At 60.5% G+C, this 227,561-nt stretch carries 218 protein-coding genes and 5 pseudogenes (1 of these 223 running past the window's edge); 97 read left to right on the top strand and 126 right to left on the bottom strand.

Annotated features, from left to right (window positions below; all coding sequences use genetic code 11):
* From IHE39_RS17595 to IHE39_RS17580, 4 genes are all read right to left on the bottom strand, one after another.
* Positions 1-963, bottom strand: partial view of an ABC transporter ATP-binding protein gene (locus IHE39_RS17595; RefSeq protein ID WP_192567390.1) — the 5' portion only. It extends 96 nt beyond the left edge of the window; 963 of the gene's 1,059 nt are visible here — the first part of the coding sequence; the start codon lies at positions 961-963; the stop codon falls past the left edge of the window.
* Between the two features lie 2 nt (positions 964-965).
* Positions 966-1,754, bottom strand: a complete 789-nt coding sequence (locus tag IHE39_RS17590) for an ABC transporter permease (protein WP_192567389.1) — start codon at positions 1,752-1,754, stop codon at positions 966-968.
* The gene (locus IHE39_RS17585) at positions 1,751-2,635 is read right to left on the bottom strand and encodes an ABC transporter permease (protein ID WP_192567388.1); all 885 of its coding nucleotides are present in this window, start codon (positions 2,633-2,635) and stop codon (positions 1,751-1,753) included. The genes IHE39_RS17590 and IHE39_RS17585 overlap by 4 nt, the downstream gene beginning before the upstream one ends.
* 66 nt (positions 2,636-2,701) lie before the next feature.
* Positions 2,702-3,820 (bottom strand): ABC transporter substrate-binding protein, encoded by a 1,119-nt coding sequence (locus IHE39_RS17580; protein WP_192567387.1) that lies wholly within the window; start codon positions 3,818-3,820, stop codon positions 2,702-2,704.
* A 224-nt stretch (positions 3,821-4,044) separates the two neighbouring features.
* Between IHE39_RS17580 and pdxR the strand changes: the two genes are divergently transcribed.
* The gene (gene pdxR / locus IHE39_RS17575; protein ID WP_192567386.1) at positions 4,045-5,514 is read left to right on the top strand and encodes a MocR-like pyridoxine biosynthesis transcription factor PdxR; all 1,470 of its coding nucleotides are present in this window, start codon (positions 4,045-4,047) and stop codon (positions 5,512-5,514) included.
* A 171-nt stretch (positions 5,515-5,685) separates the two neighbouring features.
* Here pdxR and betA read toward each other — a convergent pair whose 3' ends face one another.
* From betA to speB, 5 genes are all read right to left on the bottom strand, one after another.
* Positions 5,686-7,371 (bottom strand): choline dehydrogenase, encoded by a 1,686-nt coding sequence (gene betA / locus IHE39_RS17570; RefSeq protein WP_192567385.1) that lies wholly within the window; start codon positions 7,369-7,371, stop codon positions 5,686-5,688.
* Between the two features lie 16 nt (positions 7,372-7,387).
* Positions 7,388-8,851 (bottom strand): purine-cytosine permease family protein, encoded by a 1,464-nt coding sequence (locus tag IHE39_RS17565; protein ID WP_192567384.1) that lies wholly within the window; start codon positions 8,849-8,851, stop codon positions 7,388-7,390.
* 1 nt (position 8,852) lies between these two features.
* Positions 8,853-9,020 (bottom strand): hypothetical protein, encoded by a 168-nt coding sequence (locus tag IHE39_RS17560; protein ID WP_192567383.1) that lies wholly within the window; start codon positions 9,018-9,020, stop codon positions 8,853-8,855.
* Between the two features lie 125 nt (positions 9,021-9,145).
* Entirely contained in the window at positions 9,146-10,654 is a 1,509-nt protein-coding gene (locus IHE39_RS17555; protein WP_192567382.1) for an aldehyde dehydrogenase family protein, read from the bottom strand.
* Positions 10,655-10,682: 28 nt separating this feature from the next.
* Positions 10,683-11,654, bottom strand: a complete 972-nt coding sequence (gene speB, locus IHE39_RS17550; protein WP_184771743.1) for an agmatinase — start codon at positions 11,652-11,654, stop codon at positions 10,683-10,685.
* Between the two features lie 90 nt (positions 11,655-11,744).
* On the opposite strand from speB, the gene IHE39_RS17545 reads away from it, so the two are divergent.
* The gene (locus IHE39_RS17545) at positions 11,745-12,677 is read left to right on the top strand and encodes a LysR family transcriptional regulator (RefSeq protein WP_192567381.1); all 933 of its coding nucleotides are present in this window, start codon (positions 11,745-11,747) and stop codon (positions 12,675-12,677) included.
* A gap of 163 nt (positions 12,678-12,840) precedes the next feature.
* Here IHE39_RS17545 and IHE39_RS17540 read toward each other — a convergent pair whose 3' ends face one another.
* Entirely contained in the window at positions 12,841-13,146 is a 306-nt protein-coding gene (locus IHE39_RS17540; protein WP_192567380.1) for a polysaccharide deacetylase family protein, read from the bottom strand.
* Positions 13,147-13,308: 162 nt separating this feature from the next.
* Positions 13,309-13,533: pseudogene (locus tag IHE39_RS17535) on the bottom strand (arginase family protein); the annotation flags it as partial.
* A 130-nt stretch (positions 13,534-13,663) separates the two neighbouring features.
* Here IHE39_RS17535 and IHE39_RS17530 point away from each other — a divergent pair.
* Positions 13,664-15,196 carry a Fic family protein gene (locus tag IHE39_RS17530; RefSeq protein ID WP_192567379.1) on the top strand — a complete coding sequence of 511 codons (1,533 nt, stop codon included), beginning with the start codon at positions 13,664-13,666 and terminating at the stop codon, positions 15,194-15,196.
* Positions 15,197-15,912: 716 nt separating this feature from the next.
* Here the strand turns inward: IHE39_RS17530 and IHE39_RS30965 are convergent.
* The 12 genes from IHE39_RS30965 to IHE39_RS17480 all read right to left on the bottom strand — a co-directional run bounded on the left by IHE39_RS30965 (position 15,913) and on the right by IHE39_RS17480 (position 26,815).
* Positions 15,913-16,041, bottom strand: a complete 129-nt coding sequence (locus IHE39_RS30965) for a hypothetical protein (RefSeq protein WP_281399375.1) — start codon at positions 16,039-16,041, stop codon at positions 15,913-15,915.
* The gene (gene ccoS / locus IHE39_RS17525) at positions 16,038-16,271 is read right to left on the bottom strand and encodes a cbb3-type cytochrome oxidase assembly protein CcoS (protein WP_192567378.1); all 234 of its coding nucleotides are present in this window, start codon (positions 16,269-16,271) and stop codon (positions 16,038-16,040) included. Before ccoS ends, IHE39_RS30965 begins: the two co-directional genes overlap by 4 nt.
* Positions 16,268-18,526 (bottom strand): heavy metal translocating P-type ATPase, encoded by a 2,259-nt coding sequence (locus IHE39_RS17520; protein WP_192567377.1) that lies wholly within the window; start codon positions 18,524-18,526, stop codon positions 16,268-16,270. The genes ccoS and IHE39_RS17520 overlap by 4 nt, the downstream gene beginning before the upstream one ends.
* A gap of 4 nt (positions 18,527-18,530) precedes the next feature.
* Entirely contained in the window at positions 18,531-19,349 is an 819-nt protein-coding gene (locus IHE39_RS17515; RefSeq protein WP_192567376.1) for a DUF2189 domain-containing protein, read from the bottom strand.
* A 12-nt stretch (positions 19,350-19,361) separates the two neighbouring features.
* The gene (locus tag IHE39_RS30705) at positions 19,362-19,544 is read right to left on the bottom strand and encodes a hypothetical protein (protein WP_246485533.1); all 183 of its coding nucleotides are present in this window, start codon (positions 19,542-19,544) and stop codon (positions 19,362-19,364) included.
* A gap of 8 nt (positions 19,545-19,552) precedes the next feature.
* Positions 19,553-20,434 carry a cytochrome-c oxidase, cbb3-type subunit III gene (ccoP, locus tag IHE39_RS17510; protein ID WP_192567375.1) on the bottom strand — a complete coding sequence of 294 codons (882 nt, stop codon included), beginning with the start codon at positions 20,432-20,434 and terminating at the stop codon, positions 19,553-19,555.
* The gene (locus tag IHE39_RS17505; RefSeq protein ID WP_192567374.1) at positions 20,425-20,595 is read right to left on the bottom strand and encodes a cbb3-type cytochrome oxidase subunit 3; all 171 of its coding nucleotides are present in this window, start codon (positions 20,593-20,595) and stop codon (positions 20,425-20,427) included. The genes ccoP and IHE39_RS17505 overlap by 10 nt, the downstream gene beginning before the upstream one ends.
* A 13-nt stretch (positions 20,596-20,608) precedes the next feature.
* Positions 20,609-21,361: a cytochrome-c oxidase, cbb3-type subunit II gene (gene ccoO / locus IHE39_RS17500; RefSeq protein ID WP_192567373.1), complete on the bottom strand. Its 753-nt coding sequence runs from the start codon at positions 21,359-21,361 to the stop codon at positions 20,609-20,611.
* A 3-nt stretch (positions 21,362-21,364) separates the two neighbouring features.
* Complete coding sequence (ccoN, locus tag IHE39_RS17495) at positions 21,365-23,005, bottom strand: cytochrome-c oxidase, cbb3-type subunit I (RefSeq protein WP_192567517.1); 1,641 nt, start codon at positions 23,003-23,005, stop codon at positions 21,365-21,367.
* 412 nt (positions 23,006-23,417) lie between these two features.
* Positions 23,418-24,893 carry a copper-containing nitrite reductase gene (gene nirK / locus IHE39_RS17490; RefSeq protein WP_246485532.1) on the bottom strand — a complete coding sequence of 492 codons (1,476 nt, stop codon included), beginning with the start codon at positions 24,891-24,893 and terminating at the stop codon, positions 23,418-23,420.
* Positions 24,894-25,008: 115 nt separating this feature from the next.
* Positions 25,009-26,289: an NnrS family protein gene (locus tag IHE39_RS17485; protein ID WP_192567371.1), complete on the bottom strand. Its 1,281-nt coding sequence runs from the start codon at positions 26,287-26,289 to the stop codon at positions 25,009-25,011.
* Positions 26,290-26,374: 85 nt separating this feature from the next.
* The gene (locus tag IHE39_RS17480; RefSeq protein WP_192567516.1) at positions 26,375-26,815 is read right to left on the bottom strand and encodes a pseudoazurin; all 441 of its coding nucleotides are present in this window, start codon (positions 26,813-26,815) and stop codon (positions 26,375-26,377) included.
* A gap of 190 nt (positions 26,816-27,005) precedes the next feature.
* Here IHE39_RS17480 and IHE39_RS17475 point away from each other — a divergent pair, with 190 nt between their 5' ends.
* Positions 27,006-27,710 (top strand): Crp/Fnr family transcriptional regulator, encoded by a 705-nt coding sequence (locus IHE39_RS17475; protein ID WP_192567370.1) that lies wholly within the window; start codon positions 27,006-27,008, stop codon positions 27,708-27,710.
* Here the strand turns inward: IHE39_RS17475 and IHE39_RS17470 are convergent, their stop codons facing one another.
* Complete coding sequence (locus IHE39_RS17470) at positions 27,711-27,905, bottom strand: DUF1858 domain-containing protein (RefSeq protein WP_434781323.1); 195 nt, start codon at positions 27,903-27,905, stop codon at positions 27,711-27,713.
* A 446-nt stretch (positions 27,906-28,351) separates the two neighbouring features.
* Between IHE39_RS17470 and IHE39_RS31090 the strand changes: the two genes are divergently transcribed.
* The gene (locus IHE39_RS31090) at positions 28,352-30,154 is read left to right on the top strand and encodes an acetate/propionate family kinase (RefSeq protein ID WP_192567368.1); all 1,803 of its coding nucleotides are present in this window, start codon (positions 28,352-28,354) and stop codon (positions 30,152-30,154) included.
* A 383-nt stretch (positions 30,155-30,537) separates the two neighbouring features.
* Here IHE39_RS31090 and IHE39_RS17460 read toward each other — a convergent pair whose 3' ends face one another.
* Positions 30,538-30,855, bottom strand: a complete 318-nt coding sequence (locus tag IHE39_RS17460; RefSeq protein ID WP_192567367.1) for a DUF6522 family protein — start codon at positions 30,853-30,855, stop codon at positions 30,538-30,540.
* Positions 30,856-30,953: 98 nt separating this feature from the next.
* On the opposite strand from IHE39_RS17460, the gene IHE39_RS17455 reads away from it, so the two are divergent.
* The 3 genes and pseudogenes from IHE39_RS17455 to IHE39_RS17445 form a co-directional block, all read left to right on the top strand.
* Complete coding sequence (locus tag IHE39_RS17455) at positions 30,954-31,418, top strand: group III truncated hemoglobin (RefSeq protein WP_192567366.1); 465 nt, start codon at positions 30,954-30,956, stop codon at positions 31,416-31,418.
* Positions 31,419-31,464: 46 nt separating this feature from the next.
* The gene (locus IHE39_RS17450; RefSeq protein ID WP_192567365.1) at positions 31,465-31,896 is read left to right on the top strand and encodes an RrF2 family transcriptional regulator; all 432 of its coding nucleotides are present in this window, start codon (positions 31,465-31,467) and stop codon (positions 31,894-31,896) included.
* Between the two features lie 1,177 nt (positions 31,897-33,073).
* Positions 33,074-33,442: pseudogene (locus IHE39_RS17445) on the top strand (integrase core domain-containing protein); the annotation flags it as partial.
* Between the two features lie 440 nt (positions 33,443-33,882).
* On the opposite strand, the gene IHE39_RS17440 reads toward IHE39_RS17445, so the two are convergent.
* The 8 genes from IHE39_RS17440 to IHE39_RS17405 all read right to left on the bottom strand — a co-directional run bounded on the left by IHE39_RS17440 (position 33,883) and on the right by IHE39_RS17405 (position 45,672).
* Entirely contained in the window at positions 33,883-34,320 is a 438-nt protein-coding gene (locus tag IHE39_RS17440) for an SRPBCC family protein (RefSeq protein ID WP_192567364.1), read from the bottom strand.
* A 42-nt stretch (positions 34,321-34,362) separates the two neighbouring features.
* A complete protein-coding gene (locus IHE39_RS17435) occupies positions 34,363-36,747 on the bottom strand; it encodes an FAD-dependent oxidoreductase (protein ID WP_192567363.1) in 2,385 nt (794 codons plus the stop codon).
* Between the two features lie 2 nt (positions 36,748-36,749).
* Entirely contained in the window at positions 36,750-39,029 is a 2,280-nt protein-coding gene (locus tag IHE39_RS17430; protein ID WP_192567362.1) for a xanthine dehydrogenase family protein molybdopterin-binding subunit, read from the bottom strand.
* 14 nt (positions 39,030-39,043) lie between these two features.
* Positions 39,044-39,811 (bottom strand): SDR family oxidoreductase, encoded by a 768-nt coding sequence (locus IHE39_RS17425; RefSeq protein ID WP_192567361.1) that lies wholly within the window; start codon positions 39,809-39,811, stop codon positions 39,044-39,046.
* Complete coding sequence (locus IHE39_RS17420) at positions 39,808-40,749, bottom strand: aminotransferase class IV (RefSeq protein WP_192567360.1); 942 nt, start codon at positions 40,747-40,749, stop codon at positions 39,808-39,810. Before IHE39_RS17420 ends, IHE39_RS17425 begins: the two co-directional genes overlap by 4 nt.
* Positions 40,750-40,770: 21 nt before the next feature.
* Positions 40,771-42,840 carry a hydantoinase/oxoprolinase family protein gene (locus IHE39_RS17415; protein ID WP_192567359.1) on the bottom strand — a complete coding sequence of 690 codons (2,070 nt, stop codon included), beginning with the start codon at positions 42,838-42,840 and terminating at the stop codon, positions 40,771-40,773.
* Positions 42,837-44,645: a hydantoinase B/oxoprolinase family protein gene (locus IHE39_RS17410; RefSeq protein ID WP_246485531.1), complete on the bottom strand. Its 1,809-nt coding sequence runs from the start codon at positions 44,643-44,645 to the stop codon at positions 42,837-42,839. The genes IHE39_RS17415 and IHE39_RS17410 overlap by 4 nt, the downstream gene beginning before the upstream one ends.
* Before the next feature lie 118 nt (positions 44,646-44,763).
* Positions 44,764-45,672 carry a LysR family transcriptional regulator gene (locus IHE39_RS17405; RefSeq protein ID WP_192567358.1) on the bottom strand — a complete coding sequence of 303 codons (909 nt, stop codon included), beginning with the start codon at positions 45,670-45,672 and terminating at the stop codon, positions 44,764-44,766.
* A 193-nt stretch (positions 45,673-45,865) separates the two neighbouring features.
* Between IHE39_RS17405 and IHE39_RS17400 the strand changes: the two genes are divergently transcribed.
* From IHE39_RS17400 to IHE39_RS17380, 5 genes are read left to right on the top strand one after another with little or no spacing between them, the layout of a single operon-like run.
* Complete coding sequence (locus IHE39_RS17400; RefSeq protein ID WP_192567357.1) at positions 45,866-46,279, top strand: cobalamin B12-binding domain-containing protein; 414 nt, start codon at positions 45,866-45,868, stop codon at positions 46,277-46,279.
* Positions 46,276-47,796, top strand: a complete 1,521-nt coding sequence (locus IHE39_RS17395; protein WP_192567356.1) for an AMP-binding protein — start codon at positions 46,276-46,278, stop codon at positions 47,794-47,796. The genes IHE39_RS17400 and IHE39_RS17395 overlap by 4 nt, the downstream gene beginning before the upstream one ends.
* Positions 47,793-48,977, top strand: a complete 1,185-nt coding sequence (locus tag IHE39_RS17390) for a thiolase family protein (protein WP_192567355.1) — start codon at positions 47,793-47,795, stop codon at positions 48,975-48,977. The genes IHE39_RS17395 and IHE39_RS17390 overlap by 4 nt, the downstream gene beginning before the upstream one ends.
* 2 nt (positions 48,978-48,979) lie before the next feature.
* Positions 48,980-50,011 (top strand): methylmalonyl Co-A mutase-associated GTPase MeaB, encoded by a 1,032-nt coding sequence (meaB, locus tag IHE39_RS17385; RefSeq protein ID WP_192567354.1) that lies wholly within the window; start codon positions 48,980-48,982, stop codon positions 50,009-50,011.
* Positions 49,998-51,707, top strand: a complete 1,710-nt coding sequence (locus tag IHE39_RS17380) for a methylmalonyl-CoA mutase family protein (protein WP_192567353.1) — start codon at positions 49,998-50,000, stop codon at positions 51,705-51,707. Before meaB ends, IHE39_RS17380 begins: the two co-directional genes overlap by 14 nt.
* 197 nt (positions 51,708-51,904) lie before the next feature.
* Here IHE39_RS17380 and IHE39_RS17375 read toward each other — a convergent pair whose 3' ends face one another.
* The 8 genes from IHE39_RS17375 to IHE39_RS17340 all read right to left on the bottom strand — a co-directional run bounded on the left by IHE39_RS17375 (position 51,905) and on the right by IHE39_RS17340 (position 59,839).
* A complete protein-coding gene (locus tag IHE39_RS17375) occupies positions 51,905-52,723 on the bottom strand; it encodes an ABC transporter permease (protein ID WP_192567352.1) in 819 nt (272 codons plus the stop codon).
* A complete protein-coding gene (locus tag IHE39_RS17370; protein WP_192567351.1) occupies positions 52,720-53,919 on the bottom strand; it encodes an ABC transporter permease in 1,200 nt (399 codons plus the stop codon). The genes IHE39_RS17375 and IHE39_RS17370 overlap by 4 nt, the downstream gene beginning before the upstream one ends.
* 79 nt (positions 53,920-53,998) lie before the next feature.
* Entirely contained in the window at positions 53,999-55,045 is a 1,047-nt protein-coding gene (locus IHE39_RS17365; RefSeq protein ID WP_192567350.1) for an ABC transporter substrate-binding protein, read from the bottom strand.
* A gap of 102 nt (positions 55,046-55,147) precedes the next feature.
* The gene (locus IHE39_RS17360; protein WP_192567349.1) at positions 55,148-56,293 is read right to left on the bottom strand and encodes an ABC transporter ATP-binding protein; all 1,146 of its coding nucleotides are present in this window, start codon (positions 56,291-56,293) and stop codon (positions 55,148-55,150) included.
* Positions 56,290-56,949 carry a flavodoxin family protein gene (locus tag IHE39_RS17355; RefSeq protein ID WP_210327604.1) on the bottom strand — a complete coding sequence of 220 codons (660 nt, stop codon included), beginning with the start codon at positions 56,947-56,949 and terminating at the stop codon, positions 56,290-56,292. The genes IHE39_RS17360 and IHE39_RS17355 overlap by 4 nt, the downstream gene beginning before the upstream one ends.
* Positions 56,949-57,872 (bottom strand): 3,5-dioxohexanoate:acetyl-CoA acetone transferase, encoded by a 924-nt coding sequence (kce, locus tag IHE39_RS17350; RefSeq protein ID WP_192567348.1) that lies wholly within the window; start codon positions 57,870-57,872, stop codon positions 56,949-56,951. The genes IHE39_RS17355 and kce overlap by 1 nt, the downstream gene beginning before the upstream one ends.
* A 13-nt stretch (positions 57,873-57,885) precedes the next feature.
* Positions 57,886-58,671: an enoyl-CoA hydratase-related protein gene (locus tag IHE39_RS17345; RefSeq protein ID WP_192567347.1), complete on the bottom strand. Its 786-nt coding sequence runs from the start codon at positions 58,669-58,671 to the stop codon at positions 57,886-57,888.
* Between the two features lie 10 nt (positions 58,672-58,681).
* A complete protein-coding gene (locus IHE39_RS17340; protein WP_192567346.1) occupies positions 58,682-59,839 on the bottom strand; it encodes an acyl-CoA dehydrogenase family protein in 1,158 nt (385 codons plus the stop codon).
* A gap of 175 nt (positions 59,840-60,014) precedes the next feature.
* Here IHE39_RS17340 and IHE39_RS17335 point away from each other — a divergent pair, with 175 nt between their 5' ends.
* The gene (locus tag IHE39_RS17335; protein WP_192567345.1) at positions 60,015-60,581 is read left to right on the top strand and encodes a cupin domain-containing protein; all 567 of its coding nucleotides are present in this window, start codon (positions 60,015-60,017) and stop codon (positions 60,579-60,581) included.
* An 8-nt stretch (positions 60,582-60,589) separates the two neighbouring features.
* Here the strand turns inward: IHE39_RS17335 and IHE39_RS17330 are convergent, their stop codons facing one another.
* Both IHE39_RS17330 and IHE39_RS17325 read right to left on the bottom strand, forming a co-directional pair.
* Entirely contained in the window at positions 60,590-61,348 is a 759-nt protein-coding gene (locus IHE39_RS17330) for an SDR family NAD(P)-dependent oxidoreductase (protein ID WP_192567344.1), read from the bottom strand.
* A gap of 4 nt (positions 61,349-61,352) precedes the next feature.
* Entirely contained in the window at positions 61,353-62,162 is an 810-nt protein-coding gene (locus IHE39_RS17325) for an acetoacetate decarboxylase family protein (protein WP_192567343.1), read from the bottom strand.
* A gap of 154 nt (positions 62,163-62,316) precedes the next feature.
* Between IHE39_RS17325 and IHE39_RS17320 the strand changes: the two genes are divergently transcribed.
* From IHE39_RS17320 to IHE39_RS17310, 3 genes are all read left to right on the top strand, one after another.
* On the top strand, positions 62,317-63,471 hold the full coding sequence (locus IHE39_RS17320; RefSeq protein WP_192567342.1) for an acyl-CoA dehydrogenase family protein: 1,155 nt from the start codon (positions 62,317-62,319) through the stop codon (positions 63,469-63,471).
* Positions 63,472-63,683: 212 nt separating this feature from the next.
* Positions 63,684-65,060, top strand: a complete 1,377-nt coding sequence (locus IHE39_RS17315) for a phenylacetate--CoA ligase family protein (RefSeq protein WP_192567341.1) — start codon at positions 63,684-63,686, stop codon at positions 65,058-65,060.
* Between the two features lie 103 nt (positions 65,061-65,163).
* On the top strand, positions 65,164-65,469 hold the full coding sequence (locus IHE39_RS17310) for a N,N-dimethylformamidase alpha subunit family protein (RefSeq protein ID WP_192567340.1): 306 nt from the start codon (positions 65,164-65,166) through the stop codon (positions 65,467-65,469).
* A gap of 266 nt (positions 65,470-65,735) precedes the next feature.
* Here the strand turns inward: IHE39_RS17310 and IHE39_RS17305 are convergent, their stop codons facing one another.
* From IHE39_RS17305 to IHE39_RS17285, 5 genes are read right to left on the bottom strand one after another with little or no spacing between them, the layout of a single operon-like run.
* Positions 65,736-67,847 (bottom strand): acetate--CoA ligase family protein, encoded by a 2,112-nt coding sequence (locus IHE39_RS17305; RefSeq protein ID WP_192567339.1) that lies wholly within the window; start codon positions 67,845-67,847, stop codon positions 65,736-65,738.
* A 26-nt stretch (positions 67,848-67,873) separates the two neighbouring features.
* Complete coding sequence (locus tag IHE39_RS17300) at positions 67,874-68,632, bottom strand: enoyl-CoA hydratase/isomerase family protein (RefSeq protein WP_192567338.1); 759 nt, start codon at positions 68,630-68,632, stop codon at positions 67,874-67,876.
* Between the two features lie 25 nt (positions 68,633-68,657).
* Positions 68,658-69,503 (bottom strand): amidohydrolase family protein, encoded by an 846-nt coding sequence (locus tag IHE39_RS17295; RefSeq protein ID WP_192567337.1) that lies wholly within the window; start codon positions 69,501-69,503, stop codon positions 68,658-68,660.
* A gap of 46 nt (positions 69,504-69,549) precedes the next feature.
* Positions 69,550-70,281 (bottom strand): SDR family NAD(P)-dependent oxidoreductase, encoded by a 732-nt coding sequence (locus tag IHE39_RS17290; RefSeq protein ID WP_192567336.1) that lies wholly within the window; start codon positions 70,279-70,281, stop codon positions 69,550-69,552.
* 23 nt (positions 70,282-70,304) lie between these two features.
* Positions 70,305-71,501, bottom strand: a complete 1,197-nt coding sequence (locus tag IHE39_RS17285; protein ID WP_192567335.1) for an acyl-CoA dehydrogenase family protein — start codon at positions 71,499-71,501, stop codon at positions 70,305-70,307.
* A gap of 139 nt (positions 71,502-71,640) precedes the next feature.
* Between IHE39_RS17285 and IHE39_RS17280 the strand changes: the two genes are divergently transcribed.
* Genes IHE39_RS17280 through IHE39_RS17270 form a run of 3 tightly spaced genes read left to right on the top strand, consistent with a single transcriptional unit; the run spans position 71,641 to position 74,337 of the window.
* Entirely contained in the window at positions 71,641-72,390 is a 750-nt protein-coding gene (locus IHE39_RS17280; RefSeq protein ID WP_192567334.1) for an electron transfer flavoprotein subunit beta/FixA family protein, read from the top strand.
* 24 nt (positions 72,391-72,414) lie between these two features.
* Positions 72,415-73,344 carry an electron transfer flavoprotein subunit alpha/FixB family protein gene (locus IHE39_RS17275; RefSeq protein ID WP_192567333.1) on the top strand — a complete coding sequence of 310 codons (930 nt, stop codon included), beginning with the start codon at positions 72,415-72,417 and terminating at the stop codon, positions 73,342-73,344.
* 57 nt (positions 73,345-73,401) lie between these two features.
* A complete protein-coding gene (locus IHE39_RS17270; RefSeq protein ID WP_192567332.1) occupies positions 73,402-74,337 on the top strand; it encodes a 3-hydroxyacyl-CoA dehydrogenase NAD-binding domain-containing protein in 936 nt (311 codons plus the stop codon).
* Positions 74,338-74,387: 50 nt separating this feature from the next.
* Here the strand turns inward: IHE39_RS17270 and IHE39_RS17265 are convergent, their stop codons facing one another.
* Positions 74,388-74,900, bottom strand: coding sequence for a thioesterase family protein (locus IHE39_RS17265; RefSeq protein ID WP_192567331.1), 513 nt, complete (start codon positions 74,898-74,900; stop codon positions 74,388-74,390).
* A gap of 80 nt (positions 74,901-74,980) precedes the next feature.
* Here IHE39_RS17265 and IHE39_RS17260 point away from each other — a divergent pair, with 80 nt between their 5' ends.
* The gene (locus IHE39_RS17260; RefSeq protein WP_192567330.1) at positions 74,981-76,939 is read left to right on the top strand and encodes an acetoacetate--CoA ligase; all 1,959 of its coding nucleotides are present in this window, start codon (positions 74,981-74,983) and stop codon (positions 76,937-76,939) included.
* A gap of 352 nt (positions 76,940-77,291) precedes the next feature.
* On the opposite strand, the gene IHE39_RS17255 is transcribed toward IHE39_RS17260, so the two are convergent.
* From IHE39_RS17255 to IHE39_RS17245, 3 genes are all read right to left on the bottom strand, one after another.
* Positions 77,292-78,389: a putative 2-aminoethylphosphonate ABC transporter ATP-binding protein gene (locus tag IHE39_RS17255; RefSeq protein ID WP_192567513.1), complete on the bottom strand. Its 1,098-nt coding sequence runs from the start codon at positions 78,387-78,389 to the stop codon at positions 77,292-77,294.
* 52 nt (positions 78,390-78,441) lie between these two features.
* Positions 78,442-79,377, bottom strand: a complete 936-nt coding sequence (locus IHE39_RS17250) for an alpha/beta hydrolase (RefSeq protein ID WP_192567329.1) — start codon at positions 79,375-79,377, stop codon at positions 78,442-78,444.
* 129 nt (positions 79,378-79,506) lie between these two features.
* Positions 79,507-80,556 carry a putative 2-aminoethylphosphonate ABC transporter substrate-binding protein gene (locus tag IHE39_RS17245; protein WP_192567328.1) on the bottom strand — a complete coding sequence of 350 codons (1,050 nt, stop codon included), beginning with the start codon at positions 80,554-80,556 and terminating at the stop codon, positions 79,507-79,509.
* Positions 80,557-80,846: 290 nt separating this feature from the next.
* Between IHE39_RS17245 and IHE39_RS17240 the strand changes: the two genes are divergently transcribed.
* The gene (locus tag IHE39_RS17240) at positions 80,847-82,502 is read left to right on the top strand and encodes a putative 2-aminoethylphosphonate ABC transporter permease subunit (RefSeq protein WP_192567327.1); all 1,656 of its coding nucleotides are present in this window, start codon (positions 80,847-80,849) and stop codon (positions 82,500-82,502) included.
* A 75-nt stretch (positions 82,503-82,577) separates the two neighbouring features.
* Positions 82,578-83,345, top strand: coding sequence for a DeoR/GlpR family DNA-binding transcription regulator (locus IHE39_RS17235; RefSeq protein WP_192567326.1), 768 nt, complete (start codon positions 82,578-82,580; stop codon positions 83,343-83,345).
* Between the two features lie 245 nt (positions 83,346-83,590).
* Here IHE39_RS17235 and IHE39_RS17230 read toward each other — a convergent pair whose 3' ends face one another.
* Positions 83,591-84,589: an NADP-dependent oxidoreductase gene (locus tag IHE39_RS17230; protein WP_192567325.1), complete on the bottom strand. Its 999-nt coding sequence runs from the start codon at positions 84,587-84,589 to the stop codon at positions 83,591-83,593.
* 59 nt (positions 84,590-84,648) lie between these two features.
* The gene (locus IHE39_RS17225; protein ID WP_192567512.1) at positions 84,649-85,437 is read right to left on the bottom strand and encodes an SDR family NAD(P)-dependent oxidoreductase; all 789 of its coding nucleotides are present in this window, start codon (positions 85,435-85,437) and stop codon (positions 84,649-84,651) included.
* Positions 85,438-85,657: 220 nt separating this feature from the next.
* On the opposite strand from IHE39_RS17225, the gene IHE39_RS17220 reads away from it, so the two are divergent.
* Complete coding sequence (locus IHE39_RS17220) at positions 85,658-86,221, top strand: TetR/AcrR family transcriptional regulator (RefSeq protein ID WP_192567324.1); 564 nt, start codon at positions 85,658-85,660, stop codon at positions 86,219-86,221.
* 116 nt (positions 86,222-86,337) lie between these two features.
* On the opposite strand, the gene IHE39_RS17215 is transcribed toward IHE39_RS17220, so the two are convergent.
* Complete coding sequence (locus IHE39_RS17215) at positions 86,338-86,970, bottom strand: tyrosine-type recombinase/integrase (protein ID WP_192567323.1); 633 nt, start codon at positions 86,968-86,970, stop codon at positions 86,338-86,340.
* A 641-nt stretch (positions 86,971-87,611) separates the two neighbouring features.
* Between IHE39_RS17215 and IHE39_RS17210 the strand changes: the two genes are divergently transcribed.
* Positions 87,612-88,433 (top strand): DUF3800 domain-containing protein, encoded by an 822-nt coding sequence (locus IHE39_RS17210; protein ID WP_246485529.1) that lies wholly within the window; start codon positions 87,612-87,614, stop codon positions 88,431-88,433.
* Positions 88,434-89,157: 724 nt separating this feature from the next.
* Here IHE39_RS17210 and IHE39_RS17205 read toward each other — a convergent pair.
* From IHE39_RS17205 to IHE39_RS17195, 3 genes are all read right to left on the bottom strand, one after another.
* Positions 89,158-90,009 carry a pPIWI-associating nuclease domain-containing protein gene (locus tag IHE39_RS17205; RefSeq protein WP_343070097.1) on the bottom strand — a complete coding sequence of 284 codons (852 nt, stop codon included), beginning with the start codon at positions 90,007-90,009 and terminating at the stop codon, positions 89,158-89,160.
* A 117-nt stretch (positions 90,010-90,126) separates the two neighbouring features.
* Positions 90,127-91,065 carry an anti-phage nucleotidyltransferase gene (locus IHE39_RS17200; protein WP_192567321.1) on the bottom strand — a complete coding sequence of 313 codons (939 nt, stop codon included), beginning with the start codon at positions 91,063-91,065 and terminating at the stop codon, positions 90,127-90,129.
* Between the two features lie 2 nt (positions 91,066-91,067).
* Positions 91,068-91,997 (bottom strand): anti-phage phospholipase, encoded by a 930-nt coding sequence (locus IHE39_RS17195; protein ID WP_192567320.1) that lies wholly within the window; start codon positions 91,995-91,997, stop codon positions 91,068-91,070.
* A 710-nt stretch (positions 91,998-92,707) separates the two neighbouring features.
* On the opposite strand from IHE39_RS17195, the gene IHE39_RS17190 reads away from it, so the two are divergent.
* Positions 92,708-93,328, top strand: coding sequence for a Cap15 family cyclic dinucleotide receptor domain-containing protein (locus IHE39_RS17190; protein WP_192567319.1), 621 nt, complete (start codon positions 92,708-92,710; stop codon positions 93,326-93,328).
* A 341-nt stretch (positions 93,329-93,669) separates the two neighbouring features.
* On the opposite strand, the pseudogene IHE39_RS30700 reads toward IHE39_RS17190, so the two are convergent.
* Positions 93,670-93,984: pseudogene (locus tag IHE39_RS30700) on the bottom strand (tyrosine-type recombinase/integrase); the annotation flags it as partial.
* A gap of 68 nt (positions 93,985-94,052) precedes the next feature.
* Here IHE39_RS30700 and IHE39_RS17185 point away from each other — a divergent pair.
* The gene (locus tag IHE39_RS17185; protein WP_192567318.1) at positions 94,053-95,297 is read left to right on the top strand and encodes an SIR2 family protein; all 1,245 of its coding nucleotides are present in this window, start codon (positions 94,053-94,055) and stop codon (positions 95,295-95,297) included.
* Between the two features lie 3 nt (positions 95,298-95,300).
* The gene (locus tag IHE39_RS17180) at positions 95,301-96,998 is read left to right on the top strand and encodes a helicase HerA-like domain-containing protein (protein WP_192567317.1); all 1,698 of its coding nucleotides are present in this window, start codon (positions 95,301-95,303) and stop codon (positions 96,996-96,998) included.
* Positions 96,999-97,179: 181 nt separating this feature from the next.
* On the opposite strand, the gene IHE39_RS17175 is transcribed toward IHE39_RS17180, so the two are convergent.
* On the bottom strand, positions 97,180-98,262 hold the full coding sequence (locus IHE39_RS17175; protein WP_491844517.1) for an HNH endonuclease: 1,083 nt from the start codon (positions 98,260-98,262) through the stop codon (positions 97,180-97,182).
* Positions 98,263-98,417: 155 nt separating this feature from the next.
* On the bottom strand, positions 98,418-100,097 hold the full coding sequence (locus IHE39_RS17170) for a PIN domain-containing protein (RefSeq protein ID WP_192567315.1): 1,680 nt from the start codon (positions 100,095-100,097) through the stop codon (positions 98,418-98,420).
* Between the two features lie 335 nt (positions 100,098-100,432).
* Here IHE39_RS17170 and IHE39_RS17165 point away from each other — a divergent pair, with 335 nt between their 5' ends.
* Positions 100,433-100,882, top strand: a complete 450-nt coding sequence (locus tag IHE39_RS17165) for a Ros/MucR family transcriptional regulator (protein WP_192567314.1) — start codon at positions 100,433-100,435, stop codon at positions 100,880-100,882.
* 424 nt (positions 100,883-101,306) lie between these two features.
* Here IHE39_RS17165 and IHE39_RS17160 read toward each other — a convergent pair whose 3' ends face one another.
* The gene (locus IHE39_RS17160) at positions 101,307-101,519 is read right to left on the bottom strand and encodes a helix-turn-helix transcriptional regulator (RefSeq protein WP_192567313.1); all 213 of its coding nucleotides are present in this window, start codon (positions 101,517-101,519) and stop codon (positions 101,307-101,309) included.
* Between the two features lie 177 nt (positions 101,520-101,696).
* On the opposite strand from IHE39_RS17160, the gene IHE39_RS17155 reads away from it, so the two are divergent.
* The 6 genes from IHE39_RS17155 to IHE39_RS17130 all read left to right on the top strand — a co-directional run bounded on the left by IHE39_RS17155 (position 101,697) and on the right by IHE39_RS17130 (position 106,615).
* On the top strand, positions 101,697-102,404 hold the full coding sequence (locus tag IHE39_RS17155) for a hypothetical protein (protein ID WP_192567312.1): 708 nt from the start codon (positions 101,697-101,699) through the stop codon (positions 102,402-102,404).
* 112 nt (positions 102,405-102,516) lie between these two features.
* Complete coding sequence (ehuB, locus tag IHE39_RS17150) at positions 102,517-103,404, top strand: ectoine/hydroxyectoine ABC transporter substrate-binding protein EhuB (protein ID WP_192567311.1); 888 nt, start codon at positions 102,517-102,519, stop codon at positions 103,402-103,404.
* A complete protein-coding gene (locus IHE39_RS17145; RefSeq protein WP_192567310.1) occupies positions 103,401-104,060 on the top strand; it encodes an amino acid ABC transporter permease in 660 nt (219 codons plus the stop codon). The genes ehuB and IHE39_RS17145 overlap by 4 nt, the downstream gene beginning before the upstream one ends.
* Positions 104,050-104,709 carry an ABC transporter permease subunit gene (locus IHE39_RS17140; protein WP_192567309.1) on the top strand — a complete coding sequence of 220 codons (660 nt, stop codon included), beginning with the start codon at positions 104,050-104,052 and terminating at the stop codon, positions 104,707-104,709. The genes IHE39_RS17145 and IHE39_RS17140 overlap by 11 nt, the downstream gene beginning before the upstream one ends.
* 86 nt (positions 104,710-104,795) lie before the next feature.
* The gene (locus IHE39_RS17135; protein WP_192567308.1) at positions 104,796-105,545 is read left to right on the top strand and encodes an amino acid ABC transporter ATP-binding protein; all 750 of its coding nucleotides are present in this window, start codon (positions 104,796-104,798) and stop codon (positions 105,543-105,545) included.
* 35 nt (positions 105,546-105,580) lie between these two features.
* Positions 105,581-106,615 (top strand): M14 family metallopeptidase, encoded by a 1,035-nt coding sequence (locus IHE39_RS17130; protein ID WP_192567307.1) that lies wholly within the window; start codon positions 105,581-105,583, stop codon positions 106,613-106,615.
* Here the strand turns inward: IHE39_RS17130 and IHE39_RS17125 are convergent.
* From IHE39_RS17125 to coxB, 5 genes are all read right to left on the bottom strand, one after another.
* Positions 106,586-108,109 carry an HAL/PAL/TAL family ammonia-lyase gene (locus IHE39_RS17125; protein ID WP_192567510.1) on the bottom strand — a complete coding sequence of 508 codons (1,524 nt, stop codon included), beginning with the start codon at positions 108,107-108,109 and terminating at the stop codon, positions 106,586-106,588. The genes IHE39_RS17130 and IHE39_RS17125 overlap by 30 nt on opposite strands.
* A gap of 324 nt (positions 108,110-108,433) precedes the next feature.
* Positions 108,434-109,108 (bottom strand): cytochrome c oxidase assembly protein, encoded by a 675-nt coding sequence (locus IHE39_RS17120; RefSeq protein WP_192567306.1) that lies wholly within the window; start codon positions 109,106-109,108, stop codon positions 108,434-108,436.
* Entirely contained in the window at positions 109,105-109,488 is a 384-nt protein-coding gene (locus IHE39_RS17115; protein ID WP_192567305.1) for a hypothetical protein, read from the bottom strand. Before IHE39_RS17115 ends, IHE39_RS17120 begins: the two co-directional genes overlap by 4 nt.
* Entirely contained in the window at positions 109,488-111,995 is a 2,508-nt protein-coding gene (ctaD, locus tag IHE39_RS17110; protein WP_192567304.1) for a cytochrome c oxidase subunit I, read from the bottom strand. The genes IHE39_RS17115 and ctaD overlap by 1 nt, the downstream gene beginning before the upstream one ends.
* Positions 111,992-112,954, bottom strand: coding sequence for a cytochrome c oxidase subunit II (coxB, locus tag IHE39_RS17105; protein ID WP_312880998.1), 963 nt, complete (start codon positions 112,952-112,954; stop codon positions 111,992-111,994). Before coxB ends, ctaD begins: the two co-directional genes overlap by 4 nt.
* Positions 112,955-113,118: 164 nt before the next feature.
* On the opposite strand from coxB, the gene IHE39_RS17100 reads away from it, so the two are divergent.
* The 3 genes from IHE39_RS17100 (at position 113,119) to IHE39_RS17090 (ending at position 116,481) form a co-directional block, all read left to right on the top strand.
* On the top strand, positions 113,119-113,622 hold the full coding sequence (locus tag IHE39_RS17100) for a cytochrome b (protein WP_184773724.1): 504 nt from the start codon (positions 113,119-113,121) through the stop codon (positions 113,620-113,622).
* Between the two features lie 75 nt (positions 113,623-113,697).
* Entirely contained in the window at positions 113,698-115,047 is a 1,350-nt protein-coding gene (locus IHE39_RS17095) for a PQQ-dependent sugar dehydrogenase (protein ID WP_192567303.1), read from the top strand.
* 1,182 nt (positions 115,048-116,229) lie between these two features.
* Positions 116,230-116,481, top strand: coding sequence for a DUF1344 domain-containing protein (locus IHE39_RS17090; RefSeq protein WP_192567302.1), 252 nt, complete (start codon positions 116,230-116,232; stop codon positions 116,479-116,481).
* A 95-nt stretch (positions 116,482-116,576) separates the two neighbouring features.
* On the opposite strand, the gene IHE39_RS17085 is transcribed toward IHE39_RS17090, so the two are convergent.
* Complete coding sequence (locus IHE39_RS17085; protein ID WP_192567301.1) at positions 116,577-117,065, bottom strand: BA14K family protein; 489 nt, start codon at positions 117,063-117,065, stop codon at positions 116,577-116,579.
* A 718-nt stretch (positions 117,066-117,783) separates the two neighbouring features.
* Here IHE39_RS17085 and hutC point away from each other — a divergent pair.
* Together hutC and IHE39_RS17070 are read left to right on the top strand one after the other, a co-directional pair.
* Positions 117,784-118,542, top strand: a complete 759-nt coding sequence (gene hutC, locus IHE39_RS17075; RefSeq protein ID WP_192567299.1) for a histidine utilization transcriptional repressor HutC — start codon at positions 117,784-117,786, stop codon at positions 118,540-118,542.
* 29 nt (positions 118,543-118,571) lie between these two features.
* Positions 118,572-119,744, top strand: a complete 1,173-nt coding sequence (locus tag IHE39_RS17070) for a M24 family metallopeptidase (protein ID WP_192567298.1) — start codon at positions 118,572-118,574, stop codon at positions 119,742-119,744.
* Between the two features lie 4 nt (positions 119,745-119,748).
* Here the strand turns inward: IHE39_RS17070 and IHE39_RS17065 are convergent, their stop codons facing one another.
* The 6 genes from IHE39_RS17065 to IHE39_RS17040 are packed head-to-tail and all read right to left on the bottom strand — an operon-like array spanning position 119,749 to position 126,476.
* Positions 119,749-120,975, bottom strand: a complete 1,227-nt coding sequence (locus tag IHE39_RS17065) for an aminotransferase class V-fold PLP-dependent enzyme (protein WP_192567297.1) — start codon at positions 120,973-120,975, stop codon at positions 119,749-119,751.
* A gap of 53 nt (positions 120,976-121,028) precedes the next feature.
* Positions 121,029-122,060 carry an ABC transporter ATP-binding protein gene (locus tag IHE39_RS17060; protein ID WP_192567296.1) on the bottom strand — a complete coding sequence of 344 codons (1,032 nt, stop codon included), beginning with the start codon at positions 122,058-122,060 and terminating at the stop codon, positions 121,029-121,031.
* Entirely contained in the window at positions 122,047-123,057 is a 1,011-nt protein-coding gene (locus IHE39_RS17055) for an ABC transporter ATP-binding protein (RefSeq protein ID WP_192567295.1), read from the bottom strand. Before IHE39_RS17055 ends, IHE39_RS17060 begins: the two co-directional genes overlap by 14 nt.
* A gap of 4 nt (positions 123,058-123,061) precedes the next feature.
* Positions 123,062-123,946 carry an ABC transporter permease gene (locus tag IHE39_RS17050; RefSeq protein ID WP_184773663.1) on the bottom strand — a complete coding sequence of 295 codons (885 nt, stop codon included), beginning with the start codon at positions 123,944-123,946 and terminating at the stop codon, positions 123,062-123,064.
* A 2-nt stretch (positions 123,947-123,948) separates the two neighbouring features.
* Entirely contained in the window at positions 123,949-124,884 is a 936-nt protein-coding gene (locus tag IHE39_RS17045; protein ID WP_184773661.1) for an ABC transporter permease, read from the bottom strand.
* Positions 124,885-124,895: 11 nt separating this feature from the next.
* Entirely contained in the window at positions 124,896-126,476 is a 1,581-nt protein-coding gene (locus IHE39_RS17040; RefSeq protein ID WP_192567294.1) for an ABC transporter substrate-binding protein, read from the bottom strand.
* A 454-nt stretch (positions 126,477-126,930) separates the two neighbouring features.
* On the opposite strand from IHE39_RS17040, the pseudogene IHE39_RS30695 reads away from it, so the two are divergent.
* Positions 126,931-127,175, top strand: a pseudogene (locus IHE39_RS30695) (plasmid stabilization protein).
* A 142-nt stretch (positions 127,176-127,317) separates the two neighbouring features.
* On the opposite strand, the gene IHE39_RS17035 reads toward IHE39_RS30695, so the two are convergent.
* Complete coding sequence (locus tag IHE39_RS17035) at positions 127,318-127,656, bottom strand: PRC-barrel domain-containing protein (protein WP_192567293.1); 339 nt, start codon at positions 127,654-127,656, stop codon at positions 127,318-127,320.
* Positions 127,657-128,263: 607 nt separating this feature from the next.
* On the opposite strand from IHE39_RS17035, the gene IHE39_RS17030 reads away from it, so the two are divergent.
* Complete coding sequence (locus IHE39_RS17030; protein ID WP_192567292.1) at positions 128,264-128,500, top strand: hypothetical protein; 237 nt, start codon at positions 128,264-128,266, stop codon at positions 128,498-128,500.
* A 2-nt stretch (positions 128,501-128,502) separates the two neighbouring features.
* A complete protein-coding gene (locus tag IHE39_RS17025; protein WP_192567291.1) occupies positions 128,503-129,000 on the top strand; it encodes an NUDIX hydrolase in 498 nt (165 codons plus the stop codon).
* Here IHE39_RS17025 and IHE39_RS17020 read toward each other — a convergent pair.
* Entirely contained in the window at positions 128,997-130,700 is a 1,704-nt protein-coding gene (locus IHE39_RS17020; RefSeq protein ID WP_192567290.1) for an HAD family hydrolase, read from the bottom strand. The two genes, IHE39_RS17025 and IHE39_RS17020, sit on opposite strands and share 4 nt — an antisense overlap.
* A 188-nt stretch (positions 130,701-130,888) precedes the next feature.
* Here IHE39_RS17020 and IHE39_RS17015 point away from each other — a divergent pair, with 188 nt between their 5' ends.
* The 3 genes from IHE39_RS17015 (at position 130,889) to IHE39_RS17005 (ending at position 136,040) form a co-directional block, all read left to right on the top strand.
* A complete protein-coding gene (locus IHE39_RS17015; RefSeq protein ID WP_192567289.1) occupies positions 130,889-131,935 on the top strand; it encodes a glycosyltransferase family 4 protein in 1,047 nt (348 codons plus the stop codon).
* A 35-nt stretch (positions 131,936-131,970) separates the two neighbouring features.
* Positions 131,971-134,124, top strand: coding sequence for an amylo-alpha-1,6-glucosidase (locus IHE39_RS17010; protein ID WP_192567288.1), 2,154 nt, complete (start codon positions 131,971-131,973; stop codon positions 134,122-134,124).
* Positions 134,125-134,219: 95 nt separating this feature from the next.
* Positions 134,220-136,040, top strand: a complete 1,821-nt coding sequence (locus tag IHE39_RS17005) for an alpha,alpha-trehalose-phosphate synthase (UDP-forming) (RefSeq protein ID WP_192567287.1) — start codon at positions 134,220-134,222, stop codon at positions 136,038-136,040.
* A gap of 39 nt (positions 136,041-136,079) precedes the next feature.
* On the opposite strand, the gene IHE39_RS17000 is transcribed toward IHE39_RS17005, so the two are convergent.
* The gene (locus IHE39_RS17000) at positions 136,080-136,712 is read right to left on the bottom strand and encodes a DUF6766 family protein (RefSeq protein ID WP_192567286.1); all 633 of its coding nucleotides are present in this window, start codon (positions 136,710-136,712) and stop codon (positions 136,080-136,082) included.
* Positions 136,713-137,039: 327 nt separating this feature from the next.
* On the opposite strand from IHE39_RS17000, the gene IHE39_RS31240 reads away from it, so the two are divergent.
* Positions 137,040-137,447 carry a KTSC domain-containing protein gene (locus IHE39_RS31240; RefSeq protein WP_192567285.1) on the top strand — a complete coding sequence of 136 codons (408 nt, stop codon included), beginning with the start codon at positions 137,040-137,042 and terminating at the stop codon, positions 137,445-137,447.
* On the opposite strand, the gene IHE39_RS16990 is transcribed toward IHE39_RS31240, so the two are convergent.
* The 10 genes from IHE39_RS16990 to IHE39_RS16945 all read right to left on the bottom strand — a co-directional run bounded on the left by IHE39_RS16990 (position 137,334) and on the right by IHE39_RS16945 (position 150,235).
* On the bottom strand, positions 137,334-137,939 hold the full coding sequence (locus IHE39_RS16990; RefSeq protein ID WP_192567509.1) for a cysteine hydrolase family protein: 606 nt from the start codon (positions 137,937-137,939) through the stop codon (positions 137,334-137,336). The genes IHE39_RS31240 and IHE39_RS16990 overlap by 114 nt on opposite strands.
* A gap of 60 nt (positions 137,940-137,999) precedes the next feature.
* Positions 138,000-138,542, bottom strand: coding sequence for a DUF6894 family protein (locus tag IHE39_RS30685; protein WP_246485527.1), 543 nt, complete (start codon positions 138,540-138,542; stop codon positions 138,000-138,002).
* A gap of 26 nt (positions 138,543-138,568) precedes the next feature.
* Entirely contained in the window at positions 138,569-140,680 is a 2,112-nt protein-coding gene (gene katE, locus IHE39_RS16980; protein WP_192567284.1) for a catalase, read from the bottom strand.
* A 572-nt stretch (positions 140,681-141,252) separates the two neighbouring features.
* Entirely contained in the window at positions 141,253-142,749 is a 1,497-nt protein-coding gene (locus IHE39_RS16975; RefSeq protein WP_192567283.1) for an HAL/PAL/TAL family ammonia-lyase, read from the bottom strand.
* A 231-nt stretch (positions 142,750-142,980) separates the two neighbouring features.
* Positions 142,981-143,784, bottom strand: coding sequence for an ABC transporter ATP-binding protein (locus IHE39_RS16970; RefSeq protein WP_192567282.1), 804 nt, complete (start codon positions 143,782-143,784; stop codon positions 142,981-142,983).
* Positions 143,784-144,773, bottom strand: coding sequence for an ABC transporter ATP-binding protein (locus tag IHE39_RS16965; RefSeq protein ID WP_192567281.1), 990 nt, complete (start codon positions 144,771-144,773; stop codon positions 143,784-143,786). The genes IHE39_RS16970 and IHE39_RS16965 overlap by 1 nt, the downstream gene beginning before the upstream one ends.
* On the bottom strand, positions 144,773-145,615 hold the full coding sequence (locus IHE39_RS16960) for an ABC transporter permease (protein ID WP_192567280.1): 843 nt from the start codon (positions 145,613-145,615) through the stop codon (positions 144,773-144,775). The genes IHE39_RS16965 and IHE39_RS16960 overlap by 1 nt, the downstream gene beginning before the upstream one ends.
* Positions 145,612-146,577 carry an ABC transporter permease gene (locus IHE39_RS16955; RefSeq protein ID WP_192567279.1) on the bottom strand — a complete coding sequence of 322 codons (966 nt, stop codon included), beginning with the start codon at positions 146,575-146,577 and terminating at the stop codon, positions 145,612-145,614. Before IHE39_RS16955 ends, IHE39_RS16960 begins: the two co-directional genes overlap by 4 nt.
* 69 nt (positions 146,578-146,646) lie before the next feature.
* Positions 146,647-148,188, bottom strand: a complete 1,542-nt coding sequence (locus IHE39_RS16950; RefSeq protein ID WP_192567278.1) for an ABC transporter substrate-binding protein — start codon at positions 148,186-148,188, stop codon at positions 146,647-146,649.
* A 22-nt stretch (positions 148,189-148,210) separates the two neighbouring features.
* On the bottom strand, positions 148,211-150,235 hold the full coding sequence (locus IHE39_RS16945) for a CocE/NonD family hydrolase (RefSeq protein ID WP_192567277.1): 2,025 nt from the start codon (positions 150,233-150,235) through the stop codon (positions 148,211-148,213).
* Positions 150,236-150,287: 52 nt separating this feature from the next.
* Between IHE39_RS16945 and betI the strand changes: the two genes are divergently transcribed.
* The gene (betI, locus tag IHE39_RS16940) at positions 150,288-150,902 is read left to right on the top strand and encodes a transcriptional regulator BetI (protein ID WP_192567276.1); all 615 of its coding nucleotides are present in this window, start codon (positions 150,288-150,290) and stop codon (positions 150,900-150,902) included.
* 114 nt (positions 150,903-151,016) lie between these two features.
* On the opposite strand, the gene IHE39_RS16935 is transcribed toward betI, so the two are convergent.
* Entirely contained in the window at positions 151,017-151,154 is a 138-nt protein-coding gene (locus IHE39_RS16935; RefSeq protein ID WP_192567275.1) for a hypothetical protein, read from the bottom strand.
* Positions 151,155-151,571: 417 nt separating this feature from the next.
* Here IHE39_RS16935 and IHE39_RS16930 point away from each other — a divergent pair, with 417 nt between their 5' ends.
* The 12 genes from IHE39_RS16930 (at position 151,572) to IHE39_RS16875 (ending at position 163,942) form a co-directional block, all read left to right on the top strand.
* Complete coding sequence (locus tag IHE39_RS16930; protein ID WP_192567274.1) at positions 151,572-152,600, top strand: YeiH family protein; 1,029 nt, start codon at positions 151,572-151,574, stop codon at positions 152,598-152,600.
* Between the two features lie 80 nt (positions 152,601-152,680).
* Positions 152,681-153,601 (top strand): LysR substrate-binding domain-containing protein, encoded by a 921-nt coding sequence (locus IHE39_RS16925; RefSeq protein ID WP_192567273.1) that lies wholly within the window; start codon positions 152,681-152,683, stop codon positions 153,599-153,601.
* 211 nt (positions 153,602-153,812) lie between these two features.
* Positions 153,813-155,363: an acyl CoA:acetate/3-ketoacid CoA transferase gene (locus IHE39_RS16920; protein ID WP_192567272.1), complete on the top strand. Its 1,551-nt coding sequence runs from the start codon at positions 153,813-153,815 to the stop codon at positions 155,361-155,363.
* Entirely contained in the window at positions 155,360-156,166 is an 807-nt protein-coding gene (locus IHE39_RS16915) for an SDR family NAD(P)-dependent oxidoreductase (RefSeq protein ID WP_192567271.1), read from the top strand. Before IHE39_RS16920 ends, IHE39_RS16915 begins: the two co-directional genes overlap by 4 nt.
* A complete protein-coding gene (locus tag IHE39_RS16910) occupies positions 156,163-157,014 on the top strand; it encodes a MaoC/PaaZ C-terminal domain-containing protein (protein WP_192567270.1) in 852 nt (283 codons plus the stop codon). The genes IHE39_RS16915 and IHE39_RS16910 overlap by 4 nt, the downstream gene beginning before the upstream one ends.
* A gap of 89 nt (positions 157,015-157,103) precedes the next feature.
* Complete coding sequence (locus IHE39_RS16905; protein ID WP_192567508.1) at positions 157,104-158,624, top strand: HAL/PAL/TAL family ammonia-lyase; 1,521 nt, start codon at positions 157,104-157,106, stop codon at positions 158,622-158,624.
* A gap of 115 nt (positions 158,625-158,739) precedes the next feature.
* Complete coding sequence (locus IHE39_RS16900; protein ID WP_192567269.1) at positions 158,740-159,627, top strand: glycine betaine ABC transporter substrate-binding protein; 888 nt, start codon at positions 158,740-158,742, stop codon at positions 159,625-159,627.
* 198 nt (positions 159,628-159,825) lie between these two features.
* Entirely contained in the window at positions 159,826-160,830 is a 1,005-nt protein-coding gene (locus tag IHE39_RS16895; protein ID WP_192567268.1) for an ornithine cyclodeaminase family protein, read from the top strand.
* Positions 160,802-161,653: a phosphate/phosphite/phosphonate ABC transporter substrate-binding protein gene (locus tag IHE39_RS16890; protein ID WP_343070096.1), complete on the top strand. Its 852-nt coding sequence runs from the start codon at positions 160,802-160,804 to the stop codon at positions 161,651-161,653. The genes IHE39_RS16895 and IHE39_RS16890 overlap by 29 nt, the downstream gene beginning before the upstream one ends.
* Positions 161,654-161,714: 61 nt before the next feature.
* Positions 161,715-162,344 (top strand): ABC transporter permease, encoded by a 630-nt coding sequence (locus IHE39_RS16885; RefSeq protein ID WP_192567507.1) that lies wholly within the window; start codon positions 161,715-161,717, stop codon positions 162,342-162,344.
* Positions 162,344-162,979 (top strand): ABC transporter permease, encoded by a 636-nt coding sequence (locus tag IHE39_RS16880; protein WP_192567266.1) that lies wholly within the window; start codon positions 162,344-162,346, stop codon positions 162,977-162,979. The genes IHE39_RS16885 and IHE39_RS16880 overlap by 1 nt, the downstream gene beginning before the upstream one ends.
* A gap of 21 nt (positions 162,980-163,000) precedes the next feature.
* Positions 163,001-163,942, top strand: a complete 942-nt coding sequence (locus IHE39_RS16875; RefSeq protein WP_192567265.1) for an ABC transporter ATP-binding protein — start codon at positions 163,001-163,003, stop codon at positions 163,940-163,942.
* 119 nt (positions 163,943-164,061) lie between these two features.
* On the opposite strand, the gene IHE39_RS16870 is transcribed toward IHE39_RS16875, so the two are convergent.
* Positions 164,062-165,282, bottom strand: coding sequence for a LysR family transcriptional regulator (locus IHE39_RS16870; RefSeq protein WP_192567264.1), 1,221 nt, complete (start codon positions 165,280-165,282; stop codon positions 164,062-164,064).
* Between the two features lie 447 nt (positions 165,283-165,729).
* Between IHE39_RS16870 and IHE39_RS30950 the strand changes: the two genes are divergently transcribed.
* The 4 genes from IHE39_RS30950 to IHE39_RS16855 all read left to right on the top strand — a co-directional run bounded on the left by IHE39_RS30950 (position 165,730) and on the right by IHE39_RS16855 (position 166,785).
* On the top strand, positions 165,730-165,864 hold the full coding sequence (locus tag IHE39_RS30950; RefSeq protein WP_281399373.1) for a hypothetical protein: 135 nt from the start codon (positions 165,730-165,732) through the stop codon (positions 165,862-165,864).
* 34 nt (positions 165,865-165,898) lie between these two features.
* The gene (locus tag IHE39_RS16865) at positions 165,899-166,120 is read left to right on the top strand and encodes a hypothetical protein (protein WP_192567263.1); all 222 of its coding nucleotides are present in this window, start codon (positions 165,899-165,901) and stop codon (positions 166,118-166,120) included.
* Between the two features lie 141 nt (positions 166,121-166,261).
* Positions 166,262-166,492 carry a hypothetical protein gene (locus IHE39_RS16860; protein ID WP_184773656.1) on the top strand — a complete coding sequence of 77 codons (231 nt, stop codon included), beginning with the start codon at positions 166,262-166,264 and terminating at the stop codon, positions 166,490-166,492.
* The gene (locus IHE39_RS16855) at positions 166,489-166,785 is read left to right on the top strand and encodes a hypothetical protein (RefSeq protein ID WP_192567262.1); all 297 of its coding nucleotides are present in this window, start codon (positions 166,489-166,491) and stop codon (positions 166,783-166,785) included. Before IHE39_RS16860 ends, IHE39_RS16855 begins: the two co-directional genes overlap by 4 nt.
* 194 nt (positions 166,786-166,979) lie before the next feature.
* Here IHE39_RS16855 and IHE39_RS16850 read toward each other — a convergent pair whose 3' ends face one another.
* From IHE39_RS16850 to IHE39_RS16820, 7 genes are all read right to left on the bottom strand, one after another.
* Complete coding sequence (locus tag IHE39_RS16850) at positions 166,980-167,252, bottom strand: hypothetical protein (protein WP_192567261.1); 273 nt, start codon at positions 167,250-167,252, stop codon at positions 166,980-166,982.
* A 145-nt stretch (positions 167,253-167,397) separates the two neighbouring features.
* On the bottom strand, positions 167,398-168,486 hold the full coding sequence (locus tag IHE39_RS16845) for a sensor histidine kinase (protein WP_192567260.1): 1,089 nt from the start codon (positions 168,484-168,486) through the stop codon (positions 167,398-167,400).
* Between the two features lie 499 nt (positions 168,487-168,985).
* The gene (locus IHE39_RS16840) at positions 168,986-169,795 is read right to left on the bottom strand and encodes an ABC transporter permease (RefSeq protein ID WP_192567259.1); all 810 of its coding nucleotides are present in this window, start codon (positions 169,793-169,795) and stop codon (positions 168,986-168,988) included.
* Entirely contained in the window at positions 169,792-170,979 is a 1,188-nt protein-coding gene (locus IHE39_RS16835; protein WP_184774419.1) for an ABC transporter permease, read from the bottom strand. The genes IHE39_RS16840 and IHE39_RS16835 overlap by 4 nt, the downstream gene beginning before the upstream one ends.
* Complete coding sequence (locus tag IHE39_RS16830; RefSeq protein WP_434781322.1) at positions 170,976-172,109, bottom strand: ABC transporter ATP-binding protein; 1,134 nt, start codon at positions 172,107-172,109, stop codon at positions 170,976-170,978. Before IHE39_RS16830 ends, IHE39_RS16835 begins: the two co-directional genes overlap by 4 nt.
* Positions 172,110-172,139: 30 nt before the next feature.
* Positions 172,140-173,192: an ABC transporter substrate-binding protein gene (locus IHE39_RS16825; RefSeq protein WP_192567257.1), complete on the bottom strand. Its 1,053-nt coding sequence runs from the start codon at positions 173,190-173,192 to the stop codon at positions 172,140-172,142.
* A 127-nt stretch (positions 173,193-173,319) separates the two neighbouring features.
* On the bottom strand, positions 173,320-173,868 hold the full coding sequence (locus IHE39_RS16820; RefSeq protein ID WP_192567256.1) for a cupin domain-containing protein: 549 nt from the start codon (positions 173,866-173,868) through the stop codon (positions 173,320-173,322).
* 129 nt (positions 173,869-173,997) lie between these two features.
* Here IHE39_RS16820 and hisD point away from each other — a divergent pair, with 129 nt between their 5' ends.
* Together hisD and IHE39_RS16810 are read left to right on the top strand one after the other, a co-directional pair.
* Positions 173,998-175,287 (top strand): histidinol dehydrogenase, encoded by a 1,290-nt coding sequence (gene hisD / locus IHE39_RS16815; RefSeq protein ID WP_192567255.1) that lies wholly within the window; start codon positions 173,998-174,000, stop codon positions 175,285-175,287.
* Positions 175,288-175,763: 476 nt separating this feature from the next.
* Positions 175,764-176,270 carry a hypothetical protein gene (locus IHE39_RS16810; protein WP_192567254.1) on the top strand — a complete coding sequence of 169 codons (507 nt, stop codon included), beginning with the start codon at positions 175,764-175,766 and terminating at the stop codon, positions 176,268-176,270.
* Between the two features lie 195 nt (positions 176,271-176,465).
* Here IHE39_RS16810 and IHE39_RS16805 read toward each other — a convergent pair.
* Positions 176,466-177,072 (bottom strand): annotated as a pseudogene (locus tag IHE39_RS16805) (type II toxin-antitoxin system HipA family toxin); the annotation flags it as partial.
* Between the two features lie 181 nt (positions 177,073-177,253).
* Here IHE39_RS16805 and IHE39_RS16800 point away from each other — a divergent pair.
* On the top strand, positions 177,254-178,864 hold the full coding sequence (locus IHE39_RS16800) for a BCCT family transporter (RefSeq protein WP_192567253.1): 1,611 nt from the start codon (positions 177,254-177,256) through the stop codon (positions 178,862-178,864).
* A 503-nt stretch (positions 178,865-179,367) separates the two neighbouring features.
* Here the strand turns inward: IHE39_RS16800 and IHE39_RS16795 are convergent.
* Complete coding sequence (locus IHE39_RS16795) at positions 179,368-180,261, bottom strand: LysR family transcriptional regulator (RefSeq protein ID WP_192567252.1); 894 nt, start codon at positions 180,259-180,261, stop codon at positions 179,368-179,370.
* Between the two features lie 180 nt (positions 180,262-180,441).
* On the opposite strand from IHE39_RS16795, the gene IHE39_RS16790 reads away from it, so the two are divergent.
* The 3 genes from IHE39_RS16790 to IHE39_RS16780 all read left to right on the top strand — a co-directional run bounded on the left by IHE39_RS16790 (position 180,442) and on the right by IHE39_RS16780 (position 183,589).
* Complete coding sequence (locus tag IHE39_RS16790) at positions 180,442-181,500, top strand: class I SAM-dependent methyltransferase (RefSeq protein WP_192567506.1); 1,059 nt, start codon at positions 180,442-180,444, stop codon at positions 181,498-181,500.
* A gap of 32 nt (positions 181,501-181,532) precedes the next feature.
* Positions 181,533-181,829, top strand: coding sequence for an antibiotic biosynthesis monooxygenase (locus IHE39_RS16785; RefSeq protein ID WP_184774433.1), 297 nt, complete (start codon positions 181,533-181,535; stop codon positions 181,827-181,829).
* Between the two features lie 1,469 nt (positions 181,830-183,298).
* Entirely contained in the window at positions 183,299-183,589 is a 291-nt protein-coding gene (locus IHE39_RS16780; RefSeq protein ID WP_192567251.1) for a DUF982 domain-containing protein, read from the top strand.
* 99 nt (positions 183,590-183,688) lie between these two features.
* On the opposite strand, the gene IHE39_RS16775 is transcribed toward IHE39_RS16780, so the two are convergent.
* A complete protein-coding gene (locus tag IHE39_RS16775) occupies positions 183,689-183,940 on the bottom strand; it encodes a hypothetical protein (RefSeq protein ID WP_192567250.1) in 252 nt (83 codons plus the stop codon).
* A 368-nt stretch (positions 183,941-184,308) separates the two neighbouring features.
* On the opposite strand from IHE39_RS16775, the gene IHE39_RS16770 reads away from it, so the two are divergent.
* The 6 genes from IHE39_RS16770 (at position 184,309) to IHE39_RS16745 (ending at position 186,435) form a co-directional block, all read left to right on the top strand.
* On the top strand, positions 184,309-184,485 hold the full coding sequence (locus tag IHE39_RS16770; protein ID WP_192567249.1) for a hypothetical protein: 177 nt from the start codon (positions 184,309-184,311) through the stop codon (positions 184,483-184,485).
* Between the two features lie 46 nt (positions 184,486-184,531).
* On the top strand, positions 184,532-184,774 hold the full coding sequence (locus IHE39_RS16765; RefSeq protein WP_184774439.1) for a hypothetical protein: 243 nt from the start codon (positions 184,532-184,534) through the stop codon (positions 184,772-184,774).
* A 78-nt stretch (positions 184,775-184,852) separates the two neighbouring features.
* Positions 184,853-185,620, top strand: coding sequence for an SOS response-associated peptidase (locus IHE39_RS16760; RefSeq protein WP_192567248.1), 768 nt, complete (start codon positions 184,853-184,855; stop codon positions 185,618-185,620).
* A gap of 10 nt (positions 185,621-185,630) precedes the next feature.
* Positions 185,631-185,900: a hypothetical protein gene (locus IHE39_RS16755; RefSeq protein WP_192567247.1), complete on the top strand. Its 270-nt coding sequence runs from the start codon at positions 185,631-185,633 to the stop codon at positions 185,898-185,900.
* A gap of 49 nt (positions 185,901-185,949) precedes the next feature.
* Positions 185,950-186,153, top strand: a complete 204-nt coding sequence (locus IHE39_RS16750) for a hypothetical protein (RefSeq protein WP_192567246.1) — start codon at positions 185,950-185,952, stop codon at positions 186,151-186,153.
* A gap of 60 nt (positions 186,154-186,213) precedes the next feature.
* The gene (locus tag IHE39_RS16745; protein ID WP_192567245.1) at positions 186,214-186,435 is read left to right on the top strand and encodes a hypothetical protein; all 222 of its coding nucleotides are present in this window, start codon (positions 186,214-186,216) and stop codon (positions 186,433-186,435) included.
* A 15-nt stretch (positions 186,436-186,450) separates the two neighbouring features.
* Here the strand turns inward: IHE39_RS16745 and IHE39_RS16740 are convergent, their stop codons facing one another.
* Both IHE39_RS16740 and IHE39_RS16735 read right to left on the bottom strand, forming a co-directional pair.
* Complete coding sequence (locus tag IHE39_RS16740; RefSeq protein WP_192567244.1) at positions 186,451-186,609, bottom strand: hypothetical protein; 159 nt, start codon at positions 186,607-186,609, stop codon at positions 186,451-186,453.
* Positions 186,610-187,143: 534 nt separating this feature from the next.
* Positions 187,144-187,356, bottom strand: a complete 213-nt coding sequence (locus tag IHE39_RS16735) for a cold-shock protein (protein ID WP_192567243.1) — start codon at positions 187,354-187,356, stop codon at positions 187,144-187,146.
* Between the two features lie 1,005 nt (positions 187,357-188,361).
* Between IHE39_RS16735 and IHE39_RS16730 the strand changes: the two genes are divergently transcribed.
* From IHE39_RS16730 to IHE39_RS16710, 5 genes are all read left to right on the top strand, one after another.
* Entirely contained in the window at positions 188,362-188,595 is a 234-nt protein-coding gene (locus tag IHE39_RS16730; protein ID WP_192567242.1) for a DUF982 domain-containing protein, read from the top strand.
* An 84-nt stretch (positions 188,596-188,679) separates the two neighbouring features.
* Entirely contained in the window at positions 188,680-188,961 is a 282-nt protein-coding gene (locus IHE39_RS16725) for a hypothetical protein (protein ID WP_192567241.1), read from the top strand.
* Between the two features lie 799 nt (positions 188,962-189,760).
* Positions 189,761-190,171, top strand: a complete 411-nt coding sequence (locus IHE39_RS16720) for a universal stress protein (protein WP_192567240.1) — start codon at positions 189,761-189,763, stop codon at positions 190,169-190,171.
* Between the two features lie 72 nt (positions 190,172-190,243).
* A complete protein-coding gene (locus IHE39_RS16715) occupies positions 190,244-190,414 on the top strand; it encodes a hypothetical protein (RefSeq protein ID WP_192567239.1) in 171 nt (56 codons plus the stop codon).
* Between the two features lie 866 nt (positions 190,415-191,280).
* Positions 191,281-191,652 (top strand): hypothetical protein, encoded by a 372-nt coding sequence (locus IHE39_RS16710; RefSeq protein WP_192567238.1) that lies wholly within the window; start codon positions 191,281-191,283, stop codon positions 191,650-191,652.
* Between the two features lie 56 nt (positions 191,653-191,708).
* Here IHE39_RS16710 and IHE39_RS16705 read toward each other — a convergent pair whose 3' ends face one another.
* The 4 genes from IHE39_RS16705 to IHE39_RS16690 form a co-directional block, all read right to left on the bottom strand.
* Complete coding sequence (locus IHE39_RS16705; RefSeq protein WP_192567237.1) at positions 191,709-191,930, bottom strand: hypothetical protein; 222 nt, start codon at positions 191,928-191,930, stop codon at positions 191,709-191,711.
* Between the two features lie 130 nt (positions 191,931-192,060).
* Positions 192,061-192,714, bottom strand: a complete 654-nt coding sequence (locus IHE39_RS16700; RefSeq protein ID WP_192567236.1) for an acyl-homoserine-lactone synthase — start codon at positions 192,712-192,714, stop codon at positions 192,061-192,063.
* A gap of 44 nt (positions 192,715-192,758) precedes the next feature.
* A complete protein-coding gene (locus tag IHE39_RS16695) occupies positions 192,759-193,436 on the bottom strand; it encodes an autoinducer binding domain-containing protein (RefSeq protein ID WP_192567235.1) in 678 nt (225 codons plus the stop codon).
* Between the two features lie 261 nt (positions 193,437-193,697).
* Entirely contained in the window at positions 193,698-193,955 is a 258-nt protein-coding gene (locus IHE39_RS16690; protein WP_192567234.1) for a helix-turn-helix domain-containing protein, read from the bottom strand.
* Positions 193,956-194,023: 68 nt separating this feature from the next.
* Between IHE39_RS16690 and IHE39_RS16685 the strand changes: the two genes are divergently transcribed.
* Entirely contained in the window at positions 194,024-194,227 is a 204-nt protein-coding gene (locus IHE39_RS16685; protein ID WP_192567233.1) for a hypothetical protein, read from the top strand.
* On the top strand, positions 194,224-195,474 hold the full coding sequence (locus tag IHE39_RS16680) for a pyridoxal-phosphate dependent enzyme (RefSeq protein ID WP_192567232.1): 1,251 nt from the start codon (positions 194,224-194,226) through the stop codon (positions 195,472-195,474). The genes IHE39_RS16685 and IHE39_RS16680 overlap by 4 nt, the downstream gene beginning before the upstream one ends.
* 11 nt (positions 195,475-195,485) lie before the next feature.
* Here IHE39_RS16680 and IHE39_RS16675 read toward each other — a convergent pair whose 3' ends face one another.
* From IHE39_RS16675 to IHE39_RS16665, 3 genes are all read right to left on the bottom strand, one after another.
* Positions 195,486-196,523 (bottom strand): PLP-dependent cysteine synthase family protein, encoded by a 1,038-nt coding sequence (locus IHE39_RS16675; RefSeq protein ID WP_192567231.1) that lies wholly within the window; start codon positions 196,521-196,523, stop codon positions 195,486-195,488.
* Complete coding sequence (locus IHE39_RS16670) at positions 196,520-197,305, bottom strand: GHMP family kinase ATP-binding protein (protein WP_246471491.1); 786 nt, start codon at positions 197,303-197,305, stop codon at positions 196,520-196,522. Before IHE39_RS16670 ends, IHE39_RS16675 begins: the two co-directional genes overlap by 4 nt.
* Positions 197,306-197,697: 392 nt before the next feature.
* A complete protein-coding gene (locus tag IHE39_RS16665) occupies positions 197,698-198,237 on the bottom strand; it encodes a DNA-3-methyladenine glycosylase (RefSeq protein WP_210327602.1) in 540 nt (179 codons plus the stop codon).
* Between the two features lie 286 nt (positions 198,238-198,523).
* Here IHE39_RS16665 and IHE39_RS16660 point away from each other — a divergent pair, with 286 nt between their 5' ends.
* The 3 genes from IHE39_RS16660 to IHE39_RS16650 all read left to right on the top strand — a co-directional run bounded on the left by IHE39_RS16660 (position 198,524) and on the right by IHE39_RS16650 (position 200,046).
* Positions 198,524-198,667 (top strand): hypothetical protein, encoded by a 144-nt coding sequence (locus tag IHE39_RS16660; protein WP_184774386.1) that lies wholly within the window; start codon positions 198,524-198,526, stop codon positions 198,665-198,667.
* Between the two features lie 423 nt (positions 198,668-199,090).
* The gene (locus tag IHE39_RS16655) at positions 199,091-199,402 is read left to right on the top strand and encodes a PepSY domain-containing protein (RefSeq protein WP_184774383.1); all 312 of its coding nucleotides are present in this window, start codon (positions 199,091-199,093) and stop codon (positions 199,400-199,402) included.
* A gap of 26 nt (positions 199,403-199,428) precedes the next feature.
* Positions 199,429-200,046 carry a general stress protein gene (locus IHE39_RS16650; RefSeq protein ID WP_184774381.1) on the top strand — a complete coding sequence of 206 codons (618 nt, stop codon included), beginning with the start codon at positions 199,429-199,431 and terminating at the stop codon, positions 200,044-200,046.
* A gap of 189 nt (positions 200,047-200,235) precedes the next feature.
* Here the strand turns inward: IHE39_RS16650 and IHE39_RS16645 are convergent, their stop codons facing one another.
* From IHE39_RS16645 to trbB, 14 genes are all read right to left on the bottom strand, one after another.
* On the bottom strand, positions 200,236-200,808 hold the full coding sequence (locus IHE39_RS16645; RefSeq protein WP_192567230.1) for a hypothetical protein: 573 nt from the start codon (positions 200,806-200,808) through the stop codon (positions 200,236-200,238).
* A 194-nt stretch (positions 200,809-201,002) separates the two neighbouring features.
* On the bottom strand, positions 201,003-201,455 hold the full coding sequence (locus tag IHE39_RS16640; RefSeq protein WP_192567229.1) for a transposase: 453 nt from the start codon (positions 201,453-201,455) through the stop codon (positions 201,003-201,005).
* 223 nt (positions 201,456-201,678) lie between these two features.
* Complete coding sequence (locus tag IHE39_RS16635) at positions 201,679-202,386, bottom strand: autoinducer binding domain-containing protein (protein ID WP_184774375.1); 708 nt, start codon at positions 202,384-202,386, stop codon at positions 201,679-201,681.
* Positions 202,387-202,689: 303 nt separating this feature from the next.
* Complete coding sequence (trbI, locus tag IHE39_RS16630) at positions 202,690-203,997, bottom strand: IncP-type conjugal transfer protein TrbI (RefSeq protein ID WP_192567228.1); 1,308 nt, start codon at positions 203,995-203,997, stop codon at positions 202,690-202,692.
* 12 nt (positions 203,998-204,009) lie between these two features.
* Positions 204,010-204,444, bottom strand: a complete 435-nt coding sequence (trbH, locus tag IHE39_RS16625; RefSeq protein WP_192567227.1) for a conjugal transfer protein TrbH — start codon at positions 204,442-204,444, stop codon at positions 204,010-204,012.
* A 1-nt stretch (position 204,445) separates the two neighbouring features.
* The gene (gene trbG / locus IHE39_RS16620; protein ID WP_192567226.1) at positions 204,446-205,291 is read right to left on the bottom strand and encodes a P-type conjugative transfer protein TrbG; all 846 of its coding nucleotides are present in this window, start codon (positions 205,289-205,291) and stop codon (positions 204,446-204,448) included.
* Between the two features lie 17 nt (positions 205,292-205,308).
* A complete protein-coding gene (locus IHE39_RS16615; protein ID WP_184774367.1) occupies positions 205,309-205,971 on the bottom strand; it encodes a conjugal transfer protein TrbF in 663 nt (220 codons plus the stop codon).
* Positions 205,972-205,988: 17 nt separating this feature from the next.
* Positions 205,989-207,176 (bottom strand): P-type conjugative transfer protein TrbL, encoded by a 1,188-nt coding sequence (gene trbL / locus IHE39_RS16610; RefSeq protein WP_192567225.1) that lies wholly within the window; start codon positions 207,174-207,176, stop codon positions 205,989-205,991.
* On the bottom strand, positions 207,170-207,370 hold the full coding sequence (gene trbK, locus IHE39_RS16605) for an entry exclusion protein TrbK (RefSeq protein WP_192567224.1): 201 nt from the start codon (positions 207,368-207,370) through the stop codon (positions 207,170-207,172). Before trbK ends, trbL begins: the two co-directional genes overlap by 7 nt.
* Before the next feature lie 8 nt (positions 207,371-207,378).
* Positions 207,379-208,134, bottom strand: a complete 756-nt coding sequence (trbJ, locus tag IHE39_RS16600) for a P-type conjugative transfer protein TrbJ (RefSeq protein ID WP_210327601.1) — start codon at positions 208,132-208,134, stop codon at positions 207,379-207,381.
* 22 nt (positions 208,135-208,156) lie between these two features.
* A complete protein-coding gene (locus tag IHE39_RS16595) occupies positions 208,157-210,634 on the bottom strand; it encodes a conjugal transfer protein TrbE (protein ID WP_192567223.1) in 2,478 nt (825 codons plus the stop codon).
* Between the two features lie 14 nt (positions 210,635-210,648).
* Positions 210,649-210,948, bottom strand: coding sequence for a conjugal transfer protein TrbD (locus tag IHE39_RS16590; RefSeq protein ID WP_192567222.1), 300 nt, complete (start codon positions 210,946-210,948; stop codon positions 210,649-210,651).
* The gene (locus IHE39_RS16585) at positions 210,941-211,318 is read right to left on the bottom strand and encodes a TrbC/VirB2 family protein (protein WP_192567221.1); all 378 of its coding nucleotides are present in this window, start codon (positions 211,316-211,318) and stop codon (positions 210,941-210,943) included. The genes IHE39_RS16590 and IHE39_RS16585 overlap by 8 nt, the downstream gene beginning before the upstream one ends.
* A complete protein-coding gene (gene trbB / locus IHE39_RS16580; RefSeq protein ID WP_192567220.1) occupies positions 211,308-212,279 on the bottom strand; it encodes a P-type conjugative transfer ATPase TrbB in 972 nt (323 codons plus the stop codon). Before trbB ends, IHE39_RS16585 begins: the two co-directional genes overlap by 11 nt.
* Before the next feature lie 343 nt (positions 212,280-212,622).
* On the opposite strand from trbB, the gene IHE39_RS30945 reads away from it, so the two are divergent.
* The 5 genes from IHE39_RS30945 to ligD all read left to right on the top strand — a co-directional run bounded on the left by IHE39_RS30945 (position 212,623) and on the right by ligD (position 218,378).
* Complete coding sequence (locus IHE39_RS30945; RefSeq protein WP_281397569.1) at positions 212,623-212,757, top strand: hypothetical protein; 135 nt, start codon at positions 212,623-212,625, stop codon at positions 212,755-212,757.
* A 94-nt stretch (positions 212,758-212,851) separates the two neighbouring features.
* Complete coding sequence (locus tag IHE39_RS16575; RefSeq protein WP_343070095.1) at positions 212,852-213,226, top strand: DUF982 domain-containing protein; 375 nt, start codon at positions 212,852-212,854, stop codon at positions 213,224-213,226.
* 871 nt (positions 213,227-214,097) lie between these two features.
* On the top strand, positions 214,098-214,388 hold the full coding sequence (locus IHE39_RS16570) for a hypothetical protein (protein ID WP_192567219.1): 291 nt from the start codon (positions 214,098-214,100) through the stop codon (positions 214,386-214,388).
* Positions 214,389-214,971: 583 nt separating this feature from the next.
* Entirely contained in the window at positions 214,972-215,838 is an 867-nt protein-coding gene (ku, locus tag IHE39_RS16565) for a non-homologous end joining protein Ku (protein WP_184774406.1), read from the top strand.
* A 2-nt stretch (positions 215,839-215,840) separates the two neighbouring features.
* Positions 215,841-218,378 carry a DNA ligase D gene (ligD, locus tag IHE39_RS16560; RefSeq protein ID WP_192567218.1) on the top strand — a complete coding sequence of 846 codons (2,538 nt, stop codon included), beginning with the start codon at positions 215,841-215,843 and terminating at the stop codon, positions 218,376-218,378.
* 40 nt (positions 218,379-218,418) lie between these two features.
* Here ligD and ku (IHE39_RS16555) read toward each other — a convergent pair whose 3' ends face one another.
* Positions 218,419-219,228: a non-homologous end joining protein Ku gene (ku, locus tag IHE39_RS16555; protein ID WP_192567217.1), complete on the bottom strand. Its 810-nt coding sequence runs from the start codon at positions 219,226-219,228 to the stop codon at positions 218,419-218,421.
* Positions 219,229-219,366: 138 nt separating this feature from the next.
* On the opposite strand from ku (IHE39_RS16555), the gene IHE39_RS31135 reads away from it, so the two are divergent.
* Positions 219,367-219,714 carry a DUF982 domain-containing protein gene (locus IHE39_RS31135; protein WP_353527953.1) on the top strand — a complete coding sequence of 116 codons (348 nt, stop codon included), beginning with the start codon at positions 219,367-219,369 and terminating at the stop codon, positions 219,712-219,714.
* 94 nt (positions 219,715-219,808) lie between these two features.
* The gene (locus IHE39_RS16545) at positions 219,809-220,114 is read left to right on the top strand and encodes a DUF982 domain-containing protein (RefSeq protein WP_192567215.1); all 306 of its coding nucleotides are present in this window, start codon (positions 219,809-219,811) and stop codon (positions 220,112-220,114) included.
* Between the two features lie 182 nt (positions 220,115-220,296).
* Here the strand turns inward: IHE39_RS16545 and IHE39_RS16540 are convergent, their stop codons facing one another.
* On the bottom strand, positions 220,297-220,530 hold the full coding sequence (locus IHE39_RS16540) for a hypothetical protein (protein WP_192567214.1): 234 nt from the start codon (positions 220,528-220,530) through the stop codon (positions 220,297-220,299).
* Positions 220,531-220,780: 250 nt separating this feature from the next.
* On the opposite strand from IHE39_RS16540, the gene IHE39_RS16535 reads away from it, so the two are divergent.
* The 4 genes from IHE39_RS16535 (at position 220,781) to repC (ending at position 226,998) form a co-directional block, all read left to right on the top strand.
* The gene (locus IHE39_RS16535; RefSeq protein WP_192567213.1) at positions 220,781-221,008 is read left to right on the top strand and encodes a hypothetical protein; all 228 of its coding nucleotides are present in this window, start codon (positions 220,781-220,783) and stop codon (positions 221,006-221,008) included.
* 2,407 nt (positions 221,009-223,415) lie between these two features.
* On the top strand, positions 223,416-224,606 hold the full coding sequence (gene repA / locus IHE39_RS16530; RefSeq protein ID WP_184774338.1) for a plasmid partitioning protein RepA: 1,191 nt from the start codon (positions 223,416-223,418) through the stop codon (positions 224,604-224,606).
* Positions 224,606-225,631 carry a plasmid partitioning protein RepB gene (gene repB / locus IHE39_RS16525; protein WP_192567212.1) on the top strand — a complete coding sequence of 342 codons (1,026 nt, stop codon included), beginning with the start codon at positions 224,606-224,608 and terminating at the stop codon, positions 225,629-225,631. The genes repA and repB overlap by 1 nt, the downstream gene beginning before the upstream one ends.
* Positions 225,632-225,786: 155 nt before the next feature.
* Positions 225,787-226,998 (top strand): plasmid replication protein RepC, encoded by a 1,212-nt coding sequence (gene repC / locus IHE39_RS16520; RefSeq protein ID WP_192567211.1) that lies wholly within the window; start codon positions 225,787-225,789, stop codon positions 226,996-226,998.
* Between the two features lie 3 nt (positions 226,999-227,001).
* Here repC and IHE39_RS16515 read toward each other — a convergent pair whose 3' ends face one another.
* Positions 227,002-227,349: a DUF4143 domain-containing protein gene (locus IHE39_RS16515; protein WP_246485524.1), complete on the bottom strand. Its 348-nt coding sequence runs from the start codon at positions 227,347-227,349 to the stop codon at positions 227,002-227,004.
* A 66-nt stretch (positions 227,350-227,415) separates the two neighbouring features.
* The coding region (locus IHE39_RS30680; RefSeq protein WP_192567210.1) for a site-specific integrase at positions 227,416-227,561 on the bottom strand (146 nt) is incomplete at its 5' end.

Here is a 227,561-nt window from a genome sequence, read left to right as displayed (position 1 = left end):
GAGCGAGAGAAGGCCCCCTTCGACTGCGACGCGGATGCGGATCACCGAGCCGAGGAAATGTACGTCGGCGATCCGGCCGGCAAGCACGACATGGTCTCCATCGCTGCGCCCCAGCGTGACGATCTCAGGACGGGCAGCCAGGGAGATGCGTTCGCCGGAGCGACCGAGCAGCGGCCGGTTCAGTGAAACGGGCACGTCGCCAAGCAGCACCTTGCCGGCGGCAGCGTCCACGACGTTGGCGTCGAGCAGGTTCAAGGAACCGACGAACTGCGCGACGAAGCGTGTGGTCGGCCGATTGTATATCTCGAACGGCGTGCCGACCTGGTCGGCGATGCCCTGGTGCATGACCACCACCCGATCCGACATGGAGAGTGCCTCTTCCTGATCGTGGGTCACAAAGATCGTGGTGATACCGAGGTCGCGTTGGATGCGGCGGATTTCCTCACGCAGGCTGATGCGGATTTTGGCGTCGAGCGCCGACAGCGGCTCGTCGAGCAGCAGCACCTGTGGCCGAGGCGCGAGCGCGCGGGCCAGCGCCACGCGTTGCTGCTGACCGCCGGACAGCTGGAAAGGATAGCGGCCGCCGAGCTGCGGCAGGCCGATCAGCTCGAGCATCTCGCCGACACGGCTGCGGGTCGCGGCCTTGCCCTCGCCCGCCACCTTGAGGCCGAAACCGATGTTTTCTTCCACCGTCAGGTTGGGGAAGAGCGCATAGGCCTGGAACACCATGCCGATGTTGCGGCGGTTGGCGGGCAGGCCGGTTATGTTCCGTCCCTCGATGCAGATGGCACCGGATGTCGGCGTCTCGAAGCCGGCGACCATGCGCAGCACCGTCGTCTTGCCGCAGCCGGAGGGGCCGAGGAAGGAGACGAATTCGCCCTTTTCGACGCCGAGATTGAAATCCTTGACGACACGCATAGCGCCGAAGGCCTTTTCCAGATGCTGGATGTCGAGGAAGGCCATGATCAACGCCTCACGATGGAGAATATGGAAAAGCGGGTGAAAAGCTGGATCAGCCCCATGCATGCCCAGGTGATGGCAAACGCGATGACGGCAAGTGCGGAGGGTTCGTAGGCCCGGTTGCCGCCCATCCAGACCATGTAGGGGCCGAAGGAATTGACGTTAAGCAGCGCAGCGAAGACGTATTCGCCGATGACGATCGCAAAGGTCAGGAAAGCCCCTGACAGTACCGAGACGAAGACGTTCGGCAGGATGACGACGGTCAGAATGCGCGCCCAGCCGGCCCCGAGCGACTGTGCCGCCTCGGTAAGGCTGGCGATGTCGATGGTGCGCAGGCCGGTATCCACCGAGCGGTACATGTAGGGCAACGACAGCACCACATAGCCAAATAGCAGCAGGATGTTTGTGCCCCACCAGCTTCCCGTCAGCGGCAGGATGGAAGAGGTGTTGTAGATGCGGATATAGCCGAAGACGATGACGATGGGCGGGATGACCAGCGGCAGCAGCGTGATAAACTCGATGATCGGCCGGAGGCCGGGAAAACGCAGCCGCACGAAATAGGCGGTCGGCACGACGATCAGGATGCCGAGGACGATGGTCAGCAGAGCCAGGACGACCGAATAGCCGAAGGTCTGCTGGAACCGCGGATCGGCAAGTACGACGCGGTACGCCTCGAAGGAATAGGCGCCGCGCTGCATGCGCATCGAGAAATCGAACATGCCCACGAGCGGAAGCAGAAAATAGAGTCCGCCGAACGTTACGGCGAGCCAGGACCAGAAGCGCTTTCCCGTCATTTGACCCACCGTTCGGCGCGCATGCGCAGGAGGATGTAGATGCCGTTGGCAATGGCGGTGAGCATGATCATGGCGAAGGCAATGGCGTAGCCGAGATGTGGATCGTTCAGAACATCGCCGCGGATCTGCGCGAAGAGCACGATGGGCGCGATGGAAAGCGACGAGCCGGTGAGCGCAATGGCGGTCGCGACGGCCCCAAAGGCATTGGCGAAGAGCAGCGCCAGCGTGCCGAGCAGTGACGGCCACAGCACCGGCAGCGCCACCAGGCGCCAGTATTGAAAACCGCTGGCCCCGAGGCTTTCGGCCGCCTCGCGCCATTCGCGCCTGAGCCCATCGAGCGCTGGCGTGATGATCAGGACCATCAGCGGGATCTGGAAATAGAGATAGGTCAGCGCGAGGCCAAGGAACGAGACGATGCTGAAGCCGGAGCCGTACAGGTTGATGCCGAACCATTGGCGCAGCAGCATGGTCACGAAGCCCAGACGGCCAAGCGTGGCGATGAAGGCGAAGGCGAGCGGCACGCCGGCGAAGTTGGAAGCAACACCGGAAAAGGTGAGGATGGCGTTGCGCAACGGGCGCGGCAGGCCACCGAGCGTGATGGCTGCGGCGATGAGGAAGCCGAAGAGACAGCCGAGCACCGCCGTCAGCAGGCTGAGTTCGATCGAGATCCAGAAGGCCGACTGGATGGAGGGCGAGAAAAGCTTGCCAAGATTTTGCAGCGTCGCCTGACCTTGCGCATTGCGGAAGGCGCCGACGACGATGTTGAGCGTTGGCAAGATAAGGAACAAAAGGGCGAAGAGGAAAAAGGGAGCGACCCCGAACCAGCTGATGATCTGCCGTGGCCGCAAGGTGGCTGGCAGGGATAATGCGCTTGTGTTCATCGGATTGTTCCTCAAGGCGCTGCGGCCGGAGGCTCCGCCAAAGAGAGCCTCCGTTCCGAACGCGGCCTATTTCACGTTGGCGCCGACTATCTTGTCCCAGCCTTCGACGATGGCGGTCTTGTTGGCGTCGAGCGCCTCGACAGTCGGGAAGATCGCCTTTTCATAGGCTTCGGCCGGCGGCAGCTTGTCGAGCAGGACCTGCGGGAACTTGCCGGCCTTCAGCATGGCGTTGAAACGCGCCGGATGGCAGTAGCCCTTCAGCCAGCCGGTCTGGCCCTCGTCGGAATAGAGATATTCCATCCAGAGCTTTGCGGCATTCGGATGCGGCGCATAGGCCGAGATCGCCTGCACATAGACGCCGGCCACCACGCCGCTCGTCGGCACGACCACCTCCATCGGCGGGTTGCCGTTGAGCGCGTCGCGCCAGGCCAAAAGGTTGTAATCCCAGGCGGCGACGATCGGCGTCTGGCCCTGGGCGATGGTGCCGGCCTTGCCCAGCACTGGCACGAAATTGCCGGCCTTGTTCAGTTCGGCGAAGAGTTCCAGCCCCTTGGTACCGGAGTCCGTGCCAGGTTCGGCGCCACGCGAAATACCGGCCGACATCAGCGCAAGGATCGCCTGTGCCGAGGAACGAGGATCACCAGTAAGCGCCACCGCGCCAGAATACTCGGGCTTGGAAAGGTCCGACCACTCGGCCGGCGCGGTCGAAAGCAGGTCCTTGTTCACGCCAAAGGCCATGACGCCGTAGTAGTCGCCGTACCAATAGCCGTTGGCGTCCTTGATGTTGTCAGGGATTTCGTCCCAGGTCGCCACCTTGTAGGGCTGGAGCAAGCCTTCCTTAGCCGCGGTCGGCGCGAAAGCGAGACCGAGGTCGACGACGTCGGGGGCCTGCGAACCCGTATTGCCCTTGTTGGCGCGGATCGCCTCCAGCTCGTCGGCCGTTCCCGCGTCAGGGTTCAGCTCGTTGACCTCGATGCCGGTGTACTTGGCCTTGAAGTTGGCGATGACCTCACCGTAATTGCACCAGTCATGCGGCAGCGCGATGACCGTCAGCATGCCTTCCTTGGTAGCGGCATCCACGAGGTCCTGCGACGGCTCGGCGCTCGCCAGGCCCGGCAAGGCGACGACAAGGGCAAGCGTCGAGACGAATGCGCGGCTGGCCGCGCTAGATACGAAGCGGTTCATGGAATCCTCCTGTTGGCCGTCTTCGACGGCGCGTGGGCAATGGCTGCTTTGGTCCTTGCATCCGGTCGTCGGCTTCTCCGCCCGGCCCGGTTCCCCTTGCACCTGTCTGCGTCCTGGGGCTGCATCGGTGCTTTTTCGTGTAGGGACAGCATGTAACAATTGGACAACAATCAAACGTCCATTATCGTGCATATAACTGTACCAATTTTTCTGGAGGCACGCCCTTGGCCAAGCAGTTCGAAGGCCCAATCCTGCCCTTCCTCCGCCTCGACGCAGCAGCGGCGCTGCCGAAATTCCGCCAGGTCCAGGACCAGTTGCGCATGGCGATCCTGCGCGGCCATCTCAGGGCGGGCACACGCCTGCCGGCAAGCCGTATCCTCGCGCAGGAGCTTGGCCTGTCGCGCCAGACACTGGTGCGGGTCCTGGAGAACCTGAAGGCGGAGGGCTTCCTCGAGGCGCGTCAGGGCGCAGGCACCTTCGTTTCCGCGGCCCTGCCCCCTCAATCGCCGAAACCGCGCTTCGCGCCGGCCGAAGGTGATGCGCCGCCACGGCTGTCGCGGATCGGCGCCCTGTCGCGCAGCGTCTCGGCCGATATCGGCCAGATGGAACAGAAGCCTTTCTTGCCCAACCAGCCGGCACTCGACCGGTTTCCCTTCGCCGTCTGGCGCAAATGCTGGAATGCGGTGACGCGCGGCGGCAGGGCCGCGATGGGCTATGGCGATGTCGCGGGCGAATTGATGCTGCGCCAGAGGATCGCTGAATATCTCGCCCTGCACCGGCGCGACTCCTGCGATCCGGAACAGATCGTCATCACGCCTGGCGGACATGCCGCTTTCACGCTCGCAGCCTTGGCGCTTGCCGATCCCGGCGACGGCATCTGGTTCGAGGATCCCGGCCCCGTCACCACAAGCAACTTGTTCCGCACGCTCGGGCTGCGTCTGTGCCCCGTGGAAGTCGATTCCGACGGCATGGATGTGGCTGGCGCCATGGCGCGCCATCCCGATGCGCGGCTTGCCTTCGTCATGCCCTCGCGCCACCACCCGCTCGGCGTGACGCTCTCACTGCCGCGCCGGCTTGCCCTCCTCGAATGGGCGCGGGTGAACGATACCTGGATCATCGAGGACGATTACGACAGCGAATTCCGTTACGACGGAGCACCCCTGCCCTCCATGCGCTCGGTCGACAGCCATGGCCGGGTCATCTATGCGGGCAGCTTCAGCAAGGCGCTGTATCCGGGTATCCGCGTCGGCTATCTCGTGCTGCCGCCGCAGCTCGTCGGCGCCTTCCGCAATCTTTCTGCCCTGATCCATCGCAGCGTGCCGGTGGAAACCCAACTCGCCCTTGCCGAATTCATCGGCGGCGGCCATTTCGCCAGCCACCTCAGGCGCATGCGCAGCCTCTATGCCGAACGCCGCGAGACATTCCAGCAAGCCGGACGGATAGCTCTTGGCGGGCTTGCGCGCGTCGATTGCTCCGAAAGCGGGCTCAACGCGCTCGCCTGGCTCGAAGACGGCCGCGACGACCGGACAGCGCATCGCGCCGCGCTCGATGCCGGGCTGCAATGCTATCCCCTATCCGACTATGCGATCGTCACACCCCGCCCCGGCGCACTTATCCTCGGCTATGCCGGCGTGCCCACGGAGCGGATGACGCCCTATCTCGGCCGTCTCGCGGAAGCACTCTCCCGGCAGTGAGGCCGGTCCTGCGACTTTTCCGGGAGGCCAGCTGACCGGCCAGCAAGGCGGATTCGCAATTTGCGGAAAAGGGCTTCGATGAAGAGCGCCCAATCATGCGGCTCCTCGGGATCTTCGTGATCCCGGCGCGCGATGACGTAGCCCATGCCGCGCAACATCATCTGCCTCTCCCTATTGGCGCATTGCGCGCACCGGCGTGCCGCTGCGCTGCGTGACGCCGACGCCCGGTGCCATGCCGACCTCGGCATTGGAGGCAGCCAGCAGCGGCTTGCCGCGCACGATGTCGGAGGCGCGCTCGGCCAGCATGATCGTCGGCGCGTTGAGATTGGCATTCGGCTCGGTCGGGAAGACGGAACTGTCGATGACCCGCAATCCCTCGATGCCGTGCACCTTGAGCTCGCTGTCCACCACCGCCATGGCATCCTCGCCCATGCGGCAGGAGCCACACGGGTGGTAGGTGCTTTCCATTGTCTCGCGCACCCACGCGTCGATCTCGTCATCGCTGCGCACGTTGGCGCCGGGCGCGATCTCCTCGCCGCGAAAGCGGTCAAAAGCGGGCTGGGCGATGATCTCGCGGGTCAGCCGCAGACAGCGGCGGAAACCCTCGCGATCCTCCTCGCGATCGAGGTAGTTGAAGAGGATGTCCGGCTGCTCATGCGCTTCAGGCGAACGCAGCCGCACATAGCCCCGGCTCTTCGGCTTGTTCGGCCCGGTCAGTACCATGAAGCCGTGGCCTTCGAGCGGCTTCTTGCCATCGTAGCGCATGGCAGCCGGCAGGAAATGGAACTGGATGTCCGGCCATGCGAGCGAGGCATCCGAGCGGATGAAACCGCCGCTCTCGAAATGGTTGGAGACCGAAAGTCCTTTCTTGAACAGCAGCCATTCCGCGCCGATCAGGGCACGGCTCAACAGGCCCATCTTGCCGTTCAGCGTGATCGGTTCCTTGCAGGCGTACTGGATGTAGACCTCGGAATGGTCCTGCAGGTTTTCGCCCACACCCGGCAGGTCGTGCAGCACCGCGACACCGGCCTCGCGCAGCACCGAAGCCGGGCCGATGCCGGAGCGTTGCAGCAGATGCGGCGAGCCGATCGGGCCGGAGGAGATCAGCACCTCGCGCCTGGCCTTTGCTACGATGCGCTCCCCGCCCAGTTCGTATTCGATGCCTGTGGCACGCTTGCCCTCCAAAAGCACGCGTCGCGTCATGGCATGGGTGACAACTGTGAGATTCGGCCGGCTCATCGCGGGCTTGAGGTAGGCATTGGCCGTCGACCAGCGCACGCCGTCCTTGACGGTCATGTGCATGGGACCAAACCCCTCCTGCATATGTCCGTTCGGGTCCTCGGTGGTGATGTAACCCGCCTCTCCCCCGGCATCGACAAAGGCCCGGTAGAGCGGGTTCTTCATCTTGTTGCCGGCGTTGGTGGCAAGCGGGCCGGAGGCGCCGCGATAGCTGTCGCCCCCGTCCTGCCAGCTTTCGGCGCGCTGGAAATAGGGCAGGCAATTGGCGTAGCGCCAGCCGCGTGCGCCCCGCTCCTCCCATTCGTCGAAATCGCTGGCGTGGCCGCGCATGTAGACGAGCCCGTTGATCGAGGACGAGCCGCCGATGACTTTTCCACGCGGGCAATGCACCCGGCGACCGTCCAGGCCGGGTTCCGGCAAGGTCATGTATTTCCAGTTGTACTTGGCACCATTCATCGGAATGGACAGCGCCGTCGGCATCTGGATGAAGATCGACTTGTCGCTGCCGCCATATTCGACAACCAGGACCTTCGTATCAGGGTCTTCGGAGAGCCGGTTGGCAAGCACGCAGCCCGCCGATCCGGCGCCGATGATGATGTAGTCGTAGCTGTCGGTCATGACGGTGTTCCCGAGGTTACGGATACTGGCCCCAGCCGCGCCCGCGAGCGAACAGCCGGGTCAGCACGTAGTGGACCGCGCCCGCCGCGACACAGGCGGGAAGCGAGGCGGTGAGGTATTTGAATGCCGGCAGGCTCGCGAGCGTCTGCGGGTTGAAGACGGCGACATAGACGATGCAGCCGACGGCGAGCGCGAAGAGCCCGATGGGGTTGAAGCCACCCCAGAAGCGGTAGGGACCATTTTCCTGCGGGCCGTGCAGGCTGCGCATGTCGAGCTTCTGGCCACGCAGGAAGAAGTAGTCGACGATGCCGATGCCGGCGAGTGCTGAATTGAGCGCCGAGGTCCAGACGAGGAAGATGAAGAACCCGTCGTACATCTGCGGATAGACGACCACGAGACCGAGCGGGATGAGGCAGAACAGGAAGAGTACGGTACCCCAAGAAATGGCGCGCACCGAGGCGGTGCCGACCTGCCTCAGGCCGACGATGGAGGTGTAGAGAATGTTCGCCATCGAGGTCATGTTGGCGAAGGCGACGAAGAGCAGAGCGATGATGCCGATGACGGGACCGGCAATCTTGGTCATCCAGATGGTCGGGTCGCTTTCCCCCAGCGCCACGGCCGCCAAGAGGCCGACGATCTCGCCAAGTGCTGCGGCACCGAAGATGCCCAGAATGTTTGGCCAGAAGGCGGTACGCTCGTTCTTGGTAAGCCGTGCCAGGTTACCGATATAGGGCCACCAGGAGAAGCCGGCGGCGAGGTTCACCTCGACGGCGACGATGAAATTCAGCGTCTTGTCTTCGAAGGGCGGTGACAGTGCCGGCATCGCCAGGAGTTCGCCGAAGGAATGATGGCTGAGGATGAGATAGAGCATCACCACCATCAGGATCACCAGGGCTGGCGAGACGACCATATTGAAGAACTTGATCGAGGTCGGCCCGCGGGCGACGATGAACCAGGTGACGAGGATGGCACCGACAGCGGCGATGATCATCTTGATGCCGGTGGGGTTGGCGGCCTCCCCCGCACTTAGTGCCATCAGGCCGTCGATCGATCGGCCGAACATCATGGCGAGCACGGCAAGCCAGCCCATGGTGAGCACCACCACGGCCAGCACGTAGACGACGCGGCTGCCGTTGTAGCCAAACTGGCTGCGCAGCGCGACGAACTGCTCGACGCCGTAGCGGCCGGACATGGTGGTGGTGGCGAGCGCCGTCAGCACCACACCGACGATGTTGCCTATCACGATGGCGGCGATGCCCTCCTTCGGTCCGACGAACAGGCCGATGGCACCGCCGATCAGGAACGCCCAGGTAGCAATGGCAAGTGCTGAATTGGCATAGGTGAATTCCCAGAAACCCCACAGCCGCTCGGAAGGCAGCAATGGCGCGTCGCCGCGTTCGGCAGCGGCACGGTGGCGGGCAGCTTCTTCGTGTTCGGCTTCGATAGTAACGAGCGTGCCATGCGCGATGTGATCGGTCATCTCACGCCCCCCAGAACCAGAAGGCGACGACGAGCACAAGCGTCAGGGCGGTCACAGCGGCATAGTCGAGCGCGCCCATGGTGCCCTCGAAGCGGCCACGGGCCTCGATGTCTTCATAAATGCGGGCGCGGCGCGCCAGTTCGTTTTGCCAGGCGGTATCGTTTTCCATGGTCGTTCCCCTTGTCGCGCCGCGCCTTAATGCGTCTTTCCGCGACGATACGCGGCTCCATCAGCCGCCAATCTTCAAAGCCGGCCGCCCACACGCGGCGGCCGGAGGATTGTGTTTTCTGCCGCTCAGGGCAGCGTGATCCAGACAGCCTTCGTTTCCATGAGGTAATCCAGTTGCTCCGGCCCCAGGTCCTTGCCGAAGCCCGATGCCTTGAAGCCGCCGAACGGCATGGCAGGATCGATGGTGCTGTGGGCGTTGACGTAGATCGAGCCGGCATGCAGGCGCGGAACAAGCCCATGCACTCGGGACAGGTCGTTCGAGTAGATGGCGGCGGCCAAGCCAAAGGGAGAGTCGTTCGCCAGCGCGACCGCGTCGTCCAGTTCGTCGAAGGCGTCGGTCACCAGAACCGGGCCGAAGATCTCCTCGCGAACGATGCTCATTTCGGGTTTGCAGCGGGCGAAGATGGCGGGCTCGATGAAATGGCCCGGCCGGTCGAGGCTCTTGCCCCCATGGATCAGCTCGGCGCCTTCGCGGCGACCGGCCTCGATATATCCGGAGACCACCTTCTTCTGCTGCGCCGACACCAGGGGGCCGATGTAGCAGTCGCGGTCCAGCCCGGGCGCGATCTTCAGGGTACGGGTGACGGCTACAAGTTCGTCGAGGAATGCGTCATGGACCGACCGTTGGACATAGACGCGTGTACCGGCATCGCAGACCTGGCCTGAATTGAAGAATACGCCATTGACCACCGCACGCGCGGCACTTGCCAGATCGGCGTCCTCGAGCACGAGGACGGGGGATTTGCCGCCCAGTTCAAGCGTAACATGCTTGAGATTTCCAACCGCCGTGCGACCGACCTCCTGCCCGACAGGCGTCGAGCCGGTGAATGTGACCTTGTCGATGCCGGGATGGGTCGACATGGCCGCGCCGATCACGCTGCCCCGGCCCGTCACGATGTTGACCACGCCGTCCGGAATGCCGGCCTCCTGCACCAGTTCCGCGAACCGCAGCGTGGAAAGCGAGGTCAATTCGCCCGGCTTGACGATTGTGGTGCAGCCAACCGCAAGGGCTGCGGCGAGCTTCCAGGCCATCGTCTGGAGCGGGAAGTTCCACGGCACGATGGCCGCGACCACGCCCAAGGGCTCCTTGCGGGTATAGGCCAGGTAGTTGCCGGGCAGCGATGGCTCGACAGTGCGTCCATGCAACTTGGAGGCCCAGCCGGCAAAATAGCGGAAGGTGTCGATCGTGCCTTGAATATCGACCTCGCGGGCGAAGGTCACCGACTTGCCCATGTCGATGGCTTCGATCTCCGCCAGTTCGTCGGCATGAGCCTCGATCAGGTCGGCGAGGCGATGGATCAGGCGTTCGCGCTCGAGCGGCTTGAGGCGGCGCCAGGCGCCTCCGTCGAACTGGCGGCGGGCGGCCTTGACGGCGCGGTCGAGATCCTCGGTCGTGGCCGATGGCACGCGGCTGACCAAGCCTGCCGTGGAGGGTTCGTAGACGTCGAAACTTGCGCCATCGCCACTTTCAACCCAGGCCCCGTCGATGAACATCTTCTGGGGTTTTGCCAGAAAGCGCCGGGTCGCATCGCTGACGTCATAGTGATCGAGATAGTTGCGAACGTTTTCGTCCATGTCTCCTCCTCCTCGCAGGCCTGCGGCCTCACGTTGCCTTTGCATGCATGACGCGGCCGATCAGGTTCATCAGTACCTGCGCCGCCAGAATGGATGTGGAGCCGGAATGGTCGTAGTCAGGCGCAACCTCGACGAGATCGATACCGACGACCGTGCCGCGCTTGGTGAGCGCGCTAAGGATTTCCAGCACCTCATAATAGATGAAGCCGCCATGCGATGGCGTGCCCGTGCCCGGAGCGATCGACGGATCGAAACCGTCAATGTCGATCGTCACGTAGTAGCGTGCGCCGGCAGGCACGCGCTCGGCCACCGCCTGGGTGCCGAGTGCCCGGATCTGGCGCACCGACAGGATGTCGGAGCCCATCTTGCGGGCATCCTCGTAGCCTTCCTTCGCCGTAGACGACACGTTGCGGATACCAAGTTGCGACAGGCCGCTGACATAGGGCTTTTCCGCCGCCCGGCGCATCGGATTGCCGTGGCCGTAGCGCACGCCATGGCGCTCGTCGACGAAGTCGAGATGGGCGTCGATCTGCACGATGTGGATCGGCCCATTCTTCGCGCAGTCCTCCGCAAAGGCGTTGATACAGGGGATGTTGACGGAATGGTCGCCACCCAGCACCACAGGTAGAGCGCCGGCGGCAAGGATCTTGCGAACGCCAAATTCGATGTTGGCGTGGCTCTTCATAGTGTCGGTGTGGACGATGTCGGCATCGCCGATATCGACGATGGAGACCGCACCGCTCGGCAAATAGGTGACGTCGTCCTCGTGGTCATAGGCGCCGCCGTGGCCGAACGAAAAGAGCGTCGAAGCCTCGCGGATCGACCGCGGCCCGAAGCGGGTTCCGGCACGCCATTGCGTGCCGCAGTCGAAGGGCGCGCCGAGGATCGCCACGTCGGCGTCGATGGCATCCCAATCCGGCTGGTAGGGATATTTGCCGAAGGTGCAGATGCCGACGAACGGCAGGTTCAGCCGTCCGGTCTCATAAGAATTGCTGGCCATGTTTCTCCTCCACGGTGGAAGGAGTGTGCCAAAGGCTGATACGTGTAAAAGTATCTATGATTGCATGTTCACTTGTGCATTAATCAATGTATGATCAACAAGGTTCGCCACCGCGTCCTCAATCTGTCGCTGGGAGACGCGGAGCTCAGGCTCCTGCGGGTGTTCGCCTCGGTGGTGCAGCATGGCGGCTTCTCCGCCGCGCAATCGGCGCTTGGCATGACGCAGGCAACGATCTCCACCCATATGCGCCATCTGGAAGAACGTCTCGGCCTGCGCCTGTGCAGCCGTGGACGCAGCGGCTTCCTGCTCACTGATGAGGGACGGCTCGTCTATGAGTCGGCGCTGGAACTCTTCGGTTCGCTGGAAAAGTTCCAAAGTCGCATCGGCGAGGCGCAAGGCGAACTGACCGGCAATCTCAGCTTCGGCACCGTCGACGCCATGATCACCAACCGCGATCTGGACTTGCAGGGCGCCCTCGCGGCCTTCCACGGCCAGGCCCCGCGCGTGCATCTGGAGATCGACGTCGCCGCACCGCAGGTGCTGCATCAGGGCCTGCTGAATGGCACCTATCAGATCGTGCTCATGCCCTCGGTCGGCAGCGTCACGCCGCATTTCCGCAGCCAGCCGGTGTTTTCCGAGATGCAGAAGCTCTATTGCGCCGATGGGCATCCGCTCTTTGCGACACCCGATGCCGACCTCAGCGACGACCTTCTGGAGGCGCAATCCTTCGCCGGCCGCACCTACATGCTGAACGAGACGATCTGCGGCGCGAACTTCACCTGGGCGGCCGCGACACCGCATATGGAGGGAACGCTGCTGCTGCTGCTTTCCGGCGCCTATATCGGCTTCCTGCCTGATCACTATGCGGACGAATGGGTGCGCAACGGCCGCCTGCGGCTGCTCGCCCCCGAGCGCATGACTTTCGAAGACATGTTCCACATCGCCTATCCGCGCAACAAACCATCTCGCGCGGCCGAAACCCTGGCAAAGGCCATTACCAAAAGCGTGCGCAGGCCGCTTTGAGGTTCTGCCGGCCTCGGCAACGGCTGTGGGTCCAACTTTTCAGAGTCGCTGCCACAATCCCGCTGCGCAACCACGTAGCCGATGCCGCGTGAGATCATGCTCGCCCTCCCCGGTTCGATGTTCGAAATTGACGTTCAAGGCACGACCCGCCGATCGAGCGGGTTCAGCCAAACTTTGATACGGGTCTGACAAGTCCATCATATTGGGGTATGGCGACGCGACGTGGGCTGTAGCTTCCTTCCCGCGTCACCTTGGCCACATGCGCCGCTATCTCTTCCATGGGAGCGAACCAGACGTTTCCGCGGGCCAATACCTCTTCCAGGAACTCGGCTACCACATGCCACCTTGCCAACCTGCCGGTGGGGAAGGGATGCACCACGGGCACCCAAAGCCCGCCATAGAGATAGGCTGCCTCGAACTCCTGGCGGAAGATCTCGAAGCCGGCGCGCGGGGCGCGGACCGGCATCATGTAGTCCAGGTCCAAGGACTGGACGAATTATGGCCAGTCATCGAGCCCCCAATGAGAAGGCAGCTCCACAAGCTCGCCCTTGGGCGTGGTCAAGATATAGGGCACGTCATCGCCCATCAGCGATGCGTCATAAAGAAAGCTGATGAGCGGCGAGATCGACTCATCGATGCATGGGATGTTGATCGAATGGTCGCCGCCCAGGACGACGGGGAGTGCGCCCGCCGCCAGGATTTTCTGCACCCCATGCTTGATATTGGCGTGGCTCTTGACCGTATCGGTGTGGATGATGTCGGCGTCGCCAATGTCGACGATGCGGACATCACCGCCGAGATAGGTGGCATCGTCCTCGTGATCGTATGCCCCGGCGTGACCAAATGAAAACAGGGTTTCGTAGCGGTGATAGTCGGAACCGTCGTTTACGGCAGTAGACCAGATTTCAGGTAATGTTGTAGAAAGTTATCAATTTTCATGAAATAGTCCGATTGGGCGTGTCATTCATAGATCGGTATCGAAATTCATGGAAATTGGACAACGAAAGCCATTTTCAGAGGCGGTAAACGCCTTTCACGGGCGCCCACTGCCCGAAGCGGCCATTCCGGTCGGTTACGCCGCATTGATTGACGCCTTCGAGTTGGGGGTACCAATCCCGCTCCACCTGGCCGCGATCGGTCCGCGGCACAAGGTCTACGAGGCTGACGGATGGAAGCTCTATACGCCACGCCACCGGCCAGCCCCCAGTGTCAGCGGTCATCTCACCTTTGCACTTCGCTATGAAGGGCTCGACCTTGCCGTTCTCAAGGCGCTGTTTTTTGCCACGGGGCCCGAGCCGATTGCGGCCCTGATACGTGCAGCTCCAACTGGCTCCTACGCACGGCGGATCTGGTTCCTGTACGAATGGCTGCTCGATACTCGGCTCGATCTGCCTGACGCGACGCTCGGAAGCTATGCACTTGTCCTCGACCCCGACCAGCAATGGGCAATCAAGGCGACGACATCGTCACGCCATCGCGTGAAAAACAATCTGCCTGGTACGCCCGCATACTGCCCGCTGATCTTTCGCACGCCGGCGCTGGAGCGGTTTGTCGCACGCAATCTCAGTGACCAAGCACGGCATCTCGTGGCCGACCTGCCCGCAGACCTCCTTGCCCGCACTGCGGCGTTTCTGCTGCTCAAGGATTCGCGATCGAGCTTCCAGATCGAGGGCGAGGATCCGCCCCAGGAGCGCATTCAGCGCTGGGGGCACGCGATTGGCGAGGCGGGCCGTCGCCCGATCGACCGCGCCGAATTGGAGCGCTTGCAGGGCATCGTCATCGGAGACGCACGTTTCGTACATCTCGGATTGAGAGATCAGGGCGGGTTTGTTGGCGAACACGATCGTCAGAACGGTACACCCATTCCCGATCACATCAGCGCACGACATCAGGATCTACCTGCTCTGATCGACGGCCTGACGGCTTTTGATCGTGGCGCCGCGCGGGATCTCGATCCGGTTCTTGCCGCGGCCGTTCTCGCATTCGGCTTCGTCTACATCCATCCGTTCGAGGATGGAAACGGCCGGCTCCACCGCTACCTTATGCATCATGTTTTGGCCGAACGCGGCTTCAACCCACCCGGTCTTGTCTTCCCCGTATCGGCCGTCATTCTTGATAGGATCGACGACTACCGGCGCGTGTTGGAAACCTATTCACGTCGTCTTTTACCGCTCATCCGCTGGCGCCCCACTGACCGGGGTAACGTCGCGGTCCTCAACGAGACGGCGGACTTCTATCGTTATTTCGATGCGACGCCCCAGGCAGAGTTCCTGTTCGAATGCGTCGCGCGCGCAATCGATGTCGACTTACCTTCTGAGACCGCGTTCCTTCGGAGGTACGATAGTTTCAAGGCACAGGTGAAAGGAATGGTCGACATGCCGGACCGGGTACTCGACCTGCTGTACCGGTTCTTGCGACAGAACGGGGGCAAGCTGTCGAAGCGGGCGCGCGAAAATGAGTTCGCCGCCCTTACCGACGATGAAGCTGTGCGGATCGAGGCAATCTACGCAGACGTCTAACAGCCGTGTTTGCGCTTGCACCGACGTTTTGAAGACTAACCTTCGCAGCCGCCAAATCGCTCGCCGAGACAAACATCGCCGCCTTTTCGCCCGCGAAAAAAGCTAGGTCCAACCCTTGCCTTGTTTCGGAAGATGCCGGATCACGTCGAATGTTGTCGACTTAGACAGCCGCCTATGGATCAGCAGTATGCCCGGGGGATTATGCAATCGCGGCTGGCCCGGCATCAAGGGTCGCAGTCACGATTGCTCCATCTGCATGCTTTGCACTAAGGGCCGCACTCGCCAGAGCGTTCGCGAAACGTCGTGTAAGGGGCCGTGTATGGACGGCTCTCCGTTGGCAAGGGGTTCCTTGGAGCATTCTGCAGTTGCTGGTTGGTGCGGCCATGTATCCGACCTGCAAGTGCGGCCTTTCATCTGCCGCTGGCCATAATGCCATTCGCGCGGCTCAGGTCCCGATCGAAAGCTCGCACTCGAAGTGCGGCCCCAGTGGGTTCTCCTGATCCGCCCTTTCCAACCTCGTCAGCGATCGCTCGCCCTGTCTCGTTCTATGCGATGACCGGCTCCCTGTACCGCTCGCCGTTCGTCATCAGTGCCCAGACCATCCGGGCGGTGTTGGTGCCGATGGCTGTCAGGATGGTGAGAAAAGTAGCTGGAGTTTTGGCGCAGTCCGAGGATTGTCTTCTCCAATCGCTACGATTGTGTCCTTCCCACAAACATCAAAGATGCGACAGCATCGTCGCCAGATTGATCGCGAGCACCCCCAAGGCTACAGCCACGACCACGGCGCCCAACGCGAATGCCAAAGCCGAAACCCAGTCAACGGGCCAATCGGTTTTTGAAGTCATGCGCGCTCCCTTCGGTGTTGTCCATCGAGTTTCGGGCGTGCGCCTTGCACCGCCGTGGGTCCTTTAGCATTGCTGGACGCGGGGTAGTCCGAACCATGGTTCAGAAGCACCCTTTCGGCCGCGCCGTCGAGGTCTTCCAGTTGACCGCTGTTCATGGACCACAAAAAGGCGGCTAGACCGACAAGGCCCATTCCCAGCGCGATCGGCACGAGCCAGACGAGATAGCTCATGCAGCCTCCATCAATTCCGCCTGAGGCCGGGACTCGATGTCGATGCGCCGCGTGTTCCGGTGCGAATTGAGACGCATCGCGTTTGCGACGACAAGGATCGATGATGTCGACATGGCGACCGCGGCCATCAGCGGAGTGACGTAGCCAAGTACCGCGACAGGAACGACAAGCACGTTGTAGACGACCGCCAGGCCAAGGTTCTGCCTGACCAGCCGTGCGGCGGCCTTGGCTATACCTATTGCCTGAGGCACGGCCTCCAGACTCGTGCGCAGGAAAACGAGGTCCGCGGAACTGCGACCGACATCGGCCGCAGACGAAGGGGCCATCGAAACATGAGCGGCGGCGAGAGCGGGAGCATCGTTCAGGCCGTCGCCCACCATCAGAACACTGTAACCTGCCAAGTTGAGTTCTTCGAGACGAGCGACCTTTTCGGCAGGAACCATGCCGTGCTGCGTCGTCCCGATCCCCAGAGCTTTGGCGACCCTTTGAACTTCGGCGGCGCGGTCTCCTGAGATGATTTCCGTCGGCATTCTCCACCCCGAAAGCGTCCGAACCGCGGAGACCGCCCCAATGCGGATTTGATCGCTGGTGGCGAACCAGCCTATGTTCCGGCCGTCTTTCGACAGCCATGCCGAGGTATTTGCCTCGATCGACGCCGAGCCTTCCTCAGCCCATCCCGCCCTGCCTAGCCTGTACAAGGACCCGTTGACGCGACCTTCGACGCCGAGGCCTGCGACCTCCCGGAAATCGCGGACGCCGGGGGGGAGGCCGGTCGGGCAGAGTTGAGCGACCGCGCGCGATACTGGATGGCGGGAGAGCGCTGCGAGCGCGGCTGCAGCCTGGATGTCGTTGGAGGACACATCGTAGCCGATCACCCGCGCAACGCCTGTCGTCAGCGTTCCCGTCTTGTCGAAGGCCACCGCGTCAACCTCGGCAAGCCGTTCCAATGCGCTGCCGTCTTTGAGTGTGATTCCGAGGTCGAATAGTCGGCGTGCTGCCACGACCTGGACCATCGGCACGGCCAATCCAAGCGCGCAGGGACAGGTGATGATGAGGACGGAAATTGCCACCGTCACGGAAAGGTGCCAATCGCCCGTCAGCAGGAGCCAGCCTCCACAGGTCGCGAGCGCAAGGAGATGAATGACGGGTGAATAGAGCGCTGCTGCACGATCCGCAATTCGGCGATAGCGTGCACGGCCCTCCTCCGCCGCCTCCATCAGCCGCACCATGTCGGCCAGAAAAGAGTCCTTTGCGCATCGGTCCGCACGGACAGCGAAGGAGCCGTCGATGCTCATCGTGCCCGACAGGACGGCCGTTCCAGTCGATGCGCTCGCGAGCGCGGATTCCCCATTCACCGCCGACTGGTCGAGGGTGCCTTCGCCAGAGATGACAGTTCCATCGACCGGAATGCGGTCACCTGGGGCCACCAGCACAAGATCTCCGGGCGCAATCTCGGCGACGTCGCGAAACTCGCGGCTGCCGTCGGCCGCGACCACGGTTGCTCCCCGTGGCATCATCCGGGCAAGGCCGGTCACAGCATCGCGCGCCTTGCTGCGCATCGCATGGTCCAGGGTCCGTCCGGCCAGTAGGAAGAAGATCAGCGAGGTGACTGCGTCGAAATAGGCATGCGGTCCGCCGACGAAGGCATCGTAGAGGCTTAGCCCGAGGGCCAGAAGGATTCCGACCGAGATCGGCAGGTCCATGCTGGAGGTACGCTTCATCAACGATCGCCACGCTGACGAGAAAAAGATGCGTCCCGAATAGGCGACGGCGGGAACGGCGAGCAGCGCCGAGATCAAGTGAAACGCGTAGCGCGTTTCGGCATCGGCCCCGGACCAGACGGACACCGAGAGCATCATGATGTTCGTCGTGGCGAAGCCCGCGACCGCGGTCGCGCGCAGCAGGCGCGACATCTCCGGATCGCGGCCGGTCTCCGCGACGTCACCGAGCGTGGCCTCGTAGCCGATGGCCGCCAGTGTTTGGATCATCGGAGGGAGCGGGGCATCGGCGCGCCATTTGACCGAGACGCGCCTGGACGTCAGGTTGAGGCGGACGGAGACGACACCGTCAAGTTGTTGCAGCGCTCCCTCGATCGAGGCGATGCACGCCGCGCACCTCGCCTGCGGAACCGAGAAATCAGTCTGGAAGATACCGTTTCCGAGATTGCGACTGGCCATCGCGATCTCGCTTGCCGGGATCTCGGGGCCGGGCGCAAGCAGCAGTCCCGCCTCGGCCCCTGGCGCGCAGCAACTCATCGTCCTAGTCCGCAGTCTGGGCCATGGCCCTGTACGAGTGCCAGGTCGCGTGTCCAAGCAGCGGAAAGATGACGATCATCCCGACGAGCCCCGTCGCGACGCAAACGGCGAAGAGAACGAGCACCATCGCCCCCCATGCCACCATGGGTCCGATATTGTTCCAGACCAGCTTCATGCTCGTGCCCATCGCCGTCAGCGCGTCGATGCGACGGTCCAGAAGCATCGGCACGGAGAAGACGCTGACGGCGAATGCGAACGCCGCGAACAGCCCTCCGACAGCCGTTCCCACAATCAGCATCGTCCATCCATAAGGGGTTCCGAAGAGCATGCCTGCGATGTGCTGCAGGCCCGGGAACGCGATCATTCCGAAGAACAGCGCGTAAAGCAGCACCGCTGCGCGCATCCACAGCATCATGAGCAGGCACAGAAGCACGCCCGTGAAGAAGACCTGCGGGCCCGCGCGGGGCCGGACCATCAACATTTCCGCCAGGCTAGTCGACCGCCCTTCCTCGATCGCCTTGCTCTTCTCGTAAAGCCCGATGGCAAGGAACGGGGCCACGATCATGAATCCGGCCAGAGCGGGAAACAGGATGTAGTCGCGGCCGAAGGCCACGAGTGTCCATATGAATGCAACGGAGAGAACGAACACGCCCAAACCGTAGGCGATGCTGGACGCGGGCCGTCTCCAGAGGTCGCGCCATCCGACCGACAGCCAGCGGAGTCCTTCGAGCAGCGGCAGTCCGCGGTTCAGACGCGGGTCACGCGTTTCCCGGATGTCGGAGGTCTCGCTGAGAAGCCAGTACGACTTGTCGCTCTCGCTCATGCTCTCTCTCCCTCAGCACGCCGACTTGGCGGCGCGGTAGCCAGGTCCGTCGCTTGCGGCCTTGGAGTGCGCGACGCAGTCCGGCTGCGACTGTATCGCCACGTATACGAGATGGGCGTTGGCTCCTGCGAACAACAGCAGCCCCGCGGGCACAAGCAACCAGGCCAGCCATGTGCGCCTTATGAACGTGGACATGGGCGCGTTCATGGCTGCCGCGTCCCCAGATCGTGGACATAGAGCGAGAGCATCCGGATTTCCGCGCCCGTCAGCCGCTCATCCCAGGTCGGCATATGGCCCTGCCGTCCGCTGTGGACAGAAGTGATGATCGTCTGCATGTCGCCGCCGTAAACCCAGTAGGCGTCGGTGAGATTAGGCGCGCCAACATCGCGGTTGCCCTTCGCGTCCTCGCCGTGGCAGGCGGCGCATGTTGTCGCGAACACCTCCTGTCCTGAGGTTATCCGTTTAAGGGTCTCCGGCGTGGAATAATCGGGGTTGGTCAGCGAATAGACATAGGCGGCCACGCTCCGGACCTGGTCGCGTTCGAGCATCCCGTCTCGCCCGAAGGAAGGCATCTGCGCAATGCGGCTGTCTGGATGCTGCGTGTTAATGCCGACGCGCATCGTCTGCTCGATCAGCTCGGGGCCGCCGCCCCACAGCCAGTCATCGTCGGTGAGATCGGGGTAGTTCGCGCGACCCCGGCCGTCGCTTCCGTGGCAGGCGGCGCAATTGTCGCCGAACAGCTGGCGGCCTGTGCTACGAACGATCTTCATAAGGCCCTCATCGGCGAGAATGGCGTCGTATCTCTCGCTCTCGATCCGCGACGTCCAGGCAGCTCTCTCGCTCTGGCTGTCGACGATCTGTTCCTCGACGATCTGCTTCTGGTCGAAGCCGAGCAGGCCCTTGGTGTATGTCGTCCCCAACGGCCAGGTGGGTGCGAAGAACCACCAAGCGATCGCCCAGATATGGGTGATGATCAGGAACAGCAGCACGCCGCGGGGCACCGGCGTGTCTAGCTCCTTGATGCCGTTCCATTCATGGCCGGTCGTCTCCCGGCCTGTAACCGGGTCGCGTTCGTTCACTTCCATGGCTTATCGTCCTGGTCGAGAATGCTCTTCTTGGCCCTGTCGAAGCGATTTTTGTTCGACGGCCAGAAGGCGTAAACGACTACGGCCAGAAAGAACGCGAAGAGGTACAGCAGGCCCCAGCTTTTGGAGAAGGCGACGAGCGTATCGTAGTCAAAATCCATCACCATGCTCCGCTCAGTTTGCCGGGTCCGGCGCTTTTTCGGGAGCTGCGGTGTCCTGGTATGCGGCGACGGTCAGTCGGCCGAGTATCTGGAGATAAGCCACCAGAGCATCCATCTCCGTCACCTGCGTTGTCACTCCGTCGAATGCGCGAACCTGCGTCGCCTCGCCGTAGCGTTCGGAGACCCCGGTCGCGAAGTCGCCATCCGGCATGGCTTGCCCGTAGGCGTCGCGTGCCGCGTTTTCGATCATCTCCTCGGTGTAGGGAACGCCAAGCGCACGCTGCGCCTCAAGATGACGCGGAAGGTCTTCCATCCTCAATGGAGTCCGGGCCAGCCAGGCGTAGGCGGGCATGTTCGATTCAGGCACGACGTCGCGGGGGTTGGAAAGGTGTGCGACGTGCCAAAAATCCGAGTACTTGCCGCCGACACGCGCAAGATCTGGTCCGGTGCGCTTGGACCCCCACAACATCGGGCGGTCGTACTGCGACTCCACGGCAAGCGAGTAGGGTCCGTACCGCTCCACTTCGTCGCGCAGCGTTCGAATCATCTGGCTGTGGCAGGCGTAGCAGCCTTCGCGGATGTAGATGTTGCGCCCGGCCAGCTCGAGCGGCGTGTAGACACGCATGTCGGGGGCTTCCTCGACCGTCCCGTCGATGGTGAAGAGAGGCGCGATCTCGACAATGCCGCCGACGCTTGCCGCCGCGATGATGGCGAGCACCAATCCGATGGCGGAACGTTCAAGCTTCCGATGGAGGAGTTCGGACATCCATCATTCTCCAGCAACTGAAGCGACGGAAACGACAGGGACGTCGCCAGATCGCGATGACGTGACGGGCTTGGCTCGGACGGTCATCCAGATGTTGTAACAGCAAACCACCGCACCGATCAGAAAGAGCAGTCCGCCGAAGGCCCGCGCGATGTAATATGGGTACATCGCCACCAGGGAGTCGACGAAGGAGTAGGCGAGCGTGCCTTCCTCGGTATAGGTCCGCCACATCAGCCCCTGAATGATGCCGGAGTTCCACATCGCGAAGACGTAGATCAGCGTCCCTGCCAGTGCGAGCCAGAAATGGACCTCGATCAGCCGGGCGGAGTACATCGCTTCGCGCTTCCAGAGAGCTGGGACGAGTGTGTAGAACGATCCGAAGGTGATCAGCGCCACCCAGCCGAGAGCGCCTGCATGCACGTGACCGACTGTCCAGTCGGTGTAGTGCGACAGGGAATTCACCGGACGGATCGCCATGAACGAGCCTTCGAACGTCGACAGGCCATAAAACACTGCCGCGACCATCATGAAGCGCAGCGTTGCGTCGTCGCGAACCTTATGCCAGGCGCCATTGAGCGTGAGCAGTGCGTTGCCCGCCGAAGCCCAGGACGGCACCAGCAGCATCACGGAGAAAGTCATGCCGAGGGTTTGCACCCAGTGCGGCAGCGCCGTGTAGTGCAGGTGATGGGAGCCTGCCCACATGTAGAAGAAGGTGATGCCCCAGAAGCTCAGGATCGACAGCCTGTAGGAGAAGATCGGCCGCTGCGCCCTGACTGGCAGGTAGTAGTAGAGCATTCCTAGGAAGCCGGCGGTGAGGAAGAACGCGACCGCGTTGTGTCCATACCACCACTGAACCATGGCGTCCTGGACGCCCGGCCAGACTGTGTAGCTTTTGGCGTGACCCCACGACACCGGAAGCGTCAGGTTGTTGACGATGTGCAGGATGGCGACGACCAGGATGAACGCCATGAAGTACCAGTTTGCGACGTAGATGTGTGGCTCTTTCCGCCGCGCGATCGTGCGTATGTAGAGAATGAAGTAGGTCACCCAGACCACGACCAGCCAGAGGTCGGCGTACCATTCAGGCTCCGCGTATTCCTTCGACTGGGTGATGCCCATGAAGTAGCCGGTGACGGCAAGAATGCAGAACAGGTTGAAACCAAATAGCACGAACCAGGGGCTCAACTGCCCGGCGAGACGCGCCCTGGAGGTCCGTTGCACGACGTGGAAGGACGTGGCGATCAGCGCGTTGCCGCCGAACCCGAAGATGACGCCAGTCGTATGAGTGGGCCGAAGGCGCCCGAAGCTCGACCATGCTGCATCGAAGGCGAGGTCAGGCCAAGCAAGTTGGGAAGCCACCCAGACGCCCATGAGCATCCCGAAAACCGCCCATCCCATCGAGAGAACAATGCCGATCTTGATTGGGTCGTCGTAATACGACGCCTCGCGTTCTTCCGTAGGCGCTGGGGCATAGAAGGAGGACAGGACGACATAAAGCAGTCCGCCCGAAAACAACATGACGATCACACCGTGCACTCCGAGCGGATCCGTCCGTCCCAGCGCGGCCATAGAGAGTCCCACCATCGCTACAATGAGCAGGATCACTACAGCAGACTGACGTTCGCCCGAAGTAAGCTGACCAATCATGTCTTCTCCCTCTCTTACCGAAGTGTGGCCGATATTCCCAAGATGTCCAGCAACTTGGCGAGGCCGGCCCGGTTTCGGAAACGATTGATGGACTTATACAATCGAGATCGAAAAAAACGCCTCGGTCGCTATGCATACCGAGATCGCGAGCTGGAGGCGACTTCGGAAACGCGACACCGGCTTTCTTGGCGGATCGCGAGATAGCTCAGCATGCGCTGTGCGTGGTCGGGCCATACCGCCGCCATTTTCGGCCGTCTTTCCCTTGCTAGGCTGCCTTGGGTCCAATCGATCGGCCCCTTTCGTCGAGGCAGTCGATCAGATGCAAGACGTCTCGATCGATGGCACCGAGCAGACTGAACAAGTCGAAGCCCCCATCAAGGACTTCTCCTGAATGGGGGCTTCGGGTCTGCTATTTGCCGGGCTCTTCCGCCGGACCCGAATGCATGATCTCGTCATCCTCCGGTCCGTCGACGATCAGGTAACCGGCAAGTCCACGCTCGGCGCGCGAGAGCGCGTGATCGACCAGCACATAGTGGCCGCCGCGATCAATCTTGAAGTCGACGATCGTTGCACCACCGGGGGGCACGGTCACGGTCTGTATCCCGTGCAGCGGCGGCGAGATGATACTGCCCATTGAGTAGACACTGTCGAAAATCTCGCCGATCACGTGGAACGAGGAGGTGAAGTTCGGGCCGCCGACGCCGAAGAAGATGCGCACCGTTTCCCCGGCGCTGGCGTAGAGCGGATGGGTTTTGGTCAGTGAGCCGACCGCCCCGTTGAACAGGAAGTATTCCGGGCGCTCCGAAATCAGCTTATCGTAGTCCATCTCCATTTCGCCCTGCGTGCCGAAAGGCTCGACCGTATATAGCTCGCCCTGCATGACGTAGAATTCGCGATCGACCTGCGGCAGACCTCCCTCCGGCTCGACAAGGATCAGGCCATACATTCCACTGGTGATGTGGTGCGCCACGCTTGGCGTTGCGCAGTGATAGACATAGATACCGGGCTTCAGGGCCTTGAAAGTCACGACGGTTTCATTGCCTGGGTCGGTTTGCGTGGCGTGCGCGCCGCCGCCAGGTCCGGTCGCGGCATGGAAATCGACGGAATGCGCCATCACGCTGTCGGCTGCGTTTTTCAGATGAACCTCGACTGTATCGCCGACCCGCACCCTGACGAATGGACCAGGGATTTTTGAGCCGAAAGTCCAGTATGTGTAGGTCGTGCCGTCATCCAGTTTGCCGACCAGTTCGACCGTTTCCAGATCGACCTTGACGACTTTCGGCGCGCGCTGTCCGATTGGACCTGGCAAATCGGCAGGATCACGAACCACGTCGGCGGCATCCGAAGCCATCGCCTCGCGCGGCCCTGCCATCACCTGGATCAGTCCTTCCATACCCGCCTGACGGTGCCCGGCGATAGAGCAGAAATAGGCGAACTCGCCAACCTTGCCGGCAGTGAAGGAAAAAGTCGACGAGGCATTCTTTCCAACCACGATCGAGGATCGCGCGCCGTACTGGTCGATCACAACATCATGCTCGGCGCCTTCGCCGTTGATCAGGTTGATCTGCACCAGTTCGCCCTCATGCACCATGAGGGTGGGATTAACCTGACCGTTTATATCGCCGCCCACGCCGATATAGACCATGCGCCCGGTGGCGATCCCGGTTTTGAGCGTGAAGGTCGTCGGATTGTGATAGCTGACCGATGCGGCGGCTCCAGCGGCGCTGGCATCGGGCGCTGCCTGTTCGGCCACCGGCGTGGCCGGCTCGGTTTGCGCCTGCGCTGTGTCTGTCGCCGCCGCTCCGTGCTGGTGTGTTTGAGCCAATGCCGGAGCGTGGAAGAGCAACGACATGACAGTGGCAATAGCGGCGAGCCATCCCGCCATTCGAGTCCCGTGGGGCCGACGAGCCCTAAGACCTGGCCCTGAATTCGATCGCGTTCCGTCTTTGTCGAGCATGGCACACTCCATTGTTGCCTCGCATCAGATGCTTGGGCAGAACTTAAATCATCCAGGCAGCGCGCTCATTGCGCAAACGCAAGCGATCCGCAGGCGTGTCCGCGGTGCTCACTGCTTGGATTTTGGCACCAGAAGTCGGTGGCGCGACCCTTGAACCCCGCAGCAGGAGCATACCTCCATAAAGCACGGCGAAGCCGAGAAACGCTGCCACCCACGCGCACGCCGCCAGATGGATCAGCCAGTCTCCCGGAACACCCAACGCTTGGGCGATCCGGGCCGCTGCAGCGACGAGGATCGCGACGAATACGAAGCACCCCGCCTTTCCGGCGCGCAGCTGCCGTCCGGTGTGGCCAAGGGTGGCACGAACCATGACTGCCAGCGTCATCGTTCCGATGGCACCCACGCCGAAAGCGTGGATTCCGGCCGCCGGCGCAACCGTTCCAGGCATTAGGTTCGGCAAGGCAGCAAGCAGCATCCCCAACGGCACGAAGGCGTAGGCGACGTGCAGGATGAGCACGAGTGGATCACCAGACGTGCGATCGCCGGCCCAGCGCGAAAGCCGGAAGGCGTTCAAGGCAGCGGAGACAAGCAGCGCCAGCCCCGTCTCGGTTCTCTCCGGCAGCAAGGACCACAGTGCAAGCGCCAGAGCGGAAGTGACGATGGTCGCCGCGTCGAAGCGCCCGAACGGCGCCGGCAGACGTCCCGGGTTCTCACGTACCAGCCAGTTGCGGGTGAAACTTGGGATGATGCGTCCGCCGATGATCGTGATCAGCACAACTGCCGCGCCGATGCCGAGCCTGCGCCCGATATCGGAGATATCTTCAAAATGAGCTTCAGCGTGGAAAATCATGTTGGCCGCCAGCAGGACGAGAACGGGAGCCAGCACCTTCAGATTGCGCCAGTTGCGGCCAGCGACGATTTCGGTTGCGGCGGCGCCGGCTACCGCCAGCAGGAACGCGCAGTCGATCACCGCTGCTGCAAGCCAGCCTGTTTCAGCCGAGAAAAAAACGGCTGCCCGTCCGGCAAACCACAGCAAGACCAGCGCGAGAAGCGGCAATCCCTGAACCGGAAGGCGGCCGGTCCAGTTGGGAATGGCCGTCAGCAGGAACCCGGTGACGATCGCTGCCGGATAGCCGAACAGCATCTCGTGAACATGCCAGTCTACCGGCGAAAAGACGCTCGATGTTTCAAGGTGGCCATAAAGAAGCGGCAGCCAGAAGAGAATGGTCAGGCCGGCATAAAGCGATCCGAGCAGGAAGAAAGGCCGGAAGCCATAGGAGAGGATCGACGGATAATTGCCCGGCCTGGTACGGGGAACGGCCATGCTGCTCATTTCATGAAAAACCGAATGGACCCAAAGCCCGTCCGGTCTGTTTGCGAGCGTCGGTGGATCAGCCCGCCATCGTCGTTCAGTTGACGGGGACTTGCTCGAGGAGTTCGGCGAACACTTTTTTCGCCTTACCGGGGTGTTTTACGGCCTTGGCTTCTTCCAGGTTGGCCGGTTTGCCGACGACGATGAGAGCCACCATGCCCATGCCGTAGTGCGGGATACACTTCACGCCATAGACGCCTTCGGCGTTGACCGTGACTGTGATCTTCTCGCTCATCTTGCCTTTGAACGGTTCGGCTCCCTCCGGAATCATCCCCTTGATGGATTCGGCATCATGGGACTTGTCAGTTGGCACGAAGGTGACCGTGTCGCCGGGTGCTGCCTGGATGAAATCTGGCTGAAACACCATCGCCCCTTTTTCGCCCTTGTTGAGCATCTGGACTTCGTGATCGGCGGCCTGCGCGCCTCCCGCCACCACCAGCGCCGCGAATGCTGCCGCGAGAACCATTGTACGCTTCATCATAGTTTCGATCCTTTTCAGTCGGCACGGGTGCCGTCTGGGCGTCTATACGGATGTTCCCGGGAAACGTGTTTGATGCAGCGCAAACAATCGCGAACACGACGTAAATGCCGCAGACGCCAAAAGGTTGCGGTTCGATTGTCCAGATGTGACATTGCGCGGATTCTAAAATACCTCCCGTGAGGAACTCTTGAGCCAGCTCGACCATTCGCTGATCGCCGGATTACCTCAGTTCCAGGGAATGACCTCGGAAGAACTCGATCATGTCCTTGCGAACGCCCGCTCGCAGCGTATCGCCAAGGATACGACCATCTTCGAACAGGAGGGCGAGGCTAATTCCTTCTTTCTGCTGCTTGACGGCCATGTCCGCGTGGTCAAGTCCACTCCGGACGGCCAGCAGGTGATCGTACGCTACATAAGCTCTGGAGAGCTTCTCGGCATTGCGCATGCGCTCGGGCGAACCACCTACCCGGCGAGTGCCGTAGCCGCGGTCGATTGCGTGGTGTTGGCCTGGCCCAGCCGGTTATGGTCGAGATTTTCGGCGCAATATCCGGCATTCGGCGTCGGCACTTACAAGACGGTCGGATCTCGCCTTCAGGAAGCGCACACCCGTGTCATCGAAATGTCAACGGAGCAGGTTGAGCAGAGGGTCGCCCATGCGTTGCTCCGTCTCGCCAATCAGACCGGAAAAAAGACGGCGGAAGGCGTTTTGATCGACTTCCCGATCTCGCGCCAGGACATCGCAGAAATGACCGGTACGACGCTCCATACTGTTAGCCGGCTGCTGAGCGCATGGGAGACCAAGGGTCTTGTCCGTAGCGGAAGGCAGAAAGTTACGGTCGTCGAACCGCATAAACTGTTCATGCTGGCTGAAGGGCGCCCGAAGAAAGATTGATCACGGAGGCTCATTCTTCGATCCGATCTCGCACTTGATGTGGTCGACAAACAGGGGTTCGTCCACGCTGTGTTCCCGGCAGGCATCCGACATCGTGTGGAAGGGAGCGATCGGGCATCCAACGCAAAGCATGCGATGTTTCAGAACGACATGTATGGTACCCGGAGACGCGCGCATGATGTCGTCCATCGACATATCTTCCGTGAATAGGGACTTCATCGCAGCCGCTTCCCGTAGCGCCAAAGATCGACCCTACTCACCGGACGAGGAGGCCTCGTTGTGCTGGCACAAAGAGGAGCGAACCTGCGTTCTCGTCTGTCTGGCGGCACAACCGCGGCCTCAATAAGTGTCGCTAACTGTATCGCTTTCAGGCAATAGCAACGATAACCTCAAGGGCCGAAATGGCGCAACAGGAGCTGACAGTTCGCTATTGCCAAAGAATTGAGTTCGTAGTCCCAACTTGCCGAGTTGCACCTTGGTGCGGTGCGTTCATTTCCTATGGCGACGAATCATAGCACACCACCACTTCCACACGGGCCGACATAGCCTCTCCAGCCGGAATATTCGCTACGCTTTCATGATAGTCATGCCATGAACAGACGCTGCGGGACGAACAAAAATAGAATCGAGAAGGAAGGCTTGTGAGAATCCTCGTCATCAATTGCGGCAGCTCGAGCCTGAAGGTGGGTATCTTCGAGATCGATGGTCCGCAGGCCACCGAGACGTTCAAGGCAACTTATGACCGGTTTGAGCAGGGCCGCTGTAGCTATAAGATCGTGTATGGAGGAAAGTCGGACGCCGGCGATGCGCCATATGCAGACATCTCCACGGCCCTTATGGCCCTTCCTGCGATCTTTGCGGAACATGAAATCGGTGCTTTCAATGCTGTTGGGCACCGCATCGTCCACGGTGGCGAGCGATTCCGTATTAGCACGATCCTTGACGCCAAGATGATCGACACCATCGAATCGCTGACGCCGCTGGCTCCACTCCACAACCCGGCCAATCTGCTGGCAGTGCGCATTGCGACAGAAGTCTGGCCCGGCCTGCCGCAGGTCGCTGTCTTCGACACAGCCTTCCATGCCACGAACCCGCCGCGTGCCACCACCTACGCGGTGCCTAAGGCTTGGAGAGAGGCGGGTCTGAGGCGCTTCGGCTTCCACGGCACATCGCACAAATATGTGGCGTTCAGGGCTGCGGAAGAGATCGGCGAGCCGCTACGCGATTTGCGGATTGTTAGCGTGCATCTTGGCAATGGCGCGAGTGTCTGCGCGATCAATCGCGGCGAAAGTATCGATACGTCGATGGGCATGACGCCGATCGAGGGCTTGGTAATGGGTACGCGTTCTGGGGATGTTGATCCCGGACTTTTCGGCTTCCTTGCAAGGCAGTTCGGCCTGGCCATCGGCCAGATTGAGCACGCGCTTTATAACGAGAGTGGGCTGAAGGGACTCACCGGCTCCTCCGATATGCGCACAGTCGAGGACCGCGCCGCCAGCGGGGAGGCTGACTCGCAGCTGGCAATCGAGATATTCGCCTATCGGACGCGCAAATATATCGGCGCTTACGCAGCCGCTATGGGCGGCCTTGACGCCGTTGTGTTTACGGGCGGCATAGGCGAGAACTCGGCTTCGATGCGGCGGCGGATTTGCGACGGGTTGGAGTTCATGGGTCTGAGGCTAGACCACGACCGTAATCAGTCGGTCGACCTCGGCGGCCACGCAGCGCCACAGATCCAAGCCTATGGGTCTCGCGTGCGCGTTATCGTCACGGAGACGGCCGAACAGTTGATGATCGCGCGCGAAACGGCTGTCGCATTGGCTGGCAAAGCACCTGCGATGGACACTATACCCGTGGCGGTGTCAGCCCGCCATGTCCATCTATCGCGCGGCGCAGTCGATGCGCTGTTTGGGGCCGGCTATCAACTGACGCAATCCGCGCCGCTGCGCCAGCCTGGCCAATGGGCGGCGGCAGAGCGCCTTACACTGGAAGGGCCGAAGGGCCAGATCGACCGGGTTGCGATCCTCGGTCCAGAACGCAAGCGGACGCAGATCGAGATCTCGCGAACCGACGGCTTTGCATTAGGCATCGACCCACCGGTGCGCGACAGCGGCAAGTTGGAAGGGACTCCGATTGTGCGGCTCATCGGACCGGTCGGAAACCTCGACACGGACGGGTTGATCATCGCTGCCAGGCATATTCACACGAACCCCCACGACGCCGCACGCCTCGGTCTCACCGATGGTATGATCGTCGACGTACATATTGGTGACGAGGAGCGCGGGCTGGTGTTTGGTAAGACGATGATCCGCGTCGGTCCGGATTCGTTGACGGAAATGCATATCGACACGGACGAGGCCAACGCCGCCGATATCCGGTTCCAGGCCGAAGGGTCGCTAGTCCCTGGTCTGCGAGCCGTCGCCGTGGCAACCGATGAGCCTTAGATCCCAGCCTTGGCATCCCAATACGTGATAGGGTCGCGCCGCGACGTCTCGCCCTGTCGCGAAAGGACCGTCATGACAGATCACTCGTCGACCCCTCGCGGTTCCATCCGGCTTGTGGAGCATGAGCTTGGCGGGAAATGATTTCCCAAGACGGATTCGGGGCCGACAGGAGACCGACAGCTTGGGCGCTCAGATGTTAGATGATGGGCCTTTCCGATGAGGTTCACACGAACATCATGATCACCGCATAGCCCACGGTCACCAGCACCAGGCCAGCGACCAGCATTGGCAAGAGAGTACTGCCAGAATCTTGATCGTCCATGATTTCATTTCCTGCTTCTAGGTGAACGGACTTTGATTGTGCGCGGATGATATTGGTGGTGTCAGTTTGCCACCGCCGAAGCTTGTCCCAATTCGAAGGATTCCTCACTGATGATGCGGTTGTCGGCATCGACGATGGCACGCCAGACCGAATTTCGATTGCGCACGGTCAGGCGCTTTCGGCCCTTGTCGCCGTCGATGCCGCACTCCACCCGGCTGGTTACGAGGCCGAGGCGCATTCGTCGTTGAAGTTCGTTCTCTTCAATGGAAAGCCGCTGCGCCAGGAACCTTGGCTCCAGGACATAGTCTCCGCTCTGGTCAGGCTCGAGCTTCATCCGGTTTCCTTCATCGCGGCGACGCTGTGCGACATAAACATACATTGACGATATATGTTTTAATCTGCATCGTGAAGCCTGAACAGACGTCAAAAGTGGACGTCAAAGGGCCGCACCAGGCTCGCTGACGGCGGGAGCCCGGCATGAGCGAAGACACAAAACGTAAGACAACGATCGTCATCGACGGTCGCGTGCTGCCCGGACAGCTGGATGAGCAGATGATCCGCGACGTGGTTCATGGCTTCTACGCCGAGATCCGGAGCGACGCCCTGCTCGCACCGCTGTTCAACAAGGCGATTGCGCCGCATGACTGGCCACCACACCTGACGAAAATGTGTGACTTCTGGTCATCCTTGATGCTTCGCACCGGCCGTTACGACGGCCGCCCGCTACCACCACACCTGACCCTTCCTGGCCTGGGCGAACAGCATTTCCGGCGATGGCTTAGTCTGTTTCGCGCAACCGTCAACAATCTCTGTCCGCCGGAGATCGCAGCGCTGTTCATGGAGCGGGCTTTGCGTATCGCGCATTCCTTCCGCCTTGCGCTGGCCCACAATCGCGGTGAAAGCACCTTGACCGTAGAGCCGATCACGGCCGAAAGCCTGTAAGCTGCCGGACATCCGGCAAGCAGGCATGCGGTGAGATTGGATCGAAATGCGATTGACGAATTTTTCCGACTACACGCTCAGAATGCTTATGTTCGCGGCGTCCGCGGGGGATCAGCTGTTCACCATCGAAGAGACCGCGCGCGCCTTCGGTGTGTCGAAAACGCATCTCAACAAGGTGGCCAACACGCTGACACGCGCTGGCTATCTTGTCGCGGTTCGCGGCAGGTCTGGTGGGTTGAAACTCGGTCGCCGGCCAGAAGACATCCGGATCGGCGACGTCATCCGGTTGACAGAGCCGGATTTCGCACTGGTCGAGTGCTTCGCTACCGGGAACCAGTGCACAATCACACGGTTCTGCAAACTTTCCACCATGCTGCACGACGCGCTGTCGTCGTTCCAGAGCACCCTTGATCGGTACACGCTTGCCGACATCGCGCTGAAGCCCACCGATTTCCTGGGTGACACATCCCGCGCCTAACGACGTGCCGACACAACCAGTGCCAGTGATGGCGGAGCCCGGTGTTGGCCGTTGCGACCGGCGGCGGTGATTTCGTTCGCTGCACGCCGAGCGCGAGACTGACGGCGACCTGCACTACCCTCACTGCATTTAGCTCGGGGAGGACCCGTGACCGGGCGGTGTCTACGTGAGGATCAGCCCTGCCAGGAGGCCATTTGTCCCTAGACTTTCGGGCGCCTCCCGCCTATTCGCACAGTTCGTTCAGGGGGCGGGGGACCACTGAGGGAGGCAAATGAGGAAAGCCGTAATCAATTCGCCTACTTGTGCGAGCACTCACCCCTTCTATTCCTCTGACTGTCGCCTCGCATTGGAGCCGTCGATCCAAGGCTTGATGGACATGGCCATAAAGGCAGGTTGGACCCCGAACGAAGTCTCCTACACCATCATGATGCTGGGCGTTGAACAGCTCGAGCTTTGTTCCACTGATGAGCAACGTCGACTGGACGCCCACTAACGTCACGCGACACCATAAATGGTCATTCCAGGCAAATAGACCGAGCGCACTTCTTTCCCCGGCAGGCTGCTCGCGCCTTCAGGCCGTGCGAGCAGAGCCAGGCTCGAGCCTCGGCACCTGGCAGTGAAGTCCGCACGGCTTGCTGGTGATCGCCATATCTGCTTTGCTGTCATTTGATCTCGGGGAACCATGAAATGGCACCAGGCAAGATTGTCTGCCCGATTTGTAGAAATGGGGCCAAGAAGGGGCCCGCTGCGACTGGTGACTATTTGGCTGTCGACTGCACTTCGTGCGGTCGCTTTCATGCTTCCGGATCCTTTCGAGAATCCGCCAAAGCCCAATCAATAGCAGCTCGAAGGCACGCGCTGGAGCTGGCGAGGTTGAGAGCGCCGTACGGGGCGATGCCTCACGTAACCACTTACGACATCCCATAGCAGGCGCAGTTTGCAGACCCCTCGCCGGTTTGAGCGCTCGACTGGTGCTATGGGAACCGTTTGGGCTACCAAGGGGCCGATACCGGACTGACTGGTTCTGGAGAGCAATAGTGGGAAAGCTGCCGTTCGCCCGGTCCGGTTCCACAGTCTCCTGGCCGATCTAGAGGTGCAGTACGGGTCCCAAGCTCAGATAACGGCAGCTGATATCCGTCCGGGCTAGAACAGGTCTGCCTCGTCCTTCCACCGAAATCGCGACCAGGATGTGGTGCAGACACTCGAACGTGTATGCGCCCGGCTTGGCTATCCGAAGACGATCAGGGTCGACAATGGCAGTGAGTTCATCTCGCGCGACCTCGATCTGTGGGCCTACGCGAAGGACGTCACGCTCGACTTCTCACGACCCGGAAAGCCCACCGACAACGGCTATATCGAGGTCTTCAATAGCAAGCTCAGGGCCGAATGCTTAAACGCGCATTGGTTCCTGACGCTTGCAGATTCCCGTGAAAAGTTGGAGGATTGGCGTCGATACTACAACGAGGTTCGTCCTCACAGCGCGATCGGATACAACGTCCTGATCGCATTGCAAAATCCCGGTGACGCTACCAGCCCGTCACCATGATCGCAGCCGGAAAACTCCAGCCTCCGGCGCTCCAAATTTAGGTCTCAGAGCAACGAAACCCAGGACTCTCCCTCAAACCGGAGGAGATTGGTCTAAGGTCAGCGAGAATGGAAGAAGCTGACATAGAACAAATCGGGTGATCCTGTGGGCTGACCGCCCAGTCGCTTCTCGACACTCGTGCTGTGGTTCGGCGCTTTGGCCATCTTATGGTTAAAATATAACCGATTGAAATTTCACTCATTATCGGCGGCAGCAAGAAAATCCCGGAACCGAAGTCGTCAAAAGTCTATGACGAGCATTCTGGACATTCTTCTCGACCTGTCCCTTCTCCAAGCCAGAGGCCTAGAGGCTGGCTCATTTTAAGTTGCAACTCATATTCGAGCTCGCGGGCTTGGCGACACAATCATTTTGTTGCGAGTGTGATCTGGGCACCGCTGCATTCATACAGCCACCTTGCCGAATGCCTCTAAGAACTCCCCAGCAAGCTTCTTTGCCGTCGAATCGATGAGACGGGCGCCTAGCTGGGCGATCTTGCCACCGACTTCGGATTTGACCTCGTAGTGAAGAATCGTCGCCTGGCCATCGGATTCTAGCCTGACCCTGGCACTGCCCTTGGCAAAGCCAGCGACACCACCCTTGCCCTCGCCGACAATGACATAGCCATTGGGCGGATCGAAATCGCGAAGGCTGACACCGCTGATGAATGTCGCCTTGATAGGCCCGATCTTGAGCACCACCTTCGCAGTCATTTCCGTTGTGGAAGTCTGCGTTAGTTCCTGGCAACCGGGTATGCAGCGTTTGAGAACGTCGGCATCGTTCAAAGCCCGCCAGACGTTTTCGCGCGGCGCATCTACGCGCTGGGTACCGGAGAATTGCATCTGTTTTCCTCGTTTTCCGGTCGGACAGTGATCGCGGAGTGCTCAGTCCCGAATGGCGAGACTGCAATCGGCGTCGACTCTGCCGCCTGGCATGTCGATTTCGAATCGCGCCGCTTCAAACCAGCGTTCGTCGATTCCTCGCTCGTCCGAGACGTAGCCGATCGCAACCGGTGCACCTGCTTGGTGGCACCAAGCACCTGATGTGGTGAGCCCGACGACACGGCCGTCTCGCAGGATGCCTTCCTGTCTGTAGAGCGCGCCAGCGTCCGTCTTCAGAGTGATGCGAACCAGCCGCGTAAGCGCTGGTTTTGGCTGGGCCTGGGCCTGGATTGCGATGCGGCCGATGAAGTCTGGCTTGCTCCAGGCGATGACATCCTCGAGTCCCGCCTGAACCGGCGAGACTGTATCATCTAGCTCGCTCGGCCAGGCAGGCTCAGCTGCGCCTATTCGCATTGCCTCGAGTGCATAGGACCCGCCCATCGCAAGCGGTTCGCCCAAAGTGTCCTCCAGTGCTTCAACGGAATGGACAGCGAATTCGGTGGCGACGATCGTCAACCACCCCCCAGAAAGTCCGACGCGCATAGGCGCTAGCCACGCCGGCGCATAGCCGATTGTGGTGGCGCTCACTCCACTGTCGACGGCGAGCCGAGCGCCGGCCCCGGACAACAGTTTGTCAGCATTTGGGCCCAGCACTAGTAATGCCGCCAGTCCGGATGTGGCTTCCCTCAGGGAGGCATCATCGAACTCGGGTGCATGACGCTTGAGCCACATGGCAAGGATGCGTTCCGAACCGGGTGGAGAAAGAAGCAGGGCGTGATCCGTAGCAATCTTCACCACGGTCACCACTGCTTGGATATTGCCGGACTCGGTGAGAAGCAGCGCTTTCGACACCCCTTCGCCAATAGGGCTAGCCGAAATGCGGTCCAGCGCCGCAACCGCTTCCGCCCCACGCACTTCCAGCTTCGCATGCGCAGAGAGGTCGAAAAGCGCAACTGCCTCCCGCGCTATGCGGCATTCGGCTGCCGCCCAAGGCACCCAGTTCTGCCTGCCATAGCTGCATTGCAGCACCGGATTGTCGCCCACTGGGGCATAGACGAGAGGAACTTCCCAACCAGCTTTGTTACCCATCACCGCATTGGCAGCGACATGGCGCTGATGCAGCGGGCTGCGGCGGCCGCCACGCCCGGAGGTGTATTCGCGGTTTGGCCAGCCGACATCGTAGAGCACGCCGAGCGCCTCGGTGGTGCGGTCGCGCAGATAGCTACGGCCGGACTGGAATGGCGAGATACGGGCGACATCGAATTCGGCAAAACCCTCAGGCCTGCGGCGGTCACGGATCCATTCTGCCATCATCTTGCCCATGCCGCCGCCCGACATCACGCCCACCGTGTTCATGCCGCAGGCGACAAAGAGGTTTTGGAGCTCCGGCGTCTCGCCTAAAAGCGCGTTGCCGTCGGGGGTGAAGCTCTCCGGACCGTTGAAGAAGAGCTGGATGCCGGCCTTCTCCAGCAGAGGGAAACGCTGCACAGCTGCAGTAAGGATCGGCTCGAAATGGTCGAGATCCTCTGGCAGGGCATCGAAACAGAAATCCTTGGGGATGCCGTCGAGCGCCCACGGCTTGGCTTGCTTTTCTAAGCATCCAAACAAGAGCTTTCCGGCATCCTCCTTGTAGTAGGTGCTTTCGTCGGGCACGCGGATGAAAGGCATGCTGCGCTGGAGCACATCGATATTTTCGGTCACGGCATAGAAATGCTCCGCCGCCTGCAGTGGCAGGCTTACGCCATAGCGCGCGGCGAACCCGCGGCTCCACATACCGGCAGCAAGAACAACGATTTCGGCAGCAATGGGCCCTTGTTCCGTCCTCACGCCGCACACCTTCCCGTCGGCGATATCGAGCCCCACGACCTCGATATTCTCGAGGATTTTGGCGCCGTGCAGGCGCGCGCCCTTGGCCAGGGCCTGGGTGGTGTCGATGGGGTTGGTCCGTCCGTCTGTCGGCAGATAGAGTCCTGCGAGCGCATCGTTGACCCTGACCTGCGGGCAGCGGTCGGACACCTCGGCGAGCGAAATCATCTCGGCCTCCTGGCCGAAGGCGCGCGCAAGGATCACCGTGCGTTCCATCTCCATCAGCCGCTCCTTATTGAGCGCCAGCATGATGGAGCCGGTCTTCTTGTAGCCGGTCGCCTGGCCGGTCTCTGCCTCGAGGCTGCGATAGAGTTCGGCGGTGTAACGCGCGAGCTCTGTCATCCGGCGGCTGCCGCGCAGCTCGGCGACGCTGCCGACCGAATGCCAGGTGGTTCCGCAGCAAAGCTGGCGCCGTTCGAGCAGCACCGTGTCGGTGATGCCGAGCTTCGCCAGGTGGTAGGCGATCGAGCAGCCGATGATGCCGCCGCCAATGATCACGACATCTGCCCGCGCGGGAATCATGCTCAGCACTCCATGGGAAAATTCAGCGCCCGCCAGACGCGCTCGGGCGTCGCGGGCATGTCGATGCGGTCGTGGCCGATGGCATCCGCCAGCGCGTTGATGACGGCGGCCGGCGCGCCGATGCAGCCGATTTCGCCCGCGCCCTTCATACCGAGAATGTTGTTGCCGGTCGGAATATCGGCAGCATGCAGTTCGAACATCGGCAGGTCGTCGGCACGCGGCAGGCCGTAATCCATCAAGCTGCCAGACAGCATCTGGCCGCTGTCGGGATCGTAAACGACGCGCTCGTGCAGGGCCTGACCGATGCCTTGGGCGATGCCACCATGGACCTGGCCTTCGACCAGTTGTGGGTTAAGCCTGCGACCGACATCGTCGACGCCAAGGAAACGCTCGACCGTCACCGAACCGGTGTCGGGGTCGACCTCGACCTCGCAGACATAGGCGCCATTGGGAATGGTAAGGATGTTGCCCTCGAGCGCGGCTTCACCGGCGCATCCGACTTCGCCCTTGGCCTCCATCTCCGCCGCAACGGCAAACAGAAGGATCGACCGGTCGGTGCCGGCGACAACGAAGCGGCCGCGGTGATAGACGAGATCCTCTGCCGCGGCTTCCAGCATATCTGCCGCCTCGTTACATGCGGCGTCGAGCATGCGGTCGGCCGCATGCAGGATGGTCACGCCCCCGACCTGCAGTGACGACGATCCGGCCGTCGGTCCGCCGCTGTCGGCAAGGCTGCTGTCGCCCTGGACAATGTGTACCTGATCGAGGCCGAGGCCGAGCTTGTCGGCGACCAGTTGGGCAAAGCTGGTCTCGTGGCCCTGGCCGGACGACTGGAGTCCGGTCTCGACAACAACAATCCCGTGCGGATCGACACGCACGCGCGAAATCTCCTGCGAGGTCACCCCAGTGGTGTGGAGATAGAGGCCAATGCCGCGTCCGCGCCTCAGGCCTTTCGCCTCGCTCGCCATACGCCGCTTTGCAAAGCCATTCCAGTCGGCTTCCGCCAACGCGCGGTCGAGCACGGAGTGGAAATCGGCGCTGTCGTAGATATAGCCGTTGGCTGCCCGGTACGGCATCGTGGCTGCCGCTATCAGATTGCGGCGGCGGAACTCTATCGGTCCCAGTCCGGTTTCGCGCGCCGCCCGCTCGACCAGGCGTTCGAGCAGGTATACCGACTCCGGCTTGCCCGAGCCGCGATAGGCATCCGACGGTGCGGTGTTGGTGTAGCGTCCGAACACGGTGAGATGCAGGGCGGGAAAATCATAGGGCCCGCAGAGTGTCGCAGCGAAGCCCAATGTGGGCGGAGACGGCCCAAGCGCCGAGGCATAGGCGCCGAGATTGGCATAGGTTTCGGCGCGGATGGCGAGAATGCGGCCCTCGCCGTCCAGCGCCATCCACGCTCGGCTGACATGGTCGCGGCCGGCAATGTCGGTCATGTGGTTTTCAGACCGTGTCGCGACCCACCGCACCGGTTTGCCGCACGCGCGGGCGGCAAACAGTAAAGCCGTCTGCTCGGGCATGCTCACCAGCTTGGCGCCAAAACTACCGCCGACATCGTTGGTGATGACCCGCAGCTTCTCCAGTTCGATGTCGAGCGTCGGCGCGACCAGGCGGCGAACCAGATGCACGCCCTGCGTCGGCGCATGCAAGGTGAACAGGCCACTCGCGGCGTCATACTCTGCGACTGCACCGCGCGGCTCTATCGGGCTGATCAGAATGCGGTTGTTGACGACCTCGATCTCTACCACGCGCGCGGCGGCGGCGAAGGCCGCTTCAGCGGCAGCTCGGTCGCCCTTTTCCCAGGCGAATGCCGTCTCTTCGCTTTCACGCACATCGATTGCCACCGGCAGCGTGTCGTACTCGATGTCGGCGAGATCAGCGGCATCCATCGCCGCCTGCTCGGTCTCGGCCACGATTATCGCCACGGCTTCGCCGACATGTCGAACGAGATCCACCGCCACGGCATGGCGGACGGGCGCGTGGAACGGCGTGCCGTCGGCGCTGTCGGTCGCGCGGATGCACGGCAGCGGCAGAACGCCAGCATCGAGCAAATCCTGGCCGGAAAAGGCGGCGACAACGCCGGTCGCCTCACGCACTGCGTCCAGATCGATCGTCACGATGCGCCCATGCGCGACGGGCGAACGAACGAATGTAGCGACCAAAGCGCCTTCGAGCTTGATGTCGGCAACATAACGACCACGCCCAGTCACCAGCCGCTCGTCCTCGACGCGCGGTGGCGAGCAGCCGACAAGGCTCTGCGGTTGCTCGCCAGTCAGGGGCATTGGCGGCAATGTGTTCAATGGATGAACGAGGCTCCAGTGACATCGATGGTCGCGCCGGAAGAGTAGCGTGCGCGGCCGCTGGCGCAGAACACGACGACATTGGCGACATCCTGCGGCGTGCCGAAGCTGCCCATCGGGATTTCGGACAGCATCTCCTCGGCGCCGTAGATCGAGACCATGTCCTTGCCTTGCCGGGTGTCGATGACGCCGACGCAGAGCAGGTAAGTCTGGATGTTGTCTTGGGCGTAGAAGCGCGCGATACCGCGCAGCAGCGAATTCATGCCACCCTTGGAAGCCCCGTCATGAAAGAAATCGGGCCGGTCGCCACGTACGGCGATGCGGGCCGAAATGCCCATGACGATGCCGCCGCCGGCCTGCTGATAGTGCAGCACGGCAAGGCGCGACAGGTGAGCGGTAGCGACGAGATTGACCTGTAGCGCATGCAGCCAGTGGGCGTTCCATTCCTGGCTCGGCGCCTGCATCGAGATCGGCTGGCGAATAGCAGCGTTGTTGACCAGCACGTCGACCCTGCCCTTCCAGGCGATGGCCTCGGCCCACAGCCGGTCGAGATCCTGCCAGCTGGCCATGTTTGCCTGAACTGGCAGGCAGCGATCGCGGCCAAGCTCGTCGGCGATGACCTCGGCCTGCTCGAGGCTCGAGCCATAATTCAGCACGACATTGGCGCCTTCACCGACCAGCCCACGCACGATGCCTTCGCCGATGCCGCGCGAACCGCCGGTGACCAGCACGGTCTTGCCCGTGAGATCGACGAACCCGCTCACGCGCTCAGCCTTTTGTCTTGCCGTGCCGTGCGCCACACAGCGGCTTCTCGCGCCATGGTCTCGATCAGCAGCTTACCGAACTTGCGCGAGGCCGGGCCGGGTTCGCCGTGGCCGATCTTGCGCCCAGAGATCTCGACCACGGGCACTGCGAGTTCGAGCGTCGAACAGATGAAGACCTCGTCGGCCGCTGCGAGCGTGAAGGCGTCGAAGACATCTTCGATGACTTCGTAACCCTCGGCTTTTGCGATCTCGATCACCACCGAACGAGTGATGCCAGGCAGCAGGTCGCGGTTGAGTGGCGCGGTCACAAGGTGACCGTTTTTCACCGCAAAGACGTTGTAGGCTATGCCTTCGGTGACAAAGCCCTCCCGGTCGACGGCGATGCCGATATCGGCCTGCGATGAGGTCACCTCGATGGCGCCCAATACGCTGTTGAGGTAGTTGCAATGCTTGGTGCCCGATGGCACCGAAGCAGAGGGCACACGAGGGCGCGACAGCATGACGGCGCGCAAGCCGGACTCCATCTTCTCGGCGATCAGGCCCTTGTAATAGTCCTTGAAGCCGACGATCGGAATGATGGTGACGTTGGGTTCTGGCTTGCGCAGCAGGCGTGGCTCCCACTTGATCGACGAGATACCTTCACCACGGCTTATCTGGATGCGGAGGTAGCCGTCCTCCATGTCGTTCTCCGCGATCGTCTGCTCGATCAGCGCAGCCCATCCGTCGTCGTCATAAGGATTGGCGATGCGCAGATACGCAAGGCCTTCCTTCATGCGGTCGAGATGCGGCTGCAGCCGGAAGGGGGCCCGTTCCCAGACGGCCACGCCCTCGAAGATGCCGTCGCCATAGAGGAAGCAGCGGTCGAAGACCGAGACCGTCGCCTCGTTCTCAGGCACGAAGCGGCCGTTGAGGAAGATCTTGGTGTTGCGGGCAGTCATTGTCAGCTCCAGCGGATGTGATCAGATGAGGTCGATCCAGATGCTGCCATTTGCCGACAGCGTAGCGGTCGTTGATGGATAGAGCACAATGGTGGTGAGCCGCTGGTCGATCATGGCCGGCCCGTCAATGCGGGTTCCGGGCGTGAGGCGCGAACCGTCGAAGACCGGAATCTCCGCCTTGCCGCCAAGTTCTCGCATGTAAACCTGGCGCGAACCCTTGGCGGCGTCCGAACCCTGCCCGCCTTCGCTGACACCGTGATCGACAGTGATCGCCGGCAGCCGGCCGATGGCCAGCGCCGTCCATTCGGTGAACTCGATCGTATCGTTGCCGCGTACGAAATAGAGCTTCTCGTGCAATTGGTGGAAGCTCTCTTCCAGGGCCGCGAGCGTCGCGGCATCGGCAATATGCGTGTGATTGAAGTCGAGCGTAATCTGCCAGACCTGGCCACGATAGCGCGCCTCCGCCGAGAACCTGATCTCGCGTGAGCCCGCCGGCACCTTCATGCGGTCGAGGTAGGCGGTAGCCTCGGCTTCGAGCGAAGCCAGCGTCGCGTTCACGCTGTCAAAGTCGAAGGCATCAGTCGCTGCCGGCAGGCTTCTGGAAAAACTCGACTTGATGTCACTGACAAGGATCCCATAGGCGCTGAGCACGCCGGCGACCGGCGGCACCAGCACCTTGCGGATGCCTAGTTCTCGCGCGATCGGAACAGCGTGCAGCCCGGCGGCCGCTCCGCCGGCCACCATGATATATTCGCGCGGGTCGACGCCCCTGCGGATGGTGATGTCCTCGATAGCGGCCACCATGCTCTGCTCGACAGCAAGGCCGATCAGGCTGGCCGCTTCGTGCACACTGAGCTCCAACGGTTCGGCGATTTCAGCCCGGATCGCCGCTTCGGACTTCGCCGGCGACAGCGTCATGGTGCCGCCAGCGAAATTAGCCGCATCGAGGAAGCCGCGCGCCAGATTGGCATCCGTCACCGTCGGCAGTATCCCACCACGGTCATAGCAGGCCGGCCCAGGAACGGAGCGCGCACTTTCCGGCCCGACATGGATGAAGCCGCCAGCGTCGACGCGGGCGATGCTGCCGCCACCGGCACCGATGGTCTTGACCTCGACCGAAGGCACGCCGAACACATGACCGGCGATGACACCCTCTCGATGCATCGGGATCTCCCAGTCATTGATGATGGAAATATCAAAGCTGGTACCGCCCATGTCGACGACGATGGCATTGCAGGTCGCGGCACCCTCGGCGCGAATGACATTGCGCGCCGACACCGGCGCCGCCGACGGCCCGGACAGGCAGAGATTGATCGGGCATTCGATCACCTCGTCACCCGCCGTCTGCCCGCCAGAAGAGGTGACCAGCGTCAGCACTCCACCCAGGCCAGCGCCGCGCAGGCGGCTTTCAAGCTCATTCACAACACGCCGCACCAGCGGCTTCAGTGACGCATCGATGGCCGTCGCCGAACTGCGGCGGTACTCGCGCAAGGTTGGGCTGGTGCGATGGCTGAGGCTGTAGGGAATATCCGGCCAGTGCGTCTCGATCAGTTCGCCAATGCGCTTTTCGTGGCTCGGATTGGCAATAGACCACAGGAGCGCGACAGCGATCGATTCGACGCCGAGGTGCTTCAAGCGTTCAATGGTCACAACGACGCTCTGCTCATCGAGCGCCAGCTCAATACCACCCTCGCTGTTGATACGTTCACGCACGCCGACGGTGAGTTCGCGCGGGATGTAGGGCGCAGGATAGTCGATGGCGATCGTGTAGGTATCTCGCTTTCCGCCCTCGCGGATCAGCAGCGTGTCGCGAAAACCCTCCGTGCAGATCAGCCCGGTGCGCGCATATGTCCCTTCGAGGATCGCGTTGGTCGCCGCTGTCGTGCCACAGGCAAATTTCGAGCAGGCGGCCAGCAACTCGGCACGAGCGATCTTGAAATGATCCGCAACCAGTTCCAGGCCGTTCAGGATACCATCGACGATCCGGCCCGGCGTAGTGGGCGCCTTGAAGGTATGGACCTTGCCGCCCCTTTCCAGGACGACGAGATCGGTGAAGGTTCCGCCGACATCGACCGCGATCTGGAAACTCATGCCAGCACTCCCCTGCGGCGAAGCTGAGCACGACGAGCAACTGTTGCCGGCCCGTCGATGGTAACTTCCTCGCCTTCATGGCCAAAGACGACGCCGTAGATTTCGGTCGCGCGGTGGCGCGATATGCGCCCGGCCTTCAGGCTGGCAACGACGGCCCAGGGATCGCGATCGAGCGGATCGCCGTAGCCACCACCGCCGCAGCCTTCGGAGACCAGGCGTTCGCCGGGCCGCAGCGTGGTGTCGACCGAGATCGGAAGTTCGGTGTCGTTGCCCGAAGCATCGCGGCGCGAGATCCGCATCGGGGCGGCGGCACGGCCGCCATGCGCACCCTGGGGCGGATGCTCGCGCGAGGCCGAATTCACCATGAAGCGCACAGCTCCGCTGCGCGGACGGATGATGCAATCGGCGCCGGGCGCGCCCTCCCACTGCCCGGCGCCGCCCGAGTCCTCGCGGACCTCGAGCTTTTCGATAATGATCGGCTGTTGCTGCTCGACGACCTCGACGCTGGACTGCCACAGGATGCCTTGCGAGGCGCCGCTGCCATAGGTGAGCCAGCCGTCATGGCCAGACAATGCCGGTCCGCCCCAATAACCCATGATAAGCTGGTTGACGAAGGATCGTCCCTGTCCCCTTGCGTCCTCTCCGCTGACCACCGCACATGAGCCGGGCATGCCGATCGTGCCGTAGGCGGTGCCCAGGTCGCCGCGCAGCATGGCGAACATCGACTGCAGATGCGGGATCAGCGCGTGGCACAAGTTGGTTGTCGCTGCCGAGGTCGCCGCCGGGAAGCGCGGCTTTCCGATAGCGGCACCTTCTCGCATCAACAGTTTTACGCGCCGGAACGAGCCGGTACAGCGCGGTACGTCTGGTCCAAGTATGTTGAGCACGGCCGTCATGCAGGCGGCGATCGTCGTGCTCTCGGTCATGTTAATGCCGAGCGGCAGGTTGTCGATATTTTCGGTCAGGTCGACGATGACGAGTTCTTCTTCCGGATCGACCTCGATGGTCGCCCGGATCGGGATGCCCTCGGGATAAAGTTCGGTTTCGGAATCGTAGAGCATCTCCTTGCTCACCCGGCCTTTGGGCAAAGTGGAGATCGCTTGGCACGCCATGCGCTCGGCATAATTCTGGAACTCGTCGACGAAGGTGCGGACCGTTGCCGCGCCATATTTGGCGCACAGCACCTTCAGGCGCGCCTCGCCGGTACGCACTGCGGCGAGCACAGCGAGATAATCGCCATAGAACTGCTCGGGCACGCGGATGTTGGCCTTGCAGATATCGATGACCTCGGGAACGTCGGCATAGTCCTTCTGAATGCGGACACAGGGCAGCATCAGCCCTTCTTCGTAGACGTCGCGCGAGCGCGGGCCGTAGGTGGTTGGCGTCGGGAACCCCATGTCGCCAAGATGAGCACGGGCGATGACGTAGAATGCGATTTCGCTATCGACGAACACTGGCGCGCAGACGGTGAAATCGGCGCAATGAGTGTTGCCAAGATAGCCGCTGTTGTTGACGAAGCAGTCGCCGGGGTGGATGTCGCGGCCAAATTTTGCCGCCACTGCACGGGGGATGAGGTCGATCGCGCCGACATGCACCGGAAGGCCCTGGGCCAGGCTGATCGACTGGAAGCGCGCGTCGGTCAGGCTGCAGGAAAAATCCATCGCCGTGTTGAGCACGCCGGAGCGGCCCGACTTGAACAAGGCGTTGATCATCTCGCCGATGATGGCTTCGAAACGGCGCCGAAGAACGACCATCGTGAAGATGTCGACCCCTGTCGAGCCTGGCTTGGAAACGTCCTGCAGCAACGCAAAATCCTGGTCTGTGCGAGACGCGAGAGGTCTCGTCGGGGAGCGTTGCAGCACTGTGCGTCATGGCTTCGACGACAGTCGATTAAAGTCTTTTGATGCCCTTTATCAGGCGGTCTTATGCCAGGATTTCGATGCCGCCGGCCTGCAGTACGGCCCACTTCAGCGCCTTCAGGAATTCATGCGCGGCAGCAGAAGACGGCTTGAGCGTCGGGAAGCTTGCGACCAGTGTGCGGCGTATGGCGGGCTCGACAAGGGCGAGGCTGCGCATGCCGCGATCGAGGTCGGCGTCACTGATCGCTGCTGCAGGCAAGATCGAAGCCCAGCCTGGCTGACGCGCCGCGGCGAACACGGTGGCCAGCGAATCCACTTCCATCGACGGCGCAAGCGTAAGCCCGGCACGCTCGAACTCGGCGTCGATCAGGATGCGGATCAAGTTCTTGGTCGAAGGCAGGATGAGCTTTAGCCTCTGGAGTTCGCGCCCGGTGATTGAGTCGCCAGTGACGGGTGTTGCGGTGCTGGTGAGCACCCTGAGTTCCTCGATCGCCAACGGTTCGCAATGGAGACGGCGGTCGTCTTCAAACTCGCCGAGGACGGCGAAATCGAGGTCGCCCTGCAGCAACCAGTCGACCAGATGGGCGCTATAGCCTTCCGACACCGCAATCTGGACGTCTGGGTATCGCTGTTGGAAATCCATCAAAACCCCGGCAAGGATGCCGTGGGCAATGGAAGGCGGCACGCCGACATTGAGCGTTCCGTCGATCTTGCCGGACCCATGGCGCAAGGTCCGGCGTAGCTTTTCGACATTCGCCAGCACCTCAAGGCACATCGGATAGACGGTGTTGGCGGCCTGGTTGGGATAAACGCCGGAGGTCGTGCGCTCGAACAGCGTCACGCCGTAGTCGGCCTCGATGCGGCGGATCTGCATGCTGACCGCCGGCTGAACGACATGCAGCCGGCGCGCAGCCTTGGTGATGCTCTTTTCCTCGTAAAGGGCAACGAAATACTGGATCTGGCGCAGGTCCATGACAGGCCTTTCTCTGAAGTCGGCAGCAACCGGTGATACGTCGCCCGGCAAAGCCACACAAGCAAGCAGGAGGGCCCGGTCCATCCAAAGCGCGTCACTTCATCCGGCCTTATGAGCTGCATAAAAACACTTTATTGGCGCTCGAAGGAGCAACCGAACAAGCTTGCGGCATCGTCAACCGCAGCACCCCGACATGTTACGCAAGATACGCATCCTTATGGCCAAGGTCGGCCTCGACGGCCACGACGTCGGCGCCCGTGTCGTGGCGCGCGGCCTGCTCGAGGCAGGCATGGAGGTGGTCTACACCGGCATCCGCCGGACGCCTGAACAGATCGCCAGGATCGCTGTCGACGAGGACGTCGACGTCGTCGGCATCAGCAGCCTTTCGGGCGCGCATGGCGTGCTTGTGCCCAAGGTGCGAGCGCTGCTCAACGAGGCCGGCGCCAGCGACATCAAGATGATCGTGGGCGGCGTCATCCCGCAGGAGGATATTCCCGATCTGCTCGCCATCGGCGTGTCCAAGGTTTTCCTGTCGGGCACGAGCGTCGCCGAAATTGCCGAGTACATCCAAGCCGAGATCGACCTCGGCACGGAGGCCAGCCTGTGAGTGTCGATGCCTATGTTCGCAACGCGCTGCGCGCAAACCATGCCAGGACCGCGCTCGTGGATGGCCGACGCCGCTGGAGCTTCGGCGAACTGGAGCAGTTGGTGGGGCACGTTGCTTCCGGCCTTCAGGCTGCTTTGCCGAAGGCGAGCCGCATCGGCCTCTACATGCAAAACCGCGCCGAATATCTCATTCTGCAGCTGGCCATCGAACAGGCTGGGCTTGTGCGCGTGCCGCTCAACATGCGCTCCACCGCCTGCGAAGTGGAGCGGCTCGTCGAGGATTGTGGCGCGAAGGCCGTATTCCACGACCACACGACCACCACGAAACTGGCGGCGCTGGAACAGTCCGGACTCTGGCTCTGCCAGGTCGATGGCGATGCGTCGGGCGGGCCCGCATGGCCGGCCCTGACCAGCTTTGATGGGCCTGAGGCCTCCGCTGGCGACGACCTCGATGCGCTGTGCTCGATCAACTACACCTCGGGTTCATCAGGCGCGCCAAAAGGCGTGATGCTGAGCCACCGCAACTGGCAGAGCGTCTACAAGAACATGCTGATCGACCGCGACATCCGCGGCGACGACCGGCTCGCGCATGTCGGCCCGCTCACCCATGCCAGCGGCGCCTATTTCACACCGTTCCTGCTGCGCGGTGCGACGAATGTCGTCGTCCCCGGGGGCGCGCTCGACCAACTGTTGCCGACCATCGAACGCGAGAGGGTGACCGCCTTCAGCTGCGTGCCCACGGTACTGACGCGCATCCTGAATTCGCCCGATATCGACCGCCATGACCTCTCGTCGATCCGGTGGATCGGCTACGGCGCCGAGGCGATCCAGCGCAACACACTCGACAGGGCGATTGCCCGCTGGGGCGATGTGCTGACCCACAATTACGGCCTGACCGAAGCGATGATGACCTGCAGCCTGCTCAGGGCGGCCGAGCACATTGCGTCCGACGGCGGTATCCGTTTCGGCTGTATCGGCCGTCCCTACAGCTTCGTCGAAATCGTACTGCGCGACGAGGCGGGCGTGGAAGTGGCGACCGGCGAAATCGGCGAGATTACCATCTGTGCCGAGCACATCATGTCGGGCTACTGGAACCAACCCGAAGAGACGGCCAAGGTGCTGCGCGGCGGCTGGTTGTGGTCTGGCGATCTTGCCCGCAAGGACGCTGAAGGCTTCATCTACGTCGTCGGCCGCTCCAAGGAGATGCTGATCTCAGGTGGGTTCAACATCTATCCGGCTGAAGTCGAGGCCTGCCTGTCGAGCTGCCCCGGCGTGCAGGAAGCGGCCGTCGTCGGTATTTCAGACGACGCATTGGGCGAGCTCTGCGTGGCCTTCATCGCTCCGGAAGCCGCAGCCAAACTCACCGCGTCCGAATGCGAGAACTTCTGTAAGCCGAGGATCGGCATCAGAACGCCAAAGCGATGGTTTTTCGTCCGACACCTTCCGCGCACCGGAAACGGCAAGGTCGACAAGGCGGAGCTCCGGGCGCGTCTCCAGCCGGCGGCGGCCGTGCAATGAACGACCGCGACGTGGTGATCATCTCGTTTGCCCGCACGCCTTTTGGAAAATTTGGTGGCGCGCTGAAAGACGCTCCGGCGACCGATCTCGCTTCTATGGCGATTGCCGAGGCGATGCGCCGCAGCGGCATCGACACCAAGGCTGTCGAAGCGCTCTATGCCGGCATCGGCATGATCGGCGCCAATGTCTTGACCGCCGCCCGTCAGGCGCTGCTGCTGGGTTCCGGACTATCTGAGACCGTACCGTCGATGAGCGTCGACCGCGCCTGCTGTTCGGGCATGACCGCGATCGGTCTGGGCTTCAAGGATATCCGCAACGGCGGGGCCGATGTCGTTGTCTGCGGCGGGTTCGACAGCCTCAGCAACACGCCATACCTGTGGCCGCGCCAGCGCGGCATCCGCCCCGGAAAAGTCGACGTCAGTGACCCGCTGCTTTTGCGCGCCGATTTCCTGGACAAGGCAATCGCCTGCTACACCGGCGAAGAAGCCGAGCGGATGGGCGTCGACCGCCAGCAGCAGGACGAATGGGCGGTCGAAAGCCATCGCAAGTATTTTACCGCCGAGGCTTTGGGCTATTACGCCGCAGAGCGTTTTGCTGTCGATCACGTTGGCACCACCCTCGCCTCTGATGAATCTCCACGTGCCGATGCATCGCTGGAGAAACTCGCCAGGCTGAAAACGGTGTACTCGAGTCCAACGGTCACTCCGGGAAATGCGCCTGGACTTAACGACGGCGCAGCATTCCTGATGCTTTCGTCCAGACGGTTTGCGCGGGTACATGGCCTGACGCCGCTGGCGCAAATCGTGGACTACGTCCAGGTTGCCGGCGGGCCGACTAGCGGCTCCACTACGCCAGCCGTCGCGATCGACAGGCTGCTCGAGCGAAGCGGCAAGCGGGAGGGCGACATCGCCCGTTTCGAGATCAACGAGGCCTTTGCAGCCACGCCACTGGTCAGCACGCTGGTCCTTGCCAACGGGGACCGCGGCAAGGCTGATGCTTTGCGTGAGAGAACGAACAAGGCCGGCGGCGCGGTGGCGATCGGCCATCCGCTTGGCGCCAGCGGTGCCCGGCTGGTCATGACCCTTGCCAATGGCATGCGCCGGGAAGGCAGCGGGCTCGGCGTTGCCGCCATTTGCGGCGGCTACGGCCAGGGCGACGGCATGATGGTCGCGGTCGAATAGTCATGGCTACGACCTGGCGCCGCCTGCTCGCCAAATCGCTGAGTGCCATCGAAAACAGATCGCCCGGTTGGCGCGAGGTGCTGGCCCGAGCCTATGCCGAGCAACAAGACAGCCTGGTGCTCGGCGTGACAGGCCCGCCTGGCGTCGGCAAATCCACGCTCATCGACGCGCTCGCCGCCGAATGGTGCGGCCAGGGACACCGCGTCGGCATCATCGCCGTTGATCCCGCCAGCCCCTTCTCGGGCGGAGCAGTCCTCGGCGATCGCGTCAGGATGCGCCGCTGCGAGGATCTCGACGAGGTCTTCATCCGCTCCATGTCGGCACGCGGCCATTCCGGCGGCCTGACTGAAGCGGCGGTCGATCTTTCCGCCGTCATGGCCAGCTTCGGTGTCTCCCGCATCCTGCTGGAAACAGTAGGCGTCGGGCAGAACGAAGTCGACGTGGCCTTTGTGGCCGACTGCACGCTTGTCGTCTCCGTTCCCGGGCTTGGCGATTCCGTCCAGGCTGCGAAGGCCGGGCTGATGGAGGTGGGCGACATCTATGTCGTCAACAAGGGCGATCTGCCCGGGGCGGCAACTGTCAAGCACGACCTAGGCAACATGCTGGCGCTGGTTTTCGCCGGCCGTCCCGGCCGCAACGAAGGAAAAGCTGACCGCTCGATGCTTGCTGCGGTGCCCGGCGCGACACGGCAACGGATCGAAGAACGCTATGGCGATGCGACCCTGTCCGGCGGTGCCTGGCACCCCCCGGTCGTTACGGTCACCGCGTCCGACGCCGGCGTGGCGGGCAAGCTGATCGAGGCAATCGAAGCGTGCGCGGACTGGATCGACGACAGTGGTCAGCACGAGCGCCGGCGCCGGCACAACCTCGCGAGGCACCTGCGTTCCATCCTGCAGCGGCGCCTGCTCGACCGGCATCTAGGAGCCGGCAACGCCGCAAACCTGGACGACCAAATGCAAGAAATCATCGCAGGCCGCAGCGACCCGCATCGCGCCGCCGAGCGGATAATGGACAAAGATCATGCCGACGAATGACATTCCGGACACCCGGCGAGAAAGCGCGTTGGCGTCCGACGTTTCGCGCGAACATGTGAGGTGGCTCAGCGAATCCTACGCGCCGGCCATCGACCATCTGCCGGAGCGCAAGCAGTTCGAGATCGACATTGGGCGTGTGATCGAGCCGCTCTACAGCCCGAAATCTCTCGCCGACGTCGGCTTCGACTATGTGACAGATGTCGGTTTTCCCGGTGAATACCCCTTCACGCGCGGCGATTCCGCCGCGATGTTCCGAACCGAGCCCTTCGTCGTTTCCGCCTATGCCGGGTTCGGCGAGGCGACCGATTGCAACAAGCGTTTCCGCAAACTGATCGACCTAGGCGTCGAGCAGTTGCTAATCGCCTTCGACCTGCCGACGCAATGCGGCTACGATTCCGACGACGTCATGTCGACCGGTGAGGTCGGCCGCGTTGGCGTGTCGATCGACACGCTTGCCGACATGGAGCTTTTGTTCGAAGGCATCCCGCTCAATTCCATCAAGCGCGTCGGCACCCTCGGCAACTCCATCGGCCCTATCGTGCTCGCCATGTTTGCCGTGGTCGGTGAAAAGCAGGGGCTCGCCTCAAGCGACTATGTCATCAACCTGCAGAACGATCCACTGAAGGAATATCTCGCACGTGGCACGCAGATCATACCGGCCGGTCCGGCAGCCAAGCTCGCCGTCGATCCCGTCGTTTGGTGCGCGGAGCACGCACCGGGCTGGTCGCCGATCACCGTCTGCTACAATCACCTAAACGCCGGCGGCGCCGGTTCCACCTGGGGTGCAGCACTCGCGCTTGGCAACGCCATCCACTATCTCGACCTGCTCGTCGCCCAAGGCCACGACATCGACAAGGTTGCGCCGTTGTTCCACATGTTTCCGGACGAGCGCCACGACTTCTTCGTCTCGGTAGCCAATCTGCGCGCTTTGCGGCGGGTGTGGGCACGCCTGCTCAAGGAGCGTTACGGCGCCCGCGATCCGCGTTCGATGGCGCTGAAAACAACCGTCTATGGCCACGGCCAGGAGGCGCTGCAGGAACCCCTCAACAATATCGTGCGCATCGGCTTCGGCACGCTCGCTTACGTTCTCGGCGGGGCGAGCTACGTCTACATTGCCTCCTATGACGAGGCGGTCGGCACGCCGACCGAGGAGACGGTAAAGGTGGCCGTCCGCACCCAGCAGATTATTGCCCACGAACACGGTTTCCTCGACACCATCGACCCACTCGGTGGCTCCTATTTCATCGAGACCCTGACCAAGCAGACCGCCGACGAAATCTGGGAACACATCAAGCGAATCGACGAGATCGGCGGCGCGCTACGGGTCATCGACGGCGGCTTCGGTCGGGAGATCATGAACCGGGGCGCCCAGCGGCGGCAGCAGCGGCTCGATCGCGGCGACCGGCCCTGGGTGACAGTCAACAAGTGGCCGCAGAAGCCAGACGTGCCCAACAGTGCCTTCCGGATGGACCCCACGACGACCGGCCGCCAGCACCAGCGCACCGCGCGAATCCGGCGCGAGCGTGACAACGCCCGAGTTCAGCAAGCGCTGGACGCGATCGACCGCGCCTGTGTGAGCGGCGAGAACATGGTGCCGGCAACGATGGAGGCGGTGCGTTCCTACGCGACCGTCGGCGAGATCGCCGAGCGTTGGCGGCACCATTTTGGCACCTTCGAGCCGGCGGCTTCGTTTTGAGGGAGCCGTCCATGGTCAGAAGATCCCGCCCCGACAGCTGCTACAAGTCGACTGCCATCCGGGCCATCATGCTCGCCTCGCTGACCGTGTTGGCGGCCTACGCCGTCTTGGCAGCAGCGCTTTACCTCTGAAACGGCAAGGCCGCGCCTTCGATGGAGGCACGGCCTGCAACTTCGAGGTGGAAGCCGGTGATCCGTCTATTTCTTTTCCCCTGCAACAACGATCCGGCGGCGCAACAGCTCGACAGCGATGATGGCTGCGGTGGCGACCACGATCAGCATGTTGGCGATGACGGTTACAGACGGGCTCATCTGTTCGCGGATGCCACTGAACAGTTCCTGCGGCAACGTGCGGACGCTCGGGCTGCCGAGGAACAGCACCAACACGATTTCGTCGAAGGAGGTGAGGAAGGCAAAGATCGCACCTGAAACGATGCCTGGGGTGATGATCGGCAGCATGACATGCCAGAACGCCTTCGGCGGCGCGGCGCCGAGGCTGGCAGCCGCCAGCATCAGGCGATTGTCGAACACGTCGAGACTGGAGAGCACGGCAATCACGACAAACGGCGCCGAGATGGTGATATGGCCCAGCACGATGCTGGTCATCGACCCACCCAGCCCCACGCTGGCGTGGAAGATGAACATCGCAACGGCCGCAATGACCGCGGGCGTGACGATCGGCACGCTGATGACTGCGAGTGCGATGCCACGCACCTTTGGGGCCAGGCGCCAGATGCCGATGGCCGCCGCCGTTCCCAGTGCGACTGCCACCACGGTGGTAATCGAGGCGATGATCAAGCTGTTACGTAAAGCATTCAGCCAGATCGGATTGTGGAACACATCCTGGTACCAGCGCAGCGAATAGCCTGGTGTCGGCAGGACCAAAAGCGTTCCTGAGGTGAGCGATACCGGGATCAGCACCAGCAGCGGCAAGAGCATGAAGGCGAAGACAAGCGCAGCCGAAACACGCACAAAAATCGTCCAGCCTCGCCCCGAGGCAGCGCGGTTTGCGTTCATGTCACTCTCCTGATCATGGGGCCGATGACGCGCTGGCTCAGCATCACCAGCGCCAGCATGCCGCCCAACAGCCAGGCGCTGAGCGCCGAGGAAAGCGACCAGTTGATCGACTGGTTGGTGTAGAAGGCGATGAACGAGCTGATCATCTGGTCGTTCGGCCCGCCAACGAGCGCGGGCGTGATGTAGTAGCCGATCGACAGAATGAAGACGATGAAGCCGCCTGCCCACATGCCCGGCACGGTGAGCGGGAAGATGACGTGCATGAAAGCGCGTACGGGCGGCGCCCCAAGATTGGCCGCGGCCTGGAAATAGGACTTAGGGATGGCCCTGATCGAATTGCACAATGGCAGCACAAGGAACGGCAGCATCACGTGTACCATGACCAGGATCACGCCGAAACGGTTGAACACCAGTTGCAGCGGTGCGTCGGCGAGACCGGCCCACATTAGCAGGCTGTTCACCGGGCCGTTGCCCTGGAGGACGATGATCCACGCAGCGGTGCGCGCCAGGATCGACAGCCAGAACGGCACCAGCACCAAAAGCATCAGCCAGCTGGCCGTACGCGGGGTCGCCATGGCGATGACCCACGCAACGGGGTAGCCGATGATGATGCAAATCAGCGTTACGGTGAACGAGATCGCCAAGGTGCGCAGGAAGATCGGCAGGAACAGAGCGTCGTTGCCGGTCTTTAGCTCGAGCTTGTCGGCTTTGCGCTGCACATCGACCGCAGCGAGCAGGAAGGTGGAGGTCGCCACCCTGGTCTCGTGCCTCAGAAGCTTCCAGGTCGCCGGAGCGCCCCATTTTTCGTCCGCTTCGATCAGCTTCGCCTTCGCCTCGGCGGGTGTAGCTAAAGTCAGCTCGCGCGCGGCAGCGGTTGCCTTGCGCACAACAGTGCGCATGCCAGGCTCCAGCGCATTCAGGCGGCGTCCGAGGATCGCGGCCGCTTGCGCCGAGGCATTCAGATCTGAAACGAGAGCGGCATAGACCGGCTCGTCCGGCAGGCCCTCGCCGTCCCATTGGCCAAGTGCGATCGACGTTGCCGGAATGGTGTTGGTGATTTCGGACGTGCTTGCGCTGCGCAGCAGGAAGGAAGCAATGGGATAGAAATAGAAGACAAGCAAGAACGCAAAGAGCGGTGCGATCAACAGCAAGCTGGCTGCCCATCTGGTTCGCATTGTCCTGGTCAGAAAGGTCACGTCTTTCTCCGAGAAGAAGCGGCGGCCGCCGTTCGACGACCGCCGCCAGCATTGGGAGGATGCTAGATTTTCAGTTCGGTTATTGCGCGGCCCAAGTGTTGAAACGCTCGGTCAGGCTGTCCAGGTTCTCGACCCAGAACTCGTCGTCCACCGGCACGGCGTTCTTCAGGCGATCGGGGATCAGCGGAAGCTGCGCCTTGACGTCATCGGAAAGGTGATCGAGCGAAGCCAGGCTGGTCGAGCTGTAGAAGGTGCGCTTGGTGTATTCCGCCTGGAGTTCGGGATGCTCGTCGATGAACTTGATGTACTCCATCGCCTGGGCGGCGTTGGGGCTGCCCTTCACGACGACCAGTTGGTCGGTCACATAGGTGTAGCCGGCGTCCCATGCGATCTTGAAGTTCTTCTTGTCGGTGGCGTTGGTGGTGGCGATGCGGCCGTTCCACGCATAGGTCATGACATACTCGCCACTGGCGAGACGACTCAGGAACTCGGCACCCGAATTCCACAACAGAATTTCCTTCTTGATCGAGTCGAGCTTGGCGAAGGCGCGATCGACACCTTCCGGAGTGCGCAGCACCTTGTAGACTTCGCTGACCGGAACGCCGTCACCCATCAAGGCAACCTCAAGCGCACCCTTCGGCGTGTTCCACAATCCGCGCTTGCCGGGGAACTTTGTGGTGTCGAAAAAATCTGCCCAGCTGGAGGGAGGATTGCTAGCGAAGCGATCGCCGTCATAAGCGAGAATGTTGCCAGCGGTGTAGAAGCCGTAGCCGCACTCGCCATGGACATGGTCGACATATTTCGACTTGTCGATCTGGCTCCAGTCGAGCTTTTCAAACAGCCCTTCCTCGCAGCCGATCACCGCTTCCGCTGATTCCTGATCAAGCAGATCCCAGGTGACATTGCCGGACTCGACCATGCTGCGAACCTTGGCCAGCAAGGGCGTCTGGTCCTCCAGCACCTTCTTGCCGGTTGCCTTGGCATAGGGCTCGAAGTAGGCCGCACGCTGCGCATTCTGGCCGACACCACCCCACGCAACGATGGTCAGATCGCGCGCCGCCGCCATGCCCGGCTCCAGTGTGAAAAGGCCAGCTGCGCACGCAACTGTGGCTACATATTTCTTCATGTCCTCACTCCCTTATTGCGCCCGGTTCCGTCGAGCAGATGTTTAATTAACTAAACTCTAACGGAAAGGAGGGTGCTCGTCCAGTGGCGTGTTTGATATTTTCTACAACTTTGCGATTTCGGTCGACAGGACATGGCAGTCCAATCCCGACCAATAGAAGGATGTTGCCGAGCCTGGAGCGAAGTCGCCACGCTGAGCCTTGTTGGAAATTTTCACCGTGATGACGTCGCCATTTGCCAACCGACAGCGGAGCCTGAGGTGGTCGCCGAGATAGATCTTCTCCGAGACCTGCACATCGAACTTGTTGGGCAGGGGCGGGATGGGATGGTCGAGCACCGCATTTTCAGGCCTGAATGCAACCAGAACTTCGGTGCCGATCTGGTGTTGGTGTTCCGAAACGGCGCGAACAGTCACGCCGCCGCAATCGACCTCGTGTTCATGGCCCTCATGGCCTTTGACGATGCCGCGCAGCTGGTTGTTGTCGCCGATGAAGTCCGCGACAAAGGCGTTGGCAGGGCGCTCGTAGATGTCATTCGGCGCCGCGATCTGCTGGATCTTGCCATGGGCGAAGACGGCGACCCGGTCGGACATGGTCAGCGCCTCGGATTGATCGTGCGTGACATAGACGACCGTGATGCCAAGCCTTTCATGCAACTGCCTGATCTCGATCTGCATGTGCTCGCGCAGCTGCTTGTCGAGGGCACCTAACGGCTCGTCCATCAGCACCAGACGCGGCTCGAAGATCAGCGCACGGGCCAGCGCGATACGCTGCTGCTGGCCACCTGACAACTGCGTCGGACGCCGGTCGGCGACCTCGGGCAGGCGCACCACGTCAAGAATGTTCTTGACCCTCTGCTCGCGCTCGACCTTGCCGACCCCACGCATGCGCAGCGGGAAGGCGAGGTTCTGGGCAACGGTCATGTGCGGGAACAGCGCATAGTTCTGAAACACCATGCCGATGTTGCGCAAATAGGCGGGGACGCCGACAATGGAGGTGCCATCAAGCTCGATGCTGCCTTCATTGGGCTGCTCGAAGCCGGCCAGCATCATCAGGGTCGTAGTCTTGCCGGAACCGGATGGCCCTAGCAGTGTCAGGAACTCGCCCTGGAAGATATCGAGGTCGAGATCGGCTACGACGCGCGTCTTGCCATCATAACTCTTGTTGACCTTGCTGAAGCTGCACAGCACCTTCTTGGCAGGGGCGTGCGCGCCAGCATCATCGGGAAGTCGTTGTGCGAGTCCAGTCATTTGGGCTCTCCTGTAAGCCAGACAGTGCCGGGTCGCGGCGTATCTATCCTGAAGTCGGTGGCGCGGATACCGAAGAGGTCCGAACCGATTTTTCTCGCCTGCCCAAGCGGGTCAGCCGGGTCGCGCTCGATCTCGCCACGACGGTTGCCGACGGCATTCATCACGGCAACAAGCGAACCATAGGTGTAGCGGCAGAAGTCGGACATCTGCTGGACAATGCCGACGCTCATGCCAAAGTTGCTCTCCTCCGACGACAAAAGCAGCACATATTTTTTACCGCTGAGTTGGCGCAGGACATCGACGGAGCCTCGGTGCCGCTGGCTCGTGTAGCAGACCAGCCGGTCGACGACACATTTGAACTGCGCCGGTAACCCATACCAGTAGATCGGCGTAGCAATCACGACGGCACTGGCTGGCAGTATGTGCTCCAGCAACAACTCGCCGTAGCGGTCGTCGATGCTGCACTCGCCGTCCGCGTTGCGGCAGTCACGGCAATCACGCAGGAAGCCGCTGACGAAATCGACGATATGCAGCGTTTCGACCTGATGCCCAGCCGATGCGGCACCTTCGGCCAAGGCATTGGCAAGCCGGCTGGAGTTGCCGTCGCGACGTGGACTGGCGATCAGACTGCATATCCGTTCGCCCGGCATCGTCATCAGCCCACCCTGCCCTTCAGTTTCAGCGTCCGCCGCGCATCTTCGGGCGTAGCTATCTCGCAAGACAGCTCGGTCAGGATGCGTACAGCCTTCTCCACTTGTTCGGCATTGCTCTTGCAGAGCTTGCCGGCGGAAATGAACAGGCTGTCTTCCATGCCGACACGAACATTGCCACCCAAGATGGCGCCACCCGCAGCGATCTGCATCTGGGCCTTGCCGCCCGCCAGAACAGAGAAGCGATAACGGTCGCCGAACAGCCGGTCGGCAGTGCCCTTGAGGTGGACAAGCTCCTCGAGCGATGCGCCGATGCCGCCGAGGATGCCCATCACAAACTGGATCGCATATGGCGCCTCGACCAGGCCTTCGCGCTCGAAGAAGGACAGCGTGTAGAGGTGGCCGACGTCGTAACACTCGAACTCGAAGCGCGTACCGAGCGGCGACAGCAGCTTGACCGTATCTTCGATGTCCTTGAACGTGCTCTTGAAAACGAAGTCGCGGCTTTCCTCAATATATTCGCACTCCCAGCCATGCTTGAACTCAGTGTGCTTGCGCAGCAGCGTGTGCATGGGGAAATTCATCGAGCCCATGTTCAGCGAGCAGATCTCGGGCTTGAGCTCGACGGCTGCGGCGAGGCGCTGCTCGACGCTCATGTTGTTACCACCGCCTGTGGTGATATTGACGACGACATCGCAAGCGTCGGTGATGCGGCTGATGATCTCGCGATAGAGCTTTGGATCGGAGGCCGGTTCGCCGGTTTCCGGATTACGGGCATGAAGGTGGACGATCGCCGCACCTGCCCGAGCCGCGTCGATCGCCTGGTCAGCGATTTCCTTCGGCGTGACCGGCAGATAGGGCGACATGCTCGGCGTATGGATCGAGCCGGTGATCGCGGCGGTGATGATGGTCTTTTTGGATTCGCTCATGGCCTGCAGTCCCTTACCGGCCGGCCCAGACCGGCGCACGGCCTTCGGTGAATGCCGTCGGTCCCTCGATGAAATCGGACGATGCCATCATCCGCTTGTGTACCGGCAGATCGAGGCCGGCGAGGCCAGTCAACGCTTCGCGGTCGGTCATCACCTCTGTGGCACGAACGACCTCCTTGGTCGCCTGGACCGAGAGCGGCGCACCCTCGGCGATCTTCTCGGCAAGGGCTATCGCGCGCGGCATCAGCTCCGCGCTGTCGACGATCGCATTGATCATGCCCCAACGCTCGGCTTCCGCGACCTCGAACCAGCGGCCGGTCAGAAGGATTTCCATGGCGATGCGCTTGGGCAGCATGCGCGGCAGGCGCTGGACGCCGCCGGCGTCGGCGATGAAGCCGCGCTGCACTTCAGGGAACCAGAAGCGAGTGTTGGGTGTGGCCAGCACCAGGTCGCAAGCGAGCGCAATTTCCCAGCCGCCGCCGACGGTCAGGCCATTGAGGGCGGCGATAATCGGCTTGTTGCAATTGAGCAATTCCTGCAGGCCGGCAAAGCCGCCTGCGCCGTGCTCCTCATTGTCCTTCACGCCGCTGGCCGCCTCGTTCATATCCCAGCCACCGCAGAAGAATTTGTCTCCGGCCCCGGTCACGATGGCGGCGACCAGACCGTCGTCCTCGCGGAAAGCCTTGAACGCAGCAGTCAGCTGTTCGCTCATGGCGATGTTGATCGCGTTCGCCTTGGGGCGGTTGAGCGTGATGATGTTGATCTTGCCGAGACGCGTCGACTTGACGAGAGTTTCCAAGGTTTTCCTCCTACTGCTTATACGGGCGCGTCAGTTCGCGCGCGATCATGTGGCGCTGAATCTCCGACGTGCCGTCCCAGATTCGCTCGACGCGCGCATCACGCCAGAAGCGCTCGATCGGCATCTCCTGCATCACACCCATGCCGCCGAATATCTGCACGGCGTGGTCGGCGACGCGACCTAACGTTTCGCTGCCATACATCTTGGCCATGCCGAGCAGCGCCTCGCTGCCCTCGCCGCGATCCATCTTCCAGGCACACTGAAGCATGAGCAGTCGCGCCGCCTCGATCTCGGTCGCCATGTCGGCGAGCTTGAAACCGATGCCTTGATGCTCGGCGATCGGCTTGCCGAATGTCTTGCGGGTTGCCGCCCACTCCAGCGCCATTTCGAGGATGCGCTCGGAACGCCCAACGCAGTTGGCAGCAATGGCGAGGCGGCTGGCGAACAACCATTCCTTCGCAACGTCGAAACCGCGATGCATCTCGCCCAGAACCTGGCTCCCGGGCAGCCGGCAATCGGTGAAGAACAGTTCGCATTGATGATAGCCGCGGTTGCCGACGGCACGGCCCATGCGCCGCACCTCAAATCCAGGCGTCCCCTTGTCGACGAGGAAGGAGGTGATCAGCTTGCGCGGACGCGGACCGTCGGTCATGCCGCTGACGGCAAAGACGATGGCGAAATCGGCAACGTCGGCATGGCTGATGAAATGCTTCGAGCCATTGAGGATGAAGTCGTCGCCATCTGCTGTCGCTTGGGTTGAGATGTTGTTTGCGTCGGAACCCGCACCCGGCTCGGTTAGCGCAAAACAATCGACGCGGTCGCCCCTCACAGTTGGCTTGAGATAACGTTCGATCTGCTCGCCGGCACAGGCCTTAAGGATGGGCGCCGGGCGCAGTACGCAACTCGCCAGGGACAGGCTGACACGTCCCAGCTCGCGCTCGAGCAGGGCGAGCTCGATATTGTTCAGTCCAGCACCGCCGACTGCTTCGGGCATGTTTGCCGCATAAAGACCCGCCTCACGCGCCAGATCCTTGAGTTCGAGGCGCAGTTCATCCGGAACCTCACCTGAGCGTTCGATATTTTCTTCATGCGGCATCAAATGCGTCGCTACGAAACGCCGCGCAGTCTCCGCAATCAGGGCCTGCTGACTGGTAAGTTCGAAGTTCACAAAGGCCCTCCCGCCATTCGGTGTGTTTGATTTTTTCTACATTACACACTTGAAAAAGACTGTCTAGAGAAGATTGACCGGGGCCGACCGGGCAAGCATCGCATATTACAGCTTGCCGATCAGGGAGAGTTCGGCATAGTTGAAAACCAGCAACAAACCGAAAAAGTAGGTCACAGTGAGCGAACCGAAACATGACTCGGATGGCGTCGGCGAACGGCTTGCCACCCTGCGCGCCGCGTATGGACTTTCGCAACGTGAGCTGGCCCGAAGAGCTGGCCTTACCAACGGGACAATTTCGCTTATCGAGCAAGGGGCAACCAGCCCGCAGGTCGCATCTCTCAAGAAGATATTGTCTGTTTTTTCCATCAGTATTGCTGATTTCTTCTCTCTTGACATGGAGAGTGCCTCCAACGTCTTTTTTAGCAAGGAAGACCTTGTCGAAATTGGCGGCGGCGACATCTCGTTCCTTCTCATCAACGGAAGAGACAAGAGCCGGAAGTTGCAGATGGTGATGGAGCGTTACGGTCCAGGCACCGATACGGGCGTTGAAATGTTGCAACATTCCGGTGAGGAATGCGGCATCGTTCTGAAAGGCTCACTCGAAGTGACCGTCGGTGTCGAACGCAAGATCTTGAAAGCGGGAGAGGCGTATTATTTCAACAGCTCCCTCCCGCACCGGTTCCGCAATGTCAGCGACGATATCTGCGAAGTCGTCAGTGCGGCGACGCCTCCGTCCTTCTGACGCGCCGATCAGTGAACATATGACGCGCCATTGACGTCGATGGTCGAGCCGGTGGCATAGTCGCCCAGTCCCGACGCCAGGAACGCGACGATGTTGGCGATATCCGCAGGGCGGCCGAAGCGGCCGGCGGGGATTTCCTCGAGCCACGGGCCGCGGCCGCTGACTTCGAAGAATTCCGAGGCCTGGTCGGTCTCGATGATACCGGGCGCCACCACGAAAGCCTTGACGTTGTCGCCGCCATAGTGGCGGGCGATCTGCCGGGTAAGCGAGACAAGGCCGCCTTTTGCGGCACCGTCATGCGGGCATGTCGCCGTGTCGCCGCGAAAGGCCGGGCGGCTGGCGATGTTGACGATCGAGCCACCGCCGCTTTGCTGGAAATGCCGAACCGCCATACGCGACAGGTGCGCCGGGCCGATCAGGTTGACATCGAGAACCTTGCGCCAGGCAGCATCCCATTCGGTATCCGCCGTACTGAGGTCGAGGTCGATGCGGATGGAGGCGTTGTTGACCAGCACATCGACCTTGCCCTTCCATGCCACTGCAGCTTGCCACAGGCGCTGAATGTCGCCGAGTTCGCCGAGTTCGCCCTGAACGGCGAGGCAGCGTTCGGCGCCAAGCTCGCCGCGGATTGCCTCGGCCGCAGCGCCACTGCGCCCATAGTGCAGGACGACATTAGCCCCCGCGGCGTGGCAGGTCTCGAGAATGGCCTTGCCAATGCCGCGCGATGAACCGGTGACGAGGATGGTCTTGTTCTTTAGGTCGATCATGTCGTCAGCTCCTACCTTCACTGTTTACAGTCCACCGGCCGAGAACTTCGGCGGGAATCTTTGTCATTTCAAAGCTGCTCCAGCGCGCGCCGAGCACCTTGCCATCGGCCAACGCACTGAGCCGATCATGCTCGATACGAAATGCGCCATGTCCCGACCAGACCTCGCCAAGGCGCAGATTCTGCATCGTCGTCCTGCAAAGTTCCACATCCGATACGGCTGGATTGCCTGGGCGCGGCAAAGTGCGGCGCGAGTAAAATACCGGCGTGCCAGCGACCGGCACAGGCGCCGCCTCGGCGCCGGTCTTGCCCAGTTCCATCTCCATCGAGAAGATCGGGCGGCCGTCCTGACAGGCCTGCGCGGCAATGATATCACCACTTCGCCAGCCGTTAAGTGCTGGGCGCCGGGTCATGGAGATTTCGCCGAGCCGCATCGAAAAACCGTAGAGCTCCCGACCGACGGAGAGTTGGGCCTCGGCGTCGGTCCACATGAACGGATCCCAGTTGCCACTGACACCATCGATCTCGGCGTTGAATGCAATCACCGCTTCGTGGAATTGCGAGCGACGCGGATTGCGGGCCGCCCATTCCCGTCCGAGACCACAATCAGAACGCAACGCATGCACAGTCAGCCGGAAGACCGGTGGGCCGGCAAGCGTCAGGGGTTCGGGAAAAAACGGTGCCAAAGAGCCCGAAGCGGCCTCGACATAGACACTTAGCGTTTCACCTTCGAAGTGCCATGGCGCGCGGCCGAAAGGATGCGCCCATCCGCCGACGTCGAGGAAACAGGCCTCGCCGTTTGTGCTACCCTCCATATCGTAATCCTTTTTGTGTTGATTTTTTCAAACATTTATGGGTATTTTCGACAAATAGGCAAGGGTGAACCCACCCAGCGACCTTATTTTCTAAACGGAGACGCGTCACATGGCGCCTAGCGCGACGCCCAGCTCCACTGCCGAGGACCAACAGTTGACCGACACCTCCCTCCGCACTTCCGTCCTCGCGACAGTCGACCGGTTCTGCCGCGAACATGTCCAGCCAGCCATTGCCGACATGGAACGCACCGCCGATTTTCCGTATGAGCTCTACCGGCAAGCAGGCGAGCTTGGATTGTTCCGTATCGATGTGCCTGAGGAGTTCGGCGGTATCGGCATGGACCATGTGTTGCCCCTGCTCGCTGCCGAAAGGATAGCGCGCACCAGCCCGGCCTTCGCCGTGACATTTGCCAATTGCGCCGACGTGCTGACCCCAATCATCGCCAAGGCGGCGCCTCACATCGCTCAATCGATCGTGCCCCAGGTTGCCGAAGGCTCAAAGATCCCATGCATCTCGATGTCAGAGCCGCTGGCTGGGTCCGATGTTTCGGCGATGCGGACGCGCGCGACAAAAGTCGACGGCGGCTACAGGCTAAACGGCCGCAAGATGTGGTGCACCAACGGCTCGGTCGGCGACGTCTTCGTAGTCTTCGCCAAGACCGATCCTGACGCGGGCTCCCGCGGCATCTCCGCTTTCCTGGTCGAGTATGGTGTGGCCGGTTTCGAGCGCGGCCGCGATGAGCCGCTGACCGGTCTGCGCGGCAATCCGACCAGCGAACTGGTGTTCGACGACGTCTTCGTGCCCGAGACCCACCGCCTCGGCGCAGAGAACGAAGGCTTCAAGATCGCCATGTTGACGCTCGACTCTGCACGTTTAAACGCGGCGGGAATGGCACTGGGTACGGCGACAGCCGCACTCGAAATCGCCCGCATCTATGCACTACAACGCCAGCAGTTCGGCAAGCCGATCTTCCAGCACCAGGGCCTGCAGTTCCTGATCGCCGAACTGGCGGCAGAAATCGAGATGAGCAAGGCCGTATGGCTCAAGGGCCTCGACGCGCTCGGTCGTGGCGATGCCAAGGAAACCACAGCCCTTGCCTCCGTCGCTAAGCTCCTGTGCACCGAAATGGCAGTTCGCGTGACCACAGAATGCGTGCAGATCATGGGCGCCAATGGCCTGTCGAAGGAGAATTCCGCCGAGCGACTGATGCGCGACTCGCGTGCCTTCCAGATCTTCGACGGCACGCCGCAGATCCAGCGCCTGCTGATTGCGCGCCATCTCGTCCGCGACGGCCTGATGATCTTCTGAACTCAACCCACCGACATCGCGCAGCAGGGCCGGTACGAGTTCACGAGCCAAGGGGAACCAACGACGTGCGGCGCCCAGTTTGTCATTGGGGTGGTGCTGGTAGTCGCAGGAGCCAGCCGCGGCTGACCGACGTCACTTCGGGCCGACGCCTGGAATTCCCATCGATCGGTCCGGATCGAGAACTCAACAAAAACGATCAACGAGGACCAAGGATGTTGCAAGCTTCCACCCCGCCCGAACGCGATTCCTGGGAGCGGCTGGAGCGTAGCGAGATACGCGCGCTCCAATTTCAGCGACTGCAGGGGCTGCTCGAATATGTCTCGACCACCAACGCTTTTTATTCGCGCGTCTGGCACGAGCGCGGCATCGACGTCACCACCATCAAGTCGCTGGAAGATTTCGCTGATCGCGTGCCGACCGTCGAGAAAGGCGACTTCATTACCGACCAGGTTACGGAGCCGCCCTATGGCAGCAGACTTAGGCACGTCATCAACCGACGCGATCCGCTGATGCTGTTCACGACCAGCGGTACCTCCGGCCAGGGTCAGGAACTGCACGGCCAGACACTGCGCGAATTGCAGGGCAGCTCGGCAGTCTATGCCTACATGTACCGCTGGGCCAGGCTGCGTCCAGGCGACACAGCCCTGCTGACGCTGCCGCTAACCATGCTCGGGGGTGGCCGGCTCGAATATCACGGCGCTCTCGACTACGGGCTCAACGTGCTGCCCGCTGGCAACTACGATGCGGAACGCAAGCTGGAACTCATCGAGCGCTTCAAGCCGAAAGGCCTGATCGGCACGACTTCGTATTTCTGGCATCTCGCCGCCCTGCGCGACCAAAGCGCCGACGTCTCAACCGTCGAGGCGCTGTTCTGCGGCGGCGAAGGCGCGTCGCTGCGCTGGTACGACCGCCTGGAGCGCGACTGGAATGCGCGGGTGTTCGACCGCTACGGCTCGACGCAGTCGCGCAACGACCACATGTTCACCTGCGAGGAAGGCACAGGCGACGAGCACAGGCCCGGCATGCTGCACAATGTCGACCCGCATGTACTGGTCGAGGTGATCGATCCAGCCACCGGCAAGCATGTCCGAGACGGCGAGAAGGGCGAGATCGTCATCACCAGCCTCTATCATTTGGACACGCCTGTCATCCGTTGCCGGATGAAGGATCTGGCCGTCTATCGCACCGGTTCCTACTGCCGTTGCGGCCGACCCTTTTGCGGCATTGAGATCGGCTCGATCAGCCGGCTCGACGAGATGTATCGAATCAAGGGCATCAATGTCTGGCCCCAGGCGATCGAGCAGGTCGTGCTCGGTTTCCAGGAAGTCGACGAATACGAGATTGTATTGTCGACGACCGAAGACGGCTTGGACAGGGCCGAGCTGCGCTTCATGCCGAAATCGGCGCTCGCGCCCGGTCGCAGCGCCGAGCTCTGCGAACAGATCGCCGGCGATATCCGCAGAAAGATTGCCCTGCGCTTCCAGGTAACGGCGCTTGCGCCCGAAACGTTGGCGCGCAGCCAGTACAAGGCCAAGCGCTGGAAGGACCAGCGCGACTACATCTCTGACGCGGCGCGAGAAGCGCGCTGAATAGATCCGCCCCGATCACCGCCAAAGGTTCGGCACCGGATACTACAGGCCCAGATCGAGTGCGGAAGAGCGGCGGCCACACGTCAAGTAAAGGAGACCGACGATGTACAAGCCATCCGCAGCAGAGCGCGATGTAGCTCTGCAGTTTCGCGATGCGCCCGGTCCAACCTACTCGATGGAGTTGCAGCGCATGCTGGACTATTTTCGCAGCGCCATGCCGATAGAAGGCCGCTATGTGCTCGCATGCACCATTCCGAACCGCGAATGGAAGGTCTGCCGGCTCACCGGGGTGCGCGGCCGCGCCACCGTCATCCTCGACAATATGCGCTTCGACAATCAGCGCGAGGCAGAATGGGAAGTGTTCAAGCTGCGCTGGAAGCAGGTGGTCGGCACGGAGCTGGAAGCGTGATCCGCAGGCGAGATCGAAGAATTATTTGCCAAGCTGCAGGTTCTTCGAACGGCTGGCGGCGTGCGGTGTTCTCGGCCGGCTCCATCGCTTGAGCCGGCAGCCTCTACCTAAACGAATACAGCAACAATGTCTCGCGGATCGCCGAAAACGTCATCCTGCCCTTTATCGACGAAACGCCGTTCCAACCTGCCCGTGGCGTGACGAGAACGTAAAAGAGCCACCGGCATCACTGTCGGCGGCTCTTTGTTGTGTTGTCGACAAGTGCCTCAACTCTTCAACGTCACCAAAACGTCCAGCGGAACGCACCCTTTTGGCGTCGCCAGCAGCGGGTTGATCTCAATGCCGGTGATGTCTTCCGAAAGATCGGCCACCAGTTGCGAGAACGAGGCGATCGTGGCCACGACAGCATCTATGTCGGCAGCAGCCGCACCGCGCAGGCCGCCGAGGATTGCTGCCGTCTTTAGCTTGTCGATGGCGCGGCGGATCTCCTCGCGCGAGGCCGGCGCCAGCACGAAGGCCACGTCCTTGAACAGCTCGACCAGGATGCCGCCGGCACCGATCATGACGATCGGCCCAAACTGCGGATCGATCAGCCCGCCGACGATCAGTTCAACGCCCTTGGGCGCCATCTCGACGAGAATCGCTTCCTTGCCGAGCCGGCCTGCCATGTCGTCATAAGCCGCCAGCACGGCCGCCTTGTCCTTGAGGCCGACGAACACGCCACCGACATCCGACTTGTGCAGGATGCCGGGCGCCGCCGTCTTGAGCACCGCGGGCAGTGGGAAACCCTCAAGCTTCTGCTCAAGCTCCTGCCTGTTGGCCACGCTGTGGTGGCACAGCGTCGCAATGCCCCAGTCCTGGACAAGCGCATAACCCGTCGCTTCGTCGAACGAACCATTTGCCTTGCCAAGGCGGCGCTTCCACCCCTCTACCACTGCCGTATCGATGATCTTGCTCGTCGTCGCGATCGAATCTGATGGGGGCTTGCGGGAAACAAGATGCTTCACAGCCCGCAACGCAGTGCCGACGCCATCAATCAACGGAATGCCCGCGGCATAAAGCTGGTTTGCCAGTTCGGTGCGCGGCAGCTTGCCGAAATTGGTGGCGACGAACACCGGCTTGTCGGTGGCATTCGCCACGTCGATGCAGGCGCCAACGAAACCACGCGACAGATGATCCTCCAGCGCGATGTCAAACAAGAACATACCGATGCCGGTATCCGGATCGGCCATCAGCGCGTTCAGACAGTCGCGATAGACACCGACATAGTCGCGGCCCGAGCCCCAGGCATCGAGCGGGTTGACGGGCTCCAGCCCATAGTCGAGCCTTTCGCGCAGCACGGTTTCGGTGGCTTTGCCGATCTGGGCGAAGCCGACCTTCTCGTCGTCGGCGAGGTCGATCAACAGGCCGCGCGCGCCCCCGGAATCGGTGATCGCAGCAAGGCCGCCGGATACGTATTTCTTCGGCGACGACAGCAGCGTTGCCGTCGCCGCCAGTTCGTCGACATCGCGGGCGCGGATGACACCGTAGCGGTCGAAAAGCGCCTGGTAGGCGGCGTCGTTGCCGGCGATCGCACCGGAGTGGCTCTCAGCCAGGCGAGCACTCTGGCTAGTGCGGCCAACCTTGACCGCGACCACGGGAACATCACGGTCGCGCGCCTTTTCGAGCGCCTTGGCGAAACCCTGTGGGTCGCGGATTGTCTCCAGGAAAAGTGCAGCGACACGCGTTTCCTCGAGGTCGAGCGCATAGTCGAGATAGTCGGCGACCGTGGTGGTCAGCTCCTGCCCAGCCGAGACGGCGAGGCTGTAGCCGAGCCGTCGGTCGAGACCCAGGAATGCGGCGAAGACCGCGCCCGAATGGCTGACGAAGGCGATCGGTCCCGAGGGCAGTTCCTCGATGGGGAACCAGCTCGCCGAGACGCGATGAGCCATGTTGTAGAAGCCCATGCAGTTGGCGCCGCAGATCGACATGCCATTGTTGCGGGCACGTTCGGCGAGCCTCTCGACCAGCTTCGGGCTGGTATCGTTTTCGAGATAGCAGCTGGCGAAGATCGTCGCCGCCTTGATGCCGCGCGCCGCTGCCTCGCCGATCGCTGCCTCGACGATGTCGTTGTTGACGGCAACGATGGCATGGTCGGGCGTGTCGTCGAGTGCCGCCAGGCTCGGAACACAGCGCAACCCGGCAATCTCCTCATATTTCGGGTTCACTGGAATGATCTTGCCGGTGTAGCCAATGCGACGGAGTTGGACCAGCGTGTCATGGCCTGGAGTATCGGGGCGTGGCGACGCCCCGATGACTGCGATCGACCGTGGCGACAGCAGCGCGGTGAGGTTCTGTCCGGACGCTACACCGCCGGCCGCATGCTCAATCAAACTCATCTCCTCCCTCACTTACAGCGATTCCGTCAGCTCTTGTACTTGGCCACGCCCTGCTCGACCGCATCGCTGCCAAGCTGGTTCATGTCGGCAAGATACTCCAGATGGCGTCCGCTGCGCGCCGGAATGCCGTAGCCGAAGCTCAGCAAATGCTTGGCAATCGACACCGTTTTGCGATCATGGCCGGTGGCGATCTTGTTTGCCAGGTCCATGGCGGCCGCTACAGCCGTGCCATCTTCGACCGCGCGGGCGACGAGGCCCCACTGCTCGGCTTCAGCACCGCTCAGCATGCGGCCGAAGATCACCAGTTCGCGGGCACGGCCGACACCGACAATGCGGGGGATACGCACGGTTCCTCCCCAGGACGGGAGCGCATTGATGGCGACTTCCGGCAAGCCCAGCACGGCGCCGCGGCCGGCGATGCGGTAGTCGCAAGCGGAAGCCAGTTCCAGGCCGCCGCCGAGGCAATACCCCTCAATGCCGGCGATGACCACGGCCGGATGCGCCTCGATCAAATCACCGATCTCCTGCCCTAGTTCTGTATGCAGCAGGCGCTCATCATAATTCTGATCGGCCATCTCCTTGAGGTCAGAACCGGCGCAGAACGCCTTGGTACCCTCACCGCAGAGCACAATAGCGCCGATGCCAGTGCGCTTGGCCGTGATCAGCGCGTCACGCAGCGCCTCCATCGTGGCATCATCGAGCGCGTTGCGGCGCCGCTCGCGGCGGATCATCAGTTTGGCAACGCCGTTTTCGAAAGTGGCTTCGAGGCCGGATTCTGCGCTCATAGTCAAACTCCTTGTAACAAGTGGATCAGAGGCCGAAGACGCGCTGGGCTGTACCGTGCAGAAGCGACGCCTCTGCCTCCGGCTTCAGGCCCAGAGCCTTCACCTGCTCGATCGATTCCTTCTGCATGATCAGCGGGAAGTCGGTGCCCCACATAACCTTGCCCTTGCCCCAGCTGTTGATGAACTTGACCAGCTGTGGCGACCAGTTCTTGGGCTTGTAAGCTGAGGTACCGATGAAGACGTTGGGATGCTTCCAGGCGAGCGCGATGGCTTCCTCGACCCAGGGCCAGCCGGTGTGAGCACAGACGATCTTCAAATTGGGAAAGTAGAGCGCGATTTTGTCGAGATGGATCGGCTTACCGTTCTCGATCGGCATTAGATCGACCGTATGGCCCATCGAGATCACCACCGGGACGCCGAGTTCCTCGCACTTGGCATAGAACGGAAAGTAGTAGGCATGGTCAGGAGGGAAACCGAAGCCATGCGGGTGGATGTGAATGCCTCGGAAATCGTGTTCGCGCACCAGCATTTCAAGCTCGCGCACACCGTCCATGCGCTTGCGCACATCCACACCGTAAAGACCAAAGATGCGCTCGGGCGCCGCCTTGCGAATCTCAATGACTTCCTCAGGCGTCGTGTGTTCGACCGGCTCAGAGCGCCAGTAGGACCAGGTGACGATCGAGGGTACCAGAAGCTTTTCCACGCCGATCTTGGACATCTCGGCAAGGAAGACCTCGGGATCGTTGCCAACCAGGTTGTCGGTCAGGCCGATTTGGGCGAAGCGTGCCGCCTCTTCCTCATTGTGGAGGTAGTTCTTGGCTATGCTGTCGGCAGTGAAATGATTGCACAGAAAGTCGATGGCCATGACCATGGCTGTGTTCCCTAGTTATGAGATGCGTGCGGGATCGGTTGCCCGATCAGATCATCGTCAGGCCGCCGCTGACGCTGTAGACCTGACCGGTGATGAAGTCGGCGTCCTTCGAGCACAGGAAAGAAATCATCGCCGCCTGTTCCGAGGGTTTGGCGAAGCGGCGGAACGGGATCGCCTTGACGACCCGGCCGATGACGTCCGGATCCTGCGCCAGCTCGAGCGCGGTTTCGGTCGGTCCGGGTGCGGTGCAGTTGATGTTCAGCCCGTAGCGGGCATTCTCGCGCGCCAGACTCTTGGTCCAGGCGATGACCGCCCCCTTCATGCCCGAATAGACCGCCTCGCCGCTCTGGCCGACCTTGCCGGCGTCGGAGGTGATATTGATGATCTTGCCCTTCTTGCGCTCGATCATCTCCGGCAGGATCTCATGCGTGACGTAGAGCAGCGCCTCGAAGTTGATGGCGATGGTTTTGCGCCAGTAGGCCGAGTCTTCCTTGACGAAGGGCTGCGTGCCGAACCAGCCGATCAGGTTGACGAGATAGTCGATCTGCCCGGCCATCTCCCTGGCCTTGTGCACGGCGGCACGTGCCGCCTTCTCGTCGGTCAAGTCGGCCCGGACAGTATGCAGTTTCTGGCCGGCATGACGTTTTGCCAGCGTTTCCAGACCCTCGCTGCTCAGATCAACCGCGACCACGGTGTAGCCGTCGTCCAGCAGACGCGCGACCGTAGCTTCCCCGATGCCCCCGGCGGCGCCGGTGGCGAAAACAGTACCCTTGCTCATGTCAGTCTCCAGATTGGTGCGGGCTACTCGGCCGCAATTCCCAGCGCCGCGATCTCTTCGTGCGAGATCTCCGGCAATCCATATTTCTCAAGATGACGGCCGATCAGCAGCTTCTGGATCTGGCTGGTGCCGTCAAACACCTCGAATGGCTTGCAGTCGCGCATGAAGCGCTCGACCGGATAGGCCTTGGACAAGCCATTGGCGCCCATCGCCTGGACGCATTCGGTCGTCACGCGCATCGCGGTTTCGGTGCAAAGCAGCTTGGCCATGGCCGCAATCGTGCTTGCCTCGCGGCTGCGTGACTGCTCGAGCATCGACATCGCCCGCTGCCAGATGGCGCGTGAGCCTGTCAGGCGAGCGGCACAGTCGGCCAACAGGAACGCCAGGCCCTGGTGCTCGATGATCGGCTTGCCGAACTGCACACGCTCTTTCGAATAGTTGATCGCACATTCAAGCGCACCGGTGGCAGCCCCGAGCGCCATGGCCGAACAATTGAGCCGGGCCTCGTCGAGTGTCGACATCGCGATCTTGAAGCCCCGGTTCTTCTCACCCAGCATCTGGTCGGCTGAAACGAAGACGTCCTCGAACACCAGTTCCGTGGCGGGGCTGCCGCGCAGGCCGATCAGGTCCTCGTTGCGGCCGATGGTGAAACCTTCGGCGCCACGCTCGACGATGAACGCCGAAATTCCCTTGTTGCCGGCTTCCGGGTCGGTCTTGGCAAAGACGGTGAAGACATCGCCGACACCGCCATTAGTGATCCACATCTTGCGACCGCTGATGCGATAGCCGCCTTCCGCAGCCCGCGCCTGGGTTGAGATCGAGGCCGCATCCGAACCCGAACCGGGCTCGGTGAGCGCGAAGCAGGGAATGGTCGTGCCGGCGGCAATGCCTGGCAGCAGACGGCGCTTCTGCTCGTCGCTGCCGAAATTAACGATCGGGGTAACCGCATCGCCGCAGTTGGAGAAAATCAGCGCAAAGGACGGGCTGACACGGGCGATGATGTCGGAGATCAGGAGCGGCGTGACCATGTCGGGGCCGATGCCGCCATACTCCTCGGGCACCCACAGGCCGAATACGCCGAGGCTGGCGGCTTCGCTGTAGAGGTCAGCTGGAAAGGTGTTTGTGGCGTCGATCTCGGCAGCGCGCGGGGTGACGCGATCGGTGACGAAACGCTCGACGCTGGCCAGGATCTGTTTGCGGAATTCGTTATCGATAGGCATTTGGGGGCACCTGTTTTTCAGTCGCCTCACCATAGGGCGGTTTGATTTTTTAAACAAGACCCTTTCTATATCCGCAATTATCCGATATTTTGCCCATATAAGTCGATTATTTTTTACAGGCAACAATTGAGGCTGTTTAATGAAGGCACTGGTGACGGTAAAAAGAGTGGTCGATCCCAACGTCAAAGTCAGGACCCTGACGGACGGCTCGGGCGTCGAACTCGCCAACGTCAAGATGGCGATGAATCCGTTCGACGAGATCGCGGTCGAAGAGGCGATCCGCCTCAAGGAAGCCGGCAAGGTCGGAGAGATCATCGTCGTTTCGATCGGACCTGCCCAGGCGCAGGAAACGCTGCGTACCGCGCTCGCCATGGGTGCCGATCGCGCGATCCTGGTCAAGGTCGACGAAGCCGTCGAGCCGCTCGGCGTCGCCAAGGTGCTGAAGGGCGTGGTCGAGGCTGAGAAGCCGGGCCTGGTGCTGCTCGGCAAGCAGGCGATCGACGACGATTCCAACCAGACCGGCCAGATGCTGGCAGCCCTGCTCGGCTGGGCCCAGGGCACCTTTGCCTCGAAGATCGAACTCGCTGGCGACACGGCCAATGTGACGCGCGAAGTCGACGGCGGCCTGCAGACGGTGGCGCTCAAGATGCCGGCGATCGTCACTGTCGACCTGCGCCTCAACCAGCCGCGTTATGCCTCGCTGCCCAACATCATGAAGGCCAAGAAGAAGCCGCTCGACGAAAAGTCGGCCGCCGATTTCGGCGCCGACGTCGCTCCGCGCCTCAAGGTTTTGAAGACCGAGGAGCCAGGCGGCCGCAAGGCGGGCATCAAGGTCAAGACCGCCGCCGAGCTGGTCGACAAGCTGCGCAACGAAGCCGGCGTTTTGTAAGCGAAGCGGAAAGGGATCAACAACATGGCAATTCTCCTCATCGCCGACCACGACAACGCTTCGCTCTCCGACCAGACCGCCAAGGCGCTGTCGGCGGCGCTCAAGATCGGCTCCGACATCGACGTGCTGGTTGCCGGCAAGGGCGCCAAGGCAGCCGCTGATGCTGCTTCCAAGCTCAAGGGCGTGCGCAAGGTTCTGCTCGCCGAAGCCGACGAACTGACCGAGCGCCTCGCCGAGCCGATGGCAGCGCTGGTCGTTGGGCTCGCCCCCAACTATGACACCATCGTTGCGGCAGCGACCTCGACCGGCAAGAACGTCGCCCCGCGCGTCGCCGCCCTGCTCGACGTCGCCCAGGTCTCGGAAATCATCGAGGTCGTCTCGGCCGACACCTTCAAGCGCCCGATCTATGCCGGCAACGCCATCCAGACGGTGCAGGCACCTGATGCCAAGAAGGTCATCACCGTGCGAACCGCCTCGTTCCAGGCCGCACCCGAAGGCGGTTCCGCCGCTGTCGAGACCGTTGCGGCAGCCGCCAATCCGGGCCTGTCGACCTTCGTCGAAAACAAGCTGTCGGCGAGCGATCGTCCTGAGCTGACCTCGGCCAAGATCATCATCTCGGGTGGCCGCGCGCTCGGTTCGTCGGAGAAGTTCCAGGAAGTCATCCTGCCCGTCGCCGACAAGCTCGGTGCAGCCGTTGGCGCCAGCCGCGCTGCCGTCGACGCCGGCTACGCCCCCAATGACTGGCAGGTCGGCCAGACCGGCAAGGTGGTGGCGCCCGATCTCTACATCGCCTGCGGCATTTCGGGTGCGATCCAGCACCTCGCCGGCATGAAGGACTCGAAGGTTATCGTCGCCATCAACAAGGACGAGGAAGCCCCGATCTTCCAGGTTGCCGACTACGGCATCGTCGGCGACCTGTTCGTCATCCTGCCGGAACTCGAAAAGGCGCTTTGAGCGGGATGTCAGCGACCGTTGCCGCCGATAGATTGCCGGAATTGAAAGGGAGTTGAAATGAACGAAATAAGGACTATCGCGGTGGTCGGCACAGGCACCATCGGGGCCGGCTGGGCTGCCTACTTCCTGTCGCGAGGGCTGGTGGTGAAGGCTTTCGATCCCAATCCAGGAAGCCTTGCTCAGCTGCCGGAGAAGATCGCCAAAGCATGGCCGATTCTGCGCGGCCTCGACGCCTCGGTGCCCGAGCGCATCCCCGAGATCGTGATCGCATCAAGCCTCAGCGAAGCGCTGGAAGGCGTCAACTTCGTGCAGGAAAGCGGGCCGGAAAGCGAAGAGCTGAAGATCAGGCTGTTTGCCGAGATGGATGCTGCAGCACCGCATACGGCGATCATCGCCTCGAGTTCGTCGAGCCTACTCGTCTCGCGGCTGCAGTCGGCCTGTACTCATCCCGAACGCTGTCTGGTCGGCCACCCTTTCAACCCACCCTATCTCATTCCGCTGGTCGAGATCGTCGCCGGGCCCAAGACCGCCGAATGGGCTGTTGCCAAGGCAGAGGCCTTCTATCGCGATATCGGCAAGCAACCACTGGTGCTTGCCAAGGAGATATCTGGCTACATCGCCAACCGGCTGCAGAACGCGATCTTCAAGGAAGCGATGCATCTGATCCAAACGGGCGCCGCCACCGTAGAAGACGTTGACAATGCTGTGCGGTTCGGACCGGGCTTGCGCTGGGCCTTCATGGGACCATTCCTGACCTACGCGCTCGGCGGCGGCACAGGCATGCGGCGCTATTTCGAGATATTTGAAGAAGAGATCGCAACCAGTTGGGGCGAGTTGGGGCAGCCGACAATGACCGACGAACTGCGTGAGACGGTCATCGCCCAGGCAGAAACCTTCTTCGCAAAACGATCTGTCGGCGAAGTGGCGGCACGCCGCGACGAAGCGCTGGTCAATGTGCTCAAGGCCGCCTCGGCCCTCGATCTGACCAACTGAAGTTCGCGAAAAGAAGGGCTCGCCTCGCTTCATGCGCGGCGGGCAAACTTTCATGCGGCGGGAGCAGCCCGGGCTTGGCCGAGACGGCGCGTCAGAGTGACCGTGTCGTCGAAAATATCGGGAACCGGCAACTGGTCATGCTCGGCCTTGAGTGCGGCGAAGCCCTCCAAGGCAAAGTCCTCGAACTCGGCGCTTTTGGCTCTGGCCGAGTCGACATGCAGCGAAACGATGTGTGCCGTGGCCGAGAGGCTGCCATTGTCGTGGTCGCGGATCTCGCAATAGATATGCGTGCGCTTGCGGTCGAAATCGACAAGACGGGCGCGAACTTCGATCTTTCCGCCACTTCTGATCTCCCGAAGGTAAAAGAAGCGGCTTTCGACAACGTAATCCGAGCGGCTTTGTCTCTTGCGATAGTTCCAGTCGAGCCCTGCTGCGGCATAGATCGCATCGATCGCCGGGTCGGCCGCCATGGCGTAGGCGGCGTAGTTGACGTGGCCGTTGTAGTCCCGCCAGGTCGGGTCGATCTGCGAGACAATGACGATGGGTTTCGAAAGTTGACTCATGGATGTTTATATAATTAAACATCTGGCGAAGCGCAAGCCTGTTTGCCTTGCCCGCTGCCACCCGACAAAGGACCGCGCCGATGTCCGTTTCCACCCCGCTCTGGACGCCTACTGCAATGCAAGTCGCGGCAGCGCCGTTGACGACGTTCATGACTGCGGCAGGCGAGCGTGCCGGACGGCCGTTCGCAAGCTATGCCGAGCTGCACGGCTGGTCGATTGGCGAGCGCGAGGCGTTCTGGGACCTGGTCTGGGAATTCTGCGGCGTCATCGGCCAAAAGGGCGGCCGCGTACTTGCCGACGGTGACAAGATGCCCGGGGCGAAGTTCTTCCCCGATGCCAGCCTGAACTTCGCGCAGAACCTGTTGCGCGGCTCGGGCAACGGCGAGGCCATCGTCTTCCGTGGCGAGGACAAGGTCGAGCGCCGGCTCAGCTGGGACGAACTTTCGGCGCTGGTATCGCAGCTGCAGCAGCTGTTCGTGTCGCTGGGCGTAAGCAAAGGCGACCGGATCGCGGCGATGATGCCCAACATGCCCGAGACGGTGGCCGCAATGCTGGCGACGGCCTCGATCGGGGCTGTATGGTCGTCATGCTCGCCCGACTTCGGCGAACAGGGCGTACTCGACCGCTTCGGTCAGATCGAGCCGAAATTGTTCATCGCTCCCGACGGCTACTGGTATGCCGGCAAGCGCATCGACGTCGCGGCCAAGATCGCAACGGTGGCAGCGAAGCTGACGAGTGCCGCCAAGGTGCTTGTCGTCGACTATCTCGGCACGGCGAAGGATGTGGCCTCAGGCATTGCCAAGGCCGAGGCGCTCGACGATGCGCTTGCGCCATTCGCGGCAAGGCCAGTGACGTTCGAGGCCCTGCCCTTCGACCATCCGCTCTACATCCTGTTCTCCTCGGGCACGACCGGCATTCCCAAATGCATCGTCCATTCCGCCGGCGGCACGCTGATCCAGCATCTTAAGGAGCAGCGCCTGCATGCCTCCCTGGTGCCCGGCGACCGCTTCTTCTACTTCACCACCTGCGGCTGGATGATGTGGAACTGGTTGGTGACGGGCCTGGCCTCGGAGGCAACGCTGCTGCTTTATGACGGCTCGCCCTTCCATCCCGACGGCAACGTGCTGTTCGACTTCGCCCAGACCGAGAAGATGACCTATTTCGGCACCTCAGCGAAGTTCATCGACTCGGTGCGCAAGGCTGGCTTGCGGCCAATCGACAGCCACGACCTGTCCACCGTGCGCACCATCTCGTCGACCGGCTCGCCGCTGTCACCGGAAGGTTTTGCCTTCGTCTATGACGGCATCAAGGCCAACGTTCACCTCGCCTCGATCTCGGGCGGCACCGACATCGTGTCATGCTTCGTGCTCGGGGTGCCGACCGCGCCTGTGTGGACCGGCGAGATCCAGGGCGCCGGCCTCGGCCTCGCCGTCGATGTCTGGAACGATGACGGCAAGCCGGTGCGCGAAGAGAAGGGCGAGCTCGTCTGCACCAAGGCGTTCCCGGCGATGCCGCTCGGCTTCTGGAACGATGCCGACGGGAAAAAGTACCACGCCGCCTATTTCGAGCGTTTCGACAATATCTGGTGCCATGGTGACTTCGCCGAATGGACAGCCCATGGCGGCATGATCATCCATGGCCGCTCGGATGCGACGCTGAACCCCGGCGGTGTGCGCATCGGTACCGCCGAGATCTACAACCAGGTCGAGCAGATGCCGGAGATCGCCGAAGCGATCTGCATCGGCCAGGATTGGGACGACGACGTGCGTGTCGTGCTGTTTGTCCGCCTCGCGCCGGGCATTGCCCTCGACGACGAGCTCGAAAAGCGCATCCGCACCAAGATCCGCATCGGCGCCAGCCCGCGCCATGTGCCGGCAAAGATCATTGCCGTGACAGATATCCCGCGCACCAAGTCCGGCAAGATCACCGAGCTTGCCGTGCGTGACATCGTCCATGGCCGCGTGGTCAAGAACAAGGAAGCGCTCGCCAATCCCGAAGCACTCGAGTTGTTTCTGGACCTCTCCGTATTGCAGGCGTAGGCGTCAAATCGTCATTGACGAGTTCGGCTTGCGGCCAACGCGACATCTGTAAGACGATGAAATTGCAACTAGCTTGTGATACTCACATGGCCGAGAAGGGGCGCCTTGTGGTGCGTCACAACCGGGGCCGACAGGAGACCGGCAGCTTTGGCGCTCAGACCTTAGATAGCGGACCTTGAAGTCGGCGCGAGGATTGTCGTGACCTGACCCTGAGCTGCGTTGACAGACCACCGCCGTTCGATAGCCGACCATTGGTCGCAACTTGTAAGATTTAGCCTGGCCCGCATCGCCGCACACGATAGACAGAGCTCGACAAACGGACCGCCGCGAACTTTCTCGCCGATTGTCGCAATCAGCCAGCAAAGACAAGCAGCCGCTCGTCCGGCAATTCCACCCGCATCGAAACACCGGCTGCGATGCCGAGCCTGCGGACTGCATTGATCGAGAAGTCGGCAACAAGGCCCTGCTGGCCAAGTCGGTCGGCGGCGAGCCGGGTGCGCCAGAACGCGCCGAGGAACTCCATCTCGGTGACGCTGACCTCGATCAGGTTACCCGGGCTGGCGACGTCACCGGTGTTTGGACCATAAGGAACAACATCGACCGGTCGAACGACCGCCACTGCCCGGACACCGGAAGCCAGTTGGTGCGGCGCGCAATCTAATACGGCCCCGGCGATCGCCACCTCACGTGGTGACACGACCTCGACAGGGAACTTGTTGGTTTCCCCAATGAAGTCAGCGACAAAAAGCGTCCTTGGTTGGCGATACACCTCTATCGGCGTACCCACTTGCTCGATGACGCCCTGGTTCATCACCACAATACGATCCGCCATCGACAGCGCTTCTTCCTGATCGTGGGTGACCATAATGGTGGTGACGCCTAGTTTTCGCTGTAGCTCCTTGATCTCGTGGCGAAGGTGCACTCGCACCTTTGCGTCGAGCGCCGAAAGCGGCTCGTCGAGCAGCAACAAGCCCGGTGAGATTGCTATCGCGCGGGCCAAAGCGATGCGCTGCTGCTGGCCGCCAGAGAGCTGAGCCGGATATTTCTTTGCCTGAGCGGTTAGGCCGACAAGGGTCAGCAATTCGTCGACGCGCGCCGCGATTTCAGCGCGGGGACGCTTGGTGTTTTCCAGGCCGAAGGCGACGTTCTTTTCGATCGTCAGGTTGGGAAACAGCGCATAGGACTGGAAGACGATGCCGTAGTCGCGCCTGGATGGTGGCAGGGCGGAGATGTCCTTGCCGCCTTGCAAGATCGTACCGCGTGTCTGCAGGTCAAGGCCGGCAATTGCGCGCAGCAGTGTCGTCTTGCCACAGCCTGACGGGCCTAGAAAGCAGATGAACTCACCTTGTTCTATGGCCAGCGAGACACCCTTGATGGCCTGGAACTCGCCGAACGCCTTCCAGAGATCCTTGATCTCCAGATAGGCCGCAACCGTATCATTTCTGAGCATGTTCACGAGCGCCTCGTTGTTTGGCTCTGGCTGTCAGCAAGCTCCGATGCGCTCAGCGCATCACGGCTTCCCTGATTGTCCGTCCGAGCTGTTCGAGTTCCGCAGCTGCCAGTTTGCTGGTGAAGCGGGCTCTCAGGAAGCCATGCATGGCGCCTTCGACGCAGCGATACTGAACCGATACGCCTGCCGCCTCCAGCTTCCTGGCGTAAATTTCGCCCTCATCCATGAGAGGATCATGATCGGCGGTGACGATATAGGCCGCCGGCAAGCGCGAATAGTCCGGGCAACGCAACGGCAGGGCATAATAGTCGTCCAGATCGTAGCGGCCACTCAGGTAGTCTTTCCAGAAACCCATCATCTGCGAGCGCTTCAGGAAGGGGTCGTTCTTGTTTTCAAGATAGCTATGCAGGTTGAAATCGGTGTCCAGGCAAGGGAAGATCAGATATTGCAGGCGCACGGTCGGCCCGTCCTTGTCCCGTGCCTTGAGTGCACACGCAGCGGCTAGATTTCCACCCGCGCTGTCACCGCCGATGACCATGCGTTCGGGGTCAATCCCCATTACGGCGCCGTTCTGTGCAAGCCACTCAAGCGTGAAGTAGCAATCATCGAAGGCTGCCGGATATGGGTTTTCCGGAGCAAGACGGTAGTTGATGCTGATGACTTGCACGCCTGCCGTTTCGGCTATGCCGGCAGCGTAGATGTCATGGGTGAAGACACTTCCGGAAACGAAGCCGCCGCCGTGAAAGAACAAGGCCGCGCCGCCGCCTTCCTGCCAACCGGCCGGCCGATAGATGCGGATGCCGATCTGTCTGCCCGGCGCCTCGATGAAGCGGTTTCGGATTGTCATGCCGGCCGGAAACCGCGTTGGAAAAAACTCCATCAGGGATTCACGAAACTCCCTGTGTCCGGCGGCGCTGTTGGGCGCCGCGATCTTGGAAAGAGTGCTGTTGACCTCGTCAACATAGGCCTGAATTCCATGCTCAAGCATGTCTTTGCTCCGTCTGTTGGGCGCGCGGAAACGGCCGGCGAAGCCGACATAACCCGCGATTTTGTTGATTGGTGGCGGCTGCGCCCAAGACGGACGCAACCGTGCAGTCTGTTACGTGCCTGGCTCGTCTCAGGGTTTGGGCTTGGGCTCGGATTTAACGCCGAAGCGGTCCTGCCATTGCTTCAGCACCACGTCGCGATGCTCGGCGGCCCAGCGGAAGTCATTGTTGATCATCAACTTTTCGGGCACATCGCGAAGACCTTCCACCGTCCCCTTCAGCTCCGGCCGGCCGATCACTTCCCAAAGCCCGGCATAGACCTTGTTGGCTTCGACACTGACTGCCCAGTCCATGAATTTCTTCGCGGCTTCCGGCTGTTTCGACGACTTAAAGATCGCAGCCGAAGAAAGGGCCCAGCCGACACCTTCGGTGGGCATGACGACTTCGATCGGAGCTCCGCGCTTCTTGAGCTGCAGGGCTTCGGACGAGAAGGAAATGCCGACGGGAAACTCCCCGCTCGCCGCCTGGATGCACGGCTTGGAGCCGGAATGGGTGTACATGGCGACGTTGTCGTGAAGGCCGGTCATGAACGTCCAAGCCTTTTCTTCGCCCAGGGTCTGGAGCCAACCGGAAACCGAGATGTAGCCGGTGCCCGACGAACTGGGATTGGGCATGACGATCTTGCCCTTGAAGCGGGGATCGAGAAGATCCTCCCAGGACTTGGGCAAAGGCAACCCGGCTTTTTCGGCTTCCATCGTGTTGAAACAGATCGCCGCCATATATGCGAACACGCCAGACCAATGCGGCGGCGACTGATTGTCTTTGAACTTAGGATCTAGGCCCTGATAGTCGGCCGGCTCGTAAGGTTGCAGCAAGCCGGCCTTGTCGAGCTGGATCACATTTTCCGAAGCAAGCGAAAAGACGATGTCCGCCGATGTGTTTGCACCCTCGGCCAGAAGTTTCGCTGCGATCACCCCGGTCGAATCCCGAACCCATTTGATGGAGATATCCGGGTTGGACGCGCGAAAGCTCCGCTCGTAGATCGGCAATTGTTCGGGTGCCACCGTCGTGTAGACGGTGATGGTTTCGGCGGCCTGTGCCGCCGTTGTGCTCAGGGCCGGAGCGATCGCGAGCAATCCTGCGACCAGCGCTGCCGAGATACCTGTTTGCTCTTTTGACATCCTCAACTCCCATTGATGGTTGGCACGTGCTTTTTTTGGCGACGGGCTGGCCTTGCGAGCCGGCAGGTTCGGAGATGGCTCCAGAGACCCGTTCACCACAAAACGGTACTACCGATTTGCGACCGTTACAATGTGGTTTTTGATTATTTCTGGACAGTTCGGTAATTTTCGGTCATCTGTATGACCAATCGGGCTTCCGAAATGGCCGACTTGCATCGACAACGGGGAAATGCGCAATGAGCACTTTGGACGGAATGCCTGGGCTGTTTGAGAGCAGGAAAGCACGTGCCATGAGCACCGACGAACGGCTGATGCGCTGGATCTGCTGGGCCTTCGTCGCCTTTTTTCTCTGCGCCTACCTCATGCCTCTGGCCGCGCTGTTTTCAAAAAGCCTGATGACTGCGGATGGCCTGTTTGCGGGCACTGCCAATTTCGCGACCTATCTGGCTACGCCCGCGCTCGGCAGCTCGATCACCAACAGCCTGGTGCTCGCGCTGGCCGTATCGACGATCAGCACGGTGCTTGCCTTTGCCTATGCCTATGCCTTGACGCGCAGCTGCATGCCGATGAAGCCGCTGTTTCGCACGCTGGCCCTGTTTCCGCTTTTCGCGCCGACCATGATGCCTGCGATTGCACTGCAGTACCTGCTCGGCAATCAGGGCTTCGCGAAATGGCTGCTTGGCGGCTACAGCGTCTATGGTGCGATAGGCATCACCATTGGCCATGTCGTCCTGATATTTCCGGTGGCCCTGCTGATCCTGACCACCGCCCTGCGCACCGCCGACGCCCGCCTCTATGAGGCGGCGTGGTCGATGAGGACCAGCAGGTTTCGCATCTTCTGGAACGTAACTCTGCCGGGGGTGAGATACGGCTTGCTCAGCGCATTTACCGCCGGATTCACGATTTCGATCACCGATTTCAGCGTCCCCAAGATCATCGGCGGTGAGTTCAATGTGCTGGCGACGGACATCTACAAGCAGGTGGTAGGCCAGCAGAATTTTGAGATGGGCGCGGTTGCGGGCGTCTTCCTGCTGATCCCGGCCGTGCTGGCATTCTGGGCGGATCGATACATCACCCGCCGACAGGCATCGACACTGGGGGCGCGGACCGTGCCGCTGCAGCCAAAGGCCAGCCTGTATGGCGACGGTGCCGCACTGCTCTACTGTTCGGTCATTGGCGGACTGTCGGTGCTGATGGTCGGCACCTGCGTTTATGCATCGCTGGTCGGCTTTTGGCCTTACGATCTGTCCTTCAGCCTGGCGCATTATGATTTCAGCTCGTCCAGCGGCCAGGGCTGGGAAGTCTATGTCAATTCGCTCGTTCTGGCGCTGGCCACGGCAATCATCGGCACGGCCATCGTCTTCCTTGGAGCGTACCTGGTCGAAAAAGGTCAGTACAACACGGCGGTTCGCCAGATCATCCACTTTTCGGCGACACTTCCGATGGCGATTCCCGGCCTGGTTTTGGGCCTGAGCTACATCTTCTTCTTCTCCAGCCCACAAAATCCGCTGAACTTCATCTATGGCACCATGGCGATCCTGGTCCTGAGCTCTGTCATTCATTATTACCCGGTCTGTCACATCATCGCATTGACCGCCCTGAAGCAGATCGACCCGGAGTTCGAATCCGTATCGGCCTCCCTTCGCGCTCCCTTCTACAAGACGTTCTTCCGCGTGACGGTGCCGATCAGCCTGCCCGCGATACTGGAGATTTCGTCCTATCTGTTCATGCACGCCATGACGACGACATCGGCGGTCATCTTCATCTACACGACCGACACGATGTTATCCTCGATCGCGATCCTGAACATGGAGGAGTTCGGCTACACGCAGAGCGCGGCCGCGCTTTCGGTGCTGATATTCCTCAGCTCGCTGTCGATACGCTTCGTCTTCGATCGCCTCTCAAGGAGGCTGATGCTGCGCACGCAGCGCTGGCGCTTGGCATAGTGCCCACTCCGGGCACAACCTTGACCGAAATATGCCCGATCGGGCATACGAGACTAAACAGCAAGGGGTCGTGATATGAGTCTGACCGAACAGCGCTGGGACCGCATCCTTTCTGTCGCGGCCGAGCGTCAGAAGGTGACGGTCAATGACCTGGCGCTCGAACTCGATGTTTCGCGCGAGACCATCCGCCGCGACCTGTCGCAGCTCGACGAGCGCGGCCTGCTGCAGAAGGTCCATGGCGGCGCGATCCATGTTCATTCGGCATCTGAAGGCGCTTTTCGCAAGCGTCAGGGGCAGAACGCCAAGGAAAAAAACACCATCGCCCAACTGGTCAACGAGCTGCTGAAGCCAGGCGAAAGCGTCATGATGAACGCCGGGACCACCGTCTATGCCGTGGCCAATGCCATTGCCAGCCGTGACGACCTGACGGTGATCACCAACTCGCTGGACATCGCGTCGCGGCTTCTGCACGGGCACGGCGGCAACAGCGTCGTGCTGCTGGGGGGGAATCTCGGCCGGGATTCCCAGACCTTTGGTGAAATGACCATGGAGGAGATCCGGCGCTTCAGGGTCGACCATGCCGTGCTGACCATCGGTGCCATGGACACGACCTCCATCTTCTTCGATTTCTCCATCGAGATTGCGTCGGTGGCGCGGGCGATGATGCAGCAGGCGCGGCAGACGACCATTGTCGCCGACAATCAGAAGCTCGGCCGCACCGCTCTTGTCGAGCTCTGCAAGATCAAGGATCTCAGCAGGGTGGTGACGGACGCGCCGCCAAGCGCCGAAATGAGCAGGGCATTCGCCGAAGCAAAAGTGGATGTGATATTTCCGGACGGCTAATCGATACTGCCCATTGCGCGGCCCAGCCCAATAGCTCCTAGTCCCAAAAGGGGCCGATTCCAGACCGACCGCTTTCTGGACGCCATGGATCGAATAGCTGCCGATAAGCGCGGGGTGATGTCATCGGCGGGTTCCGACCTTTATTGTTGCTATTCCGGCCTGAGGCGCGATTCTCAGAACCGGACATATCCGGCGCCAGCCTTCGATCTGGGCCGGGGTGAGATGCCGGGCGTGTCCAGGTAGCCCTACTTGAGCTGCACGACGACCTTGCCTTTGGCGCGGCCTGTCTCAATGTAGGCCAGCGCCTCGTTAGCGGCGTTGAAGGGAAAGACGCGGTCGATCACCGGTTTGATCGTCCCGGCTTCGAGCAGATTGGTGATCTGACGCAGTTGCGCGCCATCTGCTTTCATGAACAGGAACGAGTAGTTGACCTTCCGGGCCCTAGCTTTCCTGCGGATGCTAGAGCTCATTAGGCGTATGGCAAACTGAAGCACCCAATGGAAGCCCTGCTGCCTGGCGAAGGAAGGGTCGGGGGGACCCGAAATGGAGATGAGCTGGCCGCCGGATTTGAGCACGTCCAGCGATTTCTCGAGCGTTTCGGCGCCGAGGCTGTTGAGGACGACGTCATAACCCGAAACCGCTTCTTCGAAGGCCTCCTTGCGGTAGTCGATGACCACATCGGCGCCCAGCGTCGCGACGAGGTCCTTGTTGGCCGCGCTTGCCGTCGTTGCGACAGTGGCACCGAGGTGCCTCGCCAACTGAATGGCAATGGTACCGACGCCGCCTGAACCCGCGTGGATCAGCACCTTCTGGCCTTTCCGGATGCCTGCGCGCTCGACCAAGGACTGCCAGGCCGTCAGGCCCACCAGGGGGATGGATGCAGCTTCGATCATGGTCAGGTTGGAAGGTTTCAGTGCGACATCTTCCGCCTTCACGGCAATGAACTCGGCCAGCGTGCCGATGCGGCCATCGGGGACACGCGAATAGACCGCGTCGCCAGGCTTGACATCCCGCACATTTCGACCGACCCGAGACACAACGCCAGCAACGTCATGCCCAAGGGCGATTGGCAGCTTGTACGGCAGGATGGCCTTGAACTCGCCACTGCGGATCTTGGAATCGAGCACGTTGAGCCCCGCCGCATGGACCTCGATCAGGACGTCACCATCGCCCGTCTCTGGCATTGGGATATCGCCGAGGCGCAATGCGTCCTGTTTGTAGTGATCGAGGAGATGGGCTTTCATGATGCAACGTCCAGTTGGCCGACAAATGCGGCGAGGTGGTGCGGCAGGGTCGACAGCGATCAGTTGGAGATGCGGTAGCGCTCTGCGGGATGCATATTGCCGAAGCCGGGAAGCATGGCGTGGCGAGCGGCTTGGTAAGTGTCCCACTGGGCCGCTTCGGGCAGCGGAGGAATGGTGATCGTCTCGCGGCGGTCAAAGCCCACCAGGGCCGCATCCACCAGTTCGTCCACGGCCATCATGGTCGGCATGGTGCTGGTATCGGCACCGGCGCGCTGCCAGATTTCGGTGGCAGTAGCGGATGGCAGCACGGCTTGCACATAGACGCCCTTGGGTGCCAGTTCGTGGTTCATGCCTTGGGACAGGAAGGTGACGAAGGCCTTAGTAGCGCCGTAAACGGTCTGGCCGAACTCGGGAACGAGGGCGACGACCGAAGAAATATTGATGATCGAGCCAGCGCCCTCTTTTGCGAAGCGACTGGCGGCGACATTGGCAAGCCGCAGCACCGACATCGTGTTGAGGGCAACCAGACGTTCGATATCGTCGAGCGACTGCTGGTCGAATGCACCACCGAGAGCGGCGCCGGCATTGTTGATCAGAATGCCGATCTTCTCGTCATCGCGAAGGCGGCCTTCGACCTTGGCCAGATCGTCGCGGTTGGTCAGATCGGCGCGAAGAATATCAATGGCGACCCCCGTATCCTGCCTGAGCTTGGCGGCCAATGCTTCCATTCTTGCGCCATCCCGCGCGACCAGAACCAGATCGTGGCCGCGCCGGGCCATGCGATCGGCATAGGTTGCGCCAATGCCCGATGAGGCGCCGGTGATGAGGACAGATGGCAGCTGGGTCATAACGTAATCACTCTGTTTTTTTACATGATGGTCGTCATCATTGCGGCTAAATATGATAATCATCATGTAAATGTCAACGGTCGCTGACGGAAATCTTCCAGAGCCGGAGCACGTGCCGCTGCTGTCTTGTCCCAAATGGCCAAAACTCCTATATTGATGATATTCATCATATATGCTGATGGTGCCGCACGCGGCCCTGTCACTTCCACTGAGGCAGGCAATGAGAGTTACACGCGGGCAGATGGCGCAAAACCGCATCCGGATTCTGGACGCCGCCAGCGAGCTCTTTCGCGAAAAAGGCTTCGATGCGATAACCGTCGCCGAAATCATGAACGCCGCCGGGCTTACCCATGGCGGCTTCTATGGCCATTTCAACTCCAAGGAAGACCTCGTCGCCAAAACCCTCGACCATGTGTTCAAGGTCGATTCGAACGCTTCGTTCAACCTGTCGGATTACGTAGAGCGCTACCTTTCACCGCTCCACCGCGACAATCCAGGCAAGGGTTGTCCCACAGCAGGCATGGTGGCGGAGACCCGCCATCAGAGCGAAGCTGCCCGCCATGCCATGAGTGATGGCACGCGCGCCCAAATCGACAGAATTGCCTCGGGGATCAACGGCGAACCGGCCGAACGCCGTCGGCTGGCAATCGTCACCTGGGCCGCAATGGTCGGCACCATGATTATCGCGCGCGCGATTGAAGAACAGGCACTGTCTGACGAGCTGCTAACGGAAACGCGGACCTGGATCGATGAGGCTGTCGGCGGGGGTGTGCAAGGCAATTGAACGACCGCCTTCATAGCACGTCACGCTCAATGCTGCCTTTCCGCTTACCACCCCAGGACAGACAGAACGGAGCAGAAGCGGTCATCCGCCATGCATCGCGGATGACCGCTTCAATGTCAGATTTCAGTTCGCTCGGCCAGGAGCAGCGCATCCTCCACATCGACGCCGAGATATCGGACAGTGTTCTCGATCTTGGAGTGGCCAAGCAGGATCTGTATAGCGCGGAGATTTCCTGTCGCCTTGTAGATCATCGACGCCTTCGTGCGACGAAGCGAGTGGGTGCCATACTCCTCTGGTCGCAGCCCAATCGCTGCGACCCATTCGTCAACCAGGCGGGCGTATTGCCTCGTGCTCATGTGGCGGGCGTGATTGATCCGGCTTGGGAATCCATAGTCGTCGACCGATCCTCCGCGCCTTTCAAGCCAAGCCAGAAGGCTGGCTCTTACGTCGCTGGTGATCTCGAACTGGACCGGCCGGCCCGTCTTTTGCTGAACGACAATGGCACGGGTCCGGATTTCTGCCCCCGCAACCAGATCGCGGATCCTGATCTTGACCAAGTCGCAGCCGCGTAGCTTGCTGTCGATTGCCAGATCGAACAGCGCGCGGTCCCGAATGCGTCTCTCGCTATCGAGGAAGAAGCGAACAGCCCAGATCTGTTTCTGTGTAAGCGGACGCTTAGTTCCTACCTTCTTTCCTGCATTCCAAGCTGCTCGCTGACGGCCAGCGTCATCGTATTGAGAGTGACCCATGTGAGTTCTCCTCGGCCTTGATTGGCCGATGGAGAAACGGATCGCCAGCATCACCGCCTAGGGGCCGTTTCCGGACAGGCAGCATGCGGCTGTGCGAGCGGGCAAAGCTGCCATAACACAGCAGGGTGCAAGAATCCTTCATACGCCTGGATCGTCACCGGCATGAGGCGCTTTTCGTCTGTACCCGCCCGCGCGTAAACTGACCAAGACGTCGCCGGCAGTGTTTTGGGCTAGCTACGAATGTCTCTAAAGGCCTTCGCGGCACGGTCGGACATGCGCTTCGCATCTTCGTAAATGTGTGTCCGCGGTTCTCACCTTGGGCGCAGAGGTGTCAAACTGGCGAGCATCAACAATTTTCACCGGACGCGTGCACCGCCACGATAAGCACGACGGTGCCCTTCTTAGTGCGGAACGAAGATCCGGCTGCTGTGCTTGACCTTCTGCCGCCCGCCGTCGTCAGGACTGAACCAGCCGCCTGATTGCCGCCAGCTTTGTGCGACATTCCTCACCGACCGCCGCAAGCTTAATCAAGTACTGAGCGACATCAAGGTGGATGATGAAATGGTAGTGAGCAAAAATTATGTATTCGCGGGTATCAGGAGTCGAGAAGAACCTCCGATCGACTGCCACGAGAGATTGCCTTGCCTGTCACCTTGAACCTCTACCTCGACGATTCCGGAACCAGACATCCTACCCACAAGGTCGGGAAGAAACCGGCGCACGGGTACGATTGGTTCGCACTCGGTGGCATCCTGGTTCGAAGTGACGAAGAGGACAACGCCCGAGACCTTCACGCAAAGTTCTGTGAGAAATGGGAAATCACGGCGCCCTTGCACTCGTCGGAAATCAGATCGCAGAACGAGAACTTCGATTTCCTGCGGGGCTGGGAGAAGGACAAGCTGGGAGCATTCTACGAGGAACTTTACATTCTGATGCGAGAGGCGCCCGTGGTCGGTATCGCGTGCACTGTCGACCGTCCCGGATACTGTGGACGATACCTCGAGCAGTACAAGCAGAATCCTTGGATGCTCTGCAAAACCGCATTCACTGTCGTCGTCGAACGCGCCGCGAAATACGCTATCGCCCAAGGCATGAAGCTGCGCGTGCATCCTGAGCGCTGCAACAAGGCTGAAGATGCGAACCTGGAGGGCTACTACAAGGCTCTAAAGACGGAGGGAATGCCGTTCGCTAAGGACAATTCCGATAAGTATGGCCCCTTGCCCCCCGAGCAGTTGACCCAGACGCTCTACGAGTTCAAGACCAAGCAGAAGACTTCGCCAATGGCGCAACTGGCGGATCTGTATCTATGGCCGATCTGTATGGGCGGCTATCACGCCAGCAATCGTCCTTACCAGCGTCTAACCGACGACAGAAAGCTGATTGAGTGCCATATCAAGGAAGACGAGCGGCCGATGCTCGGATCCAAATATAGCTGCTTTGAGAATGTCGAACGGAAGGCCTAAAAACTCAAAAAGCCTCCGACGTTTCCATCGAGGCTTTTGGGCGACCGCAAAGGCGATCTCGTGGGCCAAGCCCGACCGAGTAACTATCGTACCCGATGATTTGTTGCAAGGAATTTTTCGTTAAACCGAATTAACCTGACGGCGGTACGAACGCAATAATCGTCGAAATCATGTACGAACCAGTATCGCTCGTTCCACGGCGCGATGACGTGCTGTCAATTGCCAGATCAAACAAGGCCCGACCTATTCAGCTCCACCAACATGTCCAATAGGCCAATGCGGATGCTGTTTGCTGAGTTGGGCTTCAAGCCGAGCGGGTACGTCGACAACCTTGATGAAGGCGATCCGGAGATCATTTTCTACCACGCCGCCCCTTAGGCGGGAGTAGTACGGGCTTCCGTTTTCTACCTCCGTTTGAAAACATTCCGCTGCGGGGCTGCAAGCGGACCGACTGCTATTGGCCGAGCGGACGCGATAGCCGCCACCTCCCACTCAATTAGGCATGCACATGCGATGGTTCTACACCGCAGTCGGCAACCGCCTCAACCGAGCCACCCGAAATCGTAAGCGCGTCGATCGTTTCCGCGCCACACCAAATCTAGATGCGACCCGGCACGCACGTTGAACCCGCCCCCGGTTGCGGAAGGCAGATCCGGTTGGGCTCGCCTACCGCGCGCGGCTCGCGGTGGATGGATGTCCTGAAACGCAAGCCGCGCCTTCCAGGCTATGAAGCGATAGTGGCGAGGAACATGATGCCGCCCTCGACGCGCTGCCGAAGCGCCTTCAGGCTCGCAAAGCTGATCGCTCCGGCCGCGCCGTGGGTGGCCTTATTGAAGACAGGGAATAGCTGGAGGATGTCTTCGATGTCCTTTTCCACGAAACCTAGCATTGCAGGAGAATCCGCGCCCTTTTGCTTGAGCAGATAGCGGATCTTCGCCCTGCGCGACGGCGTGCCATTGGGGGTCTTCTCGTAGGCAGGATCGGCGGCGATAACATCCGCGTCGAGAGCCCACCGATCAAGGATTTCGGTAAAAATCTCGCGCACGCTTGTGCAGAAGTGGCGAGCCGCGTCTGTGTTGGCGGGATTGAGCGCAAACAGTGCCCCTTTCCAGCGGTCGCAAAGGTCCTGGGACAAGTCTGCCAGATAGTCGAGGATGCCGGTATCGTGCGTGACCTCAGCCGGCGCTTCGGCGTCGGCGTTCAAGGCATAGGCTACCGCTGCGCTGTTGCTGCTCTCGCGCTCGGCTGCAGCCAGGATGTCGGCGTCTGCGCCAGGCTCAATCCGATCGAACCGCTCGCTCAGATCGAAGGAGGAAGCGCTTACCTCGCTGTAGCGCGTGGTGGTGAGAGAACGCAGGGCTGATAGCCGGCGTTGCCGTTCGCGTTCGACTTGGGCATTGTGGGTCCGCACCGCCTGATTGTATTTACTCACCGCCGCCCGGCGCTTCTGGCTGTACTGCGCTACCTGGCGGTTGTGTTCCTGTACCACCCGCCGGTTATGCTGATTGACGCGATCAACCTCGCGATTGTATTCGCGCACGGCCTTCTCGGCGGCAGCCCGATTGGCTCGGTTCACCCGGTCAACCTCCTGGTTATACCGGCGAACCATGGCGTTGTACTGAGACGGCGTCACCCTCCGAACCATAAAACCCTCCTCTATCTGTCGGCTAGCTGGGGATGTCCCAGCATTACTTCAAGGGGTGCCTCTCAATAGTCCACAGGTCCGAAAGTAGCGCGCGCAGCTACCCTTTGGCGTAATACTCACGGCAGCCTTGAGAAAGGCAGAGTAGTTGTCTTCGGGCCAAGACGTGTGTGTGCCATTGGCCACCAGAGGATGGATGCCGTTGGCGCAACTCAACGTGTTGAATTTGGCCGTCCACAGCCACTCAAGGCTCGCGCTGACCGCGTGCTGGAAACTACGCTGAAAGGCCGGAAGCGGCACGTTGTGCATCATGCCCTCGATGAAATAGGAGGGCGCAAGGCTGCGCTCAATGACCTTGTCGTCCGCCATGCGGTTTCGCATGTTTTTCATGATGCGAATGGTGGGCTTTAGCCAGCTCTTGGACTCTTGATGGCGAGTGGTGAGATTCGCTGAGTGCTGCTTCGGATAGTTCACGATAGTCTGACCATCTCGGGTCACAAAGCGGACGCCAGATATGTACCGGTATGGCATGAACCCGTTCGACGGCAGGTAGAGCCTGAACTCGGTCGATATCAGTACGTCCGCCTTGCGGCGAGAGGAGTTGGCCGCAATCTCAACGGCTTTGTTGCCAGGCATGGCGTCCTTACCAAACCAACCAGTTAACCAGGTCGTCACCTCGCTCTTGAAGTGGTCGTATTGGTACGTGGCCGGAACGAACTGCCGATCAAATGTCGCCTTGTCCGTCTGATTCAGCGCGTCGGTATTGGAGTGGTAAACGGCGTCAGTGCTCATCACCACGTCCACGTCGCTCTCGGACCATACGTTGGTATCGTTTCCGTAAGAGCCTTGCAGAAAGACATCGACCGATCGGTTGGCAAACGGTGCCTTTTCATGCGTGAGGGCACGCCGGATTGTCGCGTACGTGTCGCGTGAGCTTGGTCCCGCGCCGACCTGAGACCACGTGTTCAGACGATCTTCTGATATCGGCATTCTTACCCCAGCAGCTTGCGGATGGCGGCTTCCATCTTCCCGAAGGAATCACGGCCGCGGGTGTGGATCAGGTCGAGCTTCGCCAGATTGTATTCGAGGAGGTCGGTTTCCATCGACGGCTCGGTGAACGCCTCGCTGATGCGGATGGTCTCGATGTCGGGAAACAGAATGCAGCGAAGCTGCTCCATCGACTGAGCGTTGATGTTGAAAGTCTTCTGGATCAGCTCCGCTTCGTCTGCCCAGGATATGAACCAGGCCTTGGTGAACCTCTTCAAACGAGGGACCGGATAATCACCCACGCCGACGTTCAATACCTTGATACGGTCATGAGGCAGCTTGTAGGCGCGCACCGCGTCCGCAATGGCATAGAGGGTCGGGTTATTTGCGCAAAACCCCCCATCAAGCAAAAGGAGCTCATCGCCGTCAATCTTGAGCTGCCGCCTTGAGAAGAACGGGTAGGCCGAGCAAGAGGCCTGAACAGCGTCGCTGAGCGTACACCCGAAGCCCTGAACGAAGGTCGCCCCCCGACCGTGGGCTTGTTTCGGGTCCGACTTGAAGATGATAGGCGTTTCCATCACCCACTTGGTCGCAACAACCCCAAGGCCGGTCTTCACCGCATCGAATTTCTGATCTTTGAAGATCTCGTCGCCCAGCTTCTTGAGGGCGGCCGACCGGCGTTCCTTTTCCTTGGGGCGCATAACGTCGGGCACATGCCTGCGGTAAAGCTTGTGTATCTCGGTGACCGGCGTACCGACCGCTAGTAGCGTGCCGATGATAGCGCCCGTGCTGGTGCCAAAGATCAGGTCGAACGCCTGGTGGAGCGGCTTGCCCAGCATAGCCTCAAGCTCGTGCAAAACGCCCAAGGTATAGAAGCCCTTCGCTCCACCCCCATCAAGCGTGAGGATGCGAAATGGCTTGTCTTCTACGGTCACGCAGCCCCCCCGGCAAAAGCGAAGAACCCCTGATATAGCGGCTCGATTGTGCCGGCAAAAGGCTATCAGCTATTCTTTGTCTTACTTCTCAAGGCGCCCACCTTGACTGCCGGCCGCGTTCCTTGATCGCGGCCCAGGCGGCCATGTGACGTTACCCCGATCAGCTAGTGGTCCGATCTGGACCGGGTTGCAAGTTCGTTTGGGGCGGGACCGCGCAGGCTCGTGCGGCCGTGCTCGGCCACGCGCGCGGCCCTTTCATGGGCTGAGTCTATCATATGTTCTGGAGGCTATCGAAAGACTTCCGACTGGGTATCGTTTCACTTCTTCCGTCGCGGAAAATCTCGCATCTCTCCGCCGTCGCGAGGAGCACGCAGTCTACATCTTCCGAGACCGACAGGGCTATGGCGCTATTATAAGCCGAACCACGGTTTGGCTCGACCGAGTTGGACTTTCCACGTGCGACTATCCGATAAGACCAACCCGTACAGCGGTAGCGTTCTTCGGACGCTGGCCTTCCGAACAGGACCGCTCCGTCATGGATGCTCTCATTAAGAGCCAGAACTTCGGCATGTCTCGTAGGAAAATCCTCTCCGAACGAGAAGCTGGTAGAAGCGGCCGGCATCCTCAGCATAGGGATACAGTCCACAGGTCGGTCGACGCCGGTGTAGAACACAGCAAGCAGAGGATAGCGCGCGAGCTCGACATTGGCTATGCCATGGAATATCGGTTTCAAGACCTCGAGAGGGGGGCTGGATTTGCGTAGTTTGTTCACGCGGTTTTCCATTTCGACGGTAATTGTGCTTGCCGCTGCGGTTTGGGGCGGTTCATTGTGGGTCCTAAGTATACCGGTTGATGCGAGCTACCTAAAACCCTTTTCTCTGACCGTTGTTGTCGTGACTGTTATCCTTTCCGTTTTTGAGAAATGGGTCTGGCGCTGCTGGCCGGTCTATTATTTCGTTTCGGTTCCCGACCTGCGCGGAGAATGGGATGTGGAAATACTGTCGACCTACAAGGGCGAGACAAGTATACCCACTGCAATCCATGGCACGGCCACGATCAAGCAAACCTTCTCTACATTGTCGATCAGGATTTCCACAAAATCATCCGATTCCGCGCTCAAGGCCGAACGGATTGTCGCGAGCGCCGATGGAGCAGTCGAAATATATGGCGTTTACCAGAGCGAACCTGATATCCACCTTCGAGGATCGGAAAGCGAAATCCATTACGGCGCGTTCCGTTACGTGGTTAAGGACAGCCCCGCCACCCTCATGACCGGCACTTATTGGACGGACCGAATTACCAAGGGTTCGATCAAGTTGAAGCGCAAGTAAGATCAATTGGGAGCAAACTGGATCAGGGTAAGTTCCACCTGATTCAGGGACAGATCATCATATCTGCGGTCATACATTGCCAACGCGTCTGCGAGCGGTCAAAGCAAAGCCCCTATCTGGACAGGTCTAGCCGGAGATTACCGAAAAGTTGAGGCGCGTGGACGACCGAAAAAGAGGCTCAGCCGAAATGGCTGGTTCCAAGCGGAGTCAAAGTCGCCGCTGCGGCCGAGATCAGGCGCAACCAAGATGTCGACTTTCGGGAAGCGATCAAGTCGATCTCAACGTCCGACATGGGGCGCATCGCAGTTCGCGGCCCCACCGAGACAGTGGAGCTGCTTTGATCAGGCCTCGGTCGCCTCGGCTAGCTCCAGGGCATCTTCTACATCGAGACCGAGATACCGGACTGTGTTCTCGATCTTAGTGGTCGAGCAGCATTTGAACCGCCCGGAGATTCCCAGTCGCCTTTATAGATGATCGAAGCCTTGGTTCGGCGAAGCGGCGTGCCATACTCTTCTCGACGCAGACCAATCACCGGCACTCACTCATCCACCAGTCGGGCATGCTGCCTGGTGCTCAAATGGGCTGTAGGCATAAAAACGGCTGGGAAAAGCGAAGTCGCCCACAGTTCCGCCACGTCTCTCAACCCATGGCAGCACTCTTATCCAGATTTCAATGAATTCACTGCGCTCAATCTTGCTGCTAATTACCTTGCAGAGATCTGGACTTGCAGGTCAATCGTACTGATCATGTCGAAAATTTCGGGGGGCACTTGAAAGTTAAAAGTTATACGACCAAGCGTGCTTGGGTCGAGCAGTTGGCTGCTCCGACTCCGGGAACGACTGCCGCAGATGAGAAACAGCCCGATCCCGCAACTGAGGAGATCAATCGGGTTCTATCGGACATTATCCGCGCTCAAAAACTCATCGTTCTGACAGGGCTGGGGACGTCGCTGTGCGTGGAGAATGCCGCAGGCGCTGCGAAGGCACCCACCATGGGCGACCTATGGAATGCGGTTCACAATGAATACACGAACGACGGAGATGCTAAGCGGGCGACATGGGCGGAGGTGCTCGAGATAGCCCGGCAACCGGCGGGCAACACAAACATCGAGGAGCTGCTATCCCGCTGCAAGACAGCGGAAGGCTTCGAGCACGGCGACAAACAGACCAAAATCCAGCGGTTTATCGCCGATGCCGAACGGATCATCAGGACGAAAGTTGATTTTCTAGATTCAAGCGATTCCTTGCTCCTGCACGAGGCCTTTTTGCGGAAGCTTGGCCGGCGATCGACCCGGCGCGAGCGTTTGAAGCTGTTCACCACCAATTACGATCGATGCTTCGAGCATGCCGCGCAGCGTGCCGGTTTCGTCGTGATGGACGGCTTTACTATGGCCCAGCCCGCCATTTTCGAACCGATGCACTTCTCCTACGACGTGGTGCGACGCGGATCGAACGCCGATGCTCCAGACTATATCGAGAACCTATTCCAGCTCTATAAAATCCACGGCTCCATTGATTGGGAGCTCAATGAGGCGACCAAGCAGATTGTCAAGAAGGAAAAGACTGAGAAGCCTCTGCTCATCTACCCGCGCAACACCAAGTACGAGCTGGCGTTCGCCCAGCCGTACCTGGAGATGATCTCGTCTTTCCAAACCGCGCTGCGCGCCAGCGACACCGCGTTGCTGATCATTGGTTTCGGTTTTAATGATAATCACTTGGCAGAGCCGATCCTAGCGGCGATCGATACCAACCTCTCCCTCAAGGTCGTGGTGATTTCTCCAGGCATTGAAGCTCAATCAGCGACGAACCCGCACCTACAGAAAATCGCGGGTCTCATTGACCAGGGCGATGCTCGCCTCGCCATGCTGGCCGCATCGTTTGAGGAACTCGTTCCGGTCATTCCCGACATCGCTGCCCAAACCGACCTTGAGAGACATCTCGATAGGGTCCGCGCGGTTAGGGAGCGCTAGATCATGGGCCTTCCAACCGCCGCTTTCGAGGCCGGGCGATACGTGGGCTCCATCGTATATGTGGAACCGGCAGTCGTGAGGCTCAACCTGCCTCACGGGACCATTTCCGTGGCCCCCTCCTATTCCGGCCACCGCGTCGGCCGGGGAGAGGTCGGGGAATTCGTGGTGATAGAAGGCGAGACCCAAGGGATCCTCGGCCGGATCACTCAGATCCGCTTGCTGGACGGTGATCGGCTGACCGTCGAGCCCGCCCGCAAATCGGAGGCCGTAACCGCCAATCCCATCGGCAGCGTCCAGTTGCTTCTCTCGATAGACCTCGCGACCGGCAAGATATCGCGGGGCATTCCAGAGCACCCGAGGATCGGACAATACGCCTACGCGGCGCATCCGGACCTCGTGAAGCACGCGATTGAACAAAACGGAGGCGAAGCTGGGAAGTTCGTCGAGCTCGCTCATCTACCTCAGTCGCCCACCACGAGGATATCGTTCCCGCCAGAGTCTATATTCGGGCGACATTGCGCCGTTCTTGGAACCACGGGAGGCGGCAAGAGCTGGACCTTGGCCCGGCTGCTCGGTGAGATCGCTCGCCACCGGGGAAAAGCTATCCTGTTCGATCCGAGCGGCGAATTCCGCACCTTGAACGACCGGGCGGGCCATGTTTGGCTTGGCGGTCAGCCAGCCGCGGCTGACGACAGTCGCTTTTTCGTGGGCTTTCCGCACAAGCACCTGTCGGAGAGTGATCTGTTCGCGATGTTCCAACCGAGCGGGGGCTCGCAATCCCCGAAGCTGCGCGAGGCATTGCAAAGCCTGAAATTGCTTCATCTTGCGCCGGAACTCGGCACGGACGGCTTGCTTATCAAGGCCCAGCAGGCCAAGGCGCCGGTAGTCAATAAGCAGACGGAGCACGCCGCCGCGCTCCGCCAACCCGGTGCTGCCTATGACATTACCAAGCTTGCCGACCAAATTTACGAAGAATGTGTCTTTCCAACCGGCGGCTTCCAGAATAATCCAAATCCGGCGAATTGGGGCGGAGCGGACGTTAATGGGCGGGGCTACTGCACGACCTTGGTCAGCCGGATTAGCGTGCTGGTCCATTCGGCCGAGATGGCGCCCGTATTCGCGCCCGGCGCACTGGCCGATTTAACGGAGGTGATTCAGGAATTCCTGGCTGATGATCGATACAGCATTCTCCGGGTATCGATGGAAGATCTACCCTTCGAGCATCATACCCGCGAGCTCGTCGCAAATGCTCTTGGACATCACCTGATCAAGCTCGCCCGTCGTGGCGCCTTCAAAGACAAGCCGCTGATCGTCGCGTTGGACGAGGCCCATCAATTCCTCAACAAATCCATTGGCGACGAATTCAACCGCGTTCGCCTCGAATCGTTCGCGCTGATCGCCAAGGAAGGCCGAAAATATGGCCTTCACGCTCTTCTGGCGACGCAGCGCCCACGAGATATTCCCGAGGACGTTCTGAGCCAAATGGGCATGTTCATCGTTCACCGGCTGATCAACGAGAAAGATCGCCAGATCGTCGAGCAGGCCTGTGGCAGCCTCGACGCGTCGGCGGCTTCGTTTCTCCCGATCCTTGGGCAGGGCGAGGCCTTGGTGATCGGCTTAGACACCCCCATGACGATGCCTGTGCAGATCCTGCGTCCCGTCAACCCGCCCGATTCAACGCCGGCGGCTCTATGGAAATAGGCCCTAAAGCGGCGGTGTCCGCGAGATACTCGCGGCCCTGAAACCTCTGGCTGCCGAGTTTTACCGGCTATCGGCAAGCCACTCGGCGTGACCGGTGATCGAGGCCGTCCGTAACGTCCGCTTTTGGCACAAGGAAAAGTTTGCCTCTACGGCTGAGATTGGGCGCTTACTAGCTGTTATGTCAAGCTGTCCATGCAGCCAAGCCCAACGTTAGCTTGCGATGCAGCACGCGATGACAATTTGCGCAGAGGCACTTTAGATCATCGGTAAGCGTGAGGTGCCCCGGCTTCATGTTCGCGACGTGCACCCGGTGATGGTGCACCTCAATGCAGGCGTGCCCCGCCTCAGGACCGTACCGTTCTACCGGGTCAAGCCTACATTCTTCGCAAAACAAGCGGCCATGCTCGGCGATGAACTCGGCGCGCTTCTGTTTCGCCAGACCAGGTTGTCGTTCGCGTTTCAAGTGCGAGACGATCTTGGGATTGCCCTCGATCCAACTACGCTCCTCCTCCGTCGGCGCCAGGTCAGCCAGCTCTGCCTCGACTTCGGCTGATCTGGGTCGCGGCCGTGGATCGCCCCCCGATTTGGGCACGATCCATAGCCCCGCTGTTTCGAGCAACTCGAAACAAACCTGGCCCCACCCGGCGCTGAAGTGCCCAGGATAAGCGTCAATCCCCACTGCTTCCTCAAGAGCGAGGCCGAATACCTTCTTAGGAGCAAGCGGGACGCCGTCGTCGGTTAAGGCGTCGTAGTCTCGCGAAGAAGCGAAATTTGGCGCATCCTCGCCGGCAAGCAACCGAGCGACTGCCTTGTGAATGTGCGCGCTCGTGACTTGCCTGAGTTGACTCGCCGGCAGTCGCTCAATAGTCGGGCTAACTGCATGGGCATTTAAGGCGGCTACCAACTCTTCGGAGCCGCTTCCGGGCGTTGCTATCAGCAGGCGCCGCCACGCGCCGTGGCTGGCGCTTCCGGCATTCATGGCTCGGACAAGTTGGTCGAAACGTGTCGAAATCGCTGCCACACGATCGAACGCTAGGCGACGCTGCGTCAACGGAATGTGCTGCACTGGGCGGCTGTCGAGGTAAATCTCGTATGGGATGCCGGCGTGGTCGAAGCGCGCCATCAGCAGCTCCAAGGCGCGCTTGTAATCTCGATTCCGATCGGTGCCGCTGCGGCTGTGGAGGATGATTCCATCCGAGCTGAGTTCCATAGTCGCGTTCAACATGGAGCCCGAGTCAGTGTGTAGATTGAAAGGTTCAGCCATTCACCGAGAAAATCAGCAAGAAGGTGCGGCGTCTACAGCTACCCTCGAAACCGTTCGGGTGTTGGCCACAATCAGTGAACAACGGCAGCTATGTGGATGCGCCCGAACACTTCCAGGACTATTTCAGGCTATTCTGGCGGCTAGTCTGCTGACCTTCAGAAGCCGCAACGTTGGATCATCTGCTCCGCGACAGACGCGAGGCTATAGGCTTCTATCGTGCGGCTAACAGGTAGCAGAAGCTCTGCCGGTTTGGTGAGGTTCTCTGCTTCGACGACACACCTAACGGCACCCGTGACGTCCCCATCGTCGGGAAACTGAACATCGACCTCAAACAATTCCTTCCCCCGCTGGTGACGAAATAGATCGCAGGTCAGTGCACCACGTTTGGTCGGTTTGGCCTTTGGCCACCGGTCATAATAGAACCTTTCAGGATTGTGCTTCTCTGGCATGGGCGGCAGTCGGACAGGCGAAACATCGAGGTAGGTCGGTCTGGCGATGCCAGTGGGTTCAAACAGCGACCTGCGCAGACGATCTTGTTCCTCTGCGATTCTCATTATGTCCGAGATAGGCCCTACCCCGCGCGCCAAATCTGCGAGCGCCCCTCTGCCGTGAAGATTATCGAACATCGATTGCGCGCTGCGGACTGCCGCAAAGTGCGAATCGAGCCCCATAAGCCCACGCGAACCCTTTCCCAGTTCGGAAAACCTCAGACCGGTGCCGGGTACTCTCGGCGTGGCGATATCAACGCCATTCGACGCAGTCGGCGGCCGTTTCACGACACGTCGAACCGCTGGCGCAACAGGCGGCGCGGGCAGCCCTGGAATCGGGGAGAGCGCGGATTGCCCGCCATCATCCTGATCTTCGTCATTGTCCGGATCATGAGCGTCATGGCACAGGTGGATGTTGCCGATTGCCTCAAACGACACGCGCATCTTTGACGCTGGCCGAGTGCCGCCATTTGCGACGCTGAATGTTAACGCAACCTCAGCCTCGGGCTCGAGGCGGCCATTGTGCAGCCTCTCGAAGATCGAGCGGCACGCGCCGATCCATTTCGGGTACGCCTCAGAAGTGTACTTTTCGATCGCTTCAGCGTCGGGCGCCTCATAAGAAATCTCTGTCCCATCCGCCTGGCTCTCGATTTCTGGAACAGCAAAATCCTGCTTTACGGGATGACGCACTTTCAGCTTGTCGATCAGCTGATCAATTTCAGGCGGCTCGAGTGCTAAAGCGACGTGGCGGATAACATGGGCCTGTGCTGGATCATCTGAAGCGTCTGCGATGCTGATAGAAGGCTCCTGCGCCCTGTAGATCGAAATGTCCTTTTCCAGTTCCTTGATCCGCTTCGCCTCATTCGTTTCCTCCGGCGGTCGCTTCCAACTCTCCGGAATCAGGAAGAAAGAAACGCCGAGACCCTGAGCAGTGGATGCCGCGACGCTATCATCTGTCAGCATCGAGACTGAGGCGAACGTCTCATCCTTTGAAAGGGTGGCGACAGTCCCCACGATCCGGTCGTCGTTGATGGTGTAGTCGAGCGAACTGGCGAACTCAGGAGCGGGCTGGACGATCGGCATAAGTCTGAGAACGACTCGCGGCCCTGCTTCCCGGATAACGACTTCAGGCGGCTGGGACGTCAGCATTGCGCGTATCCGCCCCGATATCTCGATTGCCCGCTTGCGGGTTCTGCCGCCGCCCTTCTTATGCTTGTCGATCTCCGCCATGACCGGCTTGGTCAACGCGATAACAACCGGGTCCACAGAAAGGTCAGACCAGGGGAGTTCTTCCAAACGCATGCATTCGAAGAACAGGTTCGTGTCGGCTATGAACGCATGCTCCATTGGACCCTCACAGACAGCAAACCCGTTGAAGCGCCGCGTTGTGCGGCGTTTATATACCTATTCCTTCTAGAGTAACTCGAATAGTTCTGCAACAAACGCTTCCTGAAATATTTCTTACTTTGCCTATCGATCTTCCGGGATAATTAATTAGCATGCTAGAGAACCTAAACATCCGCTTTTAGGCCTCCACCGTGCTGAGCTGAATGGCAGATACTGGGCGCAAAGCGGACGTCCAACGGCGGCCGAACTCGTGCCTTTTGGAACCCCCGGGTTTCGTCGTGGGCAAAATTGCGCTACCGGAGCTTGGTAGCCGAGTACTCTTCCGAGGTATTGTGATGACTGAAGTATTGCTAAACCCCAATAGTCAGCTGATTGAGCTCACTGCCGATATCGTGGCCGCCTATGTTTCGAACAATCCAGTCCCGGCCGGAGATCTGCCTGGCTTGATTGCCCAAATCCATTCCAGCATCAGCTCGCTCGGCACTCGGGCGACGACGGTGGAAGAGCGGCCAACACCCCGGATGCCTATCAAGAAGACTGTCACGGACGGTTACCTCATCAGCCTGGAAGACGGTAAGAAGTATCAAACCCTGAAGCGGCATCTTGGTATTCTGGGGCTCACCCCTGAACAATACCGTTCAAAGTGGTCCCTGCCCTCTGACTACCCCATGGTAGCTCCCGGATATTCTGCAAGACGCTCAGATCTGGCGAAGCAGCTCGGCCTCGGTCGGAAGCCCGGCGACAAGAAGCCTGTGAAAAAAGCTGGACGGAAGACCAAGGCGTAGTCAGACCGCCAGGATACCAACGCTGGTTGCAGCGGCGGTACTAGCAGGGCCGCACTATCGAGGTCGGGCCTGCAGCCGGAAATTTATGTCCGAAAAGTCTGTTTCGAGTACAGATTTAAGAGAAGCGGCCGGCCCATCGCCCGAGCAGGATTAGCAGGGCTGAAAGCCCAGGCTGGCGCAAGTTGCGATAGTTCTTCACCAGACACGCTGGCGTTGCTTGACGTTGCGTTAGCTGTGTCTAATTTGCACACAGGCTCCTGCCGCCTCCCCAAGGCAACACATGAGCTTAGCGCCAGCTGCGGCTCACCCCCACCGCCCAGCTGCAGTTGGCGCGCCTGCTAGGGATCGTCTTGGGCTACAAGAAGGTGACGCGTAGCGCCCCACTTGATGACGGGTCACGTCAAGCTATGGGTTGGCGTTTCTCTCAATCATCAGGACTCCGCGTCGGCTTCTCAAACCGCAATCCCGCTCCGCCACCATTTTCCGGAATGAACTGAATACCGCCTGCCTCAAATGCCCTGCGGATTGCAGTGAGACTGTTCCGATGGGGGATTCGCGCCCCGCGTTCAAAATCAACTATCGTTGCGCGCGAGATTGCCGCAAGACGCGCAAGTTCATCCTGACTCCACCCCAGCATTGCGCGAGCGCCTCTACATTGCTCAACTGAAATCATTCTAATTGTCGAAATTTATCATTTTTGGTTGACATTATCCGATAGCCGCGCAGTAATGCGATGAGGGTCGCAAACGGCCGAACAAGGTGCGTCAACACCTTCTTCGGCCTGACCAAACCCAAGCTGGTTGGAGCTCGGATCATGGCTGATTCCGACAATACCACAGCTTTGCCTTTCGTCACCCAAGAGGGGCGAAGGAAGAGCTGTGCTGTGGATGACGATACGAGAGGTGGCGGTGCTGCGGTTGCCACTAGACTGACGGAGCGCTTCGCGGCGCGTTTGCTTGCGCCGCTCGACCCGTGTGTTGTCCTGCTGCAGGAGTGGGAACAGGCACACCACATGGCCGTGGTTTTGTGCCGGCTGCAGCAGCGTCTGGAGATAAGGATCAGGAATGCCCTGAGAGCTTCTGAACCGAGCGGTGGACCTGGGAACGACCAGCAGAGCGCACCGCAGCCAGCGGATCAGCAGGCACGTTGGAACGAGCTCGACCAGGAGGTCGGATACTCACGAGCCCGTGCCGCCGAGGCGCAGGCTGTTGAGGCCGAAGAAGAGATCTTCGACGCTGTTGCCACCACTCGCGCTCAATCACTCGCCGGGGTGATCGCCAAGCTGAAGATCATTGCTGGCGGTGGCGACAACATGGGCGACACATCGGCATTTCCCTGGCCGCAAATTCAGTCGGTCCTGGCGGATCTCCAGGCATTGGGCGACCGCGGCGCGGACGCGCAGCCGGCCGATAGCCGACGCCAGCCCGCCGGGGATCGCGGCCTGGACGGCGAGACGAACCGCCTTCGCGCATCCATGTCAGACGGCACCATAGCCCGCGAAAGCCAGCCACGGCGAAGCTGAACACATAGCAGGCTCGCGGGAGGCGAGGCAGCGATGCCACGCGGCCACACATCAGGCTTGCCCTGGATCGGCGATCGGGCAGGCACCTTTTACAACAATGGGAGAGAGAGAAATGACCTTCAGAAGTTCTGTACGCCTGCGGCTTGCATTCATGTGGTGCGTTTTGCTTGCGCTGATCGTTGCCTTGCCAGGTGGTCCGGCCTTTGCCGAGACAACGAAGGAGCGCATCCTGCGCGAGGGCAAGATCGTCATCGGCATTCACAACCGGACGCCCTGGGGCTTTCGCGATGAAGCCACCGGCGAGGCAAAGGGATGGCATCCTGATCTGTTGAGGGCTGCCTTTGCCGAACTTGGCGTCAAGGAGATCGACATCAGGGTCACCGAGTTCGGCGCCCTGATCCCGGGTCTGCTGGCCGGCCGCTTCGATGCCGTGGCCTCCGGTCTGTCCATCACACCGGAGCGCTGCCGGCAGGTTGCCTTCGGTGCACCCGATCTGAAGGTCCATGACGCTGCCATCGTGCTCACTGGTAATCCAAAACAGATCCATGGCTTCGACGATATCGTCAGCAAGAAGATCATCATGGGTGCTGGCCGCGGCAGTGTGTCGGTCAGGAATGCGACTATAGCCGGCGTGCCGGAAAGCAACATGCTGCTGTTCCCCGACATCGAGGCCAACATCTCGGCCCTGCGCTCCGGCCGCATCGATGTGACGGTGTTGTCGTCTCCGACAGTGATCGGGCTGCTTGCCAGCGGCAAGCTCAAGGGACTGGAAAGTGCGACACCCTTCGTGACGACAGACGAACAGGCCACCTATGCCGCAGTCGCGTTTCGCAGCGAAGACCAGGATTTGCGCGCACTGTGGGATGAAAGGCTTCTGGCCCTGACAAAAGACGGCACGGTTACCAAAGTCATGGCCAGATATGGCTTTGGCGAAACTGAGGTCGTGCCTGATACCGTCACCGTCGAGAAACTCTGTGGCACGGCTGGTGCCGGCAAATGACCATCCTCGAGATCTGGCTCGGCATCCTGCAGGGCTTTCGCGTCACCGCTCTGGTGACGCTCTATGGCCTGGTCTTTGCCATACCCTTCGGCCTCATCTTCGGCGTTGCCCAATATCTGACCACGGGCCCGGCGCGGTTCGTGGTGACGTCGATCATCGAGTTCTGGCGCAGCTCTGCCGTCATCATCCTGCTCTTCGTGTTCTATTACGCCCTGCCCTTGGCCGGACTGGCGCTGTCGGCGATGACCGTCAGCGCCATGGTGCTGGGGCTCAACATTGGCGGTTATGCCAGCCAGGCGGTGAGAGCCGGCCTGCAGGCACTCGATCGTGGCCAGAAAGAAGCTGGCCACGCACTGGGACTGTCGCGCTCCACCATCCTGTTGCGCATCGAACTGCCGCAAGCGCTGGTGGCGATGAGCCCGACCTTCATCAACCAGCTTATCCAGCTGGTAAAGGCGACATCCCTTGTCTCGCTTGTCACGCTGACCGACATGACCTTCCGCGCCAAGGAGATTTCCCAGATCGAGTATGACCCTGTGCCGATCTACAGCTCGCTGCTGCTCGCCTACTTCATCGTCTGCTATCCGGTCGCACTGTTCGGGCGTTGGGTGGAACGGCGCATCAACCCGGCAAGGGAGGCGCGTTGTGCAGTTTGATGTGGCCTTTGCGCTGTCTACGGTGCCGACCATCCTTGGCGCCATCGGCATGACGCTGCTGGTGGCAGCGGTCAGCTGCGTTGGCGCCTCGGCAGTCGGGTTTGGCCTTGAAGTCGTCCGCCGTTCGGGCGGGCTGGGAGGGCTGTTCGTTCGCTTCCTGATCGACTTCATCAGGGCGACGCCGGTGCTGGTCTGGCTCTACTGCCTGTATTTCATCTTGCCGTTTTACGGCATTCGCCTTGGTGCGCTTGCCACAGGCATCATCGGGCTCAGCCTCTATTACAGCGGTTATCTCGCAGAAGTGTTCAAGGCCGGCATCGATGCCATCCCCAACGGCCAGGGTGAAGCCGCACGAGCGCTTGGCCTCGGCCGGATCGATATGACCATCTTTGTCATCGCCCCGCAGATGCTGCGCAACATCGCAGCACCCATGGGCAACTACTTCGTCTCGATCCTCAAGGCGACGCCCTATCTGGCCGTGCTTGCGGTGCCGGAGATGCTGGGCCGCGCCTTCGACATTGCATCCGAGACCTACCGCTATGCCGAGCCGCTGACGGTTGCCGGCCTGATCTTCCTCGGTCTCGCACTCCTCATATCGTTAGCCATCAAACGGCTTGAGGTCAGGCTGATGGGGCCGACGACCAGGTAGTTCGACGGCGGCAACCAGCGGCCGTCGATATCTCAGCCAAGTCAAATAGCTAGATCGATCCCTTCGAGCGATTACAGAGGTACTTCATGGCACATTCAGACGACAGCCCCGCCGTCCAGATCACCTCGCTCAACAAATGGTATGGCGCCTTCCATGTGTTGCAGGAGGTCAACCTCACCATCCCAAGCGGTTCCCGCGTCGTGATCTGCGGACCTTCCGGTTCGGGCAAATCCACCCTGATCCGCTGCCTCAACGGACTTGAAGCCTACCAGCAGGGAACCGTTACACTTGGCACGGTCCCGCTGGGCGACAATGCCAGGGAGACAGCACTCGCCCGCCGGCAGACCGGCATGGTGTTCCAGAGCTTCAACCTGTTTCCGCATCTGACTGTGTTGTCGAACTGCACGCTGGCACTGCGCCGGGTTCTTTCCATGCCGCGCAAGGAGGCTGAGAGCCTGGCGCGGCATTTCCTGGAAAAGGTCCGCATTCCTGAACAGGCCGACAAATACCCCGCGCAACTGTCAGGCGGGCAGCAGCAGCGGGTGGCGATTGCGCGTGCACTTTGCATGAACCCCCGGCTGATGCTGTTCGACGAGCCAACCTCCGCGCTCGATCCCGAGATGGTCAAGGAGGTGCTCGATGTCATGACCGGGCTGGCCCACGAAGGCATGACGATGATCTGCGTCACCCATGAGATGGGCTTTGCCCGCGAGGTTGCCGACCAGGTCGTGTTCATGGATCAGGGCAGCATTGTCGAGCAGGCCTCTCCGATGACGTTCTTTACAACGCCCAGTCATCCCCGCGCCCAGTCTTTCCTCAACACGCTGCTGCATTGAGGGGTGTGGATTGACCGAGAAGGGAGGGATCGGTGGTGAGCGACACACGCATCTGGACTGACGTTGATTTTGACAGGGACGGCAAGCAAATCTCCTGCCTGCGTTTGCCGTTTTCCAGTAACCGTTCGGCCTATGGCACCATTCCGATCCCGATCGTCTGCATGAGGAACGGTGCCGGGCCAACCGCATTGCTGATCGCCGGCAATCATGGTGACGAGTATGAGGGCCAGGTGGCGCTCAGCAAGCTCGCCCGGCAGCTCGAGGCAAACGAGCTCCGCGGCCGCATCATCATCCTGCCGGCATTGAACTATCCCGCGGTCGACGCAGGCAGGCGGGTGTCGCCGCTCGATCAGGGCAATCTCAACCGGATGTTTCCCGGCGACGCCAATGGCTCACCGACTGATATGATCGCCCATTATGTCTCCGAGGTGCTGCTGCCGCGCGCCGACATCGTCATTGATCTGCACTCAGGTGGCACATCGCTGTTCTATCTGCCTTGCTGCTTGATCCGCGTCGGCAAGACCGCAGCCGAGACGGCAAAACTCATCGAGCTCATGCATGTCTTCGGCGCTCCCATCGGCTCGATCAGCGACGGTTCGGGCGGCGGTGGCGCCACCACACTGTCGGCGACAGCCCAGGCGCTCGGCATTCCTGCCCTGACGACCGAGCTCGGCGGCGGGGCGTCACTGTCACGAGCGGGCGAAGCCCTTGCCCGAGACGGGGTGCTGCGAGTGCTGAAACATCTGGGCATCCTGCCCGACGCCATCGTCGAGCCGGCTGGGCCGACACGATCCATGCGGGTCGATGGCAGGCAAGCCTACACCTATGCGCCGGTCAGAGGGATCTTCGAGCCAGCGGTGAGGTTGGGCGATGCGGTCGAGGCGGGAGATCTTGCCGGCACAATCCATCCGATTGCTGGGCCGTCCGAGCCTGCCAAGTCAGTTCACTTCGTGCAGTCTGGTCTCGTTGCCTGCCAACGAGCTCCTGCACTTACTGAGCCTGGAGATTGCCTGTTCAAGCTTGTAGTGGACGTCTCGCCTTCAGCGGTTCAAGCAGCCCATACCGGCTAATTTGGCCGGCCCGTTGGGCACATCCGCCGAGCGGATGAAATCGCGGAGCGTTTCCATGTCCCATGATAGCGGGCGGTCGTCTGCATAATGTGCCACGTGCTCGCGAACGGTGCGATAGATCGCATCTGTTCGAGGAGCGCGCCCTTTCTTGCCGGCCAGGAAGTCATGCGCCTGCGCTGCTGCCATCAGTTCAATTGCCAGGATGTACTCGGCGTTGTCGATGACCGCGAGCAACTTGTTGGCCGCAACGGTTGGATGGGCGAGGAAGTCTTCCTGCAAGCCGGAGGTGACACCGCCGTCCGTTGCAGCCGGGGCCGCCAGGCGGCGGTTCACGTTGCTCAGCGAAGCTGCCGTATACTGCGCGATCATGAAGCCAGAATTGCAGCCGCCTTCACTGGCAAGAAACGCCGGCAGATTGTTGACCAGCGGATTGACCAGGCGGTCGATGCGTCGCTCGCTCATGGCTGCCACCTGGGCCAGTGCGATCGTCAGACTGTCGGCAGCCTGGCCCAAGGCGGGCGCAACTGCATGCGCCTCCGAAAAGACCAACGGGTTCTCCAGCGTACCCGAGACAGCAGGATTATCCGTGACGGAAGCCAATTCGCGGTCGACCAGCTGTGCCGAGCGCTCCATGACCTCAAGTGCGGCACCATGCACATGGGGCACAGCGCGAAGGCTGAGCGCATCTTGTGTGCGCTGCCCGCGGGCCGCCTCGATCAGGCCGCTGCCCTCGAGCAACCCGCGCAGTGTTGCGCCGACCGCCTCGATACCGGGCGACGGCCGCATGGCGAGGACCTGCTCGTCAAAGGCCGCCATTTGGCCGCCGGCGGCCTCGAGCGTCAGGGCAGCAGCCGCATTGGCCCAGCGCAACAGGCGTTCGACGCGTGCCAATGCCACGCACAGAAGTCCGGTAGCGCAGGCCGTACCATTGACCAGGCTGAGGCCTTCCTTGGCGCCGAGTACCAGCGGTTCAAGTCCAATGGCGGCAAGTGCGTCACGTCCGTTCATCTGGCGCCCTGCGACGCACGCCCTGCCCTCGCCGATCAACACCAGGGCGATGTGTGCGTTGTGCGTGAGATATCCCGCCGACCCTCGAGACGGCACTTCCGGGATGCAGTTGCGCTCCAGGAAGCTCAGCAAGTTGAGAACGACTTCTGGTCGCACTCCGGAATGGCCGTGCGCAAAATTGGCCACCTGCGATGCGATGATGGCACGGATGCTGCGCTCCGGCAGCAAATCCCCCACCCCGCAAGCGTGGCTGAAAATGATGTTGCGAGAAAGTCGCTGCAACAAGGCAGGTTCGACGACGGTGTTCGACAGCGCGCCAACCCCGGTATTCACACCATAGGCGCGAATGCCGTTTTCAACTATTTGCGCCACGATCCGGTTTGCGAATGCGACCCGATCCCAAGCGGCAGGCGCAAGTGCCAGCGTCTCACCATCGCTGATCCGTGCGATGTCCTGCCAAGTTGGAGATGCGTCGATTGTTATCATGGCATGCTCTCGATAGGGCTTGGATAGATGTGCGAGATGGCCGAGCCCTGCTGTGCCGAGCCATATTTCATGAGTCCAATAGAGCCGGAGAATTGCCTGACGCGACACATGACCCGCTTGTAAAAGGCACCTTGCAAGGCAGTGACGTCGGGTCTTCCATTCTCCTGCAGTGGACGGAGCGACAGAGCTCCAGCAAGATTTGTTTGATAGATGAAAGGCTGTGGCAATCAGGTGGCAAAAGCGACTTGCATCGGTCGATTATGCAGCAATGAAAGGGCGGCCTGGAAATGAGGGTTCGGGCCAGCGATATGCCAGCGTCATCCGTCAGCGTCGGCGGTCGGAAAACTGCAGCTCGCTGCGCCTGCACGGCTTTCGGCGGATATCTTTCGTGTTGGTAGTTGGCTTGACCAGATGAGCCATGAGGAAAAGGCCCCCGGTGAGATAGACGACCGCGCCGACCATAAGCATGACGACGCCTCCGATCTGCTGATCCTGGCCCGCACCCAGCACGATGCCAAAGCAGGTCACCTCGCCGCTGCCATAGAGCGATCGCGGACTGAGCGCCAGAAGTGCGCCGAGCAGGGTCATGTGGATGGAAGTGAGCAGGAGGGCTGATGTGCCTGCCGCTGCGTGGCGTCGTTCCGTCGGTGCGGCGAAACTTGCCGACCAGAGAAGCAAGCCGACGGCGAGAAAGATGAGTTGTTCCACAGCCGTGACGAGGGGCGAGGCTTGCGCTGCGGCGCGCAGAACAGGGGCGTGCCATCCCCAGACGGCTATGAGCTCGAGAAGTGAGGCAACAATCGGCAATGCGACCGGCATCGAATGTCCGGGGCGCCAGTGTTGAGGCAAGCCCAGTGCGATCAAAGGCGCGGCAATGGCGATCACACCCATATGCGCTAGCATGTGCGCGGCGAAGGAGGCGCGCCAGGGTCCGAGCAGCGGCCCGAGCCAGATCAGCGAAAGCACTGCCACGCCGCTTATGAGCGCTAGCCCTCTCATCGCAGGCACTCCGTCAGGAACACGGCCGGAAGTGCGGTGAAGATTACCGCCACGAAGCTCAGGCCGGACAGGAGCAGGGTTGCGTAACCCTGGAACAGAAGGCGGTCGCGCCGGGTGGGGTCGTCATGCGGCGGATCGCCCGTGCCGAACCCCCATTGGCGCCAGGCGAGCAGCGCCGCGACGACGATCATGGCGAGCGACAGCAAGGTGATGCCGGCGATAAGGGTGCGGAGAGCGAAAAAATCGTTGCCCAAAAGACCGGGCTTTGCGCAGAAGATCGCCGCCGTGACGTAGCAAGCCAGAAAGTGCAGCGCCCACACGACGGGTGCAGTGAAAAGCGTCCACAGCGACTCGATTTCGGGAGGCAAAGGATGGCGCATCACAGCGCCTCCGGAAACAGGCCGACGACGGCGAAGGTCACTAGAGCGGTCACCAGCATGAAGTGCCAGTAGAGGGCTACGTTGTGCAATTCCATGTCATGCCGGGCGGTGAGCCGTCCGGCTAGGCTGCGTGCCAGGCAATAGAGCTGCATGATACCGCCCATAGCGCCGTGTAACGCCGCCCAAATGACCAGGGTCCAGACGATTGCCGCGTAGACGTGAGCGGTAGGGTCCATGCCGGTGGTCAACGGCCCCGCGAGCGCTGCGGCGCAGCCGGCGATGGACGTCAGCGCACCGCTCCCGAGAAGGATCCACGCCACTGCCAGTTTGCCGCGCCGGTTCGCCTCGCGTGCGGCGAGCGTTGCGGCCCAGGAAAGCGCAAACAGCGCCAAGGCCATCATCGGCCAGAACATGCCGGGACCGGCGATGCCGCCGGTGAAGTCCGCATGAACGGTCCAGAAGAAAAAGTAGCCGAAGACGAGGCTCGCGAAAGCCGTGCCGTCGCCGGTCATGGTGATGAACATCGCCCACCAACCCACGGATTTCACCCCGGATGCATAAAGCGGCAGGGAAATGCCGTGCCCGATGTCCTTTCCATCCTTTTCCGGGATGTCCCCCGTTCCGTTCCACAACCACCACAAGACGGCCGCCATAAAGGCGAGGCCGGAAATGAGCGAGACGATCCACCATTTGAACGTCAGCGCAACGAACACGGTGCCGAGCGTCAAAGCGCTAATGATGGTGACATAGGATGTCCCGCCGACCCGCAGCACCTGTTCGGGCTCGGCGTCCAGGACGGATGTCACCAACGTTTCGCGCCGGCCTTCTTTGGCGTCGGGCAGATACCAGTCACCCGCATTCACCTGTCTCGCCAGAGCCTCCTGGTCCCAGAGCGGATAGCGGCTTTCGATGCGGGGAATGGAGCGGACGCCCCAATTCTCTTCCGGCTCGCTGATCCATTCCAGCGTGCCGGCATTCCACGGGTTCACCTCGCCCCGCGGCTTCCCGCGGCGATGCAGGGTGACGTCCATCACCACGGCAAACATGCCGATGCCGAGCACCACCGCGCCCATCGTTGAAATCAGGTTCAGCCAGTCCCAGCCAATATCGGCCGGATAGGTGTAGACGCGACGCGGCATGCCGCGCAGGCCGGTGAGATGCATCGGGAAAAAGGTGATGTTGAAACCGGCGAACATCAGCCAGAACGCAAACCGGCCGACACGATCCGACATGTGTTTCCCACCGATCAGCGGGTAATAATAATAGAGCCCCGCGAAAACAGGGAACAGCATCCCCCCTATCAGGACATAGTGGAGATGCGCGACGACAAAATAGGTGTCGTGCGCCTGCCAGTCGAAGGGCACAAGCGCGACCATGACACCGGTAAGTCCCCCCATGACGAAGATGGCGATGCCGCCCATGGCAAACAGCATTGGCGTCGAGAAAATGACCCGGCCGGCCAGCATGGTGGCGATGAATACGAATATCTGGACCGCCGTCGGAATCGCCACGGCCTCCGACGCCGCCGAAAAGAAAGCCAGCGAGATCTGCGGCAAGCCAGTTGCAAACATATGGTGGACCCAAAGGCCGAAGGACAGGAATCCGGTGCCGACCGCCGCCAGCACGATCCAGGAATAGCCGACGATCGGGCGCCTTGCGAAGGTAGGCACGATCATGGCGAGCAATGCGATTGCCGGCAGGAAGATGATGTAGACTTCGGGGTGACCGAATATCCAGAACAGGTGTTGCCACAGAAGCGGGTCGCCTCCACGCGCCGGGTCGAAGAACGGCCAGTCGAACATGCGCTGCAGTTCAAACAGCAGATCGCCGGCGATGAGCGGCGGGAAAGCAAAAAGGATCATGCCTGCGACGATGAGCAGATACCAGGCAAACAGCGGCATCAGGTTTACCCGCATGCCAGGCGCACGGCATTTCATGATGCCGACGATCAGTTCGACTGCCGCGGCAAGCGATGCCACTTCGATGAAGGACAGTCCGAGCAGCCAGATGTCGGCGCCGATGCCGGCCTGTTCGCTGGTCGCCAGCGGCGGATACATGAACCAGCCTGAATTGGGCGCCACACCGAAGAAGATCGACCCGCAGACAAAGATGCCGCCGATCAGGAAACTCCAGAAGCCGAAGGCGCCAAGCCGCGGAAACGGCAGTTCGCGCGCACCCAGCATGGGCGGCAGCAGGAAAATCGCCACAGCTTCGAAGATCGGTACGGCGAACAGGAACATCATCACCGTGCCGTGCAGCGTGTAGACCTGATTGTAGGTCTCCGCGGATAGCAGGTCGTTTTGTGGCACGGCAAGTTGGGCGCGGATGAGCAGGCCGAGCAGTCCCGCAAACAGCATGAATGCGAAGGCCGTGGCGCCGTACCAGAGGCCAACCTGCGCGTTGTTGACCGAGGTCCAGTAGCGCCACCCGGTCGGCTTTGCCCAAACGGCACGCAGTTGCGCTTCCTCAGTGGCTTTGTCGCGTGTGGGCTCCGGCTGCGCGCTCATTGCAGCCCCTTAAGCCAGGTTGCGATCTCGGTCAGTTCAGCGGCGGAGAGATGCGAGTTGGCGGGCATATGCGCACCCGCTTTGACTGCACCCGCATCAGCAACAAAGCTGGCAAGGGCTTCTGAACCGCTGGCCAACTGGCCTGCGCCGATGGTCAGCCGGGAACCGACATGGGAGAGGTCCGGCCCGGCTGTCGACTGCCACTGCGTCCCTGCGATACGGTGGCAGGAGCCGCAACGGTTGCGTTCAAACAGGGCGCGTCCCGTTCCTGGCGCGTGCACGCCGCTCGAGGGCCGGCTGCGCGCATTCAGCCATGTCTCGAACGCTGCGCCTTCCATCACGATCGCTGGAAAGGCCATCAAAGCGTGTGAGGTGCCGCAGAATTCGGCGCACTGGCCTCGATAGGTCCCGACCTTGGTAGCCCTCAGGGACAGGCGGTTTTGTCGGCCCGGGATCAGGTCCATCTTGCCGCCAAGGGCCGGGATCCAAAAGGAATGGATCATGTCGTCGCTGGTCAGGGCGAATTCGACCCGTTCACCGACAGGCAATCGTATCTCGTTGGCCGAGACCACCCTGACGCCATTTGGACGCTTGTAGACGACGTGCCACCAGAACTGCCTGCCGGTTATCTCGATACGCAAGGTAGCGTCGTCGCTTCCCGCAAAAGGGCGCAGCGACGGCATGAGCCAGAGTGCGTATGCCAAAAGGGCTGCCAACACGGTTACCGGCAGTACCACGCCACCCCAGAAGATCACCCGTGCAGCCGTGTCTTCCCGCAGAGGTTCGAGCTTCCATCGAGACGCGTAGAGAGAAAGCGCGACCACGAACGCCCAGATTGGCAGGCCGCCTGCAATCATGAGCCAGAAAAGGCGCGCGACCTGTCCTGATTCTTCGCCTGCGGGATCGAGTGCCGACTGCACACCGCTGCAGGCTGAAAAAACGGGCGTCAGCGCCGCCACCAGCAGCAGTCCGGCGGATCTTTGCCGAGCCGATCCCGTTTTTGCAGCTATTCGGAACGCCCTCTCCGTTTCCATTGTGACGAAACATCGCGATGATGAGAAAGTTCCGAAGCGCGGGGCCAGCATCATCGGAGGCGCAAAGCGCAGCGCAGGGAGGAATGCGAATGGCACGGAAGGTATCAGGATATTCAACTGCGCAAGTGGCGTTGCATTGGAGCGTCGTCGTCCTGGTGGCGTTCCAGTATCTGGCCCATGACGGCATGGAAGCTGCCTGGCGGGCATTCCTGCGGAACGAACCGACCGCACCCGATACAAGCCTGCTGGCCTATCTGCATGTGGTTGCGGGCGTGACCATATTGCTGCTTGCTCTCGCCCGCGTTTATTTGCGCTTCACGCGCGGCGCCCCGCCCCCTCCGCCCGATGAGCCGCGTTTGCTGCAGATCCTTTCCGAAGCGGTGCACGGCCTGATCTACCTGTCGCTGTTTCTGCTGCCCCTGTCGGGAGGTGTTGCCTGGTTTGCCGGTGTGGAAGCAGCCGCTGCCGCACACAATGTGCTCAAGACCGCATTACTCGGCGCCATCGTGCTGCACATCGCCGGCGCCCTGTTCCAGCATTTTATTCGCCGTTCCGACGTCATGATGCGCATGTTCAGGCCGCAGCGCTCCTGAGCCTCTGCACGGCGTTTCGATTGAATTGCAACCGGAGCCACCCCGATGCGTTGAACGAAAAAGGGAACTCCTGCGATGAAAAAGCTGATCCTCGCTCTCCTCGCCGTCTTGGTCATAGGCATAGTTGCAGTTGGGGTGGTCGTCCTCTCTTCGCGAGAGGAGGCCAAGGTGGCTATCGAAGAGCAATATGGGCCGGATCCCAAGCTGCCTGAACCCGATCCCCGAATACTGCCGACCGTTCATCAGGCCGAGGCCGAGCCGTGGAAACAAGGCGAGATGCCGCAGCCTGCGCAAGGTTATAGGGTTAACCAGTTCGCCGATGGGCTCGATCATCCTCGCTGGCTGCATGTGCTGCCCAACGGGGATGTGCTGGTCGCCGAAAGCAACAAACCGCCGCAGGAAGAAAGCAGTGTCTCCATCCGTCGCTGGGTGGCTCAGAAGATCATGGGCAGCGCCGGGGCCAACGTGCCGAGCGCAAACCGCATCTCCATTTTGCGCGATGCCGACGGTGACGGTGAGGCGGAGGTGAAACAGCCATTCATCAACGGGTTATTCTCGCCGTTTGGCATGACCTTGCTCGACGGCAAACTTTATGTGGCGAATGCCGACGGCATCGTTGCATTTCCCTATCAAGAGGGCGCTACCGAAATTACCGCCCAGCCCGAAAAGATTGCCGACCTGCCGGCTGGCCTGAACCATCACTGGACCAAGGATGTCATTGCTTCGCGGGACGGCACGAAGCTCTATGCAACTGTCGGTTCGAACAGCAATGTCGGCGAGAACGGCATGGACATCGAGGAAGGCCGCGCCGCGGTGCATGAGATTGATCTGGCGACGAAGCAAAGCCGTCTGTTCGCCAGCGGCCTGCGCAATCCCAATGGCCTGTCATGGCAACCTGAAAGCGGCGAGCTCTGGGTTGTGGTCAACGAGCGTGATGAGATAGGCAGCGACCTGGTTCCCGATTATATGACATCCGTCAAGGACGGCGCCTTCTATGGCTGGCCCTACAGTTATTACGGCCAGATCGTCGACGACCGTATTGAGCCGCAAATGCCGGACCTGGTCGCAAAGGCGCTCAGGCCGGACTATGCGCTAGGCTCGCATACGGCCTCGCTAGGCCTGACCTTCAACACCGGCGATCTGTTCGGACCGGAAATGAAAAACGGTGCATTCGTCGGTCAGCATGGGTCTTGGAACCGCATGCCTCGAAGCGGCTACAAGGTGATCTTCGTTCCCTTTAGTGCTGGAAAGCCGGCGGGCCCGCCAAAGGACATTCTGACTGGCTTTCTGCGCCCTGACGATACTGCGGCCGGACGTCCGGTCGGCGTAGCGATCGCGCGCGATGGTTCGTTGCTGGTCGCCGATGACGTCGGCAACAGGATATGGCGAGTACGCCCCGGCCAAGACAGTGCGGCGCTCAACTAGGACATCCCCTGTCGAAGGGTGGTCTGTCGCTTAGAGGGTTGGCCATATCAGCCAGAAAGCCGCAGCATTGACGCAGGCCGCAACAGCCAAACCGATGAGGGAGCGATGCCAGATCGCCAAGGCCGATTTTGCCATCGCGGCAACGGAAAGCAGCACTGGGTTCATCAATAGTGCGCCGTCCTCTCGCGTGGGCCCTGCCAGCCAAACATATCGCGCCGCCCCGCCGGCACAAAGGTCGCGGGGCCTTTTTTGCTTTGGGGAACCATCAGGGCCGTTTGGTATTTCGATGTCGGAGCGATCCGCACCCCCTCAGTACGTTCGCTCCAGCAGCGGGCCTATCGCTTCCGCGTCCAACCGGGAGCGGTGGGCCTTTGCGTCAGAAAAGGTAGGCGAAATGACCGACGAACCTAGGGAGCCGCTGAGTATGCATGACTTTGTGGTTCGGCGCTTGATGGAAGAGACCGGCATAACGGAACAACAAGCTCGGAAGCTTGTCGCTGATCTCGGTTATCAGTGGTCGTCGCTTTTACGGGAAGCCCGGTTATTAGCGAAGAAACGCTAACGCCGGGACGCCTCGGCTCTATCCGATCTTCCTGATGCGACCCCCATCCAGTCGAAACATACCGTTCATCCCGCCTTGTAGTGCGAAGTCGGATTGTAGCTCATCCCAAATACCGAGATGTCTGCCGCAATCCTCACACGAGATCGGCGTAGTTGGGTCTACATCGTCAGGAATGTGTAGGCGAACGGTGCCGCAAGATGGGCATTCGAGCTTGTGATTGAGGTACCGAGCATCGCCCATGATCAGATCCTCCACGCAAGGCTCTCTCGATTGCCGGGGCGGGGGACGCTGGGGCAAAGGGCGGAGCTTAAACGCGATTCTATCCCCTGCTTACGTACCGTCAAGTGTGTGTACGCTTTGCTGACGGAGCAGCTTATATCGGACATTTACCAGCCGATAAAGACTAGGACGCACCACCGGCGGCCGAGGCGGAGGGAGCTATTGCGAGTTGTTAGAGTTCTGTTAGATTAGGATTCGCTAACTGAAACATTTGGGTAGACGCATTAGCCCGCAGGCTTCGGCCTGCGGTTTTTTTCGTTATCCCATCCTGCATTTCCCCGCCCTGCAACCATGCGAGCTTCTCTACGTTGGTGCACAGGGGCTTCTCCAAGGAGAATGTCATGCAGAAAGTTCTCATTGCATTGGGCGTTATCGCCCTCACGAGTGCCGCCGCTTTGGCTAGCTCCACAGAAGGTGTGGTAAAAGAATATATCAAGCACACCAAGATAATTAAGCTAGAAGACGGCAACAGTTACGCTGTGCCGTTTGAGGTTGCCGTGCCATCCGAACTTGTCCCTGGGTCAAAGATTTTTATTACGCTGGATGACAGGGACTCCCGCAAGGTAACTGGTGTCAGAGTTTCTCCGAGGTAGCGAGGCGCCTCCACAGCACTTTGTGCCCTTACCCGAAAAGCCCCGCCGCTTTGATGCGGGGCTTTCCTTTTGATCTACGTTGGTCAAACGAGCCATTAACTGTAGGGCGAATAGCACGGCCGGCGGGGGCCGCTATACGGCTGGAAGGTGTTGTCGTATGCCCTGTAAGACCGGTAGCGGTCATAGCACCACTGCACATGAGCATCGCCGTATCTGCTACGTTGGACATAACGCGGCTGAACGTAACGAGGCTGGTTAAGGGCACCGCCGATAATCGCCCCGGCAACGAAGGCACCCGCCGGGAACCAGAAGTCGTTGTAGCGACGATAGCCTGGGCGGTAATCCCGATAGCCGCGATGGCCATTGAGGTAAAATACGTTCCCGCGCCGGATGACCCGGTAGCGGCGGTCATCACGATTCATTCGTCTCTGCTGCCAATAGCCGTCATACTGGATCTGTTGGATCGCGGTTTCGGCGGCAGGTGCTTTAGGGGAATAAGGAACGGCGACGGCCGGAATTACGGACGCTACCGCAAAGGAGGTGGCAATTGCCGTTGCCATCAACCCTGAAAGGAGAGTGTTCATAATCAACTCCTGATGAGGTTATCCGCTTTGCAACGTCCGGCCGAGTGCAAAAGTTCCGGAACCGTTGGAGCCCTCCCCAGTTAACTCTCCCGTTGCGGCATCGGCGATGGAGGCGTCCATGACGTCATTGAAACAGGAGAGACGGGCGCAGATGATGCGCCCTATCGCTTCAGATGATCTTTTAAGACTCCAGAGTCTCGCAGCCCATAGGCGGGCGAAATGCTCGCGCGAGACGGGGTGCTGCGTGTGTTGAAACATCTGGGCATCCTGCCCGACGCCATCGTTGAGCCGGCGGGGCAGACACGAGCCATGCGAGTCGATGACAGGCAGGCCTTCACCTATGCCGGTCAGGGGAATCTTCGAGCCTGCCGTGACCGTGGGAGACGAGGTTCAAGCTGGAGATCTTGCGGGCACAATCCATCCGATTGCCGGGCCGTCTGAGCCTGCCAGGTCGGTTCAGTTCACGCAGTCGGGGCTGGTTGCTTGCCAGAGAGCCCCGGCTCTAACTGAAGCCGGAGATTGCCTGTTCAAACTTGTGGTGGACGTAGCCTAAGCCCGCTGGATCAAATTCAGTCTTATGTCTGGCCTCTCTGAGGAGGATTCGGCCGCGCTTCCGAAACGGCTGGGAGTTATTGCAGAGATCGGCATGTTATCTTATGTGTAGACAATACGCTCGCGTGGTTCGAAGAGCATTTTCAATGGGGCTGCCGGGACGTTGATGGACCAAGAAACCAACACTGAATTGGCTGACACGATCGAGCTGGACGGCAATGGTCCGATCTACAGGCAGATCGAACGCGCGGTTCGTGCCGAGATCATGAGCGGGCGATGGCCCGCAGGTCACCGCATCCCTTCCGAGCATACGCTGCTGGAAAAATTCTCGACGACCCGGGCAACTGTCAGCAAGGCGCTGTCCAAGCTTACCGAAGCAGGACTTCTGGAGCGCCGGCGCAAGCAGGGAACACGCGTTGCTCAAACCACTGAATCGCATGCGGTGATCGGCTATCTCGATATCAGGCAAGACATCGAAGCCAAGGGCAGGACCTATGCCTACCGGGTGGTTGCCTCGTCAGTCATCACAGCCGGCGCTGACACATCTGTCTGGCCGGAGGTAGAAACGGGCACGCCCTTGCTGCGCCTTCATGCGGTGCATAGCGGTTTCGGCAAGCCCGAAGTGCTGGAGGAACGGCTCATCAGTTTGCAGGCTGCCCCGGATGCGGTAGATGCGGATTTTGAGGCCGAAACGCCGAACATCTGGTTGCTGGCAAGGCTTCCATGCACGCGGCTTCGACACACCATCCGCGCCGAGATCGCAACCGCTGCACAAGCCGCGCAACTCGGCGTCGCAGCCAACGCGCCCCTGCTGGTGTCCCTTCGCCAGACATGGGCTGACGCCATGCCGGTCACCTGGGTAAAATTGATCTACCCTGCCGACCGAAACGAGTTTGTGGGTGAATTCAACCCGCTTCAACCGTGAGCACAAAAGACCAAATGGACGGCGCGTCGATGGACGTCAAAGAGCTGGCCCGCAGAAACCGGCAAGCCATCTTCAATCAAATCGGCGACAGCAACGTCGTGTTGGTCGCGACCCAGCCGCACCATGTATTTTACTGCAGCGGCTATAAGAGCATGGGTTTCGACACCAGCTGGCTGCTCAAGATGGCGGTGGTCTTCGTTGCAGACGACTGGATCCTCGTCGGCCCAAAAGCCGACCTCTGGTCCGCCGCCGAGACCGTCGGCAAGGATTTGCGGTACTTTTGCTATGGCAACTTCTTCTTCGACGACCAGGAACTGCGCGAACGCGAAGGCACTGATGTCGTTGAGTTCGCAACGTTCGATGAGGCTCTTTCCGCTGCCGTCGCGCAGTTGGCTGGCGACAGGCATAAGCTCGGCATAGACAGCATGGATGGAGCCTCCCACACACTCGTTTCGCCACAAGGGCTGCAACTGATTGACGCGCGCGCGACCGCGGCATTTTTCCGCGATGCCCGCTCGGTCAAGAACCCGCTTGAGATAAGCCTTCTGCGCAGTGCATCCGACTTGACTGAAGTCGCTCTGGGCAACGCCCTGCGCGATGCCAAGGCAGGCATGACGGAATACGAGCTTGCCGCCAGAATATCCGCCGAGATGATCTCGCAAGGCGGCTCGCCCGGCTTCGTGGTCGTTACTTCAGGAGAGCGCAGCGCGCTTGCCGATGCCTATCCGACCCGGCGGCGGATCGCCGCCAACGACATCGTACGCATCGATGTCGGCGCCACCTTCGGCGGCTATTGGTCAGACACGGCGCGAACCGCCTTCGTCGGAGAGCCGGGCAAGGATGTACTCTTAGCCTTTGCGGCGACGTCGATGGGCCACCGCAAAGCCTCTGACATGGTCGCTCCGGGGATGACCACAGATGCGCTCTTTCATGAGGCCGTGGCAGCCGTCCGCCAGGCCGGACTGCCACAATACAAGCGTCACCATGTCGGGCATGGCCTCGGGATCGAGAGCCACGAGTATCCGACAATTGCGGCCTCAAACCCCGTCACGCTGCTGGAAGGCATGGTGGTCAATATCGAGGCGCCTTACTACCGCCCCGGCTGGGGCGGCATGATGAGCGAGGACACCTTCCTGGTGACCACAACGGGCGTGGAAGCACTGACCAGACTCGACCGCGAGTTGTTTGTCATACCTGCGTAACTTTCTACCCGCCCCGGCCAAGAACGATGTGCGCCGCTTCGACGAAACGATCGATCTCATCGAGACTGTTCGACAGGCCCGGCGACACATGGATGCCCTTTAACGAGGGGTCTTCATCCATTGCAAACGACAAGACGTTGATCTTGAATTCGTCGAGCAGCGCCTTGGCAAACTGTCCATGATCAATGCCGTCGAGCACGAATGCGCCAAAGCCGGTGCCCGGCTCGGCGTCGATGTCGGTCAGCATCGTGACCTTCTCATGCCTGCTCAGCGGGATCATCCAGCGGTTGCGCATATAACGCAGCCGCGCGGCCTTCTCTTCCTGACCGATCTGAAGGTTGAACGCCAATGCATCGGGAATTGAAGCCGGCAGCGCCTTGAACACCGACCCGACCTCCTCGAACTTCTCGATCGAGTCCGCCGGTTTGTTCGACCAGCTTGCCCACATCGGCCAGACGTCGGCGATCTTGTCCCGCCTGACATAGAGAAAACCCGTACCGCGCGGCCCGTACATCCATTTGTGCAGACAGGTCGCGAAAGCATCGCAGCCAAGCTCGTCGAGACGAAAGCAGATATGCCCAGCCGAATGGGCGCCATCTACGAAGCTGAAAATACCCTTGGCGCGCGCCAGTTCGGCCAACGGCTTCACAGGCAGCACCTGGCCGGTACGGACGACGACATGGGGAAATGTGATCAGCCGCGTTCGCTCGGTAATGGCGTCCGAAAAGGCTTTGACGAACTCGGCGTCGCTGCCGCGACCGAAGGGAAGATCGACGAGCTTGAGCACGATGCCGTCGCGTTCGACGCGCTGCCGCAAGATCGCAAGGTTTGAATCGTAGCAGTATTTCGTCGCAATGACTTCATCGCCTGGCTTCAGCGTCACGCCATTCAGGACGGTGGCGATGCCTTCCATGGCATTGCGCGTCAGCGCGATCTCGTCGGCACCGCCGCCGAAATAGTCGGCCAGCATCTGCCTGATCATAAGCGAGGAGCCACTTTCCTTGAGGTCCCGAAACGGCTCGTATTCATCGAGCTCATAGGAAAGCGACAGGTCGACGAGCGACCTGACCCGGTCGCGCACTTCGAGCGGCGACGACCCTCGCCGGGTGTTGACCAACTGGGTGTGGGTGTACATAGGCTCCATAGTCTTGCGCACCGCGCCCCAGAACTCTTCGTTGTCGGGCGCATTCTTCAGCGAGCTCGCATGAGCTGTGTCACTGTTCAAAAACATCCTGGATGCCTCCGTGGTTCGGACAGAATCTGTGTCGGTTTTGTTGCCGGCGCCTAGGCTGACAATTGCTGTGGCAGGCGTTGCGGCTCGGGCTGCGGCACGACCTCGGTTGCCCTGATCTGGGCGGCAAAGATGCATGCCGCGCCGTGGCCGGGACCAACCCAGACCGTCGGTGGCTCGGCTACGGCGCATGCCTCCACCGCGCTCGGGCACCGTGTTCGAAACCGGCAGCCGGATGGCGGATTGGTCGGGCTCGGAATGTCGCCCAGCAGGGCCGGAACTTCCCGCGTGGCCTCGATGCGCGGATCGGCACTCGGGATCGAGGCAAGCAGGGCGCGTGTATAAGGATGGGTAGGTCTTTCGTAGACATCGAGCGAGGTCCCCTGCTCGACGATCTTTCCGAGATACATCACATAGACCCGCGACGCGGCCTGACGGACGAGCGCCAGGTCATGGGCGATGAAAAGACAGGCGACCCCCAGATCCTTCTGCAGGGTCAGGAACAGGTTCATGACCTGGGAGCGGATCGACAAGTCGAGTGCGCTGACCGGCTCGTCGCAGATCAGAACGCGCGGCTCCACCGCAAGGGAGCGGGCTATTGCCACGCGCTGGCGCTGACCGCCGGACAGTTCGCGCGGATAACGTTCCGCCACCGTGTCGGGCAGCCCGACCTGGTCGAGCAATTCGTGAACCCGCCGGCGCTGCCGGGTGCGGTCATGAATGCCGATGATCACCAGGGCTTCGGTTATCGCCTCGCCGATCGTTTGTCGATCGTTGAGCGAGGCGTAAGGATCCTGGAACACATACTGGATCGCTCGTCGGGTCTCGCGCAGCTTGCGTCCGCCAAGGCCGCTCAGATCGATATCATCGAGCAAGATGCGGCCGCTTTGCGGACGTTCCAGCCCGACGATCGAGCGCCCCAGCGTCGACTTTCCACAACCGGATTCGCCGACCAGACCAACGATTTCTCCGGGACGGAGTTCGATGCTCACACCGTCGACCGCCTTGACCCATTTGCCGCGTTCGACGCTCTTGAACCTCGTCACCAGGTTTTCAACGCGCAGGACTGACTTAGTGCTGGACATACGCGCCCCCGTGATTGTGCTTGTTGATGATCGGACAGGCGGCTGAAACCAGCGGCTGAACCGTCGACACCAGCGCCGGGCGAGTGATGTGACAGCTTTCGATTGCCGCGTGGCAGCGAGGCGCAAACGCGCATCCCGGGATAGGTGCGCCCAGGATCGGCGGTGCGCCAGGCAACCCGCGAAACAGCGAGCCAGGCGCATCGTCGGCGCGCGGAATGGCGTCGATCAGGCCCATCGTGTAGGGATGCCGGGGCTCGACCAGAACATCGCCGACGGGCCCGTATTCGGCAACCCGACCGGCATACATGACAGCAACACGCGAGGCGATGCCGGCCACCACGCCCATGTCATGCGTGATGAGCACGATGGCCATGTTCAGCCGCTTCTGCAGATCCTTCAGCAAAGCGATGATCTGCGCCTGCACGGTGACATCGAGAGCGGTCGTCGGCTCGTCGGCGATCAACAGCTGCGGTTCGGCTGCAACCGCAATGGCGATCATCACGCGCTGGCGAAGCCCACCTGACAGTTCGTGCGGATACTGCTTCAACCGCGCATCGGGGTCGGACATCCTGACCAGCTTGAGCAGGTCAAGTGCCCTGCTTTCGGCCTGGCTGGAGCTCAGGCCCATATGCAATTCGCTCACCTCGGCAATCTGTCTGCCGATGGTGCGAGCAGGGTTAAGCGCGCTCATCGGATCCTGGAAGATCGTTCCTATCGATCCGCCGCGCAGCTTTCGCAATGCTGGTTCGGCGATGCCGACCAGTTCGGTGTCGTTGAACAGGATCGAGCCGCTCAGGTCGACATTGACGCCCGTCGGCATCAGGCCGAGAGGGGCAAAGTTCAACACCGTCTTGCCGCTGCCACTCTCGCCGACGATGGCGAGCGTTTCGCCAGCAGCGACAGAGTAGCTGACCCCGTCGACCGGCCGGATGACCGAACGCTGGGTGAACAGATCTACGCAGAGATCCGAAACCCTCAGAATTTCCTTCGAAGCCATCCGGTTATGCCTTCTTCCATGCAGCTGCCGTGATCCGCCTCTGGCGAAGGATCTTGCGAGAAAGCGGGGTAGGCACCCGGTTCAGCGCAATGGATTCGCCAAGCAGATTGAAGCCGATCACGGCCAGAGTGAGCGCCAGTCCTGGGAGGATGACCTGACGCGGCGAAGACTCGAGATAGGGCAAGGCATCTACCAGCATCTGGCCCCATTCCGGCGTTGGCGGCTGGATGCCCAGCCCAAGGAAACTCAACGTTGCGATCGCCAGGGCCACCGCTCCTGCATCTGCCGTCGCGTAGACCAGCACGGCGCCCAGCGTTGCGGGCAGCAGGTGATGGAAATAGATCCTGGCCGGACTTGCCCCGAGCACCCGCAGGGACTCGATGTGAGGCCTGTTCATGACGTTGACCGCAACCGCCCGGCTGATGCGCGCGCTGCCCGGCCACCAGGCGAGTGCCAGCGCGAGGATCATGTTCCAGTAGCCGGTACCAAAAATCCCGATGACGGCCAGCGCCACGATAAGGCTGGGCATCGCCAGCCCGACATCGACGATCCGCATCAGGCCCTCTTCGACCCAACCACGGCGATAGCCCGCAACCGTGCCTATGGTAACGCCGACAGAAAGCGCCAACACCAGGACAAGGGTCATGCCGACAACCGAGGTTCGCGCCGACAGGATCAGCCGGCTCAGCGTATCGCGGCCGACATGGTCGGTACCTAACCAGTGGGCGAAGGACGGGCCCAGATGCGCTTGGAGCAGGTTCTGCGCATTCGGATCATGCGGTGTCAGCCATGGCGCGAAGATGCCGAGGAAGAGAAAGGTGCCGACAGCCCAGATCGCCAGCCGGGGCAGGCTTGAGGTGTAAGACAGGAACTCGCGAAGAAATTTCATGGTCAGCTTCCCTGGCGCCGAAGTTTGGGATCGGTGAACATCATCCCGATGTCGACGAGGAGGTTGAGGACAACAAAGAACGATATGAAGACCAGAAGGCACGCCTGAACGACCATGAAGTCGCGGAACAGAACACCCGATAGGAACAGGTCGGCCACGCCCTTGAGGGCAAACAGCGGCTCCACGACAACCGCGCCAACCACCATCGCACCAGTCTGGGCACCCAGCGCATTGATGTAGGTCGGTGCGATGTTGGGCAGGGCATGCCGGACAAGGATGGTCCGCCGTGTCAGGCCCTTGGCAACCGCGGTCAGCGCAAAGGGCCGCGACATCGCCTCTTCCAAGCCCACACGCACTACCCGGCTGAGCACGGCGGCGGGCAGCAATCCGATCGTGATCCAGGGCAGGATCCAGCTCGAAAGTCCCTCCGAGCCGAAGGTTGGCAAAAGCCGCAGCTGTACCGCCAATCCGTAGATCAGAAGCGCGCCGACGAAGAACGATGGCATCGAAGCGCCAAGCAGGGCGATGGTGCGGGTGGCGACATCGGCGAACCGTCCCGGCCAAAGCGCACCAGCAAAGCCAAGCACGAAGCTGAAGAGCATCGCAAAGGTCGCACCGCCGGCAACAAGCGTTGCGGTGATCGGAAGGCGGCTGGACAAGGCCGGCCCGATATCTTCACCGGTCTTGTAGGAAATTCCGAGATTTCCCTGCAAGGCGCCGGTGAGCCAGTGCGAGTACCGGGTGACGATCGGTTGGTCTAGCCCGAGTTCCAGCTCGATCTTGTGGATGTCGGCAAAGGTAGCTTTGGGTGTGCGCAATTCCGCAATCAGGACCGCGATGTTGCCGGGCGCTGATACTACCAGAGTGAAGCAGAGCAGCGTCGCCAGCATCAGCAGGACAAGCGAGTTGCGCAAGCGGCGCGAAACTAGTGTCAGCATCGGATTCGCCCTTACGCGCCCAAGGTGATGTTTTTGTAGGGAAGGTCGTATTCCGTCGACGGTGGCGTGAAGCCCTGGACCCGCGGAGCATGCGCCCAGATGATCGGCGCGTAGAACAGCGGAGAAATCGCGACCTCGTTGTAGAGCCAGTCATAGATGGCCTGTGTCGCGCCCGCCACGTCGGCTTCCGATGCCGATGTAGCTGCCAGCACCAATGGGTCGAGGTTTGCCGGATCGAGGAACAGCTTGCCGTCGACGCCATTGTTGAACGTCGACAGAAACAGGCCGACCAGCGTTCCGAACGGCTCGTAGGGCGCGCCCAAGGTGTAGAACAACGCCATGTCGTATTTTCGCGCTGGGATGTCACTGTGGCGCGACGCATGGTCGACCGATCGTATTGTCAGTTCGATGCCGATCTCGCCAAGCTGCGACTGCAGGATTTCGCCGAGCGAGCGCGAGCCTGCCATCTGCTCTTCGGAGACCACCAGTTCCAGCGACAGCTTTTTGCCGTCCTTTTCGCGGATCCCCGAACCGCTCCAGCCTGCCACCTCGAGCAATGCCTTGGCCGCCTCTACGTCGCGCTTGGCGACATCAAAGCGCTTGCCGGCATGCGGAACATTGGCGGGAAACAGACTGCCCGCCGGCTCGGCCAAGCTCTGGTAAAGCACCTGGCCGATCGCCGCCCTGTCGAAGCCGATGTTGATCGCCTTGCGTACACGCACGTCTTTCAGCGCTTCGTTCCGATCAGGGTTGTAGGCGAGTACGATCGTCGTCGTTCCGGTCTCTACGGTGACCGGGATGCCAGCACTTTCCAGTGCTTTGGCTTCTGTCGCCTTTATGGGAGCCAGGTAGTCGCCGCCGGCCAGATCGATCTCGCCTGCCCTAAGTGCTGCCATGCGGCTGCGTGAATCCGGCAGGACCTTCAGCTCGACGTGTTCGAAGGTTGGCAGATCGCCCCAATAGCCATCGAACCGCTTGAAGGTGCTTTCGCTGTTCGACGCACTTTCCTGGATCCAAGGTCCGGTTCCAACCGGCGCCTGATAGTTGCCATCCTTGTCGACCGACTTTGGGCTGAGAAAGCGCGACGGCCGGACATAGGAGAATTCGTAGAGGAGCCCGAGCACCGGCTCCTTGAACTGCAGCTCGACCGTGTGCGGGTCGACGATCCTGTGGCCGGAATAAAGCCGCGAAGAATTCATCCAGTTATTGGCAGGCTTGCCGATCCAGCGATCCAGGTTCCACATCATGGCCTCAGCGTCCCAGGACGTGCCGTCCTGGAAGGTCACGTTCTGACGAAGCTTGACGCGGAGCAGCTTGCCATTGTCCTCGACGGCCCACTCGGTCGCGAGTGCCGGTTCGATCTGGCCATTTTTGCCGTAGCGCATGAGCGGCTCGAACATGAGATCCTGCACGGCCCACAGGCCGATATATTTGTGCGGATCGAGATTTCCCGCCGGCTTGGCGATCGCAACGATCAGATCGCCATGCGCCTTGGCCTTCTGGGCGTAGGCTGAAATTGTCGACGACAGACCGCCGAATAAAGCCGGCGCAACCGCCAGGCCCTTGAGAAAAGTGCGTCTTGATGCGGTCATCCAAGTTCCCCTTGTGACATTTGTGGTGGTGTCGCTGCCCGGCTTGCGGCGGAGCGCAAGGAGGAGACACTCTTTTGTCTAGACAATAAAAACGTAACTTGTTTCTTTTGTCTATGCAATAGGATTTTTGGGCCTTCTGATGCTCGCATACGAGTTCAACGGCGAAGGTGGTTGAGTTGTCAGACCGCACTCTGGCGAGAGCAGCATTGACCGGCCGAATGCCAGAGCGGCTAAGACGCTTGGGAACCAATCTCTGCCGCAGGACCTTTATCGCGAATAGGTGGCATCACCTGGCGCATTCGGTCGAGGCGGGTTTCAGCGGTAAGGCTACCACTACCTTCGAACGCGAGCGAAAGCTTGCAGTCGAGCGCTAAGCCAACGTCGTTGGTTTAGCGGATGTCGTGGTGGGGCGGAAGGAATCGAAAAAGGTCGATGATCCGCCTGAGACGAGCATATCGAGGAGGGTTATAAGGACCGCGGCGTCTCTGGCCGTTGACGCGGAGAGACGGGCGTGGGCGACGGTGATCAAGGGTTCGGGCGGCGGCAAACCCGAAAGCAACGGCTCAGCCTGGAAGGGCGGAAAGACCGGCGGCGAAGCCGCTGCGCGCCGTTCGGCTTCGGCACGCTCGCTCGACATCGGCAAAGAAGGCCGCAGCCACACGCAAACGTCGCGAGGCGCATTACTCCTTGGCACATTGACCCCTTGGTACCGGACCTTTGGCAGCGGGGCAGCGAGGGAGCCGATTGCCGGCGCAAAACGAGGCGTGGCAACAGCTTGCCACGCCTCGCGCCAGACCGAGAATCTTGTCGGTCGTCACATTGTTACCCCTCTCCTGTGGAGTTACCAGTAGGGCTGGGCGCCATAATGATGGTAAATACGCCGGTTGTTCTCCTCGGACCAATCATAGCCGTCCTCAGTATAAGTCGGCGCTCCTTCGAGCTGCTCCTTGGAGATGTCGACCTGGAAGCCGCCCAGGTCATCGTTGTAGGTCAGCTTGTTCCACGGCAACGGATAACGATCCTGCCCCATGCCGAGAAAGCCGCCGAAACTCAGCACGGCATGCGCCACGCGACCGTCGACCTTCTCAAGGATCAGTCGTTCGACCTCGCCGATATGAGCACCATCTGGTCCGTAAACTTCGGTTCCGATTACCTTGTCGCTTTCGATGAGATTGTTCATTCAGACCTCCTCGGGTTCAGGGTATCTGAAGGCCAACGCATCGCGACCGGGCTGGTTCCGAACTTTCTACCGCCTCGTTCCGTGTCCCCCTGCATAACGCGGCAGTGATGCCCTTCAAAATTCAGGCAGCCTGACGGCTGTGCTGCATGTCTTCGAGCGCAGAACCGCCGATGCGCCGCCCGTGGACGGAGGGTGGACGAGCGGCACCTCGGTCAGGCTTCGTCCCCCTGATGGCGGCGCGGTCGCAAGCCAATCTGGTTTTGCGAGGTTTTCTTCGGAGGCTCATGCCCTATGTCCGGTTGCGTCCTTCAATGAGGGGGGCGGAGAAAGCCGTCGCAGGTGCGATATGTCCGCAGAGGAAAAGGTATACTTGGCGGTGATCTTCGGTGCGCTAGCCTCGATCATCCTGCAGTACGGCTTTTGACAGGAAACCACCGCAATGCTCGAGCTGCTGGTTTCATCCGGCCGTGGTCTGCGGTACCGCGGTCTTTTCTGGCTGGCCGGCTGTTGATCCACTCCCAGCTAACCGCTCATTGAGGAGGCAAGACGGAACCAAGCCGCACACCAGTCATTGTCTTCCGATGCAGTGGACAATTCGGGTGTCGTCATGGATACGCCTTACGAAGAACTGATACGGAAAATTCTCAAAGATCCGCAGTCCTCGCGCGAAATCAAGATACAGCGCCTCCGCCACCTCGAAGACGATGCGCGCGCCTTGCAACGGGCGGCTTCCGAAAGTGCTATGAATTCCGACGACGGCTGGCAGGCGGAACTGCGCCTGGTTCGCCTGGCGCTTGAGCAACTCGGCGCCAGTCGTGTCCGCAAGGGCGCGGCGAGCCTGTGATCATGAACAAGCGGAAAAAACGCGCCATCCGTTCGGCGATCAAGGGTGATCCCGCCAGCCAGGTTGCGGCGCTGCCCTATCGGCTGGCTGCGGATGGGTCGATGCGGGTGATGCTCATCACCTCGCGCGGAACCCGGCGCTTCGTCGTGCCGAAGGGCTGGCCGATGAAAAAGAAGAGTCCGGCGGCCGCAGCGGCATGCGAAGCGCGACAGGAAGCCGGCGTGGTCGGGCAGATGGCAAGGGTGCCGATCGGAACCTTTCGCTACTGGAAGAGGCTGCCGGTCGGCTTCGTCCCGGTCATCGTCCGGGTTTTTCCGATGGCGGTCGAGACGGTGCTCGACAGCTGGAAGGAAGAAGACGAGCGCGGCCGCAAATGGCTGCGCCCGGAGGATGCGGCGACCCTGGTCGACGAGCCGGCGCTGGCCAGCCTGGTCAGGCGGATGCCCGATCTGATCGGTCGCGGCCAACTCGGCGAACCTTCAGGTCACGCATCAGGCTAACCGGTGGTCCCGGTATAACGGCTGCGCACGGCATCCGCGATCGCGGCGCGGCTCTGGCCCGGCGCCAACCGTTTGTTTTGTTCGATCGCGCGGGCCTCGGTGGCCAGTTCCTTGTCCTTGACCTTGTCGCTGAACCATGCGGAATAGTCGCCGGCCCTGAGATGATGCTCCCAGGTCGCGTCGTCGATGCCTTCGGCGATGTGGAGGAACATCATGAGGTTCTGCGCCTTCAATCTCATCGCGCCTTCGGGCCCGCGGAAATAGAAGCTGCTGTCGCCCAGATCGCCCTCCGCATATTTGCGCTTGTGGCGCTTGCGCGCCTGTCTGGGTCTGTCGACCACGATCGCCTTTGCAGGCCGGCCCGATGCCCGGTCCCAAAACAGGATCTGCTGCTCCGACAAAGGAGCGATGCCCTTCGGGCGGTCGACGCCGATCGCCTGGGAAAAGCAGTCGAAGACCTGGTCGGCCTCCGGCCCAAGCGCCATCACCACCTCCACCTTCTGCAGCACGTCCTTTGACACGAGATCGGGATGGACGGTGACCAGGATGGTCGCCGGCAATTCCTTGGGCAGGGCGAAGGAGTCGCCGACCCTTGCGGACGGCAGGAGGTGATGGGCCTCGTCGATGACGAGCCAATGCGGCCGGCCCTTGCGCGCCCGCAGCGAAGCCAGCTCGGGCAGAAGCTTGGCGAAATAATCGGGCCGCTCGTCGGTCTTCAGGCCCAGCATGTTGACGGCGACGTTGTTCGTCGGCTTGGCGAGCAGGTCCAGGATTTCGCGCAGGTTCGGCGCCGCATCGGCGTCGCCGACCACCACGACGTTGTCGAGGTGGCTGTAGTCGCCTTCGGGGTCCAGAACGCAGAACTGGTAGCCCTTCTTGGAGAAGCGTTCCGTCAACAGGGTGGCAAGCGTCGACTTGCCGATGCCCGAGGTGCCGGCGATCAGACTGCAGCCGCCATAAGGCGAGATCACCGAAGCTGTGCCTGCAGCGTCGGAACCGACCTCCACGCGTTGCCTTGCCGTGTCCATCAGGCTGGCGTCCTTGTCGAGGATGAGGTCGACCAACTCGATCACACCGGCACCGCGCGCCGCCCGCGTTGAACGGTCGGCCGTCTCCTTGAGCGTTGGAAGGGCGTTTGCAACCGCCACGCCATAACCGACTGTGCGCAACAGGGCATGGTCGTTCTCGGCATCACCGATGCCGATGACATTGTGCGCAGACAATTCCAGGTCTTCCAGGGCCGCTAGAAGGCCTGTGGCCTTGTTCAGACCGCTCGGCAGCACCATCACCGCGCCCTTGTTGAAGATGATCTCAAGTTCGAGCCCGAGGCTGCGTATTTCCTCCAGCACGATGGTTTCGTTGGGAACAAGCGTGGCGACGATCGTCTCGCCGACATAGAGCGGCTCGACGCCTCTTTTGCGAAGCCGATCGACAAATTTCGGCGGCGGCGGCGGTGCCAGCTGCCGCGACGTCCGCGTCGCGGGCGTATAGAGCAGCGCGCCGTTTTCGGCGACGATCCGGTCGAAGATGTCGTGTTCGGGAAAGACCCGTTTGAGATCGGGCAGTTCGCGTCCGGTAACCAGAATGAGCTTCCGGCCGGACTCCTTCAGCTTCCTTATCGCCTCCAGCGCACCCGGCGTGACGGTGCCATGGTCGGCAAGGGTTTCATCGTAATCGGTGGCAAGCGCCAAGGCATACATCGCATCTTCTTCTCGTTTGAGGATGGGGAGTTAACCGGCAAGGGCCCCATTCGTTCCCGAGCCGGGACGCGATGTCCGAGCGACGAGGCGCGCCCGGCCAATCGGCACTTTCACGGGAACCATCGTCGCCGGGGACGATTTCAACACGGGATGGGAGATGTTTTGCCTTGGAAGGACGGCGGAAAACGATGAAGATTGCCCAGGTTGCGCCGCTCTATGAGAGTGTGCCGCCGCGTCTTTATGGTGGTACCGAACGGATCATTTCGTATCTGGCCGACGGACTTGTCGAGCTCGGCCACGACGTCACGCTGTTTGCCAGCGGCGACTCCACCACACGTGCGACCCTGGTCGCGTCGAGGGATTGTGCGCTGCGCCTCGACCCAAATCCGCCGGTTTCGGCGATCGCGGCCCATCTCGCGCAGTTACATGAGGTGCGCAGCCGGGCCACCGAGTTCGACGTCATCCATTTCCATCTCAGCCACTTCGTGCATTTCCCCTTCTTCGAGGAGATGGCGGGCAAGACGGTGACGACACCGCATGGCCGCCTGGACTACCGCGACCTTCCCGGAGCCTACAAGCGCTGGCCCGGCTTTCCGATGATCTCGATTTCCGACCGGCAGCGACTTCCGCTCGCCGACGCCAACTGGCTGGCGACGATCCAGCATGGCCTGCCGCCGCGCGGACCAGAGAACGAGAAGTGGACTGGGTCAGGCGACTACCTGGTGTTTCTGGGCCGGCTGTCGCGGGACAAGCGGCCGGACAGGGCCATAAGGATCGCGCGCGGGAGCGGTTACAAGCTCAAGATCGCCGCCAAGATCGGCGACGACGACCGCGCCTATTTCCACGATCGGATCCAGCCCCTGATCGACGGCGTCAACGTCCAGTTCATCGGCGAAGTCGGCGATGCCGACAAGCAGGAACTTCTCGGCAACGCCGCCGCGCTGCTGTTTCCGATCGACTGGCCGGAACCGTTCGGCCTGGTGGTGATCGAGGCGATGGCCTTGGGCACACCCGTCGTCGCCTGGAACAACGGCGCCATGGGCGAGATCATCGACGAAGGGGTGACCGGGGCGGTCGTCGACACGGTCGAGGCGGCGATATCAGCGGTCCATCAGGTGGTCCGGCTCGATCGCGTCAGGATACGCGCCGTCTTCGACAGGCGCTTTTCAGCCGAACGCATGGTCCGGCAATACGCCGACGCCTACGCACAACTGGTGCGCATGCATGGCGGCTGAACAGTTGGACAACGCACACCCCAACGGGAGGGAACATGGCACAACTCGACGAACGCCAGCTCGACCCCGCCGTGGCGCTTGCCGCGCTCGACGATGCGCCACCCAGGACCCCGCATCGGCAGTTCGCCCTCAAGGACGGCGATTGTTTTGTCGTTGCCAACGATCGCGGCGACATACAGGGCAGAGGCGACGGCCTGTTCCGCGACGACACGCGTGTGCTGTCGCTGTTGCGGTTGCGGGTGGGCGGACGCGAGCCGACGCTGCTCGGCGCCTCGCTCAGCCAGGACAACATCGTCTTTACCGCCAACATGACCAATATGCCGCTGGAGCAGTTGCCGCAGGGGATCATTCATGTCGAACGGTCGCGGCTGCTCTGGCAAGACAGGATGTTCGAGCGCATCCGGCTTGCCAATTACAGTGACAGGGAGCTGCTGGTCCCGGTGTCTCTGGAGTTCGACGCGGACTTTCGCGACATGTTCGAAGTGCGCGGAACCGCGCGCCAGAAGCGCGGCAAGACATTTGCCAGCGAAACCTCTGCCGATCATGTCGTCCTCCGCTACGAAGGCCTCGACACGATGGTCCGCCAGTCCGTCATTTCGTTTTCCGAGCAGCCGGTGCAACTCAGCGCTGCAAGCGCCGATTTTCGCATGACCCTCGCCCGCCGCGGCGGCGGCTCATTGTTCGTCGAGGTTGGCGCAAGCCATGTCGCGCCACCCAGCCGCGAGCGCCATCGTTCGGCCGCCGCCCACGCCCGCTGGCGCATGCGCGCCAAGCGCCGGCACGGCGCGACGCTGCACAGTTCGGGTCGGGTCTTCAACGACTGGATGTCGCGCGCACGCGCCGACATCGCACTCCTGACGACGGAACTGCCGACCGGTCCTTATCCCTATGCGGGCATACCCTGGTTCTCGACGGCCTTCGGGCGCGACGGCGTGATCTCGGCGTTGCAGATGCTGTGGCTCAATCCCGGCCTTGCCAAGGGTGTGTTGGCGTTCTTGGCGCAGCACCAGGCCACCGAGACGCTTGCATTCAGCGATTCACAGCCCGGCAAGATCATGCATGAGACGCGCAAGGGCGAGATGACGGCGCTACGCGAGCTGCCATTCGGCCGCTATTATGGCGGCGTCGACACCACGCCGCTCTTCGTCTATCTCGCCGGCGCCTACGCCCGACGCACCGGCGACATGGCCTTCATCGACGACCTCTGGCCGTCGCTGTGCGCCGCAGCCGGTTGGATCGATGCGATGCGGGCCAGCCACGAACATGGCTTCGTCGCCTACCAGCGCGCCGCCGACACAGGCTTGTCGAACCAGGGCTGGAAGGACAGCTCCGACGCCGTCTTCCATGCCGACGGGCGCATTCCCAGAGGCCCGATCGCCCTCGTCGAAGTCCAGGGCTACGCCTTTGCCGCCTATCACGGCCTCGCCGACCTCGCGACCCGCCGGGGCGACGGGGCGAAGGCGAAAAGGTGGGCGGATTGCGCCGAGAGCATGCGTGCCGCTGTCGAACGCCATTTCTGGATGGACAGCCAGGGATTCTACGCGCTGGCGCTGGATGGCGAGAGCAGGCCTTGCGAGGTTCGCGCCTCCAATGCCGGGCACCTGCTTTTCGTCGGATTGCCGTCGCCGGAACGTGCGCGGCGCCTCGTCGACCAGCTTCTGGCTGCAGGCTTTCAGACCGGATGGGGCATCCGCACCCTTGCCGACGACGAAATCCCGTTCAATCCGATGTCCTATCACAACGGTTCCATTTGGCCACACGACACCGCCATATGTGGCGCCGGCATGGCGCGTTACGGCGAACGCGACAGCCTCGTCCGGCTGGTGAGCGGCACGTTCGAATCCGCCGTCCATTTCAACATGCGCCTGCCCGAACTGTTTTGCGGCTTCACCAGGGCGCCGGGCGAAGCGCCGGTGGCCTATCCGGTCGCCTGCCTGCCGCAAGCCTGGTCGTCGGGGTCGGCCTTCATGCTGATGCAGGCCTGCCTTGGCCTCGAGATAGACGGGTTCGAGAACGAAATCAGGGTCACCCGGCCAAGGCTGCCGATCGGCATCGACACGCTGACGGTCAGACGCCTGCGCGTAGGACGGGCGCAGGTCGACCTCAATTTCCAGCGTGTCGGCGACCGGGTTGCCGCGTTCCTTGATGCCCGTGACGAAGGCCGTGCGCCGCTTGTGGTGCGGAGCTGACCAGGACGAAGGGCCAAACTGTCCAAACGGAGGAACCGATCCACGCCGGACGAGTTCAGCTTCTGTAACCTGTTCCATTCATTTCAAGCGGCGGCATGACATACGACCCTGCATTCCTGAACCTGGCGAGCGTGGCTCTCGTGGCGGTGGCAATGTCGGCGATCGCCATTGCTATATCGATTGCCGCATGGCGTCGGCGTCCGGTGCCGAGAGCCGACGACGCCGGCCAGGCGCGGCGAACCGCGCAAGAGCCGCCGCGGCAGCTGCTGCCGGAATTCGAACAGAACAATCGGCTTGCCGAAACCCCGATGATCGCATGGACGGCAGACACGATGCGTCATGTCATCGAAAGCGAGCTCCCCGACGCCGAGATCATACTCGTCTCCAACAGGGAGCCCTACATCCACAATCTGAAAAACGGCAAGGTCGAACTGATCGTGCCGGCGAGCGGTCTTGTGTCGGCGCTGGAGCCTGTCATGCGCGCCTGTGCCGGCACATGGATTGCCCATGGCGGCGGCACCGCCGACAGGATGGTCGTCGACCGGCACGACCGGATCGAAGTCCCGCCCGACGGGCCGCGCTACACGCTGAGCCGCGTCTGGTTGAGCGAGGAGGAGCAGAAGGGATATTATCTCGGCTTCGCCAATGACGGGCTCTGGCCGCTCTGCCACATCGTGTTCACCCGCCCGATCTTCCGCGAATCCGACTGGGAGGCCTATCGCGCCGTCAACCAGAAGTTTGCGGACCGCATCGTCGCCGAAGCCCGCACGCCGGATCCCGTGGTCCTCGTCCAGGACTACCATTTCGCGCTTGTGCCCCGCATGGTCCGCGACAAGCTGCCGGACGCAACGATCGTCACCTTCTGGCACATTCCCTGGCCGAACCCCGAAGTGTTCAGCATCTGTCCTTGGCGCGAACAGATCCTCGATGGCCTGCTCGGCAGCTCGGTCGTCGGCTTCCACATCCAGTTCCATTGCAACAATTTCACCGACAGCGTCGACCGCTTCCTCGAAAGCCGCATCGAGCGCGAGCATTCCTCGATCTCCTATGGCGGCCAGACGACACTGGTTCACCCTTATCCGATCTCGATCGAATGGCCGCCAGCAGCCCTTGCGACGCAGCCCACGGTGCAGGAATGTCGCGACAGGATGTTGAGCCGTCACGGTCTCGATCCGCAAACCAAGCTGCTGGTCGGCGTCGAGCGACTAGATTACACCAAAGGGATTCTCGATCGTTTCCTCGCCTTCCAGCAGCTGTTTGAGCGCTATCCCGAATGGGTGGGCAAGCTTGTCTTCGTGCAGATCGCCGCCCCCAGCCGCGGCACCTTGCCCGCCTATCGCGAACTGCACGCCGAATGCCGGGCCTTCGTCGACGCGTTCAACAGGCGTTTTGGCGACAAGGACTACCAGCCGATCCTGTTGCTCGACCAACACCACAACCAGTCCGATATCTACACCGCCTACCGCGCCGCGGACGCCTGCGTGGTCAGCAGCCTGCATGACGGGATGAACCTGGTCGCCAAGGAATTTGTCGCCTCCCGCGACGACGAACAGGGCGTGCTGATCCTCAGCACCTTCGCTGGGGCATCGCGGGAGCTGCTCGACGCACTTATCGTCAATCCGTTCGATCCGTCGGCGATGGCCGAAGCCATGCAGCATGCGATCACCATGCCTGAGGACGAGCAGCGCGAGCGCATGCACAGGCTGCGTGAGGTCGTCAGCACCAACAATGTCTATCGCTGGGCGGGCGCCCTGCTCCAGGATGCCGCGCGGCTGCGCAAGCGCAACCGCGCGGTGGAGAACGGCGCCGCCCCTGCCCCGTCACCGCCGCCGCAACCCTTCCTCAGGCGGGTTCTTGCCGGCCCACTGTCGCGCCGCCGTGGTTCCGAAGCGCGCGCCAGGGTGGACATCAAGTAGCCTCCTCCGCCCGCTGTGGCGTAACCTTGCCCCGATCGCTCAGGTTCCCGTCCGACTGTGCGGGGCGGAGACAGGCTTCGACTCGGGCGAGCCTTTGAAACGCAGGAAGATGGACAGCACGACCAGCATCGCCGTCGAAAGAAATTCCGACTGCCAGTTCTGGAAGGATTCGAACCACAGCAGCGGGTCGAACAGATAGCTCGCGACGGATTTGATCTCGCCGCCATGCCGTGCGGCTTCTTCATTGGCGGCAGCCGCACTTGCCAGCCAGTGGATGGTGAATGAAACCACGAACAGGCCGGCAAGGCTCAAACCCAATCCATAGGCGTAGAGCCACCTCCTGATGCGGCCGCGCAGCCTGGCCGGCGGCGTGTCCCCCGGCCTGTGAGGATCATCGGGATCGAGCGATTCCGCCGACCCGCGCTGGAACAGAAACGCGGTCAGCATCACATAGGCGCTCATCTGGAGAAACTCGCTCTCCCAATTCTCGAAAACCGCCGAGAGAAACGAACCCGAGCCGAGATAGGCCAGAAAACTCAGCGGCGGTTCCCGGTGCAGCACCAGTTGGCGGCTCTCATGGGCGAAACCCGCGATCGCCATTCCCAGGATCGTCACCAGAAAGACAAGCATCAACGTAAGGGTGAGGCCGTTGTCCCTGAGCCAGCTTTTCATTGCACTCTCCATTGCCGAATGACCCTTCAACGGCCAGGCGGGGATATGGTTCGAGCAGAGCCGTGGTTAGCGGTTTGCGCCAAGGCGAGCGCCACCTTTGCATTGCTGAGCGCCCTGTCGCTTGCCATCGGCGCCTCATTGCAAGTGCCGCAGGCGCCTTGGGCGGCCGGCAGCGAGCGCGACGACGAGGTCCGCTACCAGTCGCGATGATGCCTGACGCAGGTCTTGCCTATGCCAGCCGAACGCCGTCGGGCATGCATAACGTTGCGCCCCGGTCTCGTGCCCTGAGCAGGATGCCTTGCGCCATGCGGCGGGAGCCTGAGCGAAATGCCTTCGAGCTCGATCCGCGAAGCCGCCTACGATCCGCAAACCCGGGTTCTGTCCGTCTGGTTCGTGGTGAGCGGCAAGCGCTACGACTATGAGGACGTGCCGCCGGAAACCTACGCCGCATTCCGCAGGGCCTTGTCGAAGGGGCGCTTCTTCAATGCCCATATCCGCGACCGCTTCCGCAATCGCCTCGTGCCCGACAGGCGTGCGGCAAACACAATCTTGCGGGAAGGCGGGCGGAAGATGGCTGGGCGGCACGGCAGCGCCGGTGCGCCGGCGTTGTCGAAGCCCCGATCAGCGCCAGTTCTGCAGGATATCCTCGGTCGTCACCGCTTCGACCTGCTCGCTGAACCGGGCGTGATACAGTTTCATGAGGGCGTCATGCGTCTCGTCGGAAGAACTGCATAATGCGTCCGTCGCCAGCACGACCCGATATCCGCGATCGATCGCCCCAAGGACGGTGGCGAGGACACAAACGTCGGTTTCGCCGCCGGTGATGACGAGCGTGTCGAACTCCGACCCGAGCAACGCGTCAAGACGCCCCTCGGTCCATGGCGAGTAGACGTGCTTGTCGAACACTCGGGCGGGAGGAACAAGCCGCTCCAGCGACGGCAGCAACCGCACAAAAGCCGGGTCCATGCGTGTCAGGGTGACGTCCGCCCAGCGGCGGTAATACCGCGCCCACATGCCGGGCCCCTCGCCCGGACGGGCGGCGGGAACGAAGCGCGTGAACAAGGTGTCACGGGCATGGGTGCCGGCAAGCTCCTCGATGGCGGGCAGTATTTTCTGTGCCCAGGGAACCGACCACGGGCCGCCCGGCGCAAACAGCCGCTGCATGTCGACGCACAAATGGAGGCAGTTTCGGCCCAACGGCCCATGTGCCAGACCCTGGGCCGCCATCATCCCGTTCCCGGCATCCGATCGCCCAAAGGAGCCGCACGCGCCGGCCCCGAACTCTCCCTACGATCCGTCACCACTGTCCGCCTTCCGATCGGTCGTCTGGCGAGCCGCATCCGCCTGGTGTACGTCGACGACTGCAAGAAGATTGCCGTGGCCGTCATAGATCCGGATGAGCCAGTCGGGGATGGGCCCGGTATTCAGGTCGAGGTCTGCCAGCAGTTCGACCGCACATCGAAGCGCTTCCTCACGAGCGGCCTCCAAACTCGGCATCGTCGAGGGCGGAACCCGCCGAGAGCCGTCGCCGTCGCGATACTCGAAGACGTAGATCCCGCCATCGCGATCCGTCACCTGCGTTTTTGTGACCTGATCGAAGTTGCCATTGCTTTGGGCGTCATAGTCGTTGACGGCAGTGTCGAATGTGGCGGTCTGGACGAGCACGGCCTTCGCCCGTTCGATTGCTGCCTCTTCGTCGCCCGCAAGCGCGTCAACGTCGGCCATGTCGACAATGACACACTCGCCCCCCTCTCCCTTGAACATGACGCGCAAAATGGGATAGGCCTCAGCCGAGAGGTCCTGTTCGATTTCCGTCCGGGTGACTTGCATGTTCGGCTCCCATGGCGGCTCATTGCCTAGAGTTTGACGGCCTTCTCCCGGCCCCACAGCCGGAGCTTGCGGCAGGTTTCGACAAATGCCTTTGTCGCCTTCGCATCGACGAGAGGCACAAGGCCTTCGTCGGCTTCCGCATCGACCCCGGCCTTCTCGAGCAGCGGCACCGCTTCCGGGGTGAAGGCGATGAACTTGCAGTGGGCGAACGCATCGGCGACGAAGTCGCGCGCCGCCGCTTCGCCCGTCAGGCGCTCCGCTCCCTGTTCCGAAACAAGCAGAGCGACCGCATCGAACAGAACCGATGGCCCGCCGTCGATCATGTGCCGGGCCTCGATCCAGCTTCCGTCGGCTGCTTCGACACCGCCGACCTTCGGCGCCACGACCTCCATCACCGCGCCCTCCTTCTCGATCGCCGTCTGGAGCTTCTTCAACAGCGAGGCATCGGCACCGGGACTGACTAGCACGCCGACCTTGCGGCCGGCAAAGCTGTCGGGCCCATTCTCGATGATGCTGAGCGCAGGCGACGGCTGGAGGTCGTCGCGGGGCGCAACCGCGGCGGCCGCCGGCGCCGGAAGCTTCTTGATGCCGAGCTTGTCGGCGACGGTCTCGGCCAGCCCTTCATCGATGTTCAGAAGGTGCGCGACCATGCGTTCGCGGATCACCGGGGTCTCGACCTTGCTCAGCTCGAAGGTCAGGGCCATGGCGATGTGGCGCTGTTCCGGGCCGGTCTGGCTGTGGAAGAACTGCCTGGCCTGGCTGTAATGATCGGCAAAGCTCTCCGCGCGCAGGCGCACCTTCTGCCCCTCCTCTGCATCGGCGAAGGAGCGGAATCCTTGCCGGGGCGATTCCCGGGGCCCCTCGCCGAATGAATTGGGCTGGTAGTTCACGCGGCCGACGGGATTGCGCATCGCCATGTGGCCGTCCTGCTGGAAGTGGTGGAACGGGCATTTGGGTGCGTTGATGGGCAGATGGGTGAAGTTGGCGCTGCCGAGCCGCTTCAGCTGGGTGTCGAGATAGGAGAAGTTGCGCCCCTGGAGCAGCGGGTCGTTGGAGAAATCGATGCCTGGCGGCACGTTCTGGGTCATGAAGGCGACCTGCTCCGTCTCGGCGAAGAAGTTGTCGGGCATCCGGTCGAGCACCAGGCGGCCGACCGGAACCGGCTCGAGAATTTCTTCGGGAATGATCTTGGTCGGATCGAGCACGTCAAAATCGAAGCTGTCGGCGAAGTCCTGGTCGAAGAGCTGGACGCGCATTTCCCATTCGGGGAAATTGCCCGACTGGATGGCCTGCCAGAGATCGCGACGATGGAAGTCGGGATCGGCGCCATTGATCTTGACCGCCTCATTCCAGACCACCGACTGCAGGCCGAGCTTCGGCTTCCAGTGGAACTTGACGAAGGTCGATTCGTCCTTGGCGTTGACGAAGCGGAAGGTATGGACGCCAAAACCTTCCATGAAGCGGAACGATCGCGGGATCGCACGGTCCGACATCACCCACATGATCATGTGCATCGATTCAGGCGTCAGGCTGATGAAGTCCCAGAAATTGTCATGCGCCGACTGCGCCTGGGGAAAGGCCCGATCGGGCTCGGGCTTCACCGAATGAATGATGTCGGGGAACTTGATCGCGTCCTGGATGAAGAACACGGGAATGTTGTTGCCGACCAGATCCCAATTGCCTTGCTTTGTGTACAGCTTGACGGCGAAGCCGCGCACATCGCGCGCAAGATCGGCCGAGCCCTTGCTGCCGGCGACGGTGGAAAACCTGACGAAAGCCGGCGTCTTCTCCCCCGCCCGCTGAAACAGGTCCGCCCGGGTGTAGGCGGCCAGTGAATCGTAGGTTTCGAAATAGCCATGGGCGCCGTAGCCGCGGGCATGCACCACTCGTTCGGGAATGCGCTCGTGGTCGAAATGGAAGATCTTCTCGCGGAAATGGAAATCCTCGAGCGCGGTCGGGCCTCTCGACCCGATCTTCAGCGAATTCTGGTCGTCCGCAACGGGCCCGCCCTGCGCCGTGGTGAGGATGGGGGTGTCGCCCGCTGCCGTCTGGTGCAGTTCCCCGCCTCCGCCGCGTTCCAGCTTCTGATCATGAACCGTGACAAGCTTGCGTGCCGAGGCGCTCGGAGTTTTGGCCATTGTCGTTTCCTTCATGAGAAAGTCTGCCGTCGCTTCCTTCCCAAATGCAGTGAGGGCGATCGGGTTCCTGCCCTCGGGTTCCTCATTGTCGTTCCGGGCAGCGCGCGCGGCCGGGACGAGGCGACCCGGCCCGGCCGCAATCTCCCCTCCCAGCCGCGATGGCTGCGGCTCACGGCAGCGATGTCGGTCACGATTTGCCGACTGCAGTCGGAACAACCGCCGGCGCAGCACGTTGCCCCATGGACCGGAGACGCCAACACTATCACGGGCGGGCGAAACGCTCGCGCGAGACAGTGCGCTACGTACGCTGAACCATCTGGGCATCCTGCCCGACGCCATCATTGAGTCGGCTGGGCCGACACGATCCATGCGGGTCGATGGCCGCAAGCCTTCACCTACGCGCCGGTCGGGGATCTTCGAGCCTGCCGTGGCCGTGGGAGACGAGGTTCAGGCGGGAGATCTTGCAGGCATCATTCATCCGATTGCAGGGCCGTCTGAGCTTGCCAATCCGTTCAGTTCGTACAGTCGGGGCTTGTTGCTTGCCAAAGAGCTGTCGCCTCCCCAGCTTCCGCCTATTTGGTCGGGCCTTTGGGCACATCCATCTCACGGATGAAATCGCGAAGCGTTTCCATATCCCATGATAGCGGGCGGTCGTCTGCATAGTGTGCAACGTGCTCTCGAACAGTGCGATAGATCGCCTCCGTTCGAGGGGCGCGCGTCTCCTTGCGAGCCAGGAAGTCGTGCGCCTGAGCCGCCGCCATCAATTCAATTGCAAGGATGTATTCGGTGTTGTCGATAACGGCCAGTAGCTTATTTGCGGCGACAGTCGGATGGGCGAGAAAGTCTTCCTGCAAGCCAGAGGTAACACCTCCGTCGGTAGCGGCCGGGGCCGCCAGGCGGCGGTTCACGTTGCTCAACGAAGCGGCAGTATACTGCGCAATCATGAAGCCAGAATTGCAGCCGCCTTCGCTGGCGAGAAACGCCGGCAGATTGTTGACCAGCGGATTGACCAGACGGTCGATGCGTCGCTCGCTCATAGCCGCCACCTGAGCCAGAGCGATCGTCAGACTGTCGGCAGCCTGACCCAACGCGGGCGCAACTGCATGCGCCGCCGAAAAGACCAACGGGTTCTCCAGTGTACCCGCAACGGCAGGATTGTCCGTGACGGAAGCTAGTTCGCGGTCGACCAGTTGTGCAGAACGTTCCATCACCTCAAGTGCGGCACCATGAACATGAGGCACAGCGCGAAGGCTGAGCGCATCTTGTGTGCGCTGCCCGCGGGCCGCGTCGATCAGACCGCTGCCCTCAAGCAACCCGCGCAGCGTTGCGCCGACCGCCTCGATGCCAGGTGACGGTCGCATGGCGAGCACTCGCTCGTCAAAAGCCGCCATTTGAGCGCCAGCGGCTTCGAGCGTTAGAGCTGCCGCTGCATCGGCCCAGTGCAAAAGGCGTTCGACGCGAGCCAATGCCACGCACAAAAGTCCGGTAGCACAGGCAGTGCCGTTGACGACGCTGAGGCCTTCCTTGGCGCCGAGCACCAGAGGTTCAAGGCCAATGGCGGCCAATGCGTCACGTCCGTTCATTCGACGCCCGGCGACGCGCGCCCTCCCCTCGCCGATCAATACCAGCGCTATGTGTGCGTTGTGCGTGAGATATCCCGCCGACCCACGCGACGGTACCTCCGGGATGCAGCCTCGCTCCAGGAAGCTCAGCAAGTTGAGAACGATCTTTGGTCTCACTCCAGAGTGGCCGTGCGCAAAATTGGCCACCTGCGATGCAATGATTGCACGGATGCTGCGCTCCGGCAGCAGATCACCAACCCCGCAAGCGTGGCTGAAGATAATGTTGCGAGAAAGTTGCTGCTGCAAAGCAGGTTCGACCACTGTGTTCGATAGCGCGCCAACCCCGGTGTTCACGCCGTAGGCGCGTATGCCATTTTCGACTATGCGCGCCACAATGCGGCTTGCGTATTCGATGCGCTCCCAAGCGGCAGGCGCAAGTGCCAGCGTATCACCATCGCTGACGCGCGCGATGTCGCGCCAACTTGGAAATATGTCTATCGTTGACATGGGATGCTCTCGAAGGGGCTTGGTTTGTGTGTGGGAGACAGGGCCGAGTAGCTGCTTTGCGCCAGCCTTGTTTCATGAGTGCAAACGAGCTGCAGAAGTTGCGCGCGTGCCTGCTGTGATATGGCGTGGATCTTACACGCCCGGGGTCGCTCGGCTTGCCGAGGCAATGCGGTTCCATCTTCGCCGCCCGTTGGGCGTCAGTCAGCACAAATAAATCCATCCGCAGCTTGATCACAATCCAAGCTCACCGTGATCCTGAACGTCAACAAGCCTTGCGGGTGGCCCCGCCTGCGTGATGCTCGGCCACGCCGCCAGCAATTCGCGAGTGTAGGCTTCCCGTGGCGACCTGAACAGCGAACCAACGTCGCCGCCCTCAACAACTTTTCCCGCGCGCATGACGATTGCGTTTTCGGCGATGAGCCGCACAATCGCCAGATTGTGGCTGATGACGACAAGCGTGATCTTTTCCGACCGCCTGATGTCTTGCAAGAGGTTGAGTAGATCGCCCTGAACGGAGACATCGAGACCGGCGGTCGGCTCGTCGGCGACAAGGATCGACGGCCTCATCAGCAGCGCCCGGGCAATAGCCACCCGCCTCGCCTGTCCGCCGCTGATCTCATGCGGGTATTTGTCGACGACGCTCTGCGACAGGCCAAGCCGGTTCAGGATGACGCGCAGCCGCTCATCGGTCGTCGCGAGCGGCTCCTTCAATACTGTGGCGACCTCGTTCATCAGTGTTCTGATGCGGCTGCGCGGTGACAGCGACGCGGCCGGATCCTGAAAGATCGGCTGGATGAAGTTCGCGCGTTGCTTGCGTGCCGCGCGGCTATGCACCAGCGGATTGCCCAGTATACGGATATCGCCCTGATCGAGCTTCTGCAGGCCAAGAATGGCGCGCATTAGCGTCGTCTTGCCAGAGCCGGATTCGCCAACAATGCCGAAACATTTGTTTTGTGGAATGGAGAGCGAGACGCCGTCGAGCGCGGCGGTTTCGCCAAAGCGCAACCGCGCATTGTTGATCGAGATCGCGTCCATCACGGCGTCTCCAGCCGAAGACAGCGGGCGCTGTGCTCCGTATCGTTGCCGACGGGATAATCGCCGGGATCGACAACAGCGCAATCCGCGAACGAGACGTCGCAGCGTCCGTTGAAGATGCAGCCGGGCGGCCGCTGGCGTGTATCCGGCAGCTCGCCGGCAATCACCGTGAAGCGATTCTCAGAGGCATCGGCATGGCGCTCGCGGTCGATTTGCACCTCGCAGTCGAACAGCATGCGGGTATAGGGATGGCCGGGCTGTTGCTGCACTTCGTTGACCGTACCGCTTTCCAGTCTTTCGCCGGCATAGAGTACCGAAAGCTTGTCGCAATATTCGGTGACCAAGCCGAGGCTGTGGGTGATCAGAAGCACGGCGCAGCCAATGCGGTCGCGAAGGCCGATTATTTCGCGCATGATCTGCGCCTCGACCGTCACGTCGAGCGCGGTGGTCGGCTCGTCAGCGATCAGCAGCGCCGGCTCCGACAAGAGCGCCATGGCGATCACTACGCGCTGGCGCATGCCGCCGGACAGCTCGTGCGGATATTGGCCCATCCGCCGCTGCGGGTTGCTCAGCTTGACCTTGTCGAGCGCGTCTTCGGCCATCCCTATGCGTGTCTTGCGGTCGCTGCCGGGAGAGCGCCGGCGCAGCACTTCGCAGAGCTGCGTGCCAACGGTGAACACCGGATTGAGCGAGAGCATCGGATCCTGAAAGATCATCGCCATGCCGCGGCCGCGCAGCGCCGCCGTCGCGTTGGGCTTGGTCAGGTCGAAACTTTTGCCGTCGATCTTCGCTGTGCCTGATATAACCTTGGCGTTGTTGGCGAGCAGGCCCATCAGTGCGAAGGCGACGGTCGATTTTCCGCTGCCGGATTCGCCGACCAGCCCGAGCAGTTCGCCCTTCTGAATCTCCAGGGAAACGTCGCGCAGTGCATGCGCGGTGCCATGTGGCAGGCTATAGTCGACCGACAGGTTGCGCACGGAAATCGCCATCAGCTCACACTCGCCGTTTTGGGGTCGATGACACGCCGCAGCGCCTCGCCGAGCAAGGTTGCGCCGAGTGTGGCAATGGCCAGCACCAGGGCGGCGGCGACGGTCGGCCACCAGGATTGGTTAATCGACATGAAGCCGTCCTTGATCAGCGTGCCCAGCGAGGATTTCGGCGGCTGTACGCCAAAGCCGAGGAAGGAGAGTGATGCCTCGAAGGCGATTACGACAGGCAGGTTCATGCTGGCCAGCACGATGATCGGACCGGCGACATTGGGCAGGTAATGCCTGACCACGATGGTAACGGGGTGAACAGCGAGCATGCGCTCAGCTTCGATGAAGCTCAGATTGCGCAAGGTCTGCGCCCTGGCCCGTGCCATGCGGCCGAATTGGGGAATGAAGACGACGGTGACCAGCAGCACGAAGGTCGCCGAGCCCTTCCCGTAAAGCGCGATCAGCGCGAAGGCCAGGATGAGCGGTGGGAACGCGTTGACGATATCGAAGACCGCCATCACTGCCCGATCTATCCAAGCGCCGGCGATGCCGGCGACAATGCCGATCAGCGAGCCGATGATCGACGAGATGACGACGATCATCACTGCCAGCGTCAACGCATAGCGCGTTCCAACCGAGGTGCGCGCCATCAGGTCGCGACCGAGATTGTCGGTGCCGAGCAGATGCGTCAGTCCCGGCTGCGCAAAGCGGGCCTTGATGTTGATCGCATTGGGATCGGGACTGACAAGCGGGCCGACCAGCGCGAACACGAGGATAGCCAAGGTGAAGGCCAGCCCAAGCCGGCCGTCGCGTTCAGAGCAGATGCGTTTGAGCGTCACGACCAATCCGCTCATCTGCGGGCCCCCGAGATGCGCGGGTCGAGCAGCGCGTTGATCATATCAACTACCAGGTTGGCGACGATGTAGAAGGCGACGATAAAGACGACGCAGGCCTGGACCACGGGGTAGTTGCGTTGCGCGATCGAGTTGAAGATCAGGCTGCCGATGCCGGAGCGGGCGAAGATGATCTCGACGACGACCGAACTGCCGATCAGGTCACCGAGCCCAATGCCGAGGATAGACACGACCGGCACCAAAGCGAGCTTCAGTGCGTACAGGCCAACGATACGGTATTCCGATACACCATAGGCGCGCATCGTGCGCACATGCAGCTCAGCCAGTGTGTCAAGCAGCGCCGCGCGCACCAGGCGCGAGATGTAGCCCACCCAGCCGAGCGCCAGCGCCACGCTGGGCAGGATCAGGTGCCGTAGCCGGTCCGCGATGTCGCCGGGCTCACCGGCACCGGCCACCGGCAACCAGTGCAGGCCGATGGCGAAGATCAGGAAGAGGATGACCGAGACCACGAGCGTCGGCGTCGTAATGAAGGAGATCGAAAGCAGGGCCAAGCCACTGTCGAGCCACGACCCCGGTTTCAGCGCCGCGATGACGCCGATCGGAATGCCGACGATCAGCGCCAACGCCAGCGCGCTGAAAGCCAGGGCCAGCGTGTTGGGAATGACATCGAGAACGATGTCGAGGATCGGCCGGCGCGAGACGACATCCTCGCCGAAATTGCCGGTCGCGGCGCGGCTGGCGAACAGCCAGAGCTGCTCGATCATGTTTCGGTCCAGGCCCATATCGTGGGTTATCTGGGCGCGAAGCTCGGGCGTTGCTCGCGGGCCGAGCATCACCGAGGTGAAGTCTCCCGGCACGAGACGCACCATCAGGAACAGAAGCAGCGTGGCGCCGACGATGGTCAGCGCCACCGATGCCAGACGACTCGCGATGAAAGCGGCGGTGCGTTGCGATCTATTCATAAACGGGGCTCTGCGTCTGGTCTGCCCCAACTGGTCATCTGGTCCATCGACATCTCGCCTCTCATGACCTCACGCCTTGTCAAAGAACTCAAATTGCCAGTCCTTGCCATTGGGCAGGAACATTGGCTTCAGCCAAGCTGCATCGACGAAGAAATGGCGGCCGTGAGTGACCCAGATGCAGGAAGCCGATTCATCGAGCAGCTTCTGCATCTTTATGTAGATCTCCTCGCGCTTGGCCTTGTCCAGCGTCTCCAGGCCCTCCTGGTGGAGCTTGTCGAATTCGGGATTGTTCCAGCGTTGCCAGTTCCACAGGCCGATCTGGCTGGCGAGGAACCACTGCGTCTGGAAGCTCGGGTCGAACTTGGAGGTGTAGGCAATGAGCGTCAGTTCGAGATCCTTGCCAGCATCGTCGGCACCGAGCGCCCAGTAGGCGCCTGAATCCATCGCGTTGATGGTGAGCATGATGCCGACTTCGGCGAGATTGGCCTGAGCGATCTGCGCCACCGCCAGCGATGTCGCGTCGTTGAGACACGTGAAGGTGAAGGTCAGCCCCGTCTTGCCGGTCTCGACGAGCAGCGCCTTTGCCTTGGCGAGATCCCTCGTGTAGAGCGGCGCATCGGCCCAGTTGCCGAGCAGGCCGGGCGCCAGCAGCGTCTTGGCGCGCGAAGAGGCGCCGGAATAGGCACCCTGGATGATCGCATCGACGTCGATCGCCCAACGGATCGCCTGGCGCACCTTAAGGTCGGCGAGATCGCCCCTTTGCACATTGATGCCGATCCAGGTGTAGTCGATCCCAGGAATGTCGATAACCCTGGTGTCCGGCAGGCCCTTGGCGGTGTCGAGCTGGTCGGCATCGAAGGCGGTGAAGTCGAGCTCCTTGGCCTGATAGGACAGGAACGAGGTCTTGCGCTCGGGAATGATCTTGCCGGTGATCGCCTCGAAATGCGCCTTGTACGGCCCCTTGTAGTCGGGATTGGCGGCGAGCACGAACTGTTCCTTCGGGCGCCATTCCTTAAGAGTCATCGGTCCGGAACCGATCAGTGTGGTGGCGATCTTGTCGCCCAATTGTTCGATGGCCTTCTTGGACAGGATCGCACCTGACGCGTCGCAGATGCCGATCAGCCAAAGTGCGGCCGAGGGATGCTTGAGGATCAACTTGCCAGTGTATTTGCCGGTGACTTCGACGGATTTGAGCGCCTTCAAGTCGTCGGCATAGGCAAGCTTCTTGCCGTTCTTGTCGCCATTGATGTAGCGGTCGAACGAGTATTTGACGTCGTCGGCTGTCATCTCGCCGAAGCCACCGGTGAACATCTGGCCGGGGTTGAGTTCGAAGACGAACTCGGTATCGGAAATCTGCTTGATCTCCTTGGCCGCGTCGTTGGTCCAGGTAGTCTTGCCCGGCTCGAACCGCACCAGCGTCTGGCAAACCGAACGAATGATGTTGCCTTCGGTGGTGCCGACGCGATTGCCCGGATCGAGATTGCCAATATCGGCATCGAGCGCGATGATCGGGTTGGTTCTGTCAGCCGCCCGCGCGAAGCTGACATAGGGCAGGATCGCCAGTGCGGACGAGCCGGCCAGGAATGTTCTGCGGTCGAGTTTCATGCGCATTTTGTTCCCCTTTTTTTGTTGGCTACATGCAATCGCGTGGAATGACCTCGTCGTAAGTCCGCTCGGCGAAGACCGTTCCCCGTTCGTAAGCCTTGACCCAGCCGCGGGCGTAGAAATTGTCGCGGTCGCAGCTGATGGTTATTCCGCAATCGAGCCGTGCGTTCCAATCGGGCCTGATCAATTCCTCATGGCAGGTCACTTGCGTCACACAGCTCGCCGGGTCGTTGTCGGTGATCCCATAGACCTTGCGGCGCCAAGAGGTGATCTCTGTGCCGGTTTCCTCGAAGACGAAGCGGCCATCGTCGGACAGTGCCGTCAGTTCGGTGCGTCCGGTCGGCAGATCGGTCGTCAGCGAGCGCAGCTGGCGCGCCGGCTCCTTGATCGTCACCGGACCAGGGTGCGCCCACAGCGCATCCTCGAAAGCGACGGGTGCCAGGCCGTCTTCGCTGGCCAAGACCGACAGATCGAGCCGGCAGCCCTTCGGGTCGAGTGTCAGCATCGTGTGCTCCGGCGACGGCCAGGCCATCGGCCAGTAGGACGATGAAATCGCCACCCGCAGCCTGTGCCCCTTCGGCACGATCTGTGCCACCGGCTTGAAGTCCAGCTCGACATCCTCGAACTGGCCCGGCGTCAAGGGCGTGGGAAACTCGTGGCTCTCGCGGTGCGTGAGATTTAGCAACGCAAAGGTGATAAAGGCGGAGGTGCCATCAGGCGCCACATCGTTCAGCCTGACGCAGATTTGCGCCTGCGGCTTATCGGCGGCGACGCGCAGCCTGATTTTCGCTATGCCGGCAAGCGGTAGGTCAGCATCCATCACCAAGCTGTCGAAGCACAGCGAGCCGCCATCATCGGCCCGCTGGTCGCGCGCGCCCTCGGACGAGATTCGGCCCTGGCCATAGGGGCACCATTCCTGCCCTTGCACGCCGGTGGTGAGCGGCGAGGAAATGGTCGGCCTCGCCCCACCGGCATCCTGCGTTTCGCTGAGCTTGCCGTCGCCGTTCAACCACCAGGTCTTGTCGCCGATCTGCTTTGCCGGCCATTGCGGAAAACCCAGCCAGCGGCCTGGCCTGAAATCGATATGCGAATGCGGCGTGGCATAGTCCATCAGGTAGAGGCGCATGTCCGGCTCGCGGTCGGCGCCGTTGTCGATGCCCTTCAGCCAGTGATCGTACCAGCGGACGCATTCTTGCAGGTAACCGACTGCAGGGCCGGGTACGCCATAGTTCGGTTCCTTGTGGCCCCACGGGCCGCAAAGGCCTTTGGCCAACCCCTTGAGGTTCTCGACCAGGCTGAAGATGGTCTGCGTATAGCCATCAAGGTAGCCTCCGACCGCCAGCACGGCGCACTCGATGGCGGAAAAATCCTCGCACACCGAACCCTGCTTCCAGAACGCGTCGCGACGCTGATGCTTCAGCCATTCAGCGGCATGGCTCTTGTGGTTGTCGAGCCGGTCCTTCCACATCTGCCGCCAGCGATCCTCGCCGACGATGGCCGGGTCCGGCGGCAGCGCCGAATAGCTAAACAGCGCCCCGCCCCAGCCGAAATTATCGTTGAGCAGCAGACCACCATTATAGTGCGCGTCGCAAGCGTAACGATCGTCGGTCGAGCAGGACGTGACGATCGCCTTCAATTGCGGCGGACGGCGCGCTGCGACCTGCAAGCCGGAAAACCCGCCCCAACTATTGCCGATCATGCCGGCCACGCCGGTGCACCAGGGCTGCGCGCAAAGATGGTCAAGAATCTCCAGCGCGTCGTCCTGCTCGCGCTTGACATATTCGTCGTCGAGCAGGCCTTCGGAATCGCCGGTGCCGGCAATGTCGACGCGGGCGCAGGCATAGCCGTGGCCGGCGAAGAAAAGATGCATCTCCTCATCGCCCGTGCGCGTGCCGTCGCGACGGCGATACGGTATGTATTCGAGGATCAGCGGGACGGGATTGTCTTCGGCGTCTTCTGGCAGGAACAGGCGTGCGGCCAGCTGGCGGCCGTCGGCAAGCGGAATCCATTGGGTTTCGACAGTTCTGACCCTGGAAATAATGACGCTGGGCATACGAACTCCGGCTTTGATTGAATGATGATTTAATATATTGAATGGCTAATCAATGCACGAACTGAAAGGCAATGCAATGGCGAAACGATCAATCAAGGCGATGCGCCGGGAAGAATTGATGGACGCCGCGGTCGCTGTCATCGGGGACGAAGGTATGTCCGCCGCCACCATGGCAGCCATCGCTCGGCGCGCTGGAATGTCGGCCGGGCTGGTCAATCACTATTTCGACAGCAAGGAAGAGCTGATGGCCCTGGCCATGCGTAATCTGTCGAACCTGTTTCGTCAGGATATTCTCAAGCTGGCGCCGGCAAATCCGACGCCGGTGCAGCGGCTGCGGGCGATCGTCGACGGCTCGTTCGCGCCGCAGCACTTGGGCGCGCCCAAGCGCGCGGCGGCGTGGATGCAGTTCATGATCGCTTCCCAGACCGAGCCGCGCATCAAGCATCTCTATCAGCTGACGGGCGCGCGTTTCGTTTCTAACATCCGCTACGCCGTCAAACAGTTGGTTCCCGCGAGTCAGGTCGACGATACCGTCAACGGCATCGTAGCCTTGATAGACGGCTTCTTCTGGCAGATCGCCCGCGACTATGAGGAAGGGGATTTGGAATCTGCCCGAAGAATCTGTTGGCGTTACGTCTGCTTGTTGATCCCCGCTATCAAACCATAGGACGCGCCTAGACGGAGCGCGGCGCCAGCCTGCCTTGGGGGCTGAGCAGCCCCTGGTACACGCTGATGCGCCCGTGGGTTTCCTCGACTTGGGGCTCGTTTTTGTGCCGCCGTGTCAGTCCTGGTTGAACGGCTGGTCGTAGTCTGCGACAGCGACCGTGCCGATGAGTGGGAAGGCTACTACGTCCATATCGAGTGGAGCGAGCAGTTCCGCGCGGACACCAGATGGCTCGGCACCTGCAATCACTGTCAACCGGGCCTATCTTGGCTTGCAATTCGTCCTTGACCGGCGCGCCTCGGCCTATTTGCCCCACAGCATCGCGCTCCTTGGATTGAGACTGGAAAAGCTCAAGGTTATTGCCGGCGCGCCTGAGTTCCTTCGCCCGTATATCTAATCTGCCCGACAAGCCATGCGGCTCGCTACCTACATCAGGCAATCGCAGGTCTGCGCGGGATTGCGACTAGCCACCGTCGGATAACAGATACGGAATTAGGAGCGCCTCACAACCCTGCTAGGAAGTAGACTTAGGCAATAGTCCCAATCGCCATAAATGCGTGGCAGTAGCCCATCGTTCGGGAACGACGATTAGAATGATCTTCCATTCCAATTGGAATTTGAGGAAAAATCTTTCTATGGGTTCAGCATTCAACTCCGACTCGGAATGCAAACTTGAGCCACCCATCGATAGTTCTTGCTCCGCGGAAAGCCAGTGGAGTCGCCAGCTACGTTCCAGGCCTGGTACTCGTTGCGGTGATTACCGCCTCCGCATATGGATTGCGTCACCTGCCCTTTTTCTCGGCCCTGAGCCCGATGATCTCTGCGATTTTCGTGGGAATGCTGTTTGCAAACACCGTGGGCTTTTCAACGGAAGCGAATGCTGGCGTAGGAATGGCGGGCAAGAGGCTGCTGCGCCTGGCAGTCGCCCTGCTTGGCCTGCAACTGACCTTCGGACAACTGGCCAGCATCGGTGTCACGGGTTTGGCCTTTGCGGCCACGACCCTGGCATTGACCTTCTTCTTCACTGTCTGGATGGGCAGGATCCTTGGAATTGACCGCAAGCTCACACTGCTACTTGCCGCGGGGACATCGGTTTGCGGGGCATCCGCCATCGCGGGTGCCAATGCGGTCGCAAAAGCCGATGACGAGGACGTGGCTTATGCGGTGGCATGCATTACCCTGTTCGGCACCATTGCGATGTTCCTCTACCCTTTCCTCCAAGTCGTTCTCGGGCTGGACCCGCATAACTATGGATTGTGGATCGGCCTTTCCGTGCATGAGGTTGCACAGGTGGTGGGCGCAGGCTTTCAAGGCGGCGAAATCGCGGGCCAAACTGCGGTCGTAGCCAAACTGGCACGAGTTATGATGCTGGCCCCGCTGGTGGTCGGCATTGCAGTGCTGGCTGCAAGTCCTGCCGACGACCCGTCTCGCCGACGCACAGGCATGCAGGTGTTCCCGACATTCATTGTTGGGTTCCTGCTGCTGACGATGCTCAACAGTTCCGGACTAGTGCCCGAACAGGTCCGCGCGCCCATCTTGTCCTTCACCCCGGTCCTTCTAACTGCGGCGATGGGCGCGTTGGGGCTGGGAACGAACTTTTCGAAGCTCAGACAGAGGGGCTTTCGGCCACTTTTTCTTTCTGGTCTTGCAACGTTGTTTATTGCAGCTGTCGGACTAGGCCTCGTTTCGCTGATGAGCTAAGGCGAGGCAACACGCCAGTCAGCGGCAAGCCTGACAGGCGCTGGCCAACTGAGCCAGCACAATCCAAAAGGCGCGCCACTGTGACGCTCGAGCAGCTTCGAATATTCTTGGCGGTTGCTGAACGGGAGCATGTGACGCGCGCCGCAGAAGCCCTGAACCTGACACAATCGACCGTGAGTGGCGCGATCCATGCGCTCGAGACGCGACACGACGTGAAATTATTCCACCGGGTCGGCCGCCGGATAGAACTGACCGAAGCTGGCAAAGCACTGGCCGAAGAGGCCAAAGCCATCTTGGCCAGAGTTCGGGTCGCCGAGACCGCGATGGCGGACTTGGGCGGCATCAGACGCGGCACACTATCAGTCTTCGCGAGCCAGACCATCGCGAGCTACTGGCTGCCACGCCTGCTTGTGCACTTCCACTGCCGCTATCCGCAGGTCGACCTGAAAATCGAGGTTGGCAACACTGCACAGTGCACGAAGGCTGTTATGGTTGGTGCTGCAGACATTGGCTTCATCGAAGGAACCATCGACGAACCTTCTGTCTCTGTCGAACTTGTAGCCACCGATCGGCTCGTTATCGTAGTCGGCAGCAATCATCCCTGGGCAAGTCGTCCGCCCGCCCTCATCCACGAGCTTCATCAAACTGAATGGGTATTGCGCGAACCTGGTTCAGGCACGCGATCGAGTTTCGAGGATGCATTGCGTACCCACGGACTCGACCCCAACCATCTACGGGTGGCAATTGAACTCCCGTCCAACGAAGCCATCTGTGCAGCGGTCGAAGCTGGACAGTTTGCCACGGCCCTATCCGAAACTGTGGTGCAGGCAGCTGTAAGCACTGGAAAGCTCATCACCTTACCACTCGCCCTACCTTCACGTGGGTTCAGCCTCATACGCCATCGCGAAAGGCACCGCACGCGAGCGAGCGAGACATTTCGCGAATTGGTTGTCGGTGAGTGCAAAGACCGCTCCAATGGGCCCGTCCACTTGGCGTCATAGGGCATGAGCAACGGCGCGGGACGCCGAACTTAAGTCTCTGAGCGAGATAGCTATTTCATCTCTGATGATGCGCAAGTTTTTGGCATCGTAGACCGTTTTTGCGCATTTGGGATATCCCAAAACATGTACACCGTGACGTTAGGTCATAGGGACTTTGCAAAGGTCGCAACCTGTGTTTGTCTATACAAAATAAGAAACCCCAGAGGAACTCATGCTAATCATTTCTGCCCGCGAAGCAGCTGAAAAGCTGCGCGATGGGATGACTGTTGCTGTCTCCGGTTTCGGAGGATGCTGCCATCCTGAGGCGATAACAGCCGCTGTCGAAGACAGGTTCCTCGCCGAGTCCGCCCCTCGCGCCCTGACCCTGCTTTTTGCGGCCAGCACGGGCGACCGCAAAACTCGAGGCATGGGACACTTCGGCTACGAAGGGCTGGTCAAGCGCGTGATAGCCGGCGGCTGGCGCGGCACGCCGCGGCTCGGCAATCTCGCTCTCGAAGAGAAGATCGAAGCCCATTGTTGGCCCCAGGGGGTCATCGCCCAGTTGTACCGGGCGATCGCAGCCGGCCAGCCCGGTGTCATCACGCATATAGGCCTTGGTTCTTTTATGGACCCGGTCAATGGCGGTGGCCGGATGAATGCCTCGACACCTGAGGCGATGGTCGAGCGCGTGTCCTTGCGCGGCCGGGACTGGCTGCTTTATCCGTCCATGCCGCTCGACTGCGTGCTGTTACGCGGTACTACAGCCGACGAGGACGGGAACATAACGCTCGAGGACGAGGCCTTCCCTCTCGATGTCCTGGCGATGGCACAAGCAGGGCGCAATTCCGGTGGTGTCGTCATCGTTCAGGTCAAGCAGGTCGCCCGGCGAGGTTCGCTAGCGCCCAGCGACGTGCGAATTCCGGGCACCCTGGTCGACTATGTGGTCGTTTGCGAGGACGCAGCCCAACACGGGATCAGCTTTGGTGAGACCGACAACCCCTCGTATACGGGCAAGTTACGCCCCGCCGTCTCCAGCCTCGAGCCCCTGCCTCTCTCCGTAGATAAGGTCATTCAACGCCGCGCCTTCCAGGAACTTCTTCACCTTGACCAGCCGGTCATCAATCTGGGCATAGGAATCCCTGCCGGGATTGGACGCATTGCCAGCGAAGAAGACCACGGCGGCTATACGGTCACGATCGAATCCGGCGTCATCGGCGGCGTTCCCGCCGAGGAACTTTCCTTTGGTGCCGCGATCAATCCTTCATCTGTTATCCCCCAGGCATCCCAATTCGATTTTTACGATGGCGGCGGCATCGACATAGCCTTCCTTGGGATGGCCGAGGTGGACGTTCGAGGCGCTGTCAACGTCAGCCGCTTCGGCAAGTCAATCGTAGGAGTCGGCGGCTTCACTAACATTTCGCAGACTGCCGGCAGGATTGTGTATGTCGGCTCGTTCTCGACAGGTGGTGCAGAAATCGAAATACGCGACGGCCGGCTCGCTATAGGCGCCGACGGACGGACATGTAAGATCGTCGATCAGGTCGCTCAGGTCAGTTCCGACCCTGCCAATGCGCCTGCGGGGCAAGAGCAGACAGTCGTCACAGAACGGGCGGTCTTCAGGGTGCTGGACGGTCGGCTGACCCTTACCGAAGTGGCACCCGGCATCGACATACGCAAGCATGTCACCGAGCGGCTGCCGCAAGGCGTGGCGGTTTCCGATCATCTCCTGACGATGGATGCCCGCCTTTATGCGCCGGGCGCAATGAAAGATTTCGTCGCATGAACATTCGCGAGTCAGTGATCATCGTCACGGGCTCCGCCACGGGCGTCGGCGCGGCTTGCGTGCGCCAGTTTGCCGAGCGGGGCGCGCGCGTTGCGGTCAACTACAACCGGAGCAAGGCCGAGGCCGACGACACCGCCGATGCCTGCCGGACGATGGGCGCCGAGGTCATCGTTGTTCAGGGCGACGTCTCCGACGACGGCGCCTGCCGGGGGATGGTTAGCGCAGTCGTCGATCGCTGGGGTCGCCTCGACGCGCTGGTCAACAACGCCGCCATGACCGTGAAGTCGAACCCCTTCGATCTGGAAAGCCTGTCCGCCAGCGATTTTCAAGACGTTTTTGCCGTCAACGTGATCGGAGCCTACCAGATGTGCCGGGCAGCGATCCCAACGATGCGCGCCAGCGGCGGAGGCGCCATTGTCAACGTCTCTTCCAACGTTGCTTTCACTGGTGGCGGTAGCTCGCTCGCCTATACCGCGTCAAAGGGTGCGCTCAATGCGCTGACCATGGCGTTGGCTCGCACCTGCGGGCCGGATATCCGGGTCAACGCCGTCTGTCCTGGCGTGATTGACACGCGATGGATGCGCCAAACGCTCGGAACCGACGCCTACTCAGCGCTCGCGAAGCGCTATTCCGAGACAGCACCATTGGGGCGGGTAGCCACGCCCGAAGACGTCGCTGGTGCAGTGGTTTGGCTGATCGAGGGCGCTGCTTTCGTCACAGGCGAACTGCTTTCGGTCGATGGCGGCGTACGCCTGGCTGGCGGAGTGCGTATGCAAGCGCCTGGCACGGGAGACGGCTCGTGAGCATCCCTGCCGCCTCGATCCTGGATTTTGCCATTCCCAAAACCCGCCAGACCGTTTCGGCCAAGGATGCCATCCTCTACGCAATGTCGGTTGGGTATGGAACCCAGCCACTGGACACAGCGCACTTGCGCTATGTTTACGAAGCTGACCTGCTGACAGCCCCTACGCTCGCCAATGTGGTGGCGCATGCGGGCCCGTGGATGAAACAGGTTGGTGTCGACTGGAGCCAAGTGGTCCACGCAGAGCACCGCCTCACCGTGCATCGCCCGATGCCTCTCGACGCCTCCATGGTTTCGTCTGCGCGCAGCCTGTCGGTCATCGACCGGGGCGTTGGCAAAGGCATGTTCGCAGCGTTCGAGCGTGTGGTGTCCCTCGCGGGTACCGACGAGCCCGTGGCAACGATCGTACAGACCAACGCTTGCCGGGGTGATGGCGGCTGTGGCTCCGCCGGCAGGCCGCCCGAACCGCTACCGCCTGTGCCCAACAAACAACCCGACGCGTCGCACCAGCTGCGCATCGCCGAGGATGCGGCGCTCCTATATCGGCTCAATGGCGATCAAAACCCCCTCCACGTTGATCCGTCGGCTGCCAAAAGTGGTGGCTTTACGCGACCCATCCTGCACGGTCTGTGCACCTTTGGGCATGCCGGGTACGTGATCTCGCGGATGACGGCAGGGTCGGAACTCGCCGCGCTCGGCATGATTGCCGCCCGGTTCACCGCGCCAGCTTTCCCAGGAGATACACTGCAGTTCCAGATGTGGCGCACCGGACTGGACATCCGCTTCCGCTGCGTCGCGCCGTCGCGTGGCACCACTATTCTCGACAACGGTGTAGCGAGGCTCGCTTGACCAAACAATTCCCTTATCCGGCTGAAAAGCATCGCCTCGAAGCTACAATCCACCATGACGGACAACGGCAGCGTCCGTCGGAAAGTAATATGAGCATGACTGACGCGCCCGCGACTGTGGTGTTGAAGACCCCTCCTGCGACGATCAACGACATCGTTGCAATAGCGCGTGAGAACGCGCGCATCGAAATCTCCCCCGAAGTCGAGCAGCGCATCGCTGCCGCGCGAGCCGTCGTTGATCGCTATGCAGAGCTGAACCTGCCTGCCTATGGATTGACAACCGGGCTCGGTGCCGGAGTGGACACTCGCCTGGCAGCCGATGACCTGGTGACCTTCCAGATAAGGGTGCCGCAGGCACGCGCCGTCGGGGTTGGAGCGGATCTGCCGCGAGAAATGGTCAGAGCGATGATGGCAGTCAGACTGGCTGGAATGGCGGCCGGAGGGGCGGGCGTTTCGCCCGGTATCGTCACATCATTGGTTGCCGCGCTGAACGCCGGATTTCATCCTGTGGTTCCATCGCTCGGCTCGATCGGCGCCGCCGATCTTGCGCCACTCGCACACATGGCGCGCGCCCTTCTCGGCTATGGCGAGGCTGAGTTTGGTGGCGAGGTGATGCCGGCGTTGGACGCGCTGAACAGGGCAGGATTGGAGCCGATAGACCTGGGTCCGAAGGACGGCCACGCCCTCGTTGTCGCAAACAGCCTTTCGGTCTCGCAGGCTTGCCTACTGGTCCACGATATCGATCGACTTTTCGACTGGTCCCTTCTTGCCGTAGCATTGAACTTTGAAGCCTTCCGCGCCAACACGACCGCGTTTGACGACCGCGCGCTTGCTGCCCGACCCGCTTTCGGCCAGCGGGCCGTTGCGGAGCGCCTGCGCGAAGTCCTTGCGGGGAGCTCACTACTGGAAGAAGGCGCGGCGCGGCGCCTGCAGGATCCGTTGAGCTATCGTTGCGCGCCACAGGTATGGGGAGCGCTGTCGCATGCAATCGCTGAGGCCAGAGAAGCGACCTTGATTGAACTTGAGAGCTCGGGAGACAACCCCGTAGTTCTGGCATCGGAAGGCCTCATTCTATCGCATGCCAATTTCGACCTGACGGCTTTTGTGCTGGCTTGGGAGCGGCTGGGTCAAGCGCTGGCGCATTGTGCCGCGGCAACGGCGTACCGGACGATGAAGATCATGTCGCCGGGCATGTCCGACCTGCCGCGCTTCCTCACTTCGATGAGCCAGAACCGTGCGGGGTTCGCCACCGTCCAAAAGACCGTTTCCGCCCTCGAGGCAGAAATCCGCCATCTTGCCAATCCGGTCTCGCTTACCCCTATTCCCGTCGCCGATGGAGTTGAGGATCAGGCTTCGATGGCGCCTCGCGTTCTCGCGAAGACACGGGAGATCGTGGAGAGGCTCCGCTACCTGGTGGCCATCGAACTCACTGCTTCTGCGCAAGCGGCAGATCTCAGAGGCGTCAGCGACCAGCTCGGGGCGGGATCGGGTGCCGCCTATCGCTTCGTGCGCGACCTTGTCGAGCCACTGGGAGAAGATCGGGCCCAAGGGCCGGATTTCATGCGCCTTGCGGACGCGATCACGAATTCGTCCGCAGTTGGGAGCCGCTGACCCATCCACCACCGAACTAAGCAAAGGTACCAACAAGTCCGCCTCGAAGGGGGACGGCACAGACATCAAGCCGCAAGAAAATCAGACGACCACTTGAAAACAGAGGGAACCGACAATGAAAAAGTGGACTACCAAGGCTATCGCCGCAACTCTCATCACGGCAGCAGCAACGCTCCATACAGCTGCCGCAGAACCCATCAAGATCGGCAGTAAGAATTTCACCGAGCAATTTATCCTGGCGGAAATGTACGCCGCCGTTCTGGAGGACGCTGGCTTCCAGGTGGAACGCAAGATCAATCTCGGCGGCACCTTGATCGCCCATCAAGCTTTGACGACGGGTCAGATTGATCTCTACCCGGAATACACCGGGACCGCACTGTCGGCCGTTGTCAAGGGCGACGTTTCTACTGACGCTCAGAAGGTCTATGATCAGGTCAAAGACTTCTATGCCAAGGAGTTCAAGCTCAACTGGCTGAAGCCCACAGGCATCAACAACGGCTACGTCATTGTCGTACGCGCGGAGACCGCGCAGGAGAACAATCTCAAGAGCCTTTCCGACCTTGCCAAAGTATCTGGCACCATGGTGTTCGGCGGCGGGCCAGAATTCCCCGAGCGCAAGGATGGCCTGCCCGGTCTGAAGAAGGTCTACGGCGCGGAATTCAAGGAATTCAAGCAGTTCGCCAAGCTCGGGCTTCGTTACGATGCTCTCCAGCAAAAAGACATCGATACAGCGAACGGCGCTGCCACCGATTGGCAGATCGAGTCACAAAACCTGGTGGCATTGGAGGACGACAAGGGGTTGTTCCCGCCCTACTACGTCGCGCCTGTCGTGCGTCAGCAGACGCTCGATGCCAATCCAAAAATCTCCGACCTGCTCGAAACTGTCGGCACCCATCTTGATAACGCCACCATGCGCACCCTCAACGCCCGCGTTGAGAACGACCGTGAAGAAGCTCGCGATGTCGCCATTTCCTTCTTGAAGGAAAAAGGCCTGCTCGACTGAGGCCCAGTTCAAGCCGGCCGGAACAATCACCCGGCCGGCAATGGCACGTGCCGCACAAACGGTCGAAAGCCGGCGATATCAGCGCCGGGCCGGTTGGCCGTCGACGGCAGGACGAGCGGCCGTCCTGCGCCTGGCCCCACCAGGACGGAATGATGCTCAAAGTTCCACTCAAGTTGAAATGTGAAGAAGACAAAAAAAATGCAGGAAATCTGGATCGACTACATCAACGCCCTCGACACCAAGGCGCTGGAACTGACCAATGATGAAATCCTTGACGCGGTGTCCGAAGCGCTGGCTGCCCAGGGGCGTGGTGAAACGGTGATTGAACCCCGAGTTCATCTTGTTCCGGAAAGTTCCGACAAGGGACATTTCAACGTACTCAGGGGCTACGTAAAGCCGCTCGACTTCGCCGGGGTGAAGATAGTCGGTGATTTTGTCGAAAACTACAAGGTCGGCCTGCCCTCGGAGCTGGCAGTATTGAACCTGTTTGACCCACGTACGGGCGTGCCCAAGGCCATCATTGATGCTACAGCCATCACCGATATGCGTACCGGTGCGATCACGGCTCTCGGCGCAAAGCATCTTGCGCGCAAGAACAGTAAGATTCTGGGCCACATCGGAGCCCGCGGCACGTCCTACTGGAACATCCGCCTGCTCGACCATCTATTTGATTTCGAAGAGATTCGCGTCCACTCACGCCGCCCCGAAAGCCGCGAGGGCTTTGCTGCGCGCCTATCCAAGGATCTCGGCAAGAAGATCATAGTGACAGACAACTGGGAGGACTGCCTGAAGGGCGCCGACATCATGGTAGAGGCCAGCCGGCTGCCCGAGCCCGCTCCGCTATTTAAGACAAGCTGGGTGAAGAAGGGGGCATTCGTGGTTCCCTACGGGACGATGAGCGCGCTGGAACTCGATCTCACCGACATCATGGACAAAGTCGTTGTCGACGATTGGGGGCAGTGCCAGCCTGGACGCCCCTTCGGCGCGCTCCGCCGCCATGTCGACGAAGGCAAGGTCACTTTGGAGTCACTACACGCCGAGATGGGTCAGATCGTTTGTGGCATCAAGCCAGGTCGCGAGAGCGACGACGAGACGATCTTGTTTTGGCATCGCGGGCTCAGCAGCACGGATGTCGCACTTGGTGCTGCGATCGTTGCAAAGGCACGGCGCATGAATGTCGGCCAGAAGCTTCGTTTTGCCTGATCCGATCATGAGCGTCACCAAATTCATCGCCTGTTCGCGAATGTACAATGTCTCGGCAGGCGCGCGCGCGCGGTGGGACGATCTGTTCGCATGGCTGAGCGGTCAAGCGGGGGTAGCACTCGACATTATCGCCTACGCCTCGCCCGCGCCTCTGCCCGAACTCTGGAAACGGCCCGATATGGGGGTCGTTTTCATGTGCGGTTATCCCTTATCGCGCTGGTGCGATGCAGGACGCCCAACGATTCTGGCTGCGCCAGTGGCGGCAGCGTCGTGGGCTGGCGGCCGACCCTATTATGCGAGCCATATAGTGGTCGCTGCCGATGGCCCGATAAAGTCCGCTTCGGATCTGACGGCTGCGATCTGGGGATGGACAGTACGGGATTCCCAATCCGGATACCACGCGCCGCGCCGCCACCTCGACGAACTTCTAGCCGGGAACGCGCCCGAACAAAGCCCGGTCGGCCCACTTCTCAACCCCACGGGGGTCTTGGAGGCACTGCGCAGTGGACGCATCGATGTTGGCGCGATCGACGCCTACGCATACGAGTTGCTGGCCTTACACGAGCCGGATGCGGTGGCAGGATTGCAAATCCTGGCTACGACGAAGCCGACACCTTGTCCGCCACTCGTCACGTCTCCCTATGCCCCAGCAGAAATGGTTAGCGCGCTGCGACAGGCTTTGTTGCGAACCCATGAGAGCCAGGATGGGCGCGCGTTGCTGCACCAACTCGGTCTGGTACGGTTCGCACTTCCCGATTTGGCCGATTACAGGATTCTTGCCGAACGTGCAGATGCTGTCGATCAGAGGCTTGCGGTGTGGTGAAGCCACAGGGAATTGACTGGGATCTATCCACGCGGCACCGGAATAAGTAGGAGCAATGTTTTTGACTTGGGTTCCGAAGAACATCCCCCGGCTCGTTGAAGCGATGGTGGAACATTTATATTTGGTCTTCTCCTCGGTGGGAATCGCTTTGATAATCTCGCTTGCCGTCGGGATTTGGGCGGCAAGGCGTCCAAGGACTTTCACCACCATCATTCTTGTGACCAGCATTCTTTTCGCTATCCCCAGCCTCGCTCTGTTCGCCCTGCTCATACCCGTGATGGGCATAGGGCCGGCGCCGGCAATCCTCGGGCTTGCCGCCTATTCGTTGATGATCCTAGTCCGCAACATCGGGATCGGGTTCCAGTCAATCCCGCACGAAATTCTCGAAGCGGCGCACGGCATGGGTTACGGGACCATTCGTAGAATCTGGGAAGTCGAGTTGCCGCTTGCGATGCCCTACATCGTTGGTGGAGTCCGTATCGCTGTAGTGACTGTCATCGGTATCGCGACAGTTGCCGCCTACATCAACGCCGGCGGACTCGGCGTCATCATATTCCAGGGCATCGATCAGCGCTTCCCCGAAAAGATCATAGCTGGCGGGCTCCTGACCTCGGCACTAGCGCTATCCGCCGATTTTCTCCTGACCTCACTGGAAAAGTCGCTGCAGCGGCGCAATGGGAGGCAAGCCTGATGATCGTCGTCGAAGCTTTTCAGTGGATGGCAGCCAATCTCGGCAGCTTCACTGGCGCATTCAATCGGCACATGGTGATGAGCCTTGTTTCGCTTTGCATCGGGCTTGCAATCGCCCTTCCCACGGGCATTGCCGTTGCGAGGTCGCCTCGTGCGGCATTTGTCACAATCAATATTGCGGGTGCCGCACGCTCCATTCCGAGCCTCGCGATCCTTGCAGCCGCAATGCCCATCTTGGGCATTGGTCTGCTGCCATCAGTAATTGCGCTTGTCGTTTTGGCCATCCCGCCCTTGCTGCTCAATACGATCATCGGCATTCGCGAAGTAGATCCGGCCATTCTCGACGCCGCCGATGGAATGGGAATGGGCCGGACCGAGATTCTCTTGCAGATCGAGTTGCCGCTGGCTGTCCCTTCGATCCTCTCCGGCGTCCGCACGGCCGCCATCCAGGTGATCGGCGGAGCCGCACTGGCATCGTTCATCGGTGGAGGCGGCCTAGGCGACTTCATCAATGCTGGCATAGCCATCATGGACATGCCTCGGCTCCTTGTAGGGGCTATTCCGATCGCGTTCCTCGCGATCTTTGCGGAACTGGCCTTCGGCTGGCTCGAACGCAGTGTTTCATACCGACGCTGAAGCGGGAAACGGATTACTGAGATGATACGCCTCGAACATGTCACCAAGAACTTCGCCGGCAGCAATCACCCGGCGGTAGATGACCTCGACCTTCACATCGAAGCGGGGACGACTGTCGCCATGATCGGCCCTTCAGGTTGCGGCAAAACGACTACCATGCGGATGATCAACTGCCTGGAAACGCCAACCAGCGGGCGAGTTCTCGTCAGCGGCAACAATGTTGCCGATACCGATCCCAAGCAACTGCGTCGGACCATCGGCTACGTCATCCAGCAGGTTGGTCTGTTCCCGCATATGACGATAGCCCGCAACATTGCCACGGTGCCGCGCCTGCTGGGCTGGGATAAGGCGCGCACCGACCGCCGGGTCGATGAGCTTCTTGAACTCGTCAGCCTCGACCCGTCGGTAATGCGCGACCGCTTGCCACACGAATTGTCGGGAGGCCAGCGGCAGCGTGTCGGCTTCGCGCGAGCCCTGGCCGCCGATCCGGCCATCATGCTGATGGACGAGCCTTTTGGCGCGATCGATCCCATTACTCGCGTCCGCCTCCAGGATGAGTTCCGGCAGATCCTCAAGAAGGTCAGCAAGACCGTCGTCATCGTCACCCACGACATCGATGAGGCGATCAAGATGGGCGACCGGGTGGCCATAATGCGCGACGGTCAGTTGCTGCAGTACGATAGTCCGGAGGCAATCCTTGCCAATCCCGCCAACGAGTTCGTTAAGAACTTCCTTGGGCCAGACAGGACGATAAAGCGGCTCAGCCTCATCAATGTCGCCAGTGTTATGACAGCACCCCGGGCGGCAGCCAAAGGCACGTCCATCGCGCCGGATGCGAGCCTGCATGTCGCGCTTGCACGCATTCTCGATGACAATCTTCAAGGCATGGACGTCATGGCACCAGACGGCACGGCTATCGGCTATCTCGACAGGGATGCAGTCCTCGCCTGCCACACGCGTTGACGAGCGTCCAAAGGATTCTCTTTTTGGTGTGCAATCGCGAGCCGGGCTTGCCGGGCGCGCGATTGCCAGCCAATTGGCGCGGCCTGGTAGGTAGGTTCAGCCATTCCGGCTAACGGATGCTATTTCGCGTGCTGTGCGTAACCCAGCCCCTTTAATACGTGCAGCACCGCCAGAGCGGTCTGGCGGCTGCCGTCGTTTCTCCCACAAACCAGCCAGTATGGCAGGTTGTACTCAGAAGGGAGCGAGATTTGAGAAAGATCTCCTCCGATGCTGGTAACGGATTCCGAAGGCAGCACTGAAACGGCCCCGTGGCGGAGGACCAGGTTGAGGATGACGGGCATCGAATCCACTTCAATCACCCTCAACGTCCTCAACTCGTCCTCAGTGAGGATTTCGGCCAGTAGACGATTGATGATTTGGCGTAGCCCACTCTTTGGACTAGGAAGCGCCACGAGCGAATTCAGGGCGATCTTGGCCAAGTCGTCCGGGCCATGCAAGAACCCCATAGCGCTCGACTGACCGACGAGCGACAGCGGTGAGTTGGCTACGAGGAAGCCATCGAAATCCGTTGGGACACTAACGCTATTCAAGAACACGGCGTCATACGTGCCGCTCTTCAGACCTGCAATGAGACCTTCAGTTGTCGTGCTCGCAACCAGAAGCGGTTGGCGAGGTTTGTTGTCGACCCACGTTGAAACAAGCGAGGCAAGTAGGGTGGCGACAAAACTGTCATGCCCCATAGGGATGATCGAACCAAGTCTAATGGTTGCAGCACTTCGGCGCGACCGCCCAGCAGCTTCGTGCGCAAGTTCATTCCAAATGGCTTCGATTGCTCGGGTCGACCTAACTAGCCGCTTACCCGCTTCCGTCATTTTTGCTCCGTCCACGTGGCGATTGAGCAAGCGGCAGCCGAGCGTAGTCTCTACATGTGCAATCTGACGAGCAAGTTGGGGCTGACCGAGCCCCAACTGCTTCGCCGCCCGACGGATGCTTCCCGCTTCCGACACGTGCACAAAGCGAGACAGCGCGCTGAGGCTCAATGACAAATCGCTTCTGGTGCGGTTTCCAATGGCCATGACATCTTGGATATGGTCGGCAAGTTGACTGATGGACGGCGAAAGCCTCTCGGCCTCAAGGGTCAGGACGATTCCTGTCCCCGCCTTATGAACCAAGGGCACGGATATCTGCGCTTCTAATCGGTCAATAGCGGCAGCAATGCTGGAGACTGGTTTCCCAAGCAGCCTCGCCGTTCCGCGAATGCTGCGTTGTCTAAGCACATTGTGGGCAATCAGCAGAGTAGACGTGTCCATTTTCGCCCGGTCCATTAGAACGTAACTCACTCCAGAGACTGCCGTATCCGGTGCGGTTATGTTGTCGTTTATGCGTCGTACTGCCGACTGAAGGCATCGAAAAAGGTCGATGATCCGCCCGAGACGCTTTTTGGAAGGTGGGAAGAACCCCAGGTCCGAAGAATCCGCCGACAAAGACCACCAAGTCGCCAAAACCGGCAAAGTCAGCGCTCAAACCACTCAAGACAAAACCGAAGGTTCAAAAAAAGACCTGACCAACAAGTGCCGGTGCTTGAGGAAGACGGCGAAGGGACGGGAGGCGCTTAAACGCAAAAAGGGCCCTGCCACCTTACGGCAGCAGGGCGATTGGGTGGTTTGTCAGCGGCACTGGTACACGGCCGCTTGAACCATATTTGCGCGGCAGCGTTAACGACTGGCAAATCCAACGCCGCTCTGGAGATAACCCTCTGGTGCGAGCGGGGAAGACGGCGACCGCTAATGAACCCCTTGCTGTTCTCTATTGCCGCCATGGCGATTGGGGCCTTCGCAATCTGGCATCGCTCCTCTATCGGCTTGGCCGTTGCGGCCGGCGTCAATGCGGCAGCTATCTGGCTGATGTGGCCGAACCTCTAAAACAGTCCTGAGCGGAAAGCATGGGAGAAATCAGATGGACGACGATCAGATCACCAAACGCCTCGCGGCGATTCATCGCCGACTGGATGCGATAGCTAAGGAAGAGGCGCAGCCCAAGCTGATAGGCGGCGATGCGATGCGCCGCGTGTATGATACCCAAAGAGACCTCCTAATCGCTGAGACAGAAGACCTGCTCGATCGATGGGAGAGGCTGCGTGATGCCAACCGGCCTAATGCCAACATCCAAGACACATGAAAGCGCTCGCACGCCGCCTTAGCCCGTGAACCTTGTCGCCGACTGTGCTCAGCTGTATCTCTGCTCGATGATGGTTGCCGACGCTAGTCGAGGAGCTGATCGTGTGCATCCAATGGTAGTTAGATTTCAGAAAGGCGTGAGATGTCCGATGATCCCCGTGTTGAAGCCCTAGCTGCCAGCGAACTGGTGTCGTCCTCGTTGCTTGCCTCCCTGGTCGGGATGCTTGGAGCCAAAGGCATTCTCTCAGACCCGGAGGTTCGCGAGATCTACGAGCAAGCCCTGTACCTGCTTGAGCAGCACCACGCTGCCGAGCCGGCTCTTGGCGCGATCTATGAGGCTGCGAAAGGGATACTCGAAATGGAGATGCGGTGACCTGTGACGTCTCCGAACTGATCCGCGCCGCAAACGAGATCTCAAAATTGTCCCCTTCCGAAACTGACCGACTGTTTCAGCGCGCCGCGGCGACCATTGGAGATTATCGAGAGCAGATCGCCTATTCGGAGAGAAATATTAACGATCTGAGTCAGGGCGACATTGTCTTCGAACTGACCATAATGGCGGCGTATCGATTTGTTCCCACCAGAGAAGATGTCGCCATGATTTTGGAAGTCGTCAAGGTCATGGAAGGCGTGCAAGGCGCTGCTCGACAAGAAACGGAAACTTGAGGACGAATGACTGCCGAACCTGACATCGTTCAGTAAATGATCGCGCCAGGCACTCGAATGTTACTAGCCAAAAGGGCTGCAGCATCATTTCAGACAAGCGGCGCAGTATGGCGATGCCAACATTATCTGCTCGGGCCAGGTGGCGCGACTTGAGGACCTGATGGGCCGCACGGCCTAGCCGAGTCCAGCCGGCATCAGCGACCAGTCTTGCCCGGGCTAGAAGGAATTCCGCGACAACCTGCCATGGAACGAGGAGGACACGCTGTAACCATTGCTTGCCTTTGTTGGGGATCGACATCTATCAGCTGTTTCACGGGTGCCGTGAACGGCGAAAGTCGGTTCAAGCTCTCCGATGAAGTACCGTCAAAGCTGACTAAATCAATACGAGACTCGGTTCTGATCGATGGATTACGCGCAAGCGGCAGGACAATAAACCAAAGCGCCACCCAGACGCCGATGCGTTCCATCTCGCGTCTCCGCCGCATGGCGCGACGGAGCACCCCCTCGTGCAGTTTGGAAGTAAAGCGTAGGATTGTCCAATTCAGATCAGGATGTACTGGGTTGTCGGAGCGCTGTTTGCATGACTTGGCGACACCAGCACTGCCGGTGGCGTCAGTTCGCTGTGGAAGCAGCCGACCGTTTGAAAACGATGGTTACCCTGGTTCCCTCCGTGGCACTTGAGTTGACGTCGAATTCCGCCTTGGCGTTCTCGGTCAGCGAGTGCGCAATCAGCGCCCCCAGCTTCCCATGCTTGGGCCAGGTCTCCCCTTCGGGCAGCCCGATCCCGTCGTCCGCAACGATGATCCTGCAACCATCGCCGTTTACGATGCTGTGCAGGGTTATTGTGCCACCGTCACGCCCGCGGAAGGCATGTTTGAGCGCATTGGTCAGCAGCTCGTTTACCACCAACCCTGTCGGCATGGCGACGTTTATTGAAACCGGATAGGTATCCACCTTCATGTCAAGGCGAATACCCTCGACCGCATGCGAGGTCATCACCGCTGACGCGATCTGGCTGAGATAAACGCCGAGATCGACCTCATCCTTTTGCTCGTCAGCGGACAGTGTCTGGTAGAGGATGGCGAGGGCGTCGACGCGGCCGGCGAGCCTCTCGAAGCGCTTCTGGTCCGGCTCGGTGGTATTTCGGGTTTCCAGACGGATCAGCGCGGTGATCATCTGCAGATTGTTCTTCACACGGTGCTGCAACTCTCGCAGCAGCATGTCCTTTTCGCGCACGCGCTCCTCGACCGAGCGCGAATCCTCGGTCTCGCCATGAGCCGATACGTCGACAAGCGCCACCAGCCGAAAGCAGGTCTTGCCGTTGTCGTCCGCGATAAGATTGGAGTAGACGTCGACAAGCGCCTGCCTATCTTCGTTTCGCGCCAGCCGGAAGGTGCCCACGAACTCGGTTTCCTCGATCACGGCCTCCGCCAGTGGCCGGTCGTTTTGCCGGTGGAGGCCAACGCCGGAAAGTCCGGACCAGTTTTGTCGGGTAAGGCTGGCCGCCGTCAGGCCTGAGAGTTTTTCAAATTCCGGATTGGCATAGACAACGCGCTCCTTCACCGTCAGGTCCGAGACCGCCAGGGCAATCGGCACCTGGTCGAGGAATTTCTTGAATTGGTCGCTTTCCAGCGCACTTGCAAGGTCAGGTGTATCGAGCAGTTGCTCGACAGCCTCGGCTTTATCTGTATCGGATGTCATCTGCGGGGCCCGTGCTGGAATGGCGACATCAGTACCAGCGATACGTTATTACCGCTATTGTCAAAGCAACAGGCGGTTAGGGCCCCGGTCAGGCGTAGGGCCGCACAAGCCTGACACGCGCAGCGGCTGTACCATGGTGAAATGCAGCCCTCGAGTTCGTAATCAGTTGGACTTTCACGACGCTTGGGCGGCTCTACCTCGTGCCTTACAGATATCTGTCGATCAAGATTGACGACCTACTGAGCGTTTAGCGCACGTCGTGCCTTGCCTCTGGGGCGCGCGACGGCGTGCCGAGCTTCGACGCGTTGGAGTGAAATGCCTCGCGCACCAAGGAGATGACCCGCTTCACACCGCCTGAGTTTCGTTTGTTTTTCCCGCTCGCAAATCGGCTTTGAACGAGCGTCTCCCGCGAGCTTACCGTGGGGTTGATGGCCGTGATACTTGCCTTACCGACTGATCCAGTGCCGGCCGAAGGGGAAGACTTGGACGGCCCTTTTGTCTATGCAGGCTTCAGCGCCTTCTGGCTGCGCCAGCGCAGGAAGCCGACAAGGCCGGCAATGCAAAGCGTGCCGACAATCATCAGGAAGGCCGCAGCCGCCACTGCCGGGCTGATGTTCTCGCGGATGCTGGCAAACATCTGCCGCGCCAGCGTGCGCTGGTTGGGACCGGCGACGAACAGTGTCAGCACCACCTCATCGAGCGAGGTGGCAAAGGCGAACACCGCCCCCGTCAGTATGCCGGGCATGATGATCGGCATAGTTATGCGCCGGAACACCCGCGTCGGCGACGCCCCCAGGCTGCTCGCCGCCCGCTCCAGCCACGGGTCCATGGCATTGAGCGATCCCGATACGCTGACAAGCACGAAGGGGATGCACAACACTGCGTGGGCGACGACGACCCCGAGATAGGAATTGGCGAGTCCGAGCCGGCCGTAAAGCATTTGCATGCCGACGCCGAGCACCACTGCGGGCACCACCATCGGCATCAGGAAGGTTGTGCGAATGGCGCTGGCGAAGGGCAGTTGGCTGCTGCGCAACCCGAGTGCCGCCAGTGTGCCCAGCACGGTGGCGACGATGGTCGCGCCGGAGCCGATGATCAGGCTGTTGACGATCGAGCGCCGCCACATGTCGTTGCTTTGCAACTCGCCGAACCAGCGTGAAGAGAAGGATTCAATGGGGTAGTTAAGGAATACGCTGGAATTGAAGGCGAGCGGCAGGATGGCGACGATTGGCGCCAGCAGGAAGAACACGACGGCGACGCCGAACACGATCTGGGCAATGCGCAGGATCGGACTGGTCTGGCCGCTCATGTCGCCACCATCGTCGGTGAGCGGGAAAGTCTGCCATAGACAAGATAGAGCACCGTTGTGACGACAAGCAGGATAAGGCCGAGCGCCCCGGCCATGCCCCAATTTGCCGTACCGGTCGCGAAGAAGGCGATGACCGAGCTGATCATCTGGTCGTTGGCGCCGCCGACAAGTGCCGGCGTGATATAGTAACCGAGCGCCACCATGAACACGAGCAGCGAGCCGGACATCAAGCCGGGGAATGCGAGCGGCAACAGTACGTGTCGGAACGCCTTGATGCGCGACGCACCGAGCGAGGCCGCGGCGGGCATCAGATTCGCTGGAATGGTCAGCAGGCCACTGTAGATCGGCAGCACCATGAACGGCAAAAGAACATGCGTCATGGCGATGATGACCCCTGTGCGGTTAAAGATCAGCGGCAGCGGTTCGCTGATCAGGCCGATTGTCTTGAGCGCGTCGTTGATCAGGCCTTCGTTCTGCAACAGGATGAACCAGGCTGCCGTGCGCACCAGAAGGGACGTCCAAAGCGGCAACAGCACCGCGATCAGTAGTATCGCGCGCACCCACCCCTTGCTCGCCGCGGCGATCAGCGCATAGGGCAGCCCGATCGCCGCGCACAACAGCGTCACTGACGCGGCGATCAAGAAGGTTCGCAGCATGATCTGGCGGTTGGCCGACGTGTTGGCATCAAGTCCCGCGACATTGCCGCTGGCGTCGCGTTCAAGGTCGACAGCGGCGAGCAGATAGCGGTCGGTGTAGAGTGGCATGGCGCGTTTCATCGCCAGCCAGTATTTGGCGTCGCCCCAGCGTGGGTCGATGGCAACGAGGTCGAGGGCCTGGCCTTCGCCTGCGCCCTTGGCAGCGCTTGCGGTGCGCGACATCAGCGAGCGGAAACCCGAAAGCTCGCTATTCAGCCGCCGCACTGCATCGCCGAAAGCGAGCGAGTCGACCGGCATGCGTAGGTCGGTGACCAATGACGCCGCCATTTCCGGCGTTGGAGGGCCCTCTCCATCCCATTTTGCCAACACCGTGGCCGTTTGCGGTAGCACGCCGCGCACCGTGCCGTCAGTGACCGAAGCCACCATCATCGTTGCCAGCGGCCAGACGAAGAATACCAGCAAGAACGCCATCAACGGCATGATCAGCCCCAGCGCCCGCAATCTTGCGCGCATTGCCGAGGACATCATGGCGCAATCACCGTGCATTCATCAGGGTTGAAGGTGGCGAACGCCTCGGCGCCGACGGCCCAGGCGCGGGTCTTGCGGTCAACCTTTGCCACCATCTCGACGCCGCTGCCGGCGAGACGCACGCGCATATGGTCGCCTTGGTAGACGGTGTCGAGCACCTTGACCGGCATGGCGTTCGCCGCGTTTGAAGTCTCGGAGAGACCTACCCGTTCGGGGCGCACGCTTACAAGTGCCGCAGCGCCGCTGGCAAACTCCGTCGTCAGGTAGGCCTCCACCATCGGGCCTGCGTCAAGCCTGATCTTCGTCCGCGCGCCGTCGCGTGCCTCCACCTTGCCGGCAAACATGTTGGTCTCGCCGATAAACTCAGCCACGAAGCGCGTCTCCGGATGGTCGTAGATCGCTTCGGGCGATGCCAATTGCTCGATCTGGCCGGCATTGAACACGGCTATGCGGTTGGACATCGTCAGCGCTTCGCCCTGGTCATGTGTGACGAAGACGATGGTCAGCCCCAGCCGCCGGTGCAGTTCGCGCAATTCGAGCTGCATATGCTCGCGCAACTGCTTGTCGAGTGCGCCCAGCGGCTCGTCCATCAACACCACGTTCGGCTCGAACACCAGCGCGCGGGTCAGGGCCACACGTTGCTGCTGCCCGCCCGAAAGTTGCGCCGGTTTGCGATCCTTGATGTGAGTGAGTTGCACCATGTCGATGGCGCGTGCGACCCGCTCGGCGGCTTCCGTCTTCGACACGCCGCGCATGACCAGTGGAAAGGCCACATTCTCCGCGACCGTCATGTGTGGAAACAGGGCGTAGTTCTGGAACACCACGCCCATGTTGCGGCGGTGCGCCGGCAAATGATCGATGCGCTTGCCTTCGAGCGTGATCGCCCCGCTGCTCGGTTCGACGAAACCGGCGAGCATCATCAGGATCGTCGTCTTGCCCGAACCGGACGGGCCCAGCAGGCTTAGGAATTCGCCCTTTGCGATCTCCAGATCGAGGTCGTCGACCACCTTGAACGTGCCGAAGGATTTGGAGATGCGTTCGAGATTTATGAAAGCAGACAAAGGTCCCTCGCAGCAGGCGTTGACCCTTCCGACGGCGGATGCCGGGGGAGGCACTAAGGGAACCCGCATCCAGCACGGGCCCCTTTCGTGTTGACGTCCTTACTGCGCCAGCCAGGCGTTGAACCGGCTGGTCAGCTCCTCGACGTTGTCGACCCAGAATGCACCATCGAGTGCGACCGCGTCCACCAGATTGGCTTCGGCCGTTGGCAGGTCAGCGGCGAGGTTGGCCGGTACCGCCGCTGCCGCCTCCTTCTGCGGGAGGCCATAGGCGATATATTCCGGCAATTTGGACTGGTTTTCAGGGGCACTGGCAAAAGCGATGAAGTCCATCGCGTCGTTCTTGTTGGGGCTGTTGCGCAGCACCACCCAGCTGTCGATCGCGTAGATGCTGCCCGGCCAGACCACCTTGAAGTGCTTGCCTTCGGTCTTGTTGATGCCCGAGATGCGACCATTATATGCGGTCGTCATCACGACCTCGCCCGAGGCAAGCAGTTGAAGCGGCTGGGCGCCGGCTTCCCACCACACCACGTCCTTCTTGATCTCGTCGAGTTTCTTGAAGGCGCGGTCGATGCCTTCCGGCGTACGCAGCACGGTGTAAACGTCAGCCGGCTTCACGCCGTCGGCCATCAATGCGAATTCAAGCGAGTATTTCGGGCCGCGGCGCAGACCGCGCTTGCCGGGGAACTTGCCGGTGTCCCAGAAATCGACCCATGAGGTCGGCACGCTGTCCTTCAGCTTGTCGCCGTCATAGCTCAGCATGGTCGACCACACGATGGCGCCGACCCCGCAGTCATGCGCCCCCGCCGCCAGGAACTTGTCCTTGCCGCCGAGCTTGTCCCAATCGATCTTTTCATAGAACCCGTCTGTGCAGCCGAGCTCAAGTTCTTCGGTTTCGACCTGCACCACATCCCAATTGGGCTCGCCGGCTTTCACTTTGGCGGCGATAACACCGATGCCGCCGTCCCAGCTTTCGTCTAGCACCGGCTTGCCCAGCTTCTGGGCGAAGGGTTCGAAATAGATCTTCTTTTGTGCATCCTGATAGTTGCCGCCCCAGGATACGACGGTTAGATCGCGGGCCGACGCTGCTCCGGCCGCAAGCGAAAGTGCCAGGCCCGCCGCACCGATCGTGCTGATTGTCCTTTTTAAAGTCATGTTCTTATCCTTGTTCCACCTCTGGAGGAGATAACAAAAGCACAACTGAGGTGGGGGCAACAGGCCTGATGCCGCTGGGTCAGGCTCTGGTCGATATATCGACCGGATCGTGAGCCGCCTGGCACTCTCAGTAGGTTGGCGGCGTCACCGCACTGATGATCTGGCTTGCCTCGTTGGAGACATTGCGGAAGCGATGCGGCGAACGGCTGTCGAAATAATAGCCGTCGCCGGGCATGAGCACTCGGCTTTCGCTGCCTACGGTAAGCTCCACTGCTCCGGTCATGACAAAGCCCGCTTCCTGGGCTTGGTGGCTGAAAGCCTCGCCGGTATCGGCGCCCGGTGCATAGGTCTCATGCAGCATCAATACGGTGCGGTTCGGGAAGTTCACACCTAACATGCGGTAGGAGATCGAGTCGTGGTTGCCAATCTCGATGCAATCGCGCGACGAATAGAATGGCGATGACGGCACCACCGAGGTAATGCCGGAGAAGAATCCCGGCAAGGTCGTGCCGAGTGCGTCGAGGATGGCGCTCAGCGTGTCGACCGACGGGCTGATGCGGTCGCGCTCGATCAGCGAGATGGTGGAATGCGAGATTCCCGAGCGTGCCGCCAGCTCCCTGATGCCGAGATGGCGCCGACGGCGCAGCTCGCGTAGATGTTCCCCGATTTGCGACATGGCGGCTCCTTCAGTCGAGATGGTAGCATTCACCGGTTAGAATACTAGACAGTTGCCTGGCGTCTGATTGTGTCGCGGGTCGCCGTCCCTCACTGTCGACACGAAACCGCAGTCATCCGGAACAGAACCATGCAGCTTTCATCTGAAATCGCCGCCCGCATCCATCATCTCAAGGCTCCTAGCCCCGCCGCCGTGGCCGATATCGGCGAGATAGAGCAAACAGTGAAAAGCGTGCTTGCCGGTGTGCGCGAGCGCGGCGACGAGGCTTTGCGTGAGTACAGCCGCACCTTCGACCGCGCCGAGGTCGTGCACTTCGAGGTCTCCATGGCCGAGCGCGAGGCGGCGGTGGCAGCACTTGATCCGCAGACCGCTGCCGACACACGTTTTGCCATCGAGCGTGTGCGCGCTTTCGCCGAGGCGCAACTGGCGACCATGCTCCCGCTTGAGGTCGAACCCCTGCCGGGCCTGCATCTCGGACATCGTGTCATTCCGATCGCCCGCATTGGTGCCTATGTGCCTGGAGGACGCTATCCGCTGCTGTCGGCGCCCGTCATGACCATTGTGCCGGCCAAGGTGGCTGGCTGCGACGAGGTCATCGCTTGCCTGCCGCCCAACGCGCATCAGTCGATGATCGCCGGATGCCACCTCTCCGGAGCGGACCGCATATTCCGCGTTGGCGGTGCCCAGGCGATCGCCGCCATGGCCTATGGCACCGAAACCATTCCCGGCGTCGACAAGATCGTTGGGCCCGGCAATGCCTATGTCAACGAAGCCAAGCGCCAGGTTTTCGGGCCGGTCGGCATCGACCAGCTCGCCGGGCCGAGCGAGATCTTCATCGTCGCCGACGCCTCGGGCGACGCTGCTATGATCGCCACTGACCTATTGGCGCAGGCCGAGCACGATGTGCGTACGCGTGTCGGCTTGATCACCACCGATCCAAAACTGGCTCAAGACACGCTGGTGGAGGTCGAACGTCAGCTCTCAGGTCTATCAACCGCCAATGTCGCAGCACCCGCGTGGCGAGACTACGGCCAGATCGTTGTGTGCGATGACGAGGCGGCGATGTTGGGCTATTCCGATTTCATCGCCGCCGAGCACCTGCAGATCCACACCATCGACCCGCATGCGATAGCCAAGCGGTTGCGCAATTACGGTTCGCTGTTCATAGGAACGATGGCGAGCGTCGTCTATTCCGACAAATGCTGCGGCACCAACCACACTTTGCCGACCATGGGCGCCGGGCGCTACACCGGCGGACTGTGGGTTGGCTCTTACGTCAAAGTCTGCACCCATCAGTGGCTGGAGCGCTCCGGCGTTGAGGCCGTCGCACCGGCGGCGATCCGCCAGAGCGCCAGTGAGGGGCTGGAAGGGCATCGTCGCGCCGCCGCTCTGCGCATGGAGCGCATGCAGCTCGGTTAAAGGTTCCCGGATGGCAAAGGGGAGCATTGCGCCCCCTTCGAGGCGGCCGCGAGAAGGGATGGTCAAAGCCGAGATCGAGGCGGCCGGCCGAGCGTCGGCCGCTCGGCTTCGCGGCTATTGAAAGCCCGGACATCTTTCCCCTGTCGGGGAACCGAAAGTGCTTGAGCCGGTCACCGCTCTCGGCGTCTTTGACCTGTTGAGACACAGCCGTCCGGCTCGTCCGCGAGTTCGCCTGGGTTTGAGTAAAGGCGTTGTCAATCCAGTCGCCCTTCTGACGCTCCCGGCGAGCACTGATCGCAATGATTGCCGGAAAGCAAGGTGTGATCCAGCTTCCCAATTTTGCCCAGCGCGTGCTTCGTAATCGATGAATGCAACCTGAACGCCTGGTTTTCCCGATGTTCAGGATGCCGCAGCTATTTAGGGGACTTCGAGCCGGCACCCCTCCGGCCACCTTCAAAACATGAAAGAGTGACCAAATGAAATCTCTCGCGAGAATGATACTTGCTGCCTCGACCATGTTCGTGGCTCCCATAGCAGGCGCCAGCGAGTCCGACTTTTTGCAATCCTTGGAAGGAACGTGGAGGGGCAGTGGCACCGTCAAAGTGCGTACGGATGCTTCGCCGGTCAAAGTTGCCTGCAAATTCACGTCGCAAGCGGCAGATGCCTCGTTGGCACTGGACGGCAACTGTCGCGGCCTGATCGTCGTCTCACGCACTGTCGAGGCCAACTTGACCGCACAGGGTGGTAGTTATAGCGGCTCCTATGTGGGGGCAGGCACCGGAACTGCTGCACTTAGCGGTAGTCGTCGCGGAAACGCGATAGACCTCGGTATTCGCTGGGCGAAAAAAGTTAATGGAGATAGAAACGCTGTGCTCACCGTGGAAAAAGTCGGTGCTGACGGCATGACGTTGACGACTGTTGATGTAGATCCGAAGACCGGCAAAAACGTAGTCACGAGCCGGATCATCCTAAGTCGAGTATGATCTCGTCCTGGCTGCTGCCCAGGCCTGCCATGGCATGTCGCCCTTTGAAGGAACCCCGCGGGCTCATTATCAAGCCGCGGGGTTCTGCTTGACTAGTAAGCTGTCGTTACAGGCGCCACCAGCGGCGTGATGCGACGGACAGCAATGCGCCGATTTTGGCGATTGAACGGTACACTGGATTGGTCAGTCCTCTCTTTATTCGACGCATGTCATGAATATCGGGGTCATCGTTTTCACGTGTTCGTCGATCCGTTCGCTTACTTTCTTGGGAACGAGGGCCGTTCGGCAAGGTCCCACCAGTACTTGTTGACTAGGTCGACGGTCTCAATCACCGCATCGAACACGGCTGGCTCCGGCAGCCGTGCTCGATTTGCGAACGATTTCCCCGCGGAGCAGCAAGCGCCTTGAACGTGCGTTCGCCGCCGATAGAGAGAGCCATCGCGTCGGCAGGAATATAGGGCACGGTCGACAAGACGTCATAGATCGGCGCAAGCTCCGGCTTATCGCAGACACCGCGGTAGATGAGAGACCAGTTCTTGAGGTGCACGTCGCCATTGCCGGTAATGGTCGCCAGCGCCAGACGGCGTACGAACTCCAGTGCAGCCGCTGGCGAGACGGCCGCGCTCAAGGCCGAGGCAATGTCATGGTATGACGCGCCCTCGTATTTGCGCCCAGAATAGACACCGAAAACTTGGGCGAAGTCCTCGATATGAATGCGTGCGCCGCCAGCGCCGCGGTCGAAGCGTTTGACGAGCAGAACCTTGCCATCCGACAGCGTGTCGAGCTCTTCGGGTATTCCCTTATCTGCGCGAGTTGTGGCGGCAACTCGGGCATAGCCTTGCTGCGCGCCGGGGTAGTAGCACATCAGGTCGCAACTGTTGCAACGATGTCGCAATCAGGACCATGACGCCAGGGCAACCGAGTCATCTTGCGCACGGCCCGATGGCCGAACCGACGCATGACCAAATCTTAGGGAGGGAAGCATGTCGTCTATCAGAACCACCGCGACCGAGGATCATGGCCTGGAAGCCGGCCAGGATAACATCCGCGTTCTGGGCTTGGACATTCACAATCCGGTCTTCTTCGTCTCTGCGGTAATCATCGTCGGCTTCGTCATCTTCACCCTGATCTTCAGGGATTCCGTCGGTCCGGCGCTCGGTAACTTGCGCGTATGGCTTACTTCCACCTTCGACTGGCTGTTCATCATAGCCGGCAATCTGTTCGTCCTGTTTTGCCTCGCCGTCGTCCTATCGCCGATGGGGCGCGTGCGCATCGGAGGTGCCGACGCCGTGCCGGAATTCGGCTATGCCGGCTGGTTCTCGATGCTTTTCGCTGCCGGGATGGGCATAGGTCTGATGTTCTTCGGCGTGCTAGAACCCATGTATCACTTCAACAACCCGCCTCTGGGCATCGCCGGCCCGGTTGCTGACGGCGTGTTGAGTGCCGGCGCTGTCGAGGCCGCGCGCGAAGCCGCCATGGCCGCTACCATCTACCATTGGGGCCTGCATCCGTGGGCGATCTATGCGGTCGTAGGGCTGTCGTTGGCTTTGGCCGCCTATAACAAGGGCATGCCCCTGTCGGTGCGCTCCGCCTTCTATCCGATTTTCGGCGAGCGCGTTCGCGGTTGGATTGGCCATGTCATCGACATTATGGCAGTCTTCGCCACCCTGTTCGGATTGGCGACATCGCTCGGCTTTGGGGCAGAACAGGCGCTGGCCGGCCTCAACTTCCTTTACGGCGTCCCGGCGACGGACACAATGAAGGTTCTGCTTATCGCCGGCATCACGGCAGTTGCGCTGGGTTCGGTCGTCGCCGGCCTTGACGCGGGCGTCAAGCGCCTGTCCGAGATCAACATGGTCCTCGCCGTGCTGTTGGTGGCTTTCGTCTTCGCTCTCGGACCGACCGGGGAAATCGCCGCCGGCTTCTTCAGCAACACTTGGTCCTACGTGACCCATCTGCCTGCCCTGTCCAATCCCTTCGGGCGCACCGATGACGAGTTCGTGCATGGCTGGACCACCTTCTACTGGGCTTGGTGGATCTCCTGGTCGCCGTTTGTAGGCATGTTTATCGCCCGTATATCGAGAGGCCGCACGGTGCGCGAATTCATCGTGTGCGTGCTGCTCATACCGACGGTCGTATCAATCTTCTGGATGACAGCCTTTGGCGGCACCGCGCTTTCGCAGTTCCTGAACGATGGTTATCAGGGAGTGCAGGAGACCGTGGTGGCCTACACGCCTGAACTGTCGCTATTCCGACTGCTGCAGCCCCTGCCGTTGGCCGGACTGACATCGCTGATCGGTATCGTGCTGGTGATCGTGTTCTTCGTCACTTCCTCGGATTCAGGCTCGTTGGTCATCGACACGATCACTGCCGGCGGCAAGGTCGACGCGCCTGTAGCGCAACGCGTCTTCTGGGCCACTTTCGAAGGCCTGGTCGCCATTGCACTACTGCTCGGCGGCGGACTTGCCGCGCTTCAGGCGAGCGCCATCGCGACCGGCTTTCCCTTCGCCCTCCTGCTATTGCTCATGATGGTGGCGACCTGGAAGACCCTTCAGTCGGAAACAGCGCTGATAAATCGCAGCCGGACAAAGTGACAATGGTGTTTGTCCGTCGATCGGCTGAAGCGTTCGGCCTCTCAGGGTCGTTTGTGGAGAGAGCGAAATCCTACCTAAGCGACTTGGACGCGGAGAATATCACGGCCGCGGAGAAGCTCACTTCGCGCTAGAGCTAGAGACCGGACCTCCGTTGCTTTTTGCCCAAGCGCTATTGTGAAGGCTTGCGGACGCTGGCGTTATACGCGATCTGACGTGCCCTCGGGCCGGTGCCCGCAAGCCTTCACAACACGAGCCACGGAAAGGAGGAGTGCAACGAAGGGCCAGAATTGGCACAAGATGCTCGTGCATGCTGGTCAGAACGGGCGACCGCTCATCACCCCGGTCATTCAAGCCAAGTCATTTCACGTACCTCCTGCTGGCGAAGTTCGGCACCGGCTCCAGCCTTGCGGCGCGAAATAGGAACTCGGCGATCTCACGCCGCTTTTGTCATCGAGCATGCGACAAAGGCAGCTCGCCTTCGTCTTGCGGAACGAGTTTGAGCCTCAGGCATCAGTGCTGAGCCGTTGCCAGTCGTGCTCTCGCACTGCCGCGGCAAAAGCCGAGGCAGCAGGCGAATGTGATCGATCGGCCACGGACACCAACGACACCTCGCGTATGATTTCAGGGTCTACAACGGGCCGATAACAGACCCCTGGATGGCCGGTGGAATATTCCGCGATGAAGCAGACGCCCATGCCAGCTGCAATCATCGCCAAGATCCAGTCCTCACGCTCGCTACGAAAGGCGCTTTGAATATCGAAGCCGATGTTTCTGCACAGCCCGTCTATATGATCGCCGTACTCGCAGTTGATGCGCTCCAGATAGGTCTCGCCCTGGACGTCGCTGAGATGCAGCGTGTTGCGCATTTCAAACGGGTGGCCGGTCGAAAAGGCGAGGCCGAAGCTCTCGCGGTAGACGGATTCCGCCTTCAGCCCATAGTCGAACGGCTCGGGCCTCGCCAAAAGGGCGATATCCAGCGCCCCCTCTCTCAAGAGGTCCGTCAGATCGTTCGCCGCGCCTTCGATAACTGTCACCTCGATACCAGGATGGCGCTCGCGAAAATCATTGAGGAAACTGACGAAGCGTAGCGGGCCGATCGTGCACATGACGCCCAGCGTCAGCGACGCGGCTTCCAGGGACAGAAAACTTCTCGCCGTTCTTTTCGCTGTCTCGGAACGCTGGAACACTTCGTCCAGGTGGGTCCGCATCAGGCAGCCGAAATCTGTCAGCCGGACCCGGGTCTTTTCCCTGTGAAACAGATAGCCGCCTAGTTCGGCTTCCAGCTTTTGTATGGCCCGCGTCAGCGCCGGCTGGCCGACATGAACGAGCTCGGCCGCGCGATGAAAATTGAGCGTCTGGGAGGCGGCGAGGAAATAACGGATCTCGTGCATCTCCATGATGAGCCTCCGCGATGTGCCGTCTGCATCGTTTCGATGACAATTCGGCATTATCGACCGCCCTTGCGTTCAAGTAAACTTCACCAGCTACCGCAATTTGCGGGTCGCCAAGCTGATCCGCGTCGCCTGGTCGGCATGACGGCAAGTGGCGGTCAGGATCGAGCTCGAAGGGAGATTCCGATGACGGACGCTGGTCAGGCAAAACTGGACGCATTCCTGGGAAAGATGGTCGGCGATCTTGGCGCGATTGCTACTGGGGCAGGTGTACTGCTTGGCGATAGGCTTGGCCTGTTCAAGGCCTTGCGCGAGGGCGGCAAGATGACGCCAACCGAGCTTGCCAAGGGCACCGGTACCCAAGAGCGCCTGGTCAGAGAATGGCTGTCTGGACAGGCGGCTGCCGGCTATGTTGACTATGATGAGGCCACCGACCGCTTCTATCTCAACGCCGAGCAGGAACTTGTTTTCGCTGACGAGGACAGCCCGGCCTTCATGGCGGGTGCATTCGAGGTTATGTCGACTCTCTGGCTCGACGAGGAGAAGGTGCGCAACGCATTCAAGTCGGGCAAGGGTGTTGCCTGGCATGAACACAGTGCTTGCCTTTTTCGCGGCACTGAGCGGTTCTTCCGCCCAGGCTACAATGCCAATCTGATCGACTCCTGGCTCCCTGCTCTCGACGGTGTCGTCGCAAAACTTGAGCGTGGCGCCGAGGTCGCCGATGTTGGATGCGGCCATGGTGCGTCAACTGTGCTGATGGCGCGCGCTTTTCCGAATTCTCGCTTCACCGGCTTCGACTATCACGAGCCTTCGATCGAGCGTGCAAGAAAGGCCGCCGCGGAGGCTGGCGTCAGCGCCAATACGCGCTTCGAAGTTGCAGCCGCCAAGACCTATCCCGGCACCTACGACCTCGTGGCATTCTTCGACTGCCTTCACGATATGGGCGACCCTGCCGGTGCGGCCAAACATGTACATACCTCCCTCAAACCGGACGGTACATGGATGATCGTTGAACCATTCGCGCATGATCACCTGAGCGCCAACCTCAATCCCGTGGGGCGCGTCTATTATGCAGCCTCCACTTTTGTCTGCACGCCTGCGTCACTGTCACAGGAAGTAGGGCTCGGGCTTGGAGCCCAGGCCGGAGAGGCGAAACTGCGCAAGGTGGTGACCAGTGGCGGTTTCAAGCGCTTCCACCGCGCAACCGAGACGCCGTTCAACATGGTCCTGGAAGCTCGTCCCTAGCGTACATGGACTGCGAACCAATGGAGGAAGGAATGACCGCCTACAACATCGTCCGCTTCCGAACCAAGCCAGGCAAGGAGCAGGCCTTCGTCGAAGCGCATGAAAAGATATCTTTGAACGCCAAGGGCTTTCGCAAGGGCGCCTTGATCAAGACCGGCGAGCGCACCTTTTGCATGCTCGGCGAGTGGGACGATATGGATAGTCTCGCTGCAGCGCGGCCATCGATGATAGGCATTCTCGACACTTTTCGCGACACGCTCGAGGACCTCGGCGGCGACCTCGGCGTGACGGACCCAATCTCGGGTACGGTTGTCGCGGAAATAAGCTGACGATCGGCGCTGCCGCTGAGGCCCCGACGCCAGGCACAAATTACGCTTGGGTGGCTGCTTGCCCGTCGAAAGCCGGACGCTGGCGAAGCCTGTTTGCCACGCGCGTTCATCGAACGTGCAACGATGCAAACGAAAGCCCCGCCAGACCACTGGGCGGGGCTTTTGTAGGCGTGGGAAAGGGCTAACCACGCCCCTCGTCCTCGTTGGAAAATAACGGAAAACCCCGCAGTTGGTTCCCTGCTTGGGATTTGTTCCGCAACCAGGGTGTATCCAGGATAAGGGCGGCCTTCAGTGATCCCAATTTGCGCCTATCTCGACGCTAGTCGCCTGGGGTGCAACATTGCTCGGTGCTGGCCTGATCCTTGGGTGGTCGCCTTCGAGCGCTTGGAAGATGTTGAGCTGACGGCGACCTAGCAACCAACGTGGCCATTGAGTTTCTCTTAGTTTTTGGGAACTATTCTCAGGTCGGTTTTCGCGGGGGCGTTGAGCCGGAGTGGCTTCGATGAGCGAACGACCCGTTTGTGCAGGTGACTATGTCCTTGTGCGGCTTCAAGTGACCCACCGACTTAACGACGGCTATCTGATTGTGGCTGCGCCCGGCATTACGCCGATTGCCGTCCATGAGGATGGGGTTATGTCAGTTGCGGCAGTGCCCGAGAGACCGGTGAGGCCTAAGACTTCTCGGATAGTCGGCGTTGCCTAACCGATCTTCTCTGCTGCAATGAACAGCCCGTCGAGTTCTATCACCCGCGCTACCAGCTATCGGTGGCTGCGCGATGCAGGTCGCTCTTCGCCACCAGACGCGTTCCGATCGGCCAATGATCTTCTGGAGCGGTGTACGTCTCCCTGGCCCCGGGCATGCCGACTTCCGCACGAAGAATCCGTACACCAAACTTGCCATCATTCAGCACTCTTCGGTGGCTGGAACTTCGCCTGCAGTCTGCCGAACATAGGCTCGCCACGGGCATTTATGCAATCGGCGGGGACATGTACCGCAGCGGTGAACATCTCCTCCTCGCCCTTCGGGACGCCGGGCTTTCCTTCGTGATAGACAACTGGGCACCACCGCCCGAAGCGACGCTCGTATCGGAACCAGGCGCTCATTATCTTAAGCTCCTTCTCCTCTGACCTGCCTCCCCTTGATGATAGCGCCGAATGTGGCTTCCTGATCCCCAGCGGCACGCGCGGCGCGCTATTTATGCTACGGCGAGGTCAAGGGTGTCTTTCGACGGCGGCGCACTCGGCAACGGCTGGTGGACGCGGGATCTGGTCCCGGCGAACGTCGTGCCCATCGTCTCACTTGGGTTTGAAGGCCTCACCGAAGTGATGGTTTCGGGAAGCTCGCAACGCAATTCGTTCTTGCCGATCGAATGTGATGGAACCCGCGGCGCAGTCGCGTGTTAACCGGCGCTGTGACGAGCGCATGGGAGTTTTCGCCCTACGCTCCAGCCCAAACATTGGAGGAATGAATGAGCGCCATGGAATTCCGCGAACCCGTGACAATCTTCGTAGGCCTCGGCTTTCCCTTTGACGTCGAAAGCGTCTTGGATGCCTATCGAGTGCTCACCGACTGGGTGGGTGCTCGCGACTGGTCGCACACGATGGCGCTGAACTCCTGCCTGGATGCAATCAACGGGATAGCGACGGCTGAGGCGGCTCGCGAGCAATTCGAGGCTTTCGCCGGCGCACGCGGCATTGTCGCCGCTGAGGCAATTCAAGCGACGGTGGCGCGTGCTGCCAAGGACTGGGTAGCCGCGTAGTTTCACCACCACTCCGCGCCGCGTCCATCGTAAACCATTTGGAAGGCCGCCAACGATGGCCTGTCTCTGAGGCGGCTTGTGTTGAACGGATGGGTTGTCTCAAGGCCCGTTCGGCTTTGGAGGCAGGAGCCCAAGATCGGGACCCCGGTAATCGATGGATCGGCCGGTGATTTTCTGCAACACTGCGTCGAGCCTGGAAACATGTTCGTCCAACAGCGAGTATGTCTCATTGAACGGCTTCAGGGTCATGAAGCACCTTTGAATGGCCTTGCGCAGGGGCACCGCAGCCAGAACAATAGCCTCGATCTCGCTGTCTGTGAGATGCTCGCGTCGGCTGGGACGGCGCGACATAGCTATTCCTCTCGCCAGACAGGCTCGCGCCGGATCTTGATCGACACCAGGCGCCTGATCTTCAGCCCAACCGCCTCCTTGCCAGAGGGATATATCGCTTCAACTTTCAAGGACCCGTGGTCGCCACTGGCCTCGCATCTCATGCGTGTCATCAGCGAGTCGACGTCAACGTCGCCGAATATCTGGATCAGATCGCTCGGGAAGTAGTGGTGCGTGCGCCTGCAATAAGCGCACCTGACGCGCACGAGCTGCTGGCCATCATTCAAATTGGACAGCGGGAAAGGTTTTGATTTGTAAGGCGAGGGCATGAGAACGAAATAGGAACAAACGCCTTGCGGAGTCAATTCACATCACGCTAACATATGGGTATGAGCGACGAGCAAAACACCGCACCCCGCAAGGCGGGCGGCATTTATGAGCATTTTTGCGAACACCCCGGCTGCAAGAAAGACGGCGGCTGGGGCTTCGCCACCGGCAAGCAAGCACCCCATTGGTTTTGCTATGAGCACAAAGCCGAGGGAAAACAGTACACCGCACAGCAGTAAAGGCGCCCGCCCCTCGTATTTGATTTCACAGGAAAAGAGGCAAGACATGCCTAGGAAACCAGTTCAGAAATCGGATCCTGTTGGTCTGGTCGCCGTCAATGTCGACGCGTTTGACGGCCACGACGGCCATATCTATGGACTGTTCGGCATGATCGATGGTGACGACAACATGGTCGAGTATGTGATTTCCAAGGCTGCGGCCGAGATGATCATCCAGTCGGCGCAGGCGTTCATCGACATCGTCGATGGCAAACGACCGATGCCGACTGCAAGGTCCCAGTTGTCCTGAACTCCTCGCCACTTGCCCGCTGCTTCTATGTGCAGCCGCAATTGACGCCGCCCGCGCCTCAAACCAATTTCGCAACCCATGTGCAATGTCTACAATTTCTCATCGACCCAAGACGAATTGCGCGCGCTGACCAAGGCGCTCGACGACATTGCCGGCAACCTCGAACCATCGATCGACGCGTACCCGGGTCGCAACGGGCCTGTGGTGCGCAACTTCCAAGCCCGCCGCCAGATTGCCATGCTCAACTGGGGTATGCCCACAGCGTCGAACGTTCAATTCCAGGCGACCAAGGCTCGTGCTGCAAAGCTGGAGGCGAAAGGCCAGGCCGTCGACTTCAAAGCTTTGCTGGAGAAAGAGCCCGACAAGGGCGTCACCAACATCAGACGAACCGACAGCAAGCACTGGGCACCTTTTCTCGGCGTCGAAAACCGTTGCGTGGTGCCGTTCACAAGTTTCGCCGAGCCGAGCCCTGTTGAAGGCGACAAAGACCCCCTCACCGGCAAACATCGCAATTTCTGGTTCGCGCTCAACGAAAGCCAGCCGCTTGCTGTCTTTGCGGGATTGTGGACGCCTTGGCGCGGCGCCCGGACCATTCGCGACGGCGTACTCGACTGGGAGGTCTATGCCTTCCTGACCACCAGTCCGAACGGTGTCGTTGCCCCGATCCACGAAAAGGCAATGCCGGTTATTCTGACGACGCCGGCCGAGATTGAAACGTGGCTGACTGCACCTTGGGCCGAGGCGAGCAAGCTACAGCGTCCGCTGCCTGACGACATGCTAACGATTGTGGATCTTCCGCCGAGCCAGCTCGTTACAGCTCCACCACCCCAGGCGTCGTTGGTCTAGGAGGCCCTCGATGTCGGGTACTGGCAATATCCTCCCACAGCAGAAGATGCCGAAGCTGATCGTCGTGGCCGCGTTCAACCGCGACGAAGAAGGCGACCTGAAGCCCGCGTTCGAACCTCGCCAGATGCAGAGCGAAGATGCAGCCAGGCGATTAGCCAAGACGATCGAGAGCGAGCACGCCGGCGTCATCGCATGGAGCCGGGAAGCTAACCCGGCCATCGGCGAGTATGGGGAACCCACGATCCTCTATCGGGCCGGCGAAGTGCCTGACATGGAGTGAGAGGCCGAAGACCGCAAGCTCGTTTCCTCGAAGCAGGAATACGAGGTGGATGACTTTCGCCCGCAAATACGACGTCAGCCGTGCCGAGGCCGCCGCGATTATCAAGCGCTACGGCCCATCGCGCAGCAAGCTCGACGCCGAAGGGTTCCCCACGCTTATAGGCTCCGGCAACAAGGGCGCCGTACCGGTCAAACCCATTTTGAAAGTGATGGCCCTGCGCGGCGAGGAAAGCTTTGGCACGCGACAGTTGTGAAATCCTCTTGAAATCCGCTCTGTCCTGAATACGCTTGGGGCACAGCCAGAGGATCTGATCATGGGCGACGCTCAGTACCTCAATCACAAGCTCGAATGTCCCTATTGTGGGATGATTCGCCTAAGTATTCCTGAAAATGTCGAGCCGCATACGCCGATCTCGTGTGAGGATTGCGGCCAACATCTTGGTGTTTGGGACGAGCTTCTAACCGATCTCGAACAACAGGGCGGGACGGACGGCGTGTTCCGCTTGGACAAGGGTCGTATCCGCAGGATCGGCTAACTTCGAAGTCTTGGGCTATTTCCTCGCCAATATTCTGGCTTCTCGCATAAGCGAAGACCAATCGTACCCGAGAACGGCGATCAGTTGCCGAGCTTGCTCCTCGGTGACATTGCCTTCCTTCATCAAACGCCGAGCCGTGAAGTCTTCAATCTTGGTGGGCTCGCCATCGGCCATTTTCGTATTCCTTTGACCGCCAACGAATGCATTGCGATCCAGTTCCCATCGAGAACGAAAATCACGGCATCTTGAGCGGTCAGAGCAATTCACTAGCCCGCAACAAATCGCGGCCAAGCGTGTTTTCAATCGATGGATGCACAGCCGCAGTTACCCGCTGGCGGGTAAGGCATCGCAGTAAGCGACCAGATTTTAGTCGGCGGTTAATACCACCGACCTCGACCGTACAAACCGCCTCCTCCGACTAGCAAAATGATGAGGATGATTAGCAGAAGTGTGGTGACATCCATGGCGCTCTCCCAGTTACCATATCGACTGAGGTCAACGCTTTGCCGGTCGGCTTGTTCCGGCGTAGCAGGACGCAACTGATTGCGTTCTGCTTGGCGAATGCCGATGTCGAATGGGCGGGACAGTGAGCTAAATGCCATTCGACGAAAACTGCATACTCCATTGTTGCGCGCGCTCACCGAACGCGCGCAAATGCCGTCCTGACCCGCGGTTTCCTAGCATCTATGCGCTGGGCGCGAGAAAAAGTCAGCCTGCTTTGCTGAGATTTCCGGCAGACGACTTACCTGTGCGTCGGTCCTGCTCGATATCATACTGGATCTTCTGGCCATCCACGAGGGTGGAAAGTCCAGCACGTTCGACAGCGGAAATGTGGACGAAAACGTCCTGCCCACCGTCGTCGGGCTGGATAAACCCAAAGCCCTTTGCGCTGTTGAACCATTTCACGGTCCCAGTCGGCATACGCGTAATCCTTCACAACGAGTTCAATATGGCTCAGCCGCGTGGCCAAACCGGTGGTGGCGGACAGGATAGAGGCAGCAAAAGCGGAAAACAGCAAGGCATAGATCTCCGATCCGACGTGATGGTGACAGCTCGAGTGGGGAACAGTTAGCAAGCTCGCGGATTGGATAGGCAGAACCCCAACGGTCATGGGAGCTGAAAATGCCTAGTCCTGATCCGAACAACCCCACGCCTACGCCTGACAATCCCAATCCCGAGCCGGCGCGTCCGCCTCCTGCGCCTGAAACACCGCCACCAGAGCCGCCTGGTGTTCCACCACCCTCTCCCGGCCCGGTGCCCTATCCCGAGGAAGAACCCAACCAGGTACCACCAGCATCTCCACCGGAAGTGCCCGCTCCGCTGAAACATCCTGGTCCCACTGCCGGCAGTGCAGGGACGCATTTTGAAATGGGCGCTTGTCGACGGCTGAAATGGTCCGTCATTGTGGTGGCGTGCATTTTGGGGACGGTAGGGTTGGCAACGGCGCAGTTCTCAAATGGCGGAGAAGAAGCCCTTCCGGCTGATCCTTGTCAGGCCAAGCCTGAGGATCATAGCGAAGACCCGACAGCCGACACGTCCAAACAGGCTCAACCTTCTCAAAACTCACTGGGGGACTGCAAGGGTGTTTTGACCCCGCCGAAGACTGGCGACCAGGACATCGAAGAGCCGCCGCCAGACACCGGGACAACGCGTATCATCCGCCCTGGCGACGTACCGGAACAGCCCGCGAATTGACCTGTATCATCGCGCGCGACTTGGTGAGCGCATCGGCGCCTCCCGTTGGCGCCTCGCGGGACGCCAGCTGCTCAACCGGTCGTCACATGACGGCTTCATCGGCGGCCCCTACTGTCAGGCTTGCGTGGAGGAATGGCTGTGGTGTTATTGTTAGCTACTTGCAAACGGGGGCTTTGGCTCGATTGAAGCGCGCCAGCTACCACCCCGCTTGGGCATCTGAGCCGAGCCGCCATGGAATTCGAAATCATCTGGATTGCATTCGAAGGCCGCACCATCGCAATTTCTTCGACTGATGATGCGTGGTCCTTCTTGTCGGAATGGCCCGGCGGGATGTATCCAGAAATGGCTCACCGCGCCGGCATTGCCTTGACGCGAGCAGAATCAGGGATTGGTACGGTGGCGGAAGCTCGCCAGGCTTTTGTCGACTTCTGTGTGGATGCCGAAATTCTGGCAGCAATCGACTAGCACGGTCTAGTCCGTTCGTTTGTGCTAACCGGCGACGTGCAGAGCATTGTGGTGAGATCGCAAGATTCAACATGAAAGCGGGCGATGAACTTTGTTTCCGTTATTGCTGTCACCGAAGAGGTTGCCCGAAAAGAGGCCTCCACCAAGACAGGCTACGCACCCGAAACCATCGGCCGGGTTTCCCTCGTCATCGACGAGGGCAACAACAGTCGTCAGATCGCTTTTGTCTTCGAGACAAGCCAAGACGTCACAAGACATCCGCTTTATGCCAAAGCCACACTTGCAGAGGCCCTCGATCTGGCTGGAAAAGGGGTGAGCGACGGACCCGTGCTACAGTTCGGCCCTGAGGTCACTGTCGGCGGATAGGTACTGGCTGTGAAGGGTTGAAGGCAAGAGTATGTGAAGCGCTGCCTATGAGGCTGGCGAGTTACCGGTCCGCTCCAGTTTCAAGCCATTTGCTCGAGGCCGCGCTCGCGCTTGACGCAATCAAGACCGGAATTGGCTAGCCATGCCGGCGCACCGACAGATGTCGCGGGAGGCGGCAGAGCCGGCTTGGATCTGTCAAGCGACTATTTTTCCTTTCCGGATGTGTCGGTTTGGTCGGCGCTGTCTGGGCTTTACGCGACAGGGGGACGCAACCAGCTATGCGGCCGTCGACTTGCGGCCGGTGCTCACGTGCATTGGGCTTCGACCCACGAGAGAGCGAGCGGCCCGTACTATCAAAGGAACCTTCGGCGGCACCGTATGTTGTCTCAGGAACAGGAGGAGCAAGCGATGCCGTACAAATTTGATATCGCAGCTCGCAAGCCGGCGCCAAATTACCGCGATCCAATGACAACGCCTCTGCAAGAGCAGCAATTGGCAGGCGGTCCGCCGACAAATACGCAAACAATCAAGCTGTTGATGAGGCCTTCCTGCAGTCATCCGGGCGCAAACGCGTAACGGTACCCAGTCCGCCAGGGCGGCAGCGAGCAGCCTGGTTACCGGATGAAGCGGGCACGCTTCTGGCAGTCGTGATGGTTTAAGCTTGCGCAGGCGTCCACAACGATCAGGCGCAATCAACCGAGACACGTTGCGGGCCGACCTTGAATGCGGCGTGCGTAACCAATGGCATCAGGTGCCATTTTGACTGATGGTCAAACCAGACAGAGCAGTGGAGGCGGAATTGTACAATCACATTCTGATATCGACCGATGGCTCGGAACTCGCCCAAAGGGGCGTTGATCATGGGCTGATGCTGGCAAAGAACCTTGGAAGCAAGGTCACGGTGATTACCGTGACGGAGCCATATCCATTGAATAGTCCCGCCACAATGGCTTCGTGGTCTGAAGCCCAACAACGCCATGCCGATGACCTGGCGAAGGCGTCGGCGTCCAGGATCGGTCCAAGCTTCGAGGCTGTTCACGCATCCCATGGCTCTCCGGCCGAAGCGATAGTGGCGAACGCGGCAAAACACGCTTGCGACCTCATCGTCATGGCCTCTCACGGTCGCCGCGGTGTGGGAAGGCTCTTGGTTGGAAGCCAAACGGCGGAAGTCGTGCACTACTCCAAGGTTCCGGTGCTCGTTGTTCGCTGAGCAGCAGGTCAAGTTGTCCACAAGTGATGGCGATCAATCTCGCAGACCCACTCTACAGGCAAGGAGGAGACGATGCCCAAGATCATTCCCGGCTGGAAAGCCCGCCAAGGCAACAGAGGCTTGCAGATGCTGTTGGTGTTAATTGGTGCGCTGCTTCTGGCAGCCGTAGCGTGGGGTGCGGCGGAGTTTTATGGCGAGATGATAGATCAGAACACCAGCCAAACTGGAACGCTCGCTGACTAAACAAGGAATGCGCGGCGCGCCAGCACTCATGATGCGGCCGCAGGTAGTGGCTGTGCGTGCGCGTTGTGCCGGTTACGAAACTCAGCATTGCTCCGTTTTTTAGAATGGTGTCATCGTGACCGCTTTAGGCGCATCCGTTTACCGTGAGGACCAGAGATCTCAGCTATCCCTGGGCAGGATGCAATCTGAGTCAGCCTCAATCGCGCGAATATCGCTCTCGTGGATTGTGACTGGGCCCAGGCTGGGAACAACTACAATCAGCTGGTCGTCTTCCAGCTTATGGCGCACCTCCAACCGCAAATAGACGAAGTCTCCCACCTTGATTGGTCGCCTAAACACAGGGAACCTCCCTAAGTAGGACCGAAGCCATGGCAGCGCTCGAAATGCCCAACATCTGTCCGGTTCATGCGAACCTGTCGGGGGTCGCGCAAGTGATGGAAACGGTCGCTTGAAATCGCGTTCCGATGGACGACGCTGATCGACTCCTGGGAGCCGTCCGCGCCTCCGGCGCATTCAACTCCAGGGTCAGGGAATGGTTCCATCGGTTGTGCCAACTTCCCTGCGCGGGTCTTGCACCCGGGCGCGTGGCACGGCCCTTCTTCCAACCGTCCCGTGGTGTGGCCGACGCACGTTTTTGCTGGCGTAAACAGCAGCGGTACCTGAGTTGTGTATTGCAGCTATCCGAGCGGCTTTCCGTTTTGCCCGGCAGGGTGACCGTGGCGAAGGGGGAACCAGGACCGAGGACGTGGCGTTTTATCATTGGAGCGTGTCCTCCGTGTCCCCACACGTCATAAACGCTCCAGCATGGGGCCTGCCGAGATCCCCTCCCGGCAGGCCCTTCGAAAGCCAAGCTGGAGGAGGCTACAATGTCAAACTCGAACGTCGTGATAGCCGTCGTCCTGGCTCTCAGCGCGTCGCCATCCGTTGCACAGGAACAATCGGGTTCACAGCCTGAGCAAACTTTGGAATCTGCGGAGCCCCAACTTGGCCCCGATCATACGTACATTGATGTTGTCATTGTTGAATTCGAAACTTTGTCAGGACCGACAAAGCAGGATGTGGAAGACATTATTGAACAAACAGACGCTGATGATTTACACGACCTGCAAAACACCATCTCCCAATCCAGGCAAGCGATAATGACGTTGGCGGCGGTTGGAATGAATCCGACGCAAGTGGTTGCCGCTGGCGTGACGCCCGACGGAGTTTTGACCCTGGTCGTGCAACAAACCGCCTGAAGTCCAATCCGCTGCACGGCGGGTGCAGCGGACTCCCATCGCCGAAGCTTGGGTGCTCACGCAGCAGTTTTCACCTCGTGATACGGTTTGTGGCTGCCTTCGGTGAGCAATTCCAACAGGCGCGCCTCATTGGTAATGCCTGTGCCATAAAGGCAAATCAGCGCAGCAGCGTGGCGCTCCTTCTCTGCCTTCGTTGCAGCTGGTGGCAGGCATTTTGCCAGTACTCGAGCCATCAAATCCAGATCGTAAGGATTGTAGCAACATTCACCTAGGGGCATTGAGGGTACCTCCCGATGTCTCCAAGCGCCGTGACCGACCATTTATCTTTGCGCCGTTGAGGTTTGCAGTCGAGTCACTGACGGTTGCAGCCTCGCAAGGGTTCTAGGTCTGGCTGCATAACATTGAGACTTATGCCTCGTGCCCGTTGCGCGCAGGGAATAACGGTGGAACGCCAGATGGATGGAGTACCACTCCTTCCACTCCATAGAAGCGCCTGGTGCCTTCCAGCGCCACTTGTGAGACCTCGATGAGTGCGCCGACTATCTCGCCGTCTTCGCGCTGCATACTCTCACCTAGAACCTCCACTTGCCAGCCGAGCGCCCTTAGTCGATCCGGCCAGAACGCTTCGCACACGACGCTGATCTTTCGAACGCCAAGCCGCAGGCTGGCCTCCAGCAAACCGCAGAGTACCTCCCCTGCCAGGCGCGCGGACCGGTCAGCGGTACGATGCGGATTTGATATGAAGAAGCGGGTCCATTCATAGATGTCAGGGGCGCGGGGCGGTGCGCCATTGGCAAGTTGCGGGAAGACATCGCCCAGCAGATGCGGTTGCGTCGTTGGGACTAACCGCGACCCTCCTATAACGTCGCCGGCGTTATCCAGAGCAAGCAGGTAAATTGCATTCTCCGTATCGAACGCGTCCATCTCGATCTCGATGGGACGCGCAAGTGCCTGCCACTTTCGTTCGACCACATAGATTTCATGGCGTAGCCTGAAATGCTGCTCCAGCTGTTGCTGCCACAGCTTGCGGTGTGACCAATCGACAACGAAGATGCGACCCATGGCGGCCTCCTGCCAGTTTTGTAAAGCAGCCGCAGTATCAGTCGCTATCGCCAAATTTGGTCATTGCCGGCCTGGATTTCTCCAAGGACCAGAGCTTTTGTAATCGCTCGTTGTACGTTATTTGCACCGAGTTTTTCACGGATATGGCGGAGGTGCGATTCAACGGTGTATCTAGACACATTCAGTATGATCGCGATGACTTCCGCGGATTTGCCTGCGGCACTCCACTGAAGCACTTCGGCTTCTCGTTGCCCCAGGATTGGGCCGCATTCGAGCTCAAGGAGGCCTTCAAGCCGGCAGATTGCGTGAAAGGCCTTCAAGCACAGAGCTTCAATCAGAGGCCGTGCAAATGGAGATAAATCTATTCTGTCCCCGGCCGCGCTCACAACCGCTGGCCCTCTGAAGGGGATGTGAATCGGTATGCACAGCCCCTCGTTCATTGCAAAATCCCGCGCCTCATCCATTACGAGCTTGGCACGCGGCGACATATGCTCGGGTTGCAAGTCGCTCCATAAAAAGGGAAAGGCTCGATGCCTGCATCGAGCGACACAAGGGTCATGTTGAAAATGTCCCTCTTCGACATAGCGACGATACCACTCCTGACGCCACCCATCACAGAGGATCTCGCGGTGCCAATATCGATCCTGGGGAACCGGCAGGCCAGTAATCAAAAGGTCGCTGAAGCCGTAGCGGGCCAGATGGCCCTGGAGTGTGCTCAGCACCTCGGCTGTCGTCTTGATTTGCGAAATCTCAGAGGCAGCCTGCCCGAGCTCCAGGATTAGTCTTTCGTCTTCGATCCGTATCGTAGGTCTCCCAAGGTTTGGACAGCACGGAGAGCGCAATCCTAGTATGAGAGGCATGAAGTTCAATGAAACGAAGGTACTATTGAATATATGATTTCGATAACTAAAGATCGTATGGGAGGGAGCGGTCAATAGCCATTTTTTGTCTTAGAACCAACTTTGAAAGCATCTCAGAAAGTATCAATTTTCTTCGCCGTCATGCTCGGGCGGAACGCTCGCATCAAACTCCGTCGGCGATCGAATGAGTTCCCATCCTTCGACTCCAAGGGTCCTCGCCAGGATTTCCAGCGTGTCCAGCGTCGCGTTCCGGCGCCCGGTCTCAACACTGCTTACATACGCACGAGAGAGGCCGGACAAAAGCGACAGGCGCTCCTGCGACAATTCTCGTTCTTTCCGAAGCCGACGCACATTCAAGCCAAGCCGTTGACGTAGGTTCATGGGGCTGCGCCTTTCCTGACCATTATAGAATGGCACACTTTAGGAGTCATTTCTGTTGACTTCAACTGATGCGCCTGCTTGAGTTGAGCGAGAATGGACCCATAGCTTTGAGAGGAATGATGGAGCAAGCATTTCAGCTTCAAAAGGTTAGAAAGGCTGCATCTGAAGACCATGGCAAGCAGTCGAGCATCACGGCATTCCGGTCCATTCCGCACGATCTGGTCGTGGTACACGCCGGCACCGGCAAAGCTTGCCTGGAGTTTCTGGCGTGACGATCGCAACAGGCTATTCCTGCATCAGATGCGAGGCAATTTATCCCGCAGCATTGACGATCGACTCCAGGGGGTGTCCGCTCTGCGCGCCGGTCGCACCTGCAAACCTGGCACCAATCTACGATCGGCCGGCGATCACTCGCGGTTTTGCCAAGGAAGAACATGGTCGTTCGTCATTATGGAAATATGGCCAAAGGCTGCCTTGCGCAGACGAGGACGTCGTCACACTAGGCGAAGGGCTAACGCCTCTGGTCGCCTGTCCGCGGATAGGGGCATCATTGGGCACGGCCAACCTTTTCATAAAGGATGAGAGCCGTAATCCGACATGGTCATACAAAGACAGGTTCTCGACGGTCGCGGTCTCGATTGCGCGTGCGCAAGGTGCAAAGGTGGTGGCCACGGCATCGTCCGGCAATGCCGGTGCTTCACTAGCGGCTTACGCCGCGCGAGCTGACATGGACTGTGTCGTGGCAACATTTGCCGGCACCGCCAGCCCAATGCTGTCCCAGATCAGGAAACATGGCGCCACTGTCCTTTCCCTGGCAAAGAAGGTGGACCGATGGAAATTCCTCGCGGAGGCCCAAGCGCGGTTTGGCTGGTTCATCACGTCTCCGTTCAGCGCGCCTGTCGTGGGTGGTCATCCCCTCGCCATAGAGGGCTACAAGACGATCGCATACGAAATCATCGAACAACGATCCGGTGATGTTCCCGACTGGTGCGTCATGCCTGTCTGTTATGGCGACGCTCTTTCAGGCGTGTGGGCCGGGTTCAAGGAGCTGTTTTATGACGGCCTCATCGACCGGTTGCCTAAGATGGTTGCTGCCGAGGTTCACGGTTCATTGTCGGCCTCGCTCGCCCAAGGAACGGATCACGTGCTGGAACAGGAGGTTCGTTTCGATCCCCTCGCTGTGTCTATTGGCACTTCGCGCAGTACCTATCAGGCGCTTAAGGCAATTCGAGAATCGTCAGGCCAGGCAGTGCCGGTATCCAACGATGGGCTGATCGATATGCAGTCCTGCCTCGCCGCCAGTGAGGGGATATTCGCAGAACTCGCATCAGTGGCCCCTCTCATGGCGATAAGAGCACTGTCTGACCGTGGTGTAATAGAACCCAGATCAAAAGTCATTGCAGTTGTTACGGCTGGTGGCCTCAAGGATCTCGATCGATCGACCGATCCTGCAACAAGCTATGAGTCGTTTGACACGACTGCCGATGCGTGGAGTTGGTTTTTGAATCACAACAACTGACGTAGATATCCTCATCGATCGGTCGTTTGGAGCTGCATCACGTCTTCGAGACTGCGTCGGCGCCAGTCAAAACGGGTCCACGCTGTCTCCGGTTTGGGCTCAATTCTCGAGATTTTCGTCGGGAAAGCAGATGCGGGAGTTCTCCAACCGGGCAAAGTGGAAAGCCAGATATCGTTGTACACGGTGTCGGCATGCCGATGCCCTTCGTCTGGCATGATCACTGCTACCCGTGCCTCTGGATTGGTCTTGCTTACCCACTGCCCGACCAGCGCGGCCGCGCCACTGGTCGGGCCCATGAACATGCCATGTTGCCGGAACAAGCGGTGGGCGGCATGGAACGCTGGATATGCCCCGACCCAATGAATTTCGTCGACCAGCTCGTGGCGAACATTTTTGGGCAAGACACTGTTTCCCAGTCCCCGCAGCACGCGTTTTCCAAGCGGCTGTCCAAACAAGATGCTGCGGTGGGTGTCGACTCCAATGATCTTGAGATCGGGGAACACCGATCGCAAAAAGGTGCCGGTGCCGCAGAGCGATCCGCCGGTTCCAACGCATCCAACCAGGCAGTCGATCTGGCCCATTGAACGTACAAAGAGATCGGCCAAACGAGCATATGCCAGCCAGTTGCCGTCACTGTCGTACTGGCGCGTCCAAAAGGCATCCGGAACTTGGCGCAGAATGCCGTCCAGACTTTCGAGCCGGCCCTTTTGGTTGCCGTCGCCCCGAGGATCGTCAAGTGCGATGACCTCGGCGCCCAGACGCTGAAGTCGTGCCTGGTACTTGGAATCCATCAGCGTCGATGCGGTGACGAGCGTCAAGCGATAGTCGCGCGCGGCCGCCAGGAGCGCTACCGCCATGCCAAATGTGCCTGACGTCGTTTCGACTATATGTGCCTTTCCCTTAAGCTCGCCGGCTGCTTCAGCCCGATCGAGGATGTAGCGGGCGGGCATCAGCTTCATCAATGGAAAGGCTGCGGCAACGACATTCGCTGCCAACCGGGCCATGCGGGGGGTCTCGAGCGCCTCGAAGTAATCGGCATCAAATCTCAACTGGGCCTCCTCACTGAATAGATCGGTTGCACAACGACGTCTTTGAAACCGGCTGTTGCCGCTGCCTCAGCAATGTTGCGCGCAGTACCGGCAACACCGGGAGCCGTTGCGTCCAGGATGATGCCAATGAGAGATCCGCTGTGGGCGACCTGTACGCCGCACGCATCAAAATTGTTGGCGATGCCAAGCGCCGTTGCGAATTGGGCCTTGGCTAGATGGCGTTGGCTGATTTTTGCACTGAGTGTGGCCGCTTGCCCCAACAGGTGTGGGTCCTGGTACTTTATCGAGCGCGCTGCCAACCCTCTCAACATGGCAAATGTCTGGATTTCTTCACTGGAGTAACGAGCGGGCGGCAACGCGAGCGTATCCACCAACTGGCCGTCATTTGCTTTGAAGCCGATCACCCAGATCGGGGGCAGCGCATCTCCGAAATGCTCGATCACTACCCCTTCGCGCTGTGCAAACAGGACGGCTTGGTCCTCAAAGGCTATGGCGTCACTTGCTCGCTCAGCTTCTACCGCGAGGCGACAGACGACCGAGGGTCGAAGCTGCATTTCGAATGCATCTGCAACGGCGCGTATCGAGGCAACGACATCGGCGGTTGAGGATCCATATCCATGGCCCACCGGAATTGCGCTTTCAACCGTAAGAAGGCCGCCCAGATGATGACTGTCGAGGTGCCTTAGAGTGAGGAGCGCCGCTTTAGCGGCCTTCATCTTTTCCGGCGGCACCACGCTGACGCCTTGTTCGTCGGCAACCTCAAATAGAGCGAGCGAATTCATGTGGCTGAGCGGGAGCGTTATCAGGCCACGGTGGAGCCGTCCTCTTTCATCCTGGAAGACGCCCTGGATGAGTTCGCCGTGATGTGCACCAGCTCGACCCGTTCCAGGTCGGTCCAGCGAAGGGGCGTTCGGAAAAACTGCACCGCCCAGAGAACCCCCAGACCCTTTCACCGCTCTTCTCCATCTAGCTTTAAGGCTGGAAACTGATGGAGAACGGAGTAGCTGTCACTCGCCACATTTGGCGATTGACGGTGTTTCAGGACCGGCCGAGGCTCGTTGCCTGCCACAGCGGTCTGCGAAGGGCTGCGATTGCCTCTTCAAAGAGTTCTCGAATCCAATCCTGTGTCTGCCACCAACGGAGAAACGAGCGAAAGAGTCTTCGGCTTCAAAACTCAGTTGAAAGGCCGACTGAGAAATGGCGACCCGCCAAGACCAAAGCGCCACGGGATGTCAACCGCGCGGGTGATGCCGACACGCCTGCCGCTCAAGATGTTGAGATCGTCGATCCTGGTCGCGCCTAGTTCGAACGGATATTGGTCGAGGGCCCATCGGTCGAAGCCGCCGTCCACTCCAAGCGCTTGAGTGAGCTTTCCCGGTCCAGAGCACAGGCTTCTGTCATCTGAAACGTCACGCCTCTCCCGCATCACATCCAGGCCCCAGTGCGGCTCCATAGCCCTGATCAAGACCGCGCTGCCACAGGTGCAGACGAAGTTGAGGCACCAATGGATACCGTAGGACCGATAGACATAGGCAGTTCCAGGATTTCCAAACATTGCTTTGTTTCGGGCAGTGGGACCCCGAAAACTATGCGACGCTGGGTCGTCGGGGGCGTAGGCTTCCGTTTCCACGATAATGCCGCCGCATCCTGAAACCAGGAAGCGGCGGCCAATCAGGCTCTTGGCCACGAGATGGGCAGGTTGGGAGAATTCCAACGTATGTGATTGCACGGGGTGCGACCTTCGGCGAGTTGATGCAGTTCGCCCCCACCGCGCTTCTGGTCGTGGATCGCAGCAAGCTTGCACGACAGGCGGTTTGGTGACTTGGCCCTTTCAGGTTCCTTGCTCAACAATGCCGTCGCATTAATGCGGTTCCATGTCCGATGGAGTTTGATGCAGGCTAAAGGCTCTGGAACCAGTGGACAGTGCACGATCGGTTGGAACTTGCGAAGGGCGTACACGTTCCGTTTCCGCAACTGTGTGATCAACCGGGACAATGACGATGGCCACAACCAAAGCAGGTGGAAAAGACTCCCTCGCCAAGAAGGGTAGTGAAGCTTCAAAGCACCTTCAAACTTCAACGCCGAAAAAGAGTGGCGATGGCAAAAAGGCGCCTGCTGGAAAGGCAGCCAAGTCATCAAAGTGAGTATTTGGACACAAGGAACATAGTTGGCCAGATCCTGGGCGTTCGGTCGCCGAACGCCCAGTTGAAGGAGGCCGTGCCACAAAACAGTTCGACCCTTTTTGCGGGCCCGGTGATATCACGCTGCAGAGCTGTCCGGCGACCTTGTGAAATCATGCTTCGTGAAGTCAAGCTCGTCATGTCACCGCGGCGGTGGCTGCTAGATTTCGGCCCCATCGTCAAGATCCATATCGGCCGCTTGGGCCGCCGTGATGGCAACTCGTTAGGGTCGACGAGGCCGTTTCGACAGCCGCGATAGCGAAGTGTGCCCGCGCTTCGCAATCACATATGCGGCGTCGAATGCGCCTCCACGACTGTCAGAATTTTTTGGGAACTATTACGTCGGCTGGGGGTTTTCCTTCCCGGCAATAGCCAAGGAGAAAACTAGTGAAAAAGCTGATACTTAGCGCGGCAATTCTTGCCGCCACGGGTCTCTGTGCTCAAGCGCAGACCCAGCCGTCAACTGATGGTCAAACCCCTGCTATCGCAACTCCGGATTCTACAAATCCGACCGCGCCCGTCGCAGGTGCGAACAGCTTCACTGAAGCCCAAGCCAAGGCAAAAATCGAAGAGGCCGGATTCCAGAATGTATCGGCTTTGGTCAAGGCGGAAAGCGGAATCTGGCAAGGCAAGGCCACAAAAGACGGCAAGGAAGTTGTTGTCTCGCTCGACTACCAGGGCAACGTCGTAGCTCAGTAGATCTCAGTCGAAGAAGGAAGACCTCAATGGTAAGTGTGACAGGACTGTTTGACAATTATTCCGACGCACAAGTCGCAGTGGACAACCTCGTGCAAGCCGGCATTTCGCACGATGACATCAGTGTCGTCGCGAGCAATGCAGACGGTTCATATGATGACCGCTCGTCGGACACTGCCGATGCAGCCGGCACCGGCGCGGGTATCGGCGCATTGGTTGGCAGCGCAGGCGGCTTGCTCACCGGCCTTGGCGTGATGGCAATTCCAGGTGTCGGGCCAGTGGTAGCAGCCGGTTGGCTAGCGGCGACAGCTGCAGGGGCTGCGGCTGGCGCATTGGCTGGTGGTGCGGCTGGAGGTCTTATTGGGGCGTTAACTGATTCCGGTGTGCCTTCTGAAGACGCACATGTATATGCCGAAGGCGTCCGACGCGGTGGCACACTGGTCACCGCTCGCGTGACCGAAGGTGCCGAGGAAGATGCGGCGCGGTCCATTCTTCAGAACTCCAACTGGGTGGATATCGACCAACGCCGGGCCGCCTATGCTGACGACGGATGGACGGCGTTTGACGAAAAGGCTGATCCGTTTTCGCCAGAGGAGATTGAAGAAGAGCGCAGGCGTTATGCCGCGCGTATTCCGCCAGTACTCTGACCGGTCAGGTCTGCCGATATTGACCGAGAGCCCCGCCACCTCGTCGGTGACGGGGCTCATATTAGAGCGTGCCTTTGCCTTACGGCGCATCAGCTACCTTCGGATTTTGCTCCGCGGGTGCTCAGCCACATCGCCGTCGAGCGCCATGGCGATTATCTATGACCCTGCATGCGCGACGCTACCAGGTACCTAACTGAGATCAAATCGCCCAAGCATCTGCTTGAGCTGCAAGTTCTGTTTGCGCAGATGTTCGGCCAATAGGAGCTTGAGCCTTTTGTTCTCTGCATCAAGGGCGGCTATTTCATCCAAGGAGGCTGGTAACGAGGCTATCTCGGATAGCGCGTCTTGCCCCGCACCTTCCCGCGCCGACCGCTCTCCGCGCTCAACGCTTCTTCGGCGCGTGGATTTCAATCGAGGCTGCTGCACTTCTTTAATCTGCGCAGCAGTTCCGGCCACTGTATGATCAGGATTAAACTCAGGTAACCCCTCTGCCTCCGGACTTCCGACCGGCGGTCCTGCAACAGCGTCGACAGCAATGATTGTCTCAGAAGACGCGATATCGGCCGGACCAGGCAATGGGACTGTACCTGAGCTGGCCAAATCTTTTGGTTTGCCTGAATAGTCCAGATCGGACGCCTGATCTTCAACTTCTCGAGCCAACGCCTTGAGGTCAGTGTCTCCCCAAATCGAGTTGGTCAGCGTCTTTGGCTGTCGCCGCGACGATTTGAACTCAACAACGAACGTCCGCTGTGGCGTCTTCATTCTCAATCCCAGCTGATTCCAGAAAGCCGGCAGTGCCAGTTGGCAGCGTACGAGCTGGTTGCGGACATACAGGGCGCGGTCGTCCGTTGCAACGGACTGCACAAATCAAGTTGCCCGCACTTTCGCGGCCGTGCTGTCAAAGCTGTCTCGTCTTTTAGGCTGACTGATCTTGATCAGCCTGGCTAGCCAATATGCTAATCCAACCCCAACCTTTTGCGCAGCTCGACGTTTTCTGCCTTCAATTTTTCCGCCAGCAGGCCGCGAAGTCGGTTGTTTTCCGCTTCGAGCTGAACCAGCTCGGCCAAGTCGTTACCGCCAGAAACGGCTTTCGCAGCCTTCTTTTCTGAAGATTGTTCATTGCGCTTCCACTGATAGTAGCTTTGTACCGAGATGCCCGCGCTCTTCGTCGCCTCCTGCAAGGTGGTCTTGCCTTGCGCAAGCCTCTTGCTAATCAGATCGAGCTTTTCGGCTTTCTCACGATCGCTATGCGTCTTGCGCTTTGCGCCGGGCGTTTTGGCCGGAGCCGCTGCTGCAGGACGAACTGGTTCCACAGTTGCCTTCTTACGCCTTGGCGATTTCTGCTTTGTAGCCGCAGTTCCTTCGCTCGCTTCGCCGGCAGCAGCCGGTGCAATATTATTGTCAGCCATTTGTGTTGCCCTCATTTGACGGGCCATTACTCGACCGGGCGGCAAACAGAGTCAACACGTTCAGCAAAACCAGCTTCCGAGTGGTTTATACAAATGTAGCCTCGCGCTTGGTACAAATGGCGCGCCGTTGACGTGTTCCAAAACCAGTTTTCAACCCACGTGTTCGCCTTGACGAATAAGCTCTCAGATTACGGCAAAGCTTTGGGATGCTACGGGCATTTGGTCAGATAATGCCCTTGTCTTTGGCGATCGAAACCGCCTGAACCAAATTGGTTGCATCAAGCTTCTTGCGGGCATTATCCAGATAGAACTGTACGGTTCGATATTGAAGGTTGGTGATAACGGAGATTTCTCGCATATACTTTCCCTTCGCTGCCCATTTCAAACATACCGCCTCTTGAGAGGTCAGGTTCAGCGAGCAGCTCGCCAGCTCGATATCAGCAATAGCCCGAAGCCGATGGTGTATGTAAAGAACGGCTTGTTCCGCTCGAACTGCATTGGCAGGGCTATGAAGCAAACTGTCTGTCCTTGCAGAAATGAGCGAGAGCATCAGGACACTGCCATAACTGCCTTGCACGGGAATCGACAGGCCAGAACAAAGACCATACTGCTTGGCCATCGCCCGAAACCGTTTCTCCTCAACAGTGAGATAGCGAGTTGGCCAGTCCCGGGCAGACCAGGTGAACATTTGCATGAGGCGCTTTGCCATCGTAACGACCGGGTCGATGCGCACATATTGGCTCTGCAGATAGGCGTGCTGCCATTCAGGAGGACAGCTGGTGATGGTCGAAGTCTCCTTGGAGTTTATCTCGAAATAGGCGAAGCGTTCAAAACCGCAGGCATTGGCGAATGACTTTAGCGCACTCCGGATCGATCGTTGGTCGTTCGATGTGTCGAGTGCATCGATAAGTGCCGTGATCTGTCCGTCCAAGTGTCCTTCTCCGGGTTCAGAAATCGGTGTGTCGCCGTGATAGCGACCCAGCAATGCCTGAGGTACCGGAGGGATCGTGGCGTGCAATCGCATGATTTGGCGATTGACGTGCCTCGTCCCTTAATCGGTTGGAATTCACTTGCACCTCATCAGGGGACGAAATGTAGTTTCGATGGCGGCATCAGCCCTGCGTGGCGTGCAATGCGGATAGTGTGGGCATGCGACGTGTCCTGTCACCGTCAGTGGCATGTGTGTCCGGTCGCCGGTCAACTCAGCCAGCGCCAGCCGGGCCGCAACGTCGTGTCAGCCGTGATAGGCACCTGGAAAGACAATGTCCTGGTCGACGAGCACGTTGAACATGTAGCCGGGCCGGATTTCGAGGGTCGGTTGAACGTCGAGATTCTTGCTAATGCTACGCTCGGCCACGCGCCCGAAGGTTTCTGCGAAATTCCTCCTCGCCGCATCGGACGCATTGTCCTGGTTCGCACGCGTCGACGATTGCGGAACGGCCATGTCGATGCCTGTGCCTATGATCGCAAGCAGGATCGCTGAGCCGAATGTCTTGAAATGATGGTTGTCGACCTTGTCCTTGAAACCGCCATTGCCCTGCGCGTCAGCGCCGGCCATGCCGCCGATCTGCAAGGTCGAGCCATTGGGAAAGACGATATCGGTCCACACGACGAGCACGCGCGACTGGCCGAATGAAACCTTGCTGTCGTAACGGCCAAAGAGCTTGGTGCCCTGAGGAATGAGCAGACGGTGGCCGGTGGCGCTGTCATAGACGCTCTGACTGACTTGAGCGGTGATGCGGCCGGGCAGGTCCGAATTGATCCCGGTGATCAGCGTGGCCGGAATCACCGAACCGCGTTTCAGCTCGTAGGGCGATTGCTGCGACACGAGCTTGTTGGGCAGATAGCCGAGGTCTCTCATGTCAGCGTTGAAGAAATCACCCTTGGCGCGCTGGCCATTCGGATCGAGGTTCTGGTTGCCGATGCCCGCCTGGAGTGCGGCGGCATAGAGATCACCTGTGGAAGCAGATCTCGCCGATGTTGCCATGGCACCGCCGCTGTTCGGCAGTTCGCTCATGTCGTGCGCTTCAAGTTTGTTGAGGTTGACGGTGAGAGGCGCGTCGTAGGCAGCGTCACTGGCCTGCAGCCGCGCCATTTTCTGGCGATGGCGCTCGCGAATATATTGCTCGCGCTGTTCACGTTCGAGACGCGCCTTCCAGACTGTATCGGGTTCGCCCGGCTCGACAGACTGATCTTCGCTCTGCGGCCGGGTTTCAAATGGGTTGTCGGCCACCTGCTGCGCCTGGGCCTTAGTGGCCGGCGCGGGTTGAGGAAGAGCGGCCTCAGTCGGCTCACCGATGATGCCGTCCGATACTCCGCGTTTGAGCTGGTCGGCATATGTCGATGCCGGATCGCTCGAGGCAGTGTCAAAGCCGTCATCGCCACGAAAAAACAGGCCGCGCGACGTCAGCCCTAAGATGATCACGGCGACGAACATCACGACCAAAATGACGGCGACCACGACCGGCAGCCGGTTGAGGCGGCGGATAGCGGAGCCGCTCTCCTCATTTGGCGCCCCGCCGAGCTTCAAGGATTGAACCATGCCTTGCCTCCTCTATCCGCGACGCATGACCGAGAGCGGACTTGTAGGAGACGCGCCTGACATTGTCGTTTGGTAAGCGCGTGCGAGTTCGACGCTGCTTGTCGACATTCGCACCAGGACCTGCCCCTCATGGATGTCGATGACATAGGCGAGCGGGACCTCCGCTTTGCCGTCGGTCTTCTGATCTGTGGCAACGGCATAACCCCAGCTCTTCAGCGCGGCCTCGAGTGCCTGGCCGAAAGGTGAGCTATCGGGTTTCAATATGATGGTGTGGTTTGCTGGTCCAACCTGCTCGGCGAGCTTGGTGACCATGTCGCCGGCAATGGCACTTGCGGCCGATCCCGAAATCTCAGGCGGCGACGAGCTTTCGACCAGCCCGTTAGTCGTGGACGTCTGGCAGCCGATAAGTGCGCACGATACAAACACAACGGCGAGCATACGCAGCATCTCAGCGCCCTCGCCTGATGGTGATCTTCTCCTGTTTCCAACCGACGCCCGAGACAAGAACGGCGCGCTCGACATGATAGTCCACCACCATCATGTCACCTTTCATCCGATAGTTGACGACGCGGTTCTCACCGCCAGAGACGACAAACAGAACCGGAGCATCCTGGCTGGAGATCGATCGCGGAAACTGGATGTAGGTCTTGGTCCCGTCGGAATAGACCCTTGTTGGCCGCCAGCGGGCATTGCCGGAGACGGCATAGCCAAAGTTCAGCTGCTCGGCGGGAACGCCGGCGCCGGGAACGATGCTCGCCTCAAGCCGTGCATTCATGTCAGCCAGCTTCAAGCTGACATCTTCGGGATACTCGAAACCGACACGCGCCATGTATTGGCTTTCATGGGATTTGAGCTGGATGTGGTAGGTGCGCCGCGAGGTGGTTACCACCATCGAGGTGACAAGACCCGGCTCGGAGGGCTTGACGATCAGGTGGATCGCCTGTCCGCCGATTGCGCCTGAGGTCGCGGGCTCGATCTTCCAGCGCACTGTATCGCCGACCAATACGTCGCGCACCGCCTCCCCTGCCTGAAGCTCGATGTCGCAGACCTGCAAAGGCGAGCACACGACAGACGGCTGGATCTCACCATAAAGAAATATCACCTTGCCGTCGGCGCCCTTGGTGACGAGCCCTTTTTTTCCGCGCCAGAGCCCGGAGATCGCGGCGCCCTTTTGCTCATTGGCACTCATGCCTTCGGCTCGGGCATCCGCAAGCCAGATTGGAGCGGTGGTAAATGCAACGGCAAGGCTGGCTGCGATGGGGAGCGCTGCCCTGAGCTTGGTGGCAATGGTCATGAGTGGGGCTATGCCTTTCATAGCTGGGCGGTCCAGTCGAAGTCGCGGAGGTAAAGACCGATAGGGTTGAGCCGGATGACGCCCTCGTCCTGTGGCGGGGTCAGCGTCACGGTGGCGATGCCGCGGAAGCGGCGCACGGCGGTCTCCTTGCCCTTGCGGTCGCGTTCGAACTCGCTCCAGTCGATCTGGAACGATTGCGGCGAGAGCGCCACGATGTTGTTGACCTCGATGGCAACAGTGGCGGTCTTGGCCTTGTCGAAGGGTGAACTTGAGCGGAACCACGCATTGACCTTCTCGGTCGCCGGATCTGACGTCCTCAACAGCGCATAGGTGCGGTCGATATATTGCTTTTGCACCACGGCATCGGGGGTCACGCTTCGAAAATTGGATACGAAGCCGCCGAGCGTCGCACGCACCACACGCGTGTCGGCATATTCGATCTGTTGCGGGAAACCGGCATGAGCCGAGGTGCCAAGCTTGTCGACTTCCACGATATAGGGGACGAGCTTGACCTGCGTGCTCTGGAACAGGGCATAGCAAAAGCCGATTACTGCCATGAGCATTCCGGTGATGCCAACGATGCGCCAGCCGGCGGCCGCCTTCACATAGGATCCATAGCGCTCGTTCCATTCCTGGCGGGCCGCGAGATAGGGATTTTCGGGCGGGGTGCGCTCGACCATGACAAGCTGTGTCCGGGCTATTTGTTTTCGTTTGCAAGGTGAACTGGCGAAGCCCTGCCGGGCGGCCGGCTTTGGTCAAGCTTGGCATTGGCGAGACCAAGCAGCGAACCGGCATGGGCTCCTGGCGAAGCAATCGCCTTATCCTTGGCAGCCGATCCGGCCGCCCATCCGGCGCTGCTGATCCCCGAAGCCATGCCGCGTAGGGCTGCCGCCGCCATGGAGGAGCCGCTCGCGCGGGCAGCACTGGCCGCCGAAGCGCCGCTGGTGGCGGCATTCGCGCCAAGGAAGGCGCCACCTGCCGCGAAGGTTGCAGCCTGCCCGCCATGGCGGATCGCCTCCATGCCGCCGGCGACAGAAGCTCCTTGCACCACACCTTGGAGGATGGCCGGCACGTACATGGCGATGATGAACACCACGACGGCTATGCCCGCGATGGCAAGTGTCGTGACAAATTGTTCGGACTTTGCCGTTGGCGCTTCAGCCAGACCAAGCAGCACTTCAGAGCCGATCCGCGCGATCATCACCAGCGCCATCAGCTTCATCCCGACAGAGAAGGCGTAGATGAGGTAACGTACGGCAAAATCCTTGGTGAAGGACGATCCGCCAAGGCCGAGCATGATCATGCCGGCGAGAAGGCCGACATACATTTCGACCAGGACCGCGACAAAGATTGCCGCAACAAGGCTGAAGCACACGACGACCACAACCATGGCGAAGACAGCGGCTATCGCCAGCGCGTTGTCTTCGAACAGGCCGAACTTTGCCTGTTCAGACATCTTGGAAGCGACACGGATGCCGGCGTCGAAGATGTTGGCGGGCGACGCTGATCCGCCACCAGCGCCAATCTGGAACAGGCTATCGACGACCGCCTTTGCGAAGCTCGGACCCTGATCGAGGATGAATGCGAAGAGGCCGATGAACATGATCCGGCGCACGAGCTCGGCAAACCAGCTGTCGAGCGAGGCGGTGTTTATCGCAAGCCATACCGCTGCGACCGCAACCTCGATCCCCGCTAGAATCCAAAACAATGAGCGGGCCGCGTTCATCACTGTTGCCTGCCAGCCACGTGCAGCCGTCACGACCTGGTTCTCCAGGGTTGTCAGCACCGAGCCTTGCTGGGCGAGCGCTGGCGTACTGGCAAGCAGGATTGCGCCGATCACTGCGAAAGCGAGTTGGCGCTGGCCCATTTGTGTGATCGTTACCATCGCGGCCGCATCTCCTGGCCGCCGCGCACGTTGCGATTGGGATCACCGCCGAAGAACTTTTCCGCACGCTCCCGACGTGCTGTGTCCGGCAGGCGGGCGGGCGCCTCATCGGTCGATGCGCATTGCACCACCATCCAGATAGCACCACCGACACAAGCGCTAAAGACGGCGCCGATCGCGAACCCGATCATCATATGAGAGCTCACCAGCGCGGCTCCATCATTTGTCCACCCCGCACACTGGGTGACGTCGAACTGAAGAAGTTCTGGCGCCGCGCCTGCGCCAGATCTTTGTCCGCCTGTGTTGACTGGAACCACGTTCCCATCATCGTCGTCTGTTGCGAGACCAGCCCCCGAAGTTTCTGGAATTGCGCCACCTGCTGGGCCGCTATCTGATGGCCGACCTGAAGCGCCTTCATCTGACCATCGGCAGTCTCGGACATGGAGCGAAGTGAGCTCATAGTCGTCTCCTCAGAGGTGAATTGGTCCGCCGTCAGGCCTGCCGCTTTGAGCGTGCCGGCAATGGTGTCGCGGTTTGTTGCCGACCAGGTCTGGTAGTTGCCGGAAAAGGTCTCGCCATCCGCGAGGCCCGTCTTGAAATCGGCAAAGCTTTGAAAGCGCTGCTTGAGCACGTCATCGATGTTGCCCATCGAAAATGCGATGCCCTGCCCTTGCCCGACCACGGCCTGCAGCTTCTTGAGATCGCCCTCGACCTGACCCCACATATGCTTCGGCAGCCGGGCGGTGTTCTGAAGCAGGTTGTTGTAGATGTTGAGCTGGTTCTGGATTTGCTCGGCCAGCTGGGTGATCTGCTTGATCTGGTTGTTGACCTGCTCGGCCGACTTGCCGACAAGCGCGATCAGCTCGGCATTGTTGAGGAGCTGTGTCCATTCTGTTGCCTGGCCAGTAACGCCGCCCGCATAACCGGCTTGGGGTGTAATTGCGGCAAGCATGAACATGATCGCACCGGCACCAGTCAGCCTATGCGGATGTAAAGAGCGATGCAGCACTGCCAACTCCTCTCATTTCGAGCCAATGGGTCGGCCAATCGCGGCCATGTTCGCGCTTCAGCGCTAGGATGCGTTTGAGGTCCTCCTTGCCAGAAGCGCCGACGAAGGACAGGGCAACCGGTCCGAGCGACATGTCAAACAGCCGCCGGCCCTCCGGCGAAGCGACGTAGTACTCACGCTTGGGAACAGCAGTGGCGACGATCTCGATCTGGCGTTCATTGAATCCGATGCGCTGGTAGAACTCACGCGTGCCTGCCTCGCGCGCCGCCCCATTGGGCAGGCAGATCTTTGTCGGGCAGGATTCCTTCAGCACATCGATGATGCCGGAGCGCTCGGCATCGGAGATCGACTGGGTGGCAAGCACCACGGCGCAATTGGCCTTGCGCAGCACCTTCAGCCATTCCCTGATCTTGTTGCGAAACGTTGGATGACTTAGCATCAACCATGCCTCGTCCAGGACGATCAGGCTGGGTGCGCCGGTCAAGCGCTTCTCGATCCTGCGGAAGAGGTAGGTCAAGACGGGGACGAGATTGCGCTCGCCCATGTTCATCAACTGCTCGATCTCGAAGGTCTGCAGCGATCCAAGCGACAGGCTGTCGCTCTCGGCGTCGAGCAGTTGCCCCATCGGACCGTCGACGGTGTAGTGGTGAAGAGCCTCCTTGATCTCGCGCAGCTGAACGCCCGAGACGAAATCGGAGAGTGAGCGTCCGCGGGCCGCGACCATCAGTGCAACTTGCCGCGAGATCGCGTTGCGATGATCAGGTGTGATCCCAACACCTTGCAGTGCCACGAGCGTCTCGATCCATTCGGTCGCGAAAGCCCTGTCAGCATCAGTGGAGAGATCCGATAGCGGGCAGAAGGCGAGTGCCGGTCCGAAGTTCGCCCCCTCCCCTGCAGAAACGTCGCTGTCCGCCCCGATCTCATAGTGATCGCCACCGGCGGCCAGTGTCAGTGGCAGCATCGATCTGCCCTTGTCGAAGGCGAAGATCTGGGCCTCGGGGTAGCGCCGGAACTGGGCCACGATCAGCGCCAGTAGCGTCGACTTCCCGGATCCGGTTGGGCCGAAGATCAATGTGTGGCCGACATCGTCGACGTGCAGGTTCAATCGGAATGGTGTCGAGCCCGACGCGACTTGGATCAGCGGTGGGGAAGAAGGCGGATAAAAGGGGCAAGGGGCTACGGGGCTCCCTGACCAGACCGAATTCAGGGGAATGAGATCTGCAAGGTTGCGCGTGTTGATCAGCGGCTCGCGGATATTGGCGTACCAGTTGCCAGGCAATGAGCCGAGGAAAGCCTCGGTCGCATTCAGCGTTTCGATCCTCGCCCCGAAACCCTCGGCCTGGACCAGGCGTCGTACGGCCTCGCAGTTTTCCCTTAGGCGCGTGCTGCTTTCGTCAAACAGCACGATCGCCGGTGTGTAGTAGCCATAGGCGACAAGTTGCGAGGAGGCTTGCGCTATCGCATCTTCTGTCTCCGCCACCATCGTCATGGCATCCTGGTCGAGAGAGCGCGACTGCGTCTGGAACAGCTGGTCGAAAAAGGGCCGCACCTTCTGCTGCCATTTCTTGCGCGTGCGCTCGAGCTTCTGACGGGCTTCCTGGTCATCGAGGAACATGAAGCGCGAGGACCAACGGTACGTCAGAGGCATCAGGTCGAGAGAGTTGAGAATGCCGGGCCAGCTTTCGGCCGGCAGACCGTCGATTGCAACAACGCCAAGAAAGCGGTTTTCGACGAGCGGTGTCAGCCCGTGCTGAAGCTCGGCCGTCACCAGCCAGTCGAGGTACATTGGGATGTCAGGCAAACGAACCGGATGGTTCTCGCCTGTGATGCAGAAGCGGATGAACTGAAAAAGCTCATCATAGCGCGCAGTCACAAAGCCGCCGCGCTCCTCGACAGAGCGCGTTACCATTCGCCTGATCGACAAGACGTTGGCAAAATACTGCTCGACTTCCCGGATTGCAGTTTCAAACGTCTGCAACACCGTGTCGGCATAGGTTGCTGCTCGGCTCCCTGCGTCTGAATACAAGTAGCGGGTCAGCCCCGATTGTTGCCGCACCGGCGGACGATAGGTCAGGATCAGTGCATGCCGGCTCTCATAATGACCTTTCTCTCGCTCGAAATGCCACCGCCGCTCATCGTCGATTGCGCGCGTGACGGGATCGGGAAAGTGGCATTCCGCAGTTGCGGGATAAGCGACGGTCGGAACCCTCACCGCCTCGACCTGGATCATCCAGCCAGTGCCGAGGCGCGAAAGGATGGCGTTGATCTGGCGGGAGATCTCGTTGCGCTCGACCTCGGTAGAGCTTTCCGAGTCCGGTCCAGCGAAATACCAGCCAGCCATCAAGCTGCCATCCTTGAGCAGGATGACGCCATTGGCGACCAGTCCAGCGTAAGGAACAAGATCGGCAAAGGACGGGCCGGGATGCCGAAACAAACACAGTGGTGCCATGGTTTTCTCGCCCCTCAGTAACGGCGCCAGGGTGTTGAAGTTGGCCGGTAGTGCGCGCGATAGGAGACATGTCTGAGGTAGACGCGCCGCATCATCGGATCAGACCTGGCCATCATGCGAAGTGCCGCGACCACCACGATCCAGACGGTAATCCCAAACAGTGCGGAATAGAGCGTCAGCACGACAAAGATGAGGATTATGGCTGCGAGCCCGGTGACGAGCACCAGCTCGCGGTCTGCGCCCATCAAAAGGTTCGGACGTGACAGGGCGCGATGGATGCGGTTGCGCTGGAGATGGGACCCTGTATCAACCACGCGCCCGCTCCCCTGTTTCAAAGGAGGTAACAAAGGCTTCGACGTCGCCGATCGAGGCGCCGGTTGCGCCAAACAGCGCGACGATCTGAGTGGCGCCGAGCAGAATGCCGGCAACCAGCACCACATACATGAGCCGGCGCGCGAAATCGTTGAGCTCGCCGCCGAAGATCAGCATACCCCCGGCTACGGCAACAGCCGCCAGCGCAATGAAGCCCGCCACCGGTCCAGTGATCGATTGCTGGATCCGTTGCAGCGGGCCTTCCCAAGGCAGGCCGCCACCGGAACTGGCAAGCGCCGGATCAGCCAGCGCAAGTGAAAGCAAAAAGGCAAAGGCGCCGACAATGAGGACGGTCTGACGATCATGCGACATGGCGCTGCTCCTTGATCTGCGCGTAAGTCTTGGTCTGGTAGTGAGTGCCGGCGAAGCGTTCGACATGGACGACATCGCTTACCCTTCGGCCTCTCGTCGTGCGCGCGATCGACACGACCAGATCGACAGCCTCGCCAATCACTTCTTGCATCGGCTGCTGGCTCACCTCCGCAGTCAGTTGTTCGAGGCGGCGAAGTGCTGACATTGCCGTATTGGAATGGATCGTCGTTACGCCGCCGGGATGGCCGGTGTTCCAGGCCTTCAGCAACGTCAGTGCCGCACCATCACGAACCTCGCCGACAATGATACGATCTGGTCTCAGCCTCATCGTGCTCTTGAGCAGGCGGGCCATATCGGCCGCGTCGCTGGTATGCAGCGACACCGCATTTACCGCGGCACACTGGATCTCGGCTGTGTCTTCAAGAATGAGCACCCTGTCGTGCGGCGCCGTTTCGACGATCTCGGCGATTATCGCATTGGCAAGCGTGGTCTTGCCGGAACCCGTGCCACCAGAAATCACTATGTTCAGTCGCGACGCGATCGCATTGCGGATCACCGACGCCTGGTTCTCCGTCATCACGTTCGAGGAGACATAGTCGGCAAGTGGGATCAGTCGCGAGGCGCGCCGCCGGATGGTGAAGGTCGGGGCGGAGACGACAGGCGGCAGCAACCCTTCGAAACGATGGCCGCCGATTGGCAATTCGCCCGAGATGATCGGGCGATCCTCGCCCGCTTCGCAGTGGAGTGCGTGTGCGACGCTGCCGATGACGATTTCGGCCGCTGCGGCATTCATCTCGCCGGCTGGCGAAACCCCATGCCCTAGCCGTTCGATGAAAAGCCTTCCGTCGGGGTTCAGCATGATCTCGACGACCGATGCGTCGTCTAGCGCCACGCAGAGATCGTGGCCAAATGCATCCCGCAACTTGCGTATGAGGCGGGGATGAGAGCGAAGTTGCGTCATGTCGGCTACCTCATGCTGCTCGATGAAAGGTGGCGGAGACCTCGCTGCGATGCGACTGGCCTGCTGGCCCTCCCGCGGTTTCATGAATTGCCCGTGCCATCACCCCTTCAAGCCCTAATTGCCGGATACACGCGAAGTCATCACAGAACAGGTCTTGGTGAGAGTGTGGAATTCTACAGTCGGCTGAGATGGCCAGTCGGGCAGCTACCCATGGGCAAGCCCTTTTCCAAGACCTGCCGAATTGGCTCACTCAAGTCCTTTCGCAGGAGCTCGGGCAATCGGCGTTGTCGGAACCGTTTGGAGCGCCAGCAGTTGATGCAGGCGTCTCACAGGAGATGGTCAGATGGGCAAGAATACAGGCATGCAAGCGATGCTGGTGGCCGTTGCGTTAGCTGTCTTAGCCATGTTCGTTATCGGGTTCATGGACCGCGCGCGCGATCCTGTGGCAGAAACCACCCAACACACGCTCGATCATTAAGTGCCGCTTGAAGCTGGGTGTGGACAATAGTCCGCGCTCGTTTGAGGGCGGGCGCCGGTTCCCTGCGTTGCTCAGCTTTGGATCGAATGGGCTGATGATGGCCTCAATCCCGTTTCTTTTGATAGCCGGAGGCACCCTTGACGATAGCAGCCAGGGTCGGATGGGTGCAGGGAATAATCCCATTGACGACTGTTCGCCTCCACCGCAAAACGCATCCATGACTAAAGGCCAATTCAAGAAACCGGTGCGAATCCAGCTGGGGCGGATCGACCGAGACAGGTTCGTCATGGGCCCCAAGGATGCGGCAGAAATCCTTCTGAGAGAGTGGCCGCTGGAAAACTCACCATCTCGGACAAAAGCGATGGAAGCCTGCCTGTTAGTCATCCGAAGGCACAAGCCTCCCAGCTACTCCAGAAGATACTTCGTCGCAGCCTGCAAGGAGGCTCGAATCTTATTGGAAGACACGTAAACACGCTTCCCGCAAGGATCAGACCCCAGGATACGGCAGACGCAATTTAACTCAAAATTTACCCAACCTTAAAGCCCCTGTGGATGCGGCTTAATCGCAACAAGAGGAACAGGTACCGAAGGAATCGGGAGGCACTAAACCGCTTGGAATGCGCAATGGACGATGTACCGAAAATAAAGTCTGAGCGGTGGGCTCCGCTCAAATGTTTGGCGAATGTGGCGCTCCTTTTCGCGCCAATAGCCATCGCGCTTGGCCTTCTGGTTATGGTGACTGCCGGTAGTGAACGGGATGTGGATCCTGTTCTCACGGGCACGGTTCGACCAAGCAGGTGAAACTTCCAACATCACCAACTAGGTAATTGTTATGGTATCGCGTGCCCATTACCCCGACTATTTTGGTCGGCGCGATCACTGCAATCGAACTCCTCTTCCTTGTACCACGGCTAGGCAAAGCCCACCCTGGCCAAAGCTGGACGAACTTTCGCTGCGCCCATGCCGGTGCTTACACGGGCTCAGCGCCAAGTCCGCATTGCCAAGGCAGTGCGCGACGTCGCTTGAGTACTTCAGGCATCAGCTGCTCGGTACCCCAGGAAAAGATCCGCGGGGTCGAGCTCCGGGCCCGATCCATCCTGGATCCGGCACAGTTGGAACCGTTCGCCCTGTCGCTTCGTTGAGGACTGGCTTTCGTTGGCACAAGGGTCAGTGGCATTGCCAGCACGAGCATTGCTCAGATCATCGGCGCCCTGCCCCTGCTTCGATACCTCGTGATTTTTCAGGGCGAACACGATGGCGCGATGAAAAAGGATCGACCAATGGCTAATGAAGATGACAAGATTGCCCCAAAACCTTCAGGACGCGAAGCCTAGGAAGCGTTGGAAAAGCAGGTAGCGCAGATGAAGCGGGAGATCGGCAAGATTAACCGATTGCTCGCCGAACGTGCGGAAGACGCTGCGGAGGAAGCTGAGGGATGGCTGATCGGAGCCAGCGACCGCGCATCGCGGGCAACCCAAGCTCTCCGCAACCAAGCCCAGTCTGTCTCCGAAACTGTCAGAACCAATCCTGGCACCATGTCATCGGCAATGCTTTTCGGCGGTATGATTGGCTTCCTGATCGGTTGCCTAGTGAGCCAAACGAACTCCGACTCCCAGCGTCACTGGTATTGAGCTGCACGTGACCAGCAATGGCGGGAGGCAATTGGCAGCGCCCTTCGTTTGGGGCGCCGCTTCCCAAGGCAGTTGCGACGTCGCATCGTTCGCGCCCCCAATCTATTTACGCCCCTGCAGGCGCACCAACTCCTCGTATGTTGCGCCACATCGGTCATAGGTGCTGAGGTTTTTGGTCTTGGTGCAACCTGCCCGCTCGACGATGTAGTCCAGGAGATGTGCCAGGGTGAGGTCGCCCCCTGCCCTTAGCATGTCTATGCGGTCGTATTGCCTTCGCAACCCGCATTTCTCGCATGAGACCACGATCTTGTGGGAAGGCCATTCAGACTGCATAAGCATGAAACAAAAGAGGAACACACGCCATGCTTTGTCAAACCGCGGGCGATGATTGCACAAGAAAGGCAAGTGTCTGATCATTCTCGCGCAGTGAGCCGCCCCCTTAGCAGCTCAGCGCGGCAGGCATTGTGCTCAAGCCAGTCCAAAATCTCGCCGGGCGATGCGAGCGCGCGAACGAGACAAGGAAGCCCCCGGAACCAACGTTCACAAAGCACGTTGCCATTCTCATAACGAGGAGCGTCGAAACGTGGCACCCAGAGCGAATTGGAAGGGTTTCCTCAAGGTTGGTGAGTTGACGTGCCCGGTGGCGCTTTTCACGGCCGCATCGACGTCTGAGCGTATTGCATTTCACACGATCAATCGCGCCACCGGCAATCGTGTTCGCCGCGAGTTTGTTGACAGTGAGACCGGCAAACCTGTCGAACACGATGACCAGGTCAAGGGTTACGAGATTGGTTCGGGAGAATTCGTTGTCCTGGATCCCGACGAAGTGTCGGCAGCGGTCCCCGACAGCGACAAGACCTTGGCGGTGTCGGCGTTCTTGCGCTGTGCCGAAATTGACGACGTCTATTTCGACAAACCCTATTACCTCGCACCCTCAGACAAGCATGCCGAAGAGGCGTTCGCCCTTATTCGAGAGGGCATGCGAAAGAAGAAAGTCGCAGCGCTGGCGCAGACCGTCCTGTTCAGGCGGGTGCGCACTTTGTTGATCCGACCCTACGGCGAGGGATTGATCGCCACCACCCTCGTCTTTGACTATGAAGTCCGCCCGGCAAAGGAAGCCTTCGACAAAATTTCCGACATCAAGATCAAGGGCGAGATGCTGGAACTCGCCGAACACATCATCAGGACCAAGAACGGAACATTCGACCCAGGTAAGTTCGACGACCGCTATGAGGCTGCCCTGGCCAGTTTGGTGAAGGCCAAAATCGACGGCAAGAAGATCGAAGTCCGCAAGCCAGCGGAGCGTGGCAAGGTCATCGACCTGATGGAAGCGCTGCGACAAAGTGCCGGCTCGCCGGACGGAAAGAAACGCAAAACCGCAGCCCGCGGCACGAAAGCTGGCAAGAGGGCCAAATCTGGCGACGCAGCTTCGCGCCGAAAGGCCAGTTGACGATGGCCCTCGATACCTACCGCAAGAAGCGGAACTTCAAAGCGACCCCGGAGCCAAGGGGGCGGAAGGCCCGTAACTCAGGGCATAGTTTTGTCGTGCAAAAGCACGATGCGTCACGCCTGCACTATGACTTCCGCCTCGAGTTGGATGGTGTCCTGCTCAGCTGGGCTGTAACCAAGGGCCCCAGCTTGGTGCCGGGCGAAAGGCGTCTTGCAGTTCATGTTGAGGATCATCCGCTTGAGTATGGCGGGTTCGAAGGTACTATCCCGAAAGGCGAATACGGTGGCGGCACGGTGCTGCTGTGGGATCGAGGAACATGGGCGCCCGCGGGCGACGCACGCCGTGGGTTGGTCAAAGGGCGTCTGGATTTTGAACTTCACGGACAAAAGCTCAGTGGCCGATGGCACCTGGTACGAATGTCAGGCAAGCCGAGAGAAAAAAGAGAAAACTGGCTTCTTATAAAGGGCGATGACGAAGTCGCCCGATCAGAAGCGGATCCCGACATCCTTGATGAGCGGCCCGAATCCGTGGCCACCGGACGCGACATCGCTGATATTGCCACGGAAGCACTGGGCTGGTCCTCCAAGACGGGCAAGATCGAAAAGAAGCGAGCGAGCGGCCGAACGCCAACCGGTGGCACGGCACCAGACAAGGCCTCTCCAAAGCTCGCGGCATTAGACGGTGCGAAAAAGGCATCGCTTCTCGACTTTGCGCCTCCCTCTCTTGCCACGCTGATGGCGTCAGCTCCGAGCGGCAACAAGTGGCTGCATGAAATCAAGTTTGACGGTTACAGGCTGCAGGCTCGCGTCGAAGCCGGGAAAGTGCGCCTCTTGACGCGCAGCGGCCTCGACTGGACACAAAAGTTCGGTAACAAGCTGATCTCCACCTTCTCGACGCTTCCTGCACATACTGCGCTCATCGACGGCGAACTTGTCGTGGAGGCCGGCAACGGCGCGTCCGATTTCTCGGCACTGCAAGCTGATCTCAGCGCCGGTCGTACGGAGCGCTTTGTCTATTATGCCTTCGACCTGCTTCATCTCGACGGCTACGATCTGCGCGGTGCTTCACTGCTTTCGCGTAAAGGTCTGCTCGAAAAACTCATCGACGGACAGACCGATATGGTCCGTTACAGCAGCCATTTTGAGGAGGACGGCGATCTTGTCTTGCGCCACGCCTGCAGGCTCAGCCTGGAGGGCGTCGTATCAAAGCTGAAAGACGCCCCCTACCGTGGCGGCCGCACAAGGAATTGGATCAAGTCGAAATGCTCCGCCAGGCAGGAATTCGTCGTCGCCGGCTACGTCCCCTCGACAACGTCGAGCAAGGCAATAGGCTCATTGGTGTTGGGCGCCTATAGAGGCGGAGAATTGAAGCACGTCGGAAGGGTGGGCACTGGATATACGGCCGCCATGGCGAGTTCTTTGTTCAAGCAGCTCGAACGGATCAGGATACCGTCAAGTCCCTTCGCGCAACGGCTGTCCGCGGACGAAGCCAGGCAAGTGCGTTTCGTTCGCCCCGATCTCGTGGCGGAGGTGGAGTTCAGAGCTTGGACGGCCGACGGCATCCTGCGGCACGCCTCTTTTCGAGGCTTGCGTGAGGACAAGCCGGCCGCTGATATCGTGCTCGAGAGGCCCAAGGCAGTGTCAGAACCGAAGTCGCCGCAGCGTACCGTCAAACTGACCCATCCCGACAGGCTGTATTGGCCGGACCAAGGTGTAACCAAGGAAGGCCTGGCGGACTACTACGCTGAAATTTGGCGCCACATCGCGCCGTTTGTCGTCGGCAGGCCACTGGCTTTGCTGCGCTGTCCCACGGGCATCACTGGTGAGAAATTCTTCCAAAAGCACGCTTGGAAGGGCATCAATCCAAACATTGTCCTCGTCCACGACCCCAAAGGCCCGCCGGGTGAACAACTGATCAGCATCCGCGACCTCGATGGATTGATGGGACTGGTGCAATCGGCCGTTTTGGAAATCCACCCGTGGGGATCGACGGTCGCCGACTGGGAACGGCCCGATATGATCATCATGGATCTGGACCCTGGCGACGATGTGGCTTGGAGCACGATCGTCGCGGCTGCTGAGGAGACAAAGAGCCGCCTTGAAGCGGCTGGCCTTACCTCCTTCGTCAAGACATCGGGCGGCAAAGGCCTGCACGTCGTCGCCCCGCTGAAGCCCAAGGCTGGTTGGCCTGCAGTCAAGGCCTTCACCAAGGGCATTGCCGACGCGATGGCCGCAGATAGCCCCGATCGCTATGTGGCGACGATTTCCAAGGACAAACGAAAGGGCAAGATTCTGATCGACTACCTTCGCAATCAACGCGGGGCAACCGCTGTGGCGGCATTTTCCACCCGCGCCCGTCCGGGCGCCGCGGTGTCCATGCCACTTGGCTGGACCGAATTGGATTCGACGATCGGCCCGGCGTATTTCACCGTCGACAACACACCAATCCGTCTCGCTTCACTTGCCGCCGACCCTTGGGCTGATTTTCGCGCGGCAGCGGTGCCACTGAAGGCTTCGGCTCGTGGCAAGGCCGCAAGCTGAATTTGTCTGCGACGCGCGTCCTTGTGGAAACCACCTGAGATCAAGCGCGGCCGCGTTTGCCATTGCTTGAGCCGATGCTCTTGCGCAGGGCGTCCATGATATTGATGACGTTGCCGCCGCTGTCTTGTGGCTTAGCCTTCGTCTTCGCGGCTTTTTTTCGGCCCTTCTTCTTTGACGCGATTATGTCGAGCAGACGCTCCTGCACCGGATCGCCTGCCATCTTGGGATTCCAAGGCTTCGTCCGTTCTTCGATGAGCTCGCCGACAAGTTTGGTCAATTGGGGGTCGGCCTTGGCATCGCCGATCTTTTCGAAATAATCGCCTGTGTCACGCACCTCATCGCCATATCGAAGTGTCCACAACACGATACCTTTGCCCTTGGGCTCGAGCATGACAGCGCGTTCGCGCCGGTAAAGCACCAATCGCGAAATGCCTACCTTGCCGGTCGCTTCCATTGCGTCACGGATGACCGAAAATGCTTCCTCACCGACAGGATCGTCCGGTAGCAGGTAGTGTGGTTTGTCGTACCAAATCCAGCCGATTGAATCGGCATCTACAAACATGTCGATATCAATCGTACGTGTACTTTCGAGCCCCACGGCCTCCAACTCGTCATCCTCCAGTAGCACGTAGTCATTCTCACCGCGCTGATAGCCCTTGACTTCGTCGTCTTCGGCCACCGGCTTGCCACTTTCTGCATCAACATACTGGCTGACGACCCGGTTATTGGTCTTGTTGTTGAGTGTGTGAAACCGAACTTTTTCCGACTCGCTGGTTGCGGGTGACATGGCGACTGGACAGGTCACCAGCGACAGCTTGAGATAACCCTTCCAGAATGATTTTGGTGCCATGTCACGCGCCCTCATTGATGAAGATTAACGTCGCTTGCCGTGTCATGTTCCCGGGACAGTCAGGCCGGCCTCCCCCATCTGCTCTCACTTGTGCATATCGTCGGTCAGACCGCCGTGTTGACTCCGACAACCCTGCCTATGGCAACTTTGCCGTTGCATTTGGATCTGTGGCCCGTTTTCGAGAACGGCTTACTTCCGCCTCGATCGTCGCTCTTATGCGATTTGGGATCGTCAGTACGGACTGCCAGGATGGATTTGGTACCGGCAATCTGGGTTAGGGGCGGTGCGTTGTCGCTCCGTCGGATCAGCTCTATCGAAGAGGCTGCCGCCCTACTGACTGATTGGCCTTTCGATCGACGAGGCACGTTCTATTACCTTGCGAACCAGGCATTAGAGGGGCTGGTCGAAGGGTCAAGCGCGGGGGCACGACTGGCATTCGAAAACTTCTGCCGCGAAGCCGGCATACTGGTCGACCAGACTTATTGATCGAGGGTGCCAATCCGCCACTTTTTCGCCAAAATGACGTAACGGAATGCCTTCAAGCTCGTCAGCGATAAGCGGGCAATCAAGGGAGAATGTCGTGAAAGTCCATGCCTTTGATCGGTCCATTTTCGTGCGCGACGACAAGAAGTTGATCCACGAGCTTGAAAGCATCGATGACGCGTTGGCTTTCTTGGCCGCATGGCCAGAAAGTAGGCGCGGCCCAATCTACCAATCGGCTTTTCGCGCTTGCCAGGCGGTTCGTGAAGAGCGACTTCACTTGGACGGCGCCCGCAATGCCCTGCATTGTTTTGCACGGTCGGCGGGCATTCTGGAGCAGGCGCCGGTGTCAATTGAGCCGTGGATGATCGTCCCTCGAAATGGACGCGGCGGAATCTTGGCCTAAAAACTAGACCAAGGCCCTCTAAGGTCAAAGAGCCCGCGGTACTCAACACATATCCGCGGAACCTGATCTTGCCCCCGGCATGGTTTGTTTTCGGTTAACAGATGCGCCGGCTCAGTCCGCTCTCGCGATGTCGCTCATCCGCAGCCGCTCGGCCGCTGTGTCTAAGAAGAGAGCTGCTGACGCTATCCTGCGGACTCGTTGCCCTCGCCGTTCGATGACAGAACCCCGAAATCCTGAGACTTGGCTCCGGCGTCGGCTGACATAAAACCTTCCGACAAGAGGCCTCGACGCAGTAGTTCACGAACTGCGGCAGCGCGGCTTGGCATTCGCTTATGGAAGCGAAAATCCTCTACCGCCGACAACTCCTCGGAATTGAGCATTACCTGAAGACGCTCGCCACGCTCAAGCTCAGCCATTGTGCCCTCTACCCCGTTTAAGACACCAAATGAGTAAGTGGCGTTAATATCGTAAGTTGCGGTAATCAGGTCAAGACCGCTATAGGCTAACTGCGTGCCGACGAGCCCATCGGCTAGCAAGCACCAAAATGATTTTTGCACGCCAATCTAGCTACTGGCTAACTCTTTGATTTTACGAAAGATTTCGCGTATGCGCCTTGTCGACGCCCCGGAAATGAGGGACACTGGCGCGACAAAAGGAATAGTCCAAATGCGCGCTCTGTCTCCATCGCTAATGAAGCAAATTTCGCTCGCCATCGACGCTGCAAGGTCTGACGGGCAGATCAACATCGTGCAAATCGCCGATCGTGTTCAGAATGACAATCCGAATGAAAATGTCGCCTTGGAAGATATCCTGAGCGTAGCGCTCGATATGGCTCAGGCGACAGGAAACGTAATTGTGCTTGAGAAAGCTGAAACGGAGCAACTCACGCATTAGGCTCTCCGATAGGGAGGGAAGGCAATGTCGGCATTGGGCGCAAGGTGGGTTTGTCGCAGTTGGCGCGCCGATGTCGCGACGGATTTGGAAGCGCGCAACTGGACTACCGCCAGGGCGCCATCGGACGCGGTGCAAGCCCCCTGCTGAGTGAAAATGGTAGGCAAGCACCTGGCTTGGCCGCGGTATTCAGCAATGGGAGATCCTTCAATAGGCCCGGATCGAAACTTCCGTGCGGACCCGTAGCGCCTGGGGCGCTTTGTTCTATGCGGGAGGCTCACATGCCACCTCGTGGGGCAGCAGGTCGGTCAGCTCGACATCAGGTGAACCGCTGCCCGAGCAGAGATGTCGCCAAAAGGCGCTCTCACCATCCACGTCGGACCGTGGAACTGAGCGGATCGTGATGTCGACGGCACATCTCGCGGCGCCGCCCTTTTTGGAGTTCCGAGGATCAGTGGTCTGGCGCTGAGCGGCGCCGTCTTGCGTGTCCCTTTGCATTCTACGACGCCGACGCTCGTGTGTCTGGAACTTCGAGCACCGCGTCGCGTTGTGGCCACGTCGTCCGTCAAGGACACCGGGAGGAACCAAGATGAACAACATCATTTATCTGGTCGGTTTGGTCGTGATTGTTTTGGCAATCTTATCGTTTTTTGGCCTTCGATAGGCCCGGTGTTGGCCTGCCCTTCCCTGCACGTAGTGGGGGCTGGTTGAGCTCCAAACATTCTCATTCGATCGCTTCGGCAGACCGAGATGTTTCGCTTTGGGTCCAGTGCTTTGCCCCGCTGCTCGTCAAGATGGCTAGGCGATGGTGTGGGCTCCAAATATGATGCCTGCGGGCATTTGACGGAGAAGTTGTCCGCGGACAACTTTTCAATCGCAGAACTTCCCGACACCCACCCCTACCGATCGACGCACAACTCCTGAAGAGGAGTCCTATGTTGGTCCGAGTTCCGAATGAGGTCTGCGTAAGGCGGGGGCGTGCAAAGTTGTCCGCGGACAACTTTCTGCGTGGCTCCTCCTACCAGTGGCGACCTCGAACTTGATCGATCCGAATTCCTTGAGGGCCGTCGCCTCTGGCGCTCTGGCTGAGTGTCGAAATGCCGGCCGCTGCTACGCCACTTCCTGGAATGTGGTTGCCAGTTGACTGCGGCACAATCGCCAGTCCTTGCTGCGCCAATCTGATCGTTGCGCGCGCATGACGATTGCTAAACCGGTGGTGGTTGTCCGCGGCTAGCTATAGAAGAATGTGCAGTAGGGAGCTGGCCCGCGCCCGAGGTGCCGTGTGGAGGCCTTTGACGGTGCCAACGTCCATCGCGGCTGCCTCCCGTGAGCGGCAGCCTCGAACTTGAGTGATGCAGTGCGAGTTCCAGGCGGGCCCATCGGTTTGCAGTTGTCCGCGGACTACTTGTGAAGCGCGCGCCGCCCGGCGTCTTTGGCTGCCGAAACGCCGGATCTCGACCGCTGCTGCCGGTAGGGCGGGCCGCCTCATCGCTGGCAATGAGTCGAGTTGTCCGCGGACAACTTTTCAGACGCACCCCCTCGCCCTGTGTGGAAGCTCCAATGTGGACGGGTGCATACCAACAGAGCGCGATCTTGTGATGGAGTTGTCCGCGGACAACTTGTGAAGCGCGCGCTGCCCGGCGCCTTTGGCCGAGCGCCGAAACGCCGCTTCTCGAAGCGCTGCCGCCGACGGGCGGGACCACCCTCATCGCTGGCAAAGAGCCGAGTTGTCCGCGGACAACTTTTCAGATGGCGGCCGCTTGTTCAATGCCTCCCAATGTGAGCGATTTTGCATTCCCGAACGGAGTGCCGTCGTTGTGATGGCGCTGTCAGCGGACGACTTTTCAGACGCACCCGCTAGTCCTGTGCGGAAGCGCTCACAATGTGAACGGTTGACACTCCAAGAGAGTGCGATCTCGTGATCGCGTTGAACGAGTGTAGCTTGGGAAGCGCGAACCGACCGGCGCTTTTGGCTGAAAGTGAAATGCCGGAACTTGAGCGCGGCCGACGGTAGCCGGAGCTGTGTCGTTGCCGGGACAGTGCCGGGTTGTCCGCGGACAACTTTTCGAGGCGCGAGCCGACCGGCTTGGGCTGAGCAGTGAAATGCCGGATTTCTGATGCGTCCGCCGGTTTGCCGGAGCAGTTTCGTCGCCCGAAAAGAGCCGTGTTGTCCGCGGACGACTTCTTGGGGGAGGGCAATCTTGCGTGGCAAAGCCACTTTCAAGCAGGGGGCTTGAAGGAGGCGCCAGTTGAGCAGCGTCGACCATCTCCTTCAGCAGTGCGATGGCCGTCCGCCTGGTACTTGAGCGTTTATGGTTAAGCGTTTGTCAAATCTTCACGAATCGGGCCATACTCTGACTGCGCAGTTTGTTTTATTTTTTCGCGAAATGCGCAGTTCAGGGTTCACGGGATGATGCATAGCAAGATTGGCCACGAGCAGGAGCACCTTCCGTCGACGTTGTCTGCGGATTCGCGGGAACTGTCACGGCAGCTGCAGCTGCACCAACAGAAGATATTCCCGCCAACTTCCCAGAAGACGATCCGGCAGTTTGCTCCAGCCGAGGCTGCTCATTACATCGGTATTGCGGAGGGTTATCTCCGTCAGGTAGCAGGCGAGGGGTATGGGCCCGAGCCAATGGCCAACGGCCGGCGCCTGTACACTCCCGATGATATGAACCGTATTCGCGTGACTCTCGACGAAAAGAATGGCTCGCAAAAATATGTGCCGGTACGGCGCCCTGGTGAGAAGCTCCAGGTTGTAGCCGTCATGAATTTCAAGGGCGGCTCGGCAAAGACCACGACGTCGGCGCACCTTGCTCAGTTTCTTGCCATACGTGGCTATCGGGTTCTCGCGATCGACCTTGACCCGCAGGCGTCCCTTTCGGCGCTGTTTGGGCATCAGCCTGAACTGGATGTCGGCGAAGGAGAGACCCTTTACGGTGCGATCCGATACGACAATCCGCGGCCGATCTCCGACATCGTCCGGGCAACCTACACCCCCAATCTGCATATTGTTCCAGGCAATCTTGAACTCATGGAGTTCGAGCACGAAACGCCGACGGCGATTGCCAGGGGAACGGCGGAATCGATGTTCTTTGCCCGAATCGGCGAGGCCCTCGCCCCCATCGAGTCGCTTTACGATGTCGTCGTAATCGACTGCCCGCCGCAGCTGGGCTTTTTGACGATGTCGGCTCTCTGTGCGGCCACGTCGGTGTTGATCACTGTGCATCCGCAAATGCTTGACGTCATGTCGATGAGCCAGTTCCTCGCCATGACCAGCGAACTGATGGAAGTCGTCGAAAAAGCGGGTGGTCGCACAAGCTACGACTGGATGCGCTACCTCGTTACACGTTTTGAACCCAACGATGGGCCGCAAAGCCAGATGACGGGGTTCATGCGGGGTATCTTCGGAACGCGCATGCTCCAGCACCCGATGCTCAAGTCCACTGCCATCTCTGATGCGGGGGTTACCAAGCAAACGCTTTATGAAGTCGACAGGGCGCAGTTTACGCGTGGTACCTACGACCGTGCCATGGAGTCGCTCAACCAGGTCAATTCCGAAATAGAAAGTCTCCTCAAGAGCACGTGGGGCCGGAAATAATGGCTCGAAAGAATCTCATCGAAGTGTCCGAAAGCACCGCGCCACTGAGGCCGGCCGAGACGCTGTCGGCGTCCCGGCCGATCGCAGGGCTGGTTCCCTCAAACACGCGCCATGCGTCCCCGGTGGGTGGCATCGCAAAGACATTGGGAAACATCACTCAGAAGGTGGAACGCGCAAACGATCTTGAGCGTCAAATGGCCGAGGGGCATACGGTCATCGAGCTGGACACGTCGCTGATCGATGCATCGATTGTGCGTGACCGGCTGGAGATGGATGCCGTAGAACTCGCTCAATTGGTGGAGCAGATCAGGGACCACGGTCAACAGGTGCCGATCCTTGTTCGCCCGCACCCTGATGCTAAAGAGCGCTATCAGGTGGCGTATGGCCATCGCAGGTTGGCCGCGGTTTCGCAGCTTGGGCTCAAAGTTCGTGCCGTTGTCCGGAAACTTTCCGATGATGAATTGGTCGTCAGCCAGGGCCAGGAAAACAATGCGCGGACCAATCTGTCTTTCATCGAGCGGGCGCTGTTTGCGGCCCGTCTCGAGGACCGCTCGTTTTCACGAGAGGTCATCATGTCTGCTCTTGGCGTCGACAAGAGTGCGTTGTCCAAGCTGATCGGCGTCGTGCGTGCAATTCCATTTGAGTTGATCGAAGCCATAGGGCCGGCACCTGAAGTTGGACGCCGCCGTTGGATGGATCTCGTGGAAGCGATCAAGCCGTCGGCGATACCATCGCTTTTGTCACATCTCGCTCAAGCAGATCTCAAGAGCGAGAGCAGCGATGCGCGCTTCCAGTTCGTGTTCCGGGAGTTGACGAAGAAAGAGACCAAAGCACCGCCCTCCGGACAAACTGGCCGATGGGAGGCCGCGGACAGGTTGGTGAGCGCTACTACAAAGGCGAGCGGCACCACCTACACGCTCGCGCTAAGGAACAAGGGTGCAGCCGGCTTCGGCGGCTGGATCGCAGGCAATCTCGAGCGCCTGTACGAGACGTACAGGTCTGAAAAGGCGAAAACAGGAGACTGAACGCAAAAGAAAAAGGCCCCCAAACGTTGCCGTCGTGGAAGCCCTTCTCATAGCCTGAACAACTAGAGAATCGCATTTCCCCGAATCACTGTCAAGAGTCACGGCACCTAACAGGTGAGCAGATTTCTTTTGCCTCATTGAAAGGCAGAGGAATTATGGACCCGCATATTTCGACGACGCCCTTTGGGCGGCGATCGCTGTCGCTTGCCATGGTGGCAGGTCAGATGGCGGCCGACAGCTGCGCGCCTGGCGCCAGTACCAATAAATGGCAGGTGTTTCGTGCCGTCTGCGAGGCCAAGGGATTGCTTGGCGCCAGCGATCGCGCGCTTGCCGTACTCAACGCTTTGCTGAGCTTTCATCCCGACACGGATCTCGTGGAAGGGGAGGGGCTTGTGGTGTTTCCTTCCAATACCCAGCTGGCGCTCAGGGCGCATGGCATGGCGCCGGCGACGCTCAGGCGTCATCTCGCTGTGCTTGTCGACTGTGGCCTCGTGGTGCGCCGCGACAGCCCCAATGGCAAGCGCTACGCCCGCAAAGGCTATGACGGGGCGATCGAGCAGGCCTTTGGCTTCGATCTGACGCCGCTTCTGGCCCGGGCAAAAGAGTTTGAGCGGCTGGCAGAGGCAGTCAGGTCTGAACGGCGGGCACTGTTGCTGGTACGCGAGCGCATTACCATCCTGCGCCGTGACATTGCCAAGATGATCGCCTTCGGCCTTGAAGAGGGCATAGCAGCCGACTGGCAGCGCCTGCATCTCGAATATCGCGAGATCACGGCCACGATTCCACGCACGGCGAGCCGCCTTGAGCTTGAGCCGATTGCCGAAGATCTCGCCCTGCTTGCCCAGGAGGTGCGCAAGACGCTGGAAAGTCACGTTAAAACTGAAGAAACAAGCGCCAATGAGTCTCATTTCGAGCGTCACATACAGAATTCAAATACACACCTTCATGAATTTGAACCCGGCCTCGAAAAAGGCCAAGGGACGGCCGCTGCGGTGAAACTGGAGGCGAAGAGCCAGCCACCAACGGGTTATCCGCTTGGCATGGTGCTGCGCGCTTGCCCTGACATTGCCGATTATGCACGAAACGGTATTTCGGGCTGGGCGGATCTGGTTGAAACGGCAAATCTGGTGCGCGGCGCGCTCGGTGTCAGTCCAGATGCCTGGAACCAGGCCTGTGAAGCGATGGGGGCGGTGGATGCCGCGATCATGGTGGCGGCGATGCTGCAGAAGGGCGAAGCGATTTCCAGCCCGGGTGGCTATCTGCGCAGCCTGACAGCCAAAGCCTGTGCCGGCGAATTCTCGATCGGTCCGGTGCTAATGGCGCTGCTGCGTGGTCGGGGAGGTGACGTGCGGGCGAGGGCAGGGTGAGTATCAGGCGAGTTTTGCGAGCTCTGCGCCGACTGCCGCCAGCGGCATGGCTTCGACGTCGTGTGGCAGAGGATACGTCTCGGTCCCAGGGTAGATGACGATGTGCCTGTCGGGCTTGATGTCTTCGGCTGCAAGGTGGAAACCCTTCTCGACCTTGGGTGCCAGGCTGCGCTTGATCTCAATGGCCCAAACAGTAGAGCCGGGCAGGGTCAGCAGAACGTCGATTTCGGCGCCGGCAGACGTCCGGTAGAAATTCAACCGGGTGCCTGTAGGGGCTGCGGCTGCGAGGGTCACGGCGGGCGAAGTATCGAGCAGTTCGATGACTTCAGGGGCAATTCTGCGGGGGATCATCCTCGCATTCATGGAGTAGTGATCCATAAATGAAAGGAAAAAGGTTCGTTGGGCGTGGCTGCTGTGTCAGACGATGAGCCTCGCGGCACGCCCGAGCTTGCGTTCGGCGTCGTTGTAGTAGTGCGAAGCCTGGCTGACGGAGCGGTGCTGCGATTGCTGCATGGCATCGAGCAGCGGGATGCCGCGGCGCGCCGCCTCGGTGAGGTAGCCCG

It is taken from the genome of Aminobacter carboxidus, from assembly GCF_014863355.1.
Taxonomy (GTDB): domain Bacteria; phylum Pseudomonadota; class Alphaproteobacteria; order Rhizobiales; family Rhizobiaceae; genus Aminobacter; species Aminobacter carboxidus.
This window is presented reverse-complemented; position numbering and strand designations above follow the sequence as displayed.

What these genes read in the sequence shown, in the direction of transcription:
- IHE39_RS17300 (WP_192567338.1), bottom strand. Translation starts at nt 68,632, where the DNA reads ATGAGCGCAGAATCCGGCCTCGAAGCCACTTTCGAAAACGGCGTTGCC.
- repB (WP_192567212.1), top strand. Translation starts at nt 224,606, where the DNA reads ATGGCTCGAAAGAATCTCATCGAAGTGTCCGAAAGCACCGCGCCACTG.
- IHE39_RS16515 (WP_246485524.1), bottom strand. Translation starts at nt 227,349, where the DNA reads ATGATCCCCCGCAGAATTGCCCCTGAAGTCATCGAACTGCTCGATACT.
- IHE39_RS16840 (WP_192567259.1), bottom strand. Translation starts at nt 169,795, where the DNA reads ATGAGCGGCCAGACCAGTCCGATCCTGCGCATTGCCCAGATCGTGTTC.
- IHE39_RS16670 (WP_246471491.1), bottom strand. Translation starts at nt 197,305, where the DNA reads ATGAATTCGCTCGCTCTATTTGAGGTTGCCGACGAACAAGGCGTCAGC.
- IHE39_RS16770 (WP_192567249.1), top strand. Translation starts at nt 184,309, where the DNA reads ATGAGCGACGAGCAAAACACCGCACCCCGCAAGGCGGGCGGCATTTAT.
- IHE39_RS16780 (WP_192567251.1), top strand. Translation starts at nt 183,299, where the DNA reads ATGAGCGCCATGGAATTCCGCGAACCCGTGACAATCTTCGTAGGCCTC.
- IHE39_RS17295 (WP_192567337.1), bottom strand. Translation starts at nt 69,503, where the DNA reads ATGGTCATGGCCATCGACTTTCTGTGCAATCATTTCACTGCCGACAGC.
- IHE39_RS17180 (WP_192567317.1), top strand. Translation starts at nt 95,301, where the DNA reads ATGGGCCTTCCAACCGCCGCTTTCGAGGCCGGGCGATACGTGGGCTCC.
- trbL (WP_192567225.1), bottom strand. Translation starts at nt 207,176, where the DNA reads ATGGTAACGATCACACAAATGGGCCAGCGCCAACTCGCTTTCGCAGTG.
- IHE39_RS17505 (WP_192567374.1), bottom strand. Translation starts at nt 20,595, where the DNA reads ATGGATTTTGACTACGATACGCTCGTCGCCTTCTCCAAAAGCTGGGGC.
- IHE39_RS17360 (WP_192567349.1), bottom strand. Translation starts at nt 56,293, where the DNA reads ATGACTGGACTCGCACAACGACTTCCCGATGATGCTGGCGCGCACGCC.
- IHE39_RS16685 (WP_192567233.1), top strand. Translation starts at nt 194,024, where the DNA reads ATGCGCCTGCTTGAGTTGAGCGAGAATGGACCCATAGCTTTGAGAGGA.
- IHE39_RS16895 (WP_192567268.1), top strand. Translation starts at nt 159,826, where the DNA reads ATGCAGGAAATCTGGATCGACTACATCAACGCCCTCGACACCAAGGCG.
- IHE39_RS17120 (WP_192567306.1), bottom strand. Translation starts at nt 109,108, where the DNA reads ATGAGAGGGCTAGCGCTCATAAGCGGCGTGGCAGTGCTTTCGCTGATC.
- IHE39_RS16960 (WP_192567280.1), bottom strand. Translation starts at nt 145,615, where the DNA reads ATGAGCGGATTGGTCGTGACGCTCAAACGCATCTGCTCTGAACGCGAC.
- IHE39_RS17430 (WP_192567362.1), bottom strand. Translation starts at nt 39,029, where the DNA reads ATGCCCCTGACTGGCGAGCAACCGCAGAGCCTTGTCGGCTGCTCGCCA.
- IHE39_RS16970 (WP_192567282.1), bottom strand. Translation starts at nt 143,784, where the DNA reads ATGGACGCGATCTCGATCAACAATGCGCGGTTGCGCTTTGGCGAAACC.
- IHE39_RS17585 (WP_192567388.1), bottom strand. Translation starts at nt 2,635, where the DNA reads ATGAACACAAGCGCATTATCCCTGCCAGCCACCTTGCGGCCACGGCAG.
- IHE39_RS17160 (WP_192567313.1), bottom strand. Translation starts at nt 101,519, where the DNA reads ATGCTGGGGTGGAGTCAGGATGAACTTGCGCGTCTTGCGGCAATCTCG.
- IHE39_RS16850 (WP_192567261.1), bottom strand. Translation starts at nt 167,252, where the DNA reads ATGGAACGCATCGGCGTCTGGGTGGCGCTTTGGTTTATTGTCCTGCCG.
- IHE39_RS17310 (WP_192567340.1), top strand. Translation starts at nt 65,164, where the DNA reads ATGTACAAGCCATCCGCAGCAGAGCGCGATGTAGCTCTGCAGTTTCGC.
- trbI (WP_192567228.1), bottom strand. Translation starts at nt 203,997, where the DNA reads ATGGTTCAATCCTTGAAGCTCGGCGGGGCGCCAAATGAGGAGAGCGGC.
- IHE39_RS30950 (WP_281399373.1), top strand. Translation starts at nt 165,730, where the DNA reads ATGAACCCCTTGCTGTTCTCTATTGCCGCCATGGCGATTGGGGCCTTC.
- IHE39_RS17175 (WP_491844517.1), bottom strand. Translation starts at nt 98,262, where the DNA reads ATGGCTGAACCTTTCAATCTACACACTGACTCGGGCTCCATGTTGAAC.
- IHE39_RS17365 (WP_192567350.1), bottom strand. Translation starts at nt 55,045, where the DNA reads ATGAAGAAATATGTAGCCACAGTTGCGTGCGCAGCTGGCCTTTTCACA.
- IHE39_RS16615 (WP_184774367.1), bottom strand. Translation starts at nt 205,971, where the DNA reads ATGGTCGAGCGCACCCCGCCCGAAAATCCCTATCTCGCGGCCCGCCAG.
- IHE39_RS17280 (WP_192567334.1), top strand. Translation starts at nt 71,641, where the DNA reads ATGAAGGCACTGGTGACGGTAAAAAGAGTGGTCGATCCCAACGTCAAA.
- IHE39_RS16640 (WP_192567229.1), bottom strand. Translation starts at nt 201,455, where the DNA reads ATGGCTGACAATAATATTGCACCGGCTGCTGCCGGCGAAGCGAGCGAA.
- IHE39_RS17005 (WP_192567287.1), top strand. Translation starts at nt 134,220, where the DNA reads ATGACATACGACCCTGCATTCCTGAACCTGGCGAGCGTGGCTCTCGTG.
- ccoS (WP_192567378.1), bottom strand. Translation starts at nt 16,271, where the DNA reads ATGAGCTATCTCGTCTGGCTCGTGCCGATCGCGCTGGGAATGGGCCTT.
- IHE39_RS16585 (WP_192567221.1), bottom strand. Translation starts at nt 211,318, where the DNA reads ATGTCGCATGATCGTCAGACCGTCCTCATTGTCGGCGCCTTTGCCTTT.
- IHE39_RS17315 (WP_192567341.1), top strand. Translation starts at nt 63,684, where the DNA reads ATGTTGCAAGCTTCCACCCCGCCCGAACGCGATTCCTGGGAGCGGCTG.
- IHE39_RS16875 (WP_192567265.1), top strand. Translation starts at nt 163,001, where the DNA reads ATGATACGCCTCGAACATGTCACCAAGAACTTCGCCGGCAGCAATCAC.
- IHE39_RS16765 (WP_184774439.1), top strand. Translation starts at nt 184,532, where the DNA reads ATGCCTAGGAAACCAGTTCAGAAATCGGATCCTGTTGGTCTGGTCGCC.
- IHE39_RS16760 (WP_192567248.1), top strand. Translation starts at nt 184,853, where the DNA reads ATGTGCAATGTCTACAATTTCTCATCGACCCAAGACGAATTGCGCGCG.
- IHE39_RS17015 (WP_192567289.1), top strand. Translation starts at nt 130,889, where the DNA reads ATGAAGATTGCCCAGGTTGCGCCGCTCTATGAGAGTGTGCCGCCGCGT.
- IHE39_RS16730 (WP_192567242.1), top strand. Translation starts at nt 188,362, where the DNA reads ATGGAATTCGAAATCATCTGGATTGCATTCGAAGGCCGCACCATCGCA.
- IHE39_RS16575 (WP_343070095.1), top strand. Translation starts at nt 212,852, where the DNA reads ATGATGGCCTCAATCCCGTTTCTTTTGATAGCCGGAGGCACCCTTGAC.
- IHE39_RS17035 (WP_192567293.1), bottom strand. Translation starts at nt 127,656, where the DNA reads ATGAACAATCTCATCGAAAGCGACAAGGTAATCGGAACCGAAGTTTAC.
- betI (WP_192567276.1), top strand. Translation starts at nt 150,288, where the DNA reads ATGCACGAACTGAAAGGCAATGCAATGGCGAAACGATCAATCAAGGCG.
- IHE39_RS16975 (WP_192567283.1), bottom strand. Translation starts at nt 142,749, where the DNA reads ATGTCAACGATAGACATATTTCCAAGTTGGCGCGACATCGCGCGCGTC.
- IHE39_RS17200 (WP_192567321.1), bottom strand. Translation starts at nt 91,065, where the DNA reads ATGCCGATATCAGAAGATCGTCTGAACACGTGGTCTCAGGTCGGCGCG.
- IHE39_RS17165 (WP_192567314.1), top strand. Translation starts at nt 100,433, where the DNA reads ATGACTGAAGTATTGCTAAACCCCAATAGTCAGCTGATTGAGCTCACT.
- nirK (WP_246485532.1), bottom strand. Translation starts at nt 24,893, where the DNA reads ATGGCGGGATGGCTCGCCGCTATTGCCACTGTCATGTCGTTGCTCTTC.
- IHE39_RS17135 (WP_192567308.1), top strand. Translation starts at nt 104,796, where the DNA reads ATGGCACATTCAGACGACAGCCCCGCCGTCCAGATCACCTCGCTCAAC.
- IHE39_RS31240 (WP_192567285.1), top strand. Translation starts at nt 137,040, where the DNA reads ATGCCTTCGAGCTCGATCCGCGAAGCCGCCTACGATCCGCAAACCCGG.
- ccoO (WP_192567373.1), bottom strand. Translation starts at nt 21,361, where the DNA reads ATGTCCGAACTCCTCCATCGGAAGCTTGAACGTTCCGCCATCGGATTG.
- katE (WP_192567284.1), bottom strand. Translation starts at nt 140,680, where the DNA reads ATGGCCAAAACTCCGAGCGCCTCGGCACGCAAGCTTGTCACGGTTCAT.
- IHE39_RS17235 (WP_192567326.1), top strand. Translation starts at nt 82,578, where the DNA reads ATGAGTCTGACCGAACAGCGCTGGGACCGCATCCTTTCTGTCGCGGCC.
- trbG (WP_192567226.1), bottom strand. Translation starts at nt 205,291, where the DNA reads ATGACCATTGCCACCAAGCTCAGGGCAGCGCTCCCCATCGCAGCCAGC.
- IHE39_RS17450 (WP_192567365.1), top strand. Translation starts at nt 31,465, where the DNA reads ATGCGATTGACGAATTTTTCCGACTACACGCTCAGAATGCTTATGTTC.
- meaB (WP_192567354.1), top strand. Translation starts at nt 48,980, where the DNA reads ATGGCTACGACCTGGCGCCGCCTGCTCGCCAAATCGCTGAGTGCCATC.
- IHE39_RS17435 (WP_192567363.1), bottom strand. Translation starts at nt 36,747, where the DNA reads ATGATTCCCGCGCGGGCAGATGTCGTGATCATTGGCGGCGGCATCATC.
- IHE39_RS16900 (WP_192567269.1), top strand. Translation starts at nt 158,740, where the DNA reads ATGAAAAAGTGGACTACCAAGGCTATCGCCGCAACTCTCATCACGGCA.
- IHE39_RS17330 (WP_192567344.1), bottom strand. Translation starts at nt 61,348, where the DNA reads ATGATCGACCTAAAGAACAAGACCATCCTCGTCACCGGTTCATCGCGC.
- IHE39_RS17095 (WP_192567303.1), top strand. Translation starts at nt 113,698, where the DNA reads ATGAAAAAGCTGATCCTCGCTCTCCTCGCCGTCTTGGTCATAGGCATA.
- IHE39_RS17390 (WP_192567355.1), top strand. Translation starts at nt 47,793, where the DNA reads ATGAACGACCGCGACGTGGTGATCATCTCGTTTGCCCGCACGCCTTTT.
- IHE39_RS17265 (WP_192567331.1), bottom strand. Translation starts at nt 74,900, where the DNA reads ATGAGTCAACTTTCGAAACCCATCGTCATTGTCTCGCAGATCGACCCG.
- IHE39_RS17405 (WP_192567358.1), bottom strand. Translation starts at nt 45,672, where the DNA reads ATGGACCTGCGCCAGATCCAGTATTTCGTTGCCCTTTACGAGGAAAAG.
- IHE39_RS17055 (WP_192567295.1), bottom strand. Translation starts at nt 123,057, where the DNA reads ATGGCTTCGAAGGAAATTCTGAGGGTTTCGGATCTCTGCGTAGATCTG.
- IHE39_RS17380 (WP_192567353.1), top strand. Translation starts at nt 49,998, where the DNA reads ATGCCGACGAATGACATTCCGGACACCCGGCGAGAAAGCGCGTTGGCG.
- kce (WP_192567348.1), bottom strand. Translation starts at nt 57,872, where the DNA reads ATGAGCGAATCCAAAAAGACCATCATCACCGCCGCGATCACCGGCTCG.
- IHE39_RS17400 (WP_192567357.1), top strand. Translation starts at nt 45,866, where the DNA reads ATGTTACGCAAGATACGCATCCTTATGGCCAAGGTCGGCCTCGACGGC.
- repA (WP_184774338.1), top strand. Translation starts at nt 223,416, where the DNA reads ATGATGCATAGCAAGATTGGCCACGAGCAGGAGCACCTTCCGTCGACG.
- IHE39_RS17000 (WP_192567286.1), bottom strand. Translation starts at nt 136,712, where the DNA reads ATGAAAAGCTGGCTCAGGGACAACGGCCTCACCCTTACGTTGATGCTT.
- IHE39_RS17145 (WP_192567310.1), top strand. Translation starts at nt 103,401, where the DNA reads ATGACCATCCTCGAGATCTGGCTCGGCATCCTGCAGGGCTTTCGCGTC.
- ligD (WP_192567218.1), top strand. Translation starts at nt 215,841, where the DNA reads ATGGCCCTCGATACCTACCGCAAGAAGCGGAACTTCAAAGCGACCCCG.
- IHE39_RS17590 (WP_192567389.1), bottom strand. Translation starts at nt 1,754, where the DNA reads ATGACGGGAAAGCGCTTCTGGTCCTGGCTCGCCGTAACGTTCGGCGGA.
- IHE39_RS16650 (WP_184774381.1), top strand. Translation starts at nt 199,429, where the DNA reads ATGGTAAGTGTGACAGGACTGTTTGACAATTATTCCGACGCACAAGTC.
- IHE39_RS16955 (WP_192567279.1), bottom strand. Translation starts at nt 146,577, where the DNA reads ATGAATAGATCGCAACGCACCGCCGCTTTCATCGCGAGTCGTCTGGCA.
- IHE39_RS17030 (WP_192567292.1), top strand. Translation starts at nt 128,264, where the DNA reads ATGGATACGCCTTACGAAGAACTGATACGGAAAATTCTCAAAGATCCG.
- IHE39_RS16790 (WP_192567506.1), top strand. Translation starts at nt 180,442, where the DNA reads ATGACGGACGCTGGTCAGGCAAAACTGGACGCATTCCTGGGAAAGATG.
- ku (WP_192567217.1), bottom strand. Translation starts at nt 219,228, where the DNA reads ATGGCACCAAAATCATTCTGGAAGGGTTATCTCAAGCTGTCGCTGGTG.
- IHE39_RS16775 (WP_192567250.1), bottom strand. Translation starts at nt 183,940, where the DNA reads ATGTCGCGCCGTCCCAGCCGACGCGAGCATCTCACAGACAGCGAGATC.
- IHE39_RS17240 (WP_192567327.1), top strand. Translation starts at nt 80,847, where the DNA reads ATGAGCACCGACGAACGGCTGATGCGCTGGATCTGCTGGGCCTTCGTC.
- trbK (WP_192567224.1), bottom strand. Translation starts at nt 207,370, where the DNA reads ATGATGATCGGGTTCGCGATCGGCGCCGTCTTTAGCGCTTGTGTCGGT.
- IHE39_RS17115 (WP_192567305.1), bottom strand. Translation starts at nt 109,488, where the DNA reads ATGCGCCATCCTTTGCCTCCCGAAATCGAGTCGCTGTGGACGCTTTTC.
- IHE39_RS16705 (WP_192567237.1), bottom strand. Translation starts at nt 191,930, where the DNA reads ATGCCCCTAGGTGAATGTTGCTACAATCCTTACGATCTGGATTTGATG.
- IHE39_RS16710 (WP_192567238.1), top strand. Translation starts at nt 191,281, where the DNA reads ATGTCAAACTCGAACGTCGTGATAGCCGTCGTCCTGGCTCTCAGCGCG.
- speB (WP_184771743.1), bottom strand. Translation starts at nt 11,654, where the DNA reads ATGGCCAGCAATTCTTATGAGACCGGACGGCTGAACCTGCCGTTCGTC.
- IHE39_RS16835 (WP_184774419.1), bottom strand. Translation starts at nt 170,979, where the DNA reads ATGATGTCCTCGGCAATGCGCGCAAGATTGCGGGCGCTGGGGCTGATC.
- IHE39_RS17560 (WP_192567383.1), bottom strand. Translation starts at nt 9,020, where the DNA reads ATGGAAAACGATACCGCCTGGCAAAACGAACTGGCGCGCCGCGCCCGC.
- IHE39_RS16810 (WP_192567254.1), top strand. Translation starts at nt 175,764, where the DNA reads ATGAAATCTCTCGCGAGAATGATACTTGCTGCCTCGACCATGTTCGTG.
- IHE39_RS16890 (WP_343070096.1), top strand. Translation starts at nt 160,802, where the DNA reads ATGTCGGCCAGAAGCTTCGTTTTGCCTGATCCGATCATGAGCGTCACC.
- IHE39_RS17170 (WP_192567315.1), bottom strand. Translation starts at nt 100,097, where the DNA reads ATGGAGCATGCGTTCATAGCCGACACGAACCTGTTCTTCGAATGCATG.
- IHE39_RS17215 (WP_192567323.1), bottom strand. Translation starts at nt 86,970, where the DNA reads ATGGGTCACTCTCAATACGATGACGCTGGCCGTCAGCGAGCAGCTTGG.
- IHE39_RS16830 (WP_434781322.1), bottom strand. Translation starts at nt 172,109, where the DNA reads ATGCGGGTTCCCTTAGTGCCTCCCCCGGCATCCGCCGTCGGAAGGGTC.
- IHE39_RS16965 (WP_192567281.1), bottom strand. Translation starts at nt 144,773, where the DNA reads ATGGCGATTTCCGTGCGCAACCTGTCGGTCGACTATAGCCTGCCACAT.
- IHE39_RS16715 (WP_192567239.1), top strand. Translation starts at nt 190,244, where the DNA reads ATGCCCAAGATCATTCCCGGCTGGAAAGCCCGCCAAGGCAACAGAGGC.
- IHE39_RS30945 (WP_281397569.1), top strand. Translation starts at nt 212,623, where the DNA reads ATGGGCAAGAATACAGGCATGCAAGCGATGCTGGTGGCCGTTGCGTTA.
- IHE39_RS16845 (WP_192567260.1), bottom strand. Translation starts at nt 168,486, where the DNA reads ATGACATCCGATACAGATAAAGCCGAGGCTGTCGAGCAACTGCTCGAT.
- IHE39_RS16540 (WP_192567214.1), bottom strand. Translation starts at nt 220,530, where the DNA reads ATGGCTGAGCTTGAGCGTGGCGAGCGTCTTCAGGTAATGCTCAATTCC.
- IHE39_RS17220 (WP_192567324.1), top strand. Translation starts at nt 85,658, where the DNA reads ATGAGAGTTACACGCGGGCAGATGGCGCAAAACCGCATCCGGATTCTG.
- IHE39_RS17515 (WP_192567376.1), bottom strand. Translation starts at nt 19,349, where the DNA reads ATGAGCGAGAGCGACAAGTCGTACTGGCTTCTCAGCGAGACCTCCGAC.
- IHE39_RS17355 (WP_210327604.1), bottom strand. Translation starts at nt 56,949, where the DNA reads ATGACGATGCCGGGCGAACGGATATGCAGTCTGATCGCCAGTCCACGT.
- ccoP (WP_192567375.1), bottom strand. Translation starts at nt 20,434, where the DNA reads ATGGAAGTGAACGAACGCGACCCGGTTACAGGCCGGGAGACGACCGGC.
- IHE39_RS16860 (WP_184773656.1), top strand. Translation starts at nt 166,262, where the DNA reads ATGTCCGATGATCCCCGTGTTGAAGCCCTAGCTGCCAGCGAACTGGTG.
- hutC (WP_192567299.1), top strand. Translation starts at nt 117,784, where the DNA reads ATGGACCAAGAAACCAACACTGAATTGGCTGACACGATCGAGCTGGAC.
- betA (WP_192567385.1), bottom strand. Translation starts at nt 7,371, where the DNA reads ATGACCGACAGCTACGACTACATCATCATCGGCGCCGGATCGGCGGGC.
- IHE39_RS17285 (WP_192567335.1), bottom strand. Translation starts at nt 71,501, where the DNA reads ATGCCTATCGATAACGAATTCCGCAAACAGATCCTGGCCAGCGTCGAG.
- repC (WP_192567211.1), top strand. Translation starts at nt 225,787, where the DNA reads ATGGACCCGCATATTTCGACGACGCCCTTTGGGCGGCGATCGCTGTCG.
- IHE39_RS17070 (WP_192567298.1), top strand. Translation starts at nt 118,572, where the DNA reads ATGGACGTCAAAGAGCTGGCCCGCAGAAACCGGCAAGCCATCTTCAAT.
- IHE39_RS17050 (WP_184773663.1), bottom strand. Translation starts at nt 123,946, where the DNA reads ATGAAATTTCTTCGCGAGTTCCTGTCTTACACCTCAAGCCTGCCCCGG.
- IHE39_RS16820 (WP_192567256.1), bottom strand. Translation starts at nt 173,868, where the DNA reads ATGTCGCAAATCGGGGAACATCTACGCGAGCTGCGCCGTCGGCGCCAT.
- IHE39_RS17415 (WP_192567359.1), bottom strand. Translation starts at nt 42,840, where the DNA reads ATGAGTTTCCAGATCGCGGTCGATGTCGGCGGAACCTTCACCGATCTC.
- IHE39_RS16795 (WP_192567252.1), bottom strand. Translation starts at nt 180,261, where the DNA reads ATGGAGATGCACGAGATCCGTTATTTCCTCGCCGCCTCCCAGACGCTC.
- IHE39_RS17155 (WP_192567312.1), top strand. Translation starts at nt 101,697, where the DNA reads ATGGCTGATTCCGACAATACCACAGCTTTGCCTTTCGTCACCCAAGAG.
- IHE39_RS17520 (WP_192567377.1), bottom strand. Translation starts at nt 18,526, where the DNA reads ATGAGTTGCTGCGCGCCAGGGGCCGAGGCGGGACTGCTGCTTGCGCCC.
- IHE39_RS17420 (WP_192567360.1), bottom strand. Translation starts at nt 40,749, where the DNA reads ATGACTGCCCGCAACACCAAGATCTTCCTCAACGGCCGCTTCGTGCCT.
- trbJ (WP_210327601.1), bottom strand. Translation starts at nt 208,134, where the DNA reads ATGTTCATGCTTGCCGCAATTACACCCCAAGCCGGTTATGCGGGCGGC.
- IHE39_RS17010 (WP_192567288.1), top strand. Translation starts at nt 131,971, where the DNA reads ATGGCACAACTCGACGAACGCCAGCTCGACCCCGCCGTGGCGCTTGCC.
- IHE39_RS16725 (WP_192567241.1), top strand. Translation starts at nt 188,680, where the DNA reads ATGAACTTTGTTTCCGTTATTGCTGTCACCGAAGAGGTTGCCCGAAAA.
- IHE39_RS17040 (WP_192567294.1), bottom strand. Translation starts at nt 126,476, where the DNA reads ATGACCGCATCAAGACGCACTTTTCTCAAGGGCCTGGCGGTTGCGCCG.
- IHE39_RS16825 (WP_192567257.1), bottom strand. Translation starts at nt 173,192, where the DNA reads ATGACTTTAAAAAGGACAATCAGCACGATCGGTGCGGCGGGCCTGGCA.
- IHE39_RS17045 (WP_184773661.1), bottom strand. Translation starts at nt 124,884, where the DNA reads ATGCTGACACTAGTTTCGCGCCGCTTGCGCAACTCGCTTGTCCTGCTG.
- IHE39_RS16740 (WP_192567244.1), bottom strand. Translation starts at nt 186,609, where the DNA reads ATGGCCGATGGCGAGCCCACCAAGATTGAAGACTTCACGGCTCGGCGT.
- IHE39_RS17530 (WP_192567379.1), top strand. Translation starts at nt 13,664, where the DNA reads ATGGAAATTGGACAACGAAAGCCATTTTCAGAGGCGGTAAACGCCTTT.
- IHE39_RS17275 (WP_192567333.1), top strand. Translation starts at nt 72,415, where the DNA reads ATGGCAATTCTCCTCATCGCCGACCACGACAACGCTTCGCTCTCCGAC.
- IHE39_RS16735 (WP_192567243.1), bottom strand. Translation starts at nt 187,356, where the DNA reads ATGCCGACTGGGACCGTGAAATGGTTCAACAGCGCAAAGGGCTTTGGG.
- ctaD (WP_192567304.1), bottom strand. Translation starts at nt 111,995, where the DNA reads ATGAGCGCGCAGCCGGAGCCCACACGCGACAAAGCCACTGAGGAAGCG.
- IHE39_RS17100 (WP_184773724.1), top strand. Translation starts at nt 113,119, where the DNA reads ATGGCACGGAAGGTATCAGGATATTCAACTGCGCAAGTGGCGTTGCAT.
- IHE39_RS17085 (WP_192567301.1), bottom strand. Translation starts at nt 117,065, where the DNA reads ATGAACACTCTCCTTTCAGGGTTGATGGCAACGGCAATTGCCACCTCC.
- IHE39_RS16880 (WP_192567266.1), top strand. Translation starts at nt 162,344, where the DNA reads ATGATCGTCGTCGAAGCTTTTCAGTGGATGGCAGCCAATCTCGGCAGC.
- IHE39_RS17290 (WP_192567336.1), bottom strand. Translation starts at nt 70,281, where the DNA reads ATGAGCAAGGGTACTGTTTTCGCCACCGGCGCCGCCGGGGGCATCGGG.
- IHE39_RS17025 (WP_192567291.1), top strand. Translation starts at nt 128,503, where the DNA reads ATGAACAAGCGGAAAAAACGCGCCATCCGTTCGGCGATCAAGGGTGAT.
- IHE39_RS17485 (WP_192567371.1), bottom strand. Translation starts at nt 26,289, where the DNA reads ATGGCCGTTCCCCGTACCAGGCCGGGCAATTATCCGTCGATCCTCTCC.
- IHE39_RS16950 (WP_192567278.1), bottom strand. Translation starts at nt 148,188, where the DNA reads ATGCGCATGAAACTCGACCGCAGAACATTCCTGGCCGGCTCGTCCGCA.
- IHE39_RS17305 (WP_192567339.1), bottom strand. Translation starts at nt 67,847, where the DNA reads ATGAGTTTGATTGAGCATGCGGCCGGCGGTGTAGCGTCCGGACAGAAC.
- IHE39_RS16755 (WP_192567247.1), top strand. Translation starts at nt 185,631, where the DNA reads ATGTCGGGTACTGGCAATATCCTCCCACAGCAGAAGATGCCGAAGCTG.
- IHE39_RS31135 (WP_353527953.1), top strand. Translation starts at nt 219,367, where the DNA reads ATGGCAACTTTGCCGTTGCATTTGGATCTGTGGCCCGTTTTCGAGAAC.
- IHE39_RS17255 (WP_192567513.1), bottom strand. Translation starts at nt 78,389, where the DNA reads ATGCTCAGAAATGATACGGTTGCGGCCTATCTGGAGATCAAGGATCTC.
- IHE39_RS16660 (WP_184774386.1), top strand. Translation starts at nt 198,524, where the DNA reads ATGGCCACAACCAAAGCAGGTGGAAAAGACTCCCTCGCCAAGAAGGGT.
- IHE39_RS30685 (WP_246485527.1), bottom strand. Translation starts at nt 138,542, where the DNA reads ATGCAAGTCACCCGGACGGAAATCGAACAGGACCTCTCGGCTGAGGCC.
- IHE39_RS16915 (WP_192567271.1), top strand. Translation starts at nt 155,360, where the DNA reads ATGAACATTCGCGAGTCAGTGATCATCGTCACGGGCTCCGCCACGGGC.
- IHE39_RS16690 (WP_192567234.1), bottom strand. Translation starts at nt 193,955, where the DNA reads ATGAACCTACGTCAACGGCTTGGCTTGAATGTGCGTCGGCTTCGGAAA.
- IHE39_RS16905 (WP_192567508.1), top strand. Translation starts at nt 157,104, where the DNA reads ATGAGCATGACTGACGCGCCCGCGACTGTGGTGTTGAAGACCCCTCCT.
- IHE39_RS17545 (WP_192567381.1), top strand. Translation starts at nt 11,745, where the DNA reads ATGATCAACAAGGTTCGCCACCGCGTCCTCAATCTGTCGCTGGGAGAC.
- IHE39_RS16865 (WP_192567263.1), top strand. Translation starts at nt 165,899, where the DNA reads ATGGACGACGATCAGATCACCAAACGCCTCGCGGCGATTCATCGCCGA.
- IHE39_RS17125 (WP_192567510.1), bottom strand. Translation starts at nt 108,109, where the DNA reads ATGATAACAATCGACGCATCTCCAACTTGGCAGGACATCGCACGGATC.
- IHE39_RS17375 (WP_192567352.1), bottom strand. Translation starts at nt 52,723, where the DNA reads ATGAACGCAAACCGCGCTGCCTCGGGGCGAGGCTGGACGATTTTTGTG.
- IHE39_RS16700 (WP_192567236.1), bottom strand. Translation starts at nt 192,714, where the DNA reads ATGGGTCGCATCTTCGTTGTCGATTGGTCACACCGCAAGCTGTGGCAG.
- IHE39_RS16800 (WP_192567253.1), top strand. Translation starts at nt 177,254, where the DNA reads ATGTCGTCTATCAGAACCACCGCGACCGAGGATCATGGCCTGGAAGCC.
- IHE39_RS30965 (WP_281399375.1), bottom strand. Translation starts at nt 16,041, where the DNA reads ATGACTTCAAAAACCGATTGGCCCGTTGACTGGGTTTCGGCTTTGGCA.
- IHE39_RS17020 (WP_192567290.1), bottom strand. Translation starts at nt 130,700, where the DNA reads ATGTATGCCTTGGCGCTTGCCACCGATTACGATGAAACCCTTGCCGAC.
- IHE39_RS16645 (WP_192567230.1), bottom strand. Translation starts at nt 200,808, where the DNA reads ATGAAGACGCCACAGCGGACGTTCGTTGTTGAGTTCAAATCGTCGCGG.
- IHE39_RS16750 (WP_192567246.1), top strand. Translation starts at nt 185,950, where the DNA reads ATGACTTTCGCCCGCAAATACGACGTCAGCCGTGCCGAGGCCGCCGCG.
- IHE39_RS17540 (WP_192567380.1), bottom strand. Translation starts at nt 13,146, where the DNA reads ATGATGCCGGTCCGCGCCCCGCGCGCCGGCTTCGAGATCTTCCGCCAG.
- trbB (WP_192567220.1), bottom strand. Translation starts at nt 212,279, where the DNA reads ATGACGCAACTTCGCTCTCATCCCCGCCTCATACGCAAGTTGCGGGAT.
- IHE39_RS17555 (WP_192567382.1), bottom strand. Translation starts at nt 10,654, where the DNA reads ATGGACGAAAACGTTCGCAACTATCTCGATCACTATGACGTCAGCGAT.
- ehuB (WP_192567311.1), top strand. Translation starts at nt 102,517, where the DNA reads ATGACCTTCAGAAGTTCTGTACGCCTGCGGCTTGCATTCATGTGGTGC.
- IHE39_RS30705 (WP_246485533.1), bottom strand. Translation starts at nt 19,544, where the DNA reads ATGTCCACGTTCATAAGGCGCACATGGCTGGCCTGGTTGCTTGTGCCC.
- IHE39_RS17480 (WP_192567516.1), bottom strand. Translation starts at nt 26,815, where the DNA reads ATGAAGCGTACAATGGTTCTCGCGGCAGCATTCGCGGCGCTGGTGGTG.
- IHE39_RS16990 (WP_192567509.1), bottom strand. Translation starts at nt 137,939, where the DNA reads ATGGCGGCCCAGGGTCTGGCACATGGGCCGTTGGGCCGAAACTGCCTC.
- IHE39_RS16745 (WP_192567245.1), top strand. Translation starts at nt 186,214, where the DNA reads ATGGGCGACGCTCAGTACCTCAATCACAAGCTCGAATGTCCCTATTGT.
- IHE39_RS17455 (WP_192567366.1), top strand. Translation starts at nt 30,954, where the DNA reads ATGAGCGAAGACACAAAACGTAAGACAACGATCGTCATCGACGGTCGC.
- IHE39_RS17460 (WP_192567367.1), bottom strand. Translation starts at nt 30,855, where the DNA reads ATGTATGTTTATGTCGCACAGCGTCGCCGCGATGAAGGAAACCGGATG.
- IHE39_RS17565 (WP_192567384.1), bottom strand. Translation starts at nt 8,851, where the DNA reads ATGACCGATCACATCGCGCATGGCACGCTCGTTACTATCGAAGCCGAA.
- trbH (WP_192567227.1), bottom strand. Translation starts at nt 204,444, where the DNA reads ATGCTGCGTATGCTCGCCGTTGTGTTTGTATCGTGCGCACTTATCGGC.
- IHE39_RS17440 (WP_192567364.1), bottom strand. Translation starts at nt 34,320, where the DNA reads ATGCAATTCTCCGGTACCCAGCGCGTAGATGCGCCGCGCGAAAACGTC.
- IHE39_RS17060 (WP_192567296.1), bottom strand. Translation starts at nt 122,060, where the DNA reads ATGTCCAGCACTAAGTCAGTCCTGCGCGTTGAAAACCTGGTGACGAGG.
- IHE39_RS17090 (WP_192567302.1), top strand. Translation starts at nt 116,230, where the DNA reads ATGCAGAAAGTTCTCATTGCATTGGGCGTTATCGCCCTCACGAGTGCC.
- IHE39_RS17325 (WP_192567343.1), bottom strand. Translation starts at nt 62,162, where the DNA reads ATGGAGGGTAGCACAAACGGCGAGGCCTGTTTCCTCGACGTCGGCGGA.
- IHE39_RS17065 (WP_192567297.1), bottom strand. Translation starts at nt 120,975, where the DNA reads ATGTTTTTGAACAGTGACACAGCTCATGCGAGCTCGCTGAAGAATGCG.
- IHE39_RS17270 (WP_192567332.1), top strand. Translation starts at nt 73,402, where the DNA reads ATGAACGAAATAAGGACTATCGCGGTGGTCGGCACAGGCACCATCGGG.
- IHE39_RS16785 (WP_184774433.1), top strand. Translation starts at nt 181,533, where the DNA reads ATGACCGCCTACAACATCGTCCGCTTCCGAACCAAGCCAGGCAAGGAG.
- IHE39_RS17260 (WP_192567330.1), top strand. Translation starts at nt 74,981, where the DNA reads ATGTCCGTTTCCACCCCGCTCTGGACGCCTACTGCAATGCAAGTCGCG.
- IHE39_RS17245 (WP_192567328.1), bottom strand. Translation starts at nt 80,556, where the DNA reads ATGTCAAAAGAGCAAACAGGTATCTCGGCAGCGCTGGTCGCAGGATTG.
- hisD (WP_192567255.1), top strand. Translation starts at nt 173,998, where the DNA reads ATGCAGCTTTCATCTGAAATCGCCGCCCGCATCCATCATCTCAAGGCT.
- IHE39_RS16945 (WP_192567277.1), bottom strand. Translation starts at nt 150,235, where the DNA reads ATGCCCAGCGTCATTATTTCCAGGGTCAGAACTGTCGAAACCCAATGG.
- IHE39_RS16920 (WP_192567272.1), top strand. Translation starts at nt 153,813, where the DNA reads ATGCTAATCATTTCTGCCCGCGAAGCAGCTGAAAAGCTGCGCGATGGG.
- IHE39_RS17580 (WP_192567387.1), bottom strand. Translation starts at nt 3,820, where the DNA reads ATGAACCGCTTCGTATCTAGCGCGGCCAGCCGCGCATTCGTCTCGACG.
- IHE39_RS17225 (WP_192567512.1), bottom strand. Translation starts at nt 85,437, where the DNA reads ATGACCCAGCTGCCATCTGTCCTCATCACCGGCGCCTCATCGGGCATT.
- IHE39_RS17230 (WP_192567325.1), bottom strand. Translation starts at nt 84,589, where the DNA reads ATGAAAGCCCATCTCCTCGATCACTACAAACAGGACGCATTGCGCCTC.
- IHE39_RS17190 (WP_192567319.1), top strand. Translation starts at nt 92,708, where the DNA reads ATGCCATGGAATATCGGTTTCAAGACCTCGAGAGGGGGGCTGGATTTG.
- IHE39_RS17250 (WP_192567329.1), bottom strand. Translation starts at nt 79,377, where the DNA reads ATGCTTGAGCATGGAATTCAGGCCTATGTTGACGAGGTCAACAGCACT.
- IHE39_RS16595 (WP_192567223.1), bottom strand. Translation starts at nt 210,634, where the DNA reads ATGGCACCACTGTGTTTGTTTCGGCATCCCGGCCCGTCCTTTGCCGAT.
- IHE39_RS16535 (WP_192567213.1), top strand. Translation starts at nt 220,781, where the DNA reads ATGCGCGCTCTGTCTCCATCGCTAATGAAGCAAATTTCGCTCGCCATC.
- IHE39_RS17470 (WP_434781323.1), bottom strand. Translation starts at nt 27,905, where the DNA reads ATGTCGATGGACGACATCATGCGCGCGTCTCCGGGTACCATACATGTC.